Source organism: Pseudomonas sp. QL9, from assembly GCF_041409665.1.
Classification (GTDB): domain Bacteria; phylum Pseudomonadota; class Gammaproteobacteria; order Pseudomonadales; family Pseudomonadaceae; genus Pseudomonas; species Pseudomonas knackmussii.
On the sequence record NZ_CP166971.1, the window covers coordinates 2863015 to 3090128 of the forward strand.

General features: G+C 64.8%; 205 protein-coding genes and 2 tRNA genes (2 of these 207 only partly in view). 85 read left to right on the forward strand and 122 right to left on the reverse strand.

All coding sequences use genetic code 11. The features are described from left to right. Positions 1-123, forward strand: the end of a protein-coding gene (locus ACA097_RS13525; protein ID WP_160288775.1) for an MFS transporter. 1047 nt of this gene lie to the left of the window's left edge; 123 of the gene's 1170 nt are visible here — the last part of the coding sequence; its start codon lies off the left edge, out of view; its stop codon occupies positions 121-123. 91 nt (positions 124-214) lie between these two features. On the opposite strand, the gene ACA097_RS13530 is transcribed toward ACA097_RS13525, so the two are convergent. The 3 genes from ACA097_RS13530 to dadR all read right to left on the reverse strand — a co-directional run bounded on the left by ACA097_RS13530 (position 215) and on the right by dadR (position 3725). Next, the gene (locus ACA097_RS13530; RefSeq protein ID WP_371370389.1) at positions 215-1768 is read right to left on the reverse strand and encodes a phospholipase D family protein; all 1554 of its coding nucleotides are present in this window, start codon (positions 1766-1768) and stop codon (positions 215-217) included. A gap of 43 nt (positions 1769-1811) precedes the next feature. Next, positions 1812-3131 carry an NAD(P)/FAD-dependent oxidoreductase gene (locus ACA097_RS13535; protein ID WP_371370390.1) on the reverse strand — a complete coding sequence of 440 codons (1320 nt, stop codon included), beginning with the start codon at positions 3129-3131 and terminating at the stop codon, positions 1812-1814. A 105-nt stretch (positions 3132-3236) separates the two neighbouring features. After that, positions 3237-3725, reverse strand: a complete 489-nt coding sequence (gene dadR / locus ACA097_RS13540; RefSeq protein ID WP_009614106.1) for a transcriptional regulator DadR — start codon at positions 3723-3725, stop codon at positions 3237-3239. Positions 3726-3890: 165 nt separating this feature from the next. Between dadR and ACA097_RS13545 the strand changes: the two genes are divergently transcribed. The 8 genes from ACA097_RS13545 to ACA097_RS13580 all read left to right on the forward strand — a co-directional run bounded on the left by ACA097_RS13545 (position 3891) and on the right by ACA097_RS13580 (position 11473). Next, complete coding sequence (locus tag ACA097_RS13545; protein WP_371370391.1) at positions 3891-6446, forward strand: YdbH domain-containing protein; 2556 nt, start codon at positions 3891-3893, stop codon at positions 6444-6446. A 16-nt stretch (positions 6447-6462) separates the two neighbouring features. Next, positions 6463-6654: a YnbE family lipoprotein gene (locus tag ACA097_RS13550; RefSeq protein ID WP_371370392.1), complete on the forward strand. Its 192-nt coding sequence runs from the start codon at positions 6463-6465 to the stop codon at positions 6652-6654. Positions 6655-6665: 11 nt separating this feature from the next. Beyond that, a complete protein-coding gene (locus ACA097_RS13555; protein WP_371370393.1) occupies positions 6666-7013 on the forward strand; it encodes a YdbL family protein in 348 nt (115 codons plus the stop codon). Between the two features lie 355 nt (positions 7014-7368). Next, positions 7369-8664 (forward strand): D-amino acid dehydrogenase, encoded by a 1296-nt coding sequence (gene dadA, locus ACA097_RS13560; protein WP_371370394.1) that lies wholly within the window; start codon positions 7369-7371, stop codon positions 8662-8664. Then, positions 8639-8992 (forward strand): RidA family protein, encoded by a 354-nt coding sequence (locus ACA097_RS13565; RefSeq protein ID WP_043256433.1) that lies wholly within the window; start codon positions 8639-8641, stop codon positions 8990-8992. The genes dadA and ACA097_RS13565 overlap by 26 nt, the downstream gene beginning before the upstream one ends. A 100-nt stretch (positions 8993-9092) precedes the next feature. Continuing rightward, complete coding sequence (alr, locus tag ACA097_RS13570) at positions 9093-10172, forward strand: alanine racemase (protein WP_371370395.1); 1080 nt, start codon at positions 9093-9095, stop codon at positions 10170-10172. 162 nt (positions 10173-10334) lie between these two features. After that, the gene (locus tag ACA097_RS13575) at positions 10335-10883 is read left to right on the forward strand and encodes a cupin domain-containing protein (RefSeq protein WP_043256430.1); all 549 of its coding nucleotides are present in this window, start codon (positions 10335-10337) and stop codon (positions 10881-10883) included. 158 nt (positions 10884-11041) lie between these two features. Further along, positions 11042-11473 carry a cytochrome c5 family protein gene (locus tag ACA097_RS13580; RefSeq protein WP_371370396.1) on the forward strand — a complete coding sequence of 144 codons (432 nt, stop codon included), beginning with the start codon at positions 11042-11044 and terminating at the stop codon, positions 11471-11473. 70 nt (positions 11474-11543) lie between these two features. Here the strand turns inward: ACA097_RS13580 and ACA097_RS13585 are convergent, their stop codons facing one another. Together ACA097_RS13585 and rep are read right to left on the reverse strand one after the other, a co-directional pair. Further along, positions 11544-12119 carry a xanthine phosphoribosyltransferase gene (locus tag ACA097_RS13585; RefSeq protein ID WP_043256427.1) on the reverse strand — a complete coding sequence of 192 codons (576 nt, stop codon included), beginning with the start codon at positions 12117-12119 and terminating at the stop codon, positions 11544-11546. A 236-nt stretch (positions 12120-12355) separates the two neighbouring features. Further along, complete coding sequence (rep, locus tag ACA097_RS13590) at positions 12356-14365, reverse strand: DNA helicase Rep (RefSeq protein WP_043256425.1); 2010 nt, start codon at positions 14363-14365, stop codon at positions 12356-12358. 292 nt (positions 14366-14657) lie between these two features. Between rep and ACA097_RS13595 the strand changes: the two genes are divergently transcribed. After that, positions 14658-16337 (forward strand): bifunctional diguanylate cyclase/phosphodiesterase, encoded by a 1680-nt coding sequence (locus tag ACA097_RS13595; protein WP_043256423.1) that lies wholly within the window; start codon positions 14658-14660, stop codon positions 16335-16337. Here ACA097_RS13595 and ACA097_RS13600 read toward each other — a convergent pair. Continuing rightward, complete coding sequence (locus ACA097_RS13600) at positions 16309-17706, reverse strand: NorM family multidrug efflux MATE transporter (RefSeq protein WP_043256421.1); 1398 nt, start codon at positions 17704-17706, stop codon at positions 16309-16311. The genes ACA097_RS13595 and ACA097_RS13600 overlap by 29 nt on opposite strands. 144 nt (positions 17707-17850) lie before the next feature. Between ACA097_RS13600 and ACA097_RS13605 the strand changes: the two genes are divergently transcribed. Next, on the forward strand, positions 17851-18771 hold the full coding sequence (locus tag ACA097_RS13605; protein ID WP_043257865.1) for a LysR substrate-binding domain-containing protein: 921 nt from the start codon (positions 17851-17853) through the stop codon (positions 18769-18771). A gap of 297 nt (positions 18772-19068) precedes the next feature. After that, entirely contained in the window at positions 19069-20130 is a 1062-nt protein-coding gene (locus tag ACA097_RS13610) for a haloacid dehalogenase-like hydrolase (RefSeq protein WP_371370397.1), read from the forward strand. An 18-nt stretch (positions 20131-20148) separates the two neighbouring features. On the opposite strand, the gene ACA097_RS13615 is transcribed toward ACA097_RS13610, so the two are convergent. Next, entirely contained in the window at positions 20149-21594 is a 1446-nt protein-coding gene (locus tag ACA097_RS13615) for a PLP-dependent aminotransferase family protein (RefSeq protein ID WP_160288763.1), read from the reverse strand. A gap of 174 nt (positions 21595-21768) precedes the next feature. On the opposite strand from ACA097_RS13615, the gene ACA097_RS13620 reads away from it, so the two are divergent. Then, entirely contained in the window at positions 21769-21999 is a 231-nt protein-coding gene (locus ACA097_RS13620) for a DUF1127 domain-containing protein (protein WP_043256415.1), read from the forward strand. On the opposite strand, the gene ACA097_RS13625 is transcribed toward ACA097_RS13620, so the two are convergent. Both ACA097_RS13625 and ACA097_RS13630 read right to left on the reverse strand, forming a co-directional pair. Further along, positions 21996-23483 carry a YifB family Mg chelatase-like AAA ATPase gene (locus ACA097_RS13625; protein ID WP_043256413.1) on the reverse strand — a complete coding sequence of 496 codons (1488 nt, stop codon included), beginning with the start codon at positions 23481-23483 and terminating at the stop codon, positions 21996-21998. The genes ACA097_RS13620 and ACA097_RS13625 overlap by 4 nt on opposite strands. A gap of 34 nt (positions 23484-23517) precedes the next feature. Next, positions 23518-23784, reverse strand: coding sequence for an accessory factor UbiK family protein (locus ACA097_RS13630; protein WP_043256412.1), 267 nt, complete (start codon positions 23782-23784; stop codon positions 23518-23520). 424 nt (positions 23785-24208) lie between these two features. On the opposite strand from ACA097_RS13630, the gene glnK reads away from it, so the two are divergent. The 4 genes from glnK (at position 24209) to sutA (ending at position 26857) form a co-directional block, all read left to right on the forward strand. After that, complete coding sequence (gene glnK, locus ACA097_RS13635; protein ID WP_003457590.1) at positions 24209-24547, forward strand: P-II family nitrogen regulator; 339 nt, start codon at positions 24209-24211, stop codon at positions 24545-24547. Between the two features lie 41 nt (positions 24548-24588). After that, positions 24589-25923, forward strand: a complete 1335-nt coding sequence (locus ACA097_RS13640; protein WP_371370398.1) for an ammonium transporter — start codon at positions 24589-24591, stop codon at positions 25921-25923. A gap of 104 nt (positions 25924-26027) precedes the next feature. Then, on the forward strand, positions 26028-26453 hold the full coding sequence (locus ACA097_RS13645) for a secondary thiamine-phosphate synthase enzyme YjbQ (protein ID WP_371370399.1): 426 nt from the start codon (positions 26028-26030) through the stop codon (positions 26451-26453). 77 nt (positions 26454-26530) lie between these two features. After that, positions 26531-26857 carry a transcriptional regulator SutA gene (gene sutA / locus ACA097_RS13650; protein WP_043256408.1) on the forward strand — a complete coding sequence of 109 codons (327 nt, stop codon included), beginning with the start codon at positions 26531-26533 and terminating at the stop codon, positions 26855-26857. Between the two features lie 69 nt (positions 26858-26926). On the opposite strand, the gene ACA097_RS13655 is transcribed toward sutA, so the two are convergent. From ACA097_RS13655 to ACA097_RS13680, 6 genes are read right to left on the reverse strand one after another with little or no spacing between them, the layout of a single operon-like run. Next, on the reverse strand, positions 26927-27619 hold the full coding sequence (locus ACA097_RS13655) for an HAD family hydrolase (RefSeq protein ID WP_371370400.1): 693 nt from the start codon (positions 27617-27619) through the stop codon (positions 26927-26929). Continuing rightward, positions 27616-28536, reverse strand: a complete 921-nt coding sequence (gene xerC / locus ACA097_RS13660; RefSeq protein WP_043256405.1) for a tyrosine recombinase XerC — start codon at positions 28534-28536, stop codon at positions 27616-27618. Before xerC ends, ACA097_RS13655 begins: the two co-directional genes overlap by 4 nt. Positions 28537-28573: 37 nt before the next feature. Next, a complete protein-coding gene (locus tag ACA097_RS13665) occupies positions 28574-29275 on the reverse strand; it encodes a DUF484 family protein (RefSeq protein ID WP_371370401.1) in 702 nt (233 codons plus the stop codon). Positions 29276-29286: 11 nt separating this feature from the next. Next, entirely contained in the window at positions 29287-30117 is an 831-nt protein-coding gene (gene dapF, locus ACA097_RS13670) for a diaminopimelate epimerase (protein ID WP_371370402.1), read from the reverse strand. 10 nt (positions 30118-30127) lie between these two features. After that, complete coding sequence (gene lysA / locus ACA097_RS13675; protein ID WP_371370403.1) at positions 30128-31375, reverse strand: diaminopimelate decarboxylase; 1248 nt, start codon at positions 31373-31375, stop codon at positions 30128-30130. 11 nt (positions 31376-31386) lie between these two features. Next, positions 31387-31527, reverse strand: coding sequence for a lipoprotein (locus ACA097_RS13680; protein ID WP_043256392.1), 141 nt, complete (start codon positions 31525-31527; stop codon positions 31387-31389). 201 nt (positions 31528-31728) lie between these two features. On the opposite strand from ACA097_RS13680, the gene ACA097_RS13685 reads away from it, so the two are divergent. From ACA097_RS13685 to rnk, 4 genes are all read left to right on the forward strand, one after another. Beyond that, positions 31729-32778 carry an AraC family transcriptional regulator gene (locus ACA097_RS13685; protein WP_371370404.1) on the forward strand — a complete coding sequence of 350 codons (1050 nt, stop codon included), beginning with the start codon at positions 31729-31731 and terminating at the stop codon, positions 32776-32778. A gap of 9 nt (positions 32779-32787) precedes the next feature. Next, positions 32788-33123 (forward strand): iron donor protein CyaY, encoded by a 336-nt coding sequence (gene cyaY / locus ACA097_RS13690; RefSeq protein WP_043256388.1) that lies wholly within the window; start codon positions 32788-32790, stop codon positions 33121-33123. After that, entirely contained in the window at positions 33101-33301 is a 201-nt protein-coding gene (locus tag ACA097_RS13695; protein WP_160288757.1) for a DUF1289 domain-containing protein, read from the forward strand. The genes cyaY and ACA097_RS13695 overlap by 23 nt, the downstream gene beginning before the upstream one ends. 107 nt (positions 33302-33408) lie before the next feature. After that, on the forward strand, positions 33409-33816 hold the full coding sequence (gene rnk, locus ACA097_RS13700) for a nucleoside diphosphate kinase regulator (protein WP_160288756.1): 408 nt from the start codon (positions 33409-33411) through the stop codon (positions 33814-33816). 4 nt (positions 33817-33820) lie between these two features. On the opposite strand, the gene ACA097_RS13705 is transcribed toward rnk, so the two are convergent. From ACA097_RS13705 to ACA097_RS13715, 3 genes are all read right to left on the reverse strand, one after another. Continuing rightward, positions 33821-36670, reverse strand: coding sequence for a class I adenylate cyclase (locus ACA097_RS13705; RefSeq protein ID WP_371370405.1), 2850 nt, complete (start codon positions 36668-36670; stop codon positions 33821-33823). Positions 36671-36809: 139 nt separating this feature from the next. Then, positions 36810-37043, reverse strand: a complete 234-nt coding sequence (locus tag ACA097_RS13710; protein WP_043256385.1) for a TIGR02647 family protein — start codon at positions 37041-37043, stop codon at positions 36810-36812. Positions 37044-37106: 63 nt separating this feature from the next. Further along, the gene (locus tag ACA097_RS13715) at positions 37107-37391 is read right to left on the reverse strand and encodes a hypothetical protein (protein ID WP_371370406.1); all 285 of its coding nucleotides are present in this window, start codon (positions 37389-37391) and stop codon (positions 37107-37109) included. A gap of 89 nt (positions 37392-37480) precedes the next feature. Between ACA097_RS13715 and ACA097_RS13720 the strand changes: the two genes are divergently transcribed. After that, entirely contained in the window at positions 37481-38464 is a 984-nt protein-coding gene (locus ACA097_RS13720) for a magnesium transporter CorA family protein (protein WP_043256382.1), read from the forward strand. A 27-nt stretch (positions 38465-38491) separates the two neighbouring features. Here ACA097_RS13720 and ACA097_RS13725 read toward each other — a convergent pair whose 3' ends face one another. Both ACA097_RS13725 and ACA097_RS13730 read right to left on the reverse strand, forming a co-directional pair. Then, positions 38492-39253 carry a hypothetical protein gene (locus tag ACA097_RS13725; protein WP_043256380.1) on the reverse strand — a complete coding sequence of 254 codons (762 nt, stop codon included), beginning with the start codon at positions 39251-39253 and terminating at the stop codon, positions 38492-38494. 234 nt (positions 39254-39487) lie between these two features. Then, on the reverse strand, positions 39488-40183 hold the full coding sequence (locus ACA097_RS13730) for a Crp/Fnr family transcriptional regulator (RefSeq protein ID WP_371370407.1): 696 nt from the start codon (positions 40181-40183) through the stop codon (positions 39488-39490). Positions 40184-40258: 75 nt separating this feature from the next. Between ACA097_RS13730 and ACA097_RS13735 the strand changes: the two genes are divergently transcribed. After that, complete coding sequence (locus tag ACA097_RS13735; RefSeq protein ID WP_043256377.1) at positions 40259-40789, forward strand: DUF962 domain-containing protein; 531 nt, start codon at positions 40259-40261, stop codon at positions 40787-40789. Between the two features lie 4 nt (positions 40790-40793). Here ACA097_RS13735 and ACA097_RS13740 read toward each other — a convergent pair whose 3' ends face one another. Beyond that, positions 40794-41384, reverse strand: coding sequence for a 2-hydroxychromene-2-carboxylate isomerase (locus ACA097_RS13740; protein ID WP_371370408.1), 591 nt, complete (start codon positions 41382-41384; stop codon positions 40794-40796). 33 nt (positions 41385-41417) lie between these two features. Continuing rightward, positions 41418-42152 carry an SDR family oxidoreductase gene (locus tag ACA097_RS13745; protein WP_371370409.1) on the reverse strand — a complete coding sequence of 245 codons (735 nt, stop codon included), beginning with the start codon at positions 42150-42152 and terminating at the stop codon, positions 41418-41420. Positions 42153-42250: 98 nt separating this feature from the next. Between ACA097_RS13745 and ACA097_RS13750 the strand changes: the two genes are divergently transcribed. Then, positions 42251-42817, forward strand: coding sequence for a TetR/AcrR family transcriptional regulator (locus tag ACA097_RS13750; RefSeq protein WP_160288749.1), 567 nt, complete (start codon positions 42251-42253; stop codon positions 42815-42817). Positions 42818-42824: 7 nt separating this feature from the next. On the opposite strand, the gene ACA097_RS13755 is transcribed toward ACA097_RS13750, so the two are convergent. Next, complete coding sequence (locus tag ACA097_RS13755; protein ID WP_371370410.1) at positions 42825-45101, reverse strand: putative bifunctional diguanylate cyclase/phosphodiesterase; 2277 nt, start codon at positions 45099-45101, stop codon at positions 42825-42827. A gap of 165 nt (positions 45102-45266) precedes the next feature. On the opposite strand from ACA097_RS13755, the gene desA reads away from it, so the two are divergent. The 3 genes from desA (at position 45267) to ACA097_RS13770 (ending at position 49476) form a co-directional block, all read left to right on the forward strand. Then, positions 45267-46448 (forward strand): delta-9 fatty acid desaturase DesA, encoded by a 1182-nt coding sequence (desA, locus tag ACA097_RS13760; protein WP_371370411.1) that lies wholly within the window; start codon positions 45267-45269, stop codon positions 46446-46448. A 114-nt stretch (positions 46449-46562) separates the two neighbouring features. Next, positions 46563-47534, forward strand: a complete 972-nt coding sequence (locus ACA097_RS13765; RefSeq protein WP_371370412.1) for a GGDEF domain-containing protein — start codon at positions 46563-46565, stop codon at positions 47532-47534. A gap of 553 nt (positions 47535-48087) precedes the next feature. Further along, complete coding sequence (locus tag ACA097_RS13770; RefSeq protein WP_160288746.1) at positions 48088-49476, forward strand: OprD family porin; 1389 nt, start codon at positions 48088-48090, stop codon at positions 49474-49476. Between the two features lie 146 nt (positions 49477-49622). On the opposite strand, the gene aguA is transcribed toward ACA097_RS13770, so the two are convergent. From aguA to ACA097_RS13790, 4 genes are all read right to left on the reverse strand, one after another. After that, complete coding sequence (gene aguA / locus ACA097_RS13775; RefSeq protein ID WP_371370413.1) at positions 49623-50726, reverse strand: agmatine deiminase; 1104 nt, start codon at positions 50724-50726, stop codon at positions 49623-49625. A gap of 441 nt (positions 50727-51167) precedes the next feature. Then, positions 51168-51803, reverse strand: coding sequence for a TetR/AcrR family transcriptional regulator (locus tag ACA097_RS13780; protein ID WP_043256360.1), 636 nt, complete (start codon positions 51801-51803; stop codon positions 51168-51170). A 55-nt stretch (positions 51804-51858) separates the two neighbouring features. Further along, positions 51859-52917 (reverse strand): polyamine ABC transporter substrate-binding protein, encoded by a 1059-nt coding sequence (locus ACA097_RS13785; RefSeq protein ID WP_371370414.1) that lies wholly within the window; start codon positions 52915-52917, stop codon positions 51859-51861. A 230-nt stretch (positions 52918-53147) separates the two neighbouring features. Further along, entirely contained in the window at positions 53148-54524 is a 1377-nt protein-coding gene (locus ACA097_RS13790) for a glutamine synthetase family protein (RefSeq protein ID WP_043256356.1), read from the reverse strand. Positions 54525-54801: 277 nt separating this feature from the next. Here ACA097_RS13790 and ACA097_RS13795 point away from each other — a divergent pair, with 277 nt between their 5' ends. From ACA097_RS13795 to ACA097_RS13830, 8 genes are all read left to right on the forward strand, one after another. Next, positions 54802-55554, forward strand: a complete 753-nt coding sequence (locus ACA097_RS13795) for a gamma-glutamyl-gamma-aminobutyrate hydrolase family protein (RefSeq protein WP_371370415.1) — start codon at positions 54802-54804, stop codon at positions 55552-55554. 41 nt (positions 55555-55595) lie between these two features. Beyond that, positions 55596-56954 carry a glutamine synthetase family protein gene (locus tag ACA097_RS13800; RefSeq protein WP_043256352.1) on the forward strand — a complete coding sequence of 453 codons (1359 nt, stop codon included), beginning with the start codon at positions 55596-55598 and terminating at the stop codon, positions 56952-56954. Between the two features lie 62 nt (positions 56955-57016). Further along, positions 57017-58381: an aspartate aminotransferase family protein gene (locus tag ACA097_RS13805; protein ID WP_043256350.1), complete on the forward strand. Its 1365-nt coding sequence runs from the start codon at positions 57017-57019 to the stop codon at positions 58379-58381. Positions 58382-58496: 115 nt separating this feature from the next. After that, positions 58497-59597, forward strand: a complete 1101-nt coding sequence (locus ACA097_RS13810; RefSeq protein WP_043256348.1) for a polyamine ABC transporter substrate-binding protein — start codon at positions 58497-58499, stop codon at positions 59595-59597. Between the two features lie 267 nt (positions 59598-59864). Then, positions 59865-60935, forward strand: a complete 1071-nt coding sequence (locus tag ACA097_RS13815) for a polyamine ABC transporter substrate-binding protein (protein ID WP_371370516.1) — start codon at positions 59865-59867, stop codon at positions 60933-60935. Positions 60936-60994: 59 nt separating this feature from the next. Continuing rightward, on the forward strand, positions 60995-62149 hold the full coding sequence (locus ACA097_RS13820; protein ID WP_043256346.1) for an ABC transporter ATP-binding protein: 1155 nt from the start codon (positions 60995-60997) through the stop codon (positions 62147-62149). Between the two features lie 26 nt (positions 62150-62175). Beyond that, positions 62176-63057, forward strand: a complete 882-nt coding sequence (locus ACA097_RS13825; RefSeq protein WP_160289024.1) for an ABC transporter permease subunit — start codon at positions 62176-62178, stop codon at positions 63055-63057. After that, positions 63054-63926 carry an ABC transporter permease subunit gene (locus ACA097_RS13830; RefSeq protein ID WP_371370416.1) on the forward strand — a complete coding sequence of 291 codons (873 nt, stop codon included), beginning with the start codon at positions 63054-63056 and terminating at the stop codon, positions 63924-63926. Before ACA097_RS13825 ends, ACA097_RS13830 begins: the two co-directional genes overlap by 4 nt. Positions 63927-64331: 405 nt before the next feature. Here ACA097_RS13830 and ACA097_RS13835 read toward each other — a convergent pair whose 3' ends face one another. Further along, entirely contained in the window at positions 64332-66719 is a 2388-nt protein-coding gene (locus tag ACA097_RS13835) for a penicillin acylase family protein (RefSeq protein ID WP_371370417.1), read from the reverse strand. Positions 66720-66828: 109 nt separating this feature from the next. Here ACA097_RS13835 and ACA097_RS13840 point away from each other — a divergent pair, with 109 nt between their 5' ends. Then, positions 66829-67860, forward strand: coding sequence for an AraC family transcriptional regulator (locus tag ACA097_RS13840; RefSeq protein WP_371370418.1), 1032 nt, complete (start codon positions 66829-66831; stop codon positions 67858-67860). Between the two features lie 20 nt (positions 67861-67880). Here ACA097_RS13840 and ACA097_RS13845 read toward each other — a convergent pair whose 3' ends face one another. Both ACA097_RS13845 and ACA097_RS13850 read right to left on the reverse strand, forming a co-directional pair. Next, positions 67881-68381 (reverse strand): transcriptional regulator, encoded by a 501-nt coding sequence (locus tag ACA097_RS13845; RefSeq protein ID WP_043256335.1) that lies wholly within the window; start codon positions 68379-68381, stop codon positions 67881-67883. 71 nt (positions 68382-68452) lie between these two features. Continuing rightward, complete coding sequence (locus ACA097_RS13850) at positions 68453-69034, reverse strand: DUF6436 domain-containing protein (protein WP_371370419.1); 582 nt, start codon at positions 69032-69034, stop codon at positions 68453-68455. A gap of 102 nt (positions 69035-69136) precedes the next feature. On the opposite strand from ACA097_RS13850, the gene ACA097_RS13855 reads away from it, so the two are divergent. Further along, positions 69137-70075, forward strand: coding sequence for an alpha/beta hydrolase (locus ACA097_RS13855; RefSeq protein ID WP_043256330.1), 939 nt, complete (start codon positions 69137-69139; stop codon positions 70073-70075). 140 nt (positions 70076-70215) lie between these two features. Here the strand turns inward: ACA097_RS13855 and ACA097_RS13860 are convergent, their stop codons facing one another. Further along, positions 70216-70950: a hypothetical protein gene (locus ACA097_RS13860; protein WP_043256328.1), complete on the reverse strand. Its 735-nt coding sequence runs from the start codon at positions 70948-70950 to the stop codon at positions 70216-70218. 99 nt (positions 70951-71049) lie between these two features. On the opposite strand from ACA097_RS13860, the gene ACA097_RS13865 reads away from it, so the two are divergent. Then, a complete protein-coding gene (locus tag ACA097_RS13865) occupies positions 71050-71661 on the forward strand; it encodes a 2OG-Fe(II) oxygenase (protein WP_371370420.1) in 612 nt (203 codons plus the stop codon). 9 nt (positions 71662-71670) lie between these two features. Here the strand turns inward: ACA097_RS13865 and ACA097_RS13870 are convergent, their stop codons facing one another. Further along, positions 71671-72222 carry a DUF6160 family protein gene (locus ACA097_RS13870; protein ID WP_371370421.1) on the reverse strand — a complete coding sequence of 184 codons (552 nt, stop codon included), beginning with the start codon at positions 72220-72222 and terminating at the stop codon, positions 71671-71673. Between the two features lie 177 nt (positions 72223-72399). Here ACA097_RS13870 and ACA097_RS13875 point away from each other — a divergent pair, with 177 nt between their 5' ends. Together ACA097_RS13875 and ACA097_RS13880 are read left to right on the forward strand one after the other, a co-directional pair. After that, on the forward strand, positions 72400-72894 hold the full coding sequence (locus ACA097_RS13875) for a DUF523 domain-containing protein (protein ID WP_371370422.1): 495 nt from the start codon (positions 72400-72402) through the stop codon (positions 72892-72894). A 126-nt stretch (positions 72895-73020) separates the two neighbouring features. Further along, on the forward strand, positions 73021-73458 hold the full coding sequence (locus ACA097_RS13880) for a DUF4399 domain-containing protein (RefSeq protein WP_371370423.1): 438 nt from the start codon (positions 73021-73023) through the stop codon (positions 73456-73458). A gap of 60 nt (positions 73459-73518) precedes the next feature. Here ACA097_RS13880 and serA read toward each other — a convergent pair whose 3' ends face one another. Continuing rightward, positions 73519-74748 (reverse strand): phosphoglycerate dehydrogenase, encoded by a 1230-nt coding sequence (serA, locus tag ACA097_RS13885; RefSeq protein ID WP_371370424.1) that lies wholly within the window; start codon positions 74746-74748, stop codon positions 73519-73521. A 190-nt stretch (positions 74749-74938) separates the two neighbouring features. Here serA and ACA097_RS13890 point away from each other — a divergent pair, with 190 nt between their 5' ends. From ACA097_RS13890 to ACA097_RS13900, 3 genes are all read left to right on the forward strand, one after another. After that, entirely contained in the window at positions 74939-76333 is a 1395-nt protein-coding gene (locus ACA097_RS13890) for an FAD-binding oxidoreductase (RefSeq protein WP_160288736.1), read from the forward strand. A gap of 93 nt (positions 76334-76426) precedes the next feature. Then, a complete protein-coding gene (locus ACA097_RS13895; protein WP_043256319.1) occupies positions 76427-77092 on the forward strand; it encodes a fumarylacetoacetate hydrolase family protein in 666 nt (221 codons plus the stop codon). A 132-nt stretch (positions 77093-77224) separates the two neighbouring features. Next, a complete protein-coding gene (locus ACA097_RS13900) occupies positions 77225-77599 on the forward strand; it encodes a NirD/YgiW/YdeI family stress tolerance protein (RefSeq protein ID WP_371370425.1) in 375 nt (124 codons plus the stop codon). 93 nt (positions 77600-77692) lie between these two features. Here the strand turns inward: ACA097_RS13900 and ACA097_RS13905 are convergent, their stop codons facing one another. The 7 genes from ACA097_RS13905 to ACA097_RS13935 all read right to left on the reverse strand — a co-directional run bounded on the left by ACA097_RS13905 (position 77693) and on the right by ACA097_RS13935 (position 85683). Further along, positions 77693-78724 carry a histone deacetylase family protein gene (locus tag ACA097_RS13905; protein WP_043256315.1) on the reverse strand — a complete coding sequence of 344 codons (1032 nt, stop codon included), beginning with the start codon at positions 78722-78724 and terminating at the stop codon, positions 77693-77695. A gap of 46 nt (positions 78725-78770) precedes the next feature. Further along, entirely contained in the window at positions 78771-80156 is a 1386-nt protein-coding gene (locus tag ACA097_RS13910) for an APC family permease (RefSeq protein WP_371370426.1), read from the reverse strand. Positions 80157-80553: 397 nt separating this feature from the next. Beyond that, positions 80554-81606, reverse strand: coding sequence for an extracellular solute-binding protein (locus ACA097_RS13915; RefSeq protein ID WP_371370427.1), 1053 nt, complete (start codon positions 81604-81606; stop codon positions 80554-80556). A gap of 40 nt (positions 81607-81646) precedes the next feature. Next, positions 81647-82435: an ABC transporter permease gene (locus ACA097_RS13920; protein WP_043256309.1), complete on the reverse strand. Its 789-nt coding sequence runs from the start codon at positions 82433-82435 to the stop codon at positions 81647-81649. Then, complete coding sequence (locus tag ACA097_RS13925; RefSeq protein ID WP_160288732.1) at positions 82432-83346, reverse strand: ABC transporter permease; 915 nt, start codon at positions 83344-83346, stop codon at positions 82432-82434. The genes ACA097_RS13920 and ACA097_RS13925 overlap by 4 nt, the downstream gene beginning before the upstream one ends. After that, positions 83343-84392, reverse strand: a complete 1050-nt coding sequence (locus ACA097_RS13930) for an ABC transporter ATP-binding protein (protein WP_160288731.1) — start codon at positions 84390-84392, stop codon at positions 83343-83345. Before ACA097_RS13930 ends, ACA097_RS13925 begins: the two co-directional genes overlap by 4 nt. Before the next feature lie 274 nt (positions 84393-84666). Beyond that, positions 84667-85683, reverse strand: a complete 1017-nt coding sequence (locus ACA097_RS13935; RefSeq protein ID WP_371370428.1) for an AraC family transcriptional regulator — start codon at positions 85681-85683, stop codon at positions 84667-84669. A 141-nt stretch (positions 85684-85824) separates the two neighbouring features. Here ACA097_RS13935 and ACA097_RS13940 point away from each other — a divergent pair, with 141 nt between their 5' ends. Both ACA097_RS13940 and ACA097_RS13945 read left to right on the forward strand, forming a co-directional pair. Further along, entirely contained in the window at positions 85825-86754 is a 930-nt protein-coding gene (locus ACA097_RS13940) for an SdiA-regulated domain-containing protein (protein WP_371370429.1), read from the forward strand. A gap of 52 nt (positions 86755-86806) precedes the next feature. After that, on the forward strand, positions 86807-87535 hold the full coding sequence (locus ACA097_RS13945; RefSeq protein WP_371370430.1) for a CatB-related O-acetyltransferase: 729 nt from the start codon (positions 86807-86809) through the stop codon (positions 87533-87535). A gap of 8 nt (positions 87536-87543) precedes the next feature. Here ACA097_RS13945 and ACA097_RS13950 read toward each other — a convergent pair whose 3' ends face one another. Continuing rightward, positions 87544-87876, reverse strand: coding sequence for a YegP family protein (locus ACA097_RS13950; RefSeq protein ID WP_371370432.1), 333 nt, complete (start codon positions 87874-87876; stop codon positions 87544-87546). A 74-nt stretch (positions 87877-87950) separates the two neighbouring features. Then, complete coding sequence (gene rpiA, locus ACA097_RS13955) at positions 87951-88622, reverse strand: ribose-5-phosphate isomerase RpiA (protein WP_043256292.1); 672 nt, start codon at positions 88620-88622, stop codon at positions 87951-87953. A 112-nt stretch (positions 88623-88734) separates the two neighbouring features. Between rpiA and ilvA the strand changes: the two genes are divergently transcribed. From ilvA to ACA097_RS13970, 3 genes are all read left to right on the forward strand, one after another. Continuing rightward, positions 88735-90279, forward strand: coding sequence for a threonine ammonia-lyase, biosynthetic (gene ilvA, locus ACA097_RS13960; RefSeq protein ID WP_371370433.1), 1545 nt, complete (start codon positions 88735-88737; stop codon positions 90277-90279). Between the two features lie 124 nt (positions 90280-90403). Next, the gene (locus ACA097_RS13965) at positions 90404-90871 is read left to right on the forward strand and encodes a DUF2269 domain-containing protein (protein WP_371370434.1); all 468 of its coding nucleotides are present in this window, start codon (positions 90404-90406) and stop codon (positions 90869-90871) included. Between the two features lie 31 nt (positions 90872-90902). Then, positions 90903-91370: a DUF2269 family protein gene (locus ACA097_RS13970; protein WP_371370435.1), complete on the forward strand. Its 468-nt coding sequence runs from the start codon at positions 90903-90905 to the stop codon at positions 91368-91370. A gap of 6 nt (positions 91371-91376) precedes the next feature. Here the strand turns inward: ACA097_RS13970 and ACA097_RS13975 are convergent, their stop codons facing one another. Next, positions 91377-92036: an HAD family phosphatase gene (locus tag ACA097_RS13975; protein WP_043256285.1), complete on the reverse strand. Its 660-nt coding sequence runs from the start codon at positions 92034-92036 to the stop codon at positions 91377-91379. Positions 92037-92180: 144 nt separating this feature from the next. On the opposite strand from ACA097_RS13975, the gene ACA097_RS13980 reads away from it, so the two are divergent. The 3 genes from ACA097_RS13980 to ACA097_RS13990 all read left to right on the forward strand — a co-directional run bounded on the left by ACA097_RS13980 (position 92181) and on the right by ACA097_RS13990 (position 96063). Then, on the forward strand, positions 92181-92660 hold the full coding sequence (locus tag ACA097_RS13980) for an RNA pyrophosphohydrolase (RefSeq protein ID WP_043256283.1): 480 nt from the start codon (positions 92181-92183) through the stop codon (positions 92658-92660). Between the two features lie 22 nt (positions 92661-92682). Continuing rightward, positions 92683-94962 carry a phosphoenolpyruvate--protein phosphotransferase gene (gene ptsP, locus ACA097_RS13985; RefSeq protein ID WP_043256281.1) on the forward strand — a complete coding sequence of 760 codons (2280 nt, stop codon included), beginning with the start codon at positions 92683-92685 and terminating at the stop codon, positions 94960-94962. Between the two features lie 75 nt (positions 94963-95037). Beyond that, positions 95038-96063 (forward strand): diguanylate cyclase domain-containing protein, encoded by a 1026-nt coding sequence (locus ACA097_RS13990; protein ID WP_371370436.1) that lies wholly within the window; start codon positions 95038-95040, stop codon positions 96061-96063. Here the strand turns inward: ACA097_RS13990 and ACA097_RS13995 are convergent. Next, a complete protein-coding gene (locus tag ACA097_RS13995; protein WP_043256278.1) occupies positions 96060-96806 on the reverse strand; it encodes an NRDE family protein in 747 nt (248 codons plus the stop codon). The genes ACA097_RS13990 and ACA097_RS13995 overlap by 4 nt on opposite strands. 101 nt (positions 96807-96907) lie before the next feature. On the opposite strand from ACA097_RS13995, the gene ACA097_RS14000 reads away from it, so the two are divergent. Both ACA097_RS14000 and lgt read left to right on the forward strand, forming a co-directional pair. Continuing rightward, positions 96908-97693 carry a sulfite exporter TauE/SafE family protein gene (locus ACA097_RS14000; RefSeq protein WP_371370517.1) on the forward strand — a complete coding sequence of 262 codons (786 nt, stop codon included), beginning with the start codon at positions 96908-96910 and terminating at the stop codon, positions 97691-97693. A 20-nt stretch (positions 97694-97713) separates the two neighbouring features. Next, positions 97714-98547, forward strand: a complete 834-nt coding sequence (gene lgt, locus ACA097_RS14005; protein ID WP_043256276.1) for a prolipoprotein diacylglyceryl transferase — start codon at positions 97714-97716, stop codon at positions 98545-98547. 63 nt (positions 98548-98610) lie between these two features. Here the strand turns inward: lgt and ACA097_RS14010 are convergent, their stop codons facing one another. From ACA097_RS14010 to ACA097_RS14025, 4 genes are all read right to left on the reverse strand, one after another. Beyond that, positions 98611-99057, reverse strand: coding sequence for an NfeD family protein (locus ACA097_RS14010; RefSeq protein WP_043256274.1), 447 nt, complete (start codon positions 99055-99057; stop codon positions 98611-98613). 4 nt (positions 99058-99061) lie between these two features. After that, positions 99062-99994 carry an SPFH domain-containing protein gene (locus ACA097_RS14015; protein ID WP_043256272.1) on the reverse strand — a complete coding sequence of 311 codons (933 nt, stop codon included), beginning with the start codon at positions 99992-99994 and terminating at the stop codon, positions 99062-99064. A 117-nt stretch (positions 99995-100111) separates the two neighbouring features. Further along, positions 100112-101896: a GspE/PulE family protein gene (locus tag ACA097_RS14020; RefSeq protein ID WP_371370437.1), complete on the reverse strand. Its 1785-nt coding sequence runs from the start codon at positions 101894-101896 to the stop codon at positions 100112-100114. Between the two features lie 82 nt (positions 101897-101978). Further along, positions 101979-103340 (reverse strand): inorganic triphosphatase, encoded by a 1362-nt coding sequence (locus ACA097_RS14025; protein ID WP_371370438.1) that lies wholly within the window; start codon positions 103338-103340, stop codon positions 101979-101981. Between the two features lie 192 nt (positions 103341-103532). Between ACA097_RS14025 and argE the strand changes: the two genes are divergently transcribed. Continuing rightward, a complete protein-coding gene (argE, locus tag ACA097_RS14030) occupies positions 103533-104672 on the forward strand; it encodes an acetylornithine deacetylase (protein WP_371370439.1) in 1140 nt (379 codons plus the stop codon). Between the two features lie 122 nt (positions 104673-104794). Next, positions 104795-106093 (forward strand): amino-acid N-acetyltransferase, encoded by a 1299-nt coding sequence (gene argA, locus ACA097_RS14035; protein ID WP_160288717.1) that lies wholly within the window; start codon positions 104795-104797, stop codon positions 106091-106093. A gap of 155 nt (positions 106094-106248) precedes the next feature. On the opposite strand, the gene gshA is transcribed toward argA, so the two are convergent. From gshA to ACA097_RS14050, 3 genes are all read right to left on the reverse strand, one after another. Continuing rightward, positions 106249-107832 carry a glutamate--cysteine ligase gene (gene gshA / locus ACA097_RS14040; protein ID WP_371370440.1) on the reverse strand — a complete coding sequence of 528 codons (1584 nt, stop codon included), beginning with the start codon at positions 107830-107832 and terminating at the stop codon, positions 106249-106251. A 163-nt stretch (positions 107833-107995) separates the two neighbouring features. After that, positions 107996-108358, reverse strand: a complete 363-nt coding sequence (locus ACA097_RS14045; protein ID WP_371370518.1) for a PaaI family thioesterase — start codon at positions 108356-108358, stop codon at positions 107996-107998. Between the two features lie 36 nt (positions 108359-108394). Further along, the gene (locus tag ACA097_RS14050; RefSeq protein ID WP_371370441.1) at positions 108395-110731 is read right to left on the reverse strand and encodes a Tex family protein; all 2337 of its coding nucleotides are present in this window, start codon (positions 110729-110731) and stop codon (positions 108395-108397) included. Positions 110732-110951: 220 nt separating this feature from the next. On the opposite strand from ACA097_RS14050, the gene ompR reads away from it, so the two are divergent. Together ompR and ACA097_RS14060 are read left to right on the forward strand one after the other, a co-directional pair. Beyond that, a complete protein-coding gene (gene ompR, locus ACA097_RS14055) occupies positions 110952-111692 on the forward strand; it encodes a two-component system response regulator OmpR (protein WP_043256260.1) in 741 nt (246 codons plus the stop codon). Between the two features lie 132 nt (positions 111693-111824). After that, positions 111825-113144, forward strand: a complete 1320-nt coding sequence (locus ACA097_RS14060) for an ATP-binding protein (protein WP_371370442.1) — start codon at positions 111825-111827, stop codon at positions 113142-113144. 14 nt (positions 113145-113158) lie between these two features. Here the strand turns inward: ACA097_RS14060 and ACA097_RS14065 are convergent, their stop codons facing one another. The 3 genes from ACA097_RS14065 to ACA097_RS14075 form a co-directional block, all read right to left on the reverse strand. After that, complete coding sequence (locus ACA097_RS14065; protein WP_371370443.1) at positions 113159-114085, reverse strand: LD-carboxypeptidase; 927 nt, start codon at positions 114083-114085, stop codon at positions 113159-113161. A 102-nt stretch (positions 114086-114187) separates the two neighbouring features. Continuing rightward, positions 114188-115093 carry a 30S ribosomal protein S6--L-glutamate ligase gene (gene rimK, locus ACA097_RS14070; RefSeq protein ID WP_160288711.1) on the reverse strand — a complete coding sequence of 302 codons (906 nt, stop codon included), beginning with the start codon at positions 115091-115093 and terminating at the stop codon, positions 114188-114190. Beyond that, complete coding sequence (locus ACA097_RS14075) at positions 115090-115566, reverse strand: ATP-dependent zinc protease (protein ID WP_043256254.1); 477 nt, start codon at positions 115564-115566, stop codon at positions 115090-115092. Before ACA097_RS14075 ends, rimK begins: the two co-directional genes overlap by 4 nt. A 120-nt stretch (positions 115567-115686) precedes the next feature. On the opposite strand from ACA097_RS14075, the gene ACA097_RS14080 reads away from it, so the two are divergent. Beyond that, positions 115687-116082 carry an RNA-binding S4 domain-containing protein gene (locus tag ACA097_RS14080; protein ID WP_043256252.1) on the forward strand — a complete coding sequence of 132 codons (396 nt, stop codon included), beginning with the start codon at positions 115687-115689 and terminating at the stop codon, positions 116080-116082. A gap of 46 nt (positions 116083-116128) precedes the next feature. On the opposite strand, the gene ACA097_RS14085 is transcribed toward ACA097_RS14080, so the two are convergent. Beyond that, positions 116129-116929 carry a phosphatase PAP2 family protein gene (locus tag ACA097_RS14085; protein WP_371370444.1) on the reverse strand — a complete coding sequence of 267 codons (801 nt, stop codon included), beginning with the start codon at positions 116927-116929 and terminating at the stop codon, positions 116129-116131. A gap of 118 nt (positions 116930-117047) precedes the next feature. Here ACA097_RS14085 and hslO point away from each other — a divergent pair, with 118 nt between their 5' ends. From hslO to ACA097_RS14100, 3 genes are all read left to right on the forward strand, one after another. Then, positions 117048-117941, forward strand: coding sequence for an Hsp33 family molecular chaperone HslO (hslO, locus tag ACA097_RS14090; RefSeq protein WP_043256249.1), 894 nt, complete (start codon positions 117048-117050; stop codon positions 117939-117941). 168 nt (positions 117942-118109) lie between these two features. Next, positions 118110-119651 (forward strand): phosphoenolpyruvate carboxykinase, encoded by a 1542-nt coding sequence (locus ACA097_RS14095; protein ID WP_371370445.1) that lies wholly within the window; start codon positions 118110-118112, stop codon positions 119649-119651. Between the two features lie 236 nt (positions 119652-119887). Then, entirely contained in the window at positions 119888-121813 is a 1926-nt protein-coding gene (locus ACA097_RS14100) for an ATP-dependent DNA helicase RecQ (RefSeq protein WP_371370446.1), read from the forward strand. Here the strand turns inward: ACA097_RS14100 and ACA097_RS14105 are convergent. Then, a complete protein-coding gene (locus ACA097_RS14105; protein WP_371370447.1) occupies positions 121810-122247 on the reverse strand; it encodes an MEKHLA domain-containing protein in 438 nt (145 codons plus the stop codon). The two genes, ACA097_RS14100 and ACA097_RS14105, sit on opposite strands and share 4 nt — an antisense overlap. A 185-nt stretch (positions 122248-122432) precedes the next feature. Between ACA097_RS14105 and ACA097_RS14110 the strand changes: the two genes are divergently transcribed. Both ACA097_RS14110 and ACA097_RS14115 read left to right on the forward strand, forming a co-directional pair. Further along, complete coding sequence (locus ACA097_RS14110) at positions 122433-123932, forward strand: flavin-containing monooxygenase (protein WP_371370448.1); 1500 nt, start codon at positions 122433-122435, stop codon at positions 123930-123932. A gap of 105 nt (positions 123933-124037) precedes the next feature. Next, positions 124038-124640 carry a nitroreductase family protein gene (locus ACA097_RS14115; protein WP_371370449.1) on the forward strand — a complete coding sequence of 201 codons (603 nt, stop codon included), beginning with the start codon at positions 124038-124040 and terminating at the stop codon, positions 124638-124640. Between the two features lie 150 nt (positions 124641-124790). Here the strand turns inward: ACA097_RS14115 and ACA097_RS14120 are convergent, their stop codons facing one another. Continuing rightward, positions 124791-125720 (reverse strand): LysR family transcriptional regulator, encoded by a 930-nt coding sequence (locus ACA097_RS14120; RefSeq protein ID WP_371370450.1) that lies wholly within the window; start codon positions 125718-125720, stop codon positions 124791-124793. A gap of 110 nt (positions 125721-125830) precedes the next feature. Here ACA097_RS14120 and ACA097_RS14125 point away from each other — a divergent pair, with 110 nt between their 5' ends. The 4 genes from ACA097_RS14125 (at position 125831) to ACA097_RS14140 (ending at position 129645) form a co-directional block, all read left to right on the forward strand. Next, entirely contained in the window at positions 125831-127066 is a 1236-nt protein-coding gene (locus ACA097_RS14125; protein ID WP_371370452.1) for a 3-hydroxyacyl-CoA dehydrogenase NAD-binding domain-containing protein, read from the forward strand. A gap of 2 nt (positions 127067-127068) precedes the next feature. Beyond that, the gene (locus ACA097_RS14130) at positions 127069-128859 is read left to right on the forward strand and encodes an acyl-CoA dehydrogenase C-terminal domain-containing protein (protein ID WP_371370453.1); all 1791 of its coding nucleotides are present in this window, start codon (positions 127069-127071) and stop codon (positions 128857-128859) included. A 233-nt stretch (positions 128860-129092) separates the two neighbouring features. After that, positions 129093-129350: a type II toxin-antitoxin system Phd/YefM family antitoxin gene (locus ACA097_RS14135; protein ID WP_043256234.1), complete on the forward strand. Its 258-nt coding sequence runs from the start codon at positions 129093-129095 to the stop codon at positions 129348-129350. Next, the gene (locus ACA097_RS14140) at positions 129331-129645 is read left to right on the forward strand and encodes a type II toxin-antitoxin system RelE/ParE family toxin (RefSeq protein ID WP_043256233.1); all 315 of its coding nucleotides are present in this window, start codon (positions 129331-129333) and stop codon (positions 129643-129645) included. The genes ACA097_RS14135 and ACA097_RS14140 overlap by 20 nt, the downstream gene beginning before the upstream one ends. A 42-nt stretch (positions 129646-129687) precedes the next feature. Here ACA097_RS14140 and ACA097_RS14145 read toward each other — a convergent pair whose 3' ends face one another. Genes ACA097_RS14145 through ACA097_RS14155 form a run of 3 tightly spaced genes read right to left on the reverse strand, consistent with a single transcriptional unit; the run spans position 129688 to position 132323 of the window. Beyond that, the gene (locus ACA097_RS14145) at positions 129688-130209 is read right to left on the reverse strand and encodes a dihydrofolate reductase (RefSeq protein WP_043256231.1); all 522 of its coding nucleotides are present in this window, start codon (positions 130207-130209) and stop codon (positions 129688-129690) included. Between the two features lie 33 nt (positions 130210-130242). Further along, positions 130243-131304: a hypothetical protein gene (locus ACA097_RS14150; protein ID WP_371370454.1), complete on the reverse strand. Its 1062-nt coding sequence runs from the start codon at positions 131302-131304 to the stop codon at positions 130243-130245. After that, positions 131301-132323, reverse strand: a complete 1023-nt coding sequence (locus tag ACA097_RS14155) for a hypothetical protein (protein ID WP_371370455.1) — start codon at positions 132321-132323, stop codon at positions 131301-131303. The genes ACA097_RS14150 and ACA097_RS14155 overlap by 4 nt, the downstream gene beginning before the upstream one ends. 170 nt (positions 132324-132493) lie before the next feature. Here ACA097_RS14155 and ACA097_RS14160 point away from each other — a divergent pair, with 170 nt between their 5' ends. Together ACA097_RS14160 and ACA097_RS14165 are read left to right on the forward strand one after the other, a co-directional pair. Beyond that, the gene (locus tag ACA097_RS14160) at positions 132494-133885 is read left to right on the forward strand and encodes a DUF2868 domain-containing protein (protein WP_371370456.1); all 1392 of its coding nucleotides are present in this window, start codon (positions 132494-132496) and stop codon (positions 133883-133885) included. After that, on the forward strand, positions 133878-135251 hold the full coding sequence (locus ACA097_RS14165; protein WP_371370457.1) for a GTPase/DUF3482 domain-containing protein: 1374 nt from the start codon (positions 133878-133880) through the stop codon (positions 135249-135251). Before ACA097_RS14160 ends, ACA097_RS14165 begins: the two co-directional genes overlap by 8 nt. A 49-nt stretch (positions 135252-135300) precedes the next feature. On the opposite strand, the gene ACA097_RS14170 is transcribed toward ACA097_RS14165, so the two are convergent. The 8 genes from ACA097_RS14170 to ACA097_RS14205 form a co-directional block, all read right to left on the reverse strand. After that, positions 135301-135771 carry a metallophosphoesterase family protein gene (locus ACA097_RS14170; RefSeq protein ID WP_371370458.1) on the reverse strand — a complete coding sequence of 157 codons (471 nt, stop codon included), beginning with the start codon at positions 135769-135771 and terminating at the stop codon, positions 135301-135303. A 4-nt stretch (positions 135772-135775) separates the two neighbouring features. After that, on the reverse strand, positions 135776-137230 hold the full coding sequence (locus ACA097_RS14175; RefSeq protein ID WP_371370459.1) for a DASS family sodium-coupled anion symporter: 1455 nt from the start codon (positions 137228-137230) through the stop codon (positions 135776-135778). A gap of 28 nt (positions 137231-137258) precedes the next feature. Continuing rightward, on the reverse strand, positions 137259-138521 hold the full coding sequence (locus ACA097_RS14180) for an NADH-quinone oxidoreductase subunit F (RefSeq protein ID WP_371370460.1): 1263 nt from the start codon (positions 138519-138521) through the stop codon (positions 137259-137261). Next, a complete protein-coding gene (locus ACA097_RS14185) occupies positions 138518-140185 on the reverse strand; it encodes an FAD-binding protein (protein WP_371370461.1) in 1668 nt (555 codons plus the stop codon). Before ACA097_RS14185 ends, ACA097_RS14180 begins: the two co-directional genes overlap by 4 nt. A 1-nt stretch (position 140186) precedes the next feature. Further along, on the reverse strand, positions 140187-140825 hold the full coding sequence (locus ACA097_RS14190; protein WP_371370462.1) for a 4Fe-4S dicluster domain-containing protein: 639 nt from the start codon (positions 140823-140825) through the stop codon (positions 140187-140189). Positions 140826-141001: 176 nt separating this feature from the next. Continuing rightward, positions 141002-142381 carry a nucleobase:cation symporter-2 family protein gene (locus ACA097_RS14195; protein ID WP_371370463.1) on the reverse strand — a complete coding sequence of 460 codons (1380 nt, stop codon included), beginning with the start codon at positions 142379-142381 and terminating at the stop codon, positions 141002-141004. Positions 142382-142769: 388 nt separating this feature from the next. Then, positions 142770-144608, reverse strand: a complete 1839-nt coding sequence (ilvD, locus tag ACA097_RS14200; protein WP_371370464.1) for a dihydroxy-acid dehydratase — start codon at positions 144606-144608, stop codon at positions 142770-142772. 235 nt (positions 144609-144843) lie between these two features. After that, the gene (locus ACA097_RS14205; protein ID WP_371370466.1) at positions 144844-146040 is read right to left on the reverse strand and encodes a class I SAM-dependent rRNA methyltransferase; all 1197 of its coding nucleotides are present in this window, start codon (positions 146038-146040) and stop codon (positions 144844-144846) included. Between the two features lie 212 nt (positions 146041-146252). Between ACA097_RS14205 and ACA097_RS14210 the strand changes: the two genes are divergently transcribed. Further along, entirely contained in the window at positions 146253-147131 is an 879-nt protein-coding gene (locus tag ACA097_RS14210; protein ID WP_043256215.1) for an HDOD domain-containing protein, read from the forward strand. A 199-nt stretch (positions 147132-147330) separates the two neighbouring features. On the opposite strand, the gene ACA097_RS14215 is transcribed toward ACA097_RS14210, so the two are convergent. The 44 genes from ACA097_RS14215 to ACA097_RS14430 all read right to left on the reverse strand — a co-directional run bounded on the left by ACA097_RS14215 (position 147331) and on the right by ACA097_RS14430 (position 201232). Further along, a complete protein-coding gene (locus ACA097_RS14215; RefSeq protein WP_371368433.1) occupies positions 147331-148752 on the reverse strand; it encodes an IS1182 family transposase in 1422 nt (473 codons plus the stop codon). Between the two features lie 111 nt (positions 148753-148863). Continuing rightward, on the reverse strand, positions 148864-150771 hold the full coding sequence (locus ACA097_RS14220; RefSeq protein ID WP_043256214.1) for a beta-ketoacyl synthase: 1908 nt from the start codon (positions 150769-150771) through the stop codon (positions 148864-148866). 290 nt (positions 150772-151061) lie between these two features. Then, entirely contained in the window at positions 151062-151994 is a 933-nt protein-coding gene (gene arcC / locus ACA097_RS14225; protein WP_371364030.1) for a carbamate kinase, read from the reverse strand. 65 nt (positions 151995-152059) lie between these two features. After that, positions 152060-153070, reverse strand: a complete 1011-nt coding sequence (locus ACA097_RS14230) for an ornithine carbamoyltransferase (protein ID WP_043256211.1) — start codon at positions 153068-153070, stop codon at positions 152060-152062. A 110-nt stretch (positions 153071-153180) separates the two neighbouring features. After that, positions 153181-154437: an arginine deiminase gene (arcA, locus tag ACA097_RS14235; protein ID WP_043256209.1), complete on the reverse strand. Its 1257-nt coding sequence runs from the start codon at positions 154435-154437 to the stop codon at positions 153181-153183. 17 nt (positions 154438-154454) lie between these two features. After that, positions 154455-155885 (reverse strand): arginine-ornithine antiporter, encoded by a 1431-nt coding sequence (arcD, locus tag ACA097_RS14240; RefSeq protein WP_043256207.1) that lies wholly within the window; start codon positions 155883-155885, stop codon positions 154455-154457. A gap of 586 nt (positions 155886-156471) precedes the next feature. Then, positions 156472-157866: a sigma-54-dependent transcriptional regulator gene (locus ACA097_RS14245; protein ID WP_371364033.1), complete on the reverse strand. Its 1395-nt coding sequence runs from the start codon at positions 157864-157866 to the stop codon at positions 156472-156474. Continuing rightward, positions 157863-159662 carry an ATP-binding protein gene (locus tag ACA097_RS14250; protein WP_371364036.1) on the reverse strand — a complete coding sequence of 600 codons (1800 nt, stop codon included), beginning with the start codon at positions 159660-159662 and terminating at the stop codon, positions 157863-157865. The genes ACA097_RS14245 and ACA097_RS14250 overlap by 4 nt, the downstream gene beginning before the upstream one ends. A 43-nt stretch (positions 159663-159705) precedes the next feature. Then, complete coding sequence (cysC, locus tag ACA097_RS14255) at positions 159706-160308, reverse strand: adenylyl-sulfate kinase (RefSeq protein ID WP_371364038.1); 603 nt, start codon at positions 160306-160308, stop codon at positions 159706-159708. 37 nt (positions 160309-160345) lie between these two features. Continuing rightward, positions 160346-164299, reverse strand: coding sequence for a rhamnan synthesis F family protein (locus ACA097_RS14260; RefSeq protein ID WP_371364040.1), 3954 nt, complete (start codon positions 164297-164299; stop codon positions 160346-160348). Positions 164300-164365: 66 nt separating this feature from the next. Next, positions 164366-164911 (reverse strand): dTDP-4-dehydrorhamnose 3,5-epimerase, encoded by a 546-nt coding sequence (gene rfbC / locus ACA097_RS14265; RefSeq protein WP_371364042.1) that lies wholly within the window; start codon positions 164909-164911, stop codon positions 164366-164368. Next, positions 164911-165792: a glucose-1-phosphate thymidylyltransferase RfbA gene (gene rfbA, locus ACA097_RS14270; RefSeq protein WP_043256198.1), complete on the reverse strand. Its 882-nt coding sequence runs from the start codon at positions 165790-165792 to the stop codon at positions 164911-164913. Before rfbA ends, rfbC begins: the two co-directional genes overlap by 1 nt. After that, on the reverse strand, positions 165789-166694 hold the full coding sequence (gene rfbD / locus ACA097_RS14275; RefSeq protein WP_371364044.1) for a dTDP-4-dehydrorhamnose reductase: 906 nt from the start codon (positions 166692-166694) through the stop codon (positions 165789-165791). Before rfbD ends, rfbA begins: the two co-directional genes overlap by 4 nt. Then, positions 166691-167749: a dTDP-glucose 4,6-dehydratase gene (rfbB, locus tag ACA097_RS14280; protein WP_371364046.1), complete on the reverse strand. Its 1059-nt coding sequence runs from the start codon at positions 167747-167749 to the stop codon at positions 166691-166693. The genes rfbD and rfbB overlap by 4 nt, the downstream gene beginning before the upstream one ends. A 4-nt stretch (positions 167750-167753) precedes the next feature. Beyond that, positions 167754-168734 carry a glycosyltransferase family 2 protein gene (locus ACA097_RS14285; protein WP_371364048.1) on the reverse strand — a complete coding sequence of 327 codons (981 nt, stop codon included), beginning with the start codon at positions 168732-168734 and terminating at the stop codon, positions 167754-167756. 320 nt (positions 168735-169054) lie between these two features. After that, positions 169055-170176, reverse strand: coding sequence for a glycosyltransferase (locus ACA097_RS14290; RefSeq protein ID WP_371364050.1), 1122 nt, complete (start codon positions 170174-170176; stop codon positions 169055-169057). A gap of 230 nt (positions 170177-170406) precedes the next feature. Continuing rightward, the gene (locus ACA097_RS14295; protein WP_371364052.1) at positions 170407-171168 is read right to left on the reverse strand and encodes a glycosyltransferase; all 762 of its coding nucleotides are present in this window, start codon (positions 171166-171168) and stop codon (positions 170407-170409) included. A 1-nt stretch (position 171169) separates the two neighbouring features. Then, positions 171170-172129, reverse strand: a complete 960-nt coding sequence (locus ACA097_RS14300; protein WP_371364054.1) for a GDP-L-fucose synthase family protein — start codon at positions 172127-172129, stop codon at positions 171170-171172. A gap of 8 nt (positions 172130-172137) precedes the next feature. After that, complete coding sequence (gene gmd, locus ACA097_RS14305) at positions 172138-173223, reverse strand: GDP-mannose 4,6-dehydratase (protein ID WP_371370519.1); 1086 nt, start codon at positions 173221-173223, stop codon at positions 172138-172140. A 9-nt stretch (positions 173224-173232) separates the two neighbouring features. Next, positions 173233-174156 (reverse strand): glycosyltransferase family 2 protein, encoded by a 924-nt coding sequence (locus ACA097_RS14310; RefSeq protein WP_371364056.1) that lies wholly within the window; start codon positions 174154-174156, stop codon positions 173233-173235. An 8-nt stretch (positions 174157-174164) separates the two neighbouring features. Beyond that, positions 174165-175469, reverse strand: a complete 1305-nt coding sequence (locus ACA097_RS14315; protein WP_371364058.1) for an ABC transporter ATP-binding protein — start codon at positions 175467-175469, stop codon at positions 174165-174167. Positions 175470-175533: 64 nt separating this feature from the next. Beyond that, the gene (locus ACA097_RS14320) at positions 175534-176286 is read right to left on the reverse strand and encodes an ABC transporter permease (RefSeq protein WP_371370520.1); all 753 of its coding nucleotides are present in this window, start codon (positions 176284-176286) and stop codon (positions 175534-175536) included. Between the two features lie 73 nt (positions 176287-176359). Further along, positions 176360-177505 (reverse strand): glycosyltransferase, encoded by a 1146-nt coding sequence (locus ACA097_RS14325; protein WP_371364060.1) that lies wholly within the window; start codon positions 177503-177505, stop codon positions 176360-176362. 25 nt (positions 177506-177530) lie between these two features. Continuing rightward, the gene (locus tag ACA097_RS14330) at positions 177531-178424 is read right to left on the reverse strand and encodes an NAD-dependent epimerase/dehydratase family protein (RefSeq protein WP_371364062.1); all 894 of its coding nucleotides are present in this window, start codon (positions 178422-178424) and stop codon (positions 177531-177533) included. Then, positions 178421-180856 (reverse strand): glycosyltransferase, encoded by a 2436-nt coding sequence (locus tag ACA097_RS14335; RefSeq protein WP_371364064.1) that lies wholly within the window; start codon positions 180854-180856, stop codon positions 178421-178423. Before ACA097_RS14335 ends, ACA097_RS14330 begins: the two co-directional genes overlap by 4 nt. A 1-nt stretch (position 180857) precedes the next feature. After that, entirely contained in the window at positions 180858-181808 is a 951-nt protein-coding gene (locus ACA097_RS14340) for a glycosyltransferase family 2 protein (protein ID WP_371364066.1), read from the reverse strand. Continuing rightward, complete coding sequence (locus tag ACA097_RS14345; protein WP_371364068.1) at positions 181801-183240, reverse strand: mannose-1-phosphate guanylyltransferase/mannose-6-phosphate isomerase; 1440 nt, start codon at positions 183238-183240, stop codon at positions 181801-181803. Before ACA097_RS14345 ends, ACA097_RS14340 begins: the two co-directional genes overlap by 8 nt. Positions 183241-183470: 230 nt before the next feature. Continuing rightward, a tRNA-Thr gene (locus ACA097_RS14350) sits at positions 183471-183546 on the reverse strand. Positions 183547-183617: 71 nt separating this feature from the next. Continuing rightward, on the reverse strand, positions 183618-185153 hold the full coding sequence (locus ACA097_RS14355; protein WP_371364070.1) for a DHA2 family efflux MFS transporter permease subunit: 1536 nt from the start codon (positions 185151-185153) through the stop codon (positions 183618-183620). A gap of 13 nt (positions 185154-185166) precedes the next feature. Next, positions 185167-186354 (reverse strand): efflux RND transporter periplasmic adaptor subunit, encoded by a 1188-nt coding sequence (locus tag ACA097_RS14360; RefSeq protein WP_160288676.1) that lies wholly within the window; start codon positions 186352-186354, stop codon positions 185167-185169. A gap of 12 nt (positions 186355-186366) precedes the next feature. After that, positions 186367-187848 carry an efflux transporter outer membrane subunit gene (locus ACA097_RS14365; RefSeq protein ID WP_371364073.1) on the reverse strand — a complete coding sequence of 494 codons (1482 nt, stop codon included), beginning with the start codon at positions 187846-187848 and terminating at the stop codon, positions 186367-186369. Between the two features lie 3 nt (positions 187849-187851). After that, positions 187852-188322, reverse strand: a complete 471-nt coding sequence (locus tag ACA097_RS14370; RefSeq protein WP_371364075.1) for a MarR family winged helix-turn-helix transcriptional regulator — start codon at positions 188320-188322, stop codon at positions 187852-187854. 404 nt (positions 188323-188726) lie between these two features. Continuing rightward, positions 188727-189950, reverse strand: coding sequence for a methyltransferase (locus tag ACA097_RS14375; RefSeq protein WP_201752526.1), 1224 nt, complete (start codon positions 189948-189950; stop codon positions 188727-188729). A 69-nt stretch (positions 189951-190019) separates the two neighbouring features. Beyond that, a complete protein-coding gene (locus ACA097_RS14380; protein ID WP_043256105.1) occupies positions 190020-190712 on the reverse strand; it encodes an ABC transporter permease in 693 nt (230 codons plus the stop codon). Then, complete coding sequence (locus ACA097_RS14385; protein ID WP_043256102.1) at positions 190709-191404, reverse strand: ABC transporter permease; 696 nt, start codon at positions 191402-191404, stop codon at positions 190709-190711. The genes ACA097_RS14380 and ACA097_RS14385 overlap by 4 nt, the downstream gene beginning before the upstream one ends. A gap of 57 nt (positions 191405-191461) precedes the next feature. Continuing rightward, complete coding sequence (locus ACA097_RS14390) at positions 191462-192214, reverse strand: ABC transporter substrate-binding protein (RefSeq protein WP_043256100.1); 753 nt, start codon at positions 192212-192214, stop codon at positions 191462-191464. Positions 192215-192228: 14 nt separating this feature from the next. Next, positions 192229-193002, reverse strand: coding sequence for an ABC transporter ATP-binding protein (locus ACA097_RS14395; RefSeq protein WP_043256098.1), 774 nt, complete (start codon positions 193000-193002; stop codon positions 192229-192231). Between the two features lie 313 nt (positions 193003-193315). Continuing rightward, entirely contained in the window at positions 193316-195640 is a 2325-nt protein-coding gene (locus ACA097_RS14400; protein WP_371364078.1) for an LTA synthase family protein, read from the reverse strand. Between the two features lie 302 nt (positions 195641-195942). After that, positions 195943-196018, reverse strand: a tRNA-Phe gene (locus tag ACA097_RS14405). 77 nt (positions 196019-196095) lie between these two features. Next, entirely contained in the window at positions 196096-196368 is a 273-nt protein-coding gene (locus ACA097_RS14410) for an oxidative damage protection protein (RefSeq protein ID WP_043256096.1), read from the reverse strand. Then, complete coding sequence (gene mutY, locus ACA097_RS14415; RefSeq protein ID WP_371364080.1) at positions 196365-197432, reverse strand: A/G-specific adenine glycosylase; 1068 nt, start codon at positions 197430-197432, stop codon at positions 196365-196367. Before mutY ends, ACA097_RS14410 begins: the two co-directional genes overlap by 4 nt. Further along, positions 197429-199660 carry an AsmA family protein gene (locus ACA097_RS14420; RefSeq protein ID WP_371364082.1) on the reverse strand — a complete coding sequence of 744 codons (2232 nt, stop codon included), beginning with the start codon at positions 199658-199660 and terminating at the stop codon, positions 197429-197431. The genes mutY and ACA097_RS14420 overlap by 4 nt, the downstream gene beginning before the upstream one ends. 61 nt (positions 199661-199721) lie before the next feature. After that, positions 199722-200822, reverse strand: a complete 1101-nt coding sequence (locus ACA097_RS14425) for an NAD(P)/FAD-dependent oxidoreductase (RefSeq protein ID WP_371364084.1) — start codon at positions 200820-200822, stop codon at positions 199722-199724. A gap of 11 nt (positions 200823-200833) precedes the next feature. Next, positions 200834-201232, reverse strand: a complete 399-nt coding sequence (locus ACA097_RS14430) for an acetyl-CoA sensor PanZ family protein (protein WP_371364086.1) — start codon at positions 201230-201232, stop codon at positions 200834-200836. A 150-nt stretch (positions 201233-201382) separates the two neighbouring features. Between ACA097_RS14430 and hisB the strand changes: the two genes are divergently transcribed. From hisB to ACA097_RS14465, 7 genes are all read left to right on the forward strand, one after another. Beyond that, entirely contained in the window at positions 201383-201976 is a 594-nt protein-coding gene (gene hisB / locus ACA097_RS14435) for an imidazoleglycerol-phosphate dehydratase HisB (RefSeq protein WP_043256084.1), read from the forward strand. Next, positions 201976-202614, forward strand: a complete 639-nt coding sequence (gene hisH, locus ACA097_RS14440) for an imidazole glycerol phosphate synthase subunit HisH (RefSeq protein WP_043256082.1) — start codon at positions 201976-201978, stop codon at positions 202612-202614. The genes hisB and hisH overlap by 1 nt, the downstream gene beginning before the upstream one ends. Positions 202615-202618: 4 nt before the next feature. Beyond that, a complete protein-coding gene (locus tag ACA097_RS14445; RefSeq protein ID WP_043256080.1) occupies positions 202619-202876 on the forward strand; it encodes a DUF2164 domain-containing protein in 258 nt (85 codons plus the stop codon). A 41-nt stretch (positions 202877-202917) separates the two neighbouring features. After that, on the forward strand, positions 202918-203655 hold the full coding sequence (hisA, locus tag ACA097_RS14450) for a 1-(5-phosphoribosyl)-5-[(5-phosphoribosylamino)methylideneamino]imidazole-4-carboxamide isomerase (RefSeq protein WP_043256078.1): 738 nt from the start codon (positions 202918-202920) through the stop codon (positions 203653-203655). Between the two features lie 24 nt (positions 203656-203679). Further along, entirely contained in the window at positions 203680-204450 is a 771-nt protein-coding gene (gene hisF, locus ACA097_RS14455) for an imidazole glycerol phosphate synthase subunit HisF (RefSeq protein WP_043256076.1), read from the forward strand. A gap of 205 nt (positions 204451-204655) precedes the next feature. Beyond that, entirely contained in the window at positions 204656-205402 is a 747-nt protein-coding gene (locus ACA097_RS14460; RefSeq protein ID WP_371364089.1) for a substrate-binding periplasmic protein, read from the forward strand. Positions 205403-205545: 143 nt separating this feature from the next. After that, entirely contained in the window at positions 205546-206304 is a 759-nt protein-coding gene (locus ACA097_RS14465; RefSeq protein ID WP_160289020.1) for an ABC transporter substrate-binding protein, read from the forward strand. A 96-nt stretch (positions 206305-206400) separates the two neighbouring features. Here ACA097_RS14465 and ACA097_RS14470 read toward each other — a convergent pair whose 3' ends face one another. The 4 genes from ACA097_RS14470 to gpmI all read right to left on the reverse strand — a co-directional run bounded on the left by ACA097_RS14470 (position 206401) and on the right by gpmI (position 211441). Further along, on the reverse strand, positions 206401-207165 hold the full coding sequence (locus ACA097_RS14470; protein ID WP_160288665.1) for a divergent polysaccharide deacetylase family protein: 765 nt from the start codon (positions 207163-207165) through the stop codon (positions 206401-206403). Positions 207166-207168: 3 nt separating this feature from the next. Next, positions 207169-208476: a S41 family peptidase gene (locus ACA097_RS14475; protein ID WP_371364091.1), complete on the reverse strand. Its 1308-nt coding sequence runs from the start codon at positions 208474-208476 to the stop codon at positions 207169-207171. A 27-nt stretch (positions 208477-208503) separates the two neighbouring features. Next, complete coding sequence (locus ACA097_RS14480) at positions 208504-209790, reverse strand: murein hydrolase activator EnvC (RefSeq protein ID WP_371364093.1); 1287 nt, start codon at positions 209788-209790, stop codon at positions 208504-208506. Positions 209791-209905: 115 nt separating this feature from the next. Next, complete coding sequence (gene gpmI, locus ACA097_RS14485) at positions 209906-211441, reverse strand: 2,3-bisphosphoglycerate-independent phosphoglycerate mutase (protein WP_371364095.1); 1536 nt, start codon at positions 211439-211441, stop codon at positions 209906-209908. Positions 211442-211587: 146 nt separating this feature from the next. Between gpmI and ACA097_RS14490 the strand changes: the two genes are divergently transcribed. The 3 genes from ACA097_RS14490 to secB are packed head-to-tail and all read left to right on the forward strand — an operon-like array spanning position 211588 to position 212792. Continuing rightward, complete coding sequence (locus ACA097_RS14490) at positions 211588-212010, forward strand: rhodanese-like domain-containing protein (RefSeq protein ID WP_160288662.1); 423 nt, start codon at positions 211588-211590, stop codon at positions 212008-212010. Position 212011: 1 nt separating this feature from the next. After that, positions 212012-212266 (forward strand): glutaredoxin 3, encoded by a 255-nt coding sequence (gene grxC / locus ACA097_RS14495; RefSeq protein ID WP_043256065.1) that lies wholly within the window; start codon positions 212012-212014, stop codon positions 212264-212266. Positions 212267-212306: 40 nt separating this feature from the next. Next, the gene (secB, locus tag ACA097_RS14500; protein ID WP_043256063.1) at positions 212307-212792 is read left to right on the forward strand and encodes a protein-export chaperone SecB; all 486 of its coding nucleotides are present in this window, start codon (positions 212307-212309) and stop codon (positions 212790-212792) included. Between the two features lie 779 nt (positions 212793-213571). Here secB and ACA097_RS14505 read toward each other — a convergent pair. Further along, positions 213572-213976 (reverse strand): hypothetical protein, encoded by a 405-nt coding sequence (locus ACA097_RS14505; RefSeq protein ID WP_371364098.1) that lies wholly within the window; start codon positions 213974-213976, stop codon positions 213572-213574. Between the two features lie 52 nt (positions 213977-214028). Here ACA097_RS14505 and trmL point away from each other — a divergent pair, with 52 nt between their 5' ends. Next, entirely contained in the window at positions 214029-214490 is a 462-nt protein-coding gene (gene trmL, locus ACA097_RS14510; RefSeq protein WP_160288660.1) for a tRNA (uridine(34)/cytosine(34)/5-carboxymethylaminomethyluridine(34)-2'-O)-methyltransferase TrmL, read from the forward strand. A gap of 738 nt (positions 214491-215228) precedes the next feature. Here trmL and ntrC read toward each other — a convergent pair. The 4 genes from ntrC to ACA097_RS14530 all read right to left on the reverse strand — a co-directional run bounded on the left by ntrC (position 215229) and on the right by ACA097_RS14530 (position 219024). After that, on the reverse strand, positions 215229-216659 hold the full coding sequence (ntrC, locus tag ACA097_RS14515; protein WP_043256058.1) for a two-component system response regulator NtrC: 1431 nt from the start codon (positions 216657-216659) through the stop codon (positions 215229-215231). A 3-nt stretch (positions 216660-216662) separates the two neighbouring features. Then, the gene (gene glnL, locus ACA097_RS14520) at positions 216663-217739 is read right to left on the reverse strand and encodes a nitrogen regulation protein NR(II) (RefSeq protein ID WP_043256056.1); all 1077 of its coding nucleotides are present in this window, start codon (positions 217737-217739) and stop codon (positions 216663-216665) included. Between the two features lie 191 nt (positions 217740-217930). Then, positions 217931-218485, reverse strand: coding sequence for a DUF4124 domain-containing protein (locus ACA097_RS14525; RefSeq protein ID WP_371364101.1), 555 nt, complete (start codon positions 218483-218485; stop codon positions 217931-217933). Then, complete coding sequence (locus tag ACA097_RS14530) at positions 218482-219024, reverse strand: DUF4124 domain-containing protein (protein ID WP_371364103.1); 543 nt, start codon at positions 219022-219024, stop codon at positions 218482-218484. The genes ACA097_RS14525 and ACA097_RS14530 overlap by 4 nt, the downstream gene beginning before the upstream one ends. Positions 219025-219352: 328 nt before the next feature. On the opposite strand from ACA097_RS14530, the gene ACA097_RS14535 reads away from it, so the two are divergent. Continuing rightward, positions 219353-220114, forward strand: coding sequence for a hypothetical protein (locus ACA097_RS14535; protein WP_371364105.1), 762 nt, complete (start codon positions 219353-219355; stop codon positions 220112-220114). 78 nt (positions 220115-220192) lie between these two features. Here ACA097_RS14535 and glnA read toward each other — a convergent pair whose 3' ends face one another. Next, on the reverse strand, positions 220193-221602 hold the full coding sequence (gene glnA, locus ACA097_RS14540) for a glutamate--ammonia ligase (protein ID WP_043256051.1): 1410 nt from the start codon (positions 221600-221602) through the stop codon (positions 220193-220195). A 332-nt stretch (positions 221603-221934) separates the two neighbouring features. Here glnA and thiI point away from each other — a divergent pair, with 332 nt between their 5' ends. From thiI to ACA097_RS14555, 3 genes are all read left to right on the forward strand, one after another. Then, positions 221935-223389 (forward strand): tRNA uracil 4-sulfurtransferase ThiI, encoded by a 1455-nt coding sequence (thiI, locus tag ACA097_RS14545; protein ID WP_043256050.1) that lies wholly within the window; start codon positions 221935-221937, stop codon positions 223387-223389. A 169-nt stretch (positions 223390-223558) separates the two neighbouring features. Then, on the forward strand, positions 223559-225376 hold the full coding sequence (gene typA, locus ACA097_RS14550; protein WP_043256048.1) for a translational GTPase TypA: 1818 nt from the start codon (positions 223559-223561) through the stop codon (positions 225374-225376). Positions 225377-225573: 197 nt separating this feature from the next. Continuing rightward, positions 225574-227114, forward strand: the beginning of a protein-coding gene (locus ACA097_RS14555; RefSeq protein WP_371364108.1) for a DUF2339 domain-containing protein. The gene runs 2077 nt beyond the window's last position; the window shows 1541 of its 3618 coding nt (coding positions 1-1541); the start codon lies at positions 225574-225576; its stop codon lies beyond the right edge, outside the window.

The window sequence follows — 227114 nt, forward strand, 5'->3', positions numbered from 1 at the left end:
GGCCATGCGTTGCCACTGATGATGGCGCTCGGCGCTTTCGGCTTCGTCATCCTGGTCTGGCGCAAAGGGCTGCCGCCGGTCGAAGTGCAGGGGAGTGGGCTGCCCGAGGCGAGTGGGCGCTAGGTCCGGCGCCAACGTTTGCCCTTACCTGTAGGAGCGGACCTTGTCCGCGATAGCTGGAGGTTCCGGCGCGATTCGCGGATGAGATCCGCTCCTAGAGCATTTTCTCGAGGCCGATGGCGCCGGCGATCCAGGCATTGAAGCGGCGCCACAGGCTACCCGGCTCGTGGTGCAGCACACGGGGATGCCCGTCCTTCTCGTCGACCCACACCAACCGTGGCTGGCCGGCCGAGCGGTCGATGCGCACCCGGTAGCTGACGCTCGGCGACATCCCGGCCAGCGCTAGTTTGCGAGTGTTTTCCGCGAGCTCAGGGCTGTCGACGATGATTCCGACCTCGGTATTCCAGATGATCGAGCGTGGGTCGAAATTGAACGAGCCGATGAAGACCTGGCGGCGGTCGAAGACGATCGCCTTGCTGTGCAGGCTGGCGTTGCTCGACCCGCGCACGCGCCAGGGCGCGCCGGCCAGGTGCTTGTCCGGCTGGGCGCGCAGTTCGTAGAGCTGCACGCCGTGCTCCAGCAGCGCCATGCGTTGGGGCGCGTAGCCGGCGTGGACGGCGGGCACGTCCGTGGCTTCCAGCGAGTTGGTCAACAGGCGCACGCTCACGCCCTGGTCGGCGCGCCCGGTCAGGTAGGTCATGCCCTTGTCGGTTGGCACGAAGTAGGCCGACACCAGGATCAGCTCCTGCGATACCTGCTGGAACAGCGGATCGAGCTGCGCGCTCAGCTGCTGGCCGGCCTGTCCGGGGCCGCGGTCGAGCACCTTCAGCGGGTCATCCCAGACCGCTCGGCCGGGCGCCCAGATCAGCTCGTCGAACCAGCTGGCGAGGTTGCTCGAAAGGCTGCGCTGGCGCAGGCGTTCCAAGTAGCTGGAATGCTGCACCTGGCTTTTTTCCATATAGCGCTGCAGGCGGGCTCGCGCGCGCTCCAGCTCGCCGTGGCTGGGTTTGCTCCACAGGTAGTCCTCGATGGGGCGGCTGATGGCGCTGTTCCAGTACTGGTCGAAGCTCTGCCCCAGCTCGCCGGCCACGGGCCCGGCGGCGAGCAGGTCGAGGTCGCTGAAGTTCATCTCCGCCTTGGCCCCGAAGTACTCGTCGCCCAGGTTGCGCCCGCCGACGATGGCCACGCTGTTGTCGGCCAGCCACAGCTTGTTGTGCATGCGCCTGTGCTGTTCGGCGAGGTTGAACAGACGTCCGAGGTTGCGCGTGATGCCGGTGCTGCGCCCCAGATGCAGCGGATTGAACAGGCGGATCTGGATGTTCGGGTGCGCGGCGAAGGTTCCGAGCTCGTAGTCCCAGCCGTCGCTGCTGGTGTCGTCGATCAGCACGCGCACGCGCACGCCGCGGTCGGCAGCGCGCAGCAGCTCGTAGATCAGCGCGCGCGTGGTGATGCCGTCGTGGACGATGTAGTACTGGATGTCCAGGCTGCGCTGGGCGGCGCGGATCAGGTCGACGCGGGCGAGGAAGGCGTCGCTGCTCGACGGCAGCAGGCGGAATCCGGATTGGCCCGGATGTGCGGCGGCGCGTTGCTGCACGCCATCGCCCAGCAGTGTGCCGGGTGCCGCCAGGGCATGAGATGGCGTGGGAAGCGGGGCGCTGGCGCAGCCACCGAGAAGCAGCAGCGCCAGCAGCAGGAAGCGTTGTAGCAAGCAGAAGTCTCCGGACCGTCGCCCATCGACGGTGCGCAAGATTCTAGCCGCTGAGCGCTTCCTTGAAGCGATACCAGGCCATGCCCAGCGCGAGCAGCGGCGAGCGCAGCAGCTTGCCGCCAGGGAAGGTGATGTGCGGGACCTTGGCGAACAGCTCGAAGCCGTTGCTGTGTTGCCCGGCGATGGCCTCGGCGAGCAGCTTGCCGGCCAGGTGGGTGGCGTTCACGCCGTGGCCGGAATAGGCCTGGGCGAAGTACACGTTGGGCTGGTCGGGCAGGCGGCCGATCTGCGGCAGGCGGTTGGCGCCGATGCCGATCATGCCGCCCCACTCGAAGTCGACGCGCACGTCCGCCAGGTGCGGGAACACTTTGAGCATCTTTGGCCGCATGTAGGCGGCGATGTCTTGCGGATCGCGTCCGGAATAGTGGCAGGCGCCGCCGAACAGGAGGCGGTTGTCGGCCGAGAGGCGGTAGTAGTCCAGAGCCACGCGCTGGTCGCAGACCGCCATGTTCTGCGGCAGCAGTTCGCGGGCACGCTCCGGCGCCAGCGGCTCGGTGGCGATCACGTAGCTGCCGGCCGGCAGCACCTTGCCGTCGAGGTAGTTGTTCAGGCCGTTCTGGTAGGCGTTGCAGCCGATCACCAGGGTCTTGGCACGCACGCTGCCCTTGGCGGTACGCACGCGCACTTCGGGGCCGTATTCGATACCGATCACCGGCGAATCCTCGAACAGGCGTACGCCCAGGGACTGCGCGGCGGCCGCTTCGCCGAGGGCCAGGTTGAGCGGATGCAGGTGGCCGGAGCCCATGTCGACCATGCCGCCGACGTAGCAGTCGGCACCGACGATGCTGCGCATTTCCTCTTTCGGGACCATGCGCAGTTCGTGCTGGTAGCCCAGGCCCTTGAGCTCTTCGTAGTCCTCGCGGAAGCCTTCGACGTCCGAGGCCTTGTTGGCCAGGTCGCAGTAGCCCCAGGTCAGGTCGCAGTCGATGGCGTACTTCGCCACGCGCTGGCGGACGATTTCCACCGCCTCCAGGCCCATCAGCTTGAGCTGGCGCACGCCGTCCTTGCCGATCACCGGCTCGAACTGTTCGACGCCGTGGCCCACGCCGCGGATCAACTGCCCGCCGTTGCGCCCGCTGGCGCCCCAGCCGATCTTGTGCGCTTCCACCAGGATCACCGAGAGGCCGCGCTCGGCCAGCTCGATCGCCGTGTTCAGCCCGGAAAAGCCGCCTCCGATGACACACACGTCCGCCTTTTCCTCGCCGGCCAGGGGCGGGCACTCGATGCGACGATTGACCGTCGCGGCATAGTAGGAAGGGGCGTGCTGGTCGGTGTGCACCGGGAGGCGAACGCGGGCGTTCATGTGCGATATCCTGATTATCGTGTTGTTAAAATTTTACGCAGGATAAACGCCGACTTCCCGCTGCGCCAAGCGGGAAGTTGTAAAGATGCAGGGAGTAGGCGGCGATCAGTCGGGAATCGGCAGGGTCAGGCTTTCCTTGACCTCTTCCATGACGATGTAGCTCTTCGACTCGCGCACATGCGGCAGCTTCAGCAGGATGTCGCCGAGCAGCTTGCGGTAGGAGGCCATTTCCGAGATGCGCGCCTTTACCAGGTAGTCGAAGTGGCCCGACACGAGGTGGCACTCCAGCACGTGCGGAAGCTTGAGCACGGCGCGGCGGAAGTCCTCGAAGGTGTCGCCGGACTTGTAGTCCAGGCTGATCTCGACGAACACCAGCAGGCTGGCCTTGAGGTACTGCGGGTTCAGCCGGGCGTTGTAGCCCATGATGATTCCCTCGCGCTCCAGGCGCCGCACGCGTTCGGTGCAGGGCGTGGTGGAGAGGCCGACCCGCTCGCCCAGCTCGGTGAAGGAGATACGCCCTTCTTCCTGGAGGATTCGCAGAATATTGCGGTCGATCTTGTCCAGTTCGCGGCGGCTTTGGTGCTGGGTTCTCATGGTCGGATGCTCTGGGGGATTTCTTATGAGTGGTGATTGTCGCCAAATATAGTCTGTCAGCCAGTGAATATCACTGCGGCTTGATCTTCTGGCGGCCCGCCGCCAGCCTTTTCCCTGGCCCGAACCGGATACCCGGGCGCGACCGTTCGGCCTCTGGAGCCTGGCATGCCGTCAATCCGTCCCCGCTTGCCGCTGTTGCTGGCGCTTCTCCTGCTGTTGCTCGTCGGCTTGGCGTGGCAGCAATGGCAGCGCTTGCTCACCGACCAGGGCGTGCTGCAACTGGACTGGCAAGGCACGGAGCTGTCGCTCGACGGCGTGCGTGTGGAGCGCCTGACGCTGCGTCGCGAGCTCGGCGGGGAGCGCCTGGACGTGCTCGGCGACCAACTGCACCTGGAATGGCCGCGCCGCGTCGATGGGCGCTGGCGCTTGGGGCCGCTGTCGCTCGATCGCTTGCGGGTCTCGGCCTGGCGTGCCGCCCCCGGAACGCCGCCACCTGGCACCGGGCTGCACCCGGATCAATTGGCCGGCTGGTTGAGCCTGTTGCCGCAGAGCATCGCCCTGCCGCACCTCGAACTCGAGCTGCCGTGCCCCGGCGCGCCGGTGTGCCGATTGAACGGCAGCTTTGCCTGGCGCCAGTTACCCAACAGCGCCGCGGCCCTGGGCGCCGAGTTGCATCAGGGGAGCAGGCGGCTGTCGCTCAACGGTGAACTGCGCCGGCAGGACGCCAGCTGGCAGTTGAACCTGAGCTGCGATATCGACGAGCAGCGCCTGGCCGACCTGCAGGCCGAGTGGCTGCCGGCAAGCCGCCAGTGGCGCGGCAGCTTGGCCAGCCCCGGCCTGCCACCCCTGGATGCCGTACGCACCTGGCTCGCGCCCTGGCTGCCGACGCCGACCCTGCCGCTGTTACTGCCGGAGGCCGGGCGCTTGCGCCTGACCTGGGACACCGTGCTCGCCGGCGATTCGCCCTGGCCAGATTGGCCGGGGCTGCGCGACAGCCGCGGCAGCCTGGACCTGAACATGCAATTGCCGCAGCCTTGGCCGCTCCCCGGCGTTGGCGGCCTGCAGGGCGATCTGCAGCTACAGGCTGCAGCGGAGCAGCCGGGGCACTGGCGGCCGCGCATTCTCAGTGGCGACCTGTATCTCGCCGACCTCTATGGCGATTGGCTGCAAGCGCTGCCGGTAGGCCTGCGTCCGGCGAGCCTGCGAGTGCAGATGCAGCCGGAAGAGGGCAGCGTGCCGGCGGTGCGTATAGATGCCCGCGCAAAGGGTGCGAGTACCGCGCGTCTGCGTGGCGTGCTGGCCCTGCGCGACGGCGAACCGTCGAGCCTCGAGCTGCGAGAAGCTAAATTGCAGGGCCAGGTGCCGAATCTGCAGCTGGGTGATCTGCGCCTGGCGGGCGGAGTGATCGACCTGCCGCTGGAAGGCGAGCTCGGCAGCCGCGCGACGACTTTGCGCCTGGGTCGCGATGCGCAGGTGCGTCTCGCGAGCCTGTCCGGCATTGCCGGAGTCAGCGGCGCAAAGGTCGGCGCCAAGACGACCGGCGCCTCCCTGCAATTGGGTTATTCCAGCGAAAATCCCATCAGCTACTCCTTCGCCGGCCCAGTGCGCCTGGAAGTCGGCAATCTGCGCCAGCCCCACCTCAAGCCGCTGGGCTGGACGTACCAGGGCGACCTGAATGCCAGCCAGCTCGAACAGAGCGCCAAGGGGAAATTGCAGAACACTGGCGGGCTGGTGACCGATATCGTGTTGCACCGTGCCGCTGACGGTGGCCTGCAGCTAAATGCGCAGGTGCCGGAAGTCACCCTCGGTGGCGGCAATCCGCTGGCGGCCAGCCTCGCCGATTGGCCGGCGCTGCTCGGCTTCGACAATGGCCGACTGCAGGGCCGCCTCGACTGGAGCCTGCCGGCCGGCAAGGCGCAGCAGCTCGATTTGCAACTGAGCGCGAGGGGCCTGGAGGGCGTTTACGACCGCAGCGAAATCCACGGCGCAGACGCCAGTGTGCAAGTACAGCTGCGCGGCGATGCCCTGACGATTCAGTTGCCCGCGCTACGCATAGAGCGCCTCAACCCCGGCGTGATGTTGGGCCCGCTGCAGCTCCAGGGGCGCTACGGGGCGACGTTGGGCAAATTGTTTGGCGGACGACTCGACTGGCAGCAGGCCGAAGTCCGCCTGTTCGGCGGGCGCGCCTGGCTGGCGCCGGGCGGCCTGGATCTGGCACGGGACAATGCCCCACAGAGCCTGCACCTGGAGGGTGTGCTGCTGGAAGAAGTCCTCAAGGCCTATCCGGCCGAAGGGCTGGCCGGAAATGGCGTCATCGATGGCGAGCTGCCGCTTCAGGTCGCGCCGGGCGGGCTCAGCATCCAGGGCGGCAAGCTCGCGGCGCGGCAGCCGGGCTTCCTGCAGTTCCGCTCGGAGAAAATTCGTGCCCTGGGCAGCAACAACCCGGCGATGCAACTGGTGGCCACGGCCCTGGACAACTTCCGTTACCAGCAACTCGGCAGCTCGCTGGATTATGCTCAGGACGGTCGCCTGCGCCTCGGGCTCAGTCTGAGCGGGCAGAATCCGGCGCTGGAACAGGGCCGGCCGATCAACCTCAACGTCAATCTGGAAGAGAATATTCCGGCCCTGATGACCAGCCTGCAGCTGAGCGACCGGGTCAGCGAGATCATCCGCAAGCGCGTGCAGGAGCGCCTGCGCAAGAACCCTTCTGCCGCGCCTTGAGCGCAAGGAGAACCGCATGCGCTTCCGCGCCCCCTTCATCGCCCTGGCCCTGCTCGGCCTGGTCCAGGGCTGCACGCCGACGGTCCAGCTGGCGGCGCCCAAGGAGCCGATCAACATCAACTTGAACGTGAAGATCGAACACGAGATCTACATCAAGGTCGACAAGGCCCTGGACGGCATCATCAACGAGAACAGCGGTCTGTTCTGAGGAGCTTTCACATGAAATTGCGCAGCAAACTCGGCGCCGCCCTGCTGGTTCTCGGCCTGGTCAGCCTGCCGGCGCTGGCCATGAACCTGGAGCAGGCGATGGGCGCCCTCGGCGCGGCCAAGGCCCAGGGCCTGGTCGGCGAGCAGCCCGACGGCTACCTCGGGGTGGTAAGCAATAGCGGCCAGGCGGCGGACATCGCCAGCCAGATCAACGCCGCGCGGCGCGCCGAATACCAGAAGGTGGCCAGTCAGAACGGCGCCAAACTTGCCGACGTCGAGGCTCTGGCCGGGAAGAAGGCCATGGAGCGCACGCCTGCCGGGCAGTACATCCAGCAGAACGGCAAGTGGGTGCGCAAGTAAGGGGATTTCCCTGTCAGCGCCGCCCATCGTGCGGCGCCTGCGGCAGGCAGCCGCAGCGAGCTTTATTCCTGTTTCCGGCGAGCTGTGCGGGATTTAATCCTGCACCTCTTCGTCTGTGCAAAATTCCTTTCTGAAAAGCTCAATTAAGCACCCATTGATCGCTGCGGTATTTTCGGGTGATTCGCTGTCATGTCTGGTGGATGTGGCTCCGTAACTTGGGCTTTTGCCAGGATTTTTCCTCAATTACTCCTGTTTAAATGGTGAATATATCTGGCGCGACATTTCTATACTGCGCGCATTCACGTTCAAAATAAGAAACATCGTGCAGACAAATGCGCGATGTCAGGAGGCAGCGATGCGTGTTCTGGTGCTTGGCAGCGGTGTGATCGGTACCGCCAGTGCTTACTATCTGGCCCGTTCCGGCTTCGAGGTGGTGGTCGTCGACCGCCAACCCGGCCCGGCCCTGGAAACCAGCTTCGCCAACGCCGGCCAGGTTTCCCCTGGCTATGCCTCGCCCTGGGCCGCCCCGGGCATCCCGCTGAAGGCCATGAAATGGCTGCTGGAAAAGCACGCGCCGCTGGCCATCAAGCTCACCGGTGATCCCAGCCAGTACGCCTGGATGTGGCAGATGCTGCGCAACTGCAACGCCGCCAGCTACGCGGTGAACAAGGAGCGCATGGTGCGTCTGTCCGAGTACAGCCGCGACTGCCTCGACGAGCTGCGCGCCGAAACCGGCATCAGCTACGAAGGCCGCACCCTGGGCACCACCCAGCTGTTCCGTACCCAGGCGCAGCTCGACTCCGCCGCCAAGGACATCTCCGTACTGGAAAGCTCGGGCGTGCCCTATGAGGTTCTCGACCGCGCCGGCATCGCCCGCGTCGAACCGGCCCTGGCCAAGGTCGCCGACAAGCTGGTCGGTGCCCTGCGTCTGCCGAACGACCAGACCGGCGACTGCCAGATGTTCACCACCAAGCTGGCCGACATGGCCGCTGGCCTGGGCGTCGAATTCCGCTTCAACCAGAACATCCAGCGCATCGACTTCGCCGGCGACCGCATCAATGGCGTATGGGTCGATGGCCAACTGGTCACCGCCGACCACTACGTGCTGGCGCTGGGCAGCTACTCGCCGCAGATGCTCAAGCCGCTGGGCATCAATGCCCCGGTGTACCCGCTGAAGGGCTACTCGCTGACCGTCCCGATCACCAACCCGGACATGGCGCCGACCTCGACCATCCTCGACGAGACCTACAAGGTCGCCATCACCCGCTTCGACCAGCGCATCCGCGTCGGCGGCATGGCAGAAATCGCCGGTCTCGACCTGTCGCTGAACCCGCGTCGTCGCGAAACCCTGGAAATGATCACCAACGACCTCTACCCCGAGGGCGGTGACGTCAGCCAGGCGACCTTCTGGACCGGCCTGCGCCCGGCCACTCCGGACGGCACCCCGATCGTCGGTGCGACCCGCTACCGCAACCTGTTCCTCAACACCGGTCACGGCACCCTGGGCTGGACCATGGCCTGCGGCTCGGGCCGCTACCTGGCCGACCTGATGGCGAAGAAGCGCCCGCAGATCAGCACCGAAGGCCTGGACATCTCCCGCTACAGCAACACCTCGGAGAGCCAGAATGGCCATCCTGCGCCGGCACACTAATGCCCGCATGAGCCAGATCGTCGTCCACAACGGCACCGTCTACCTGGCGGGCCAGGTGGGCGACGACATGGCCGCCGGCATCGAGCAGCAGACCCGCGAGACCCTGGCCAGCATCGAACGCCTGCTGGACGAGGCCGGCACCGACAAGAGCCGGATTCTCTCGGTGACCATCTACCTGAAAGACATCGATGCGCACTTCGCTGGCATGAACAGCGTCTGGGACCAGTGGCTGCCGCAAGGCGTCGCTCCCGCCCGCGCAACCGTCGAGGCCAAGCTCTGCGAGCCGGAGATCCTCGTCGAGATGTCGGTGGTCGCGGCGCTGCCGTAACGACTCGCGTATGCCCGGCCACAGTGCCGGGCTTTTTTTGATTCCCGCAGGAGCGCGGTTGCGCGCGAGCCTGCCGTATTCGTACAAGAGAATTCCCGCCATGCGTCCAGCCCGTGCCCTGATCGACCTGAAGGCCCTGCGCCACAATTACCGTCTGGCTCGCGAAGTCAGCGGCGCCCGCGCGCTCGCGGTGGTCAAGGCGGACGCATACGGCCACGGCGCCGTGCGCTGCGCGCAGGCGCTGGAAGCTGAGGCTGATGGCTTCGCCGTGGCCTGCATCGAGGAGGCGCTGGAGCTGCGCGAAGCGGGCATCCGCGCGCCGATCCTGCTGCTCGAAGGCTTCTTCGAGGCCAGCGAGCTGGAACTGATCGAACTCCACGACCTGTGGTGCGTGGTGCATTCGGCCTGGCAGCTGGAGGCCATCGAGCGCGCCCGTCCCGGCAAGCCGCTGACCCTGTGGCTGAAGATGGACTCAGGCATGCACCGCGTCGGCTTCTTCCCGCAGGACTACGCCGCTGCGCTGGCTCGCCTGCAGGCGCTGCCGCATGTGGCGAAGGTCGTGCTGATGAGTCACTTCGCGCGTGCCGACGAGCTGGATTGCAGCCGCACCGAAGAACAGGTCGCGGCCTTCGAAGCCGTACGCAGCGGGCTGGGCCAGAAGTTCGAGGTCAGCCTGCGTAACTCCCCCGGTATCCTCGGCTGGCCGAGCGTACCCAGCGACTGGGTGCGCCCGGGCATCATGCTCTACGGCGCCACTCCCTTCGAACAGGATCACCCGCTGGCCGATCAGCTGCGCCCGGTGATGACCCTGGAGTCCCAGGTGATCAGCGTGCGCGAGCTGCCGGCCGGCGAGCCGGTAGGCTACGGCGCCCGCTTCGTCGCCGAGCGCCCGGTGCGCGTTGGCGTGGTCGCCATGGGTTACGCCGACGGCTACCCGCGCCATGCGCCGGATGGCGCGCCGGTGTTCATCGATGGCCGGCCGAGCCGGATCATGGGTCGCGTGTCCATGGACATGCTTACCGTCGATCTCACCGACCTGCCCGGCGCAGGCCTCGGCAGCCGCGTCGAGCTGTGGGGCTCGCAGGTCCCGGCCAGCCGCCTGGCCAGCCTCTGCGGCAGCATCCCCTACCAGCTGTTCTGCAACCTCAAGCGCGTCCCGCGTGTCTACTCGGACGAATAGGCGACGAGTTGCGTAAAGTTTGCGCAGGATTCATGGCCGCTATGTTGTAAATACTGAACGGTGTTGCCATGATACGGTCCACTTCGAACCCGCTCGCCGTGAGGCGTTGGCGGGTTTCGCCTTTAGAGCCTGCCAGAACAAGAAAGAAGGAGGACCCCACCCTTGGACGTTGGTGCTCGTCTGCAAGCGATCCGCAAACTCAAAGGGCTGTCCCAGCGTGAACTCGCCAAACGGGCGGGCGTTACCAACAGCACCATCTCGATGATCGAGAAGAACAGCGTGAGTCCTTCGATCAGCTCCCTGAAGAAGGTGCTTAGCGGCATCCCGATGTCCCTGGTCGAGTTCTTCTCCCTGGACATCGAGCAGGACAGCAACACGCAGGTGGTCTACAAGGCAGACGAACTCAGCGACATGTCGAATGGCTCGATCATCATGAAGCTGATCGGCAAGGCCTATCCCAGTCGCGCCATGACCCTGCTCGACGAGGTCTATCCGCCGGGTTCCGACACCGGTGACGACATGTACTCCCACGAAGGTGAAGAGACTGGCGTGCTCGTCGAGGGCCGCCTCGAGCTGACCGTCGGCGACGAGGTGTACGTCCTCGAGAGCGGCGACAGCTATTATTTCGATAGCACTCGCCCGCACCGCTTCCGCAATCCCTTCGACGCCCCGGCGAGGCTGATCAGCGCGACGACCCCGGCAAATTTTTAGAGGCGGCTGAGCCGCCTGCGACTGTATGACGCAAGCCCTGCCGGGGGCCTGCAATTGTTACGTACTCGAGGTCTTCCGTTATACTTGCGCCGCCCGCGCGACCTAGACTGCGATGGATTCCGTGCTCGGGCGTGACTAGCCACGAAGAGGGTGAAAGGGTGAACCTGATTAAAAAAATGCTGGTGGCCCAAGCCGCCGTGCTGGCCCTGTTGGCCGCGAGCGCTCAGGCTACGACCAATGATGACGCGATTGCCAAGCGCCTCGAGCCGGTGGGCAAGGTCTGTGTCCAGGGCAAGGAATGTGAAGGTGTAGGCGCTGTCGCTTCCGCGGGTGCCGCGGGCGGTGCGCCGCGTTCCGGCGAAGAGATCGTCGGCAAGGTTTGCACCAACTGCCACGGCACTGGCCTGCTGGGCGCGCCGAAAGTTGGCGACAAGGCCGAGTGGGGCAAGCGCGCGAAAGAGCAGGGTGGTCTCGACGGCCTGCTGGCCAAGGCGATCTCTGGCTTCAACGCCATGCCGCCGCGCGGTACCTGCGCCGATTGCTCGGATGCCGAGCTCAAAGGTGCGATCAAGCATATGTCCGGCCTCTGATCCGACGCCAGACAACGAAAAAAGCCGCCCATGGGCGGCTTTTTCATTTGTGCTGTTCGCGAGCCGTCGATCAGTCGTCGAGAAACTCGACCTGGCCGTTCGCCAGGGACTTCACGCGTGCCAGCGATTCCACGCGGTAGCCTTCGCTTTCCAGCAGGGCGCGGCCGTCCTGGAAGGATTTCTCGATGACGATGCCCATGCCGGCGACGCTCGCACCTGCCTGGCCGATCAGGTCGATCAGCGCCTTGGCGGCGTGGCCGTTGGCGAGGAAGTCGTCGATCACCAGCACATGGTCAGCGCTGGTCAGATGGCGTGCGGAGATGGCGATGGTGCTTTCGGTCTGCTTGGTGAAGGAGAACACCTTGGAGATCAGCAGGTCGTTCTTCAGCGTCAGCGACTGGAACTTGCGGGCGAAGATCACCGGGATGCCGAGTTCCAGGCCGGCCATGACCGCCGGGGCAATGCCCGAGGCCTCGATGGTGACGATCTTGGTGATGCCCTGGTTCTTGAAGCGCTCGGCGAACTCATGGCCAATGTGCTTCATCAGCAGCGGGTCGATCTGGTGGTTGAGGAAGGCGTCTACCTTCAGAACCTGGTCGGAGAGGACGATGCCTTCGCTGCGAATCTTGTCTTTGAGGATGTTCAATTTGCGTGCTTCCTGGCGGAGCTGCTGCCGCTGGTGAAGCGCGTAATTCTACCTCGGACGCGGCGGAATGCGCGACCTCCCGACGGAAGTAAAAGCTGATCGATTGGACAGCTTGTGGGTCGCTGTCGGAATCGTAGGAGCGGATCTTATCCGCGAAAACCCCAACACCCATGCCCCCTGTAGGAGCGGGCCATGCCCGCGATCGCGGACAAGGTCCGCTCCTACAGGTTCGTCGGTCAGCGCTTGAGCAGTGCGCGGATATCCGCCAGTGCTGCGTTGCCCTTGGCTGCCTTCACTTCCTGCGGTGCGTCTTCCTGGCCTTCCCAGACCAGGTCTTCCGGCGGCAATTCGTCAAGGAAGCGACTCGGGGAGCAGTCGATGATCTCGCCGTACTGCTTGCGCTTGGCGGCGAAGGTCATCGCCAGGTTCTTCTTCGCCCGGGTGATGCCGACGTAGGCCAGGCGGCGCTCTTCCTCAATGGTGTCGGCCTCGATGCTGGAACGGTGCGGGAGGATCTCTTCCTCCACGCCGAGGATGAACACGTAGGGAAATTCCAGGCCCTTGGAGGCGTGCAGGGTCATCATCTGCACGCCTTCGGCGCCTTCCTCTTCCTCCTGCTGGCGCTCGAGCATGTCGCGCAGGACCAGCTTGGCGATGGCCTGCTCGATGGTCATGTCGCCTTCTTCGTCGCGCTCCAGGGTGTTCTTCAGCGCTTCGATGAGGAACCAGACGTTACCCATGCGGAAGTCGGCGACCTTGTCGCTGGAGGCGTTCTGCCGCAGCCAGTTCTCGTAGTCGATGTCCATCACCATGCTGCGCAGTGCGCCGATGGGATCGTTGCCGGCGCATTGCTCGCGGACCTTGTCGATGAAGCGCTTGAAGCGCTGCAGGCGTTCGACATAGCGATTGTCCAGGTGCTCGGACAGGCCCAGTTCGCCGGCGGCGGCGAACATCGAGATGCCGCGCTCGGTGGCGTAGTTGCCGAGTTTCTCCAGGGTGGTGGAGCCAATCTCCCGGCGCGGCACGTTGATCACCCGCAGGAAGGCGTTGTCGTCGTCCGGGTTCACCAGCAGGCGGAAGTAGGACATCACGTCCTTCACTTCCTGGCGGCCGAAGAAGCTGGTGCCGCCGGAGAGGCGGTAGGGAATCTGGTGATGCTGCAGCTTCAGCTCGATCAGCTTGGCCTGGTAGTTGCCGCGGTAGAGGATGGCGAACTCGCTGTAGGGTCGCTGCGTCTTGAGGTGGATGGTGAGGATTTCCATCGCCACCCGCTCGGCCTCGGCTTCCTCGTTGCGGCAGCGGATCACCCGGATCGGGTCGCCTTCGCCCATCTCGCTCCACAGCTGTTTCTCGAAGACGTGCGGGTTGTTGGCGATGAGGATGTTGGCGCATTTGAGGATGCGGCTGGTGGAGCGGTAGTTCTGCTCCAGCATCACCACCTTCAGCGAGGGAAAGTCTTCCTTCAGCTGCATCAGGTTTTCCGGGCGCGCGCCGCGCCAGGCGTAGATCGACTGGTCGTCGTCGCCCACCACGGTGAAGTGCGCGCGCTGCTGCACCAGCATCTTCACCAGCAGGTACTGGCTGGCGTTGGTGTCCTGGTATTCGTCGACCAGCATGTAGCGCACGCGGTTGCGCCACTTTTCCAGGATGTCCGGGTGGTTCTGGAACAGCTTCACCGGCTGCAGGATGAGGTCGTCGAAGTCCACCGCGTTGTACGCGCGCAGGGTGCGCTGGTAGTGCAGGTAGACCATCGCCGCGGTCTGTTCCTTGGGGTTGCGCGCCTTCTCCAGCGCCTCTTCCGGCAGGATCAGGTCGTTCTTCCAGGCGCCGATGAGGTTCTTGATCTCGTCAATGCCGTCGTCCCCGGAGTACTCCTTCTGCATGATGTCCGTCATCAGCGCCTTCACGTCGCTCTCGTCGAAGATCGAGAACCCCGGCTTGTAGCCGAGCGCGGCGTATTCCTTGCGGATGATGTTCAGGCCCAGGTTGTGGAAGGTGGAGACCGTCAGGCCCTTGCCTTCGCCGGGGCGCAGCAGGGTGCTGACGCGCTCCTTCATCTCGCGTGCGGCCTTGTTGGTGAAGGTCACCGCGACTATGTATTGGGCGCGGATACCGCACTGCTGGACCAGGTAGGCGATCTTGCGGGTGATCACGCTGGTCTTGCCGGAGCCGGCACCGGCAAGCACCAGCAAGGGGCCGCCGACGTAGTTCACGGCTTCCTGCTGCCGGGGATTGAGTCGGGACATGAGGCGTGGGGGAATCTGTTGCGAAGAGGGCGGCCATTCTAACAGGACGCCCCGAGCCTGTGGCGGCGGCCGGAAAAGCGGCAATCTGTGACGCTGTCGAGCTTCGCTGTTTTGGATAAATTCACTCTTGTATTAGGCTTGTACCGGCATTACTTGAAGAAAACTCTGAAGAGTTTCTCCGAATCCCGCATAGGATCTGGCTTACAGCCAGCAGCGGCGGTGTTCACAACCGGGGCGACCGGCGCACGGAATGGCGCTCGGGAATCGTTCCTTTTCGATGGATGGGGGTCGCTTGGCTGCGTCGGTGGAACCAACGCGCCTGCTCCTGCTGGCGGAAGCGCCGCAGTGGGTCCAATTGCTGCGCGAGCATCTCGGCGCGCTGGGGGCTGCCTATTCGTTGATTACCGCGCCGTCCTGGGAATCCGCCTGCAGCCTGTTCGACGAGGACCAGGTCGGCCTGCTGCTGGCCACCCCGGACAAGCTGCCCTCCAGCGGCCAGTGCGGCCTGCCGATGATCGTCCTGCTGGAGCGCGAGCCTGCCACAGCGCCGGCCGGCGTCGCCGACTGGCTGGTGCCCGAGACCCTCAACGGCGAAGTGCTGCGCCGTGCGCTGCGCTACGCCCGTGAGCGCTCGAACCTGCAGTTCACCCTGCAGCGCCTGGCCGAACAGGACCCGCTGACCGGCATCGCCAACCGCCAGGGCTTCCAGACCCTTCTCGCCGCGCGCCTGGCCGAGTTCCAGGGGCGTGGCCTGGCGCTCGGCCACCTCGATCTGGACAACTTCCGCCACGTCAACGATGCCCTCGGCCACCAGGGCGGTGATCGCCTGATCCTGCAGGTCGTGGCGCGCCTGAAAGGGCAGCTGGAGCACGGCGACAGCCTGGCGCGCCTGGGCAGCGACGAATTCGCCCTGCTGCTGGATACCCGCCGCGATCCCGCTCGCGTAGAGCGCCTCGCCGAACGGATCGTCGAAGTGCTCGGCGAACCCTACTGGGTCGAAGGCGAGAGCCTGCTGCTGGGTTGCAGCCTGGGCGTCGCCCATGCGCGTTCTGGCGACAGCGCCGACACCCTGATGTGGCATGCGCACATCGCCATGCAGCAGGCGAAGATTCGCCAGGGCTGTACCTTCCACCTGTTCGACGAGCGCATAAATCGGGGGGCGCGCAGCCTCGCCGACCTCGAAAGCGAACTGCGCCGGGCACTGCGCCGCGACGAGCTCGAACTGCACTACCAACCACGTCTGGACCTGGCGAGCGGAAGCATCGTCGGCCTGGAAGCCCTGGTGCGCTGGCGCCATCCGCAGCGTGGCCTGCTTACGCCGGGCGACTTCGTGCCGCTGGCCGAGGAAAGCGGGCTGATCGTGCCGCTCGGCTACTGGGTGATCTCGCGCGCCTTGCGCGACATGCAGTGGCTGCTCGGGCGTGGCCTGCCGCCGCTGCATATGGCGATCAACCTGTCGTTCCGCCAGTTCCAGGACAGTCAGCTGCTGCCAACGCTGCAGCGACTGATTCAAGAGCGCGGCGTGGATGCGCGCTGGCTGGAGTTCGAGCTCACCGAGACCGCCGTGATGCGCCGCAGCGACCAGGTGCTTCAGACCATGCAGGCGCTCGGTCAGCTGGGCGTGCGCTTCTCCCTGGACGACTTCGGCACCGGCTTCTCCTCGTTCGTCCACCTCAACAGCCTGCCGATCACCCTGCTGAAGATCGACAAGAGCTTCGTCGGCGGCATGCACGAGCGCGCGGAGAACCGCCAACTGGTGCGCGCGATGATCAACCTGGCGCACAACCTCAACCTGGAGGTGGTGGCCGAGGGCGTCGAGTGCGCCGACCAGCAACAGCAGCTGCGCCAGTTCGGCTGCGACCAGGTGCAGGGCTACTGGATCAGCCGGCCGTTGCCGCTGGCCGAGCTGGCGCGCTTCCTGGTGTTCGGCGCCGGTCGCGCGCTCAGGCAGCAGGACCCGGTGGGCAACTGAGCCCCGGCAGCGGCGCCGGTTGCAGCAGACGCGCCGTACGCCATTCGAAAGCCAGGCACAGCCCTAGCGCGGTGCAGGCCAATCCCGCAGCCAATCCCCACCACACGCCTTGCGGCCCCCAGCCGGCCGGGAAGGCCAGCAGCCAGGCCAGCGGCACACCGGCCAGCCAGTAGCCGGCGAGCCCGACCAGGAAAGTGGTGCGGGCATCCTTCAGCCCACGGATGGCGCCCATGGCGATGCTCTGCAGGCCGTCGAACAGCTCGAACCAGGCGGCAATCGCCAGCAGGCTCGTCGCCAACAGCACCACTTCGCGGTTGCCCGGCGCATCGAGGTCGAGGAACAGCCCGATGACTTGCCGTGGCGCCAGCCAGAACAATCCGGCAAAAGCGAACATGCACAGCGCGCCGAAACCGATGCCCACGCGCCCGGCGCGCCGCGCTTCGAGCAGGCGTCCGGCGCCGAAGTGCTGGCCGATACGGAAGGTCACCGCGTAGGAAATGCCCACCGGGACCATGAACGCCAGGTACACCGATTGGATGGCGATCTGGTGCGCCGCCAGCGCCGTGGCGCCGATCGCGCCCATGCACAGGGTGGCGACGGCGAACATGCCGGACTCCACTGCGTAGGTGCCGCCGATGGGTAGGCCCAGGCGAAGCGTGTCGCCGATGCCTTGCCGGTCCGGCCGGGCGAGCCCGCGCAGCAGGGAATAGCCGGCGTAAGCCGGATGCCAGCGCAGGTAGAGGGCGAGCGCCAGCGGCAGCAGGTTCATGACGATCGCCGTGACCAGGCCGATGCCGGCCAGGCCGAGGCGCGGCAGGCCGAACCAGCCGTGCAGGAAAGCGCTGTTCAGCAACAGGTTGGCCAGGGCGCCGAGCACGCTGATGGCCATCACCGGGCCGGTGCGCTCGATGGCGCTGGTGAAGCCGCGCAGCACCATGAAGGCCATGTAGCCGGGCAGGGCAAAGACGATGCTGTGCAGAAAACTCATGGTGCCCTGCATTGTTTCCGGCGCCTGGCCGAAAGTCAGCAGCACCGGCTCCAGGTTCCACAGCAGGGTGCCGGCCAACAAGGCCAGGCCGCCGCCGACCCAGAGCCCGGCCTGGACCGCACGGGCGGCGCCGGCTTTGTCCCGGGCGCCATGTCGGATCGCCACCAGGTTGCCGGTGGCGGCCACCACGCCGCTGCACACGGTCGACACGAATGCATAGGTAGAGGCGCCCAGGCCACCCGCGGCCAGCGCCTGCGGGCCGAGCTTGCCCATCATCAGGGTGTCGATGAAAAGCATGGCGACATAAGCCAGCTGCGCGGCGATCAGCGGTCCGGCCAAGCGCAGGATGGCCTTCAGTTCGGTCTGGTAGGCAGTAGGCATGAAATGAGTCTGGCTCAATGAAGACGCTCGCTCAGGCGCGCGCCTTGGTTTCGATCTGCTGATTCTGTGGGCTCTGGAGGGCTTCCCACAAAAGGAAAAAAGCGATGCAATGCATGAGTCAAACTCATGCATGGAGTGTTCGCCGTGAATCGCCGTCTGCCGCCGCTCTACGCCCTGCGCGCCTTCGAGGCGGCCGCGCGGCATTCGTCGTTCACCCGCGCAGCCCAGGAACTGGCGATCACCCAGAGCGCCGTCAGCCGCCATGTGCGCACCCTGGAGGAGCATTTCGACTGCCAGCTGTTCGTTCGGCAAGGCCGCCAGCTGCGCCTGACCGAGCCGGCGCGCCTGCTGCTGCCCGGCCTGCGCGACGGCTTCAATGCGCTGGAGCGCGCTTGCGCCGCCCTGCGTAGCGACGAGGACGTGCTGCGCTTGAAAGCCCCCTCGACCCTGACCATGCGTTGGCTGCTGCCGCGCCTGAGCGCGTTCCGCATGAGCAACAACGATGTCGAGGTGCAATTGACCAGCGCCTGGATGGACGTCGACCGCGTCGACTTCGCCCACGAGCCCTTCGACTGTGCGGTGCTGCTGGGCGACGGCAATTTCCCGGAGGACTGGGAGAGCGCTTTGCTGTTCCCTGAATGGTTGATCCCGGTAGGTGCGCCACAGCTGCTCGACGATGGCCCCTGGGACGTCGAGCGCCTGGCCGCGGCCGAATTGCTGCATCCGACGCCGGACCGCCGCGACTGGCGCCGCTGGCTGCAGCGCATGGGTCTGAGCGAGCAGGTGTCGCTCAAGGGCGGGCAGGTCTTCGATACCCTGGAGCTGGGCATAGTCGCGGCGACGCGCGGTTATGGCCTGTCCATCGGTGACCTGGTGATGGTTGCCGAGGATGCCGGCCTCGGCCGCCTGGCGCTGCCTTGGCCGACCGCGGTGGCCAGTGGCGAGTGCTACTACCTGGTCTGGCCGAAGGCGCGGCGCCAGCAGGAGCGCCTGCGCCGGCTGCGCGACTTCCTGCTCGCCGAAGTGCGGACCATGCAACTGCCCGAGGTGGAAATGCTCTCGTAGGAGCGGACTTTGTTCGCGATGCGCCCGCATGGCGCGCTCATGTTGGCGGGGAGCGGGGTGTAGGGACTTCGCGGATAAGATCCGCTCCTACACGGTAAAGGGCGGAATCTCGCGGGAACTTGCCGTTATCCGGCATGCAATGTCGCTATCAACCACGTTCTGGCGCTGTCGCAACGCTGGGCGTCGCCCTCGTCGTCGAACTGCAATGAGGCTTTGCTAGGGTCAGCTCTGGACTAGTCCAGGGAGGGGCCGAGCAGCGGTTCCTCCCCAACCCACACGACCATCCGGGGAAAAACCATGAAGCCGATGCGTACCTTGCTCGCCAGCCTGCTCCTTGCCGGCCTTGCCGGCCTTGCCGGCACCGCCAGCGCCGCCACCGAACTCAAGCACTGGCCGGAGCCGGCCGCCAAGCAGCTCGACGCCCTGATCGCGGCCAACGCCAACAAGGGCGCCTTCGCCGTCTTCGACATGGACAACACCAGCTACCGCTACGACCTGGAAGAGGCGCTGCTGCCGTTCCTGGAAATGAAGGGCGTGCTGACCCGGGAGAAGCTCGACCCTTCGCTCAAGCTGATGCCGTTCAAGGACGTCAACGGCCAGAAGGAAAGCCTGAACAGCTACTACTACCGGCTGTGCGAAGTCGACGACATGGTCTGCTACCCCTGGGTCGCCCAGGTGTTCTCCGGCTTCTCGCTCAAGGAGCTGAAGGGCTACGTCGACGAGCTGATGGCCTATGGCAAGCCGATCCCCAGCACCTACCTCGACGGTGACGCGGTGAAGAGCATCGAGATCCAGCCGCCGAAGGTCTTCGCCGGCCAGGCCGAGCTGTACAACAAGCTCATGGAGAACGGCATCGAGGTCTACGTGATGACCGCCGCCCACGAGGAGCTGGTGCGCATGGTCGCCGCCGATCCCAAGTACGGCTACAACGTGAAGCCGCAGAACGTCATCGGCGTGACCACCCTGCTGAAGGACCCGAAGACCGGTGAACTGACCACCGCTCGCAAGCAGATCAGCGCTGGCAAGTACGATCCGAAGGCCAACGAGAGCCTGGTCGTCACCCCCTACCTGTGGACCCCGGCGACCTGGATGGCCGGCAAGCAGGCGGCGATCCTCACCTACATCGACCAGTTCAAGAAGCCGATCCTGGTCGCCGGCGATACCCCGAGCAGCGATGGCTACATGCTGTTCAACGGCACCGCCGAGAACGGCCTCCACCTGTGGGTGAACCGCAAGGCCAAGTACATGGACCAGCTCAACGGCATGATGAAGAAGAATGCCGAGGCCCAGGCCAAGCTCGGCCAGCCGGTCACCGCGGACAAGAACTGGGTGATAGTGACCCCGGAACAGATCCAGTAAACCCGCCGCGAGCCGGCCTCAGGCCGGCTCGCCTTCGCTCAGTCGGGTCAGCTCGGCAGTCAGCACAGTGGCGGCCGCGCCGACCCGGCGCACCGCTTCTTCGATTCGCGCCAGATCGCGGTTGGAGTAGTTCATGCGCAGGCAATTGCGGTACTTGCCCGAGGCGGAAAAGATGTTGCCCGCCGCCACCTGTACGCCCTGGCTGCGTAGCACCTGGTTCAGGCGCACGCTGTCGAACTGCGGGTCGAGCTCGACCCAGAGCATGAAGCCGCCCTGCGGCCGGCTGGCGCGGGTGCCTTCGGGGAAGTAGCGGTACACCCAGTCGCTCATCAGGTCGCGATGGCGCTGGTACTGCGCGCGCATGCGGCGGATGTGCGGTTCGTAGTGCCCGCCGCCGACGAACTCGGCCAGGGCCATCTGCGGCTGCGGCGCACAGGTCCCGCTGGCGATGTACTTGAAGTGCAGGATGCGATCCAGATACCGCCCCGGCGCCACCCAGCCGGTACGCAGGCCGGGCGCCACCGTCTTGGAGAAGGAACTGGCCAGCAGCACGCGGTCGTCGGTGTCGAACGACTTGATGCTGCGCGGTCGCGGATAACAATACGCCAGCTCGCCATACACATCGTCTTCGAGGATCGGCACGTCGTAGCGCTGCGCCAGGTTGAGCAGGGCGCGCTTGCGGGCGTCGGGCATGATGTAGCCCAGCGGGTTGTTGCAGTTGGGCGTGAGCAGGATCAGTTTCACCGGCCACTGTTCCATCGCCAGTTCCAGGGCCTCCAGGCTGACGCCGTTGGCGGGGTCGGTGGGAATCTCCAGCGCCTTGAGCCCGTGGGCCTTGAGCGCCTGCATGGCGCCGTGGAAGCTCGGCGAGTCGATGGCGACGATATCGCCCGGTTGGCAGATGGCGCGCAGGGTCACGGCCAGCGCTTCCTGGCAACCTGTAGTGATCACCAGCTCGCTCGGTGGCACCTGGCAACCGGAGTCCAGCATCAGGCGGGAAATCTGCTCGCGTAGCGGCAGGGACCCTTGGATGCCCTCGTAGCCCAGGCTGCGCAGGTCGGTGCGGCGTGCGGCGTTGGCCATGGCGCGCTGCATCGGTCTTAGCGAGGGGCTGGCAATGTCTGGCGTGCCGCGACCGAGTTGCACAAGCTCGCCGCCGGGAGCGCTGCGCACTTGCTCCAGTACCTGGTCCCATTGCGAGATTTCCACCGGGCGCTGCGCTGGCCGGGTCATGGCCGGCAACGCCGGGATATGGCGCCGCTCGGGGACGAAGTAGCCGGATTTCGGCCGTGGTTCGACCAGGCCGCTGTCTTCCAGGACCCGATAGGCCTGCTGCACCGTGCTGATACTGACGCCGTACTCTTCGCTCAGAGTGCGCACCGAGGGCAGGCGGTCGCCGGGACGGTAGAGCCCCTGCTCGATGCGTTGACCCAGGGTCTGAGCCAGTTGCGAGTAGCGCTTCATTACAGATTCCTCGTCGCAGGTGCTTTCCTGGAAGACCAGTACAGATCGTGCTGAAAAAGGCCATTCAGATGGCAATTCGGCGGATCTGTATCGAGAGAATAGCGCGAGTTTGAATCTGTAATGAAATTCGTGGATTGGTCAGGATTTCTCCAGGCTCACTGGAGGAACGACGACATGAGCGGCATGAGCGATGTACGCCTGACCCTGTATCAACAAGAACTCCTGGATATCAACGGGCGCGCGGTGGCGCCGCGCTATCCGCAGGAAACTCGCTGGCAGCAGTTCTGGCGGCGGGTGCGGACCCGTCGCCAGCTGCTTGAGCTGAGCGACGAGCAATTGCGCGATATCGGCATCAGCCGCGAGCAGGCGCGCATCGAGGCGCTGCGGCCGTTCTGGCGCTGCTAGTGGCCAGCGCGGTACTGCAGGGCTTCGGCCAGGTGCGGACGGGTGATGGCGGCGACGCCTTCGAGGTCCGCCAGGGTCCGGGCGACCTTGAGGATGCGGTGGAGGGCGCGCAGGGAGAGGTTCATCCGCTCGCCAGCAGTTTCCAGCCATGCTTGGTCTTGATCGCTCAGTGCACAATTTTGGTGCATGGATTTCAGGTCGAGGAAAGCGTTCGGACAACCTTGGCGATGCAGCTGGCGTTCGCGCGCCACGGCAACACGCGCGGCGATGTCGGCGCTGCTTTCGGCACTCGCCTGGGGCGCCAGGCGCGTGGTTTCTCGGCTGACGGTGAGATGCAGGTCGATGCGGTCGAGCAGCGGGCCGGAAAGCTTGGCGCGGTAGCGCTGGATCTGCTCCGGCGTGCAGCGGCAGCGCCCGCTGGGATCGCCCAGGTAGCCGCAGGGGCAGGGATTCATCGCCGCCACCAACTGGAAGCGCGCGGGAAAGCGCACGCGCCCGTTGGCTCGGGCGATGACGATCTCGCCGTTCTCCAACGGCTCGCGCAGGACTTCCAGGACCTTGCGGTCGAACTCCGGAAGCTCATCGAGGAAAAGCACGCCCTCATGCGCCAACGTGATTTCGCCAGGCTGCGGACGTCCCCCGCCACCCACCAGCGCGGCCGCGGATGCGGTGTGATGCGGCTGGCGGAACGGGCGTTGCGGCCAGTGGGTCAGCGGACCGCGCCCGGATACCGAATGGATGGCCGCCACGCGCAGGGCTTCGTCTTCGTTCAACGGCGGCAGCAAACCGGGCAAGCGGCTGGCCAGCAGGGTCTTGCCGGTGCCGGGCGGGCCGCTCAAAAGCAGATTGTGGGCTCCAGCCGCTGCTACCAGTAGCGCGCGCTTGGCGGCGCTCTGGCCCTGGACTTCGGCGAGGTCGGGGTAGGGCGGTGATTCACGCAGCAGGCCATTGGCCTGGTAGGGCGCCAGGGGCGTTTGCCCGCTCAGGTGCGCCGCGAGTTCCAGCAGGTGGCCTACGGCGTAGACGACCAGGCCGCTGGCCAGGCTGGCTTCTTCGGCATTTTCCTTCGGTACTACCAGAGCGCGCCCTGCCGCACGCGCTGCCAGGGCTGCCGGAAGCACGCCCTGAACGGGGCGCACGGTCCCTGAAAGCGCAAGTTCACCGAGGCATTCCAGGGGTTCGAGCGAAGCTGCCGGCAACTGGCCGTTGGCCGCGAGAATGCCCAGGGCGATGGCCAGGTCGAAGCGGCCGCCGTCCTTTGGGAGGTCGGCTGGAGCGAGGTTCAGGGTGATGCGGCGGGCGGGGAAATCGAAGCCCGAGTTGAGGATGGCGCTGCGCACGCGGTCCTTGCTTTCCTTCACCGCCGTTTCCGGCAGGCCCACCAGGGTCAGCGAAGGCAGGCCGTTGGCCAGGTGCGCCTCCACTGTAACTCCCGGGGCTTCGACGCCGACTTGCGCGCGGCTGTGGACGATGGCCAGGGACATGATCGCTCCTTGATCGCAGACCGCTTGCGGCGGCTTATTCGGCCTCGGTGGGCGGGGTGAGCTTGGCTTCCATCTCGGCGACCTTCGCCTCCAGCGCCTCGAGGCGGGCGCGAGTGCGGGCGAGCACCACCATCTGGCTGTCGAACTCGTCGCGGCTGACCAGGTCGAGCTTGCCGAAGGCGCTCTGCAGCAGGACCTTGAACTGCGCCTCCAGCTCCGCGCGGGGCAGCGGCGATTCACCGCCGAAGAGGCGGCTGGCCTGGTGGCTGAGGGCGTCGAGGAGGGCTTTGGGCGGCAGCATGGCAGCGGGGTTCCGGAAATGGAGTCGGCCGGCAGTCTACCACGGCGTTCGCCGGGCCTGCGGCGAGGCGCGGGATCGAGTCGTTGCACAGTTTTTGCGCAGCTGCACCACCATCGCTGCGCGCTTCTGGTGCGATGCATGGCACCCGGCCATTGCCCGGAAACCCGTGTTTTTCGCTAAGGGCCTGAATACAAGGGCTTTTCATCGAACTGGCAAGATTCATGCTTCGGTGCCTGCATGGCGTGCACCGATGCAGGTCCGGTGCAGCTGGCGGAGCTGACGAAGCGCTTCGCGGGGAGCGGCTGCAATGGTCGGAGTGCTGAGGTAGGGCGGCCGGCGCGTTACAAAGCCAGACACTGCGCTTAGACTTGAGCCCGGGTTCGTTTTCCTGGGGCGAGTCCACCAAAACACGGGAGAGAGTTTCATGAAGCTAGTCACAGCCATCATCAAGCCGTTCAAGTTGGACGATGTGCGCGAGTCGCTGTCCGAGATCGGCGTGCAGGGCATTACTGTGACCGAAGTCAAGGGCTTCGGCCGGCAGAAAGGGCACACCGAGCTGTACCGTGGCGCGGAGTACGTTGTCGACTTCCTGCCCAAGGTGAAGATCGATGTGGCCATCGCCGACGACCAGTTGGACCGGGTAATCGAGGCCATCACCAAGGCTGCCAACACCGGCAAGATCGGTGACGGCAAGATCTTCGTCGTCAATCTGGAACAGGCCATCCGCATCCGTACCGGCGAAACCGGCACCGACGCGATCTAAGCCTAAGCCCAACCGAACCCCACGCCCCAGGAGAAACAAAAATGACTCTGCGCAAGTTCGCAGGGCTTGGCGCCCTATTGCCCCTAGTAATGCCCGGACTGGCCATGGCGGCCGATGCTCCGGCCCCGGTTCTGAACAGCGGTGACACCGCCTGGATGCTGATTTCCAGCGCCCTGGTGCTGATGATGACCATTCCCGGTCTGGCGCTGTTCTATGGCGGCATGGTTCGCGCCAAGAACGTCCTCTCGATCATGATGCAGTGCTTCGCGATCACCGCCCTGGTGAGCATCCTCTGGGCACTGTATGGCTACAGCATGGCCTTCGACACCACCGGCATGGAGAAGGGCGTAGTCAACTTCAACTCCTTCGTCGGTAGCTTCGGCAAGGCCTTCCTCAGCGGCCTGACCAGCAACGGCCTGACCTCCGCTGCCGCGCTGTTCCCGGAAAGCGTCTTCGTGATGTTCCAGATGACCTTCGCGATCATCACTCCGGCCCTGATCGTCGGCGCCTTCGCCGAGCGCATGAAGTTCTCCGCGCTGCTGATCTTCACCGGCCTGTGGTTCACCCTGGTCTACGCACCGATCGCACACATGGTCTGGAGCGGCGACGGTGGCCTGCTGTGGGACTGGGGCGTGCTGGACTTCGCTGGCGGCACCGTGGTGCACATCAACGCCGGTGTGGCCGGCCTGGTTGCCTGCCTGGTAATGGGCAAGCGTAAGGGCTACCCGACCGCCGCCATGGCTCCGCACAACCTGGGTTACACCCTGATCGGCGCCGCCCTGCTGTGGGTGGGCTGGTTCGGCTTCAACGCCGGTTCCGCGGCTGCCGCCAACGGCACCGCCGGCATGGCCATGCTGGTGACCCAGATCGCCACCGCTGCCGCTGCCCTGGGCTGGATGTTCGCCGAGTGGATCACCCACGGTAAGCCGAGCGCCCTGGGCATCGCCTCCGGCGTGGTCGCTGGCCTCGTCGCCATCACCCCGGCTGCCGGCACCTGCGGCCCGATGGGCGCGATCATCCTCGGTCTGGCCGCTGGTGTGATCTGCTTCTTCGCCGCTACCACCCTGAAGCGCGCAGTTGGCTATGACGACTCCCTCGATGCCTTTGGCGTGCATGCCGTCGGCGGTATCGTCGGCGCCCTGCTGACCGGCGTGTTCGCTGCTCCGTCCCTGGGCGGTTTCGGCACCGTCACCGACATCGGCGCCCAGCTGTTCATCCAGTTCAAGGGCGTGGCTTTCACCGTCATCTACACCGCGGTGATCAGCTTCGTGATCCTCAAGGTGCTGGACCTGGTCATCGGTCTGCGCGTCAACGAAGAGGAAGAAACCGTGGGTCTGGACCTGTCCCTGCACAACGAGCGCGGCTACAACCTGTAAGCATCTCGTTGCTGTTCGAGCAAGGGCGCCTTTGGGCGCCCTTTGCTTTTTTTGGCGCCACGCTAGAATGCGCGCGCATCGGCAGCCGAATCGGAGAGCCCGCCATGTGGCAGCAGACATCGATCACCCTGCGCGCCCGTCCGCGTGGCTTTCATCTGGTCACCGACGAGTTGCTGGCGGAGCTGCCGCAGCTGAAGCAGTGCCGGATAGGCCTGCTGCATCTGTTGCTGCAGCACACCTCGGCGTCGTTGACCCTGAACGAGAATGCCGACCCTTCGGTACGCCGGGATTTCGAGCGATTCTTCAATCGCCTGGCGCCGCAGGGAGAGAGCGACTATGAACACAATTACGAAGGGCCGGACGATCTGCCTGCGCACTTCAAGGCCAGTCTGCTGGGCTGCCAGATGACCCTGCCGGTGCGCGACGGGCGCCTGGCACTGGGCACCTGGCAAGGCGTTTACCTGGGCGAGCACCGCGATCACGGCGGGCCGCGCAAGGTACTGGCGACCTTGCAGGGCGAGCCCGTATGAATTTTTTCCGGCAGCGTTCGTCAAAGCGCGCGGCTGGGCTATAACTAACCTGCTTTGCAGCACCACGAGGTAGAACAATGAGCGACGAAGAACTGGAACAAGACGAGCTGGACGGCGCCGACGAGGATGACGGCGAGGAGCTGGCTGCAGCTGACGACGGCGACGCCGAGAGCGAAGCCGACGAAGCGCCTGCCTCTTCCGGCGGTGGTGGCAAGAAAGCCAAGGCCGCTGTAGAGGAAGAAGAGCTGCCCTCCGTCGAGGCGAAACAGAAGGAACGCGATGCCCTGGCCAGAGCGATGGAGGAATTCCTCTCGCGCGGCGGCAAGGTGCAGGAGATCGAGCCGAACGTGGTCGCCGATCCGCCGAAGAAACCGGATAGCAAATACGGCAGCCGTCCCATCTAAGGGGCTGCGTCGTGAAAAGGCCCGCCCTCCCGATCAGGGAGCGGCGGGCTTTTTCTTGGCTGCGAGAAATTACAGGTGGGCGAGGACCGCAGGCAATTCGGCCAGGCTGTGAATGATCTGGCTTGGCGCTTCTTCGCCTTCCCAGGGCTTGCGCGCCGGGTTGAACCAGATCGCGTGCAGGCCTGCGCGCCGCGCGCCGGCTATGTCGTCGCTGGGATGGTCGCCGATGTGCACGGCCTCCCGGGCATCGACACGTGCGCGTTTCAGCGCTTCCTGGAACGGCTTCGGATCGGGCTTGCCGATGCCCAGCTCTTCGGCGCAGAGGGCGAACTGGAAGTAGTCGGCCAGGCCCAGGCGACGCACATCGGCATTGCCGTTGGTGAGCACTCCGAGGATGAAGCGGTTGGCCAGCGCTTCCAGCGTAGGATGGACTTCGGGGAACAGGCTGACCTGATGCCGCGCGTGGAGAAATACCTGGAAGCCCGCCTCGGCCAGCTCCGCCGCTTCGGTTGCCGGGTAGCCGGCGTCGATCAGCGCGTGGAGCAGGATGCGCCGGCGCAACTCGCTCAAGCGGTGCTTGAGCATCGGGTCCTGTTCCATCAGCCGGGCGCGGATCGCCCACAGCTGCTCGATGGGCACCGGCCCGAGCTGGGCGGCGTTGACCGCCAGCCACTCGCGCAGGGTCGCCTCGGCGCTGTTCATCACCGGGGCGACGTCCCACAGGGTGTCGTCGAGGTCGAAGGTGACCAGACGGATGCTCATTCATCGGCTCCTGTGTCGTTGTCTCGTTTGCCGCGCCGGGCGCGGGGGTGGGCCTGGTCGTAGACCTTGGCCAGGTGCTGGAAGTCCAGGTGCGTGTAGATCTGCGTGGTGGCGATGTCGGCGTGGCCGAGCAGCTCCTGCACCGCGCGCAGGTCCTGGGACGACTCCAGCATATGGCTGGCGAAGGAGTGACGCAGCATGTGCGGATGAAGATGCTGGCCAAGCTCGCGCACGCCGGCCTGGCGCACGCGCAGTTGCACGGCGCGCGGGGTCAGTCGCTTGCCGCTGATGCCGACGAAGAGCGCATCATCTGCCGGGCGCACCTGTTCTCGGATAGGCAGCCATTGCTCGATGGCATGGCGCGCAGCGCTGCCGACTGGAAGCTCGCGGACCTTGTTGCCCTTGCCGACGACGCGCACCAGCCCGGCGGCGAGATCGAGGCCGCCGAGGTCCAGGCCGACCAGCTCGGACAGGCGCAGGCCGGACGAATAGAAGAGTTCCAGCAGGGCCTGGTCGCGGCGGGCGATGAAGTCGTCTTCCACGCCGCCGTCGAGAAGCTGCGCCGCGCGGTCAGCGTCCAGGGTGCGCGGCAGCTTGCGCGCCGCCTTGGGGGCGGACAGCCCGTCCGCCGGGTTGTGCCGGCAGAGGCGTTCGCGGATCAGGTATTGGTAAAGGCCGCGCACTGCCGACAGCAGGCGCGCCAGACTGCGGCTGGCCAGCCCCTGCTGGTGCAGCCGGGCGACGAATACGCGCAGCTGGCGGACGTCGAGGTCGGCCCAACCAGTGATGCCCGCTTTTTCGCAAAGCTGGACGACCTTCAACAGGTCGCGCTGGTAGCCGGAAAGGGTGTGTGCGGACACCTGGCGTTCGCTGCGCAGGTGTTCGAGGAAGGCGTCCAGATCGGTGGCGAGGCTCAAACGACAAGCTCCCAGGGGCTGGCCGCCGGCGCGGTGATCAGCGCACCGAGCGCAGCGGCGTGGAGAAGCGCGGCAGGACGCGGGCGAGCACTTCGGCGACGTAACCGAGGAACAGCGTGCCGAGGGAGCTTTTGTAGTGCTGCGGATCGGAGCTGCCGATCGCCAGCACGCCATGCAGGCCCTGGTAGCTCAGTGAGACCACGGCGGCAGAGCCGACGGCGGCACCATCGGCCTCGCCGAACAGGAAGGTCAGTTCGTGCAGGCGCAGTACGCCGCAGACGGTCTTGCCGCCGGAGAGCAGGCCGCCGATGGCCTGATGCGCTTCCGCGCTGCTGACCGAGCGGCCCACCGGAAGATTGCTGTCGCTGAACAGGATCAGGCTGACGAAGGGTACCTGGAACTCGTGGCGCAGGCTGTCTTCGACGGTGCTGACCACGTCTTCGAGGCTGGTCGCGTCGAGCAGGTCGAGTACCAGGCGGCGGGTCTTCTCGAACAGGCGATCGTTGTCGCGGGCGACGTCCATCAGCTGCGCCAGGCGATGGCGCATCTCGATGTTGCGCTCGCGCAGCAGGCGGACCTGGCGCTCCACCAGCGACACGGCGCTGCCGCTGTCGTGGGGGATGCGCATTTCCGGAATCAGCTCGTCGTGCGCGACGAAGAATTCCGGATGCTGGCGCAGGTACGCGGCGACTTGTTCGGCATCCAGCGGCGCTTGGTTTTCCGGGTTCTTCTCGGTCATAGGCGTCTCGGTTATAGGCGGACCTGGCCTTCGTATACGCGGACGGCGGGCCCGGTCATCATAACCGGCTGCCCCGGACCTGCCCACTCGATGCTCAGGCGCCCGCCCGGCAGGTCGATCTGCACCGGCGACTGCAGCCAGCCCTGGCGGATACCGGCGACCGCGGCGGCGCAGGCGCCGGTGCCGCAGGCCTGGGTCTCGCCAACGCCGCGCTCCCAGACGCGCAGGCGCGCATGGTGCGGGTCGACGACCTGCAGGAAGCCAATGTTGGCCTTGGCCGGGAAGCGCGGGTGTACTTCCAGTTGCGGGCCGAGGGTCCGTACCGGCGCGCTGTCGACGTTGTCCACGCGCAGCACGCCATGCGGGTTGCCCATGGAAACAGCGGCCAGCTCGACGCTCTGACCGTCGACTTCGACGCTATAGCTCAGCGCCTCGACGTCGGCGACGAAGGGCACCTGCTCCGGCGCCAGGCGCGGGGCGCCCATGTCCACGCTGACCTGGCCGTCGTTGGCAACGCTCAGCTCGATGACACCGCCCTTGGTCTCGACGCGGATGACCTTCTTCGAAGTCAGGCGCTTGTCCAGCACGAAGCGTGCGAAGCAGCGTGCGCCGTTGCCGCACTGTTCCACTTCGCTGCCGTCGGAATTGAAGATGCGGTAGCGGAAGTCGACATCGGGGCTGCCCGGCGGCTCGACGATCAGCAGTTGGTCGAAGCCCACGCCCGTGTGGCGGTCGCCCCAGGTCTTGACGTGGCGCGGCAGCACGTGGGCGTGCTGGCTGACCAGGTCGAGGACCATGAAGTCATTGCCCAGGCCGTGCATCTTGGTAAAGCGCAGAAGCATGGTATCGGCCTCACTCCGGCAGCAGGCTTTCGCCGGCGTAAAGCTCCTGGACGGTCTCGCGACGGCGCACTTCGAAGGCCTTGTCGCCGTCCACCAGCACCTCGGCAGCGCGGCCGCGGGTGTTGTAGTTGGAACTCATGACGAAGCCGTAGGCGCCGGCCGAACGCACGGCCAGCAGGTCGCCTTCGGCCAGGGCCAGTTCGCGGCCCTTGGCGAGGAAGTCGCCGGTTTCGCAGATCGGTCCGACCAGGTCGTAGGTGCGCTTCTCGCCGTCACGCTTGCTGACCGGGGTGACGTCCATCCAGGCCTGGTAGAGGGCCGGGCGGATCAGGTCGTTCATCGCTGCATCGATGATGGCGAAGTCCTTGTGCGTGGTGTGCTTGAGGTACTCCACGCGGGTCAGCAGCAGGCCTGCGTTTGCCACGATGTAGCGGCCCGGCTCGAACACCAGGGTCAGCTGTCGATTGCCCAGGCGCTCGCGGATGGCGCGGATGTAGTCGCTGGCCGGCGGCGGGGTTTCGTCGCGGTAGCGCACGCCCAGGCCACCGCCCAGGTCCAGGTGCTGGATGACGATGCCGCGCGCGGCAAGGCGATCGATCAGCGCCAGCAGGCGGTCGAGGGCGTCGAGGAAGGGTTCCAGCTGGGTCAGCTGCGAACCGATGTGACAGTCCACGCCTTTCACTTTCAGGTTCGGCAGCTCGGCGGCGCGGGCGTAGATGGCCTCGGCCTCGTCGATGTCAACGCCGAACTTGTTTTCTTTCAGGCCGGTGGAGATGTACGGGTGGGTTTGGGCGTCGACGTCAGGGTTCACGCGCAGCGAAACCGGCGCTTTCACGCCCAGTTCGGCGGCCACTTCCTGCAGGCGCTCCAGTTCCACGGTGGATTCGACGTTGAAGCAATGCACGCCGACTTCCAGCGCGCGGCGCATGTCGTCGCGGGTCTTGCCGACACCGGAGAACACGACCTTGGCCGGGTCACCGCCGGCGGCGATGACGCGTTCCAGCTCGCCACGGGACACGATGTCGAAGCCCGAACCCAGGCGTGCCAATACGTTCAGCACGGCGAGGTTGGAGTTGGCCTTCACCGCGAAGCAGACCAGGTGCGGCAAGCCTTGCAGGGCGTCAGTGTAGGAGCGGTACTGCTGCTCGATGTGCGACCGCGAATAGACGTAGGTGGGAGTGCCGAAGCGTTCGGCGACCGCCGACAGCGCCACTTCTTCCGCGAACAGTTGCCCGCCGCGGACGTTGAATGCCTCCATGAATCGCTCCCTTACAGACCGTAGCGGTCCTTGCTGTGCTTGCTTTGGGCTTGCTGGTCGTCCGGCAGGTACAGCGGGCCTTTCTGGCCGCAACCGGCGAGCGCGGCGCTGAGCACGGCGAGCGCGAGGAAGGGAAGCAGCAGTCGCTTCATGGCGGAATCCTTGTAATAAAAGCGTCGATTGGGCCGGAGTATACCGACCCCCCGGCGCCTTGCCTATGCGACCCGGCTCCCGCCCGGCGGGGCTTGCGCCGCGGTTGGCCGTGTCTGCCGGGTATTTTCCCGAGGTCGCCGGGAGGGTTTGCCGAGGCCCCCGTCCAACCCCTAGCATCTGTCAGAAAATTCGGAGGACAGATGGAATCGCCAGCCGTACTCGCCGGGTCCATCTCCATGGCCTACGTACAGGGCCTGCTGGACCACCTCGAACGCCAGGGCATAGCGCCCGCACCGTTGCTGGCGCAGGTGCAGCTCGATCCGGCTTTGATCGGCCAGCGCGAGCCGCGCATCGCCGCCAGCGTCTACGTCGATCTGCTGGAGCTCGGCATGCAGCTGAGCGGTGACGACAACCTCGGCCTGCACCTGGGCGAAGCCATTCGCCCCGGGCATTTCGGCGTGCTCGGCTATCTACTGATGAGCTGCGCCACGCTGGGCGACGCCCTGCATCGCCAGGCGCGCTATGCCGGTCTGGTCGGCAGCCTGGGGCGGGTCGAGCTCGACGACGAGCCGGCGCGGCCGGGCTGCGAACCGCTCGTGCGACACAGCTGGGAGCCACTGCTGCCGCGCCTGCAGCGTCAGCTGGCGGAGGAGACGCTGGCCTGCTGGCTGCGCTTCGGGCAATGGATCTGCGCCCTCGACGAGCCGCCGGTTGAAGTGCGCTTCCGCCATCCTGAGCCGGCCGATACCCGCGAGCATCAGCGCATCTTCCGCTGCCCGGTACTGTTCGGTCAGGCCGATAACGCCCTGGTCTTCCCCCGGCGCCGCCTGGCCACGCCGTTGGGTCAGGCCGACCAGCAAATCCAGTGCGTGCTCGACGGTTATGCCGGGCGATTGCTCGATGGTATCCGCCGTGGCGACAGCGTCCTCGAGCGCGCCCGCCAGCGCCTTGCCCAGCGCCTGCCGGAGCAGGACATCGACCTCGAGACCCTAGCCCGCGAGCTGGCGCTGAGCCCGCGCACCTTGCAGCGTCGCCTGCGTGACAGCGGCCTGTCGTTCAGCCGGCTGGTCGACGAGACACGCCAGCAGCTGGTCCTGTATCACCTGCGCGATCCTGGCCTGGAGCTGGCCGACGTAGCCAGCCTGGTCGGCTTCAGCGAAACCGGCTCGCTGGCGCGCGCCTTCCGCCGTTGGACGGGGCAGAGTCTGGGCGAATACCGGCGTACACTGCAGCCTTTGGCAACCCCTTGAGGACGATGCATGAGCACGATGAGCGAGGCCCGCTTCCATGACCTGGTCGACCAGGTGCAGACCACCGTGGAGGACGCCTTCGATGACAGCGGCCTGGACGTGGACCTGGAGAATTCCAGCGGTGTGTTGACGGTGCGCTTCGAGAACGGCACCCAGCTGATCCTCAGCCGCCAGCCGGCGCTGCGCCAGCTGTGGGTGGCGGCACGTTCGGGCGGATTCCACTTCGATTTCGACGAGTCCGGCAGCCTGTGGATCAGCGACAGTACGCGCGAACCGCTGGGCGAAATGCTGAGCCGCGCGACGCGCGAGCAGGCGGGCGAGGATGTCGAGTTCCCCGGCGTCTGAGGCACCGGTGCCTTCGCCCTGCTGTCGGCGCTGCTGCCTCGACGAGCAGGACGTCTGCCTGGGCTGCGGGCGCAGCCTGGCGGAGATTCTCGAATGGAACGGGGCCGATGGCGCGCGCCGTCGGCAGATCATCGAAGCCGCCGCAGCCCGTTGCAAACCGCGGTTACCTTGGCGCTGACCGACCGGTCTTGCTTATTCGACCTGCTGTGATAGTGTCCCGGAAAACCCCGCCTTGGGCGGGGTTTTTCTTTTTTCGCAGCATCGCCAGGGAGATCGCCGGCCATCATGACCACCTCGCCATCCATCACCGTTACCCGTCTCGACCTGCAGCGCCTGGAGCGCCTGCTCGACAGCCTGGAGGACTTCGGCCCTGCCGCCGAGGCGCTGGAAACCGAGCTGTCGCGCGCCCAGGTGGTCGGCCATGACGAGGTGCCGCCGGGCGTGGTGACCATGAATTCAAGCGTGCGTTGCCGCGAGGAAGGCAGTGGCAAGGAATACCAGCTGACCCTGGTCTATCCGGACCAGGTCGGGGGCGAGGGCAAGGTGTCCATCCTCGCGCCGGTCGGAACTGCCCTGCTGGGCCTGAGCGTCGGCCAGTCGATCGACTGGCCCGCACCGGGCGGCAAGACCCTGAAGCTGACGCTGCTGGATATCACCTACCAGCCCGAGGCTGCCGGCGAGTACACGCTCTAAGCCGTCAGGCCTGCTCTAGCGCCGTGTTCAGTGCGCTTTCCAGACGCTGCTTGTAGCGCAGGTAGTGAATGCTCTGCAGGGCGCTTTCCGCGGTGATCGCCGACAGGTCCAGGTCGGTGATGTAGCACGGATAGCGGCCCTGCCCGGCGCGCTGGGCGAGGATGTGCCGGGCTACGGCCTGGAACAGTCCGGTGCCGTATTCGAGCTCGGAGAACTCGCGGTGGTTGCAGTACAGGGTCGTGCGCGGGCGTGACCCTTCGCCGGATTCGAGAATCGCCTGGACGTTGTAGTGCGGCCGCGCCAGAGCGCTCTGCGGCGCGCTGCGCCGTTCCACCTTTTGCGCGCGGCCGCGTCCGGCCGGAAGCAGCTCGTAGTAGTGAATCTCCGGCCCCGCCGCCGCCTGGGCATCGCCCAGCGGCAGCTGCGCGCTGCGCCGGTAGAGCATGGCCTGGAGGAAGCGCTGCAGCGGCAGCAGCAGGGTCTGCTCGTCATCGCACGCCTGGCGCCGCATCCACAGCGAATTGCGCTCATCGAGCACGTAGAGATCGGCCTGGCCCTCGTCCATGCGATAGAACACTTGCAGGCTCCCGGGGCGACCCAGCGGCAGGATCAGGCTGAGGTCCAGGCCTTCGAGCGCGTGCCGGTCGAGGTGCAGCGGGCTGAAGGCCGGCTGCGCTTCGCCCAGGTGCTCAAGCAGCGCCGGCAGGTCGGCCAGGCGCTGGTGGCTGACTTTGCCCGGCGTCAGGCGCAGCAAGTGGTAGTGCTGGCGGATCTGCAGCAGATAGCGCCCGCCGCGGCCGGCGGCCAGTTGCGCATAGGCGTCGCGGAACAGGTCTTCGACCCGCTGGGCGATGGCCGCCGCGCGGTTGCGGCAGAAGCAGCGCACCAGCAACCGTGGTGGAGCGGCGTCGGCCGACAGCCCGTTGAGGAAGTCGCGCAGGCAGTCGAGCAGCGCGGAGGGGCCCGCGTAGCGATTGACCAGCAGCTCGTTCCAGCTGTTCAGGCTGACCTGGTCGAGGGTCAGCACCAGGTTGTCGCGCACGCCCGAGTAGCCCAGGGAGTCGGTGCGCGCGGTGGTCATGTGCAGGTTGGCCTGGCTGTGCTGGCGCAACGGATCGAGGCCGACGTTGACCAGGATGAGCACACTGCTCGGCACGCTGGGGCGCAGCAGGGCATTTTCCTCGACCTCTTCCAGCGGCATGGGCACGGCTTGCTGCAGGCTGCTCAGCAGGTTGCTCAGCTCATAGTCGGTGAGGTCGCTGTCGCCCGGTTGCAGGGTCACGCGGGTGCTGCCGTCGATGACGCCGTTGCGGTGGCTCCAGGCGAGCAGTTCGAGCAGCTCGCGGGCGCGCTTGATCGGTGCGTAGTTGCCCAGGTCGGCGTTGGCCACGCTGCCGCCGAAGAGGGCCCAGGAGGCTTGGCCGCCGGCTTCGGTGGCCGGCAGGCGGGCGAGGGTGAGGAGGTCTTCGGCGAGGTCCGGGGCGATCCCGGGGTTGATGAATTCGACCTTGCCGGCCTTGCGCTCGAAGGCCGCGTAGAGGCGCCGGCCGAGCACGCCGAGATCGCGCGGGGCGATGCCGCTACCGGCCTGTTGCTGGCGGGCGAACTGAGAGAGGAAGCGGTAGCTGTAGGTCAGTTCGTTGACCAGCGCGCGGCGCTCCAGGCTGACCTGGCGGACCTTCCACTGGCTGCGCGCATCGAGCAGGCCGAGCACGCGCGAGTCCCAGCCCCACGCATCGGTCATGCGCTCCATCAGCAGGCGCTGCCAGCTCTTGCGGCCCTGGCGCGGCGCGCGGCTGAGCTTCTTGCCGACCTTCAGGTAGAGGCAGCGGCGCACCAGTTCCAGGCGCTCGCTTTCTCCGCGCGCGGCCAGGTGCTCTTCCAGGCGGCGGTAAAGCAGGATGTAGGGGTCAAGCTCGTCGAGCTCCAGGCGCCCGGCGTAGACCTCGGCCTTGAAGCGCAGGGCCAGGCAGCCCACACGTGGGAATTCGCTGGCGTAGACCTCGCTCAGCAGCAGCTTGAGCACCGACTTGTAGGGCGAGCTCATGCCTTTGAACAGTTGCCACATGCCTGAGCCGATGAACTCTCCCGGTGGGATATGCGCCAGGCTGCCGAGGTCGATCACCTCGTCGGCGCGGATGAAGCGCTTGCTCAGAAGTGTGTCGACGTACTCGCGGTAGCGGCCTTCCTCGTAGTCCGGCACCAGCCACCAGAGCGGGGTGCGTCCGCCGAGCCAGATAGCGGTCCGGTAGAACTCGTCGAGCAGCAGGTAGTGCTGGCTGGTGCCGCAGTCGTCGGAGGTCAGCTGGGCATTGCGCGCACCGCTGACGAAGCCGCGCGGCTCGACCAGGAAGCAATGCACCTCGGCGCCCTGGGTCGCCGCCCATTGTTCGAGCAGGTCGCACTTGCGGCGCAGTTCGGCGACCTGCTCGGCGGGAAGCTCGTCGGCATGGCAGACCCAGAGGTCGAGGTCGCTCTGTTCGGCCTGCGCCAGGGTGCCGAGGCTGCCCATCAGGAACAGGCCGTGGATCGGCAGGTCCTGCTCGCCGCGACGGGCCTTGTAGGTGAACGAACGGGTCAGGCGCTGCGCCTCGGCGAGCAGCTCGTCGCTGGGCACGAAGCCGCTGAGCCCGGCCGGGGTGGTGGCGGAAACGTAGCCCGGCAGCAGTGGATGGTTGACGTCCAGCAGCAGCGGCAGCAGGCGCAGGACCAGCTGCTGGCGGGTCGACAGCGCCTCCATGGCGCGCTCCAGGCGGCCCTGGTTGATCGCCAGGAAGCGCTTACGCAGGCGTGCCAAGACCTTGCGGTCGATGCCGTCGTCGATGTTCGGGCGAATTTCGTGGGTGAGGATCATGGGCTGCCGCGACCGCAATGCACTCACCGCGCCGGCGCTGGCGCGATGTCGTGAGTCTGCCTTGTATATCGACCGTGGAAGCGGGGTCTTTAAGTGGCGCATGCGGCCGCCGACGTTCGGCGGCCGCGCCAGGGGATGGTCAGGAGCGGAGGATGCCCAGCAGCACCTGGGCGTGTTCGGCGGCATCCAGCCCGAGGCTGGTCAGGTAGCCGCCGTCGGCCTGGTCGAGCAGGCCCTTGGCATGTAGCCGGCGCGCCGCGTCGATGGCCGCCGGTTCGGCGTCATGGTGGATCTTCAAACCGGCCTGGGTGTTCTCCAGGTCGTACAGGCACAGCAGTTCGAGTTCCGCTACCAGTTCATGGGTAAAGGCCATGACGACTCCTCGCTGGGACAGGGAGCCTGCAGTGTAGCTCCAGGCGCCCGGTCGCCGGCAAGCTCATTCCGCGCCTTCGTCCTCGCCCGGCAGTTGCGGCAGGGCGCGCAGGGCCTGCTCGTACCAGGCGCCGTCGAAGGGGCGGTCGGCGGCGAGCATGGCGTCGATCTCGTGGGCCAGCACAAGGGCCATCAGGTGCAGGGCGTCCTCGCGCACATAGCCGACCAGGGTCAGCTTGTTGAAGACCGCGCGCGCTGCCGGCGGCTGCTCGCTCTCGATCTGGTTCTCGATGGCCTGGATCAGGGTGTCCTCGGCGAAGGATTCTTCGGTGTCGTCGATGTCGCTCATGCCTGGTGGCTCCGCGCGGGCTTGTTAAGCCGGTGGAAGTTGTCCAACCTGCGCTGACCCCGAAGGCCGCGGAAGGACGCGAAGGCGACATGATCACCTATTACTCGCTTGCAGGCGACCGCCTGGAGCCCCACCGGGGCGACCTGCAAGGCGGCATGCCGGCCGGCACGCTGTGGATCGACCTGCTGCACCCGACCCAGGAGGAAGAGGCGCTGCTCGAGTCGATCATCGGGGTCAACGTGCCGACCCGCGAGGAGATGGCGGAGATCGAGGACTCCTCGCGCTTCTACGAAAGCAACGGCGCGCTCTACATGACCACGGCTGTGGTGAGCGGCATTCGCGAGCATCGCCCCAGCACCGCCGAGATCACCTGCGTGTTGACTGCGAAGTGGCTCGTGACCGTGCGCTATGCCGAGCTGCTGCCATTCCGCACCTTCGAAGCGCGGGTGCAGCGCGGTGGCTGCAAAGGGACTGCCGACCTGCTGTTCGTCGAATTGCTGGATAGCGTGGTGGACCGAATCGCCGATGTCCTGGAAGAGGTGCAGGCACAGCTGGATACGCTGTCCCGCGACATCTTCACCGAGCACAATGGCGAGCTGCCGAAGAGCCGCCTGCCGAAGACCGACCTGCAGCAGATCGTCAAGCACCTGGGGCGCAGCAACTCGCTGCTGTCCAAGCTCAACGGCAGCTTGCTCAGCGTTGGTCGGCCCGTTGCCTATTTCCGCCAGGGAAGCAATGCCTGGGTCAGCGAGGACGCCCGGCTGGGAATGAAGTCGGTGGAGCGCGACGTGCGCTCGCTCAGCGAGTACCTGACGAAGATGTCCGGCGAGATCACCTTCCTGCTCGATGCCACGCTCGGCCTGATCAACATCGAGCAGAACAGCATCATCAAGGTGTTCTCCATCGCTGCCGTGCTGTTCCTGCCGCCGACGCTGGTGGGCACTGTGTACGGCATGAACTTCCAGCACATGCCCGAGCTGGCCTGGGCGGCCGGCTACCCCATGGCGCTGGTGGCCATGGTGATTTCGGCGATCCTGCCGTACCTCTGGTTCAAGTACAAAGGCTGGCTGTGAAGCGCCCGCCGGTGGCGGGCGCAAGGCTCACTGCTGGCTGAGCTGCATCAGCTGGGAGGCCATTTCCCGCGAGTGGCGCTCGACGATGATCGGCGCCCAGGGCCGCCCGGAGACGCTGACCAGCGCATTGCTCTTGCTGTTCATGTCGCGCAGTGCGGCGCTGAGGTAATCCCAGCGGGTGCGCAGCTTGTCGGACGCCGCGCCCGCCGGCAGCTTGCCGATGCCCTGGTCGATTACCGGAATCAGCGTGCTCTCGTCCTGGCCGAGATAGGCCTGCGGCTGCTCGCGGGCGATCTCCAGGCCGCCCAGGTAGACGCGCCCGAGGTATTGCACGGAGAGGTACTCGACCCGCGCGGGCAGCTCCCAGAGCGGCAGCTCGCCGGCCTTGGAAGGCGGCACGAAGCGCTCGACCTCGCCCAGGAAGTCACGCAGGGAGCGGCTGAGGTCCTTGGAGTAGCTCCATGGCAGGTCCTCTTCCTTGGGGCCGTAGGTGGTGCCGTTGTGCACCTGGGTGAGCAATTCCTGGTAGGCCTTCTTCAGGCCTTCGTCAGATTTGGCGTAGCCCTTCACCGCGACGTCGAGGGCGGCCAGGTCGGTCTTCAGCTGCTTCGCATGGGTGTCCTGGAAGCCTTCGCCGCGCAGCAGCATCAGGCTGGCCAGGGCGCGGCAGGCGTTCACCTGCATGCTCTGCAGTTGCAGCTCTTCGGTGGGAAGGTTGGCCGACGCTGGGAAGGGAAGTAACGCGATGCAGCAGACGAACAGGTACAGCAAGATGGATTTGCGGGTCATGGCGGTGTTTCCCTGTTGTTCTTGTTGGCCGTCCGGTCGTGCCGGCGGTGGGGTTGCCTTTCTAAACGCGTGCTGCGCTTGCCCTGCCTGGCAAGCCGGGCGCTCTGCGATGCGCCCCGGGTGGATCGGGCGCCCCCGCGCCCTGCGCGCAGCCCTAGGGCCGCGCGGCTCGGCACAAGGCTAACGCCTGCCCCACAGTGTGCAACCATCCGAAAGAGTGATTCGCCAACCGCGTCATGCTTCTGCCTGGGCGGCGCTGCGCAAACCTGGGTAGTCGAGTATCTCGATGCCGCCGTAGCTCAGGCGCAGCAGGCCGCGCGACTCGAGGTCCTTGAGGATGTGGTTGGTGGTTTGCCGCGACAGGCCGAGCATGGCCGCGAGCTGCTCCTGCGGCAGGTGCAGTTCGCGCTGGCTGGCGCCGGTCTCGCCGTAGCTCTCCGCCAGCATCAGCAGGCGCCGCGCCAGGCGTGTCGCGGCGGGCAGCAGGGCCAGTTCCTCGAGCACGGCGAAGGTCATGCGCAGCTTGTGGCTCATCAGTAGGGCGAAGTCGCGCCAGTACTCGGGGTGCCGGTCGAGTAGAGCGCGCAACGCCGGCATGGGCACCTGCAGGAGGATCGTCGGGCCTTCGGCGTAGGCGTCGTGGGTGCGCGGCTGGCCGTCGAACAGGCAGATCTCGCCGAACCAGTTGGGCGCCTCGACCAGGGCCAGCAACGCCTCCTTGCCGCTGGCACCGACCGCGCCTATGCGCATCTGCCCCTCGACCACGCAGTACAGGCCGCAGGGCGCGTCGCCGCGGGCGAAGAGCCGCTGGCCCGCCGGCAACTGGCGGACCAGGGCGGCTCGCCCGAGGGCTTCGCGCAGTTCCTCGGGCAGGCCCTGGAACCAGCGGCCGGAGGCGATGCGTTGCAGGCAGGCAGAGGTGTCGCTCATGGGCTTTGTCGGCTAGTTGACAGAATGGGAGGGCGCAGCCCAACCATGATGCCAGCACCTTGCGGGAGAACAATCATGAAAACGCTCGTCGACCACCTTGCCCAATACGCCGCCTACCACCGCGACCGTCGCAACATCCTCAGCCATTTCATCGGCATCCCGATGATCGTCCTGTCCATCGCCGTGCTGCTGTCGCGTCCGGGTGTGGAGATCGGCGGCCTGCTGCTGGCGCCAGCGACTCTGCTTGCCCTGGCCTCGGCGGTGTTCTACCTGCGCCTGGACCTGCGCTTCGGCCTGCTGATGAGCGCGCTGCTGGCGCTGAGCCTGTGGGTTGGTGCGGATCTGGCCGCAGGCAGCACCGCCAGCTGGCTGGGCTGGGGCCTGGGGCTGTTCCTGGTGGGCTGGGTGATCCAGTTCGTCGGCCACTGGTACGAAGGGCGCAAGCCGGCCTTCGTCGATGACCTGATGGGCCTGGTCGTCGGCCCGCTGTTCGTCGCCGCCGAGGCGGCCTTCCTGCTCGGCCTGCGCGACGAAGTGCGCCAGGCCGTCGAGGAACGCGCCGGGCCGACCTGCATCCGCGAACGCAAGCCGGCCCGCGCTCACTGAGGCCTCAGGCCAGGGCCTCGCGGACGAAGTCCAGGCGGTCCTGGCCGAAGAACATCTCGTTGCCGACGAACATGGTCGGCGCACCGAACATGCCGCGCTTGATGGCTGCCTCGGTGTTGGCCTTGAGCGCGTCCTTCACTTCCTGATCCGCCGTCAGCGCCAGCAATGCCTGCGGATCGAAGCCCGCCTCGGCGAGCACCCGGCCGAGCACGGCCGGGTCGCCCAGGTTCAGCGCGTCCACCCACATGCCCTTGAACACGCAGTCGAGCAGCGCCGCGAAGCGCTCCGGCTGGCGCATCTGCACGCCGGTGGCGGCGCGCATCAGCTGCAGCGTATTGATCGGGAAGAACGGGTTCATCTTCATCGGCACGCCGTAGCGGCGGGCGAAGCGCTGTATGTCGATCAGGGTGTAGCGACCCTTGGCCGGGACGGCGATGGGCGAGGCGTTGCCGGTGGCCTGGAACACCCCGCCCAGCAGCACCGGGCGGTAGACCAGTTCAGCGCCGGCTTCGGCGCAGATGCCAGGCAACTGGGTGAAGGCCAGGTAGGAAGTCGGGCTGCCGAAGTCGAAGTAGAACTCGACGCTTTTGCTCATGGGCGATGCTCTCATTGTTGTCGTTATCGGGATTCACCAGCGCTCGATCCACGGGCGCAGGTCGAGCTCGAAGGTCCAGGCGTCGCGCGGCTGGCTGTGCAGGTACCAGTAGTTATCGGCGATGTGCTCGGGGGAGAGGATGCCGTCCTGGTCCTTGAGCGCGTACTTCTGCGGGAAGTTGTCGCGGATGAACTCGGTGTCGATGGCGCCGTCGACCACCACATGCGCCACGTGCAGGCCCATGGGGCCGAGCTCGCGGGCCATGCTCTGGGCCAGGGCGCGGATGCCGTGCTTGGCGCCGGCGAAGGCGGCAAAGCCTGCAGCGCCGCGCAGGCCGGCGGTTGCACCGGTGAAGAGGATCGTGCCGCGCTGGCGCTTGACCATGCGCCGGGCCACCGCCTGGCTGGTGAGGAAGCCGGAGAAGCAGGCCATTTCCCAGATCTTGAAATACTTTCGCGCGGTCTCGTCGAGGATGCTGCAGGGCACGTTGGCACCGATGTTGAAGACGAAGGCCTCGATCGGGCCGATGTCGCGCTCGATGGTTTCCACCAGCTCGATCACGTCCTCTTCCTTGCGCGCGTCCGAGGCGAAGCCGTGGGCCTCGCCGCCCTCGGCGCGGATGCTGCCGACCAGCGGCTGCAGCTTGTCGGCCGAACGCCGGGTTACGCAGGCGACATAGCCTTCGCGGGCGAAGCGGCGGGCGATGGCGCCGCCCGTGGCATCGCCGGCGCCGATGACCAGCACGACTTTCTTCTCGTTGTCGCTCATGCGCAGACCCTCGTGTTGTTGTTGGTAAACGATCGTTAGGTAAACGGACGTTATGTTATGCTCCCGGCATCCGTCAAGCCGTCCCCCGGAGGCAGCCGATGCGCTATTCAGCCACCCACAAGGAAGAAACCCGCCAGCGCCTGCTCGACAGCAGCGCGGCCATCGCCAAGCAGGGCGGTTTCGCCAATGCCGGGGTCGATGGGCTGATGAAGGCGGTGGGGTTGTCCGGTGGCGCCTTTTACAACCACTTCTCGTCCAAGGATGAACTCTTCGCCGCCATCGTCCAGCGCGAGCTGATGCGCAGCGTCGAGCGCCTGGCCGACCAGCGCAAACCCTTCGATCGCGAGCGACTGATGCGCGGACTTACCCGCTACCTGAGTCTCGTGCACGTGCAGGAACCGGCCGGCGGTTGCGCCATTCCGGCGCTGGGCGCGGAGATCGCGCGCGCCGACCTGTCTGTGCGGCAGAGCGCCGAAGAGGCGCTGCTCGAGCTGCAACGGGCCTGGGCCGAGGTGACAGGTTCCGAGGAAGATGCCTGGGCGCTGCTCGCCCAGTGCGTGGGCGCGCTGGTTCTGGCGCGGATGATGGCCAGCGAGGACAGCCAGCGGGCGATCATCGAGTCCAGCCGCGCCTTTCTCCAGCGGCACCTGGAGGAGTCGAGGTAACGCCGGCTCAGGCGGGTTCTGCGCCGGCCGGCTGGTTTAGCGGCAGCGCCTCGGGCGGTTGCGGCCGGCCATACCAGTAGCCCTGGCCGTAGTCGCAGGCCTGGCCGAGCAGGAAAGTCGCCTGGTCGGCCCGTTCGATGCCCTCCGCAACAACCTTCAGCCCCATGCTGCGCGCCAACGCAATGATCGCGCAGGCGATGGCCGCATCCTCGGCGCAGCCGGGCAGGCCGGCGACGAATCCCTGGTCGATCTTCAGCTTCTGCACCGGCATGCGCTTGAGGCGCATCAGCGAGGAATAGCCCGTGCCGAAGTCGTCGATCGCCAGCTGCACCCCCAGGTCGCGCAGGCGCTGTAGCAGCGCTACCGACTGGTCGATGTTCTGCATGATCGCGCTCTCGGTGACTTCCAGCTCCAGATGGCGCGCCTGAAGGCCGCTGTCGGCCAGCGCGCGGGCCACCTGCTGCTCGATGCCGTCGCGGGCGAACAGCCGGCTGGACAGGTTGACGGCGACGAACTCCAGCTCGCAGCCCACGTCCAGCCAGCGGCGCATCTGCCGGCAGGCCTGGTTCAGCACCCAGGTGTCCAGGGCGCCGATCAGCCCGCATTCCTCGGCCACCGGGATGAACTCGCCGGGCGGCACCAGGCCGCGTTGCGGATGTTGCCAGCGCACCAGCGCCTCGACCCCGACGGGGCGGCCGGTGGCCAGGTCGTGCACCGGCTGGTAGTGGACGCGCAGCTCGTCCTGTTCCAGCGCGCGACGCAGGGCGCTTTCCACTTCCACATGGGAACGGGCGCGGGCAGTCAGTTCGGGCGTGTAGAAGGCGTACAAGTTGCGTCCGCTGGCCTTGGCCTGGAACAGCGCGGCGTCGGCGTGCTGGAGCAGATGGTCGACATTGCCGGCGTCGTCGGGGAACAGGCTGATGCCGAGGCTGGCCGAGACATAGACCCGTTGGCCCTGGATGTCGAAAGGCGCGCTCATCGACTGCAGCAGGCGCTGGGCCAGGCTGCTGGCGTGGTTCGGCTGGCGGCATTCGAGGAGCACGGCGAATTCGTCGCCGCCCAGGCGGGCCAGGGTGTCGGTCCGGTCCAGGCAGGTCCGCAGGCGTTCGGCGACGGCCTTTACCACCTGGTCGCCGGCACTGTGGCCGAGGCTGTCGTTGATGTGCTTGAAGTGATCCAGGTCGAGCAGCAGCAGTGCGCCGCTTCCCGGTTGGCGCCCGGCGCGGACGACGGCCTGCTCGATGCGTTCGCGCAGCAGCAGGCGATTGGGCAGGCCGGTCAGGGGGTCGTGGTGGGCGAGGAAGTCCAGTTCACGCTGTGAGCGCTTGATGCTGCTGAGGTCGGAGAACACCGCCACATAGCGGGTCAGTTGGCCTCGGTCGTCATGCACGGCGCAGATGTGCTGCCATTGGGGGTACACCTCGCCGTTCTTGCGGCGGTTCCAGATCTCCCCGCACCAGACGCCGTCGCGGCCCAGGGTTTGCCACATGCGCTGGTAGAAATCATTGTCCTGCAGGCCGGACTTGAGCATCGACGGATTGCGCCCCAGCACTTCATCGGCGGTGTAGCCGGTGATGCGCTGGAAGGACGGGTTGATGTGCAGGATGACGCCGCGCTCGTCGGTCACCAGCAGGCCTTCCTGGGTGGCTTCGAACACCGCGGCGGCCTGGCGCAGGTGGTCGTCGAGGCTGCGTTGGCGGGTGACGTCGCGACTGACGCCGGTCATCAGCACGGGGTCGCCGTGCGTGTCGCGAATGGCGCGGCCGCGCGAATGGATCCAGCGATGACCGCCATCGGCGTGGCGCAGGCGGTATGTGCAGTCGAGCCGCTCGCTGTGGCCTTCGAGGTGCTCGCGGTGAGCCTGCAGGGTGGCTTCCCGGTCGTCGGGGTGCAGGCGATCGCACCAGAACGCCTTGCTGTCGCCCAGCTCTTCGGCGGGCAGGCCGAGCAATCTTGCGAAGCCCGAGGAATAAAAGACCCGGTCGCTGCGCAGGTCCCACTCCCAGAGCCCGTCCTCCACCGCATTCAGGGCGCGGTTCAGGCGTTGTTCGCTGGCCATGAGCGCCGCGTAGGCCCGTTGCCGGTGGCCAAACTGGCGGCGCATCAGCAGGTAGAGCAGGCCGGCGGTGAGGCTGGCGAAGAGAAAACGCTTGGCGAGCAGCCAGAATTCGGTGTCGGAGGACCCGACTACCAGACGGACGGCATCATCGCTCAGGAGGATCCAGACGGAGGCGGCGGCCAGGTACGACAGGCCGATTTGCAGGGCACGCAGGTGTGGCTTCATCGGGTGGGGTGGACGACTTATTGGTTGCGCAGTATAGAGGGTGGCCATTGGCCTTGGTTCTTATCAAAAAGACCTGATGGTATTCCGGCCTTGCTTGTTGATAATGCGGGATGGCCCAGATTGCCGGGCTTGTCGATCCTTCCTCATCGAGGTTCATTTTCATCCATGTGGTACAACGGTTTCCTTGATCTGCCTCTGTGGCAATTGATTGTCGTTACGCTTGTGCTGACCCACATCACCATCGTCAGCGTAACCGTCTACCTGCATCGCTATTCGGCGCACCGCGCGCTCGACCTGCATCCGGCGCTGCAGCACTTCTTCCGCTTCTGGCTGTGGATGACCACCGGCATGAACACGCGCGAGTGGACCGCCATCCACCGTAAGCACCATGCCAAGTGCGAAACCGCCGACGACCCCCACAGCCCGGTGTACAAGGGCCTGGGCACCGTCCTGCGGCGCGGCGCCGAGCTGTATCGCGAGGAAGCGAAGAACGAAGACACCCTGCGCATCTACGGCAAGAACTGCCCGGAAGACTGGATCGAGCGCAACGTATACAGCCGCTTCCCGCTGGGCGGCATCGCGCTGATGGTGCTGATCGACGTCGCCTTGTTCGGCGCCCTCGGCCTGACCGTCTGGGCCGTGCAGATGGCCTGGATTCCGGTTTGGGCGGCTGGTGTCATCAATGGCCTGGGCCACGCGGTCGGCTACCGCAACTTCGAGTGCCGCGACGCCGCCACCAACCTGGTGCCCTGGGGCATCCTGATCGGCGGTGAAGAGCTGCACAACAACCACCACACCTATCCCAACTCGGCGAAGCTGTCGGTGAAGAAATGGGAGTTCGACATGGGCTGGGCCTGGATCAAGCTGTTCAGCTTCCTGCGCCTGGCCAAGGTGGCCCGTGTGGCGCCCATCGCGCACCGCGTCGAAGGCAAGGGCAGCCTGGACATGGATACCGCCATGGCCATCCTCAACAACCGTTTCCAGATCATGGCGCAGTACCGCAAGCTGGTGATCGGCCCGCTGGTAAAGCAGGAGCTGGCCAAGGCCGACGAGTCGGTCCGCCACCTGTTCCGCCGCGCCAAGCGCCTGCTGTCGCGCGAGACCAGCCTGCTGGAGGAAAGCCACCACGCGCGCATTCAGCGTCTGCTGGAACACAGCCAGGCCCTGCAGGTGATCTACGAGAAGCGCCTCGCTCTGCAGCAGATCTGGGCGAAGACCAGCGCCAACGGCCACGACATGCTCGCCGCGATCAAGCAGTGGGTGCAGGAGGCCGAGGCCAGCGGTATCCAGTCGCTGCGCGAGTTCGCCGAGCAGCTCAAGACCTACTCGCTGCGCCCGGCCGTCTGAGCCAACGCGAAGCTGGTCACAAAAAGCCCGCCGTTCGGCGGGCTTTTGCTTTTTTCTCCGAGCACTTGGCTACTTTTGCGGTCATAGCCCACTCGATTGGGCGGGAGCGTGTGCATGGAAGAGAAGGGCAAGGTGTCGAGCGATTACGAGGAGGTGCTGCTGGCGCTGCTGCATAGCCGTGCCGAAGCCGAACGACTCAAGGAACGCGAGCAACTGTTCAGCGCGCTGCTGGCCAGCGTGAATGCCGTGCTCTGGGCATTCGACTGGCAGCAGCAGCGCATGGTCTACGTCAGCCCGGCGTACGAGCGCATCTTCGGTCGCTCCGCGGCGCTGCTGCTGGCGGATTTCAGCGAGTGGCGCGACTCCATCTACCCCGACGACCTGGACTACGCGCAGAGCAGCTTCGACCAGGTGATCGAGCGCGGTGCGGTGGAGCAGCGCGAGTACCGCATCCTGCGCGCGGACGGCGAAGTGCGCTGGCTGAGCGACAAGTGCTTCATCAGCCAGCACAGCGATGCCGGCCTGCCGCTCATGGTGGTCGGCATCGCCGAAGACATCACCGACAAGAAGCACCTGGAGAACGAGCTGCACCGCCTGGCCACCACCGACGTGCTGACCCAGAGCAGCAACCGCCGCTACTTCTTCGACAACGCCGAGCAGGCCTTCAACGACTGCCAGCGCGCCGGTGCGCCCTTGGCCTTCCTGCTGCTGGACGTCGATGACTTCAAGAAGATCAACGACCGCTATGGCCACCAGGTCGGCGACCGCGTGCTGCAGAAGATCGCCCAGTGCGCCAGCGGCGCATTGCGCCGTGGCGACCTGTTCGGGCGCATCGGCGGCGAGGAGTTCGCCGTGCTGCTGCCCGGCTGTGACCAGGGCACGGCGCGGCAGATCGGCGAGCGCCTGCTGCGCGAGGTGCAGCGCCTGCGCTTCAACGAAGGCGACCAGGCGTTCGGCGTGACGGTCAGCCAGGGCATGACCCTGCTGCGCGCCGGTGACGAGAATCTCTCCAGCCTCTACGGCCGCGCCGACTCCGCGCTCTACCAGGCCAAGCGCAACGGCAAGGACCGTATCGAGCAGGCCTGACAGGCCTGCGCCTTCATCCCCGCTCTTGTGAGGCGTCTATCTTTTATTCCATTTGGCAATTAAGTTTTAATAATTAATTCTTTTTGGATTTATTCCCGATCTCTTATCGTTGCCCCCAGCGTGGCCGCAAGGGCCAGGCAACGAAGTCCGGCAACTCAGGTGGCGAGCATCCGCCAGAGCGTCCGGGGAAGGTGGCGGATTTCCGCTGACCAGTGCGCGGCGAAGGACCAGGCTACGGGGTGCAGACCCGCGCCAATCCACGTGTCTAGGCAGATTGGGCCAATTGGCCCGGGGTTTGCCATGCCTGCGGGAAGGCCCCCGGCCTTGCCCAAAACAACAAGACACGAGCATTCACCATGACGCTGCCATTCCTTCCCGCAAGTGCCTTCCTGCCTGCCCGTCCGCGCCTAGACCCTGCCTAGGGGCAACCGACTACCGACCGCTGTGCGCCAGCAGTTCCGGGCTTTTTTCCGGCTGCGCGCGGCCGCTTGCGCGACGCACTTCGTGTCGCGATTGCCGACTTCACACAAGATCAATAAATGGGGATTCACCAATGAAGAGCCGTAACATCACGCAATCCGCGCTGGCCCTCGCCGTGGCTGCAAGCGCATTCGGCATCCAGCTGCAGACCGCCAGCGCCAGCGGTTTCATCGAAGACAGCAAGGCCAGCCTGACCCTGCGCAACTTCTACATCAACACCGACAACCGCAACGGCACCGCCGCGCCGAACAAACAGGAAGAGTGGGGCCAGGGCTTCCTGCTCAACTATGCGTCCGGCTACACCGCGGGCACCGTGGGCTTCGGCGTCGACGCGCTGGGTCTGCTCGGCGTGCGCCTGGATAGCGGCAAAGGCACCCACTACGAATCCTCCAGCCAGCAGGCCGGCACTGTGTTCCCCTCCGATGGCGATGGCCGTGCAGTGGACGAATTCAGCAGCCTTGGCCCGACCCTCAAGGCCAAGGTCTCGAAGACCGAGTTCCGCTACGGCACCCTGCAGCCGAAGCTGCCGGTGGTGGTCTACAACGACGGCCGGCTGTTGCCGGTGACCTTCGAAGGCGGCCAGGTCACCTCGACCGATATCAAGGACCTGACCCTGGTCGGCGGCCAGCTGGAACACACCCGCGGGCGCAACTCCACCGACTGGCGCAGCCTGTCCATCGGCGGGGCCAACGGCTCGACCGCGAGCGCCCGCGACAGCAACAAGTTCTACTACGCCGGCGGCGACTACAAGGTGAACAAGGATCTCACCCTGCAGTACTACTACGGCCAACTGACCGACTTCTACCAGCAGCATTTCCTCGGCCTGCAGCACAGCTGGGCGATCGGCCCTGGCGTCCTGAAGACCGACCTGCGCGCCTTCGACAGCACATCCGACGGCAAGAACGGCAGCGCCTCTGGCCGCGCGGACGGCTACGTCAGCAGCGGCTACTACGGCGGCAACGTGACCAAGGGTGAAGTGGACAACCGTGCCTACAGCGGCCTGTTCACCTACAACCTGGCCGGTCACAGCATCGGCGCCGGCTACCAGGTGCTCAACGGCGACAGCGACTTCCCCTTCCTCAACCGTGGCGACGGTGAAGGCTCCACTGCCTACCTGATCACTGACGTACAGATCGGCAAGTTCCAGCACGCCGGCGAACGCACCTGGCAGGCACGCTACGCCTACGACTTCGCCCAGGTCGGCGTACCCGGCCTGACCTTTAACGCCATCTACCTGAACGCCGACAACATCAAGACCAAGGGCGGCGACCAGGGCGAGTGGGAGCGCGACTTCAGCCTGGCCTACGTAATCCCGGACGGCACCTTCAAGGGCCTGGGCTTCACCTGGAAGAACGCCGCGCTGCGCAGCGACCTGCCGGCGGCCAGCAAGTCCGGCTATGCCTCCCAGCGCGACCAGGACGAGAACCGCCTGATCGTCAGCTACACCCTGCCGCTGTTCTAAGGCCGAAAGGCTTTTCGTAGGAGCGAGCTTGCTCGCGAACCGGCCCCGCTGCGGAGCAGTTCGCGAGAAAGCTCGCTCCTGCAAGGGCATGCAAAAAGGCCGTCGCCCCTCGCGGGACGACGGCCTTTTCATTGGCGGCTAGCGGATCAGCGCTTCTGCGGCGCCGGCTGCTGCTGGGTAATGCAATGGATGTTGCCGCCGCCGAGGAGGATCTCGCGGCCCGGCACCATCACCACTTCGTGCTCGGGGAACACGCGCTGCAGGATGGCCTTGGCTTCCGCGTCCTTCGCGTCGTCGAAGCTGGGGGCCACGATGCCGCCGTTGACGATCAGGAAATTCACGTAGGAACCGGCCAGGCGAATCGACGGATCGCGCTCTTGCGAGCTGTCGACCAGGTCGACGCCGGCGCACTCTTCCTCGGTCGCGTGGATCGGGCCTGGGATCGGCATCTTGTGCACGACCAGTTGGCGACCCTTGGCGTCGCGCGCCTGCTCCAGCACGCGCATGGCAGCCTGGCAGCGCGGGTAGTTCGGGTCCTGCGGGTCGTCGGTCCAGGCCAGCAGCACTTCGCCCGGGCGCACGTAGCAGCAGAAGTTGTCGACGTGGCCATCGGTCTCGTCGTTGTACAGGCCGTCCGGCAGCCAGATCACGGTGTCGATCGCCAGGTGCTCGCGCAGTACCGCCTCGATCTCCTCGCGGGACAGGTGCGGGTTGCGGTTGCGGTTGAGCAGGCATTCCTCGGTGGTGATCACGGTGCCTTCGCCGTCGACGTGAATCGAGCCGCCCTCGAGCACGAAGCCCTCGGTGCGGTAGCGCTCGCAGCCTTCGATCTCGAGGATCTTGCGCGCTACCTGGTCGTCGCGCTGCCAGGGGAAGTACAGGCCGCCGTCGAGGCCGCCCCAGGCGTTGAAGGTCCAGTCCACGCCACGCACGGCGCCCTGGTCATTGATCACGAAGGTCGGGCCGGTGTCGCGCACCCAGGCGTCGTCGGTGGTGATCTCGACCACACGGATGGCGTTGCTCAGGCGGGCGCGGGCGTTCTCGTACTGGCCGGCGGAGACGCAGACGGTGACCGGCTCGAAGCGCGCGATGGCCTCGGCGACGGCGCTGAACGCAGCCTGCGCGGCCTTGCCGCCCAGGCGCCAGTTGTCCGGACGCTCCGGCCAGACCATCCAGGTCTGGGTATGGGGTTCCCATTCAGCCGGCATGCGGAAACCATCGGCGCGGGGAGTGCTGGTCAGGGTAGTCATGGATTCACCATTTTGCTGAAGGCTGAAACCGGTGGCGGGCGCGGGCTGCCGCCGGATGGGTTACTCGGTTGGGACGACGTTGATGGCGCGCGTCCCGGGCGATGAGTGCGTCCTCCCGTTCGTCCGGATCGAAACCGTGGACAAGGATAGGCGCTTCGGTTTCGTCGAGCCCGGAGCCTCTTGCCGCAACGATCGGCGTTGCGGGTCGAGCGGAACGCTCCGTTTGCCGATATCTATCGGCCTTCCGGCTTGGGCGGTGGCCGATACAGATGCCGTCAGGCGAACGATTGCAGTCCCTAACTGGGCTTTGGCAATTTATATCCGATAAAAATCGGCTTTCAAAGCGTTATTTATCGGGGCGCTGAGCAATGGCCTCATAAATACGGATAAATATCCGGCTATGGGCTTCGGAGAGTATGACGCTGAAATGCTGCGCGCAGCTTACAGCTGCCGCTTGGGCAAGCAGGGCGGCAGATACAGCCCCAGGTACGCGTCGAGGACGCGCCGGCCTTCCTCGGCCAGCCGTGGCTCGATATGACCGAACCGCTGTACCGATAGCGCATAGACGCGGTCGCTGAGATCCATGGCCAGGCTGAACACCTCGATGTCCTCGGGCAGCTCCGGCAGGTGGAAGTGATGGTCGAACAGGGCGCGCATCGAGTTGCCCAGTTGCACGTCGTGCTGGCGGTCGGCGAGCGTCACCTCGGCGAGGCCGTGGCTCGCGAGGATCAGCTGGCGCGCCGCGGCGTCACCGGCGTAGACCGCCAGCATGCGTTGCTCGACGATCCGCGAAAGGTCCCGCCAGTCGCGCAGCGCGGCGTGGTCCACCGGCTCTTCCAGACAGGCGCGGAAGGCTGCGTGGACCTCTGCGGTCAGCGCCTGCAGCAGCGCCGGAACGCTAGGGAAGAAGTGATAGACCGAGGAGGGTGGCATGTCCGCGCGCTCGGCCACCGCATAGATCGACAGGCCGGCGGTGCCGCTTTCGGCGAGCAGCGCGCGGGTCGCATCGAGGATGGCGGCGATGCGCGCCTGGCTGCTGGCGCGGGGCTTGCGGGAGGTGCTGGCGGTGGTCGACATGGAGCGCTCCGGACGTGAGCGGCTATTGGACGCCAGCTCACGCCGGAGGGGCAAGTCAGTTGCTCGCCGTGAGGCGGCTCCAGACGTCCTTGATTACCGGGGCGGTCTTCTCCGGTGCGGTTTCCAGGGCGAACAAGCGGCGCCGGGTTTCCTGGTCCGGGTAGAGCCCGTTCTCGCCGCGCAGGGCCGGGTCGAGGAATTCCTTCGCGTCGGCATTGCCGTTGGGATAGAAGGTCGCGTTGGTGATCTGCGCGGCCACCTTCGGCTGCATCAGGAAGTCGATGAAGCGCTGGGCCAGGTCCGGGTGCTCGGCGCTGCTGGGAATCACCAGGTTGTCGATGAACAGCACGGAGCCTTCCTGCGGCACCACGAACTTCACCGGCTGGCCGGCCTGCGCCGCGTGCACGGCGTCGCCGACCCAGGCCATGGCGATGCACAGCTTGCCGTCGTTGAGGTCCTGGATGTAGCGCTCGCTGTCGATGTAGCGCAGGTTCGGACGCAGCGTCTGCAGCACTTCGCCGGCGCGGCGAATCTGTGTCGGGGCGCTACGTGCGAAGTTGCGGCCCTGGTAATTCATCAGCACCGAGAATGTTTCGTCGGGCGCGTCGAGCATGCTCATGCCGCAGCTCTTAAGGCGCTGGCTGTACTGGGTGTCGAAGAGCAGAGCCCAGCTTTCCGGCACCTGGCCGCCCAGGGCCTTCTGTGCCTGCGGCTCGTTCACCGCGAGACCCACCGCGCCCCACAGGTAGGGCACCGCGTGGCGGTTGTCGGGGTCTACGGCGGCCAGCTTGCTCATCAGCTGCGGATCGAGATGGCGGCGGTTGGGTAGCTGGCTGAAATCCAGCGGCCGCAGCAGCTTGTCCTTGATCAGTCCTGGCAGTTCGTTGTGCGAGGGCACCGCGACATCGATGTGCTCGCCGCTGTGCAGGGCCTTCTGCAGCTCTTCGGCGGTGCTGTAGGTGTGGTATTCGACCTGAATGCCGGTGCTCTTCTCGAAGTCCTTGAGCACTTCAGGTGCGATGTAGTCATTCCAGTTGTAGACGCGGATGACTTCTTGGGCCTGGACGAACAGCGGGCACAGCGTGAGCAACAGCGGGGCGAGCAGGCGTGGCATTGGCATTCTCCCTGTATGGCAAAGCGCGTCTGGCGGCGAGGCCGCTTCGTTTTTATTTCCTGTGAAGACTGCGGCAGTGCAAGGACGCCCCGGTGCGGGTGTCCGCCGATCGTCAGGCGAGCGACGGACGGTCCGACGGTGACGCCCCCCGCGCCAGCCGCCGGCACACCCGCTGTACGGGCGTCACCGAAAGACGACGCCGGCACTAAGGCCGGCGTCGCTGTTCGGTTTTATACGGTATGTAGATACCAGTTGTACTCGAGGTCGGAGATCGAATATTCGAACTCCTGCAGCTCGTGCTCCTTGCACGCGACGAAGATGTCGATGTACTCGGGGCTGATGTACTTGTTCATCACATCGCTGTCGTCCAACTCGCGCAGGGCATCGCGCAGGTTGTTCGGCAGGCTCTGCTCCAACTGCTCGTAGGCGTTGCCTTCGATAGGCGCACCGGGCTCGACCTTGTTGGTCAGGCCGTGGTGGACACCGGCGAGGACGGCCGCCAGAAGCAGGTAGGGGTTGGCGTCGGCACCGGCAACGCGGTGCTCCAGGCGTACCGCTTCCGGCGCGCCGGTCGGCACGCGCAGGGCCACGGTGCGGTTGTCCAGGCCCCAGCTCGGCGCGTTCGGCACGAAGAAGGCCGAGCCGAAGCGGCGGTACGAGTTGACGTTCGGGCAGAGGAAGGCCATGGAGGCCGGCAGGGTCTCGAGCACACCGCCGATCGCGTGGCGCAACGCGGCGTTCTGCTCGGGATCCTCGCTGGTGAAGATGTTCTTGCCGTCCTTGTCGAGCAGCGACACGTGAACGTGCAGACCGTTGCCAGCCTGACCCGGGTAAGGCTTGGCCATGAAGGTCGAGTCCATCTCGTGGTCGTAGGCGACGTTCTTGATCAGGCGCTTGAGCAGGACCGCGTAGTCACAGGCCTTCAGCGCGTCGTTGACGTGGTGCAGGTTGACTTCGAACTGTGCCGGGGCGCTTTCCTTGACGATGGCGTCGGCCGGGATGCCCTGGGCGCGGGCGCCGTCGATGATGTCCTGCAGGCAGTCGGCGTACTCGTCGAGGTCGTCGATGGAATAGACCTGGACGGATTGCGGGCGTTTGCCGGAGATCGGCGAGCGTGGCGGCTGCGGACGGCCGTTCACGTTCTCCTGGTCGATCAGATAGAACTCCAGCTCGAAAGCGGCAACGATCGACAGGCCGATATCGGTGAATTTCTGAACGACCTGGCGAAGCACTTCACGCGGGTCCGCGAAGAAGGGATCGCCTTCCATCTCGTGCATAGTCATCAGCAGCTGCGCAGTCGGGCGCTTCTGCCAGGGTTCCATGGCGATGGTGTCAGGGATGGGATAGCAGACGCGGTCGGCATCGCCGATGTCCAGGCCAAGACCGGTGCTTTCGACGGTGGAACCCGTGATGTCGAGGGCGAACAGCGAGGCGGGTAGGTTAATGCCTTTCTCGAAGACTTTGGGCAGGCTGGTGCGTTCGATGCGCTTGCCGCGGACCACACCATTCATATCTGCAATAAGGAGGTCGACGAACTGGACCTCGGGGTGTTCCTTCAGGAACTCGGTCGCTTCTGTGAGCGGAACGGCACTCGGGGGTACCGACATGATGCAACACCTTTATTGTTAAAAATTTCAATCATTCAAGGGCTAAGGTGTGAGTCAATCCGAAAGGCTACTTTATGTCAATAGTGCCAAAAATTGCCCTGAGGTGGTGCGAAGGGGCCATTTTTGGGGCGTTTTGGGTTATTCGTCACACGCTGTAAGCCCGGTTTCATGGGATGTTCATAGAGCCGTGTGCAATTTTTTACAGAGCTATTGTGTAAAAAAATGAACAAGGCTAAGCTCGAACGCAACCCATAACACTTACAAACACGGGTGTCCCATGTCTCGCCAGCCGTTAATCGGCGTGACCGCCTGCACAAGACAGGTTGGTCATCACCCCAACCATGTCGCCGGCGACAAGTACCTCAAAGCCGTCGTTGCTGGGGCGAATGGTCTGCCAGTGATCATTCCCGCCTTGGGCGAGCTTCTGAGTCTGGACACCCTGCTCGACAGTCTCGATGGCGTGCTCCTCACGGGCTCCTCCTCGAACGTCGAACCCCATCATTATAGTGGCCTTGCGAGCGATGCTGGCACTCTGCATGACATCGCCCGCGACGCCACCAGCCTGCCCCTCGTTCGCGCCGCGATTTCCGCGGGCGTACCTGTACTCGGAATTTGCCGGGGTTTCCAGGAGATGAATGTGGCGTTGGGCGGCTCCTTGCACCAGAAAGTGCACGAAACACCAGGATTCATGGACCACCGCGAGCCGGCCGATGCGCCGGTCGAGGTCAAGTACGCCCTGCGCCATGCCGTGCATGTGCGGCCGGGCGGCGTGCTGGCCGGCATCGGCTTGCCGGAGCAGATCCAGGTCAATTCCATTCATGGCCAGGGCGTTGATCGTCTGGCGCCCGGCCTTCGAGTTGAAGCGCTGGCGCCCGACGGGTTGGTAGAGGCCTTTTCCGTCGAAGGCGCGAGTGCCTTCGCCCTCGGGGTGCAATGGCATCCGGAGTGGCAGGTGCAAACGAACCCCAACTATCTCGCTATCTTCCAGGCATTCGGCAATGCCTGCAGCAAGAGGGCGGGGCAACGTTGAGCCCGGCGGTTGGGGCTGGGCTCTCAAATCCTGAGGTCTTTATGACTACCAAGCTTGACCAGCTGACCAGCTGGCTGAAGGAACGCAAGATCACCGAGGTGGAATGTCTGATCGCCGACCTGACCGGGATTGCCCGGGGCAAGATCGCGCCGACCAACAAGTTCCTCAACGAGAAGGGCATGCGCCTGCCGGAGAGCGTTCTCCTGCAAACCGTGACCGGTGATTACGTCGAGGACGACATCTATTACGACCTGCTGGACCCGGCCGACATCGATATGGTCTGCCGCCCGGACGAGAATGCCGTGTTCCTCGTCCCATGGGCCATCGAACCCACCGCGATGGTCATCCACGACACCTACGACAAGCTCGGCAATCCCATCGAGCTGTCGCCGCGCAACATCCTGAAGAACGTCCTCAAGCTCTATGCCGACAAGGGCTGGAAGCCGATCGTGGCGCCGGAGATGGAGTTCTACCTGACCAAGCGCAGCGACGACCCCGACTACCCGCTGCAGGCGCCGGTCGGCCGTTCCGGTCGTCAGGAGACCGGCCGCCAATCCTTCTCCATCGACGCGGCGAACGAATTCGATCCGCTGTTCGAGGACATGTACGACTGGTGCGAGGCCCAGGGCCTCGACCTCGACACCCTGATTCACGAAGAAGGCACCGCCCAGATGGAAATCAATTTCCGTCACGGCGATGCCCTGGATCTGGCCGACCAGATCCTGGTGTTCAAGCGCACCATGCGCGAAGCCGCGCTCAAGCACAACGTGGCCGCCACCTTCATGGCCAAGCCAATGACCGGCGAGCCGGGCAGTGCCATGCACTTGCACCAAAGCGTGATCGATATCAAGACAGGCAAGAACATCTTCTCCAATGCTGACGGCAGCATGAGCGAGCTGTTCCTCCATCACGTCGGTGGCCTGCAACGCTTCATTCCAGAGGCCTTGCCGCTGTTCGCTCCGAACGTGAACTCGTTCCGCCGCTTCCTGCCCGATACCTCGGCGCCGGTGAACGTGGAATGGGGCGAGGAGAACCGCACCGTGGGCCTGCGCGTACCGGATTCCAACCCGGACAACCGCCGCGTGGAGAACCGCCTTGCCGGCGCGGACGCCAACCCCTACCTGGCCCTGGCTGCCAGCCTGCTGTGCGGTTACATCGGCATGGTCGAAGGCATCCGGCCCAGCGCACAGGTGAAGGGCCGTGGCTACGAACGGCGCAACCTGCGCCTGCCGCTGACCATCGAAGCGGCACTGGAAACCATGGAAGGCAGCAAGACCCTTGAACAGTATCTGGGCAGCAAATTCATTCGCGCCTATGTGGCCGTGAAGCGCGCTGAACACGAGAACTTCAAGCGGGTGATCAGTTCGTGGGAGCGGGAGTTCCTCCTGCTGTCCGTCTGATCGGCGTGGGGTCCGGCTCTGCCGGTCGGGCCCTGTGTTTATTACTGAGAGGTTTTCCCCAAATGACGAAACAGACCAGCGCCCAGACCCAGCATTGGCAGGCGCTCAGCCGCGAACACCACCTGGCTCCGTTCACCGACTACAAGCAGCTGAACGAGAAGGGTGCGCGCATCATCACCAAGGCCGAAGGCGTGTACCTGTGGGATAGCGAGGGCAACAAGATCCTCGATGGCATGGCTGGCCTGTGGTGCATGAACGTCGGCTATGGTCGCAAGGAGCTCGCTGAGGCCGCCTACAAGCAGATGCAGGAGCTGCCCTACTACAACCTGTTCTTCCAGACCGCGCACCCGCCCGTGCTGGAACTGGCCAAGGCCATCGCCGACATCGCCCCGGAAGGCATGAACCACGTGTTCTTCACCGGTTCGGGCTCGGAGTCCAACGACACTGTGCTGCGTATGGTCCGCCACTACTGGAGCATCAAGGGCAAGCCGCAGAAGAAGGTGGTCATCGGCCGCTGGAACGGCTACCACGGCTCCACCGTCGCCGGCGTGAGCCTGGGCGGCATGAAGGCGCTGCATTCCCAGGGCGACCTGCCGATCCCTGGCATCGTCCACATCCCGCAGCCGTACTGGTACGGCGAGGGCGGCGACATGTCGCCGGACGAGTTCGGCGTCTGGGCTGCCGAGCAGCTCGAGAAGAAGATCCTCGAAGTCGGCGAAGAGAACGTCGCTGCCTTCATCGCCGAGCCCATCCAGGGCGCGGGCGGCGTGATCGTTCCGCCGGACACCTACTGGCCGAAGATCCGCGAGATCCTCGCCAAGTACGAAATCCTGTTCATTGCCGACGAAGTCATCTGCGGCTTCGGCCGTACCGGCGAGTGGTTCGGCAGCCAGTACTACGGCAACGCCCCGGACCTGATGCCGATCGCCAAAGGCCTGACCTCCGGCTACATCCCCATGGGCGGCGTAATCGTCCGCGACGAGATCGTCGATACCCTGAATGAGGGTGGCGAGTTCTACCACGGCTTCACTTACTCTGGTCACCCTGTGGCCGCGGCGGTGGCTCTGGAGAACATCCGCATCCTGCGCGAAGAAAAGATCGTCGAGACCGTCAAGGCGGAAACGGCACCGTATTTGCAAAAACGCTGGCAGGAGCTGGCGGATCACCCCCTGGTCGGCGAGGCGCGCGGTGTCGGCATGGTTGCCGCACTGGAGCTGGTGAAGAACAAGAAGACCCGCGAGCGCTTCGAGAATGGCGTGGGGATGCTGTGCCGCGAGCACTGCTTCCGCAACGGCCTGATCATGCGCGCGGTGGGAGACACTATGATTATTTCGCCGCCGCTGGTCATCTCCAAGCCGGAAATCGACGAGTTGATCACCCTGGCGCGCAAGTGCCTCGATCAAACCGCCGCCGTAGTGCTGTCTTGAGTCTTTAACCGGGACTTTGACAGACTGCGCCTGTGCGTTGGCCAGGCTCACCGAGTGGTGTCGGCGGAACTGTCCGACGCCACTCGGAACATCAAAAATAACTGGAGCTACCCGCATGTCTAACATCTTCGGCAAGACCTTGCTCGCTGTGACTCTGGCGGGCGCTGTGGCCGGTATGGCACAGGCCGATGAAAAGGTTCTGCACGTATACAACTGGTCGGACTACATCGCGCCGAACACGGTCGATGATTTCACCAAGGCCACCGGCATCAAGGTCGTCTACGACGTCTACGACAGCAACGAAGTGCTGGAGGCCAAGCTGCTGGCCGGCAAGTCGGGCTACGACGTGGTGGTTCCGTCGAACTCCTTCCTCGCCAAGCAGATCAAGGCTGGCGTGTACGAGCCGCTGGACAAGTCCAAGCTGCCGAACTGGAAGAACCTGAACCCGGACATCATGAAGACCCTCGAGGTCAGCGACCCGGGCAACAAGTACGCGATCCCGTACATGTGGGGCACCATTGGCATCGGCTACAACCCGGACAAGGTCAAGGCCGTACTGGGCGACAACGCGCCGGTCGACTCCTGGGACCTGGTGTTCAAGCCCGAGAACATCGAGAAGCTGAAGCAGTGCGGCGTGAGCTTCCTCGACTCGCCGACCGAAATGATCCCGGCAGCCCTGCACTACCTGGGCTACAAGTCCGACAGCCAGGATCCGAAGGAAATCAAGGCCGCCGAAGACCTGTTCCTGAAGATTCGTCCGTACATCACCTACTTCCACTCCTCGAAGTACATCTCCGACCTCGCCAACGGCAACATCTGCGTCGCCATCGGCTACTCCGGCGACATCTACCAGGCCAAGTCCCGTGCGGTGGAAGCCAAGAACAACGTGAAGGTGGCCTACAACATTCCGAAGGAAGGCGCCGGCGCCTTCTTCGATACCGTAGCCATCCCGAAAGACTCCGCGAACAAGGACGCTGCCCTGCAGTGGATCAACTTCGTGCTCGAGCCGAAGGTCATCGCGCAGATCACCGACACCGTTTCCTACCCGAACGGTAACGCCGCGGCCACCCCGCTGGTGAAGGAAGAGATCCGCAAGGACCCGGGCATCTACCCGAGCGACGACGTCATGAAGAAGCTGTACGCCTTCCCGGATCTGCCGGCGAAGACCCAGCGTCTGATGACTCGCAGCTGGACCACCATCAAGTCCGGCAAGTAATGGACAGGCCTGGCAGGTCGGCATGACCGGCCGGGCTCTGACCGAACGGCGGTGGGGGAACGTGCGCTCCTCCATCGCTGGTTTCACGGATCCGGATCATCTGCAGTGGGATGACCGTAAGTTGCAGAACAGACGTCATCGAAGGTTCTGCGAGAGCGCCCGTCGCTCCACGGAAGGCCCAGTACAAGTTGTAAACGCCAACCAGACCAAGAAGCTTCACAACAACGAGAGGACCGACGTGTGCGCATTCCCTTCCGCAAAACCCTGATGACCGCCGTCTGCATGCTGGGCTTCGGTGCCACAGCCGCGCAGGCCGAACAGACCGTGCACATCTACAACTGGACCGACTACATCGGTGAGACGACCCTGGCCGATTTCCAGAAGGCCACCGGCATCAAGCCCGTCTACGACGTCTTCGACTCCAACGAGACTCTCGAAGGCAAGTTGCTGGCCGGCCACACCGGCTACGACGTGGTCGTCCCGTCGAACAACTTCCTCTCCAAACAGATCAAGGCTGGCGTGTTCCAGAAGCTGGACCGCAGCAAGCTGCCGAACTGGCAGAACCTCGACCCGGCGCTGATGAAGCGGCTGGAGAAGGCCGATCCGGGCAACCAGTACGCCGTCCCCTACCTGTGGGGCACCAATGGCATCGGCTACAACGTCGAGAAGATCAAAGAGGTGCTGGGCACCGACAAGATCGATTCCTGGGCGATGCTCTTCGAACCGGAAAACATCAAGAAGCTGACCAAGTGCGGCGTTGCCTTCCTCGACTCGCCGGATGAAATGTTCCCGGCGGTGCTGAACTACATGGGCCTCGACCCGAACAGCACCAATCCGCAGGATTACGAGAAGGCCGAAGCCAAGTTCATGGCCGTGCGTCCGTACGTGACCTACTTCCATTCCTCGAAGTACATCACCGACCTCGCCAACGGCGACATCTGCATCGCCGCCGGTTTCTCCGGCGATATCTTCCAGGCCGCCAACCGCGCCAAGGAAGCTGGCAAGGGCGTCAAGATCGCCTATGCGATTCCAAAGGAAGGTGGCAACCTGTGGTTCGACATGCTGGCCATCCCGGCCGACTCGCCGAACGTCAAGCAGGCCCACGCCTTCATCAACTACCTGCTGCAGCCTGAAGTCATCTCCAAGGTCAGCGAGTACGTGGGGTACGCCAACCCCAATAGCAAGGCCGACTCCGTCATGGATCAGGAGTTGCGTCACAATCCGTCGGTCTATCCGTCGCAGGAAGTGCTTGACCGTCTGTATGTCTCCATCCCGCTACCGCCGAAGGTTCAGCGTCTGGAAACCCGTTCCTGGACGAAGATCAAGTCCGGTAAGTAAGAGCAATCCGAGTATGCCCGGCCGCGGGGGCCGGGCATCCATAGTTGGGAGTTGTGGTAATGGCTATAGCCTCCGGTGCCTACAAGAAAGCCCTCGCGGGCGACCAGCAGCCCAAAGAGGTGTTGGTAAAAATCGACCGGGTCACCAAGCAGTTCGACGAAACCCTTGCGGTGGACAGTGTTTCCCTGACCATCAAGAAGGGAGAAATCTTCGCCCTGCTCGGCGGTTCCGGTTCCGGTAAATCCACCCTGCTGCGCATGCTGGCCGGCTTCGAGCGGCCGACCGAAGGTCGCATCTTCCTGGACGGCCAGGACATCACTGATCTGCCGCCCTACGAGCGCCCGATCAACATGATGTTCCAGTCCTACGCGCTGTTCCCGCACATGACCGTGGCGCAGAACATCGCCTTCGGCCTGAAGCAGGACGGTCTGCCCAAGGACGAGATCGACAAGATCGTCGATGAGATGCTCAAGCTCGTGCAGATGACCCAGTACGCCAAGCGCAAGCCGCACCAGCTGTCCGGTGGCCAGCGTCAGCGCGTGGCCCTGGCCCGTTCGCTGGCCAAGCGTCCGAAGCTGCTGCTGCTCGACGAGCCCATGGGCGCCCTGGACAAGAAGCTGCGTTCGCAGATGCAGCTGGAACTGGTTGAGATCATCGAGCGCGTGGGTGTGACCTGCGTGATGGTGACCCACGACCAGGAAGAGGCCATGACCATGGCCCAGCGCATCGCCATCATGCACCTGGGTTGCATCGAGCAGATCGGCAGCCCGATGGACATCTACGAGACGCCGGCCAGCCGCCTGATCTGCGAGTTCATCGGCAACGTCAACATGTTCGAAGGTCAGCTGATCGAGGACCTGCAGGACCACGCGGTCATCGCCTGCCCGCAGCTGGAAAACCCGATCTACATCGGCCACGGCATCAGCACCCGTGCCGAAGAGAAGCGCATCACCTATGCGCTGCGTCCGGAGAAGGTCATGGTTTCCGCGCAGAAGCCGGAAAACCTGGAGCACGAAGGCTGCAACTGGGCCCAGGGCACCGTCTATGACATCGCCTACCTCGGCGGCCACTCGGTGTACTACATCAAGCTGGCTTCGGGGATGATCGTGCAGGCCTTCATGGCCAACGCCGAGCGCCACGTTTCTCGTCCGACCTGGGACCAGCCGGTTTACATCAGCTGGTACGACGACAGTGGTGTGGTACTGCAATCATGAACATCGTCAGCTCGATTCAAAAACGCCTGCCCAGGGGGCGGCACGCTGTAATCGGCGTACCCTTCTTCTGGCTGCTGCTGTTCTTCCTGCTGCCCTTCGCCATCGTCGTGAAGATCAGCATGTCGTCGGCAGACGTGGCGATTCCGCCGTACACCCAGATCTTCCAGTACGCCGATCAGACCCTGCAGGTGGTGCTCAACCTGGGCAACTACCTGATGCTGACCGACGACCCGCTCTACATCGATGCCTACCTGGGCTCGCTGAAGATGGCCGCGATCAGTACCTTCATCTGCTTGCTGATCGGTTATCCGATGGCCTACGGCATCGCCCGTGCCAGCAAGGAAATGCAGACCGTACTGCTGCTGCTGATCATGATGCCGACCTGGACGGCGATCCTGATCCGCGTGTACGCCTGGATGGGCATCCTCTCCAACAACGGGCTGCTGAACAGCTTCCTGATGTGGCTGGGGGTCATCCACGAGCCGCTGACCATCCTCAACACCAACCTGGCGGTGTACATCGGTATCGTCTACTCGTACCTGCCGTTCATGGTGATGCCGCTCTACGCGAACCTGGTCAAGCACGACATGAGCCTGCTGGAAGCGGCTTCCGACCTGGGCGCGCGCAACATGACCAGCTTCTGGAAGATCACCGTACCGCTGTCGAAGAACGGCATCATCGCCGGCTGCATGCTGGTGTTCATCCCGGCGGTGGGCGAGTTCGTGATCCCGGAACTGCTCGGCGGCCCCGAGACGCTGATGATCGGTAAGGTGCTGTGGCAGGAGTTCTTCAACAACCGTGACTGGCCGGTGGCTTCCGCCCTCGCCGTCGTGATGCTGGCGATCCTGATCGTGCCCATCATTCTCTTTAACAAGAACCAGGCTAAAGAGCTGGAGGGCAAGGTATGAACAAGCGTTGGTCCTTCTCCAACATAATGCTGGTCCTTGGCCTGCTGTTCATCTACGTACCGATGCTGATTCTGGTCATCTACTCCTTCAACGGCTCCAAGCTGGTGACCGTATGGGGTGGCTGGTCGGTGAAGTGGTACGTCGGCCTGCTGGACAACACCCAGCTGATCAGCGCGGTGTTCCGCTCGCTGGAAATCGCCGTGTACACGGCGGTGTCCTCGGTGGTCCTGGGTACCCTGGCAGCCTTCGTGCTGACCCGCATCCCGCGTTTCCGTGGCCGCACGCTGTTCGGCGGCATGGTTACCGCGCCGCTGGTCATGCCCGAGGTGATCACCGGTCTGTCCCTGCTGCTGCTGTTCGTGGCCATGGCGCAGATGATCGGCTGGCCGCAGGAGCGCGGTGTCGTCACCATCTGGATCGCCCACACCAGCTTCTGCTCGTCCTACGTGGCGGTAGTGGTATCGGCGCGCCTGCGTGAACTGGACCTGTCCATCGAGGAAGCAGCCATGGACCTGGGTGCCAAGCCCTGGAAAGTGTTCCTGCTGATCACCATCCCGATGATCGCTCCCTCGCTGGCAGCCGGCGGCATGATGTCCTTCGCCCTGTCGCTGGACGACCTGGTGCTGGCCAGCTTCGTGTCCGGTCCGGGCTCCACCACCCTGCCGATGGAAGTGTTCTCCGCCGTACGCCTGGGCGTGAAGCCGGAGATCAACGCCGTGGCCAGCCTCATCCTGTTGACCGTTTCGATGTTCACCTTCTTTGCCTGGTACTTCACCCGTCAGGCAGAGGAACGTCGCAAGCGCGCGATCCAGGAAGCCATGGAAGCCAACGCCACCGACTGGCAGAAGAACGCTCCGGCTACCGCCTGACGTCTGCTGTCGCCGGTTGCTCCGGCATCCGTCGAACCACGGGCCACCTTCGGGTGGCCCGTGTCGTTTCTGCCGCTCGCCGGCATATTTCCAGATGCGAGAAAAGGGCTGCCTCTCAGAATGATCTGACAGCAAATAGCCCCTACTTCCCAGCAGATGCCGACTACTCTTCAAAGTGTTCGACACCGAGCACCGGCTACCCCGCAGGCTGATCGGTAAGCGGTGCGAACGACTCCTTGTGCAGAACCTGCAGCAAGGCGGGAGGCGGCGCCGAATACAACACCCCATTTATCCCTGGGGGGAATAAGGTGCCAGGGAGCTACGGCACCTCCCGCAGAACCTTTACTCCAAAAACGACGAACCCCGCGCAAGCGGGGTTCGTCGTTTCAGGCCGGACAGCGAGATTCAGTGGCTGGAGGGCTGCAAGCGCAGCAGCCCTTTGCTGTTGGCTTCTACTTCCTCGTCGGTGAAGTGCTCGGGCTGGTACTGGCCCTCGACGTAGGCTTTGGCCTGGTCGGCGTAGTGCGCGTCGAACAGCACGCCGCTCTGGCCGACCGGGTTGATGCCGAGCGCGTGGGTCGGATCGGCGAAGTCCACCAGGCGCCGCGTCGAGGGGCCGTAGGTGACCGCCCAGGGTGCCGGGCCGATCGGCGAGGAAAGGTTGTTCGGCACCTCGTGCCCGCCCGGTGCGTCGAAGGGGCCGACATTGAACACGCGGTCCAGCGGCTTCTGCATGCCCAGCGGGTGCACGTGGGTGAGCGTATGCGCCTTGCCCCACTGCCAGTTCTCCGGGTTCTGCCCAAGCGTTTCGCGCAGGTGCCGCAGGCTGGCCCGCCAGGCGGCCTTGACGATGTCCGCGCGACTTTCCTTCGCTGGCGTGCTGCGGTCGTCCCACCAGGGTGAGTCGGCGTCGGCGGCCAGTCGCGGTAGGGCGGTGTCGATGGTCCGCGTGGTCAGCAGCAGAGGGAAGTAGGTGTCGCCCATCTCATCGTGCATGGCGCCGTAAGCAACCTGATAGAGGAACTGGCTGAACAGCGTGGCGGCCACGGAATCCAGCGGGAAGTCGCCTTTCCAGGCGGCGAGTTGCTCGACCAGCGCCTTCTCCTGCTCGTTCGCCGCCGCTTCACGCAGGGCCGGCAGCAGCGGTGCAAGGGTGCGCGGGCCATAGGCGGTCGTGGTGTCCAGCTGCAGCGCCTGGCTGTTCTGCAGGTCCCACTTCACCGAGCTGTCGCTCAGCAGTTGGTTCAGGCGTTGGCCGCGGTCGGCCAGGTTGTAGTAACCGGGCACCGGGCGGCCGTTGGCGGGCAGCGGCTGGAAGTTTGCCGAGACGATGTAGCCGCGCGCCGGGTTTTCTTCCTGCGGGTTCTCGCCGAAGGGGTAGAACGCGCCCTTGTCCGCGGCCGGCGTGCTGCCATCGAGGATGAAGTTCGGATTGACGCCCTGCGGGCGAACCGGCAGCTGTGCGGCGGCCCACCAGGCGATGTCGCCCTTGGCGTTGGCCCAGACCACGTTGAGGCCCGGGGCCTGGATCTTCTGCGCCGCGGCGCGGGCCTTGTCCAGGGTGTCGGCGCGGTCGAGCTGGTAGAAGGCATCGAGCAGTGGGTTGTCGGTCTGCAGGAAGGCCCACCACATGGCGATAGGCGTCTTGCCGGCGGTCTGGCCGAGGGCGTCGTTGATGATCGGCCCGTGCGGCGAGCTGCGCAGCACCAGCTTGACCGGCGCCTGGCCCTTGACCGCGATGCTCTGCTCCTCGTGCGTCAGGTCGACCCACTGGCCGTGGTACCAGACCTGCTCGGGATTGGCCGGGTTGACCTTCTCGGCGACCAGGTCCATGTCGTCGTTCTGGAACATGGTCAGGCTCCAGCCGAACTGCTGGTTGTGCCCGAGCATGGCGAATGGCACCAGCGCCTGGTGGTGGCCATAGAGTTCGAAGCCGGGCGCGCTGAGCTGTGCCTCGTACCACACGGAGGGCGCGGCGAAACGGATGTGCGGATCGCCCGCCAACAGCGGCTTGCCACTTCGTGTGTGGCTGCCGGAGACCACCCAGGCATTGCTGCCCTCGTATTGCGGCAGCCCGGCAGAGGCAAGCGCCTGTTCACTGAGCTGGGCGATGGTGCCCAGGTCGTGCCAGTCGCTGCTGGCCAGTGGGGTGGACTGGAGCACGCCCTGTGGATGCCAGTCGAGGTCGAACACTTTCAGGTAGTCGGCGCCCAGCGTATCGCGCACATAGGTCAGCAGCGGTTCGGTGCGCAGCGCCACGGCGAAGCTGTAGGCGAGGTAGCCGGAGACGGCGACGGTGTCCTCGGCGGTGAAGGGGCGCTTGGGAATACCCAGCACGTCGAACTCCAGCGGCCGCGGATGGCTGTCCTGGAAGGCGTTGACGCCATCCAGGTAAGCCTGCAGCGCCTTCCAGGAGGGTGAGTTGGTGTCCTGGTGCGCGACGTAGGAGGCGGCGCGCTGGCGCAGGCGCAGGGTGCGGAACAGGCGATCGGTATCGATCAGCTTGGGCCCGAGGACTTCGGCCAGCTCGCCACGCGCCAGGCGACGCAGCATTTCCATCTGGAACAGGCGGTCCTGCGCCTGCACGTAGCCCAGCGCGCGATACATGTCGGTCTCGTTCTGCGCGCTGATATGCGGCACGCCGCGTTCGTCGTAGCGCACGTCGACGACCGACTGCAGCCCGGGAAGGGCAGCCTGGCCGTCGCGGACCGGCTGCTTGCCGTGCAGGTACCACCCGGCGCCTGCGGCAGAAGCGGCGACGAGGACGGCAAGGACGCTGAGGGAGCGTTTCATGGCGGGGCGGATCTCCTTTTTGTTGTGCCCGGATTCTGCGCGGCAAGGCGCTGGCGAATCATTGACCGGAGATGCGCGCTCTGGAAGTCTTTGGTCAAAAGGACATTCCATGCAGCCCATCTCCAGTGCCCCGCTGACCCACTCGGCCACCCTGCGTCGCCTGCTCTACGAGGCCATGGCCGATCTCGGCCTCGACCCCACGCAGGTCTATCGCGACTCCCTGCACCGGCCGCGCCCGCCCATGCTGGTTTCTCGGTTGCTGCACGACGAGGTGCCGCAGTTCTGGCGTTCGCTCGCCGCGGCCACCGGCGACGTGGACATCGGTCTGCACCTGGGCGAGGTGATGAAGCCGCGCCTGCTCGACGTGGTCGGCTACCTGCTGCTGGCCAGCCGCGACCTGGGAGAGGCGTTGCAGAGTTTCCTGCGCTTCCAGCACATCCTCTCCGGTGGCTTTTGCGCGCAGCTGCGCGAGCAGGGCGAGCACGCCTGGCTGATCCTCGACATTCACTACCAGGGCTATCCGCCGCTGCGTCAGCAGATGGAGTGCCTGATGCTGCTGTTCCTCAAGCTGATGGCGTTCATCACCGATGATGAGTTCCGCTTCCTCGGCATCGAGTTCCGCCACGCGCAGCCCGCGCGCCTGCGCGAGCACCGGCGACTGTTCGGTCTGACCCCGACATTCGACAGCGAGCACGATGCCATCTGCTTTCCCCGGGCTTTGCTGAGCCGCCCTTCGCGCACAGCCAATGCGGGGCTGCATGCCATGCTCAGCAAGCATGCGGAGGAGGAGTTGCGTGAGCTGCGGGAGAACGACCTGTTCAATCGCCTGCGCTATCTGCTCGGCATGCGTCTCGGGCAGGCCGATTGCTCACTGCGGGCTTGTGCCGAGTCGCTGGGGTTGACGGAGGGTGCGTTGCAGCGCGGCCTGGCTGGCCTGGGCAGCAGCTTCCGCGAGCTCCGTGAAGAGGTGTGCCGGCAGCGTGCTATCGATCTGCTGGGGGACGGCGTGGCGATCCGCGAGGTCGCTCGGCGCTGTGGCTTTGCCGAGCTTTCGCCTTTCTACCGCGCCTTCCGGCGCTGGTTCGGAGTGCCGCCGGAGCGCTATCGGCAGCAGCTTGGAAGCCGGATGGAGGAGGCCTGAGAGAGCGCTCGGCCTCGACCTCATTCGGCCAGCGGGACCTCGCGGGCCAGGTCGAGCAGGGCCATGGCATCGAGTTGCGTCTCGATCTGCAGGAAACGCATGGCGCGGGTCGGCGAAACGTCCTTGGCGATCCGGTCGATGTATTTGCTGCGCAGGTCTTGGCGCTCGTCCTGGAGTTTCTCGGCGCGCTTGATCAGGTCCTTGGCGGCGTCGTCGGAAACCTTGCCGGTGTTGTAGGCCTTGGCGTAGTCGAAGATCAGCGCCAGGTGCTCCTTGCTCAGCTTCTCGGCCTCGCTGCGATAGGTGTTGTAGATCGGCCAGAAGGCGTTCGCCTCATCGCTGGTCAAGTTCATGTTGGCTTCGACGATGCGCTTGCGCTTGTAGTCGATGTTGGCCAGGTGGTTATCGATCTCCGCCTTGTGCTCGGACATCACCTGCTGGGTGCTTGGTTGGTCGTCGGCGACTGCAATAAGTGGCAGAGACAGCAGGGCGGCGAGGGCGATGGTGGGACGAATGCGCATGCGCAGGCTCCTTGTGAGTGGGCAGCGGCCCCTCGTGGGCCGGCGAGGCAAGTGTAGATGCCGCTCGGGCACTAGCCTTGACCGCCATCACGCCAACGGCAGAAACAGCCCTGGGCGAGGTTGTGGGTGGCCTCCACCCGCCGCCCGGCGAGCAGCGCATCCAGCACTGGCTCGATGAAGCTGTTGGCGGAACTGCATACAGCGCCTTCGCTGTAGGGGCCGAAGTAGGCGAGGCGGCCGTCGCGGTCCCAGATGGCTACCGCCGGGCTGGCCGGCAGATCCTGCATTCCGTCGAGGCTTGGCAGTGGTCGCATACCGGCCAGGCTTTCCGGCATGCGGCCGTGGCTGCCGGGTTTCTGCACCGCGAAGAACGCCACGCCGCGTGTGCTGTAGCGAGCCAGCAGCTCGCCAAGGTGTTGCTGGTTACCGACGTTGCACGGGCAGGCCGGGTCCCAGAAGTGCACCAGGCGGATATTGCCGGGGCCGGCCATCGCGGCGGGCAGCTTGAGTCCGGTGCCGCTGAACAGGGTCGGTTGTTCGTCGAACGGGTGCAGGTAGTGCTGCTGGAACCATGTGTACGCGCCGAACAGGGCCGCGGCGGACAGCAGGATAGCGAGGACACTGAGAAGCAGCGGGCGGTGGCGGGCAGGCATGGCGAATCCCGGTAAGATAGCCGGCAAGATTGCCACGCCGGCGCCTGCGGCAGAAGTTGCCACGGCCTTCGGCCTTGCGCCCCGTTATCAGCGGAAACCCCGATGCCAGAAGCCTTCCAGCCCGATTCGCTGCGTCACAGTCTGCGACCCTTGGCCGCGGCCGTGATGGACCACCAGATCCTCGCCTACCAGGCCTACTACGGCCTCGACATGCGCGAACGGCATCCCGGTGTGGACAGCCGCCTGGGCGTGTTCGAGTGTGCCGGCTATCGCATCGCCACCCAGTACTGGCGCCCTGCGCAAGCCCGCGGCAGCGTGGTGCTGCTGCACGGTTACTACGACCACATGGGCCTGTTCAGCCATCTCGTCGAATGGGCACTGGGACTGGGTTTTGCGGTGCTGGCCTGCGACCTGCCGGGGCATGGCTTGTCCAATGGCGCGGCGGCCAGCATCAACGATTTTGCCGAATACCAGGCGGTGTTCACCGGCCTGCTCGGCCAGGCCGAGGCGCTGGAGTTGCCGCTGCCTTGGCACCTCTGCGGGCAGAGCACCGGCGGCGCGATACTTCTCGACTATCTGCTGACCGGCGCGCCGCGCCCAGAACTGGGCCACACGCTGCTGCTGGCACCGCTGGTGCGGCCACGTGCCTGGGGCTGGTCGAAGTTGAGCTATCAGCTGCTGAAGCCCTTTGTCGGCTCCATACCGCGCAAATTCACCGATAACTCCAACGACGCCGAGTTTCTCGCTTTCCTCCGTGATCGTGACCCGCTGCAACCGCGCATCCTGCCTACCGCCTGGGTCGGCGCGCTGGCGCGCTGGATTCCGCGCATCGAAGCGGCGTCAGCCAGTGACCGCAGCCTGCTGGTGGTGCAGGGCGACGCCGACGAAACAGTGGATTGGCGTTACAACCTGAAGGTGCTGGAGGACAAGTTCGAGCGCATCGAGTGCTTGTTGCTGACCGGTGCGCGGCACCATCTGGCCAATGAGAGCGAGGCATTGCGGCGGCGCTACCTGGAGTTTCTCGGCGAGCGCCTCAGTTGAGGGACCGGGGAATAGAGGCGATGTCCTTGAATCCTTGCGCCTGCTCCTGCGGCGCCACCTCTGCTTCCACGGCGGGCGCAGGATAGCGGCTCGCTACTGCGGAAGGCGCCTCATGGCGCGTAGGACGCGTCTGATCCCTGTCAGGGATTTGCAGGTGCCGCGGCGAGTCCGGCGCGCACGCCCGCCAGGGCCGCCTGGTAGTAGGCGCGGCCGGCAGGCGATTCGGCGAAGTCGGCGAACTGCTGCAGCTCTGCATCGGAGAGGCTGCGATAGACGTACAGCAGGGTGTTGTCTAGGTCGGCGCCTATCTGCTGCATCAGATTCTGGCGCTGTCCTTCGAGCATGCCGTTGCCCTGGCCGAGCAGGCCCGGGAGCATCTGGCTGAGGCTGTCGGCAGCCACTCCGGCCAGAGCCAGGCTGACTTCCGCACCCGCTTCACGGGCAGGCAGCGCCTGGCTCAGGCGCTGAATGAGCTGCTGGCGCTGTGCGCTGGCCTGCTGTCGGGGTAGACCATTGGCGTACTGGGCGAGTTGGTCATGGCGGGTGGCTAGGGTCTCCGCTGCACTGACCTTGTGGCCCAGCGGCGATTCGAAGAAGGCCAGTGCGGGCGCACTGTCGGCCAGGTTGCTGCGTAGCCCGGCCAGTGCGCGCGCGTCGATCTGATCGGGGGCGAAGCGCTGGTTGCTGTTGTCCACCAGGGCCTGGTAGAGCGCCTGCGGCAGGCTGGCCTTGTAGCGTTGCTGCGCGGCGTGCAGGGCATCGTTGAAATGCGCGCGCTGTTCCGGCCAGCCGGCGGCCTGGTACAGGCGCAGGTAGTCATCGGCCAGGACGGGTAGGCCCAGCATCAGCAGGGCTAGGGCTAGCAGTGCGCGCAACTCGGGGGTCCTCCTGGCGGTGCGGTCCATTGCCGCGGCTATTGTCTGCAAGCCTGCCCTCGCTTGTCGAGGCGCTTGTGGCCGGCGTTACAATAGCGGATGAACCCGACTCCCGATTCCCCGCTGCTGCAGCACCTGGTCGACGACATCGCCGAGCAGGGCTGGTCGATGCAGAGCGTCTTCCTCCCAAGTGACCTGACCGGAGCTCTCGCAGCCGAGTGTCGAGCCCGTTCCGAGGCCGGTGAACTGGCCGCGGCTTCGGTCGGCCGTGGTGCTGGGCAGGCGGTGCGCGAAGGCATTCGCGGCGACCACATCCAGTGGCTGGAGCCGGGGCAATCGGCGGCCTGCGACCGTTATCTGGAATTGATGGACTACCTGCGACAAGCGCTCAATCGCGGCTTGTACCTTGGTCTGGAAGACTTCGAGTGCCACTTCGCCCTCTATCCGCCGGGGGCGTTCTACCAGAAGCACCTGGATCGTTTCCGCGATGACGACCGTCGCACCGTCTCAGCCGTGCTCTATCTCAACGACGATTGGCAGCCGCAGGATGGCGGAGAATTGCGCCTGTACCTGCCCGATGGCGCCGAGCGCGAGGTGCCGCCGCTGGGTGGCAGTCTGGTGCTATTCCTCTCGTCCGACTTCCCCCATGAAGTGCTGCCGGCCAACCGCGAACGGCTGTCGCTGACCGGCTGGTTCCGCCGCCGCGCCTGATTCTGGGGCTCAGTGGCCCCAGATGCGGAGGGTCCCGCTGATGTCCTGGATGTCGCGCACTTCGATGCTGCCGAGCCTTCCTTCGCCGACGTAGAGGTCGCCAGCCACGCGCATTCGGATGGTCTGCGAGGGCAGGCCGCTGGCGTTCAGTTGCTTGTTGATGCTGGTCAGGTCCGGCAGGGTCAGCGCCAACTGCTGCTGGCCGCTGGCGCCGCGTACGACGTCCACCGCCAGGGTCGGCAGCTCGATGCCGAAGATCGGCAGGCTGAGGCCGAGCTGCGCCGGACCGAAGGCCAAGGCGCCACCGCGCCCGTCAGGGCACAGCGCGGCGCTGGTGCAGCCGTTGTCGATCTTCACATTGCGCAGCGAGACGCTGCCGCCGTTGTCGATCCAGGCCGCCTTGCCAATGCTCGCCTGGACGTTGGCGCGGATGCTCAGCCCGTCCTGGCCGCTGATGTGCCCGAGGTGCTCGTTGTCCAGCGGTTCCATGGCCGCCTGGGCGGCGCTGCAGAGCAATAGGCTGGCGCAGAGCGCCGGCAGGCGATTCAGGCTGGCGAACATGATGGCGTGTCCCTCGCGGTGGCAGTGAGCGTGGCAGTCTGCGCGGCGTTCTGGCGCTGCGCCACGACAGTCCGGCAGTTCCAGCCGAAGGATGGGCCGCGCGGCCGGCGATCTGATCCGGATGACCCATTCGGCTGAGCGGGCTAGTCTGTGCCGATCGAAAATGGAGCTTCAGCCATGCAGAAGATTCTCGTCAGCCGCTGCCTGCTGGGGCATCGGGTGCGCTACGACGGGGGCAGCCACGGTCCCTTCGATCTGCTCGAGCGCTGGCAGGCGCAGGGGCGGGTAGTCGCCCTGTGCCCGGAGGTCGCGGGTGGCTTGCCAACGCCGCGTCCGCCGGCGGAGATTGCAGGCGGCCAAGGTGGCAGGGTGCTGGATGGCCTGGTCCAGGTCGTGACCGTGGAGGGCGAGGACGTCACCGATGCTTTCGTGCGCGGCGCCGAGCGCGCCGTGGAGCTGGTACACAGCCACGGTATCCGCCTGGCTGTGCTCAAGGCGCGCAGCCCGTCCTGCGGCAACCGCGAGAACTATGACGGCAGCTTCTCCGGGCACCGCGTGGAGGGCGAAGGCGTGACGGCTGCGGCGCTCAAACGGATGGGCGTGCTGGTGTTCAGCGAAGAGGAGCTGGACGCAGCCGCAGTTTGCCTGGCCGGGCTGGAAGCGGGTGGCTAAGAGGGCGACTTTCGGCGAGGCTCGAGCCCGTACCTGAACGGCGCGTCTATGCTGAAAGGGCTTCCCCGGCGGGTTCGGCTGTGACGGCCTGCCGGCTCTCCGCAATCTGTCCTTCAGGAGCCCTACATGAAACCTTCACTGCCTAGCCTGGGTCTTGCCGGTCTGCTGCTGCTCGCCACCGGCGCTGCCCTGGCGGCCGGCATGCCACGCACGCCGTCCCCCGTGGACGCCAAGGTGTATTTCATCGAACCGCAGGACGGCGCCACCGTCGGCAAGACCTTCACCGTCAAGTTCGGCCTGGACGGCATGAGCGTCGCCCCGGCCGGTTCGGCCGCGCCGAACTCCGGGCACCATCACCTGCTGGTCGACCTGAAGGAGCAGCCGTCGATGGATATGCCGCTGCCGGCGAACGACAACATCCGCCACTTCGGCAAGGGCCAGACCGAAACCCAGCTCACCCTGCCGCCGGGCAAGCACACCCTGCAGCTGCTGCTGGGTGACCGGAACCACGTGCCCTTCGATCCGCCGGTGGAGTCCAAGCCGATCACCGTGAACGTCCAATAGCCTGCGCGAAGGCATGAAAAAAGGGAGGCCGAGGCCTCCCTTTTTCGTATCGCGCAGCGCTTAGAAGAGCACGCGGCTGCGGATGGTGCCATTGACGTGCTGCAGCTTCTCCAGCGCCAGGTCCGAGTACTCGGCGTCGACGTCGATCACCACGTAGCCGACCTTGTCGTTGGTCTGCAGGTACTGGCCGGAGATGTTGATGCCGTTGTCGGCGAACACCTTGTTGATCTCGCTCATCACGCCCGGAACGTTGGCGTGGATGTGCAGCAGGCGGTGCTTGCCCGGGTGCGACGGCAGGGCCACTTCGGGGAAGTTGACCGAGGACACCGAGGTGCCGTTGTCGCTGTACTTGACCAGCTTCTCGGCCACTTCCAGGCCGATGTTGGCCTGGGCCTCGGCGGTGGAGCCGCCGATGTGCGGGGTCAGGATCACGCGATCCAGGCCGCGCAGCGGGCTTTCGAACTCTTCGTCGTTGGACTTGGGCTCGACCGGGAACACGTCGATGGCGGCGCCGATCAGGTGCTCGTCCTTGATTGCCTGGGCCAGGTGGTCCAGCTCGACCACGGTGCCGCGGGCGGCGTTGATCAGGATGCCGCCTTTCTTGATGGCGCGGATTTCCTTCTCGCCGATCATCCACTGGGTGGACGGCAGCTCCGGCACGTGCAGCGAGACGATGTCGGACATGCCGAGCAACTCGTGCAGATTGCCGATCTGCTGGGCGTTGCCCAGCGGCAGCTTGGTCACGGTGTCGTAGAAGTACACCTGCATGCCCAGGGCTTCGGCCAGGACCGAGAGCTGGGTGCCGATCGAGCCGTAGCCGACGATGCCGAGCTTCTTGCCGCGGATCTCGAAGGAGTTGGCCGCCGACTTGATCCAGCCGCCGCGGTGGCAGGAGGCGTTCTTCTCGGGGATGCCGCGCAGCAGCAGGATGGCTTCGGCCAGCACCAGCTCGGCGACCGAGCGGGTGTTGGAGTAGGGCGCGTTGAACACTGCGATGCCGCGCTGGCGGGCAGCGTCCAGGTTGACCTGGTTGGTGCCGATGCAGAAGCAGCCCACCGCGATCAGTTTCTTGGCGGCGTCGAAGACTTCCTCGGTCAGCTGGGTGCGGGAGCGGATGCCGATGAAGTGTACGTCGGCGATCTTTTCCTTCAGCTCTTCACCGGACAGCGCGCCCTTGAGGTACTCGATGTTCGAGTAGCCGGCGGCCTTGAGGGTGTCGACGGCGTTCTGGTGTACGCCTTCGAGGAGGAGGAATTTGATCTTGCTCTTGTCGAGAGAAGTCTTGCTCATCTGCTTGAACCTGTAGTCCCGGGATAATGGCTAGAAAATGAACAGCTCTGGCCGAACCGGCCGGTGCCGCAGCTCGGCGCCAAGTGGCGATCTGCGTGGGGTGCGTATGCTAGCATGTTCTCCCTTTCCCTTGCCCGGTTGCGACCTGAGCTGTTCTCAGGACGACCATGAACCATTTGAGAGTTCCCGAATGACCCGCGAAGCCCTGATCGAATCGCTCAAGCCCCTGCTGGAGCCCGGCAAGCTGCTGACCGACGCCGATTCCCTCGAAGCCTATGGCAAGGACTGGACCAAGCATTTCGCCCCGGCGCCGCTGGCCATCGCCTTCCCCAAGAGCATCGAGCAGGTGCAGGCCGTGGTGCGCTGGGCCAACGAGCACAAGATCGGTCTGGTGCCCTCGGGCGGGCGTACCGGGCTCTCCGCCGCCGCCGTTGCCGCCAATGGCGAAGTGGTGGTGTCGTTCGATTACATGAACAAGATCCTCGACTTCAACGCCTTCGACCGCACCGTGGTGTGCCAGCCGGGCGTGGTGACCAAGCAGCTGCAGCTGTTCGCCGAGGAGCAGGGCCTGTACTACCCGGTGGACTTCGCGTCCTCAGGTTCCAGCCAGATTGGCGGCAACATCGGCACCAATGCCGGTGGTATCAAGGTCATTCGCTACGGCATGACCCGTAACTGGGTAGCCGGTATGAAGGTCGTCACCGGCAAGGGCGACCTGCTCGAGCTGAACAAGGACCTGATCAAGAACGCCACTGGCTATGACCTGCGCCAGCTGTTCATCGGCGCCGAAGGCACCCTGGGTTTCGTCGTCGAAGCCACCATGCGCCTGGAGCGCGCGCCGAAGAACCTCACCGCGATGGTCCTCGGCACCCCTGACTTCGATTCGATCATGCCGGTGCTGCACGCCTTCCAGAGCCGCCTCGACCTGACCGCCTTCGAGTTCTTCTCGGACAAGGCGCTGGCCAAGGTCCTGGCCCGTGGCGACGTGCCGGCGGCCTTCGAGACCGACTGCCCGTTCTACGCGCTGCTGGAGTTCGAGGCGACCACCGAGGAAGTGGCCAACGAGGCGCTGGCCACCTTCGAGCATTGCGTCGAGCAGGGCTGGGTGCTGGACGGCGTGATGAGCCAGAGCGAGCAGCAGCTGCAGAACCTGTGGAAGCTGCGCGAGTACATCTCCGAGACCATCTCGCACTGGACTCCGTACAAGAACGACATCTCGGTCACCGTCGGCAAGGTCCCGGCCTTCCTCAAGGACATCGACACCATTGTCGAGGCCAACTACCCGGACTTCGAAGTGGTCTGGTTCGGCCACATCGGCGACGGCAACCTGCACCTGAACATCCTCAAGCCCGAGAACCTCACCAAGGACGAGTTCTTCGCCAAGTGCGCGACCGTCAACCAGTGGGTGTTCGAGACCGTGCAGAAGTACAACGGCTCGATCTCCGCCGAGCACGGCGTGGGCATGACCAAGCGCGACTACCTGGGGTACTCTCGCTCGGAGGCCGAGATTGGCTACATGAAGGCGGTCAAGGCGGTGTTCGACCCGAACGGGATCATGAACCCCGGCAAGATCTTCGCCGAGTAACACCCCAGCAGGGCCGGTCTTCCGGCCCTTTGCTTGTCCGGGCCGGCCACGGGCGGCCGGCAGCGCCACCCCACATTCCGTCAGGAGTCGGTCATGAGTTACCAGCATCAGTATGTCGACGGCACCCGCATCCACTTCCCGCTGGGCAAGGTGGTCTGCGTCGGGCGCAACTACGCCGAGCACGCCAAGGAGCTGAACAACCCGGTGCCCACCGAGCCGCTGCTGTTCATCAAGCCCGGCTCCTGCACCGTGTCGCAGGAAGGCGGCTTCGCCATCCCCGATGATCGTGGTGTCGTGCATTACGAGGCGGAGATCGCCGTGCTGATCGGCAAGCCGCTGTCGCGCAAGCCGAGCGTCGAAGAGGTGCTGGACGCCATTTCCGGCTACGCCCCGGCGCTGGACCTGACCCTGCGCGACGTGCAGGCCAAGCTGAAGGAAAAGGGCCTGCCGTGGGAGCTTTCCAAGTCGTTCGACGGCGCCTTCGTGCTGGCGCCCTTCGTCAGCGCCGATCGCTTCCCCGATCCGACCAACATCGACATCCGCCTGACCATCGACGGCGTCGTCCGCCAGGACGGCAACAGCCGCGACATGCTCAATCCGATCGTGCCGCTGATCCAGCACATCGCCGGGCACTTCTCGCTGCAACCGGGCGACGTGGTGTCCACCGGCACGCCGGTCGGCGTCGGTCCGCTGGAGCGTGGCAGCGACCTGGTGCTGGAGCTTCCCGGCGCCAGCCGCTTCGAGAGCCGCGTGCTCTAAACCTGGCTCCACTGGCAAAGGCCGCCTTCGAGGCGGCCTTTGTCATTTCAGCCTGGGCCAAAAGCCGATTCAGGCTGGTTTCAGTTGGGCTGGCTAGGCTGGGTCCAACGAAAACAGCCAGGAGGCTCCTTCATGACCCGTATCCAATTTCCCCTGATCGCCGCGTGCGTCCTGCTTTCCGGCACTGCCTTCGCCGCCGGCTACACTGGCCCGAACGGCGAAGCGGCGAAGCCGGCACCGACCACCCAGGTGACTACCGTGAAGGCGGCCAAGGAAGCGGCGGACGACACCCCGGCGGTGCTCGAGGGCACCATCGTCAAGCGCCTGCACGGCGAGCACTACGAGTTCAAGGACGCCACCGGCAGCATGCAGGTGGAGATCGATCACGAGGATTGGCCGCAGGGCGTCGATGTGTCAGAGAAGACCAAGGTGCGTCTGACCGGTGAGGTTGACCACGAGCGCAAGGGCGTCGAGATCGACGTGGATCGCGTCGAAGTTCTGCAGTAACCCGCTCCAGCAAAAAGGCCGCGCCGGGAACCCCATCCCCGGCGCGGCCTTTTTGCTTTTGGTTCTTTCGTAGGAGTTCGCTCCCACAGGCCGTCAGCCGATGCTGTCGAAGCCCTGCAGAACGTTCACCGCGTTGATGCCGATCTCTTCCACCGCGTAACCGCCTTCCATGACGAACAGGGTCGGCAGGCCGAGCTTGCCGATGGCTTCGCCCATGCGCAGGTAGTCCGGCGAATCCAGCTTGAACTGCGAGATCGGGTCTTCCTTGAAGGTGTCCACGCCCAGCGAAACGATCAGCACGTCCGGCGCGTAGGCCGAGATCTGGCGGATCGCCGCCTGCAGCGCGAGGCTCCACACCGACCAGTCGCTGCCCGAGGCCAGCGGGTAGTTGAAGTTGAAGCCTTCGCCGACGCCCTGGCCCTTCTCGTCGGCGTAGCCGAGGAAGTACGGGTACTCGAAGCGCGGGTCGCCGTGGATCGAGGTGAAGAGCACGTCGGCGCGGTCGTAGAAGATGTCCTGGGTGCCGTTGCCGTGGTGGTAGTCGACATCAAGGATCGCCACGCGCGCGGTGCCCTGGTCGAGCACTGCCTGGGCGGCGATGGCGGCGTTGTTGAAGAAGCAGTAGCCGCCCATGTAGTCGGCCGAGGCGTGGTGTCCCGGCGGACGGCACAGGCTGAACACCGAGCGAGCGCCCTTGGCCAGTTCGGCCTGGCCGGTCAGCGCCACGTTCACCGAGCTTAGGACGGCCTGCCAGGTGCCGGCGGTGATGGGCGCGCCGGCGTCGAAGCTGTAGTAGCCCAGGCGGCCGTCGATGCTGTCCGGCTCCTTCTGCCGCAGGCGGCGGGTTGGCCAGGCGATCGGCAGCATGTCGTGGGTGCGGCCGGTGGCCACCCAGTCGCGCCAGGCGTGTTGCAGGAAGTTGACGAAGCCTTCGGTGTGAATCCGGCGGATCGGCTCCAGGCCGAAGTCTCGCGGACCCTGGATGTCGCCCAGGCCGACCGCCTTGACCCGATCGAGGACCATGTCGGCGCGGCTGGGCTTCTCGAAGCAGGGCGTGAACTTGCCGCCGATCAGCTCGTGCTGGCCGTGGTGCAAGCGATGGTCGTCCGTGTAGATCGTCAACATCATGCGCTCCTGGGGGCGCCCCTTGGCGCCCGGTGGGTTCCTGGGATCAGGCGTTTTCTTCGAAGTTCACGCTCGGCGCCTTGCGGCGGAAGCCGCCGGTATGCACCGCCAGATAGGTGAAGCCGACGGCGAACCAGCTCAGGCCGACCACCAGGGTCAGCTGCGACAGGCTGGTCCACAGCCACAGCGTCAGGCACAGGCCGATGAAGGGCACCAGGCCGTAGAGCAGCAGGTCGGCAGGCGCGCGCCGGCCTTCCTTGCCCAGGTAGGTGCGGATCACCGCCAGGTTGACCACCGAGAAGGCCACCAGGGCGCCGAAGCTGATCATCGAGGCCAGGGTGGTCAGGTCCAGCACCACCGCCAGCAGGGAGATGGCGGAAACCACCAGAATCGCTACGACCGGCGTCTGGAAGCGCGCGTGCAGGGTGCCGAACAGGCTGCGCGGGAGGATGCCGTCGCGGCCCATGGTGAACAGGATGCGCGACACCGAGGCCTGCGAGGCCAGCGCCGAACCGATGCAGCCGGCGATGTAGGCGGCGGTGAAGAAGTTGCCGAGGAACTGGCCGCCGGCCTTGAGCATCACTTCGTTGGCTGCCGAGTCGGCGTTCTGGAACACGCTGCCGGGGAACACCAGCTGGCTGATGATCGCCAGCAGGGTGAACAGCAGGCCGGCGATCACGGTGGTGATGATGATCGCGCGGGGGATGTCGCGGCGGGCGTCACGGGTTTCCTCGGCCATGGTCGAGACGGCGTCGAAGCCCAGGAACGACAGGCAGAGCACCGCGGCGCCGGCCATCAGCGGGGCGAAGCCGGGCTTGCTGCCGTCGCCGACGAAGGGCGCGGCGAAGTCCAGGGTCGGGGCGCCGGCCAGGCTCTTCAGCGACATGGCGACGAACACCACGATGAACACCAGCTGGGCGCCGACGATCAGGTTGCTCATGCCGGCCACCTGGCTGATGCCGACCACGTTGAGCACGGTGACCAGGGCGATGGAGCCGACCACGAACACCCAGGCCGGGATTTCCGGGAAGGCGATGTTCATGAACAGGCCGATGAGCAGGTAGTTGATCATCGGCAGGAACAGGTAATCGAGCAGCAGCGACCAGCCGGACAGGAAGCCGACTGCCGGGCCGAAGCTCAGGCTGGTGTAGGAGTAGGCCGAGCCGGAGATCGGATACTTACGCACCATGAAGCTGTAGGACGCGGCGGTGAAGAGCATCGCCAGCAGGGTGATCAGGTAGGCGGTGGCGGTGCGGCCGCCGGTCATCTCGGTGACCACGCCGTAGGTGGTGAACATGGTCAGCGGAACCATGTAGACCAGGCCGAAGAAGACCAGGGCGGGCAGGCCCAGGATACGTTTCAGGCGGGCGTCCGCCGGGGCGTTGGGGGTGTCGGCAGTGCTGCCGAAACGAGCGATCTGTTCGCTGGCCATGGATGTTTCCTCGCGAGTCTTGTCGTTGTGATGCGGGTGCGCGGCTTGGCAGCCGGCGCGGGGCGGTGCGGGCGGCTTAGCCGCAGCGCTGCCGACGTGACAGATGGGCGAGGAAGGTGCGGGCGCGGTGCAAGGCGCGCGCCGGGGTGCTGCAGGGGCTGATCATGAAGCAATCTCGGTGTTGTTCTTGTGGATGCTCGCTGGTGCTTTTCCTGGATGCCGACACGTACTGGCTTCGGCGATCGCGGCCCTGGCGACCATTCCCTGGGCGAGCTCCCGGACTCTAGAACCGATCCTGTCCCGGAAGAACCCTGCAAAGGGTCAAAAAGGGATCGAAGTGGCCAAATTGGCTGTCAGGCGCAGCGGCGGACAGCCTGTCCGCCGCATTGCCTCGGGCTTATTTCTTCAGCTTGGTCCAGACCTTGGCGCGCAGCGCCAGGGACTTCGGCGAGCACAGCTTGAAGGGCTTCAGGCGGTCGAGCTTGTCGGCCGGGGTGTTGATCGCCGGGTCGTCGAACAGCTCCTTGTCCATGAACTTCTCGGAGCCGGTGATGGCGTTGTTGTACTTGGCGAAGTTGGAGGCCGCGGCGATGTTCTCCGGCTGCATCATCCAGTTGAGGAAGATGTTCGCTTCCTTGACGTTGGTGGCGTCCTTGGGAATGGCCAGGTTGTCGATGAACAGGCGGATGCCTTCCTTCGGATAGACGTACACCAGGCTGGCGCGCTGGGCGTGGGCGCGGTGGTAGGCGCCGTTCCACTGCTGGTGCATCCAGACTTCGCCGGCGGCCATGCGCTCGATGGTGCCGTCGCTGTTGTACATGGCCAGAAGCGGCTTCTGCTTGAGCATCAGGTCGAGGACCTTCTGCGCTTCCTTCGGATCCTCTGTGCACTCGTCGACGCCGGCGTAGTAGGTCGCGGGCGCCCACATGTCGTCGACGGAGTTGAGCGCGACCACCTTGCCCTTGAAGTCTTCCGGTGGCTCGAAGAACGGCTTCCAGCTCTCCTCGAACTTGCCGCCCGGCGCCTTGGCGCTGTCGTAGGTGTAGCCGGTGGTGCCCCACAGGTAGGGCACGGTGTAGTCGTGGCCCGGATCGTAGGAGAGGGTCTTGAACTTGTCCTTGAGGTTGGCCAGGTTCGGCAGCTGCGACTTGTCGAGCTTCTGCAGCAGGCCTTCCTTGACGAAGATCTCGATGAAACTGTCCGACGGAACCACCACGTCGTAGGCGCCGCCACCGGCCTTCAGCTTGGCCAGCAGGGTCTCGTTGCTGTCATATGCGTCCAGGGTGGCGTGGATGCCGGTGTCCTTCTCGAACTTCTTCAGCAGCTCCGGCGGGAAGTAGTCCGACCAGTTGGCGAAGTGCAGCGTGCCCTCGGCGTGAGCCTGGCTGACCAGGGTCAGGCCGGCCAGGGCGGCGGCCTTGATGGCCAGGGGAAGGCGGCGGATGGTCATCGGTGAAGCTCCTGTGCGAGTAGTTTTTTTAGGGAGGCAGTCAACGCCGGCGCTGGCCGACGTAGTACGACAACGCAACGAACGCGATGGAAATTAGAAGAATTATCGAGGAAATGGCATTGATCTTCGGTGATATCCCCATTCGGATGGAGCTGAAGATATACACCGGCAGGGTGGTGGCCCCGGCGCCGGCGACGAAGTAGGTGATGACGAAGTCGTCCATCGAGATGATGAACGCCAGCATCGCCCCCGAAAGGATGCCGGGCATCAGCAGCGGGCAGGTCACCTTCCAGAAGGCCTTCCACGGCGAGGCGTAGAGGTCGGCGGCGGCCTCCGCCAGGCGCGGGTCCATGCCCTCCAGGCGGGCGCGGATCGGCAGGTAGGCGAAGGGAATGCAGAACACCACGTGGGCCAGCAGGATGGTGAACAGCGACAGCTTCAGGCCGATGAAGGCGAAGAACATCAGCGTGGCCACCGCGGTAACGATCTCAGGCACCAGCAGCGGCAGGCCGATCACCCCGTTCATCAGGCTCTGGCCACGGAAGGCGCGGCCGCGCATGCCCAGCGCCGCCAGGGTGGCGAGAGCAGTGGAGAACAGCGTGGCGAGGCTGGCGACGATCAGCGAGTTCTTCGCCGCGCGGACGATCTCCGGATCGTTGGCCACCACCGCGTACCACTTGAAGCTGAAGCTTTCCCAGAGGGTGGCCGACTGGCCGCTGTTGAAGCTCAGCACCACCAGCACCAGGATCGGCACATACAGGAAGGCGAAGAACAGCCAGGCGGCCGGCCGCACGCCGGCGAAGCGCCAGAGCGGATTGAGCGAATTCATGGATGACCTCCGGCGGCGCCCTGCTTGAAGCGGAGGCTGTAGATCAGCATCGCGATCAGCACGAAGGCGAGCAGGGCGAAGGACAGTGCCGCGCCGAACGGCCAATTGTGCGCCGTGCCGAACTGCAGCTGGATGAGGTTGCCGATCATCAGCGACTTACCGCCTCCCAGCAGCTCGGGAATGATGTAGTTGCCCAGCGCCGGGATGAACACCAGGATGCAGCCGGCCACGACGCCGGGCATCGACAGCGGGATGATGATCCGCCGCAGGGCCTTCCAGCGGTTGGCGCCGAGGTCGAAGGCAGCCTCCACCAGGCGCCAGTCCATCTTCTCCAGGCTGGTGTAGATCGGCAGCACCATGAACGGCAGGAAGGTGTAGAGCAGGCCGATGATCACCGCGTTATCGGTGTACAGCAGGCCGATGGCCGCGTCGCTGAAGCCCAGCTTGTGCAGGCCTTCGTCGATCAGGCCGCCATTGCGCAGCAGCAGGATCCAGGCGTACACGCGCACCAGCAGGTTGGTCCAGAACGGCACCGTGACCAGGAACAGCAGCATGTTGCGCCGGCGTTCGTCCTGCAGCGCCAGGTACAGCGCGGTGGGGAATCCGATCAGCAGGCAACCGATGGTCGTCATCAGCGACAGCCAGAAGGAGCGCTGGAAGATGCCCAGGTAGTCGGTGTTGAACACCAGGGCGTCATCGAGATCGCGTTCCCAGAGGAAGTTGATGTAGGCCTCGACGGTGTGCTGGCCCCACTTCACGCCGCCGTAGTCGCCCGGTGCCTGGACCGACACGGCGAACATGATGCCCAGCGGCAGCACCAGGAACACCAGGAGGATGATCATCGCCGGGGAGGTCAGCGCCAGCCGGGCGCGCAGGCTCTTGCGCTCGGCTTGCTGGCGCAGCGTCGTCATTCGGCCAGTACCCGGACGGCATTGCCGGGAACCCGCACGCGTACCCGCGAGCCGGGCGCATGCGGCGTATGGGCGCCATCGCGGTTCTGCTGGCGCACGCGGAAGCCGCCAGTGCCTGCGATGTTCAGGTGGTAAACGGTGTCGGTTCCGACGTAGACGATGTTCTCGACCACACCTTCGAGCTCGCCGTCATGGGCCAGCTCGGTGCGCTCCGGGCGCACAGCGAGGGTCACCTTGCCCGGCAGCGTGGTGCTGGCGGACAGCACCTGGCCGTCGGCCAGTTGGACGCCATTGGGGTGCGCGGTGCCTTCGAGGAAGTTGGTTTCGCCGATGAAGTCGGCCACCCAGCGGTTGACCGGGGTTTCGTAGATTTCGGTCGGACTGCCGATCTGCAGGACCTTGCCCTTGCTCATCACCGCGATGCGGTCGGACATGGTCAGGGCTTCTTCCTGGTCGTGGGTGACGAAGATGAAGGTGATGCCGGTTTCGTGCTGCAGGCGCTTGAGCTCGATCTGCATCTCCTTGCGCAGCTTCAGGTCCAGCGCCGAGAGCGATTCGTCGAGCAGCAGCACCTTGGGTCGGCTGGCCAGCGCGCGGGCCAGGGCGATGCGCTGTTGCTGGCCGCCGGAAAGCTGGTCGGCGCGCCGCGAGCCGACTTCCGGCAGGCGTACCAGCTCGAGCATGGCCTTGACCGTGGCGTCGATCTCGCTCTTCGGCTTGCCCTGCATTTCCAGGCCGAAACCGATGTTCTGCGCGACCGTCATGTGCGGGAACAGGGCATAGCTCTGGAAGACGGTGTTGACCGGGCGGCGGAAGGGCGGGAGACCCTGCATTTCTTCGCCGTAGAGGCGGATGCTGCCGGAGGTGGGTTGTTCGAAGCCGGCGATGAGCCGCAGAAGGGTGGTCTTGCCGCAGCCCGACGGGCCGAGGAGGGTGAAGAACTCGTTGGCGCGGATGTCCAGGGACACGTCGTCCAGGGCCTTGAGGCCTTGGCCGGGGGTACCGAATTCCATGCCGATTCGCTCAATCGCAATCGCGCTGGTCATTCTTCAATACCATGCAGTTAAGCAGTTGTTATTGTTGAGGTTTTGCAGTTTCTGCGACCGCTTCACCTAGCTGCGACCTGATAATGGCCCGGCAATTCGTGGGGGCAGAACGATAGAACAGGCCAATAAGGGATAAATGAGGCCAAGTTGTCGGGCCATTTCGATTGGCCTTGTCTGAAACGGATGAGCACGATGTAGGAGCGGACCTTGTCCGCGATAGCTGAAGCATCCGGCGCGATTCGCGGATGATATCCGCTCCTCCGGTCGCGCCGGGCTAGCCCCGGTACAGGCTCGGGCTGTAGCCGCTCCAGCGCTGGAAGGCATGGCGGAAGCTGGCGGTTTCGCTGTAGCCGAGCTGTTCGGCGATCAGGTAGATCGGCAGGTCGGTGTCCTTGAGCAGCTGCCGCGCCTTGTCGTAGCGAACCTCGTCGAGCACCTGCTGGTAGCTGGTGTTCTGCTGCTGCAGATGGCGGCGCAGGGTGCGGCTGGAGCGGTGCAGGTGCCTGGCTACCGCGTCCAGATTGCTGCTCTCGTGCAGATGGTTGGCGAGATGGCGGCGCATCAACTCGAGCACATCGCTGCGGCTGCTCAGTTCGCCGCTCTGGCGTTGGCATTGTTGCAGGCCGTTGTGGCAGCTCACGGGGTCGGCCAGCGGTAGGGGCCGGTCGAGTAGCGCCGGGCCGAAGCACAGGGCGCTGGTCGGGGCGCCGAACTCCACCGGGCAGCCGAGACGCTCGGCGTAGGTGTGGGCGTGTAGCGGGGGACGGTAGGCCAGCAGCAGTCGGCGCGGGCGCACCGACTCGCCGAGCAGGTCGCGCACCACGGTAAGCAGCGAGGTCAGGCACAGCTCGGTGTTGAATACCGTCAGTTCCGGGGCGTAGCGATAGCCTTCGGCGCTCAGCCAGACCTCGTCGCCATGGTCCTGCAGGGCCAGGCGGAAGTAGGTGCCGAGCAGGTCCGGGTAGGCCAGCGCCAGTTGCAGCGCATCGCGCAGGGTGCGGCTGGCGAGCATGCTGTAACCGAGGATGCCGTACGCCGAGACGTGCATGCGCAGGCCCAGGTATAGCCCCAGCGACGGGTCCCGGTAGTACTGCAGGGCATTGGCGAAGACCCGCAGCTCCTGGGCGTGGGTGACAAGCTTCTCCGCGGTGCGTAGATCCGCTTCGGCGATGCCGCTGCCCTCCAGCAGCAGATCGCGGGGAATCCCGGCCTGGCTGAGGACTTCGGTGGCCAGCACCACGGTGTGCAGGGTGGTCAGGGTACGCTGTTCGGGAAGCTGGGCGGTGGCCATCGATATCCCTCGTGTCGAATGGCGGTCGGTAAGCGGGGCGCTAGCCTGAATCTAGCCCGGAAAACGAGCGCTGCATGCCGATTAAGCCAGGATTCAGAGGCGCTGTGCTATCACGGCTGCCCTTTCTCGATTGGACTGCCGATGCTTCGCCATTTCACTCCGCGCCGTCTGCTGGCGCTCCTGCTGATTCTGCTGCTGGCTGCGGCTTTGGTCGGCCAGCACTTCCGCCTCTTCGAGCGCGCCTGGTTCGCTGTGCGCGAGTGGCAGCATGAAGAGCACTGGCGCGGACGTTCGGTGTGGCTGCCGGACTATCGCGTGGTGGTCGAGGCGCAGCCCATCGCCGGGCTCGACGATGATGTTTCCGCGCTGACCTACGATCCGCAGCGCCACAGCCTGTTCACCGTGACCAACCAGCCGGCGCAGATCATCGAGCTGTCGCTGGACGGACGCCTGCTGCGCAAGATCGTCCTGCACGGCTTCGGCGATACCGAAGCGATCGAATACATCGCGCCGGGCCGCTACGTGTTGAGCGACGAGCGCCGCCAGCGCCTGTTCGAGGTGCAGCTCGACGATGCGACCCGCGAGCTGGATGCCAGCCAGGCGCAGCAGCTGTCCCTGGGGATCGGCCAGATGGGCAACAAGGGCTTCGAGGGCCTGGCCTACGACGCCAAGGGCAAACGCCTGTTCGTCGCCCAGGAGCGCGACCCGCTGCGCATCCTGGAGATCCATGGCTTCCCGCAGGCATCGACCGACCAGCCGTTCGCCGTGCATGTGCTGGGTGACCCCGAGCGCGACAGCCGGTTGTTCGTCCGCGATCTTTCCAGCCTGCAGTACGACGCGGGCAGCGGCCACTTGCTGGCGCTGTCGGACGAATCGCGCCTGGTGCTGGAGCTGGACGTCGATGGCAAGCCGATCAGCAGCCTGTCGCTGCTGCGCGACAGGCAAGGGTTGCAGCGCAGCGTGCCGCAGGCCGAGGGGGTGGCCATGGACGGGGACGGCACGCTGTACCTGGTCAGCGAGCCCAACCTGTTCTACGTGTTCCGCAAATCGACTGGTTTGGCGGGCCAATAGCATTGGCATTACAGTAGCGCCGCCCACGGAGTGTCGATTCGCGGGAGCAACTATGAACATCATCAGGGAAGTCCAGATCAACCGCCGCTTGAAAAAGGCCCTCGATCACCACCAATGCCGCCTCTCCGGCGGTATCAAATCACTGCGTGACGGCGCGCAACTGACGCTGGAACCGGGCGTCAAGATTGGTAAGGCCAAGATTTATGCTCCGACCCTGGAGGTCGGCGCCTACACGGATGTGGTCAGCGGTTGCGAGTTCCTCGATGTCGCACGCATCGGCCGGTACTGCTCGATCGCCACGGGGGTGGTGATCGGTCAGGGACGCCACTCTCATCCAATGGATTGGCTGACCACCCACAATTTTCCAAGTAATCCGCAACTGCTCCGGCGGCCGACGAAGCGTCATGCGCCACGAATCCCGACCGTGATCGGGAACGACGTTTGGATCGGTCGTGACGTGCTGATTCTCGATGGCGTGACGGTGGGGACCGGTTCGGTGATTGGCGCTCAATCGCTGGTGAACAAGGACGTGCCGCCCTACGCCATCGTTGCCGGGTCGCCGGCACGGGTGATCCGCTATCGCTTTTCGCCGGAGGCCATCGAGCGCCTGTTGGCCAGTCGCTGGTGGGAACTACCACTGGATGCACTGGGCGAGTTGCTGTTGGACGACCCCGAGGCCTGCCTGGATGCGCTGGAGCGGCAAGGGCCGCCGCCCCAGTTGAACCCGCAAAAGCTTCAGGTCCGTTCCAAACCCTGGGGAGTGGAGCTGTTGCCCACTTAGGCAGTCACTCAGCTGTCGTCACTGATTCCGGCATCGGGCGCGTAGCGCTTCACCGCAGCCACACCGTTCTCGGCGCTGGCTCGGCTGCCGTACATCTGGCCCTGGCCGACAACCTGGCCGTTGGTGGCCTTGAGCACGAAGTAGTGCTTGCCGTTGCCGGCTTCCTTGAGCTCGAAGGCGCCTTCGCGCTGCGAGTTGCGGCGTACCGACTCGATGCCTTCGATGGCCGAGGTTTTCGCCTTGTACAGCTCGCTGCTGATGACGATCTCGCCATTGCTGGCGTGCAGGTTGAAGTGGAACTGGCCATCGCTGGCCTTCTTCAGGTGGTATTTCGCGGCCATGGCTGCCTCTCCGACGCAGGACGCTGAGTCCTAAGCCTAGCCGCTGGCGGGCGCCCGTCCATGGGCGCGCACGATCAGGCCTTGAGGGTCTTCACGCCGTCGGCGGTGCCGAGCAGCAGCAGGTCGGCCGGGCGCGCGGCGAACAGGCCAACGGTGACCACGCCGACGATGTTGTTGATGCGCTCTTCCAGGGCTACTGCGCTTTCGATGCGCAGGTTATGCACGTCGAGGATGATGTTGCCGTTGTCGGTCAGCACTCCGTCGCGGTAGACCGGGTCGCCGCCCAGCTTCACCAGCTCGCGGGCCACATGGCTGCGGGCCATGGGGATGACTTCGACCGGCAGCGGGAAGGCGCCGAGCATGGGCACCAGCTTGCTGGCGTCGGCGATGCAGATGAACTGCTTGGCCACGGCCGCGACGATCTTCTCGCGGGTCAGCGCGGCGCCGCCGCCCTTGATCAGTTCCAGGCGCTCGTTGCTCTCGTCGGCGCCATCGACGTAGAACTCCAGCTCGCTGACGGTGTTCAGGTCGTAGACCGGGATGCCATGGCCTTTGAGGCGCTGAGCGGTGGCTTCGGAGCTGGCCACGGCGCCATCGAACTCGGCCTTGTGCTTGGCCAGCAGGTCGATGAAGAAGTTGGCGGTGGAGCCGGTGCCGACCCCGACGATGCTCTTGCTGTCGAGGTGCGGGAGGATGTGGTCGACGGCGGCCTGGGCCACGGCCTGCTTGAGCTGGTCCTGGTTCATGGTGCGGGGTATCCGGCAAAGGGAATGGCAGAGGCGCAAATTATAGCGGCGCTGCCCGCCGAATGTGGATTCGGCGCGCCAGGCGCGCGCCGACTGGAGTAGACTCCGGGCTTTGTGCCCGGTCCCAGCGAAGCCCGCCCCGATGCTCGAACAGTACGTCAAGAAGATCCTCACCTCGCGCGTCTACGACGTTGCGGTGGAAACGCCCCTGCAAGCCGCCCGCCAGCTATCCGAGCGCCTGGGCAACCAGGTCCTGCTCAAGCGCGAGGACCTGCAGCCGGTGTTCTCCTTCAAGATCCGCGGCGCCTACAACAAGCTGGCGCAGCTGACTGCCGAGGAGCTGGCGCGCGGCGTGGTCACCGCTTCGGCCGGCAACCATGCCCAGGGCGTGGCCCTGGCGGCGCGCGAGCTGGGCGTGAAGGCGACCATCGTGATGCCGCGCACCACGCCGGAGCTGAAGGTCCAGGGCGTGCGCGCCCGCGGCGGCAAGGCAGTACTGCACGGCGATGCCTTCCCCGAGGCGCTGGCGCACTCGCTGAAGCTGGTGGAAGAGAAGGGCTACGTCTACATCCACCCCTACGACGATCCGGACGTGATCGCCGGCCAGGGCACCGTGGCCATGGAAATCCTCCGCCAGCACCCGGGCCGCCTGGATGCCATCTTCGTGCCCGTCGGTGGCGGCGGGCTGATCGCCGGCATCGCCGCATACGTGAAGTACCTGCGCCCCGAGATCAAGGTGATCGGCGTCGAGCCGGACGATTCCAACTGCCTGCAGGCCGCCATGGCCGCCGGCGAGCGCGTGGTGCTGAATCAGGTCGGGCTGTTCGCCGATGGCGTGGCAGTCGCGCAGATCGGCAAGCACACCTTCGATATCTGCAAGGACTACGTCGACGAGGTGATCACCGTCAGTACCGACGAGATCTGTGCGGCAATCAAGGATATCTACGACGATACCCGCTCGATCACCGAACCTGCTGGTGCGCTGGCCGTTGCGGGCATCAAGAGGTACGTCGAGCGCGAAGGTTCGAAGGGCCAGACCCTGGTGGCCATCGATTCGGGCGCCAACATCAACTTCGACCGCCTGCGCCACGTCGCCGAGCGCGCCGAGCTGGGCGAGAAGCGCGAAGCCATCATCGCCGTGACCATCCCGGAGCGTCCGGGCAGCTTCAAGGCGTTCTGCGAGGCCATCGGCAAGCGCCAGATCACCGAGTTCAACTACCGCTACAACACCGACCAGGAAGCGCACATCTTCGTCGGCGTGCAGACCCACCCGGACAACGACCCGCGCGCGGTGCTGGTGGAGCAACTGCGTGGCCAGGGCTTCCCTGTGCTCGACCTGACCGACAACGAACTGGCCAAGCTGCACATCCGCCACATGGTCGGCGGCCATTCGCCACGCGTCAGCGACGAGCAGGTGTTCCGCTTCGAGTTCCCCGAACGCCCCGGTGCGCTGTTCAACTTCCTCAACAAGCTCGGCGGGCGCTGGAACATCACCATGTTCCACTACCGCAACCACGGCGCCGCCGACGGTCGCGTGGTCGCCGGCCTGCAGGTGCCGGCGGAAGAGCGCCACCTGGTGGCGGCGGCGCTGGAAGAGATCGGCTACCCGTACTGGGACGAAAGCGACAATCCGGCCTACAAGCTGTTCCTCGGCTAACGGCCGTAATCGCTGGGTTGCGCTTGGCAAATGCCACCCCGTCATCCCCGCGAGCGCGGGGACCCAGCGACAAAGCGCGCTGCTAGGCTGAAGGAACAGCCCGATACACGACAGGGAAGCCCATATGGAAACCTACCAGACCCTCAAGATCCTCCACGGCGCGGCCGTGGTCGTCCCGCTGCTGGCCATGGTCGGCCTCGCCTGGTACGGCTGGCGCAGTTGGCGCGGTGGGGATGCCGGCGTACTGGCCAAGGCGCTGCTGCGCATCGGCCTGGCCGCCTGGCTGTTGGTCGCCGGCAGCGTGGTCAGTCTGCCCGTCACGGGGTGGCAGATGGTGCATCGCGCCGGCTTCCCGCTGGGCCAGACCTGGCTGCTCGCCAGCGGCTGCCTGCTGATCCTGATGACGATCTTCTGGCTGCTGTTCACCAGTCGCCTATGGCGCATTCGCGCCCTGGCGGTCAGCGCCCGTGACAGCGGAGAGCCGCTGGCCGAGCGAGCAACCCGCGAGCTGCGCTTCGGCACTGTCTTCCTGGCGCTGGCCCTGGTGAGCCTGTTCACCATCCTCTGGCTGATGCTCGCCAAGCCGCTCTAGGTGCGGCCGGCGCAATGGCGATGGAGCGCCGATGAGTCCCTACCTGCTGCTCAAGACCCTGCATATCCTTTCCGCGACCCTGCTGTTCGGCACCGGCCTGGGCTCGGCCTACTACGCGTGGCGCGCCTGGCGTAGCGGCAACCTGCAGGCGATCGCCGTGACTTTCCGCCATCTGGTGACGGCCGACTGGCTGTTCATCGCCACCAGCGCCGTATTCCAGCCGCTCAGTGGCCTGGCCATGGCGCGCATCGCCGGCTGGCCGCTGGACCAGGGCTGGCTGCTCGGGAGCCTGGGGCTGTACGTGTTCGCCGGGCTCTGCTGGCTGCCGGTGGTGTGGCTGCAGATCCGCGTGCGCGACATGGCGGAAGCGGCCCGGGCGGCGGACGCTGCGCTGCCGCCCCAAGCCTTCCTTTATATGCGCTGGTGGTTCGCGCTCGGCTGGCCGGCGTTCCTGGCCTTCCTCGCGATCTACTGGCTGATGGTCAACAAGTCGTTTTGAGGCGACTCAGCCGCGCAGGCTGAGCACCGGCCAGCCACGGCTCTCGGCGGTGGCGCGGAGGACGTCATCCGGATCGACGGCCACTGGGTTGGCCACGGCTTCGAGCAGCGGTAGGTCGTTGCGCGAGTCGCTGTAGAAGTAACTGTCTTCCAGGTTCATGCCGGTTTCTTCGAGCCAGCGTTGCAGGCGCGTCACCTTGCCGCCCTGGAAGCAGGGCACGTCGAAGGTCTTGCCGGTGTAGTGGCCGCCGATCATCTCGCACTCGGTCGCGATCAGCGTCTCCACGCCCAGGCGCGCGGCGATCGGGCCGGTGACGAAGCGATTGGTGGCGGTGATGATCACCAGCCGGTCGCCGGCCGCCCGGTGCTCGGCCAGCAGGGCTTCGCCCTTGGGCAGGATGATCGGCTCGATGACTTCTTCCATGAACTGCTGGTGCCAGGCAGCCAGTTGCTCATGCGAGGTGCGCGCGAGGATGGCCTGGGTAAACGCCTGGTAGGCGAAGACGTCGAGCGTGCCGGCCTGGTAGTCGGCGTAGAAGGCGTCGTTGCGCGCCTGGTACTCGTCGGCGTCGACGAAACCGCGCTGGCACAGCCACTCGCCCCAGCTGTGATCGCTATCGCCGGCCAGAAGGGTGTTGTCGAGATCGAAAAGGGCCAGACGCGCCATGATTCACCGTTAACTGCAGTCGCGGAAAAGTCGCCTAGAGTAACGGCTTTTACCCGGCCTGCACATGTCGCCGCGCCTCGCGTTGCCGCTGTCACAGGCTTTGTGGAACAATGCGGGCACACGCGTTTTCGAGGATGTCCCGCCGTGATCGATCCCGATGGTTTTCGCCCTAATGTCGGCATCATCCTCTCCAACGAGGCCGGACAGGTGCTGTGGGCGCGGCGCATCAACCAGGACGCCTGGCAGTTCCCGCAAGGTGGTATCAATGCCCGGGAAACCCCGGAAGAAGCGCTGTTCCGCGAGCTGAACGAAGAGATCGGCCTGGAAGAGCAGGATGTGAAGATCCTCGCCTGCACCCGCGGTTGGCTACGCTATCGCCTGCCGCAGCGCCTGGTGCGCACCAACAGCCAGCCGCTGTGCATCGGGCAGAAGCAGAAATGGTTCCTGCTGCGCCTGACCGGCGACGAGCAGCGGGTGCGCATGGATGTCACCGGCAAGCCAGAGTTCGATGGTTGGCGCTGGGTGAGTTACTGGTACCCGCTCGGCCAGGTAGTGACCTTCAAGCGCGAGGTCTACCGACGGGCGCTGAAGGAATTGGCGCCGCGTCTGCTGGCGCGGGACTGAACACGGAGATAAGGCCCTGAGCATGCTCAACACGCTGCGCAAGATCGTCCAGGAAGTGAACGCCGCCAAGGATCTCAAGGCGGCGCTGGGCATCATCGTGTTGCGCGTCAGGGAAGCCATGGGCACCCAGGTGTGTTCGGTCTACCTGCTCGACGCCGACACCAACCGCTTCGTCCTGATGGCCACCGAAGGCCTGAACAAGCGCTCCATCGGCAAGGTCAGCATGGCGCCGAACGAAGGCCTGGTCGGCCTGGTCGGTACCCGCGAAGAGCCGCTGAACCTGGAGAACGCCTCCGAGCACCCGCGCTACCGCTACTTCGCCGAAACCGGTGAGGAGCGCTACGCCTCCTTCCTCGGCGCACCGATCATCCACCACCGTCGCGTCATGGGCGTGCTCGTGGTGCAGCAAAAAGACAAACGCCAGTTCGACGAGGGCGAGGAAGCCTTCCTCGTCACCATGAGCGCGCAGCTCGCGGGCGTTATCGCACACGCCGAAGCCACCGGTTCGATCCGTGGCCTGGGCAAGCTCGGCAAGGGCATCCAGGAAGCCAAGTTCGTCGGCGTACCCGGCGCACCCGGCGTTGCCGTGGGCAAGGCCGTGGTGGTGCTGCCGCCGGCGGACCTCGAAGTGGTCCCGGACAAGAGCATCGACGACGTCGAGGCCGAGATCGAGCTGTTCAAGCAGGCCCTGGAATCGGTGCGCGAAGACATGCGCAACCTCTCCAGCAAGCTCGCCACCCAGCTGCGTAAAGAAGAGCGCGCGCTGTTCGACGTCTACCTGATGATGCTCGACGACGCCTCCATCGGCCAGGAAGTGAAGCGCATCATCCGCAACGGCCAGTGGGCCCAGGGCGCCCTGCGCCAGGTGGTGATGGAGCACGTCGCGCGCTTCGAACTGATGGACGACGCCTACCTGCGCGAGCGTGCCTCCGACGTCAAGGATATCGGCCGCCGCATCCTCGCGTATCTCCAGGAAGAGCGTCAGCAGACCCTGACGTACCCGGACCAGACCATCATCGTCAGCGAGGAACTTTCTCCGGCGATGCTCGGCGAGGTGCCCGAGGGCAAGCTGGTCGGCCTGATCTCGGTACTCGGTTCGGGCAACTCGCACGTCGCCATCCTCGCCCGCGCCATGGGCATCCCGACGGTGATGGGCGCGGTCGATCTGCCGTATTCCAAGGTCGACGGCATCGACCTGATCGTCGACGGCTACCACGGCGAGATCTACACCAACCCGTCGCCGCAGCTGGTCAAGCAATACGGCGAAGTGGTCGCCGAAGAGAAGGAACTGAGCAAGGGCCTGGCCGCGCTGCGCGAGTTGCCTTGCGAGACCCTCGACGGCCACCGCATGCCGCTGTGGGTGAACACCGGCCTGCTGGCCGATGTGGCGCGCGCCCAGGAGCGCGGCGCCGAAGGGGTCGGTCTGTACCGCACGGAAGTGCCGTTCATGATCAACGACCGTTTCCCCAGCGAAAAGGAGCAGCTGGCGATCTACCGCGAGCAGCTCTCGGCCTTCCACCCGCTGCCAGTGACCATGCGCACCCTCGACATCGGCGGCGACAAGGCGCTGTCCTACTTCCCGATCAAGGAAGAGAACCCGTTCCTCGGCTGGCGCGGCATCCGCGTCACCCTCGACCACCCGGAAATCTTCCTGGTGCAGACCCGCGCCATGCTCAAGGCCAGCGAGGGCCTGAACAACCTGCGCATCCTGCTGCCGATGATCTCCGGCACCCACGAGCTTGAAGAGGCGCTGCACCTGATCCACCGCGCCTGGGGCGAGATCCGCGACGAAGGCGTGGACATCCCCATGCCGCCGATCGGCATGATGGTGGAGATCCCCGCGGCGGTGTACCAGACCCGCGAGCTGGCGCGCCAGGTGGACTTCCTCTCGGTCGGCTCCAACGACCTGACCCAGTACCTGTTGGCGGTCGACCGCAACAACCCGCGCGTCGCCGATCTCTACGACTACCTGCACCCGGCGGTTCTGCAGGCGTTGAAGAAGGTGGTCGACGACGCCCACACCGAAGGCAAGCCAGTGAGCATCTGCGGTGAGATGGCCGGCGACCCGGCGGCTGCCGTGCTGCTCATGGCCATGGGCTTCGACTCGCTGTCGATGAACGCCACCAACCTGCCGAAGGTGAAATGGCTCTTGCGCCAGATCACCCTGAGCAAGGCCCGCGAGCTGCTCGGGCAGCTGATGACTTTCGACAACCCGCAGGTTATCCACAGCTCCCTGCACCTGGCCCTGCGCAACCTGGGTCTTGGCCGGGTAATCAATCCGGCGGCGACCATCCAGGGCTGAGCCCCCAGGTCGCGCCGTCCCGGAGCTGCGTCGTCCCGGGAGCCAACGTAGGACCGGCATGTCCGGACGAGGCTTATGGACGAGCAGCAACTCCCCGCGGCGGATGCCCGCGACGGTATCGAGAAGACCCTTCGCTATGCCCTGGAAGTCGTCAGCGACGGCATCTGGGACTGGGACATCGCCAGCAATCACGTCAAGCGCAGTCCGGGCTGGTACCGCATGCTCGGCTACCCGCTGGACGGCCTGCCGGAGGATGTCGATACCTGGCACTCGGTGATCCACCCGGACGACTTCGAGCGCGTCATGCAGGGGTTCCAGGCCTACATCGAAGGCCGCCATCCAACCTACGCCGAGGAGTACCGCTGCCGCTGCCTGGACGGCGAATACCTGTGGATAAGCGATCACGGCCGCTTCGTCGAGTTCGATGGTGACGGCCGCGCAACGCGCATGATCGGCGCCCATCGAAACATCCATGAGCGCAAGCTTGTCGAGCTGGAGCTTCAGCAGCGCAACGAAGAGCTGCACGAACTCAATCGCAACCTTGAGCAACTGGTGGAGCAGCGTACCGAGGCCCTGCGTCGGGCCAACCTGGCGTTGGCCGAGCAGGCAGCGGAGGCTCTGCGCCTGAGCGAGACGGACCCGCTCACGCAGATATTCAACCGACGCCGCTTCGAAAGCAGCTTGCAGCACGAGTGGCTGCACTTCCAGCGCCACGGCCACGACGTCAGTCTGCTGATGTTCGACCTCGATCACTTCAAGCGCATCAACGACAGTCACGGCCACCCGGTGGGCGACCGCGTCCTGGTCGCGGTGGCGAAAGGAGTGCGCAACAGCCTGCGCGATGGCGATTGCTTCGCCCGCTGGGGTGGAGAGGAGTTCATCGTGCTGTTGCCGGACACGCCGCTAGCCGCCAGCCACGCGTTGGCGGAGCGCCTGCGCCGATGCATCGGCGAGGTGGGCGCCGGACTGGAGCATGCGCTGACTGCCAGTTTCGCGCTGGCCACCCTTCGCTGCGGGGAGTCGCTGGAAGACTTGCTACGGCGGTTGGACGACGCGCTCTATCGCGCCAAGCAACGGCGCGATTGCATCGAGCTCTGCTAGGCGCTTACTTCGATGTCGCCCAGGCGCGCGCCATGGGGGCCAAAGCTGCGTTCGAGGAACTCCCGGCGCCCATCGGCATGGACCCGCAGCACGCTGCTGGCGCGGGTGCCGTAGTTCGGGCTGGCGATGAACACGCTGGACAGCAGGCGTTCGGTGGCGATGCCGACGCCGGTTTCCGGCAGCTGTTCGTCCTGGGGCTTCTGGGTATCGGCGAGCAGTTCCAGCAGGCTGTGCGGGTCGGCGGCGTCGAGGCGTTCGGCCAGCGCGGCGCGAGCGCGCTCCAGCTTCGGCCAGGGCGTATCCAGCGCGGCATTGGACACGCCGTGCAGGCCGGGCGGCAGCAAGCGTGGTGCGCCGGTGCGCGGGTTGAAGTAGCAGAGCTGGCGGGCATCGCCGACCAGCAAGTTGAAGCCTGAGTAGTCGGAAGCGCGCGAGCGGACCCGCTCCAGATAGTCGAAGGGCGACTCCCGGCCGCGCAGGAAGCCGGCCACCAACTCGCCGCGCGAACGGGGGCCGAGCGGTTGATCCGGGTCGCGGACGTTGGTCAGCGCGGCGAAGCGACCGTCCGGGCCGATGCCCAGCCAAGTGCCGCCGGCTTCCAGGTCGCGCCCGGCGAAGACCCCGGGCGCATCCTCCCAGGCTGCGAGCGGCAGGGTGGGGCGGGCATAGAATTCGTCACGGTTGGCCGCGACTATGAGGGGCATGGCGTGGCCGGGGCGCCAGGCGAGCACGATCAGGCACATGGGAAACTCCTGGTGGTTCGCGCAGTCTATCAAGCCCTCAGGCGTGCTGGAGCCCCCGGGTGGCTTCCGCTACCATGCCGCTTTTCCGATCCGAGGTGACCATGGAGTTCCTCCTCTACCTGGTGCTGGGCGCCTGCGCCGGGGTACTGGCCGGCCTGTTCGGCGTCGGTGGCGGCCTGATCATCGTCCCGGCCCTGGTCTTCAGCTTCACCGCCCACGGTTTTTCCGTCGACGTACTCACGCAGATGGCGGTGGGCACTTCGCTGGCGACCATCGTTTTCACTTCGATCAATTCCATTCGCGAACACCATCGTCGCGGCGCGGTGCGCTGGCCGGTGTTCCTCTGGATGACAGTCGGGATCATCGTCGGCAGTGCCCTGGGCGCGCTGACCGCATCGGCCATCAAGGGCCCGATGCTGCAGAAGATCATCGGCAGCTTCGCCGTGCTGATCTCTTTCCAGATGGCCCTGGACCTCAAGCCCAAGGGTGGCCACGAGCTGCCAGGCAAGGCCGGTCTTGGCACGGCCGGTGGTTTCATTGGCTGGGCCTCGGCGATCTTCGGCATTGGCGGCGGCTCGCTGACCGTGCCCTTCCTCTCCTGGCGCGGTGTGCCCATGCAGCAGGCGGTGGCGACCTCCTCGGCCTGCGGGCTGCCGATTGCCATCGCCGGCGCGATTTCCTTCATCGTCGTCGGCTGGCACAAGCCGTTGCTGCCGGAATGGAGCTTCGGCTTCGTCTACCTGCCGGCGCTGGTCGGCATTGCCGTGACCAGCATGTTCTTCGCCCGCATCGGTGCGCGCCTTGCGCACCGGCTGCCGGCCAAGGTGCTCAAGCGCCTGTTCGCCTTGCTGATGTTCTGCGTCGGCATGAGCTTCCTGCTCAAATGATTCGTCCCTAGGAGAAAGCGATGCTGCCTTATCCACAGATCGACCCCGTCGCGGTGTCGCTCGGCCCCCTGAAGATCCACTGGTACGGCCTGATGTACCTGATCGGCATTGGCGGTGCCTGGCTGCTCGCCTCGCGCCGACTGGACCGTTTCGATCCGACCTGGACCAAGGAGAAGCTCTCCGACCTGGTGTTCTGGGTCGCCTGCGGTGTCGTCCTCGGCGGGCGCATCGGTTACGTGCTGTTCTACAAGCCGGACTTCTATCTGAGCAATCCGCTGAACCTGTTCAAGGTCTGGGAGGGCGGCATGTCCTTCCACGGCGGTCTGCTCGGCGTAATGCTGGCGACCTGGTGGTTCGGCAAGCGCAACGGCAAGAGCTTCTTCCAGCTGATGGACTTCATTGCGCCGCTGGTGCCGATCGGCCTGGGTGCCGGGCGTATCGGCAACTTCATCAACGCCGAACTGTGGGGCAAGCCGACCGACGTGCCCTGGGCGATGATCTTCCCGCCGTACAGCGACCCCGCTCAGCTGCCGCGCCACCCGTCGCAGCTCTACGAGTTCGCCCTGGAAGGTATCGCGCTGTTCATCATCCTCTGGCTGTTCTCGCGCAAGCCGCGCCCGACCGCCTCGGTGTCCGGCCTGTTCATCCTCTGCTACGGCTGCTTCCGCTTCTTCGTCGAGTTCTTCCGCCTGCCGGACGCCGATCAGGGTGCCGGCGGCAATGGTGGTCCGGGCTACATCGCCTGGGACTGGCTGACCATGGGCCAGTTGCTCTGCGTGCCGATGATCCTCGGCGGCATCGCGCTGATGGTCTGGGCCTACCGCCGCGCGGCGGCCAAGCCACTGGCCAACTGAGCCCGCAGCCGCATGAAAAAGCCCGCCGAATGGCGGGCTTTTTTGTGGGCGCTGCGTAGGAGCTCAGGCCGGCTCGACCAGCAGCAGCACGCCGTCCTGTCCGGTGACCTTCACCTGGGCGCCGGCCGGCAGGTCGGGGCCGCTGACCAGCCACAGGCTGTCGCCGACGCGGACCTTGCCGCGCCCGCCGACTATTGCGTCGTGCAGCGCGAACTGCCGGCCGATCAGCTCGCTGCCGCGGCGGTTCAGGCCGCTGGCCGCGGCATTGGCGCCGGGACGGTGCTGGTAGCGCCACCAGAACACCACGGTGAGCAGGGAGAGGATGCCGAAGGCGAGGAACTGCCAGGTCCAGTCCATGGCCGGGATGAGGAAGGTGAGTACGCCGGTTGCCGCGGCAGCCACGCCGACCCAGAGCAGATAGCCGCCGGCGCCAAACACTTCGAGGATCAGCAGCAGGGTGCCGAAGGCCAGCCAGTCCCAGAAGCTCAGGTGCTGCAGGTATTCCCACATGGCCTCAACTCCGCTTGGCGCCGGAGGCGTCGCCGAAGGTGGCCTTGACGATCTCGCCAATGCCGCCCACCGCGCCGATCACCTGGCTGGCTTCCAGCGGCATCAGGACGATCTTGCTGTTGTTCGAGGCGGCCAACTGGCCCAGGGCGTCGACGTACTTCTGCGCGACGAAGTAGTTCACCGCCTGCACGTTGCCGGTGGCGATGGCCTCGGAGACCACGCGGGTCGCCTTGGCTTCCGCCTCGGCCTGGCGTTCACGGGCTTCGGATTCGAGGAAGGCCGACTGGCGCAGGCCTTCGGCTTCGAGGATCTGCGCCTGCTTCTTGCCTTCGGCGGTGAGGATTTCCGCTGCGCGGCGGCCTTCTGCTTCGAGGATCTGCGCACGCTTCAGGCGCTCGGCCTTCATCTGGCTGGCCATGGCTTCGACCAGGTCGGCCGGCGGGCTGATGTCCTTGATCTCGATGCGGGTGACCTTCAGGCCCCAGGGCGCGGTGGCCTCGTCGACGGTGCGCAGCAGGCGCTCGTTGATCGCGTCGCGCTGGCTGAGCATGTGGTCCAGCTCCATGGAGCCGAGCACGGTGCGGATGTTGGTCATCACCAGGTTGCGCACGGCGTTCTCCAGGCCGCTGACCTCATAGGCCGCGCGTGCTGCGTCGACCACCTGGAAGAAGCACACGGCGTCGATCTGCACGATGGCGTTGTCGGCGCTGATCGCCTCCTGCGGCGGTATATCCAGCACGCGCTCCATCATGTTGATCTTCTGCCCTATGCGGTCCATCACCGGGACGATGATGTTCAGCCCCGGCTTCAGCGTGCCGGTGTAGCGGCCGAAGCGCTCGACCGTCCACTCGTTGCCCTGCGGTACCACCTTGAAGCCCATGAAGACGATCGCCACCGCGAGGATGACGAAGAGGATCAGGACACTGCCGGTTTCCATGTAGCGCACTCCTTGGTCGAAATACTTCCTGTGGGGCTCTGCTGGATTCCCGCGTGCGCGGGAAAGATGGTGCTTGCGTCGTCATCCCCGCGCACGCGGGGATCCAGCAGACCGACGTTATTTCTGCTCGCTCTGCGGCGTGACCCGCAGCACTTCCTCGATAGTGGTGAGGCCGGCCGCGACCTTCTGCGCGCCGGACAGGCGCAGGCTGCGCATGCCTTCCTTGAACGCCTGGCGGCGCAGCTGGATGAGGTCGGTGTCGGGAGTAATGAACTGCTTCAGGTTGTCGGTCAGCAGCATGATCTCGTAGACCCCGGCGCGTCCGCGGTAGCCGGTGTCGCGGCATTCCAGGCAGCCCACCTGCTGGTGCGCGCCGGTTGGCAGCGGGGCATTCCACGGGCGGGTCAGTTCCTGCCAGTCGGACTCTTCCAGCGCCATCGGCGCCTTGCAGTGCGGGCACAGCGTACGCACCAGGCGCTGGGCCATGACGCCGAGCACGGTGGCGCGGATCAGGTAGTAGGGCACGCCCAGTTCGAGCAGGCGGGTGATGGCCGTGGGCGAGTCGTTGGTATGCAGGGTGGAGAGCACCAGGTGGCCGGTCAGCGCCGCCTGGATCGCCATCTCGGCGGTTTCCAGGTCGCGGATCTCGCCGACCATGATGATGTCCGGGTCCTGCCGCAGCAGGGCGCGCACGCCGCTGGCGAAGCTCAGGTCGATGTTGTGCTGCACCTGCATCTGGTTGAACGAGGGCTCGATCATCTCGATCGGGTCCTCGATGGTGCAGACGTTCACCTCGTCCGTGGCCAGCTGCTTGAGCGTGGTGTAGAGCGTGGTGGTCTTGCCCGAGCCGGTCGGCCCGGTGACCAGGATGATGCCGTTGGGCTGGTTGGTCATGCTCTGCCAGCGGCGCATGTCGTCGGGTGAGAAGCCGAGCTGGTCGAAGGTCTTGAGCAGCACTTCGGGGTCGAAGATCCGCATCACCATCTTCTCGCCGAAGGCGGTGGGCAGGGTCGACAGGCGCAGTTCGACCTCGGCGCCGTCCGGGGTCTTGGTCTTCACCCGGCCGTCCTGCGGCTTGCGTTTCTCGGCGACGTTCATGCGGCCGAGGCTCTTCAGGCGGCTGACCACCGCCATCGTCACCTGCGGCGGGAACTGGTAGACGTTGTGCAGCACGCCGTCGATGCGGAAGCGCACGGTGCCCTGTTCACGGCGCGGCTCGATGTGGATATCGCTGGCGCGCTGCTGGAAGGCGTACTGGAACAGCCAGTCGACGATGGTGACGATGTGCGCGTCGTTGGCATCGGGTTCCTGGTCGTTGGCGCCGAGCTTGAGCAACTGCTCGAAGTTGCCGACGCCGCTGATCTTCATGTCCTGCGCCGAGGCGCCGCTGACCGACTTGGCCAGGCGGTAGAACTCGGTGGTGAAGCGCTGGATGTCCTGCGGGTTGCACACCACGCGCTTGATCGGGCGCTTGAGCACGTGGGTGAGGTTGCTCTCCCAGCTGTGCACGAAGGGTTGCGCGCTGGCGATGGTGACGCTGTCAGGCGCCACTGCCACGGCGAGGATCTTGTGGCGCTGGGCGAAGGCGTAGGACATCAGCGGGGTAACCGCGGCGACGTCGATCTTCAGTGGGTCGATGCGCAGGTAGGGCTGGCCGGAGTATTCGGCCAGCCAGTGGACGAGCTGGTCCAGGTCCAGGTGTCGGCCGGGGTGGCGCAAGTCCGGGACCTGCTGTGCGGCAAGGAATTCCAGGGGGTGCTGCTGGTTCTTCACCGCGCTGCGACGGATTGCCAGGCATTGCTCGGCATCGGCCTGCGCGATGCGCCCCTGGGCAACCAGCTCGTGGAGGATATCGGCCAGATCCAGCCAACGGTCCTGGGCTGGCGATGCGAACACGGACATGCGGACTCCCTGCGTTGAATGTGCCGCGGACGGCTGCGGGTGGAACGGTTCTGAGTCCTCCCCGCGCCGCCGGGTTCCCAGCTTATTTCAAAAGCGCCTTCCAGGGCTTGAGAGCCAGCACAGTATGGGCCTGGGCCGCCAGGGCATCCAGCGTCTCGGGGTCGCGCTGCTGGATCATCTGCTGCAGCTTCACCAGCTCGCCATAGAGACGGTCGACCTCGGCCAGCAGCAGGACGTCGCGCGCCTGGCGCAGCCAGACCAGCATGCGTTGCAGGCGCGGCAGGTGGTCGACGAGCAGCATCGGGTCCTGCTGGGCGCGCGACAGCGGCAGGCCTTCGGCTTCCTCGGCCAGTTGGCGCGGCAGCCATTTGCCCAGCGCCGCAGCGCCCTGGCGGTTGCCGCGCTCGTTGCGGCCTTCGGTCCAGGCGCGCTTGAACAGCCAGCGCGAGGCGTTGAGCGAGAACAGGCCCCAGCGGGTTTGCGCGAGCTCGGCGCGGAAGGCTTCCGGCGCTTGCTGACGGACGCTTTCGTCGGTTTCGCCTTGCTCAAGGCGCGGGCTCCAGTCGGCGATCAGCGCGTCCAGGGCTTCGCGCAACTCGCGGGAGCTGGCGCGCGGCACCACCTGGCCGAGGCTACCGAGCAGCGCGCGCAGGTCGACCAGTTGTTGCAGCCAGTCTTGCAGGAGGCGCCAGTGGCCGTTGTAGCGGTATTGCTCGGCCAGGCGCTGGCTGTTGCCCAGCAGGGCCCAGGCGATGCCGGCGAAGGCGCCGTCGAGCGGGGTTTCCGCCAGCAGCTTCTGGGTATCGGCCTGCACCGAATAGCTGGCCGGGTCGTACAGCCGGTAGCCGCGCTCGGCCTTGCTGATGTCGCAGGGCATCAGCGGCAGGTCGGCGGCCAGTTCGGCGGCGAGCTCCAGCAGCGCTTCGGGTTCCCCCTGGCGCAGTTCGAGCTCCAGCTCGCAGATTTCCTCTTCCTGCTCACCGGCGATCACCTTGCCGAGGTCGAGGGCGGCTTCCACCACGACCTTGGCCTCGCCGCGGCCCCAGGCGATTTCCGCGCGCTGGCGGTTGAAGTCGGTGGTAAAGATCGGCGCCAGCTGCTTCTTGTCGAGGTCGGCCAGCGCTGCCGGCCAGCATTGGTCGTCGAGCTTCTTCAGGTCCAGCTTGGCCTTGTCCAGGTACCAGTCCCACTCGTTGCGCTCGGACAGCCCGGCCACGCTGTGGCCGCGACTCTTCAGGGTCTGGATGAACTGCTCGCCATCGCGGCGCAGGCGCAGCGCGACGCGCGCGCGCGCGAGGTCGCGGGCCGGGGTGTCGTAGTACTGGTTGAACAGTTCGCTCTGCTGCCAGCCGGACTTGTTGCGCTTTTTCAGCAGCGGATGGTCGCGCAGCGCGTCGAGGGTTTCGCGGCTGACGCGCAGCTTGATTTCGGTTTCTTTCTGCATGACGGGTTCCGGGTCGGGGGCGGCTGCCGCCCTGGAAGGAAAAGGGTAGACGGGGCGCGGCGAAAGGGTGCCGGGCCCGGCGCTGGGCGCGTGCGTCGAGGGCCGTCAGTGTACAGGAGGCGGCTGGCGTCCCGGAGGTTTAATCGTCCGCCTTCCTGGGCCATGATGGCGGCAAAGCGTTCGGAGAAGCCCATGTCCCTGCCGAGTCTGAAAGACCGTTTCGCGCACCTGCTCGCCCTGCCGTCGGTGAGCTGTACCCAGGCCGCCCTCGACCAGTCCAACCGCCCGGTGGTCGAGCTGCTAGCCAACTGGCTGGGCGACCTCGGCTTCGCCTGCGAGCTGCAGGAAGTGACGCCCGGCAAGTTCAACCTGCTCGCCAGCCTCGGCAGCGGCCCCGGCGGCCTTGTACTCGCCGGGCACACGGACACCGTGCCCTACGACGAGTCCCTGTGGAAAAGCGATCCGCTGCGCCTCGACGAGCGCGACGGGCGCTGGTATGGCCTTGGCAGCTGCGACATGAAGGGCTTCTTCGCCATCGCCATCGAGGCGCTGCTGCCGTTGCTCGACCAACCGTTGCGCCAGCCGCTGCTGATCCTCGCCACCTGCGACGAGGAAAGCTCCATGTCCGGCGCTCGCGCCCTGGCCGCCGCCGGCAAGCCGCTGGCGCGCGCCGCGGTGATCGGCGAGCCCACCGGGTTGCGGCCGATCCGCCTGCACAAGGGCGTGATGATGGAGCGCATCGAGATCCACGGGCAGAGCGGCCATTCCTCCGATCCGCGCCTGGGGCATAGCGCCCTGGAGGCCATGCACGCCGCCATCGGCGAGCTGCTGGCGTTGCGCGCGCAGTGGCAGACCGAGTTCAACAATCCGCAGTTCGGCGTGCCGCAGCCGACCCTCAACCTCGGCTGCATCCACGGCGGAGACAACCCCAACCGCATCTGTGGCCAATGCGCCCTGGAGTTCGACCTGCGGCCGCTGCCGGGTATGGACCCGGAGGCCCTGCGGCGGACCATTGGCGAGCGTCTGCAGCCGCTGGCAGAGCGATTCTCGGTGCGCCTGGACTACCACCCATTGTTTCCCGCCGTGCCGCCCTTCGAGCAGGGGGCGGACAGCGAGCTGGTGCGCCTGGCCGAACGTCTAAGCGGGCATTCGGCGGAAGCGGTAGCCTTTGGCACCGAAGCGCCGTATCTTCAGCAGCTCGGTTGCGAGACCCTGGTGCTCGGCCCCGGCGACATCGCCTGCGCCCACCAGCCAGACGAGCATCTGGACCTTGCGCGCATTCCTCCGACCGTGGAGCTGCTGCGCGGCCTGATCAAGCACTACTGCCTGTAAACGTCATGAAGAGGAGATATCTGTCGATGTGCATGCGACGACGATAACCGCCGCGCCCGCCCTTGCCGGCTCTTTGCACTCGACAACCCTTCATCGCTCGACGCTTACAGGCTTTCTGCACAATGCACGACTACGTCAACTGGTTACGTCACGCCTCCCCCTACATCAACGCCCACCGGGACTGCACCTTCGTGGTCATGCTGCCCGGCGAGGGTGTGGAAGACCCGAACTTCGGCAATATCGTCCATGACCTGGTGCTGCTGCACAGCCTCGGCGTGCGCCTGGTGCTGGTGCACGGCTCGCGCCCGCAGATCGAAGCGCGCCTGGCCTCGCGCGGGCTGGCGCCGCGCTTCCACCGCGGCTTGCGGGTCAGCGACGCACCGACCCTGGAGTGCGTGATCGATGCCGTGGGCAGCTTGCGCATCGCCATCGAAGCGCGCCTGTCGATGGACATGGCCGCCTCGCCCATGCAGGGCGCGAGGCTGCGCGTGGCCTCCGGCAACCTGGTGACCGCGCGGCCGATCGGCGTGGTCGAGGGCATCGACTACCACCACACCGGCGAGGTGCGGCGGATCGACTGCAAGGGCATCAACCGCCTGCTCGACGAGCGCTCCATCGTGCTGCTCTCGCCCCTGGGCTACTCGCCCACCGGGGAGATCTTCAACCTCGCCTGCGAGGACGTGGCCATGCGCGCGGCCATCGAACTGGGCGCCGACAAGCTGATCCTGTTCGGCGCCGAGCGCGGCCTGCTGGACGAGGACGGCGCGCTGGTCCGCGAGCTGCGCCCGCAGCAGGTGCCGTCGCACCTGCAACGTTTGGGCACCAGCTATCAGGCCGAACTGCTCGACGCCGCCGCGCAGGCGTGCCGCGCTGGCGTGCGGCGCAGCCATATCGTCAGTTTCACCGAGGACGGCGCGCTGCTCAGCGAGCTGTTCACCCGCGCCGGCAACGGCACCCTGGTTGCCCAGGAGCAGTTCGAGCAGCTGCGCGAGGCGGGCATCGAGGATGTCGGCGGCCTGCTGGAACTGATTCGTCCGCTGGAGGAGCAAGGCATCCTGGTGCGCCGTTCGCGCGAGGTGCTGGAGCGCGAGATCGAGCAGTTCAGCATCGTCGAACGCGAGGGTCTGATCATCGCCTGTGCGGCGCTCTATCCGATCGCCGATTCCGACGCAGCCGAGCTGGCTTGCCTGGCGGTGAACCCGGAGTACCGCCACGGCGGTCGTGGCGATGAACTGCTCGAGCGCATCGAGAAGCGCGCCCGCGCGCTGGGTGTGAAGACCCTCTACGTGCTCACCACGCGCACCGCCCACTGGTTCCGCGAGCGCGGCTTCCAGCCCAGCAGCGTCGACCGCCTGCCGGCGGCGCGTGCCTCGCTGTACAACTATCAGCGCAATTCGCAGGTGTTCGAGAAGAGCCTGTAACGCCGGCTTTTCGTAGGAGCGGATCTCATCCGCGAATCGCGCAGGGATATCCAGCTATCGCGGACAAGGTACGCTCCTACAAGGTGATTTCGCGCATCAGTGAAAGGCACAAATGAAAAAGAGGCCCGAAGGCCTCTTTTTTCTTTGCAGCGATCTCAGACGCCGATCAGACCCAGGATGCTCGCCTGGTAGGCGGCGACGAAGGTGTCGAAGTCGCCTTCGGGCTGGCGTTCCAGCGCTTCCTGTTCGGCCAGGGAGTTGCGCGCCATGGCTTCGAAGGCTTCCTGCTCGGCGGCCGGCAGCGGCTTGGACAGCTGCTCGGCATGCTCGCGGCTCTTGCGCAGGGCGAAGGCGGTGAAGCTTTCGCCGCGCTCGCGCATTTCCGCCAGTACCTGGGCGGACGGGGTGCGATCCGGATCGGCGATCTTCTCGCGCTGCTGCATCAGGCTCTGTGCATGAGCGTTGCTGCCGGTGGCGCGGTCGAGCAGTTCGGCGATGGGCGCGATGCGCTTTACCAGCTCACTGGCCCAGACCTGCAGCGGTACGGTCTGCCCGCCGCGTTGCAGGTGCAGTCCCGGACGTCGGCCTTCCTTGACCACCTTGAGGAAGTTGCTGGTCGCCGCACCGCATTCGCCGTCGGCGAGCAGCGGGCTGTCCTGCAGCGCGCAATAGAGCAGGAAGGCGTCGAGGAAGCGGCCCTCGGCGGCGTCGATGCCCAGCGGCAGGAAGGGGTTGATGTCCAGGCAGCGCGCTTCGACGTACTGCACGCCGCGGCTCTCCAGTGCCTGGATCGGCCGCTCGCCGGTGTGGGTCACGCGCTTGGGACGGATGCTCGAGTAGTACTCGTTCTCGATCTGCAGCACGTTGGTGTTCAGCTGCACCCACTCGCCATTCTGCTTGGTGCCGATCTTTGCGTACGGCTCGTAGGGCGAGCTGACCGCGCGGCGCAGGCTCTCGACGTAGCTGTCGAGGTCGTTGTAGCAGGGCGTCAGGCCCGCCTGGGCGTTGTTCTGGTAGCCCAGGTCGCTCATCCGCAAGCTGGTGGCGTAGGGCAGGTAGAGGGTGTGCTCGTCGAACGCCTGCAGGTTGTGCGGGCGGCCGCGCAGGAAGCCGGCATCCAGCGCCGGCGAGGCGCCGAACAGGTACATCAGCAGCCAGCTGTAGCGGCGGAAGTTGCGGATCAGCGCGATGTAGTGCGCCGACTGGAAGTCGCGCAGCGACTGACCGCCATCCTCGTGCTTCTGCAGCAACTGCCAGAGCCCCTCGGGCAGCGAGAAGTTGTAGTGGATGCCGGCGATGCACTGCATGGTCTTGCCGTAACGCAGCGCCAGGCCCTTGCGGTAGACGTACTTGAGGCGACCGATGTTGGAGGTGCCGTAGCGGGCGATCGGGATGGTCTCCTCGTCCGGCAGTTCGCAAGGCATCGACGGGCTCCACAGCAGTTCGCCGTCGAGGTGCTGGCTGGCGAAGCGATGGATGCTTTCGAGCGAGCCGAGGGTCTGTTCGACGCTGGTGCTGGTCGGAGTGATGAACTCCAGCAGCGCCTCGGAGTAGTCGGTGGTGATCTGCGGGTGGGTCAGGGCCGAGCCGAGCACGCGCGGATGTTCGGTCAGGGCCATCCGGCCGGCCTCGTCGACGCGCAGGCATTCGCGCTCGATACCGTGCAGGCACTGGGCGAGCAGGGGCAGGTTGGCAGCGTCACCGAGCAGAGCCAGGCGGCGGGAAAGTAGGTCGCTCAATTTGAAGTCCTTCACGCGGCGGTCGCCCCACTATGGGGGTGGACCAGGCGGTCTACAAGGGGGAGGGCGGCCGGCGTTGTCGCCTGGCGGGCTGCGACTCACCGGAGCCCGCGTGGCGTGCGGGCTGCCGATGGTCAGGATAGTGCAGGTGGGGAGGGGTGGCTTACAGCTGGGCGAAGGTGCCTTGTCCCTTGGCGACCAGCTTGTCGCCCTGGAACACGTCGGCCTCCACCACCAGGGAGCGACGACCGGCGTGCAGGACCTTGGCCACACAGCGCACCTCGCCCTCGGCGACTGCGCGGATGTAGTTGATCTTGCACTCCAGGGTCACGCTCTGGCGGTCGAAGCCATGGGCGCTGGAGCAGGCCAGGCCCATGGTCACGTCCATCAGCGAGAAGATCGCCCCGCCGTGCATCACGTTGCCGCGATTGCGCAGGTGCTCGGCCATCTTCAGGCTCACCTCCGCCTCGCCGTCGCCGATGCGCACCGGCTCCAGGCCGATGTTTTCGCTGAAGGCGCTGATCATGATGTCGCGGCTGGGCATCTCGCTCATGGCGGTTCCTTACTTCTTCTTCAGTTGCTTGGCGTTGGCGAACAGCGAGGCCATGGCGTTGTTTGCCGGGGCCTTCTCCTGCTGGCGCGGGGCGCTGCGCTCGTTGCGCTGACCGCCCTGCGGACGACCGCCGCCACGCGGGCCATCGACCTTCTCGCCGGGGGTGTCGCTCATGCGCATGGACAGGCCGACGCGGTTGCGCGGGATGTCCACTTCCATGACCTTCACCTTGACGATGTCGCCAGCCTTGACCACTTCGTACGGGTCCTTGACGAACTTCTCCGACAGCGCCGAGATGTGCACCAGGCCGTCCTGATGCACGCCGATGTCGACGAAAGCGCCGAAGTTGGTGACGTTGGTCACCACGCCTTCCAGCACCATGCCGGGCGTGAGGTCCTTCAGGCTTTCCACGCCGTCCTGGAACTCGGCGGTCTTGAACTCCGGACGCGGGTCGCGGCCAGGCTTGTCGAGTTCCTTGAGGATGTCGGTGACGGTCGGCAGGCCGAACTGCTCGTCGGTGAACTTCTTCGGATCGAGGCGCTTGAGGAAGCCGGAGTCGCCGATCAGCGAGCGGATGTCACGGCCGGTGTCGGCGGCGATGCGCTGCACCAGCGGGTAGGTCTCCGGGTGCACCGCCGAGGCGTCCAGCGGGTTGTCGCCGTTCATCACGCGGAGGAAGCCGGCGGCCTGCTCGAAGGTCTTCTCGCCCAGGCGGCTGACTTTCTTCAGCTCGTCGCGGGTCTTGAACGCGCCGTTGGCGTCGCGGTGCGAGACGATGTTCTGCGCCAGGGTGCTGTTGAGGCCGGAGATGCGCGCCAGCAGGGCGGCGGAAGCGGTGTTCACGTCCACGCCCACGGCGTTCACGCAGTCTTCCACCACCGCATCCAGGCTACGCGCCAGTTGCAGCTGCGACACGTCGTGCTGGTACTGGCCGACGCCGATGGACTTGGGCTCGATCTTCACCAGCTCGGCCAGCGGATCCTGCAGGCGGCGGGCAATGGAGACGGCGCCGCGCAGCGACACGTCGAGGTCCGGGAATTCCTTGGCGGCCAGTTCCGAAGCGGAGTACACCGAGGCGCCGGCCTCGCTGACCATGACCTTGGTGCACTTGAGCGCCGGGTACTTCTTGATCAGCTCGATGGCCAGCTTGTCGGTCTCGCGGCTGGCGGTGCCGTTGCCGATGGCGATCAGCTCGACCTTGTGCTTGGCGCACAGGGCGGCGAGCACGGCGATGGTCTGGTCCCACTGGTTCTTCGGCGCGTGCGGGTAGACGGTGGCGGTGTCCAGCAGCTTGCCGGTGGCATCGACCACGGCGACCTTCACGCCGGTGCGCAGGCCTGGGTCCAGGCCCAGGGTGGCGCGCGGGCCGGCCGGAGCGGCGAGCAGCAGGTCGTGCAGGTTGCGGGCGAAGACGTTGATCGCCTCGGCGTCGGCGCCTTCGCGCAGCTCACCGAGCAGGTCGGTTTCCAGGTGGGTGTAGAGCTTGACCTTCCAGGTCCAGCGCACCACCTCGGCCAGCCACTTGTCCGCGGCGCGGCCCTGGTTACTCACGCCGAAGCGCTCGCCGATCATGGTTTCGCACGGGTGCGCAGTGCCCGGCAGCTCGTCGCCGACCTTCAGTGCGACGCTCAGCACGCCTTCGTTGCGGCCGCGGAAGATCGCCAGTGCGCGGTGGGATGGCGCGCCCTTGAGCGGTTCGTCGTGCTCGAAGTAGTCGCTGAACTTGGCGCCTTCGGTTTCCTTGCCGGGTACCAGGCGCGCGGTCAGGGTGGCGTTGTCCTTGAGGAACACGCGCAGACGGTCGAGCAGGGTGGCGTCCTCGGCGAAGCGCTCCATAAGGATGTACTTGGCGCCTTCGAGTACAGCCTTGGTGTCGGCGAAGCCCTTCTCGGCATCGACGAAGCGCGCGGCTTCGGTTTCCGGGGTGAGCGTCGGGTCGTTGAACAGCGCGTCCGCCAGCTCGCCGAGGCCGGCTTCCAGGGCGATCTGGCCCTTGGTGCGGCGCTTCTGCTTGTACGGCAGGTAGAGGTCTTCGAGGCGGGTCTTGGTGTCGGCGAGGTTGATCTCGCGGGCCAGTTCCGGAGTCAGCTTGCCCTGCTCCTCGATACTGGCGAGGATCGCCGCGCGGCGTTCGTCGAGTTCGCGCAGGTAGCGCAGGCGCTCTTCCAGCAGGCGCAGCTGGGTGTCATCCAGGCTGCCGGTGACTTCTTTCCGGTAGCGGGCGATGAAGGGGACGGTGGAGCCTTCATCGAGCAAAGCGACGGCAGCGGCGACTTGCTGCGGTTGAACGCGGCCGGAGGGCAGTGCGGAAAGCTCTTCGGCGATACGGGTGTTGATGCTGTCCATGAATCCACCTGGTGAAACCAACGAAATACGGGGCTTGGCTGCCGCGCCGTGGCGCTTGGCAGGCGTCTATGACAACGCCCCGCCGCAAAAGCGCCGCATTATACCCGTGGCCGATTGACCCGGAGGGCGGTCGGTCGGGGAAAAATCTGCTAACAATGGTCAGACCGTTGGAACGCGCGGCTGGGTGATAATCGCCGGCCCGATCAGAACTGGAGCCACCATGTCGAACCCCGCCACTCTTCCTGAAGGCGAAAAAATCCTCATCGTCGACGACGACGCGCGCCTGCGCCGTCTACTCGAACGCTTCCTCGAGGAGCAGGGCTATCGCGTGCGTGCCGTGGAGAACACCGAGCAGATGGATCGCCTGCTGGCGCGCGAGCTGTTCCAGCTGGTGGTACTCGACCTGATGCTGCCCGGCGAAGACGGCCTGTCGGCGTGCAAGCGCCTGCGCGAGGCGAACAACCAGATCCCGATCATCATGCTCACCGCCAAGGGCGACGAATCCAGCCGCATCCAGGGCCTGGAGCTGGGCGCCGACGACTACCTGGCCAAGCCGTTCAACCCGCGCGAGCTGCTGGCGCGGATCAAGGCCGTGCTGCGTCGCCAGACGCCGCTGGTGCCGGGCGCTCCAGCGGGCGAGGACGAAGTGGTGAGCTTCGGCGACTACGAACTCTTCCTCGCTACCCGCGAGCTGAAGAAAGGCGAGGAAGTGCACATGCTCACCACGGGTGAGTTCGCCGTGCTCAAGGCACTGGTGCAGCACGCCCGCGAGCCGCTGACCCGCGACAAACTGATGAACCTGGCCCGCGGCCGCGAGTGGGACGCGCTGGAGCGCTCCATCGACGTGCAGATCTCGCGCCTGCGCCGGCTGATCGAGCCGGACCCGTCCAAGCCGCGTTACATCCAGACCGTCTGGGGCGTGGGCTATGTATTCGTGCCGGACGGCGCAGCCCGCAAGTGAGTCCACGCCAGGATCGCCCAGCACTTTGTCGCCGCCGCTTGCCGTGACAGTTGCACTGTCTGCGCGGCGGCTTCGCGTTCTGGACGATCCTGGCGCGTCCTCCGCCCGGCAGAAAAACCTGGAAATGCCCTCTTGAAAACCCCGCTCTGGTTCCCGCAAAGCTTCTTCGCCCGCACCCTCTGGCTGGTGCTCATCGTCGTGCTCTTCTCCAAGGCGCTGACGCTGGTCTACCTGCTGATGAACGAGGACATGCTGGTCGACCGTCAGTACAGCCACGGCGCAGCGCTGACCGTGCGCGCCTACTGGGCGGCCGACGAGCGCTCGCGCGAGGCCATCGCCAAGTCGGCGGGGTTGGCCTGGGTGTCGCAGGAAAACGAGCAGCCGGAAGAGCAGCACTGGCCCTACAGCGGCATCTTCCAGCGGCAGATGCGCACCGAACTCGGGCCGGACACCGAGACGCGCCTGCGCATCCACGCGCCGTCCATGCTCTGGGTCCACGCACCGAACCTCGGCGATGGCTGGCTGGGCATTCCACTCTACCCACATCCGCTGCGCGGCCAGCAGATCTGGAGCGTGCTCGGCTGGTTCCTCGGCATCGGCCTGCTGTCCACTGCGGCGGCCTGGATCTTCGTGCGCCAGCTCGGCAAGCCGCTCAAGCGCCTGGTCGTGGCCTCACGTGAGTTCGGCAAGGGCCGCAGCGTGCGTCTGCCATTGGGGAAGGACACGCCCAGCGAGATGGCCGAGGTCTATCGCGCGTTCAACCAGATGGCTGACGACGTCGAGCAGGTCGGGCGCGAGCGCGAGCTGATGCTCGCCGGGGTTTCCCACGACTTGCGCACGCCGCTGACGCGCCTGCGCCTGTCGCTGGAGCTGATGCCCGAGGGTGAGCGCGAAATGGTCGAGGACATGGTTCGCGACATCGAGGACATGGACCAGATCCTCGACCAGTTCCTCGCCTTCATCCGCGACGGTCGCGACGAGCCGGTGGAGGAGGGTGACCTCAACGAACTGACGCGTGAGGTGGTGGCGCCCTTCAACCAGGGTGAGAAGCGCGTCGGCATTTCCCTGGAGCCGCTGCCGCCATTCCCGTTGCGCCGCGTGTCGATGAAGCGCCTGCTTGGCAACCTGATCGGCAACGCGCTGCATCACGGTGGCGGTCATGTCGAGGTGGCCAGCCACCTGGCCGGTGGCGGAGGCGCGCCTTACATCGTGTTGAGCGTGCTCGATCGCGGTCCCGGCATCGCCCCGCAGGAACTGGACAGCATCTTCAATCCCTTCATTCGCGGCGACAAGGCGCGCGGCGGCAAGGGCACCGGCCTGGGACTGGCGATCGTCAAGCGCATCGCCGCGCAGCATGGCGGCAGCGTCGAACTGCGTAATCGCGAAGGCGGCGGGATGGAAGCGCGGGTTTGCCTGCCGCTCGGACTCATGCTGCCGCGTGGGGCGTCCTGACGCGAACCATCGATCTACCAGCTCAACCCTTTTGCATCCAACCGTGCCACCTTCCCATAAGGCCAGGCGCGGTTCTGTGCGCCATGCCCGCTGGGCAGCTGGTGGTAGAGCGGAATGCCCAGCGGCTTCAGGTATTCGCTGAAGATTTCTTCCAGGCTGTGCGCCACGTTCTTGCGCGGGCAGTCGGTGAAGGTACCCAGCACCACAGCGCCAAGGCTCGCCGCGTCGATGCTCTGCAGGAGCTGCCAGAGGCTGCGCTCCAGGCGGTAGAAGGGCTCGCCGACGTCTTCCAGGATCAGGATTGCATCCGCCGGCGCATGCAGCCCGGCGACCGTGCCGGCCGTGCTGGCCAGTGCTGTGAGGTTGCCGCCGATCAGTTGTCCTTCCACGGCCTGTTTCGGGCCCATCAGGTGTGCTGTCGGCAGTCGTCGCTCATCGCCGGCCAGCACGCGGCTTAGCGAAGCCAGCGAGGCCAGGCGCTCGCGTTGTTCGGCCGGAGCGCTCAGCGGTTGCAAGCCGAGGGCACTGGCCACCGGGCCGTGGATGGCCGGCAGGCCGTGGCGATGGAAGGCGCTGAGCAGGATCGAGATGTCGGAGAAGCCGATCAGAGGCCGTGGCGAGGCCGCCTGCAATCGCGCCCAGTCCAGGTTCGGCACCAGCTGCGCGCAGCCGTAGCCGCCGCGTAGGCACCAGACGGCGCTGATGTCGGGTAGCTCGAACGCCTTGTGAAAGTCTTCCAGTCGCTGCTCTACGGTGCCAGCCAGATAGCGATAGCGCGCCTCGGCGTTTTCGCCCAGGTGGTAGTCGATGCCGAGCACTTCGAGCTGGCGCAGGGTGGCCTCGAAGACCTCATCGGCGATTGAGGAGGCGGGTGCCACCAGGGCGACGCGGCCGGCAATCGGTGACCATTTGAGTTCGGCGGCGGAGCGGGTAGTGGGCATGGACGAGATCCGGGACGGCATAGAACGGATATGTAGGAGCGAGCTTGCTCGCGAAAAATGCAGGTTCGCGAGCAAGCTCGCTCCTACAGGAAGAACCCCGGCTTACCCCTTGCCTTGAGTACGCACCAGATGCGGCCCGGAATTCTTCTCCAGGTACTCGATGATCACCCCGGCGATGTCCTTCTGCGTGGTGGTCTCGATGCCTTCCAGGCCTGGCGAGGAGTTCACCTCCATCACCAGAGCCCCGTGGTGCGAACGCAGGATGTCCACGCCAGCCACCTTGAGGCCCATGATTCGCGCCGCGCGGATGGCGGTCATGCGCTCTTCCGGGGTGATCTTGATCAGGCTGGCGCTCCCGCCGCGGTGCAGGTTGGAGCGGAATTCGCCAGGGGCGGCCTGGCGCTTCATCGATGCGATCACCTTGTCGCCCACCACGAAGCAGCGGATGTCGGCGCCGCCGGCTTCCTTGATGTACTCCTGGACCATGATGTTGTGCTTGAGGCCCATGAAGGCTTCGAGCACGGATTCCGCGGCCTTCTGGGTCTCTGCCAGCACTACGCCGACACCCTGGGTGCCTTCCAGCAGCTTGATCACCAGGGGCGCGCCGCCGACCATCTGGATCAGATCCGGGACGTCGTCGGGGGAGTGCGCGAAGCCGGTGATCGGCAGGCCGATGCCCTTGCGCGAAAGCAGTTGCAGCGAGCGCAGCTTGTCGCGCGAGCGTGCGATGGCCACCGATTCGTTGAGCGGGAATACGCCCATCATCTCGAACTGGCGCAGCACCGCGCAGCCATAGAAGGTGACCGAGGCGCCGATGCGCGGGATGACCGCGTCGAAGCCTTCCAGGGGCTGGCCGCGGTAGTGGATCTGTGGCTTGTGGCTGGCGATGTTCATGTAGGCACGCAGGGTGTCTATCACAACCATCTCATGTCCGCGTTGCTGCCCGGCCTCCACCAGCCGACGGGTGGAATACAGGCGCGGATTGCGCGACAGCACGGCGATTTTCATTGAGCACCTGAAAGGGCGGGGGTAACCATGATGAGGGGTTTGTCCTGGACGTAGGTCAGCGCCGGGTTGACCACGAGTTGGCCTTGGACCAGCGCCTTGGAGCCGAGCAGAACGCGGTAACGCATGGTCTTGCGGCAGGCCAGGGTGAATTCCACCGGCCAGATGCGATCGCCCAGGGCCAGGGTGGTGCGGATCACGTAGCGGTGCTGGCTCTGGCCGTTGGAGCTCTTGATGGTCTTCATCGTCACCAGCGGCGCCTCGCAGCGATGCCGGCGCAGCACCTGGGTGCCGAGGTGGGCGGTGAAGCGCACCCAGTCGCGGCCGTCGCGGTGGAAGGTGACGATGTCGCTGGCATGCAGGCTGGAGGTGCTGGCGCCTGTATCGATCTTTGCGCGCAGGCCGACGATCCCGAGGTCAGGAAGGGCGATCCATTCACGCAGGCCGATCACGGAGAGGTGGTCGAAGGTCTTCAAGGGCTGCCGTTCCTGGGTTTTGCGGCATTCTAGCAGGGCCATTGGCACCCGCCAGGGGCCTGCCGACAACGCCGGCCCGAGGGTAGACTGGCGAGGTTACAGACCTGTGGATGCAGTCCCGTGAGCGAGAAAGACGACGACAAGGTGCGCCTGGACAAATGGCTGTGGGCGGCGCGCTTCTACAAGACCCGCGCGCTGGCCAAGGCGGCTATCGAAGGCGGCAAGGTGCATTGCCGGGGCGAGCGCTGCAAGCCCAGCAAGGAGCCCAAGGTCGGCGAGGAATATGTGCTGCGCACCGGTTTCGACGAACGCACCGTGGTGATCAAGGCGCTGTCGGTGGTGCGTCGCGGCGCGCCTGAGGCGCAGCAGCTGTACGAGGAAACCGAGGAGAGCGTGAAGCGCCGCGAGGACGCCGCCGCCCGGCGCAAGGCTGGCGCGCTGGGCGTGCAGACCGACGGGCGGCCGAGCAAGAAGCAGCGCCGGCAGTTGCTGCACTTCCTCGACGATCAGGAGTGAGTTTGTTCATTGGGTCCCCGCGTTCGCGGGGACCCAGAAAACCGCCTCAGGCCGAGACGACGCTCAGCCGATTGAGCAGCGGGATCTTCGCCAGCAGGCCGAACAGTGGATCGGTCAGGCGCGCCAGGCCGCTCGAGGCCCAGGCGACGAAGGGCGTGAAGCAGCTCCAGGCCATGGCGATCAAGGCCATTTGCACCCCTCCTATATAGTCGTCCTGTCCCCAGTGGGCGCCGGCCACCAGGCGCGGCAGCATGAGCAGCAGCGCCAGGCTCCAGATCACCACCCACTGCAGGGCCGTGCGCGAGAAGAGCGTGAGGAACAGGGCCCAGACCAGCAGCACCGAGGCGTGGTCGCCGGGGAAGCTGCGTGCGGACTGGTCCTTGATCTCGTGGAAGGTGCCGTTCCAGGACGGGAAGTACTGCGCCAGGTGCACGGTGTCCGGGGCGAGGGTGGAAATGCTGTCGTGCTGCCAGTCCATGTGGTGCGCCAGCTTGGCGTAAAGCACGCGGACCACCACCAGTACCAGCATGGTGACAATCAGACCGAAGCTCGCGGCGCGCACCTGGGTCGCCTTGAAGACCCAGTCGCCGCGGATCAGCAGGCCGAGCAGGAGGAGACCGACCAGCGCATCGAACGGCCGGGTGCTGGCCACCGCGAAGATATCGCGCCAGGTGTCGTTGGTCGCCAGGGGCGCATTGAGGGCGTGGAACAGGCTGTAATCGAACAGGTCGATGGCGGCGCGGGTCGGTGCCCAGAGCCAGAGGAGCAGCAGGACCAGAGCCAGCAGGTGACAGGCGATGAACGGGCGCCACGACCAGGTGGCTTGGAACGGAGAGGCTTTCTCCATAGAATCGATCCCCCTTTTCGAACCACCCAGGTGCGGGCGGGTGACGCAAAGCGCGCTTTATAGGCCTTTGTAACCGGCTTGTCATTCATTTCTGCATCCGAGCAGCGTTGTGCCCAGCATGTCCCAGAACGATCAAAGTCAACGTTTCCTTTTCGACAACTCCGACGTCCGCGGCGAGATGGTCGAGCTGGAGCGCAGTTACGCCGAGGTGCTGGCCAAGCATCCTTATCCGCAGCCGGTGGCCGAACTGCTCGGTGAGATGCTCGCCGCCGCGGCCCTGTTGTGCGGCACCCTGAAGTTCGACGGCCTGCTGATCCTCCAGGCGCGCTCCAGCGGCAGCGTGCCGCTGCTCATGATCGAGTGCTCCAGCGACCGCGAAGTGCGTGGCCTGGCCCGCTACGACGCGGAGTCGGTGAAGGACGGCGCGGGCCTGCACGAGCTGATGCCCGACGGCGTGCTGACCATGACCATCGACCCGAAGAACGGCCAGCGCTACCAGGGCATCGTGCCGTTGGAAGGCGCCAACCTCGCCGAGTGCCTGAGCGGCTACTTCGCCACCTCCGAGCAACTGCCGACCCGCTTCTGGCTCAATGCCGACAGCCGCCATGCCCGTGGCCTGCTGCTGCAGCAACTGCCGGCCGACCGCCTGAAGGACGCCGAGGCCCGCGAGGCCAGCTGGCAGCACGTCACCGCCCTGGCCGACACCCTCACCGCCGAGGAGCTGCTGGGCCTGGACAACGAAACGCTGCTGCACCGCCTGTACCACGAAGAGGACGTGCGCCTGTTCGACGGCCAGCCACTGGTGTTCCGCTGCAGCTGCTCGCGCGAGCGCTCGGCCAATGCGCTGGTCAGCCTGGGCCAGGACGACGCCGAACGCCTGCTGGGCGAGCTCGGCGGCGAGATCACCGTCGACTGCCAGTTCTGCAACCAGCGCTACCTGTTCGACGGCAACGACATCGCCCAACTGTTCGCCGGTGGCGGCAGCGCGGCGCCGTCAGAAACCCGCCATTGATCGCGGCTATCGGTTCGATAGCCGAACGCTTGGCGCGTGCAGCGGATCAGAGGCTGCACGATCCAGAATCTTTTCTGGCATAATCCCGCGACTTTTTTCCGCTGTAGTGGGAATCAGAAGTCACTACGCAATGTTTGGAGGACTCGGCTCCGGCCGATGGGGACCCACATGACGCAAGCCAATAAAGCCGTGTACACCGATATCAGCGTTGCCCAACTGGTCGAGGAAGCCATTCGCCGCGGCGAAGGTCGCCTGGCCGACAACGGCTCGCTGGTCGTGGAAACCGGCCACCGCACCGGCCGCTCGCCTGCCGACCGCTTCATCGTCGAAGAGCCCGGTAGCAAGGACTCCATCGCCTGGGGCGCGATCAACCGCCCGTTCCCGGCCGACAAGTTCGACGCCCTGTGGGCGCGTGTCGAAGCCTTCAACAACGCGCAGGAACATTTCGTTTCCCACGTGCATGTAGGTTCGGCTGCCGATCACTACCTGCCGGTCAAGATGACCACCGCCACCGCCTGGCAGAACCTGTTCGGCCGCGCGCTGTTCATCAACCCGGAAAGCTACAACCCGGCTGCTCGCCAGGAATGGCAAGTGCTGAACGTGGCCAACTTCGAGTGCGTGCCCGAGCGTGACGGCACCAACTCCGACGGCTGCGTGATCCTCAACTTCGCCCAGAAGAAAGTGCTGATCGCCGGCATGCGCTACGCCGGTGAAATGAAGAAGGCCATGTTCTCCGTGCAGAACTACCTGCTGCCGGAAAAAGACGTGCTGCCGATGCACTGCGCCGCCAACATCGGCGAAGCGGGCGACGTAACCCTGTTCTTCGGCCTGTCCGGCACCGGCAAGACCACCCTGTCGGCCGACGAAAGCCGTTACCTGATCGGTGACGACGAGCACGGTTGGGGCGAAGGCGTCGTCTTCAACATCGAAGGCGGCTGCTACGCCAAGTGCATCGACCTGTCCGAGAAGAACGAGCCGGTCATCTGGAAAGCCATCAAGTTCGGCGCCGTGCTGGAGAACGTGGTTCTCGATGCTGAGCGCACCCCGGACTACGCCGACGACCGCCTGACCCAGAACTCCCGCGCGGCCTACCCGCTGGAGCACGTCGAGAAGCGTTCGGAAGCCAACCTGGGCGGCGAGCCCAACGCGGTCATCTTCCTGACCTGCGACCTGACCGGCGTGCTGCCGCCCGTGTCGATCCTGAACAACGAGCAGGCTGCCTACCACTTCCTGTCCGGCTACACCGCGCTGGTCGGCTCCACCGAAATGGGTTCGGGCGGCGGCATCAAGTCGACCTTCTCCACCTGCTTCGGCGCGCCCTTCTTCCCGCGTCCGGCCGGCGTCTACGCCGAGCTGCTGATCAAGCGCATCAAGGCCTTCGGCTCCAAGGTGTACCTGGTCAACACCGGTTGGACCGGCGGTGGCTACGGCGTTGGCAAGCGCTTCAACATCCCGACCACCCGTGGCGTGATCGCTGCCATCCAGAGCGGTGCCCTGATCGGCGCCGAGACCGAGCACCTGGACATCATCAACCTGGACGTGCCGAAGGCCGTTCCGGGCGTCGAGACCAACCTGCTCAACCCGCGCAACACCTGGGCTGACAAGGCTGCCTACGACGAAGCCGCCAAGGGCCTGGCCAGCAAGTTCATCGAGAACTTCAAGAAGTTCGACGTGAGCGACGCCATCAAGAACGCCGGCCCGCAGCTGTAAGCGCGCCCGTTCTTGCGAAAGAGCCGCCTTCGGGCGGCTTTTTCATTGGCGCTGCGCTACCTGTAGGAGCGCCCCATGGGCGCGATTCGCGAGCATGGCCCGCTCCTACGCCGGTAGCGGGCTTTGCGTAGGAGCGAGCCCGCGCGTTAACCGGACCCGCGCTGTTCGCGAGCAAGCTCGCTCCTACAACGGTGGTCCCTAGGCTGGGTGGACGCCCATGTAACGGAGTTATCCACATGCACGACACCCTCGAACGCGTCTTCGGCTTCCGCCAGTTCCGCCCCGGCCAGGAGGCGGCGGTCAGCGCCGTGCTCGCCGGCCGCTCGGCGGCGGCGATCTTCCCCACCGGTTCCGGCAAGTCGCTGTGCTACCAGTTGCCGGCGCTGATGTTGCCGCACCTCACGCTGGTGGTTTCGCCACTGCTGGCGCTGATGCAGGACCAGCTGGCCTTCCTCGCCCGCCACGGCATCGCCGCGGCCAGCATCGACTCGGCCCAGAGCCGCGAGCAGGTGGCGCAGACCATGGCCCGCGCGCGCAGCGGCGAGTTGAAGGTGCTGATGATTTCGGTGGAACGCCTGAAGAACGAGCGCTTCCGCAACTTCATCGGCGAGGTGCCGATCTCTCTGCTGGTGGTCGATGAGGCGCACTGCATCTCCGAGTGGGGCCACAACTTCCGCCCCGACTACCTGAAGCTGCCGGACTACCAGAAGCAGTTCCGCATTCCCCAGGTGCTGCTGCTCACCGCCACCGCGACGCCGGCGGTGATCGCCGACATGCGTGCGAAGTTCGCGATCGCCGAGCAGGACGTGGTCACCACCGGCTTCTACCGCGCCAACCTCAACCTGCAGGTCGAGCCTGTCGCCAGCGCCGCCAAGCGCGCCCGTCTGGTCGACTGGCTGGGGCCGCGCGCGGGCCAGCCAAGCATCGTCTACGTCACCCAGCAGAAGACCGCCGAGGAAATCGCCGCGCACCTGTCCGAGCGCGGCGTCCCGGCTTGCGCCTACCACGCCGGCATGGACCACGCCGAGCGCGAGGCTATCCAGAAGCGCTTCATGGACGGCGGGCTGAACTGCATCGTGGCGACCATCGCCTTCGGCATGGGCATCGACAAGAGCGACATCCGCAACGTGGTGCACTTCGACCTGCCCAAGTCGGTGGAGAACTACAGCCAGGAGATCGGCCGCGCCGGGCGCGACGGCCAGCCCTCGGATTGCCTGGTGCTGGCCAATCGCGACAGCCTCAACGTGCTGGAGAACTTCGTCTACGGCGACACGCCCGAGCGCGAAGGCATCCGCAGCGTGCTGGAAGAGATTGCCCAGGCGCCAAATGGCCAGTGGGAGCTGATGCTGACGGCGCTGTCGGACCAGTCGAACATCCGCCAGCTGCCGCTCAAGACGCTGCTGGTGCAACTGGAGCTACGCGGCATAATCGCGCCGCGCTTCGCCTATTTCGCCGAATATCGCTTCAAGAACCTCATCGAGCCCGAGGCGCTGCTCAATCACTTCGAAGGCGAGCGGCGGCAATTCGTCGAGGCGATTCTCAGTTGCTCGGCGCGGGCGCGGACCTGGTCGACCCTGGACTTCGACACCCTCTACCAACACCACGGCGCCGAGCGCGCGCGGGTGGTGAAGGCGCTGGACTACTTCCAGGAACGCGGTTGGATCGAGCTGGAAAGCAAGCAGATGACCGAGGTCTACGCGGTGCTCGACGGCGGCTTCGATCCGGAAGTCCTGAGCGACGAGCTGTATAGCTACTTCAAGCGTCACGAAGGCAGCGAAATCGCGCGAATTGGCGCCATGTTGGCGCTATTCGCCAGCGACGAATGCCTCAGCCATCGACTCGCCCGCTATTTCGGTGACGAGCGCGCGCCGGAGCATTGCGGCCACTGCTCGGTCTGCGCCGGGCGCGTTGCTCGCCTGCCGGAGCCACCGGCCCTGCCAACGCTGGAGGGGCAGACGCTGCAGACCCGTTGTGCCGCTTTCCTCGACAAGTACCGTGGCGCGCGGGGTTCCTCGCCAAGCGCCGACTGCGTGACGCGCTTCCTCTGCGGTATCAGCGTGCCGGTCTTCACCCGCCTGCGGGCGCGCACGCTGCCGGGTTACGCGACGTTGGAGGACTACCCGTACGCCCAGGTGCGGGCGTGGGTGGAAGGGCAGCTCTAGTCGGCAGCCCAGACGAGCGCGGCCTGGCCCTTGGGCTCGTCGAGCTGCCAGAGCTCGCCGCGCTCGATGCGAAAGTGCGAGCCGTCCTTGCGGATGCGCGTGCCGGCATAGCCTTCGGCGAAGCCGCGCTCGCGCACCGAAGCGAGGATGGCGTCGCGGTCGGCCTGAGCGTCGGCATCGGCGCTCAGGCGCGACGGTAGGCCGATGAATTCTTCCTCGCGGTAGCCGAAGGCCTGGCGCGCTGCGGCGTTCACGTAGATGAAACGCGGGTCGGCCGAGGCGTCGTGGGCGAGCAGGGCGAAGGGCGCTGCCTCGTGCAGCCAGCGCAGGCGCCCGCTTTCCTCGCCTTCGAAGATGTCCGCGCCAATCCCTTTGCCGTGCAGGCGCTGGTAGGCGGCGTCGATCTGCTGCAGCAGTTGCTGGGCGGTGGACATGGCGGGCTCCAGGGGCAGACGAAGGGCGCCGGCATTGAGCCGCAGGGCGCGGCCGGGGTCAACCGGCAAGGTCGCGCAAGACTAAAGGTCGGCGGTGCGCGTGCGCTGCGCCTTGTAGGGTGTGGGGACGCGATTCGCTCCTAGACTCCCACTGGCGTTGCCTGCCCACTGGCCGAGGAAGCCCCATGTCTGTCGAACACCTGGATGTCCTTATCGTCGGCGCCGGCCTTTCCGGCATCGGCGCTGCCTACCACCTGATGAAGCACTGCCCGGGCAAGACCTTCGCCCTGCTCGAAGGCCGCGAGGCCATGGGCGGCACCTGGGACCTGTTCCGCTACCCCGGCATCCGCTCCGACTCGGACATGTACACCCTGGGCTACAACTTCAAGCCCTGGACCGACCCCAAGGCCATTGCCGACGGCCCCTCGATCCGCCAGTACATCGAGGAAACCGCGCGGGAAAACGGCATCGATCGCAAGATTCGCTACAGCCACCGCGTGCTCAAGGCCGACTGGTGCAGCGACAGCGCGCGCTGGAACCTGAGCGTGCAGCGCGGCGACGAGCCGGAGCCCGTACGCATGAGCGCGCAGTTCCTCCTCATGTGCACCGGCTATTACCGCTACGAGGCCGGCTTCACTCCCGAATTCAAAGGCCGCGAGAACTTCCGCGGGCAGGTCATCCACCCCCAGCTGTGGCCGCAGGACTTCGACTACAGCGACAAGCGCATCGTGGTGATCGGCAGCGGCGCCACCGCCGTGACCCTGGTGCCGTCGCTTACCGACAAGGCGCGCCACGTCACCATGCTGCAGCGCTCGCCGTCCTACGTGATCAGCCTGCCGCAGAAGGACCCGATCTCGAACTTCCTGCGCCGCTTCCTCCCCGAGACCTGGGTCTACCGCCAGGCGCGCACGCGCAACGTGGCCATGCAGATGGTCTTCTTCATGCTCTCCAAGGCCTTCCCGAACCTGGTGCGCAAGGCGCTGCTGGGCCTGGCGAAGTACCAGCTGGGCAAGGGCTTCGACATGCGCCACTTCAGCCCGCGCTACAAACCGTGGGACGAGCGCGTGTGCTGCGTGCCGGACGGCGACCTGTTCAAGGCGCTGCGCAAGGGCAAGGCTTCGGTGGTCACCGAGCACATCGACAGCTTCTGCGAGAAGGGCATCCGCCTGAAGTCCGGCGAGGTGCTGGAAGCGGACGTCATCGTCACCGCCACCGGCCTCGATCTGGTGATGTTCGGCGGCGCCGAGCTGTCCGTGGACGGCAAGCCGTTCCAGGTCAACCAGAGCATGGGCTACCGCGGCATCATGCTGCGCGACCTGCCCAACCTGGCCGCCGTGGTCGGCTACACCAACGCCAGCTGGACCCTGAAGGCCGACCTTTCCAGCGAATACTTCTGCCGCCTGATCAACCACCTCGACGCCATCGGCATGCGCCAGTGCACGCCGCGCGCCGGGGTCGGAGAAGTGAAGGAAGAACCCTTCCTCAACCTGCAGTCCGGCTACATCCAGCGCGCCGCGGACAAGATGCCTAAGCAGGGTGACCGCACCCCCTGGAAGCTCTACCAGAACTACGCCCTGGACCTGGCGCTGCTGCGCCACGGCAAGGTCGAGGACGGCTACCTGGTGTTCTCCGGGCCACGGGATGCCTACAGCGAAAGTGCCGGCCTGGCGCCATTGGAGGGCTGAGGATCGCGTCTGTCGATGGTTCGCATCAGGAAATACGCCTGAACACGCGACCTAGAGCGGTTTACCATTGCGGCCTTTTGCGCAGCCATCGACAGGAGTTCCTCAATGCATATCGACGAAGCCATCCGCAGCCGCCGCGCGGTGAAGGGCTACGACCCGGCCTTCAGCCTCAGCCGCGAGGAGAAGGACGAGCTGCTGCAGCTGGCCATGCTGGCGCCCTCGGCGTTCAACCTGCAGCACGTGCGCCTGGTCGAAGTCAGCGACCCGCAGCTGCGCGCGCACATCCGTGAAGTCGCCTGGGGCCAGGCCCAGGTCACCGACGCTTCGATGCTGGTGGTGATCTGCGCCCAGCTCGACAGCTGGGAAAAGAACGCCGCCCGCGTATGGGAAGGCGCGCCGCAGGAAGTGCAGGACTACATGGCTGGCGCCATCGACAACTACTACCGCGGCAAGCCGCAGGTGCAGCGCGACGAAACCATGCGTAGCTGCGGCCTGATGGCGCAGACCCTGATGCTCGCCGCGCGCGGCAAGGGCCTGGACTCCTGCCCCATGGACGGCTTCGATTTCGACGCCGTGGCCAAGCTGATCAACCTGCCGGAAAACCACGTCATCGGCCTGATGGTCGCGGTCGGCAAGCAGACCGTGGCGCCCAAGCCGCGCGTGGGCAAGCTGAGCCTGGACGAAGTGGTGATTCGCGACCGTTTCTGACGGTTGCCGGTTACACGGAAAACGCGCCTTCGGGCGCGTTTTTTGTTTCTTGAGCGAGCTTGCTCGCGAATGGCCTCGCCTCGTGGCTGCGTAGGATGCGGTTGAGCGAAGCGAAACCCATGCCGCATGGGTTTCGTGCCTCAACCCATCCTACGGTTTTGAGCATGACCACGGAGATGGGGGTGGCGGCGCCGCCTCGACGATTCGCTCGACCAGCCACTGCAACGCCACGTCGCGCTCGCGCTGGGCGAGGTACACCAGCTCCAGGTGGAACTGGCCGACGTCGAAGGGTAGCTCCAGCACCTGCAGCGGCAGCAGGCAGGCGAAGTGTTCGGCCAGGCGTGTCGGCAGCACAGTGAGCAGGTCGCTGGCGGCCACCAGATGCGCGGCCTGCAGGTAGTTCGGCGTGACGTAGGCGATCTGCCGTTTCAGCCCCTGGCTGGCCAGCCACTGGTCGACCATGCCCTTGGTCTGGCCGCCGGACACCCAGAGGTGGCGCTGGGTGAGGAAGGTCGGCAAGTCGATCGGCCCGCGAACCTGCGGATGCCCTCGGCGGGCCAGCAGGCGCAACGTCTCGTGGGCCCAGGTGCGGCGCTGGAAGCGTGCCGGGATGTCCTCGAAGCGCCCCAGCACCAGGTCCAGGTCGCCCTTGTCCAGCGCCTCGACCGGCAGGCTCGGCGTCAAATGGCGCACGTCCAGCGCCATCCCGGGCGCCTCCGTGCCCAGGCGCTGCAGCAGTGTCGGCATGCACACGAGTTCGGCGTAATCGGTCAGCGCCAACGTGAAGCGCTGGCGGCTGCGCGCCGCGTCGAAGCTTTCGCCACCGCTGAGGCTCTGCTGGATGCGCTGCAATGCCTCGCGGATTGGTGCCTCCAGCTCCAGCGCGCGGGCGGTCGGCTGCATGGCGCGACCGACGCGCACCAGCAGCGGGTCGTCGAGTAGCTCGCGCAGACGGTTCAGGGCGTTGCTTACCGCCGGCTGGCTGAGCGCCAGGCGTTCCGCCGCGCGGGAAACGCTGCGTTCGCGCAGCAGGGCGTCGAGCACGCGGAGCAGGTTCAGGTCGAAGGTGTTCGTATTCATCAGCCGAATACTGCGCATCACAAGACTAAATTTCAAAAATAATTGGATCTTTCCTAAGGTGTCTGACGATTTTTCGCTCAAGCGCCCGCTCGCAGAACAAGAGGAAGACCATGAGCCAGATCCCTCCAATTCGCACTGCCGCCGTGATCGGCGCCGGCACCATGGGCCGCGGCATCGTCATGTGCCTGGCCAACGCCGGCGTGCAGGTGCAATGGCTGGACAACAACCCGCAGATGCTCCTGCAGGCCCAGGGCGCGGTGGCCGACACCTACGCCCACAACGTGCGCCAGGGGCGCATCGACGAAGCCGAAGCGGCCGCGCGCCGTGCACGGATCTCGCCGGCAGAGAACTACGCGGCGATCCGCGAGGTGGACCTGGTGATCGAGGCGGTCTACGAGAACCTCGAACTCAAGCAGGCGATCTTCCGCGAGCTGGACGCGGCGCTGAAGCCCTCGGCCATCCTCGCCAGCAACACCTCCTACCTCGATGTCGATGCCATCGCGGCGGTGACCAAGCGTCCGTCGCAAGTGCTCGGCCTGCACTTCTTCAGCCCGGCGCACATCATGAAGCTGCTGGAGATCGTGCGCGGCGCGAAGACCGCGCCCGCTGTGCTCGACGCAGCGCTGGAGCTGGGCAAGCGCATGGGCAAGGTGAGCGTCGTCGCAGGCAACTGCCACGGTTTCATCGGCAACCGCATGCTGGAGAAGTACGTACAGGAATCGCGCCGGCTGATCCTCGAAGGCTCGCTGCCCTACCAGGTGGACGCGGCCATCCAGGGCTTCGGCTTCGCCATGGGCCCGTTCCGCATGTTCGACGTGGTCGGCATCGACCTCGAATGGCGCGCCCGCGAGCTGGCCGGCAAGGGCCAGGACGCGCCGACCGTGCAGGTCGACAACCGCCTGTGCGAGATGGGCCGCTTCGGCCAGAAGAGCGGCAACGGCTTCTACCACTACGAGCCGGGCAGCCGCCAGGCCGAGCATGATCCTGAGGTCGATGCGCTGGTGCTGCGCGAGTCCGAGCGGCTGGGCTACGTGCGCCGCGATATCGGCCCCGAGGAAATCCTCGAGCGCTGCCTGCTGGCGCTGGTCAACGAGGGCGCGAAGATCCTCGACGAAGGCATCGCCTCGCGCAGCGCCGACATCGACACCGTCTACCTCAACGGCTACGGCTTCCCCGCCGACAAGGGCGGCCCCATGGCTTGGGCCGATGCCCAGGGCCTGCAAGGCGTGCTGGCACGCCTGCGTGACCTCGCCGGGCAGCATGGCGCGCATTGGCAGCCGGCCGCGCTGATCGAGCGCCTGGCCGCCGCCGGCCAGCGCTTCGCCGACGTACAAAAGGAGCATTGATCGTGAGTTACCAGGCACCTCTGCGCGACATGCGCTTCGTCATCCACGAGCTGTTCGACGCCGCCGGCCACTGCGAGCTGCTGGGCAACGGCCTCGACCGCGAGCTGATCGACGGCGTGCTGGAAGAAGGCGCGCGCTATACCGGCGAAGTCGTCGCGCCGCTGAACCGCAACAGCGACGAGCAGGGCGCGACCCTGCACGACGGCGAAGTCACCACGCCCGACGGTTTCCGCGAGGCCTACAGGCAGTACTGCGACAACGGCTGGGCGAGCATGACCGGGCCGGTCGAGTTTGGTGGCCAGGGCTTCCCGCAACTGGTCGCGGCGAATTTCCACGAGATGCTGATGGCCGCCTCGCTGTCCTTCCGCGTCTATTCCGGCCTGACCGAGGGTGCCGTGCTGGCGCTGTACAAACACGGCAGCGCCGAATTGCAGCGCGATTACCTGGCGAAGATGGTCAGCGGCGTGTGGACCGGCACCATGTGCCTCACCGAACCGCAGGCCGGCACCGATCTCGCGCTGCTGCGCACCCGCGCCGAGCCGCAGGCCGATGGCAGCTACCAGGTCAGCGGCAGCAAGATCTTCATCAGCGGCGGCGAACAGGACCTCTCGGAAAACATCGTCCACCTGGTGCTGGCGCGCCTGCCGGACGCCCCGGCCGGGGTGAAGGGCATCAGCCTGTTCCTCGTGCCGAAATTCATCGCCAACCCCGACGGCACGCCCGGCGCGCGCAACGCGCTGAGCTGCGGCGCCATCGAGCACAAGATGGGCATCAAGGGCGCTTCCACCTGCGTGATGAACTTCGACGGCGCCACCGGCTGGCTGCTCGGCAACGCCAACCAGGGCCTGGCCTGCATGTTCACCATGATGAACGACGCGCGCTTCCAGGTCGGCCTGCAGGGCCTGGGCATCGCCGAGCGCAGCTTCCAGGGCGCCCTGGCCTATGCCCGCGAGCGCCTGCAATCGCGCGCGCTGACCGGCCCCGCGCAGCCGCAGAAGCCCGCCGATCCGATCATCGTCCACCCTGACGTGCGTCGGATGCTGCTGACGCAGAAGACCCTCACCGAAGGCAGCCGCATGCTCGCCGCGCTCTGCGCCCGCGAGCTGGACCTGGAGCACGGCCATCCCGATGCGGAGGCGCGCAAGGCTGCGTCCAAGCGCGCGGCGCTGCTGATCCCCTTCGTGAAGTCCTTCCTCACTGACATGGGCCAGGAAGTGGCCAGCCTCGGCGTGCAGGTCTACGGCGGCCATGGCTTCATCCGCGAATGGGGCATGGAGCAGCTGATGCGCGACAGCCGCATCACGCAGATCTACGAAGGCACCAACGGCATCCAGGCGCTCGACCTGATCCGCCGCAAGCTGCTGGGCGACGGCGGCGCCGAACTGACGGCGCTGATCGGCGAACTGGCCGCCGTGGCGGAAACCCAGGCTGCGCAACCGGCCCTGGCCGGCATGGCCGAGACGCTTCGCCAGCGCCTGCTGGAGTGGCGCGTGCTCACCGCCGAGGTGATCGCCGCCTGCCAGCGCGACCCGCAGGAGATTGGCGCGGTGTCGGTGGACTTCCTGCAGTACTCCGCCTACGTACTGCTCGGCGGGCTCTGGCTGCAGGCTGCCGGCGTGGCCCAGAAGGCACTGGATGCGGGGAGCGGCGAGGCCGACTTCTACCGCGCCAAGCTGGCCAGCGCCGACTTCTACCTCCGTCGCATCCTGCCGCGCGCGAGCATGCACCGCGAGGCCCTGCTGGGCGGCGCCGGTTGTCTGATGGCGCTGGACGAGGCGCACTTCGCCTTCTGAGGATGGAAAGAAAAATCGCCGCTCCGGGAAACCGGGGCGGCGTTCTTATTTGTGCGGTGCAAGGTTTCCTAAGAGGCGCTAGCATCGCTAATAGGGTTCTATGGTGCCTTGAATAGTGCTTTTACGAGTACTATATTTGGTGTCTTAATGTTCTGCCTACTCTACAGGCAGTACTGGATTCGGGCCAAGGATGGTTCACCACACCGGGCCGCATGACGCGGCAGGAGAATGAAATGGCACACGCTATGTTGGCTGACGTTGCGGCCTCCATCACTGAGCTGAAGAAAGACCCCATGGGGACGGTAGGGGCCGGTATGGGCCACGCTGTTGCGATCCTCAACCGCAATGAGCCGGTGTTCTATGTCGTTCCTGCGGATGAGTACGAGCGGATGGTCGAGTTGCTTGACGACATCTACCTGGGGCGCCTCGCAGATGAGCGTGCGGATGAATCGACGGTGACGGTAACCCTGGATGACCTCAAGGACTGGTGACGCAGAGAAGCACTACGAGCTCCGATTCAAGGCCTCGGCCAAGAAAGAATGGGACAAGCTCATTGGTCCCGTGAAACAACAGCTACATGCCAAGCTGGCCGAGCGGCTGAAGAACCCGCGGGTGGAGTCGGCCAAGCTACACGGCCAGGACCAGAAGGACCGCTACAAGATCAAATTGCGGTCATCTGGTTATCGGCTGGTCTATCAGGTCTACGACGACATCGTGGTCGTTGAGGTCATCGCGGTAGGCAAGCGCGAACGCGGCAGCGTCTACGAGAACGCTCGGAAGCGCTGAACGGAAGAGGCCGCTGTCCAGCGGCCTTTGGAATCTCCGCTCTCAGGCCAGTTCCCACACCTCGAAGGAGTAGGCCGGGGTTTCCGCCGTCGGCTCGTGGTCGATGCTCGAGGCCAGGCGCCAGCGGGTGGCTTCCACTTCGGGGAAGTGCGCGTCGCCTGCCGGGCTCAGCGCCACGCGGGTCAGGTACAGGCGCTCGGCCTGCGGCAGGGCTTCGCCGTAGAGCTGTGCGCCGCCGATCAGCATCAGTTCCTCGGCTTCCTCTTCGCGGGCCCAGGCGTCGGCGCGTTCCAGCGCGGCGTCCAGGCTGGTGAAGACTTCCGCGCCTTCCAGCTGCAAATCGGCCTGGCGGCTGACCACCAGGTTGAGCCGGCCCGGCAGCGGGCGGCCGAGGGAGTCCCAGGTCTTGCGGCCCATGATCACCGGCTTGCCCAGGGTCATCGCCTTGAAGTGCTTGAGGTCGGCCGGCAGGTGCCAGGGCAGGCGATTGTCGACGCCGATCACGCGGTTTTCGGCGAGGGCGGCGATCATGGCCAGCGGCAGGCGGGAAGGGGCTTGGGACATCGTGGCTCCACTCTCGGTTTCAGGGGCGTGGGTTCAAGGTGATCCGACGGCGGCAGAGGATACCAGCCGGGCGGAGGTGGTGTCGTTGCTGTACGGCGGAACGCGCATGAAGAAGGTGCCGTCCTCGTTGACCTGGGTGATGCCGGTGGACAGCACCTTGCGGTAGTCCTTGAGGTTGAACACCAGCGTCTGGCCGGGCTGCTCGGCCTTGAGCAGTACCTGCGCGTAGGTGATGAGGATCTCGAAGATCTTCAAGTCGCCCGACTGCAGCCAGACGTACGACGGCCCGGCCTGGGTCGGTGGCTCGAAGCGCGGCGCGGGGCTGCCGGCCGGTCGGGCGAAGCGCAGGTGCAGGCCCTTGTCGTCGAGCCAGGCGGCGTCGACATGGCCGTCGATGCCCACCAGTGGGAACACCTGGTGGTAGTTCAGGCGCATGGCGTTGTCGCGCAGCAGGGCGCCGGGGCGCTCCAGTCTGACCAGCGAATCCAGGTGCAGCCCGACCAGGCTCATGGCGCCGTAGGCCGGTACGCCAAGGACCTTCACCTGGTCCGGCTGGTAGAGGACTTCGTCGCCCTCCAGCTTCACCCCGCCGGACAGCCGCAGCGGCAGCCAGGGGCCGATGCCCAGCGGCTGCACTTCGCCGCTGACCAGCAGACGGTCGCCATCCAGGCTCATGCTGAAGTTGCGCAGCATGCTCTGTGGATAAGCCAGGATGCGCTGGTTGAACAGGTTGGCCAGCTGCTGCGGGTTGAGGATCACCTCGCCTTCGCTGACTTCGATGCGCATGTCCTGCGGGCGGTCGAAGTCCACCGGCTCGCCGGCCTTGAGCGGCACCAGCCAGCCTTTCAGCTCGGGGCTGTGGAAGCCGATGCCGCCTTCGAAATACATGTCCACGTCGTGCAGCAGCAAGCCGACGCCGTCTTGGCCGGAGTCGCGCATGCCGCCGGGGCGGGTGGCGGCGTGCTCGGCGTCCGGCGGGGTCTGCTGGAACCAGCCCTGGCGCAGCAGGTGCAGCTCCGTTTGCTGGCGCTCGATGGCGCTCTGCGCCTGCGCGAAAAGAGGCAGGGCGAGGAGCAGGGGCAGGAGGCGCTTCATAGGGCTTTCTCCTCGGGCGCGGGCGCCTTAACCGGCGATACGGCGATGTGCACCATGCCGTCCTGGCGCAGGCGAATCTCGCCGTACTGCAACTGGCGGCGGTAGTCGTAGAGGTTGAACAGCAGCGGCTGCTCGGGGCTCAGGCTGGTGAACAGCGCATAGGCCTTGACCAGGATGGTGCGCGCCATCTTGATGTCGCCGCCCTGGATGAACATGTAGCTCTCCGGCGCGTTCAGCTGTGGCCATTGCAGGCTGGCCAGGTCGTCGCCGAGCAGCAGGTCCATGCCGCCGTCGGCCAGCTTCAGGCTGCGCACGGCGAACTCCAGGCGCGGCGGCGGGAACAGGCCGTCGAGGTCCACCAGGATGCGGTTGCCGGTCAGTTGCATGTGCGCGGTGTGCAGTTGCAACACCTCGGACATTTCGATGGAGGCGGCCTCGAGCGAGGGCGTGACGTCGATGCCGTCGACGAAGATTCGCTTGGGCACCAGCGCCACCTTCAGCGGCCCGGCCTGCTCGATCCCGGTGAGCATCCGCAGTGGCCGCCAGCGCCCCTTGCGCAACAGCTCGCCGCGCACTTCCTGGCCATCCTTGCGGGTGCTCAGCACCAGGTTGCGTACCGGTGCATTGGCGTTGCGCAGTTCCTCGTTGAGCAGGGTGGCGAGGGTGGCGTCGGCGACGAAGATGTCGCCGGCCTGGATGCGCGCGACCATCGCCTTGGGATCGTCGAGCAGCAGCGGCGTGCCCTTCGGCCCGTTGGAGCTCATGCGGATCAGCATGCGGCGAATGAAGAAGCCGATGTCGTCGTGGATGCGGAAGTCGGTATGGCTTATCCACAGCTTCGATTCGTCGCTGTCGGAGGCGCGCTGGCCGACCGTCGCGTCCAGCTTGCGCAGCGGCACCGCCTGCATCAGCGGGGTGTCGGGGCCCCAGTCGGAGGGGCGCACCGGCGGTGTTTCGACGGCTGCGGCGGTACCGCAGGCGAGCAGCAGGAGCAGGGCGCAAGGCAGGATGCGCGGCATGGCGGGCCTCGTTGTTCTTATTCTGGCGAGTCTTCGCACCCTATACCTGCGCAGGCGCCGGGTAAGCCCCTCCTTGGTTGGGTCGCGGCGGGCCGGTGTTACCCCGCCGGGCGGACGAGTGGCGGTGCAGGGGTTATGCTTGCCGGCCAGGAACCCGCATCGGAGACCCCGTGAGCGACAGCGCCCCATCCTCCCCCTTCGATCGACTCTGGCTGTGCGAGGCCGTGCGCCTGCGCGAGGAGCAGGCCGGCCCGCTGGAAGACGCCGAGGCCAACCGCCGCGCCATCGCCGCCGGCGGCGAGCTGCCCCGGCGCATCGAATCCCGCGCCCTCTGGCTGGCCGCCCGCGACCAGCTCGACAGCGCCCTGCGCCTGTGGAAACAGGGCGCGCAGCTGGCCTTCTACCTGCTCGTGGTCCTCGCCCTGCTCAGCGGTGGCGGCCTCGCCCTGGCCGCGCTCGGCGACGGCCAGCGTCCGGTCAATGTGTTCTGGGCCCTGGCGAGCCTGCTCGGCCTGGACCTGCTGATGCTGCTCGGCTGGGCCTGCGGTTTTGCCCTTGGCGGCGGCGAGGCGGCCGGCGCGCTCGGGCGACTGTGGCTATGGCTGAGCGGCAAGTTCGCGCGCGATGCCCAGGCCGCGCAGCTGGCGCCGGCGCTGCTGGTGCTGCTCGGCCGCCAGCGCCTGACCCGCTGGGTGCTCGGCATGCTGGTCCACGGCCTCTGGCTGCTGGCCCTCGGCGCCGCGCTGGTGGTGCTGTTGGCGATGCTGTCGACGCGGCGCTATGGCTTCGTCTGGGAGACCACCATCCTCGGCGGCGACACCTTCGTCTTCCTCACCCACGGCCTCGGCACGTTGCCGGCGCTGCTCGGCTTCCCGCTGCCGGACAGCGAGCTGGTGCGCGCCAGCGGCGATGCCCTGGTGGCCAGCGAAGCGGCGCGGCACGCCTGGGCCGGCTGGCTGGTGGGCATCCTGCTGGTCTATGGCCTGCTGCCGCGCCTGGTGCTCTGGCTGGTCTGCCTGTGGCGTTGGCGCAGTGGTCGCGCGGCGTTGCGCCTGGACCTCTCGCTGCCCGGCTACAGCCTGCTGCGCGAACGCCTGCTGCCGAGCAGCGAGCGACTGGGTGTGAACGACGCCGCTCCCGCCAATCTGGTCGAGCCGCAGGCGCAGAACCCCGCTGCCAGTGCCGAGGGCGCGCTGCTGGTGGCCATCGAACTGGATGACAGCCAAGCCTGGCCGCCGAAGCTGCCGGCCGGAGTAGCCGATGCCGGCGTACTCGACGACGGTGCGCAACGCCGCCGCCTGCTGGAGCAACTGACCCGCTACCCGCCGGCGCGCCTGGCCATCGCCTGCGACCCGCGGCGCTCTCCCGACCGCGGCACCCTGGCGCTGATCGCCGAGCTGTCGCGCTGCGCCGGCGCCACCCGCGTCTGGCTGCTGCAGCCGCCGGCTGGCGCTGCGCTGGACAGCGATCGCCTGGCCGACTGGCACGCGGCCATCGACAAACTCGGCCTGCGGCACAGCGGCGCGTCCCTGCTGGGTTGGCTGGAGAGCGGTCATGACTGAGCCCCTCAAGCTGGCCGTGGTCGGCCACACCAACGTCGGCAAGACCTCGCTGCTGCGCACCCTGACCCGCGATGTCGGCTTCGGCGAGGTTTCCCATCGACCCAGCACCACACGCCACGTCGAGGGCGCGCGGCTGTCGGTGGACGGCCAGGCGCTGCTGGAGCTGTACGACACCCCCGGTCTGGAAGACGCCATCGCCCTGCGCGATTACCTCGATGCTCTGGAGCGTCCCGGCGAACGTCTCGACGGTCCGGAGAAGCTGCACCGTTTCCTCGACGGCAGCGAAGCGCGCGGGCGTTTCGAGCAGGAGGCCAAGGTGCTGCGCCAGTTGCTCGCGTCCGATGCCGGGCTCTATGTGATCGATGCCCGCGAGCCGGTGCTTGCCAAATACCGCGACGAATTGGCGGTGCTCGCTGGCTGCGCGCGGCCGTTGCTGCCGGTGCTGAACTTCGTCGCCGCCAGTGAGCATCGCGAGGAGCAGTGGCGTGAAGCGCTGTCGCGACTCGGCCTGCACGCGCTGGTGCGCTTCGACAGCGTGGCGCCGCCGCTGGACGGCGAGCGCCGGCTCTACGAAAGCCTGGCCCTGCTGCTGGAGAAGTCGCGACCGCAGCTGGAGCGCCTGATCGACGACCACGAGGCCCAGGCCGCGGCCCGCCGCGAGGCCGGCGCGCGACTGATCGCCGAACTGCTGCTGGATGTGGCCGCCTGCCGCGACCTGGTACCCGGCGATGCCGAGGCGATCAGCCAGGCCACCGAGGCACTGCGCGACCGCGTGCGCAAGCGCGAGGAAGCCTGCGTGCAGGCGCTATTGCGGCTGTACGCGTTCCGCAAGGACGACGCCCGCGCCGCCGACCTGCCGCTGCTCGACGGTCGCTGGGGCGACGACCTGTTCAATCCGGAAACCCTGCGCCAGCTCGGCGTGCGCCTGGGCGGCGGCGTGGCAGCTGGTGCCGCTGCGGGCGCCGGCATCGACCTGCTGGTGGGTGGCCTGACCCTGGGCGCGGCCACCGCTCTCGGTGCATTGGCCGGCGGCGCCTGGCAGACCTTCGGTCACTACGGCCAGCGGTTGATGGGCAAACTGAAAGGGCAGCGCGAACTCTCGGTGGACGACAGCGTGCTGCGCCTGCTCGCCCTGCGTCAGCGCCAGTTGCTGGCGGCGCTGCAGGAGCGCGGGCACGCGGCGATGGAAGCGATCCGCGTGGCATCACCGGAGGACAAGCAGTGGCGCGAGGGCAAGCTGCCGGACGCCTTGCGCAAGGCGCGCGCGCATCCGGAGTGGTCGGCGCTCAATGGCCACAAGCGCGTGGAGAAGAGCGAGCGCCAGGAGCAGGTGGCGTTGCTGGCGGAGCAACTTCTGGAGCCTTGACCCTGTGTAGGAGCGCGCCATGCGCGCGAATCGCGGCCATGGGCCGCTCCTACAGGGTGATCATCTCCACCTCGGCACGTCCTTCACTGATCGTCAGGATCGCCAGCGAGATCGGCAGCTTGAACCGGCGCGGCCCGGCGCTGCCCGGATTGAGGTAGCGAACGCCATCGCGCACTTCGTCCAGCGGCTTGTGCGAATGCCCAGCCAGCACCAGGTCGAAGCCTTCGGCGCGTGGGTCGATGGCGAGCTGCTTGAGGTCGTGGATCAGGTATAGACGCAGCCCGCCGAATTCCAGGCAGAGGGTTTCCGGCAGTGCTTCGGCCCAGGCGTCGGTGTCGTTGTTGCCGCGCACCACATGCAGCGGCGCCAGCTGGCGCAGGGCTTCGAGGATCTCCGCCTTGCCGATGTCGCCCAGATGCAGCAGGTGATCGCAGCCGCGCAACCGCTCCAGCGCTTCGGGCCGGAGCAGGTTGTGGGTGTCGGCGATCACGCCGATGCGCAGGGGTGGTTTCGCGGTCATGCAGTCAGCCGAATACAGCCATCATCCAGGGGGCGCCGAGGGCCAGCAGCGTGAGCAGGAAGAGCGCGCCGAAGATCGTCCCCAGCCGCCAGTAGTCCGCGCTCGGCAGGTAGCCGCTGCCGTAGTACACCGGGCTCGGCCCGGTGCCGTAGGGAGTGATGATACCCATCAGGCCGAGGGATGTGCCGAGCAGCAGGGCGAACACCTGCAGGTCGATGCCGGGAATGCCCATGCCGGCGGCGAGGATCACCGGCAGCAGCGCCGTGGTGTGCGCCGTGGAGCTGGCGAACAGGTAGTGCGCCAGGTAGAACACGCTGACCAGCACCAGCATGGCCGTGGTGGGGCTGAGGCCGCTCATGTGGGTGGCCACCAGTTGGCCGAACCAGCTGACGAAGCCGACCTTGCTCAGGCCGCCGGCCAGCGCCACCAGGGTGGCGAACCAGGCGAAGGTGTTCCAGGCGGCGCGGTTGCCAAGCACGTCGTCCCAGGTCACCACGCCGGTCAGCAGCATCGCCACCAGCACCAGGATGCCGACCAGCGCCGGGTCGAGCCAGGCGGCGGCGAAGACCCAGGCCGCCAGCGCGGCGAGCACCAGCACCAGCAGGATGATTTCCTTGCGCGACAGCGGGCCGAGGGTGCGCAGCTCTTCGGCGGCCCAGGCCGGGACCTTGTCGTTGCGCTTGATCTGCGGCGGGTACAGCCAGTAGGCGAGCAGCGGCAGCAAGGCGAGCAGGAGGAAGCCCAGGGGCGCGAAGGCGACGAACCAGTTCCACCAGCTCAGGTGCACGTGCGCGGTCTTTTCCACCAGCGCGGCGGCCAGCAAGTTGGGCGCCAGGGCAGTGAGGAACATCGAGCTGGTCACGCAGGTGGAGGCGATGCCGACCCACATGATGTAGGAGCCGATCTTCCGCGCGCTCGGGTCGTTCGGCCGCGAGTCGTACAGCGGCGGCAGGTTGCTGATCACCGGGAACACGGTGCCGCCGCTGCGCGCGGTGTTCGACGGGGTGAAGGGCGCCAGGGCGAGGTCGGCGAGCATCACCGCGTAACCCAGGCTCAGGGTTCGTCGGCCCATGGCTTTCACCAGCAGCAGGGCGATGCGTCGGCCGAGGCCCGTGCGCTCGTAGCCGAGGGCGAACATGAAGGCGGCGAAGATCAGCCACACGGTGCTGTTGGAGAAGCCCGTCAGCGCCCAGGCGAGCGCCTCGGTGGCGGGCTTGAAACCGGGGCTCGCCAGTTGCTCGGGGCTGAACAGCACCCAGGGCGCGAGCGCGGCGACCACGGCGATGCCGATCAGGCCTAGCACCGCGCCGGGCAGCGGTTCGAGGATCAGCCCGAGCACTACGCCAGCGAAGATCGCGAAGAAGTACCAGGCGTGCGGCGCCAGTCCGGCGGGCGCCGGGATGGCCGCCAGGGCCAGCGCGAGCAGCGCCGGGAGGAGGTGGTTCCAGGAGAGTTTCATGATGCGTCCTGAAGAATGAGCGAACCGATCAGCCGCCTCGCGGGTAGTCGAGCAGCTGCTGGCGATACTCGTCGCCGAATTGTTCGAGGGAGCTGCGCACCACCGTGACGGCGCCGTCCACCAGCGCGCAGCGGCCGCTGCCGGGGAGCAGCTCGCAGAGGCTTTCCAGGGCGCGCAGGTCCTTGGTCACGCCGCTGCCGGTGTCGATGCGGCGCAGCAGGCGCGAGAGCTGGTAGGTGCCGGTCTTGCACGGCGGGCACTGGCCGCAGGAGCCGGCGGCGAAGAAGTCGACGTACTCGGCGACCTTGCGCACGATGCTGGTGCCGGCGGAAATCACGATCATCGCCCCGGTGCCGAGGCTGGAGTGGCGGTCGCGCAGGCTGTCAAAGTCGAGCGCCACGTCGAGGTTGGCGGCGGTCAGCAGGGTGTTCGACGGGCCGCCGGTGAACACTGCCTTGAAGGGCCGGTCGAGGAGCATGCCGCCGCCCTGGCCGAACACCAGTTCGCGCAGGCTGATGCCCATGGGCAGTTCGTAGAGGCCCGGGCGCAGCACGTCGCCGGACAGCGAATAGAGCTTGCTGCCATGCGCCTGGCCGCGGCCGAGGGCGGCGTACCAGTGGGCGCCGTTGCGCAGGATGTGCGGGACGTTGGCCAGGGTCTCGACGTTGTTGACCAGCGTCGGCCGCCCGTCCACGCCCTGTTCGGCCGGATAGGGCGGCTTGCTGCGGGGGAAGGGGAAGCCGCCTTCGATGCTGGCGATCACCGCCGTTTCCTCGCCGCCGATGTAGAGCCCGGAGCTCTCCACTACGCGCAGCTCAAGTGGGCGACCGAGGACGCCACACAGCTCGCTCCACAGGGCGTGCTGGCGCCATTGCTGGGCGGCTTCGCGCAGGCTGGCCAGCGATGCCGTCTGGTGCGGGTTCACGTACAGCCGAACCTGATTGGCGCCGACTGCGAGTGCGGCGATCAGTGCGCCTTCGATGACCTGGTGCGGGCTGCGTTCCAGCAGCACGCGGTCCTTGAAGGTGCCGGGCTCGTCCTCGTTGCCGTTGCAGAGCACGTACTTGTCTTGCCCGCCGGGTTGTTCGGCGACAGCCGCCCATTTGCGCCAGGTCGGGAAGCCGGCGCCGCCCATGCCGCGCAGGTCGGCTTGGCGCAGTAGTGGGATGATCGCCGCAGGATCGCTGAGGGCGCGTCGTAGTCCCAGACCGCCGTTGCCGTCGAGCCAGGCATTGAGGTCGGCGCCGACCTGCGAGGAGGGGGCGAGCAGGACTGGGGTGAACTCGCTCATGGCGCAGTCTCCGGGTTGCCGGGCAGGGCCGCGTGACGCTGGCCGGTCGCGGTGCCGCGCAGGCTGGCGTCGGCGCGCAGGTCGAAGTTGCCGTAGGGCGGGAACAGCAGGGGGCCGCGCACGTCCACCGGCAAGCCGGCGAGGGTCAGCTGGCGCTGCCAGTCGTAGAGGTGGAACAGCCCGACCTTGGGCGCCGGTTTGCTCTCTGCGGTGCTTGCCGCATGGGCGCCAGCGCGGCGGCCGAAGGTGATGATCTCCAGCAGGGCGTTGCCCATCATGCGGTTGCGCCCGTGGATGCCGCCGCTGACCTCGCCGGCGCAATACAGACCGGGCACCGTGGTGGCGCCGTACTCGTCGATCACCACGCCGCCGTTCTGGTAGTGCAGCGTCGGGCGCACCAGCAGGGGTTCGCGGGTGGGGTTGATGTTGCTGCGCGCGGCCAGGTGGCAGAGGCTCACCAGGCGCTGGCGCAGCAGGCCGGGGAAGCGTCGCTCCAGGCCCGGGGTGTCGAGGAACACGCCAGTCAAACCGTCGCGCTCGATGCCGCGGCCTTCGGCGCATTCGCGGAGGATGGCGGCGGCCACCACGTCGCGCGGCTGCAGCTCGTCGATGAAGCGCTGGCCCTCGCCGTTGACCAGCCAGGCGCCGGCGGAGCGCGCTGCCTCGGAGATCAGCCCGCCGAGCAGGTGCGACGGCCAGGCGAGGCCGGTGGGGTGGTACTGAAAGGAGTCCAGCTCGCGCAGCCGGGCGCCGATGCGGTAGGCCAGCACCAGGCCGTCGGCGGTGGCGCCGTAGTGGTTGGAGGTGGGGAAGTCGTTCAGGTGCAGCCGCCCGGCGCCGCCGGTGGCGAGGATCACCCGGCTGGCGCGGACCAGGATGAAGCCGTGCCGTTCCAGGTTGTAGAGCACCGCGCCGACGCATTGGCCGTTCTCGTCGGACAGCAGCTCGACCAGCGGGCAGCGGTTCCACAGGGTGATGCGCGGTTCGAGCTCCACCGCCTCGCGCAGCACGCGCATCATTTCCAGGCCGGTGTAGTCGCGGTACGAGAGGATGCGCGCGCGGCTGGCGCCGCCGGGCTTCTTGCGCAGCAGCTTGCCGCCCATGGGGCCGCCTTCGGCGAGGTCGAAGAGCATGCCCTGGGAAATCAGCCAGCGAATGGTTTCCGGGCCCGATTCGGCCAGGCGTGCCACCAGGGTGCGGTCGGCGCAGAAGTGGCCGGTGCGCAGGGTGTCCTCGAAATGCTGCTGGAGGCTGTCGTCGTCACCGACAGCGGCCTGGATGCCGCCTTCGGCCATCACCGTGTTGCTGTCGCCGGAGCGCAGTTTGGTCGCCAGCAGCACGCGAACGCCCTGTTCCGCGGCGGTGATGGCGGCCGCGCAACCGGCACCGCCGGCGCCGATCACCAGGACATCGGTGTTGACCACCGGGGCGCCGGCGAGGTCGGCGTCGTCCACCTGGCTGTTGCTCTGCAGCAGGCGCGCCAGGGCCAGCGGGCACTGCTCGCCACGGTTGGCGCCGATGGCCAGGGGTACGCGGCTGCCGGGGCGGTAGTCGGGGTGGTGGGCGTCGAGCAGGCCCTGCTTGTCGGCCAGCGCCGGTGGCTCGCCGCAATCGCTCTGGCGCAGCGCGTCGAGTGCCTGGAGGTAGGGAATGCCTTGGTCCATTTCAGTTCACCTCCGCGTCGGGGTCGACGCGTTGCTCGCCGTTGCCGATCTGCCAGAGACGCTGCATCAGGTCCGAGGGGCGGAACGCCACCGCCGCGCTCAGGCGGCGAACGTAGAGCCCCAGGTGGTTGGGCGAGATGTGCTCGGGGCAGGCGATGGTGCAGAGGTTGCACATGATGCACTCGTCGAATACCCAGGCCGCCGAGAGGTCGCCGGCCGCCGCGAGGTTCACGCCCTTCTGCACCTCCAGGTGCTTCGGGCAGGCGCGGTCGCAACCGCCGCAGTGGCGGCAGTGGCTGGCTTCGGGGAAGGTCGCGTGCAGGCGTTCCTGGATGCTCCAGGTTTCCTGCCAGTCGGCGGGGCTGTAGGGGTGGTGGCGCGCGGAGGGCTGGTGGTCGAGGAAGCTGACCTGCATGCCGTCTTCGACCTGGGTTTCACAGGCCAGCGCGGTAGTGACCTCGGCCGAGCCGGCGCGGCGCAGCAGCACGCGGCACGAGCCGCAGACGCCCTGGCCCATGCAGCCGACGCCATCGGTCAGTGCGCGGCCGCCGTCGAGCAGGGCCTGCAGGATCGAGCGGCCCTGGCTGGTGCTGATGGTTTCGCCGTCGATGCTGACGGTCAGCGCGGCTTCCTGATTCATCGAACCCCCGTTTGGCACAGTGGGAGGGCTGCCCTGGGGCAGCGGGATGAAGAGCGTGGGCGCTTGTCGGCGGCCTTGTCCTGATCTGGCTCAAGGCATCTCGGATTTGCCCCCTGTGCGGGGCGCGCAGCCCCACGGATTGCCCGTGAGGCTGTCAGTCAGGTCTGATTTTCGCGTCAGGCCTGTGCCTTTGCCTCCGGCAGGAACCAGTTCAGCAGCAGGGCGCAGATGCCGCCAGTGGCGACACCGGACTCCAGCACGTTGCGCAGGGCGGCCGGCATGTGCGCGAGGAACTCCGGCACCTGCGACACGCCCAGGCCGAGGGCCAGGCTGACGGCGATGATCAGCAGCGCGCGACGGTCGAGCTGGATGCCGGCGAGGATGTTGATGCCCGAGGCTGCGACCGCGCCGAACATCACCATGGCCGCGCCGCCGAGCACCGGCTCGGGCACCGCCTGGATGATCCCGGCGACGCTGGGGAAGAGGCCGAGGACGATCAGCATCGCGGCGATCCACAGGCCGATGTGGCGGCTGGCCACGCCGGTCAGCTGGATCACGCCGTTGTTCTGCGCGAAGACCGAGCTGGGGAAGGTGTTGAACACCCCGGCCAGCAGCGAGTTGGCGCCGTTCACCAGCACCCCGCCCTTGATCCGCTGCATCCACAGCGGGCCTTCCACCGGCTGCTTCGACACCTTGCTGGTGGCGGTGACGTCGCCGATGGCTTCCAGCGAGGTGACCAGGTAGATCACCAGCATCGGGATGAACAGGCTCCAGGAGAAGCTCAGGCCGAAGTGCAGCGGGGTCGGCACCTGGAACAGCGCGGCCTGGTGCATGCCGGTGAAGTCCAGTCGGCCCAGGTAGCCGGCCAGCGCGTAGCCGACGGCCAGGGCGATGACGATGGCGCCGCTGCGCATCCACACCACCGGGATGCGGTTGAGCACGACGATGATCGCCAGCACGCTGCCCGACAGCAGCAGGTTCTCGCCGTTGGCGAAGGTGCCGTTGCTCATCGCCGAGAAGCCGCCGCCCATGCTGATCAGGCCGACCTTGATCAGGGTCAGGCCGATCATCAGCACGACGATGCCGGTCACCAGCGGGGTGATCAGGCGTTTCACGAACGGCAGGATTCGCGACACGCCCATCTCGATGAACGAACCGGCCATGACCACGCCGAAGATCGCCGCCATCACCTGCTCGACCGGCGTGCCCTGCTTGACCATCAGCGCGCCGCCGGCAATCAGCGGGCCGACGAAGTTGAAGCTGGTGCCCTGGACGATCAGCAGCCCGGCGCCGAAGGGCCCGAAGCGCTTGCACTGGACGAAGGTGGCGATGCCGGAGATGACCAGCGACATCGACACGATCAGGTTGGTGTCGCGCGGCGACACGCCCAGCGCCTGGCAGATCAGCAGGCCGGGGGTGACGATGGGAACGATGATCGCCAGCAGGTGCTGCAGCGCGGCGAGCAGGGCGACGGGCAGGGCGGGGCGGTCTTCCAGGCCGTAGACCAGGTCGCGCTGGTTCTTGTCGGCGAGGACGGGGGGTTCCTGGGAACTCATGGCGGCAGTCCGAAAAAAAGAGCGGAATCTTACGGGGCTGGGCTTCGATCGGACAGTGGCATAGGACAGGCGTAGGGATTTTCGTAGGAACGAAGGGGCGCCCCGTCCTTGCTCGCGAATGGCGACTCCCGGATGCGCGGGCGTTTCGCTCCTACGGGTTTTCTGGGTGATTCCCCTTCGGGCCAGAGCAAGCGCTGTTCGCGATGAAGCCGGGTCCCGCGTTCGCGGGGATGACGCAGGAGAGTACGAATCTTAATCCCGTCACTCCCGCGAACGCGGGAGTCCAAAAGACAGTTGCTCCTACGCGTTCTCTGGGGGCAAGCGGTCGTTGCGGCAGGGAAAAGAAAAAGCCCGGCATTAGGCCGGGCTTCTTCGTGACGCGGGACGATCAGCCTTCCAGCATCGCCTTGTTGCGCACCGCGCCCTTGTCGGCGCTGGTGGCGAGCAGGGCGTAGGCCTTGAGCGCGGTGGTCACCTTGCGCGCGCGCGGGGCGGCCGGCTTCCAGCCTTTCTTGTCCTGCTCGGCGCGGCGGGCGGCCAGTTCTTCATCGCTCACCAGCAGGTTGATGCTGCGGTTGGGGATGTCGATCAGCACCTTGTCGCCGTCCTTCACCAGGCCGATGGCGCCGCCAGCGGCGGCTTCCGGCGAGGCGTGGCCGATCGACAGGCCCGAGGTGCCGCCGGAGAAGCGGCCGTCGGTGAGCAGGGCGCACGCCTTGCCCAGGCCCTTGGACTTCAGGTAGCTGGTCGGGTACAGCATTTCCTGCATGCCCGGGCCGCCTTTCGGGCCTTCGTAGCGGATGATCACGATGTCGCCGGCCTTCACGTCGTCGGCGAGGATGCCTTTCACGGCGCCGTCCTGGCTCTCGAAGATCTTCGCGGTGCCTTCGAACACGTGGATGGATTCGTCCACGCCGGCGGTCTTCACCACGCAGCCGTCGAGGGCGATGTTGCCGTACAGCACGGCCAGGCCGCCTTCCTGCGAGTACGCGTGCTCGACGCTGCGGATGCAGCCTTCGGCGCGGTCATCGTCCAGGGTGTCCCAGCGGGTGCTCTGGCTGAACGCGACCTGGGTCGGGATGCCTGCGGGGCCGGCCTTGAAGAAGGTGTGGACCTTCTCGTCCTTGGTCTGGGTGATGTCCCACTGGGCGATGGCGTCGGCCATGCTCGGGCTGTGCACGGTGCTCACGTCGGTGTGCAGCAGGCCGCCACGGGCCAGCTCGCCGAGGATGGAGAAGATGCCGCCGGCGCGGTGCACGTCTTCCATGTGGTACTTCTGGATGTTCGGCGCGACCTTGCACAGCTGCGGCACCTTGCGCGACAGGCGATCGATGTCGCGCAGGTCGAAGGCCACTTCCGCCTCCTGGGCGGCGGCCAGCAGGTGCAGGATGGTGTTGGTCGAACCGCCCATGGCGATATCGAGGGTCATGGCGTTCTCGAACGCCTTGAAGTTGGCGATGTTGCGCGGCAGCACGCTGTCGTCGCCTTCGCCGTAGTAGCGCTGGCACAGCTCGACGGCCAGGCGGCCGGCACGCAGGAACAGCTGCTCGCGGTCGGCGTGGGTAGCCAGGGTGGAGCCGTTGCCCGGCAGCGACAGGCCCAGGGCCTCGGTCAGGCAGTTCATCGAGTTGGCGGTGAACATGCCGGAGCAGGAGCCGCAGGTCGGGCAGGCGCTGCGCTCGTACTCGGCGACCTTCTCGTCGGAGCAGGAGTCGTCGGCGGCGACGACCATGGCGTCGACCAGGTCCAGGCCGTGGTTGGCCAGCTTGGTCTTGCCGGCTTCCATCGGGCCGCCGGAGACGAACACCACCGGGATGTTCAGGCGCAGGGCGGCCATCAGCATGCCGGGGGTGATCTTGTCGCAGTTGGAGATGCAGACGATGGCATCGGCGCAGTGGGCGTTGACCATGTACTCCACGGAGTCGGCGATGATCTCGCGCGACGGCAGCGAATACAGCATGCCGTCATGGCCCATGGCGATGCCGTCGTCCACGGCGATGGTGTTGAATTCCTTGGCCACACCGCCGTGCTTCTCGATCTCGCGGGCGACCAGCTGGCCCAGGTCCTTCAGGTGCACGTGGCCGGGCACGAACTGGGTGAAGGAGTTGGCGATGGCGATGATCGGCTTCTTGAAGTCTTCGTCCTTCATCCCGGTGGCGCGCCAGAGGGCGCGGGCGCCGGCCATGTTGCGGCCGTGGGTGGAGGTTTTCGAGCGGTAATCGGGCATGACGGGTTCCTGCGGCTGATCAGGTTCTCGGTGAGAGTCTTATCGTGAGCGTCGTACGAGGCACATGCAAACGGCAGGTGGAGCTGCATGTTCGGAGGGGGCTGCAAGGCGGGGCGGGGTCACCGCCCGCGCGGCCTGGGCTCACGGGCCCGCCGGGGGGTGTTGGCGAGGGATTGCGCGATTCTACGCCGGCCCCGACCGCCAGGGGAAGGCTGGCGGTCGGGAGCGTCGGGCCTTAGCTGTTGGGCAGCAGGCGCACGGTCAGGCTCTTGATGTAGCGGGTTTCCGGGATCGCCGGGTGCACCGGGTGGTCCGGGCCCTGGCCGCCGCGCTCGAGCAGCTGGATGTTGCGGTCCAGGTGGCGGGCGCTGCCGAGCAGGATGTTCTGCAGGTCGTCCTCGGGCAGGTGCATCGAGCAGGAGGCGCTGACCAGGATGCCGTCCTTGTTCAGCAGGCGCATGGCCTGTTCGTTGAGGCGGCGGTAGGCGGCCTCGCCGTTCTTCAGGTCCTTCTTGCGCTTGATGAAGGCGGGCGGGTCGGCGACGACCACATCGAAGCGCTCGTCGGCGGCCTTCAGCTCACGCAGGGCGTCGAATACATCGCCCTCGACGCAGGCGACTTTCTCGGCCAGGCCGTTGAGGGTTGCATTGCGCTCCACGCCGTCCAGGGCGAAGCCCGATGCGTCCACGCACATCACTTCGCTGGCGCCGAAGGCCGCGGCCTGCACACCCCAGCCGCCGATGTAGCTGAACAGGTCGAGGACGCGCTTGCCCTTTACATAGGGCGCCAGGCGTGCGCGGTTCATGCGGTGGTCGTAGAACCAGCCGGTCTTCTGCCCGGCCAGCACCGGTGCCTCGAACTTCACGCCGTTCTCTTCCAGTGGCACCCACTCGGGTACTTCGCCGTAGGCGTTCTCCACGTAACGCTCCAGGCCTTCGGCATCACGCGCGCTGGAGTCGTTCTTCCACAGCACGGCGCTGGGCTTGAGCACCTGCAGCAGCGCGGCGAGGACGTCGTCGCGGTGGCGTTCCATGGTCGCCGAGGCGAGTTGCACTACCAGCACATCGCCGAAGCGGTCGACCACCAGGCCCGGGAGCAGATCGGAGTCGCCGTAGACCAGGCGGTAGAAGGGCTTGTCGAAGAGACGATCGCGCAGGCTCAGGGCGACATTGATGCGGTGAACCAGCAGCGATTTGTCGAGAACGTGCTTGGTATCGCGGGAAACCAGGCGTCCGCAGATCAGGTTGTTCGGGCTCAGCGCCACCACGCCCAGGGGCTTGCCGTTGGCCATCTCGAGGATCGCCTGGTCGCCGGCAGCGAAGGCGTTCAGCGGCGTGGCGTGGACGTCCACCTCGTTGCTGTAGACCCACAGGTGGCCGGCGCGCAGGCGGCGCTCGGCATTGGCTTTCAGACGCAAGCTGGGCAGGGTCATGGCGGTGCTCCGGGAAAAAGAGCGAGATTATACCCAAGCCCCGGCGCAGCGCCGAGCCGTGCCGGCTGCGCGAGCCCCGCCGTCGGGCGGCTTTAGGCCGATGGGTAAAGTTACCTAGGGCGCGGTCGATAAAGTAATGTCAGAACGCCTGCTGCAGAGCCCTCGACTGTGGGTAAACTGTGCGCCCCGTCAACTTTTCCCAAGCCGCCCTCATGGCCCAAGAACTCACCGCCGAACAGATTCGTCAGGCCCTTCAGGGCATCAGCGTACCGCCGCAACCGCAGATCATGGTCGATCTGCAGATGGAGCAGTTCCTGCCCAATCCGGACTTGGCGACCATCGCCAAGCTGATCAGCCAGGACCCGGGGCTCTCGGGCGCGCTGCTCAAGCTGGTCAATTCGCCGTTCTTCGGCCTGGCCAACCGCATCACCTCGATCCAGCGCGCGGTCAACCTGCTGGGCAGCCGCTCGGTGATCAACCTGATCAACGCGCAGTCGATCAAGGGCGAGATGACCGACGACACCATCGTCATCCTCAACCGCTTCTGGGACACCGCGCAGGACGTGGCCATGAGCTGCCTGACCCTGGCCAAGCGCATCGGTTACGAGGCGGTGGACGAGGCCTATGCCCTGGGCCTGTTCCACAACTGTGGCATCCCGCTGATGCTCAAGCGCTTCCCGCACTACATGGCGGTGCTCGAAGAAGCCTACGCCAGTGCCAGCGACGAACGCCGCGTGGTGGACACCGAGAACCGCGTGCTGAACACCAACCACGCGGTGGTGGGCTACTTCACCGCGCGCTCCTGGCGCCTGCCGGAGCACGTCTGCGAGGCCATCGCCAACCATCACAACGCGCTGTCGATCTTCAGCGACGAGAGTTGCCGCAACACCCAACTGAAGAACCTGTTGGCGATCCTCAAGATGGCCGAGCACATCTGCGGCTCCTACCGCGTGCTGGGTAATCAGCCGGAGGATCACGAGTGGGAGAGCGTGCGCAGCGTGGTGCTGGATTACGTGGGGCTGACCGAGTACGAATTCGAGAACCTCAAGTCGAGCATCCTCGAGCTGGGTGTGGGGCAGGGGAGCTACTGAGAGCCTTCGCGAGCAAGCTCGCTCCTACAGGTACAGCGTGTATCCGCTCTTCGTAGGATCGAGCTTGCTCGCGAGCCTCGCCACAGCGAACCGCAGCAGAAACGACAAAGCCGGGCAATCCAGGCCGTGTGAAAACACGCTGTGAGCAAGGCAAAACAAACGCCCCGACTGGTTCGGGGCGTTTGTTTTTTTGGAGGGATCAGCCCATCAACTCGATCAGGCGACGCGCGCCGAGTACCTGAATCGCGCGTTTGAGGTTGTAGGCCTGCACGGCCAGGGCCATTTCCGTACTGGCGCCCGCTAACTGCCGCAGCAGGAAGCGGCCGTTGCCGAATATCCACTGTTTCAGGTTACCGAAGGGGTGTTCGACGATCGCCCGGCGCTTGGCCATCATCTCCGGCCGGGCCTTCAGGCGTTGCTGCATGCGCTCGAACGCTGATTCATGGGCATGACGGCTGAGATGACGACGCTGGCTATTCGTGCAGCGCGCCTTCAAAGGGCAAGCACGGCAGTCGCCGGCGATCGCATAAATCCTCTCTGTGCCTCGTACCTGTTTGAGCGGGAGCCACTGGCCTGCCGGGCACTGATAGCGGTCATGCTCCGCGTCGTAGGTAAAGGCGCTTCGGTCGAACAGCGCCGTGCCGTTGCCATGATTGTTAACGCCACGGTTCGGCGGTACATACGCCGTGATGCCTGCATCCTCGCACGCCTGGAATTGCTCGCCATTGGAGTAGCCGGCGTCCGCCGTGACCGTCAGTTGCGCCTGTTCCAGCACGGCTTGAGCGGCTTCCGCCATCGGCTGCAACTGGCGAGTGTCATTGCCATCCTGGGTCACCTCGTGGTGCAGCACCAAGCAATGCTTGTCATCGACGGCACTTTGCACGTTGTAGGCGACCCGTGCGCCCTGGTGAGTTCGCATCAACAGGGCATCGGCCTCGCCGATCACGAATTGCTCGAGCCCCTGGGCCTGCATCAGTACCTGGCAGGTCAGGTTGTCCGCGTGTTGAGCCTGCAACTGCTCCAGCGCAGTCTTCACGGCACTCCGGTCGACCCCATCGCCCGCTTCGGCGCGGTCGGCCTCATCCAGGTCGCTCAGATAGCGGGCTATCTCGGCCTCCAGCTTGGCTTGCTGACGCTTGAGCCGCGCCAGGCTCAGGTGCTTGCGCCGTGAAGCCACCGCCTGGAATTTGCTGCCATCGATGGCCACCAACTGACCACCGAGCAACCCGACCTGGCGGCAGAACTGCACGAAAGCACGACAGGTCGCCTGAAACGCCGAACCATTGTCTTTGCGGAAGTCGGCAATGGTCTTGAAGTCCGGCGACAGGCGACCCAGCAGCCACATCACTTCGACATTGCGCTGGCATTCGGCTTCCAGTCGGCGCGAGGAGCGAATTCGCTGGAAGTAGCCATACAGGTACAGCTTGAGCAAGTCGGCCGGATCATAGGCCGGGCGCCCCGTCCGGCTCGCCTGCGCCTTGCTGAAGCCCAGCCGCTGCAAATCCAACCGCGCCACGTAGGCCTCGATCACGCGGACCAGATGTTCTTCGGGAACCAACTCATCCAGCGACACTGGAAACAAGCTGCCCTGATCACGCCCTTCACCGCGGATATAGCCCATGAACGACAATGCCCGTATCGATCGATACGGGCATTGTCTTTGGCTTGTGCTCAGACGGCTAGGTTTTCACACAGTCTGAATCGCCCGGCTTTTTCACATCCGCGTATCGGCTCAGTCGAGCATGTCGCTGAAGCGCGCGTCCTTCTTGTACACCAGCGGCTGGGCGAAGCCCGGGACCTTCAGGCTTTCGGCAGTGATCTGGATGGCGTTGTCGTCGATCATGTCGTGACCGAAGTTGTAGATGATGTCGAAGCGGCCCTGCAGCGCCTGCTCTTCGTAGTGCTGGGCGTTGGCACGGGTTTCGTCGCGGCGCGCCAGGTAGGCATCGAACGCGGCCTGGCCGTAGCGCTTGCGCAGCATCTTCTCGGCGACTTTCGGCGCCAGGAGCACGCCGGTGGCGTTGTTGCCGCCGAAGCCCTTGGAATTGATGAAGCAGACTTCCAGGTCGTCGCGGCGGCGGTCCTTGTTGGACAGCGCGATGCGGTCCTTGTGAACGTCGTCGGCGAAGCGCTCCACGGTCTTGATGCCCGGCAGGATGCCGTAGTGGAAGGTGCCCAGGGCGGAGATCAGCTGGTCGGCGCTGGCGGTGGCCAGGGAGTGGCCGACGAAGGCTTTTGCCGCGGCGACAGGCCAGTCGGCGATGTCGAAGGCCTTGGCCACGCGGTCGAGGATTTCCGACTCGGTGACGCGGTTGGCCGGGGTGCTGGAGCCGTGGGCGTGGACGAAGCTGTGCTGGCGTACGCTGTCTTCGCCGACGATCTGCGCGGCGGCGGCCACGGCCTTGGCCATGGTCAGGTAGTTGCCCGGGCCGGGTGCGGAAATGGATTTCTTGAAGCCGTCGGCATTGGTGAAGACGTCGGTCACTGCGCCGTGGATGTCGGCGCCCAGCTCCAGGGCCAGGGCGTCGTCCATCAGCACCACGTATTGGCTCGACTCGGCCAGGGTAAAGCCGCAGTTCTCGCCGAACGGGCGGCTGGCGCGGCGGAAGTCGACTTCCTCGCCCTCGCTACCGAGGTTGCGCAGGCCTTCTTCGGTGGCCAGCGCGCTCATGGCGGCGTAGCCCTCGACGATCTCCGGAGTGATCGGCGCTTCGCTGTTGCCGACCACGACCACGCGTGCCTGGCCCGAGGTGATCACCTCGATGCCTTTCTGCAGGTTGTAGAGGAAGGTCGCGCAGGCGCCGGTGACGCTGCCGGTCAGACCGACACTGCCCAGTACGTAGGCATTGATGAAGTCGGTGGGCATGCTGTTGAAGCCCAGCGGCAGCTGCTTGGCGCTGACGCGGTGGCCCTTCAGGCGCGACTGCAGCAGGCCGCCGAAGCCGTTCTCGTCGAGCTGGCTCATGATGCTGCTGGAGAACACCGCGATCTCGTCGGGCTGTACGCGGTCGACGATGCGCTTCCAGTCGATGCCGATCGAGCGGATCGCATCGGTGGCGCCGACCACGGCCATCTGCAGGCCACGCGGGTGGAAGCGCGAAGCGTACAGCTCGCCCGGTTCGAAGCCGGTGGGCAGTTGGCCGGCGGACTTCACCGGCATCTCGCGGTAGCTGTCGACCTTAAATTCGCAGCTGTCGTGCAGGGTCACGCGGACCTGGTTGTCGGCCAGTTCTTCCACCGACCAATTGGCCGGCAGCGGCTCGGGCAGTTGCTTGCGCGCGGTAGTGAAGCTCAGCGGCGCGGCGGCGTCGGCCTCGACGGTGAGGCTCTTGTGCCAGTGCGCGGCGTCGACATCGAAGTATTGCTTCTCGATGCGACGTATCAGGGTGGAGGCGAGGATCTGCGCACCGTGGCGCTGCTCGATGGCGGCCAGGTCGAGGTTGCTGCCGTCGGCGATGTCGCGGTAGTGACCGCCCTCGAACTTGACCAGTTTCATCATCACCGCCAGACCGGCGAGGGTCTGCTGGCGCGCGGCGGCGTCCAGCGATTCGAGGACGGTACGGCGGAAGGCGTGGTGGAACGAACTGCGACCCGCGGCGTTATAGCCACCAAAACCAACGATGACCGGTAGTCGAGACATCACTCGGGAACTCCTTCATTAAGTCCGTCCTGTGCGGGACCTCGATGACGCGGCGGGCGCTGTGCGCAAGGCTGGGCGGCGGCATCGCGGGCCAGGGCTGGAGCCCTTTGGCGGCACTGTGATTTGGAATGCTTAAGGTGACGTGAATGATGACTGCCGAGTCACGCCTTTGGCCAGGGATTGCCGGCGAAAGGCGACGAACCTGCATGAAGGAGGAGGGGACAGGGAGTGAGCCCGGAAGCCGGGCGGCTTCCGGGGGGGGGGGGGAGCAGAGAACTGCCGGGGGAGGATCAGCGGTATTCGATACCGGCTTTCTTGGTGCTGACGCGAGTGCCGGACTTGCCCTGGGTGATCGCAACGATGTTTTCCAGCGAGCCGATCACCGCATCCTTGCCGGTGGCAATGGCGAATTCCATGGCGGCCTGGACTTTCGGACCCATGGAGCCGGCGGCGAAGCCAAGGCGTACCAGTTCGTCCGGGTGGGCCTGGGCGATGGCTTTCTGGGTCGGTTTGCCCCAGTCGACGTAGGCCGCATCCACGTCGGTGGCGATGATCAGCACATCGGCATCCAGTTCCTGGGCCAGCAGCGAGGAACACAGATCCTTGTCGATCACCGCTTCGACGCCGGAGAGCTTCTTGCCGGACTCGTCATACATGGTCGGGATGCCACCACCGCCGGCGCAGATGACGATGGTGCCTTTCTCCAGCAGCCATTTCACCGGGCGGATCTCGAAGATGCGCTTCGGACGGGGGCTAGCCACTACGCGGCGGAACTTGTCACCGTCCGGGGCGATGCTCCAGCCCTTTTCCTTGGCCAGGGCTTCGGCTTCCGCTTTCGAGTAGACCGGGCCGATCGGCTTGGTCGGGTGCTGGAAGGCCGGGTCCTTGGCGTCCACTTCGACCTGGGTAAGGATGGTGGCGAAGGGCTGTTCGAAGGGCAGCAGGTTGCCCATTTCCTGTTCGATCATGTAGCCGATCATGCCTTCGGTCTCGGCGCCGAGAACGTCCAGCGGGTAAGTCGGGACCTTTTCGTAGGCGGCGCCCTGGAGGGCCAGTAGGCCGACCTGCGGGCCGTTGCCGTGGGCGATCACCAGCTCGTTGCCGGGTGCCACTTTCGAGATCTGTTCGGCGGCGATCCGCACGTTTTCGCGTTGGTTTTCCGCGGTCATGGGCTCGCCACGACGCAGCAGGGCGTTACCGCCCAATGCGACGACGATTCGCATAATTCATCTCCCTCAAGAAAGGATTTCCACGCCTCCCGGGGCGATGCCCCGGGAGGAAAGCCGGATCAGACGTCGGCCAGGGTGGAGACGAGGATCGCCTTGATGGTGTGCATGCGGTTTTCCGCTTGCTCGAAGGCGATGTTGTAGGGGGATTCGAAGACGTCCTCGGTGACCTCGATGCCGTTCTTCAGGTTCGGATACTGCTCGGCGATCTGCTTGCCGACCTTGGTTTCGCTGTTGTGGAAGGCGGGCAGGCAGTGCATGAACTTCACGCGCGGGTTGCCGGCGGCCTTCATGATGTCGAGGTTGACCTGGTAGGGCAGCAGTTCCTTGATGCGCTCGCCCCAGGCTTCCACCGGCTCGCCCATGGACACCCAGACGTCGGTGTGGACGAAGTCCACGCCTTTCACGGCAGCCTTGGCATCTTCGGTGAGGGTGATTCGCGCGCCGCTTTCCTCGGCGAACTTCTTGCACTGGGCGACGAAGTCATCGTGCGGCCACAGGGCCTTCGGTGCGGCGATGCGCACGTCCATGCCTAGCTTGGCGCCGACCAGCAGCAGCGAGTTGCCCATGTTGTTGCGGGCGTCACCCAGGTAGGCGTAGGCGATGTCGTGCAGCGGCTTGTCGCTGTGCTCGCGCATGGTCAGTACGTCGGCGAGCATCTGGGTCGGGTGGTATTCGTCGGTCAGGCCGTTGAACACCGGCACGCCGGCATACTTGGCCAGCTCCTCGACAATCTCCTGCTTGAAGCCGCGGTACTCGATGGCGTCGTACATGCGGCCGAGCACCCGGGCGGTGTCCTTCATGCTCTCCTTGTGGCCGATCTGCGAGGAGTTCGGGTCGATGTAGGTGACGTTGGCGCCCTGGTCATAGGCGGCCACTTCGAAGGCGCAGCGGGTACGGGTGGAGGTTTTCTCGAAGATCAGCGCGATGTTCTTGCGCTTGAGGTGCTGTTGCTCGGTGCCGGTGTACTTGGCTCGTTTCAGGTCGCGGGACAGATCGAGCAGGTAGCGCAACTCGCGAGTGCTGTGGTGCATCAGGCTGAGTAGGTTGCGGTTGTGCATGTTGAAAGCCATGTTCTTTCTCCTTGTGGGATGGAGTCTCGGCCTCGTCAGTACAGCTTATGGCTGGCGGGGCGGCGGCCCGGATGTGGGGGCCGCCTGGTTGTCTTGTGCTTGCGGATGAATCAGTAGTCGACCGGGTCGCGGATGATCGGGCAGGTCATGCAGTGACCGCCGCCACGGCCGCGGCCGAGCTCGCCGGCGCTGATGGTGACGACTTCCACACCGGCCTTGCGCAGCAAGGTGTTGGTGTAGGTGTTGCGGTCATAGCCAACCACCACGCCCGGCTCGATGCAGACCACGTTGTTGCCGTCGTCCCACTGCTCGCGTTCCGCGGCGAAGCTGTTGCCGCCAGTCTCGACCACGCGCAGCTTCGACAGGCCCAGGGCTTCGCCAACCACGGTGATGAAGTCCTTCTCCTCGCGGGCGATGTGCAGGCCATAGGGGCTCTTGTCGTCCGGACGCAGGGTGAAGGGCACGATTTCCCGGACCACTTCCGGAAAAACGGTTACCAGGTCGCGGTCGCAGAAGCTGAAGACGGTGTCCAGGTGCATCGCTGCGCGGGATTTCGGCAGGCCGGCAACGATGATGCGTTCGGCGGCACCCTTGGCGAAGAGGTTCTGCGCCAGTTGGCCGATTGCCTGGCGGGAGGTCCGCTCACCCATGCCGATCAGCACGATGCCCTTGCCGATGGGCATCACGTCGCCGCCTTCGAGGGTGGACATGCCGTGATCCTTGTCCGGATCGCCGTACCAGATCTGGAAGTCGGCGTTGGTGAATTCCGGGTGGAATTTGTAGATCGCGGTGGTCAGCAGGGTTTCCTGGCGTCGCGCCGGCCAGTACATCGGGTTCAGGGTGACGCCGCCATAGATCCAGCAGGTGGTGTCGCGGGTGAACTGGGTGTTGGGCAGCGGCGGCAGCAGGAAGCTGGAGTGACCCAGGTACTCGCGGTACATCTTGAGGATCTGGGCGCCTTCGCTGTCCGGGATGTCGTCGGCAGCCACGCCGCCGATCAGGAACTCGGCCAGCTTGCGCGGTTCCAGGCCTTCCAGCCAGGAGCGCAGCTCGTTGAGCAGGCCTACACCGACGGTGTCGGCGGTGATCTTGCGATCGAGAATCCACTTCAGCGCTGCCGGGTTCTGAACGGTTTCGGTCAGCAGGTTGTGCATTTCCAGCACATCCACACCACGTTCGCGCATTTTGGTGACGAAATCGAAGTGATCGCGCTTGGCCTGGTTAACCCAGATTACGTCGTCGAACAGCAACTCGTCGCAGTTGCTAGGGGTCAGGCGTTGGTGGGCTAGACCGGGCGAGCAGACCATCACTTTGCGCAATTTGCCAGCTTCGGAGTGGACGCCAAGTTTGGTTTTTTCCGTGCTCATGAGTGTCTCCAGTGATGTCACAGAGTAAGGAAGCCGTCGTAGAGGCCATACGCCGCGATCAATGCACCGACCACGACAACCGCGAAGATGAGCTTCTCGACGTTGGTGAAGACGGGTTGTCCGACTTCACGTTTCGCTTTTGCGAAGAGGATGGCGCCTGGCGCGTAAAGCAGCGCCGACAACAGCAGGTACTTCAATCCACCAGCGTAGATCAGCCAGATGGCGTAGATGAGCGAGATGGAGGCGATGAACAGATCCTTGCTGCGGTCGCGAGCGTCGGTCTCGTAGGTCTCCCCGCGCAGCGGCAGCAGGACGGCGTAGGCCGCGGACCAGAAGTACGGGATCAGGATCATCGAGGTGGCCAGGTAGATCAGCTTCAGATAGGTGCTGGCGCTGAACAGCGTGATGATCAGGAATACCTGCACGCAGCCGTTGGTCAGCCACAGTGCATTGGCCGGGACCTGCTTGCTGTTCTCCTTGCGGATGAACTCGGGCATGGTGTGGTCCTTGGCCGCGGCGAACATGATCTCGGCGCACAGCAGTACCCATGACAGCAGGGCGCCGAGCAGCGAGATGACCAGGCCGACGCTGATCAGCACAGCGCCCCAGTGGCCAACCACGTGCTCGAGCACGGCAGCCATCGACGGGTTCTGCAGCTTGGCCAATTCCGGCTGGGTCATGATGCCCAGGGAGAGGATGTTCACCAGAACGAGGAGCAGCAGCACGATGACGAAGCCGAGCAGGGTCGCCTTGCCGACGTCGGTGCGGCGTTCGGCACGTGCCGAGAAGATGCTTGCGCCTTCGATACCGATGAACACCCAGACGGTCACCAGCATCATGTTGCGCACCTGGTTCATCACGCTGCCGAGTTCGGGGTTGTTCAGGCCCCAGATATCAGCCGTGAAGATGTCCAGTTTGAACGCGAACAGGCAGATCAGGATGAACAGGAACAGCGGCACCATCTTGGCGATGGTGGTCACTACGTTGACGAAGGCCGCCTCCTTGATCCCGCGCAGCACCAGGAAGTGCACGGCCCAGAGTAGGACCGACGCGCCGATGATGGAGGCCAGGGTGTTGCCTTCGCCGAAGACCGGGAAGAAGTAACCTAGGGTGGAAAACAGCAGGACGAAGTAACCGACGTTGCCTAGCCAGGCGCTGATCCAGTAGCCCCAGGCCGAAGAGAAGCCCATGTAGTCGCCGAAACCTGCCTTGGCGTAGGCGTACACCCCGCCGTCGAGTTGTGGTTTGCGGTTGGCGAGGGTCTGGAACACGAAGGCCAGGGCGAGCATCCCCACTGCGGTGATGGCCCAGCCGATCAGGATGGCGCCGACGTCGGCGCTGGCTGCCATGTTCTGCGGCAGCGAGAAGATCCCCCCACCTACCATGGAGCCGATCACGAGCGCGGTAAGCGCCCCTAATCGGAGTTTTTGGCTGCTTTCTTGCGACATTTTCGAATCTCCCTATAGGAGTTGGAGAGTGTAGTTATTAGGCGCCGACTGTCAGGGAACCACACTGACGCAAATCAATAGCCTGCTAACAAATGTTTCCAACTGCGCGACGACCCTGTCTGTGTGCTCAGGAAAGATAGGAGAGAAATTGCGCTGATGCCCGATTTAGAGGCGGCGACGTGAAGGTTCGATAGCGGCGATTTGACATTTCAGTGGCGTTCCGGGCATTGCCGCCGAACGGCAAGGCCCTAGTCGCACTGCACTCTGTCGATGCAACTCAATGACGCCAAAGGCAAAAGACATGAAGCCCGGCGAGGCCGGGCTTCATGGAGGAAGTAGGTTTGCCGGCACGGGATCGCCGCGACGGCGCATCGACCCAGGACGGGCGACGAGAGGCGCAATGGCCGAGAGGTCTCCCACGGGCTTGTGGCCCGCAGGGCGTGGCACGCATGCCACGAGGGAAAGAGTCGCACGAAGCGCTCGTGCCTGGACGAGCAAGCCGCGTGCCACCCCGTCGCCCGTGCACCGTGTCAGTGCTGGCGGGGTGTTGGTGCATATATAAGAAAGCGGATCGGCAAGAATCCGCCTAGGACTCGACCTCGTCGGCGGGATTTCCGCCAGTGCCGGAGAGCATCAGGCCATGTTTGCGCAACTTGTCATGCAGGGTCTTGCGCGGCAGGCCTAGTGCTTCGGCCAGACTACGCAGGGAGGTATGCGAGCGGGCCATTTCGGCGGCGATCAGAGCACGCTCGAAGGCTTCCACTTGCTCGTTCAGCCCTGCACCGGAAAGTACGCTTCCCGGATTCGAAGGCGCTTCGTCCAGTCCCAGATCGAGCCCCAGGGCGAAGCGTTCGGCAACGTTTTGCAGCTCCCGGACATTGCCCGGCCAACTATGCGCCAGGAGCAGGGCGCGCTGCCCCGGCTCGACCTGGCGGGCCGGAAGGCCATGGCGTTGCGTTGCCTGTTCGGCGAAGTGCTGGAACAGCAGCAGGATGTCTTCCCCGCGCTCGCGCAGCGGCGGGATGCGCAGGCTGGCGACATTCAGCCGGTAGTAAAGGTCGGCACGGAAGCGGCCCTCGTCAGCGGCCAGGCGCAGGTCCTCCTTAGTCGCCGCAATGATGCGGATGTCCAGCGGGATCAACTGGTTCGAGCCGAGGCGCTCGACGACGCGTTCCTGCAGCAGACGCAGCAGCTTGACCTGCACGTCCAGGCTCATGCTCTCGATCTCGTCGAGGAACAGGGTGCCGCCATTGGCGAACTCGAACTTGCCGATGCGGCGTTTCTGCGCGCCGGTGAAGGCGCCCTGCTCATGGCCGAACAGCTCGCTTTCCACCACCGACTCAGCGAGGGCGCCGGCGTTGATGGCGACGAAGGGGCCGTTGCGGCGATTGGACAAGTCATGCAGCGCGCGGGCGACCACCTCCTTGCCAGAGCCGGTCTCGCCGAGGATCAGCACGTCGGCCTGTAAACCGGCGAGCGCTGCCACCTGCTCCTGCAGGCGGCGCATCCCCGCCGATTGACCGACCAGGCGGCCACGCACTTCTTTCCGCTCGGCCAGGGCCAGGCGCAGGCTGCGGTTCTCCAGCACCAGGCGGCGGACCTCGAGTGCCCGGCGAACGCTGTCGAGCAGGGCGTCGCTGGGGAAGGGCTTCTCGAGAAAATCGTAGGCGCCGGCGCGCATGGCTTTCACGGCCAGGGGCACGTCGCCGTGGCCGGTGATGAGGATCACCGGCAGGTCGGGGTCCTGGCCGTGCAGCTGCTCGAGCAATTCCAGGCCATCGATGCCGGGCATTCGAATGTCGCTGACCACCACCCCAGGCCAGTCGCGGCAGCGAGTTGCATCCAGCTCGCGCGCATCGCCCAGGCTAATCGCCTTGAAGCCGGCGAGGTCGAGGGTCTGGCTGAGCGCCTGGCGCAAGTACGGGTCGTCGTCGATCAGAACGACCTGGTTGTCGGCGGCGAATACGGCGCTCTGGGTCATGCGCGGGTTTCCTCCTGGGGCGTCGGCGTCACGCCGGGGATGCCCGGCAACAGGTGCAATTGTACGAGAGCGCCGCCCTCGGGGTGATTGCCCAGTTCCAGCCGGCCGCCGAGGGCGCGCAGCAGGGTGTCGCAGATCGCCAGGCCGAGGCCAAGGCCCTTTGCACTGGTCTTCGTGGTGAAGAACGGTTCGCGAGCGTGCGCCATGGCCTCTGCCGAGAAGCCCGGGCCGTTGTCGCGCAGGGACAGGACGACGCCTTCGGTTGTCTGCTCGGCGGTGAGCCAGATGCGCCGCGGCGGCGCTTTCTCGCTGAGGGCGTCGAGCGCATTGGAAAGGAGGTTGGCGAGGATCTGCCGTAACCGCGTTTCGCCGGCCTGGACCCAGAGGGGCGCATCGGGCAGGTCACGCTGCAATTCGACATTCATGGCCTGACGTCGGCTGGCGACCAGCGCCAGGGCGTCATTGATCGCCGGCTGCAGGGCGACGTTCTCCGGCGCGCGCCGGGCGCCGCGGGCATAGGCCTTGAGGTGGGCGATGATCGAGGCCATGCGCTCGGTCAGCGAGCTGATCTGCTCGAGGTTGCCGCGAGCGTCGTCCAGACGCTGATGATCAAGCAGCACGCGCGCGTTGTCGGCATAGCTGCGGATCGCCCCGAGCGGCTGGTTCAGCTCGTGGCTGATGCTGGCCGACATGGTGCCCAGCGCGGTCAGCTTGCCAGCTTGCACCACTTCTTCCTGGGCGTGCATGAGTTCGCGCTGCGCCTGCTCGCGGTCATGGACTTCCTGCTGCAGGCGAGCGTTGGCGTCTTCCAGCTCCTGGGTGCGCTCGAGCACGCGCATCTCCAGCTGCCGCTTCGCCTGCGCTTCAAGGGCGATGCGTTCGATGTAGTGGCGGCGGCTGATGCTCAGCAGTGCCAATAACAGGAGCAAGGCCAGCAGGGTGGCACCGCCAATAAGCAGGACGCTGCGTACCGGGCGGTCGACTTGGCTGCGCGGGGAGTAGATGCTCACGGTCCAGCCGGTTTCCGGTAGCTCTCGGCTCAGGCTGATCCAGTTGCGCTCATTGATGCGCAACGGCTTCGGGTCCAGCACCGGATAGGGGATGTTCTGCGCAATTTCGCGCTGTTTGGCCGGCGATAGCGGTCGACTGGCATGGAAGCGCCAGGCGTCGTTGGAGCTGAGGATGGCCACGCCGTTGGCGTCGGTCACCAGCAACTGCTCGGGGGTGTTGCCCCAGAGCTGCTCCATGTGTTCGAGGTCCAGCTTGACCACCAGCACGCCGAGTACGCGATCGACTCCATGGACTTCGCTCGCGAAGTAGTAGCCACGCCGATTGGAGGTGGTGCCCAGGCCAAAGAACCGCGCCGGCCGGCCCTGGATGGCGTCCTTGAAGTAGGGGCGAAAGGCGAAGTTGCGACCGACGAAACTGTCCGGCTGGTCCCAGTTGGAGGCGGCCTGAGTGGTGCCGTCCGGGCGCATCAGGTAGATGACGTCGGCGCCGGTGCGCTGCTTTATTTCCGCTAGTCGCGAATTTGCCTTTGCCTGAAGAACCGTGTCGTCAGTGCGCTGCAGGGTGGCGTTCAGCAGCGGCAGTTCGCTGAGGATCGGCGGAAGGTCCTCGTAGCGGCGAAGCGTGCCGAGCAGGGTGGCGACGTAGAGGTCCAGGGTCTGCTGGTTCTGCTCGGCGAGTTGCTGGCTGTAGTAGCGCTCGGCGAAGAACTGCAGCGGCCAGAGCGACAGGACGAAGAGCACTGCCAGAGCGCCCAAGGAACGCCAGCGGGATAGGTAGCGGTTCAAGGTGATTCACATCGCTCGAAGATTGCCGGCGATGCTACACCTTTCAGCGCGTCACTGGCTGGAGTTCCAGGTGGCCCATCAGTAGCGCGACGCTTTCGTCCAGGCTCAGGCGATCGGTGTCGATGCGATCGAAGGGTTGCAACGGTGCCTCATAGGGCGAGCTGATGCCGGTGAATTCGGCAAGCGCACCGGCGCGGGCTTTCTTGTACAGGCCCTTGGGATCGCGCTGCTCGCAGACGCTCAGATCAGTGCTCAGGTGAATTTCGCGGAAGCGCTCTTCGCCGACAATCTGTCGGGCCTGCTCGCGGTCCGCACGGAACGGTGAGATGAACGAGGTGATGACGATCAGCCCGGCGTCGTTCATCAGCCGTGCGACTTCGGCGACGCGACGGATGTTCTCCGAGCGGTCTTCCGCGGAAAAGCCCAGATCCTTGCATAACCCGTGGCGCACGTTGTCGCCATCGAGAACCACTGCCGAATAGCCATGCTCATGCAGGGCGTATTCCAGGGCAAAGGCCAGGGTCGACTTACCGGAGCCGCTCAGGCCGGTGAGCCAGAGAGTCGCCGGCTTCTGGCGCAGACGATTTGCGCGCTCCTCGATGCTGAGGCTTCCGGCGTGCCATCGGATGTTTTCGTTCAGGCTCATCTATCGTGGTACTCCAGCAGGTCCGGGGTTCTCTCGTTCAGCTGACCAGTCCGCGACCGCAATAGTGGTCGTCAAGAACCAGTCGCTTCAATAGCTTCCGCTCCTCATCGTCGGGGCTGGCGCTGAAGGTCGACCAGATATCCACAGCCAGTGCTCGAGGCGGTAGGAAGTCGGCATGCAGCGTGGCCCGGACATCCAATACGTCCTGCAGGTAGGCCAGTGCGCCATTCTGGATCTGGTGACGGATCTCCCGGGCCGCCAGCTCCTGGTCGCTGAGAGCCTGGAAGTGTGCGACAGGCTCGCCGGTGTCGTTCAGGGTGTAATGGTTGATCTGGGCATCGTCTGCGCTGAGCAGTTGCTCGAGCATGAAGTTCTGGTCGAACAGGCTGCAATTACCGCGAGTTGCTCGGGAGACCCGGTCAGCGAAGCAACCATCGGCGAAGACCTTGCAGCTCTCACTGAAGGCGTCGACCAGTTCGTCGGTGACCATGTAGTAACCATTGATTGGGTGCGCCAGGAAAGCGTTCAGGTGACGTTGGATGGTGCCGGAGTAACCGACGTCGACTACAGCGACTGCACCACCATCTGCCAACCCGGAATCCGCCAGGTAGCGTTGCAGGGCTGGAGCCTCATGTGCGGCCTGCTCCAGGATGCGCGGAAGCAGATGACGTAGGACAGGTTCGATGTGGCTGACGTCACTATTGCTGATGTCGAGCAGTTGCCCGGCTTTCCACAACCCCAGGTTGTCGAGCGCTTGCAGGTCGCTCTCGCTCAGTTGCACGCCAAAGCGAGCTTTGATCAGGTTCTCCAAGGTGCCGGAGAAGTAGTTGGGACGGGCGAGCGTCAGCACGTCCTTGAAGTCCTGAAGTTGCGGGACGCTGACCGCGCGCCGCGACAGCACCAGATAGTGCGATTGCACGGCGCTGGGCTCGCGCTCGGACCAGAGGTCGAAGGCCGACTTGAGCAGCTTGCCCTCACGGGCCAGGAAGTAGAGGCGATCGATACCGTCACGCTGTGCACGTTCACGCAGCCAGGTGACGAAGTGAGTGAGCAGCGGACCGATGACGTTGTAGCCAAGCAGCTCTGCGGAGCCTTGGGAAAACGCAGTAGGACGATAGGTACCGAAGGCGATCTTGGAGAAGTTGCGTCGCAGGAGCAGGCCCAGTGCCAGTTCGGCGCTGAGATCGCCTTGAGCCCGAACGCGCTCCACCAGTCGGTTCCAGTGCGGCAACCCTCGCGCGAGGTCGACCGGCTTCAGCATGTGCATCAGACCCATACCCATGTCGCCGGGTATCTGCACATCCGAGCGCTCGTTGTCGCCGATCATCAGCATCTGTTCCGGCAGCAACTGCTCCTCGCGCAATGCCAGTTCGTAGAGCTGGCCACTGTCCTTGCGGACACCGATTTCGCCGGAAAGGTACAGCTTGTCCCACTGCAGGATGCCGACCTTCTGCAGCATCGCGGTGATGACCGGCTGGGGCAGGAACATGTCGCTGAGCAACACGACCCGCTTGCCCAGGCGCTTTGCATAGCGAAGCAGGGCAATGCTTTGCGGGCGCGGCGCAACGCTGGCGAACTCGGTTTCTTCTTCGCGCTGGCGTAGAGCGAGAAGGGTGCCTTTCTCAATGCCGGATAGACGTCCCAGCTCATCGAAGATTTCGGCGGTGGTAATGTCGCGTCCGGCTTTCTCGCGTGCGCGAGCCTCGGCCACGGCGCGATAGCGCAGGTATTTCTCTCCGATGCTTGGGTCGACTCGTTGTGCAGTCAGGCGCTTTACCGACTCCGGGTCGAGCAGCGGGCGCAGCAGCAGGGTGTCGAAGATGTCAAAGGCGACCGTCTTGATGGCCGGATTGGCAATTTGCTGTTGCAGTTCCTGCTCGTCGCGGGCCAGGTAGCTGTCGAAGCGCCAGGCCGACCAGGAGTTGGTTCGTTGGCAACGCAGGATGGCCGGGGCCAGGCCTTGCTTCTGGCTGGTCAGGACCAGCAGGCGCTCCAGGCAGTGAGCGAAAGTGCCATCAGTCTGCCCGGCTTCCTCGGCGAAGTCTTCCAGGGTAATGCCTGCCTCGAAAAGTGGCGCCAAGGCCTGTCGGGAAGCCCAGAACATGCTGCCGGCCGGGAAGTGGAAATAGCTCTCCGGGATCTGCGTGATACCGAGGCGGTGGCACCATTGATGGCCCATCGCTCGGTTGGCCAGCCAGGTGTTGGCCACGTAGTGCAGTCGCTCGAAGTTCTGTGGATAGACGATACCAGCGCGACCCGATTGCAGAAGCTCGAAGATCGCACGCACCTGCCGCTCGCTGCCGCTCAGTGCCTGGCACAGGTACTCGCGCCAGCCGTCGGTGGCACCGCTATTGAACAGCGATTTCTTGCTGTGCAGGTGCAGCAGGTAGTCGTACTGACGTAGAACGTCGCCGAACTGGCAGAACATCGGCGCTATGTCTCGACCTCGGTTTGGAACTACCTCGATTCGCAGGGCACCCAGTTGCGGCAAGTTGGCGAAAGCCTCCTGGCAGGTCTGCCTGCCAGCTTCGTCCTTCACCGAGACGAACAGGTCATAGGGGAAGGGCATGTTGCCGAGATAGCCGCGGAATTCATCCGCCAGGTCGCTGTAGTACATGTGCAGGTGGATAGCGACACTGCCATTCAGTGATTCGCAGGGGGCGACCTGATTGATATCGGTGAGCTCGGTCGGCCAATTGAGATTGGTTACCGGCTGCTGCGCGTTTTGCCGCTTCCAACGTTCGTAGTGCCCCAGCCCTTGGAAGGCGAATCCCATGTGGCGATACGCAGTGAGCACAAGCCTGTCGCGCTGCTTGGCCGGGATGCGCCAGTAGAGTGAGCGGCCGACCTGATGCAAGTAATTGCGCAGGCTGACAATGGCTTCGCTGCGCCGCCCACGCGCGATTCGCGAGGCGAAGCGCAAGGGTTTGGTGATCACCCAGGAGGCGGACTGGCGGATTTCGTCGAGCGACGCTTGAGCGTTTGCCAGGTTGGCAGAAAGCCTGGTGATCTCGGCCGCGCGCTGCTGAGCGTCTTCCAGTTCCAGGGTCTGTTTGGCGACCACGAACTGCAGGCTATCGATGATAGCGCGGGCGTCCTTCAGGGCTTCGTCATGCAGACGATCCTGCCGATCCAGTGCGTGCAACGTAGGCGCCAGTGCGCGGCAGTGCTCTGCCAAGGCTTCAGTGCGGAGAATTGCTTGAGGGCTGGCGAGTTGCAACTCGTCTGCAGCCAGGCTGTTAAGCAGTTCGAAGCACTCGATTACCTCTGCTGGAGCGGTGCCTGACAACTGCTCGATGTCATCGGTGGCACGATTGTGTTGTAGATCTGCACTGAGGAATCGCTCGACGTACTCCTCCAGTTCGGCTGCTGGCGGGGCATTCAGGCCAAGGTGCTCGCCTAGCCGAACTATCTGCTCGGCTGGTCTGTGCATCAGATTGTCGTAACTCAGCACCACAGCTCGTTGACCGCGGGAGTGCAGCAGGCTCTGCAGCATGTAGTCGAGCCAGAGGTAGAGACTCTTTGGGTGGCTGAAACCGTCGCGTTTCTCCAGGGACTGCGCCACGCTCAGCGGATGGCGCAGGCTGATGACGAATGCCGGGTCGATACCTGCGAGCTCGAAGACGCGCATCCAGAATGGCAGTAGCAACGAGATGCGCGGGTCCTTGAGGCCAAAAATCGGGTAGCCACTGAAGTGCTCGCGAAGGTAGTCCACTGCTCGCCGCATGAGTGGCGAGTCTTCGAGACTGGCGAGCCGTTCGCTGGCGAGCGGTTTCAGCGAGTGCCAGGAGTGTCCGAGTGTGTCCAGGACGTCGGTATTGATGTCGACGATTTCCTGGTCTTCCCAGAAGCCACGCTCGTTGTTGTTCTGCGCGGCAGGCATCAGGTTGCCACCCAGCTCCACGCCAAGCGTCGTGAGTCCCCTTGCAATTGCACTGGTCCCGCTACGGTGCATGCCCAGTACGACTACGGCTCTTTGGCGCTCTTGCACAACACTTCTCCGATTTTCTTCTTGGAATTGCGGTCGCGTCCGCGACCTGGCAGCAACAGCACTTGTTCAGTCGAATACTTCAGCTTCGCTCAGGCGTACGCCCAGGCGATCCTTGCCAGACAGTTCCGGCTCCCCTGGCGCCGGCCACTCAATGGCAAGATCCGGGTCATTCCAGGCAATGCAGCGCTCATGCTCCGGTGCCCAGAAGTCGGTGGTCTTGTAGAGAAACTCGGCGCTCTCGCTGAGCACCTGGAATCCATGCGCGAAGCCTTCGGGAATCCACAGCTGATGTTTGTTCTCGCCACTCAGGATCGCGCCGACCCATTGGCCGAAGGTAGGTGAGTCTCTCCGCAGATCGACGGCAACGTCGAAAACCTCGCCCTGGACCACCCGCACGAGTTTTCCCTGCGGCTGCTGGATCTGGTAATGCAAGCCGCGCAGCACGCCACGCACGGAGCGTGAGTGGTTGTCCTGGACGAAGGGGCGTACCGGACCAACCGCGGCCTCGAATTTGCGCTGGTTGAAGCTTTCGAAGAAGAAGCCGCGTTCATCGCCGAAGACCTGGGGTTCCAGCAAGACGACATCGGGAATTGCGAGGCGGGTAGCTTTCATCAGAACACGGTGTCCACAAGCAGGCGTTTCAGATACTGGCCGTAGCCGTTCTTGCACAGAGGGGCCGCCAGTCTCTCCAGTTGCGCTGCGTCGATCCAGCGCTGGCGATAGGCTATCTCTTCCGGGCAGGCGACCTTCAGGCCCTGGCGATTCTCCAGGGTGGCGATGAAGTGGCTGGCTTCCAGCAGAGAGTCGTGGGTGCCGGTATCCAGCCAGGCGTAACCGCGGCCCATGATTTCGACCGAAAGCTCGTTCATGTCCAGGTAGGTCTGATTGATATCGGTGATTTCCAGCTCGCCGCGGGCCGATGGACGAATGCTCTTGGCGATGTCGACGACGCGCGTGTCGTAGAAATACAGGCCGGTTACCGCATAGTTGGATTTGGGCTTCTGGGGCTTTTCTTCGAGGCTGACAGCTCGTCCGGAGCCATCGAACTCCACAACGCCGTAACGTTCTGGGTCGTGCACGTGATAGGCGAAGACGCTGGCTCCATTCTGCCGGTCCATTGCACTGCGAAGCAGCTCCTGGAAATCGTGCCCGTGGTAGATGTTGTCGCCCAGAACCAGCGCGCTTAGATCATTGCCTAGGAATGACTCCCCAATCAGAAAGGCCTGCGCCAAGCCGCCCGGGTGCTCTTGCACGGCGTAGTGCAGATCTAGCCCCCATTGGCTGCCGTCGCCCAACAGTTGCTGGAAGCGTGGAGTGTCCTGAGGGGTCGAAATCACCAGGATCTCGCGGATGCCCGCCAGCATCAGCGTGCTCAGCGGGTAGTAGATCATCGGTTTGTCATACACCGGCAGGAGTTGCTTGGAAACTGCAAGGGTAGCCGGATGCAGACGTGTCCCGGCGCCGCCGGCGAGAATGATGCCTTTGCGCTTCATGGCGTTTTTCCTTGAGAGAGTTCCGCAAGCAGGCGTCGAACGTGGAATTGCCAATGCGGCAGCTTCAGCCCGAAAGTACGGCGCAGCTTGGTGGTATCCAGGCGCGAGTTCGCAGGTCGGCGCGCTGGCAGCGGGTAGTCGGCAGTTGTAATCGGGTGAACGCGGTCGCTGGCGCATTTCAGAGTCATGCCCAGTCGGAGAGCCTCTTCGATAACGAAACTCGCATAGCCATGCCAGCTGGCTTCGCCGGCTGCGACGAGATGGTATAAGCCCGAAGCATTGCCCGTGACCTGGCCGCACAGCACCTGGCCAAGTATTTGTGCGGTGGTATCAGCGATCAGCTCGGCACTGGTAGGTGCGCCAAACTGATCCGCAATCACACGCAGTTCGTCTCGCTCGCTCGCCAGGCGCAGCATGGTCTTGGCGAAGTTTGCGCCACGTGCGGCGAATACCCAGCTGGTACGAAAAATCAGGTGTAGGCACCCACTGCGGAGAATCGCTTCCTCGCCCTCACGCTTGGTCTGGCCGTAAACGCTGAGTGGGCCTGTGACATCTTCCTCGCGGAAGGCGCGCTCGCCGCTCCCATCGAAGACATAGTCGGTGGAGTAGTGAACCAGCCACGCATTCAGCGCCTTTGCTTCTTCAGCAAGGACTGCGACGGCCTCTGCGTTAATCCGCCGAGCGCATTGCTCGTCGCTTTCCGCTCTGTCCACTGCGGTATAGGCGGCAGCGTTTACGATGATGTCGGGTCGGTGCTCTCGCACCAGTGCGCGCAGGGCATCGAGATTCTCGAGGTCGCCGGAAGCGCGATTACAGATGGTCAGTTCGGCCAGTGGCGCCAACGCCCTCTGCAACTCCCAGCCGACCTGCCCTTCCGCGCCGAGAAGAAGAATTCCGCTCATTTGTACTGCTTGTCCAGCCACTCGCGGTAGGCACCGCTGGTTACGTTGTCGACCCAAGCCTGGTTGTCCAGATACCAACGGACCGTCTTGGTGATGCCGCTTTCGAAGGTTTCCGCCGGCTTCCAGCCCAGTTCACGCTCCAGACGCGAAGCGTCGATAGCGTAGCGCCGGTCATGTCCGGGACGGTCCTTGACGAACGTGATCTGATCTCGATAGCTCCGTCCATCGCTGCGCGGACTTTCCTGATCGAGGATGTCGCATAGCGTCTGGACCACGTCGAGGTTGGCCTTCTCGTTCCATCCCCCGACGTTGTAAGTCTCGCCAACTTTCCCTGCATCCAGGACCCTGCGGATGGCACTGCAGTGGTCCTTCACGTAGAGCCAGTCGCGGATCTGTTGACCGTCGCCATAAATGGGTAGCGGCTTGCCAGCGAGCGCGTTGTGAATGACTAGCGGAATCAGCTTTTCCGGGAAGTGATAGGGGCCGTAGTTGTTCGAGCAGTTGGTCGTCAGTACCGGTAGTCCATATGTATGGTGATAGGCGCGGACAAGGTGATCCGAAGCAGCCTTGGAGGCTGAATAGGGGCTGTTGGGTTCGTACCTGTGCTGCTCTGTGAAAGCTGCAGCATCGGGCTCCAGCGAGCCATAGACCTCATCCGTGGAGACGTGTAGGAAGCGAAATGCGCTCCGACGTTCGCTATCCAGTCCCGCCCAATATTCCCGGACGGCCTGGAGGAGATGGAAAGTCCCGACCACGTTGGTCTGAATGAAGTCTTCCGGGCCATGAATCGAACGGTCGACGTGGGACTCGGCAGCGAAGTTCAACACAGCGCGCGGTTGATGTCGCTCGAGTAGCGCACTTACCGTAGCCAGGTCGCCAATGTCGCCGTGAACGAACAGATGGCGTTCGTCGCCTTCCAGATCCGCCAGATTCTGCAGATTGCCGGCATAGGTGAGTTTGTCGAGGCCGATTACCTTTTCATCGTGGTTGGCCAGCCAGTCGAGGACAAAGTTCGAGCCAATGAAGCCGGCGCTGCCGGTAACCAGAATCGTCATGAAGTTACAACCTTTGTAGGATCGCCGCTGCTACAAGTCCCAGGTTACCTGGCAGGGTCTGGCGGTAGATGCCCGATTTTCCGATCAAGTAAAGACGTCTAGGCAGGGAAGCGCGTCGCGCATGCTCAAACAATTGGAGTGTCGCCTGGCTTTCCTCTGTCAGTAGATGCCGAAGAGGGGAAATCGCCTTGAGGTTTTCGTCATTCCAGCCGCGGAAGGTGCCGGCAAGCATTCGACGGAAACGCACATAGCGATCACGCAGGCTGGAGTTCGAACCGATCAGGTTCTTCCCGTGCTGGCGGTAACCGGTACGTGGAGACGGATCGTAGAATACCCGACCGCCGCAGCCGGAAACGAGAATGTACGCCCACCAGTCGTGGGCGATGATATTGCAGTCGCGCGGGGTCATCGCCAGCAATCGCTTGGCTGCACCGTTGAACACCATGGTGTTGCCGCCGGCCAGGCTTTGCACCAGCGCATTGGCGAAGCTGGGACGCTTGTCGAAGAGCGGTGAGAGTCCAATGTGCACACCTTCTCTGTCGACTAATTGAGTGCGCGAGCAGTAGAGGGCTGGCACATCCGACGGAGCCTGACTTGCCCAGTCCAGGGCTCTTTCCAACTTGTCCGGTGCCCAGAGGTCGTCCTGGTCGCAAAAGGCGAAATAGCCCGCATCGTCGGGGGACTTGCGGATCAACGACAGGAAATTGGCCGCGAAACCACGGCGTGGTCCATCGAAGATGATGAGACGCTCTGCACCCAGTTGAGTGGCGTAGCGCTGAAGAATCGCTCGAGTGCTATCGGAAGAGCCGTCATCGGAGGCGTAGATGACCCAATTCTCATGGGTCTGCACCCGGATCGATTCGAGCTGCCCGACTAGGAAGTCTTCCCCTTGGAACGTGCTGAGAAGAATGGCTACGGAGGTCTGGGAGCGCTGAGTCGAAGGAGCGTTCTTTTCTGCGCTCGGATTGGAGATCGAGATTTTCAAATCCTTGCCCCCCTATTGTTGTCGAGTTATCGGGGTAATTGTTCTGGGCAGGATAGGGTGCTCTACTGTATGTCAGCAAGTGCGAAATTTTTGACCTTCCGGTCTGAGCTGGAACTGGTCGGTCTGTGTTTTGTCCTTCGCGTCTAAACAATGGAGCCTCTGGGCAAGGCATGGAAGGGGTGCCTAGTATAGCGAGTGATGGTATAGAGGGGCGCAGTGGCAAAAATTAATTGTCTTGTTGATTGGTGGCTGTGCTGAGTTATATCGAACTTGTTTGGGGGCTCTTTAGAGGTGCGGTTTGTAGGCGCGAAAGAAGAGTCTTAACGTTTAAGGACTTCTGCATATAGATTTCTATAGCTTTCTCCCAGGGCTTTGGCTGAGAAAAGGGAAAGAAATCGTTCGCGAGCAGCGGTTCCTAATTTTTTGGATAATTCATCATTAAATAATAGTGTGTTGATCGCTTTGGCTAGCTCTCTTGGTGAGTTGGGAGGAAGCAGGAGACCTGTGACGTTATTCTGGTTCACATAAGACATTCCAGAGCCTATGTCGCAGCAGATTAGCGGCTTGCTGTGCATCGCTGCTTCTAACAAGACCATCCCAAAAGCCTCCGATCGCAAGTGTGACGGAAACACGAACGCGCGGCAGTTTCTGATAAGGTCGTGCTTCTCGGGGTCACTTACTCGGCCGGCAAAAATTACGTTGGTCGCGCCAATTGCATTTGCCTGTGAGTGAAGGTTGTGGGCTTCGGGACCGTCCCCGGCTATTACGATTCTTCCATTTGTTTCTTTAGTGGCCTCTAGGAGCGTGTGTAGCCCTTTGTAGTAGCGGAGTGCACCTAGGGCGAGGACAAATGGAGTATTTCCTAGGCCTAGCTTTCGTACGATTCCAGAGGTATCGCTCAGTTTAGGAAGCGAGTTGGTGATGTCGGCTATTCCTAATGGAATAATTCGGAGCTTTTCCTTCTGGATGTGACTTTGAATCACATTGCTGCTCTGGGCATACGTGGGAGATGTGGCGACTATAGCATCCATAGATCGGAGCGTCAGGCGCATCAGTGGAGTGTAGAGAGCAGAAAGAACTTTTTGCCGAATAATGTCTGAGTGGTAAGTAAGGACTTTCGGCTTTCGCGCTGCTGGTAGAAGATTGAGCAGATCGGCAAACGGCCATGGATAGTGAAAGTGTAGGGCGTCGGCCCAATTTGCTAAGTCAGAAAATACGCGAAACGCGGAGGGGCCTCCTAGGTCACAGGATGCAGGGGCTATCCAAGATAAAGTACGAAATACGCTGGCTTCCTCGTGTTTTATAATGTGCGGAACTGGCTTTGGTGAAAGTGCAAATACACGAGATTCTACGTCGTGCATACGAGTGGCGTCGCATATTTGTTTGATGGCCTCCGGTATACCGCCTGGGGGGTCGGGGTAGTAGGATTTATAAACATGCAAGACTTTAATTTTTGTACTCTCCCGAGGGGTATTCGTCGTGGGCTCTGAGCTGTCCTGGTCTGGTGCTGATGTGCTGGAAATAGGTGTGGAAGGTTTGCTCTATAATGTTTTGGTTGCTGTTGGCTGTTCTTAAATCTCCCACGTCTTTAGTGGGTCTGAATGCTTTTCGTGTATCATATTTTCTGGGGATGTACAAAGTTATAAGGTTTAGGTTTGGTGGGGTAATGATTTCATGTTCGGCTTTCAAGAATGTTTTTTATTGTCTTGAACCATACGGAATATGGTTGATATATCCACCACTTGAGGGGCACTGTTCCATAATGTTCGGCTACGACGGCCATTGCCTCTCTGTAGTGGGCAGCCCTTTTCGTGTTCGTTTTGGTTTCGTGATGCTCGCGATTGATGGCGGCGAAGTCATCTAGGTATTTTGGGTGGCCGCCGTGCTTATATAATCGCCACCAAAGATCATAGTCCATGGCCATATGTAGGGAGGCATTGAGGCCGCCGACAGCATCCCAAGCACTTCGGCGAATGAGTGTAGCGGGCTGGGAAATAATACAACGCAATGCCAAGTTTCGCTCGCTGAACTCCTGGGTCCATACAGGAGTCCTGCTTTGGTCTGAGTCTTTCAAATTCCATGCTTTTGCGTAGGCAAAAGGAGCTGTTGGCGTTGAATCCAGGACTTTCGCGAGCTTATCCAAGCCGCTAGGAACAAATAAGTCGTCACTGTTCAGCCAGCAAACGTAAGGAGCACTTCCCTTTGCAATGGACTCATTGATTGCTGCGGCTTGGCCGTCGTCCGGATGGCTGCGCCATCCGGCAAGGCGGGGCGCCCAAGCCTTGATGATGTCTACCGAACTATCAGATGAAGCAGCATCTGCAACAAATACTTCTATCTCGATCTTGTTTTCAAAGATCGAAGAAAGGGCCGCCTCAAGATACTTCCCTTGGTTGAAAGAGGGGACTGCAACGGTAACTAGCGGTGCTTTCAAATTAGGTTCTCACGCTATTTTGGAAGTCGATGTATGCCCGTTTAAGGCCCTCTTCCAGTGTGACTTTGGGAACCCATCCCATCGCTTTCAGGCGGTCAATACTCATCAGCTTCTGCGGCGTGCCATCAGGCTTTTCTCTGTCCACATCAATTGATCCTGCATACCCTACCGTTTTTGCGATCAGGTGAGCGAGCTCTAGGATGCTAAGATCCGAGCCATACCCTACGTTGATGTGTGAAAGTGTCGGTAGCGTTATGCGCTGATAGGCTTCTAGCGTGAGCTCCATTACGTGAATAGACGCCTTGGCCATGTCGTCCACGTAGAGAAACTCTCGGCGTGGTGTGCCGCTCCCCCAGATGCTGACGGTCGGTGCATTAGCCAACTTGGCTTCGTGGAAGCGCCGGATAAGCGCTGGAATCACGTGGCTGTTTTCGCCATGGTAGTTGTCACCGGGACCGTACAGGTTGGTGGGCATGACGCTACGGAAGTCGGTGCCATATTGGCGATTGTAGGATTCGCATAGCTTGATGCCGGCAATCTTGGCTATCGCATAGGGCTCGTTAGTGGCTTCTAGGGTGCCGGTCAGTAGTGCTGCTTCACTCATCGGCTGGGCTGCTAGGCGCGGGTAGATACAGCTGGAGCCAAGGAACAACAGCCGCTTTACGTCATGCTTCCATGCTGAATGGATGATGTTCGACTCAATCATGAGGTTTTCATAGATGAAGCTTGCCGGATAAGTGCTATTGGCATGAATACCGCCTACCTTTGCCGCTGCCAGGTAGACTTGCTCTGGCTTTTCTTCGGCGAAGAAGCGCTCGACCTGTTGCTGATCGCAGAGATCGAGCTCCTGACGGCTCCGCGTCACGATATTCTCGTAGCCGCGCTCCCGGAGCTCGCGCAGGATGGCAGAGCCCACCATCCCGCGATGCCCCGCCACATAGACTTTCGCAGTGTGTGGCATGACTTTAATTACTCGTGATAGTTGAATGCGCTGTAGCCATGTCGCTTGACGAGTTCGTCGCGCTCGGCGGACTTGAGGTCTTCGCGGACCATTTCGGCCACCAGCTCCTCGAAGGTAATCTTTGGTGTCCAGCCCAGCTTGTTTTTTGCGTTGGAGGCGTCCCCCAACAGGGTCTCGACTTCGGCTGGCCGGAAGTAGCGCGGATCGACGGCGACGATGCAGTTGCCCTTGTCGTCGAAACCCTTCTCGTCGACACCCTCGCCTTTCCAAGTAATGGCGATGTCGAGTTCTTTAGCAGCGGCATTGACGAATTCGCGAACGCTATACTGCACCCCTGTAGCGATTACGAAGTCTTCGGGCTTTTCCTGCTGCAGCATCAGCCACTGCATTTCTACGTAGTCGCGGGCATGACCCCAGTCACGCTTAGCATCCATGTTGCCCAAGTATAGGCAGTCCTGCAGGCCTAGCTTGATCCGGGCCAGAGCTCTGGTGATCTTACGAGTCACGAAGGTCTCGCCACGAATTGGGGATTCATGGTTGAACAGAATGCCGTTGCAGGCATACATACCGTAGGATTCACGGTAGTTGACAGTGATCCAGTAGGCATAGAGTTTGGCAACAGCATAGGGGCTGCGCGGGTAGAATGGGGTGGTCTCGCGCTGCGGGATCTCCTGAACCAGGCCATACAACTCGGAGGTAGATGCTTGGTAGAAGCGCGTTTTTTTCTCGAGTCCGAGAATTCGGATGGCCTCGAGGATGCGCAGAGCACCTAGAGCGTCGGAGTTTGCGGTGTATTCAGGCTCTTCGAAGCTGACGGCAACGTGGGACTGAGCCGCGAGGTTGTAGATCTCGTCAGGTTGAACTTGCTGAATGATGCGGATCAAGCTGGTCGAGTCAGTCAAATCGCCATGATGGAGAATGAAATTCCGGTTCTTGACGTGTGGATCCTGGTAGAGGTGGTCAATACGATCGGTGTTGAACAGCGAGGTACGACGCTTAATACCGTGGACCTCATATCCTTTACTCAGCAGCAATTCAGCGAGATAAGCGCCGTCTTGGCCAGTGACTCCCGTGATCAGGGCTACTTTCATGATGTTCTCCAATTACTTACTTGCTGCTTTCAAAAAAGTGGAAAGTTGTCTGTCGGCATAGATATGCTTGAGCAGAAAGATGAAATGCCTGAGCGGCATTAGTGTTTTCGAGAGCGAGTTCGGCGCATGATTGCGACGTAGCTGTCTCATTTCGTGAATCCCTTTGCTTGCATACTCGCTAATGGTTTTTTGCTCCTGGTGAATGCGGAATCCACCGAGAAAGCGAGGTACGTGGACGAAGCGGGCTCCGCCGTCTAAGAAGCGCAGCAGCAGGTCCCAGTCGAGTGCAAACGCCAGTTTATCATTAAGGCGTCCGCCGACACGTTCCCAGAGGCTGCGGCGCCAGAACAGTGTTTCCTGCGGTACATAGTCGATGTGCCGGAGCAGCTCCCCATCGTGATAGGGCAGAACCCAACGTCCAACGATATTGTCCTGCGTGTCGAGCAGGACGCGGTTACCATAGACGGCGTCGACCTGTGGATTCTCCTGGAACACACGAGCTATATACTCCAGAGCGCCAGGTAGCAGGATGTCATCGGAATTCAAGAATCCCATTATCTCTCCGGAGCAGTGGGAGAACCCTCTGTTGATGGCATCGGCCTGGCCGGTATCTTTTTCGATATGGAAGCTGAAGTTTGGCGATGTTACCGTTTTGAGAATCTCAAGAGTTCCGTCGTTGGACTGATTGTCTTGAACGATGTACTCCAGATTGGAGTATTCCTGAGTCAGAACGCTCTGAATCGTCTGGCCGATGAACTTTCCCTGATTGAACGAGGGCGTTACCAGGGATATCCGTGGCTGTGGTGGCCTGCAGCGCTCAGCGTCGTTCATAGGCACCTGCTTCAGTTGGTAGCACGTCCCCCCCTGATGTAGGACACCAAGCTTGATTCCGAAGGTTCGGCGCACATGAGTGCCGAAGGAAAGGTGTTGGGTCATGGCCGAACTCAGCTTTCCATGCAGATTCTGGCGCTAGAGTCTACGCCGGCCACGCCATAGAAAGGCTGTGCCTGGAACCCCATATGGCCTTTCGGGATGATCGAGAAACTGGTCGCTCCGGTGATCACGCAGTGGCGCTTTGAAGTAGACTCGATTTCCGCCATCGTCGAGTTTTCAATGTTCTTGTGTAGCGTCTTCGGCCAGGATGCGAAGCCGATATCCAGCACATACTCTCCTGATGCGAAGGCCAGCGGTATGTCAAACGCGGCGCGTACGATGCTGCCCTTGGCTAGACGTCCGGGAACTGGGGTGCCGCATTGACCGGAGTTCTTGCCGTGAATTACAACGCCTCGATCCGTTCGGATCACGAAGCCGATTACAGGCGTCTCCAGATTTTCATGAACAATAAATTCAGCGTACACCCGAAGCTTCTCAAATTGCCGGAATACTTGGCGGGTGTCATCGAACTCATCCGTTACCGCAAGGCGGATACATTGAACCAGACCATCGCCGGTTTGCTCTCTGGACGTCATGTCGACGCCGCTCTGTTCGGGCCAATGGAAGTGCTTGTCGCTCAGGTCATCCGGAGTATCGTCTAGGTGCGAAGCGCCTTCACTCAGACGTCGAGCGTCGTCGCTGAGCATCCTCTTGGCATTAATATGGCCTAGTGCGTAATAGCGATTGATCGCTTCGGTCGCGTCACCTTGGTAAACCGCATTGCCGTGATGGAGCAGGAGAACATCGTCACAGTAGTGCATGACGTCGTCCATGCTATGGGTAACCAGAATCACGGTGCAGCCTCTTTGGCGAAGGCGCTCCAGCCGCTCATAGCACTTGAGTCGGAAGAAGATGTCACCCACGGCCAGCGCTTCATCGACGATCAGGACATCCGGATCGATGCAGGCCTGCACGGCGAAGGCAAGACGCACGAACATCCCACTGGAATAGGTCTTGACTGGTGAGTCAATGAACTTGCCGATATCTGCGAAGGACTCGATCTCCGGCAGGATTCTATCGAAGTCTTTGCCAGACACGCCTAGGATCTGGGCATTCAGCCTGGCATTTTCGCGCCCCGTGAACTCCGGATTGAAGCCTGCACCCAACTCGAGCAGCGCCGCGATGCGGCCGTGTACGGTGACGTGTCCCGTGGTGGGTTGGAGGATACCGCTGATGATCTGGAGCAGTGTGGACTTACCGCTACCATTCTGCCCGATTATGCCAAAGAAACTGCCGCGGCGGATTTTCAGTGAAAGAGGCTGCAGAGCGCGGAACGTTTCGTGATTCTTCCCGTGACCGAGCAGCAGTCCCCTCATTCGTTGCAGAGGGCTCTTGTATAGGTCGTATTGCTTCGAAATGTTATCGATACTAATTGCGAAGTCAGAGCACATCGGCAAATCCTGAGCGCATTCTATGGAAGACAACGTAGCCCAGGGCGGCAACGACGGTAGTAATGATTGCGTAGGCTCCCAGTGCTGGCCAATCGACTTTGTTGTGCGAGAACATGAGGGTCCGGACAGCTTCTACTGGAACTGTGAGTGGGTTTATGTTCAGCAGCCATCGGAAAGCCTGTGGAACCATTTCAGCTGGATAGCAAATAGGTGCCGTAAACAGCATGATGGTGGCCAGGCTGCTGGTCAGCTGAGGCAGATCACGGAAGAACACCCCAACGGCTGAAAGCAGCCAGCCTATGCCCACGGTAAACACGAACAGCAGTGCCAGAGGAATGGGTAGCAATAGTATCTGGTACGGCAGGGTCCCTGAGTAGTAAAGGGTAGCTGCTAGAAGTATGCCTATGCCAAAAATTACGCCCACTGCGGTTCCAGCGGCGCTCACTAGCGGTAGGATCTCAAGCGGGAAGATGACGCGCTTTACATACGAAGTATTACTGACAATCAGCGATGGGGCACGAACGAGAGTGTCCGCGAGTAGGCTGTGTAACAGAATGCCACAGAATAGAAGCAAGCCGAATGGAACGTCCTTTCCATCCGGAGTCTGAATGCCCCAGCGCGAGCGTAGTACTACTTGAAACACGAACCCATATAACAGCAGCTGGAGTAGCGGTTGGCCGATCATCCAAAGACTGCCTAGGAACGAATTCTTGTAGCGCATGGATATGTCGCGACGGGTCATCTGGAAGATTAGCCCTCGGTTGACGACGATTGAGCGAATGCCGCTGACGAGTCCTGTACCCACGATCTGGCCCTTAGGATTTTTGGGTGTTCATGACGGAGTAGACGACACCCATAAACGAGTCGGCGAACTCCTGCTGATATTTTTCGTAATTAAGCGCCTTGCGTGCGGGCGGATTTACTGCATGTTTTTCGAGCAGAGCAGCCAGTGCCAGGTGGTCGTTGGCCTCGAAGAACTCGATGTTCTCTTGGGCTTGCTCGATGTTGGCTGGCAGACTGGACGCAATCACATACTGCGAAACAGACTTGGCGTCTTCGATCACTGTCGACCAGCCTTCAAATAAGGAGGGTTGGACGATGCAGGCTGCTCTCCGAAAGATGATCATCTGATCTTCACGAGGGATGAAACCAAGGAAGCGCACATTGTTTGTCAGCCCCAGTTCCGCAACCTTGTTTCGAAGTTTTTCGGAGTGGTCTGGAGCACGATGGTCGTGCTCTTTGCCAGAGAAGGCAACGACAACTTCAATACTCTTATCCTTCAGAAGTTTTACTGCGTTGATTACCGCTTCATGGTTCTTGTGGATCCAGAATTGGTTCGGACAGTAGAAAAATTGTTTCGGGAGCCCATAACGTTCGATTACCTCATCGCCATTGCCATTGGTTTGCATTGGTTCAAAGGTGGCGAAGCGAACAACATGCTTGTTGACGTTTGCCTCGGGGTAGAAATTTTCGAAGTCATTCTTGGCGGCGTTACTGCTAAATACAATGTGCCGAAAGTTGTTGAAGTAAGAGCGGTGTTGGGCTTCGCGGGCTTTTAATTCATCAGCGCTAAAGAAATTTGGTAGGTGCTTGTCTTGAAAGTCAGGAATCCAGCAGGCAGTTTGCTGCAGCTTAGTATCGATCGGGTACGGGAAAATAAGATCGAAGCTAAGCTTCTTTTTCCAGAATCGGGGAGTTAGCCAGGAAAGTATTTTTATCTTTCTCGATATCCCCCCGTCGATGCCATGGATCATTGCTGGTTTTATCCAGTGGAGGCGTGGATACCCCGTTCCTTGCTTGATAAATTCGAAGGATGCTTCCGAGTGACTGATGATCCAGACGTCCGGTTGTTTGGCAGTAGGAATGAGATTAAGGGAGCTTACAAGGTTCTTTACGTAATAAGTTCCACCAATCCAGCCTTCGTCGTAGTTGAAAGGAATTCCAATAACGGGACGTTTCAAAGCTTTTCTCCGAAGATACTGTGGGTCAGAGTGATTTCAGCCAATCGGCGACGTGGCCAAGGCCGCTCTGAAGCTCGAACTGGGGAGTAAAGCCAAGACTCTTTAGGTAGGAGATGTCTGCCTGCCAATAAGCAGGGTCACCGGTGCGCTCAGTTCCAGTGAAGAGAACTTCCTTTCTAATGTCGAGTGCCTCAAGAAAGAGATGGGCGGCCGTGGTAATAGTAGATGCTGTTCCGCTGGCGACATTCGCTGCTCTTCCATCGAAGTCTCCAAATAGGAGTAGTGCATGCAGCGCATGGGCGATATCAGCGACATAAATAAAGTCGCGAGTCTCCTTGCCAGTGCCAAAAAGCTCGACCCTCGGCTGGTGCAGTGCCTTTTGGTAAAGGTCCCAGAAAAGCTGCTTTCTTAGGTGTGGGCCATATGCAGAGAATATTCTTAACGAAATGCTCTGTATGCCGAATAGTCGAGCATATTCCTGGCAAATCTCTTCAGCACTGCGCTTATGCCAGCCATATGGCGAAAGCGGCTTTAGTTCGGTACTTTCTGTGATCGGTAGTGTGCTTGAAGGGTTGCCATAGACCGCGGCGCTAGAGAAATGAACGAACTTAGTTTCGGCTGAAACTTTACGAATTGCCTCTAAAATTTGAGCAATACGAAGAGTGTTCAGGGTGTAGTCATGCAATGGGTTGGTAAACGAATCAGGCACGCTTGCAGCGCCAGTGCAGTTGATGCAGGCTTCAACCTTTGCTGTGCGGAAAAGCGTCTCAAAATCGGGGTTTTGGGGGTCTATCAAAAGATAGTCACCATTCTCCCTGTGGGGGATGTCCGCACAGATGATCTCGTGCCCCAGTTGATTAAGCAGAGCGGAGATATGTCGGCCTATGAAGCCGCTGGCACCTAGAACTAGAATTTTCATGCCGCGATCTTCTTCTGAGCTATGTAGGTATAGGGGCGGCCTGCGACTTCGCGCTCACTAATGGCTGCAACGGCTTGCTCTGAGTGAGGGAAGTAGTTGATCGGTGTTTCAGCGAATTTGTACTCCTTGATCAATGACATGCCTGCTTTATCGATGAACTCGCAGTACTGCTCGCTTCTGTACGCATTTTCGCCATGGGTGTAACGGTGGAACGGATGGTTTGTGAGGAAAAACTCCATATCCGCATCATCGAACACTACGTGTTCTCGAACAAAGAAAGCGACACCGTTATCGTTCATCAGGCTATGAATTTTCTGCAGGGCGGCAACCGGATCCCTGAAATGGTGTACGACCTGGCGGCAATAGACAATGTCGTAGCGCTCAGTTGCATTGAGTCTTTCAACTGTCGTCCGCTGGATACGCACGCGGTCGGTTAGCGATACATCGAACTCCTTGGTCGCAAGCTCCAGTAGCTTATAAGCTGCGCCAGTTCCGACGATGTCATCAGATGAGGGTTCTGCGAGGGTGACCTCATATCCTGCTAGGGCGAAAGCAATAGCCATGACACCGCCAGCGCCGCCAATATCCAGAATTGATCTGGCGTTTGGTGTTGCATTTTTGAATTCGGCAAGAGTTAGTTTGAATTCTTCCGTGGCCATGAAGCGACGTAGAGAATCCATCAGGTCATGATGTAGATAGGAGTCACGCAATACGGTGTCCATTGCAGGGTTTCCTTGAGAGGCGTGAATTATTTCCTCCCAAGTCCAGCGCTCTTTGGGTACGTAGCTGACAAAGCGTGCAGGAGAGCCTGCGAATACGCAGTAGGGCGCTACATCGCGAGTAACCATCGAGCGGGCGCCAATGACCGCGCCTTTGCCGATGCGCACGCCTTTGAGGATGGCGCACTCGAAGCCAATCCAAACATTGTCCTCGATATGGATTGGTGCTGACGCCACTTGCGACCAATCTTTGTATGCGCCCATCCGGCCTGCATCGACACCTGCCTTCCAATCGTATGCATCGTTGGCACGAATGTCAGGATCAAGGGAGTGCGCGTTGGAGTCCATAATTGTGCAGTCCCAAGAAAGCATCACGTTATTGCCAACATGTATGCCACCCTCTTGGGCGCAAATGAACTTGCAGCCGCTGCCAATAGAACTCTTGTCTCCAATAGTGACGGAGCCAACTCCGCGCTCGAATACGTATGTGCCGCCGATGTGGCTGTACTCGCCGACGGTGACATAGGGTCGGTTTTCGATTGCTACACGAACGTCGATATAGATTGGTTCTACGCGCGTGCCAAGGCCGGCCCTCAGGAAACGATGACCATTGGAGTCAACGCCCACATGGCGCATTGGGTTTAGCATTAGCTGCTTGAGATGCATTAGCTTCGCCACGACGCGACGAATGATCACGTTGCGGGCTCGCTTGATGAAACGTTGCGCGCCGGCGCGGCTGTACTTCGCGCGAATACGCTGGGCATTTAGCGTGCGATTGATGATCGCCGGGTCCATGCTGCGGACGGCCTTGGCGAACAGCTTAATAGTCCAGTCACCATGTTCTTCGGCGAACTCGAAATCCCCGGGCCGCATATCGTCGTGTAGCCGCTGAATGAACTCTTGCTGATAGGGTTCGGACACATGTGACGAGAAGAAGTTAGCAGGAAGAATGTAGCCTGCAACTATTGGCGCGAGAGTTTTATACTGGTCGAAGCGCTTAAACAGATCGAGGCAAATGTTTCGCACGGTCAGGAAGTCGAATGCCTTCTGATCGTTCGTTTTGGTGGTTGAAGTGGCGCGCTGATAGTACGCGTAGGAAATACTGGGATCGACGTAAACACGCTTGGCCGTCAGCATCAAGTGGATGGCGAACGGGTGGTCTTCATAGAAGACACCCTTGGCGAACGTGATTCCGTTCTCTAGCAGATGCCGTCTACGAGAGATCAGCCGCCACGGGGGAGTGTTCCAGCAAGAAACTGCAGCGAAGGTTCCAGCATCTTCTGTTGGGGAGATGTTTTTACCTGCAAGATGCGGTGGAACCAGGCTGGATGGCGCAGATGCTTGGTCATCAAATGCAAATTCGAAGTTCGCCAGAAGTACATCAGGGTCTTCTTGCCCCAATATTCTGCTGATGCGAGGCAACACACTGGGAAGCAGCCAGTCGTCACTGTCTACAAACCAGACGTAGTCACCAGTCGCCTTGGCAAGGCCGTTTGCTCGTGCAGCGCCCTGGCCAGCATTTTCTTGGACGAGGCAGGTTACTCGGTGATCAAGACTTTGGTACTGCTCGATAATCTTCTGTGTATCGTCAGTTGACCCGTCGTTGACGACGATGACTTCATAGTCGTCATAGGGCTGACGCAAAATGGAATCTAGGCATTTCCCAAGACTGGCCTGAGAGTTGTACGCTGGGATAATGAATGAAATCGACATTTTAGTTGCTAGCAAAACGAGAGCGGAAAAGGCGCAGGATTTTTCGTAGCGCCCTTGCAGTCAAGGAGGTGTTGACGCATACCGGTGTCGCGACCAGTGCGTCACTGATCTTCAGCGTTGAAACAGGGCGCAAACCGGTCTCAACCGCTTCGGCTAGAGCCTCATTTGAGGGATGTCTGCCCAGAACAGCGAGAGTCTGACGGTCGTCTGTCCATCGTCTAACCGCCTTGAACAAAATTTCGGCGTCTTCGATGGATAGGCCGGGGAAGTTGCCGGCAATAACGGAATAGGTTTCCGCCATGATCAGATCATCATTGCTTGACGACGTTCCGCTCAAGCTGAAGTGCACCAGCACCTGATCGATGCGAGTGCAGGTGCAACCGGCACTAATGGAGCGATGGGTCCACTCGGCGTCAGCACAGATCTTGTAGTTCAGGTTGTACCCACCGACCCTCTTGTAGGCGTCGGGAGTGACGTACATGCTGTTGTGGCAGAACGGTATGCCACTAACCAAGGCGCCAGGGCCATATTTCTCGTCTACGCGTTTGCTGGAGGTCCCGTCTGGAGACTCCAGCAATGCTTCGCCGGCTACGATATCCGAACGATTGGCGAGCCAGGCATTGCTGACTGCGCGCAAGGCGCCAGCCGCGAGCCGGTCATCTGATCCGATGACGCAAATCAGGTCGCCACTGGCACGAGCGATACCCTTGTTGATGGCGTCGTAGATGCCTTTGTCTGGCTCACTGACAACAACCAATTCCAGCCCGTGTCCGTGAAAGGATTTTACGATCTCGAGCGTCCGATCCTTGGATGCGCCGTCAATAACAAGCACTTCCGTGTTAGGCCATTGCTGATCGCGGATCGATTCGAGTGTCAGCAAGAGCGTCGCCGCGGAGTTATAGGTTGGGACGATAATGCTGAATCGAATCGCGTTCTTGGTGGCCTCAGACATCTATTCGCCCATATTTGTCGCTCAGGCGGACGATGTCGTCCTCGCCCAGATAATCACCGCTTTGTACTTCGATGAGTACCAGGTCGATAACGCCGGGATTTTCCAATCGATGCTGATGGCCGGCAGGAATGAAAGTGGACTCGTTACTGTTGAGTAGCATGCTTTTCTCGCCGTTCACGACCTTTGCCATACCGGTTACGACAATCCAGTGCTCGCTGCGGTGGTGGTGCATTTGCAGCGAAAGCGAGGCGCCGGGCTTGACCACGATGCGCTTGATCTTGAAGCGATGGCCTTCTTCCAGGGTGGTGTAGGTACCCCAGGGGCGGTGAACGGTCCTGTGCAGCAAGTGTGCGCTGTGACCATTCTTCTTGAGCTGGCTGACGATCTGCTTGACGTCTTGCGTGTGCTCTTTATGTGCGATCAGCAAGGCGTCGGGGGTGTCGACCACGATCAGGTTCTGTACGCCTACCAGCGCGGCCAGCCGCTCCGGGCTTTGCACGTAGTTGTTGTGCGCGCCGTGGGAAAGTACTTCGCCTTCGAAGCGGTTGCCGTTGCTGTCTTCGGCTGTCAGCTCACTCAGGGCATTCCACGAGCCGATGTCGCTCCAGCCCAGGTCGCAGGGGACGGTGGCGACCTTGTTCGAGCGCTCCATCAGGGCGTAGTCGATGGAGATGTCCGGAACATTCGCGAACAGTTCCGCATCCAGCGACAGGCAGCGGTGGGCTTTGGCCTCGGTCAGGCGGGATGCGGCAATGGTGGCGGCTACCGCTTCGCTGACGTCCGGGGCATTGGCCTCCATTTCATCGACCAGCGTGCCGACGCGGAAGCAGAACATGCCCGAGTTCCAGAAGTAGTTGCCTGCTGCCAGGTACTCCTGCGCTTTCTCGAGGTTCGGCTTCTCGACGAAGCGTTTGACTTGCAAGCCGCCATCGAGAGTGCCGGTAGCGCTTTCGATGTAGCCGAAGCCGGTTTCCGGGTACTGCGGTTGGATGCCAAAGGTGACCAACCAGCCGGTGCTGGCCAGCTTGGCCGCATTGGCCACGGCTTGGGCAAAAGCATCGGTGTTCTTGATCAGGTGGTCGGCCGGCAGGACCAGCATGAGAGCGTCGGGGCCGTGTGTCTGTTGCAGTTGCATGGCTGCGGCGAGAACGGCGGCAGCTGTGTTGCGGCCGAACGGCTCCAGAACATAGCTGAGGCAGTTCCCGTTGTTTGCCTTGAGTGCGCGGTATTCGTCTTCCGTCTTGAAGAAGAGCTCGCGATTGGTGACCGTCATGACCTCCGACACGCTGTCCAGGGCGAGGGCGCGCAGCAGTGTTTTCTGCAGCAGGTTCTGCCCATCCGGGAGGGGCATGAACGGTTTGGGATGCGCCTCGCGCGAAACTGGCCACAGGCGAGTGCCTGCGCCGCCGCAAATGATCACCGGGATCAACATCGATCAAAGGTCCTTTGTAGGTTACTTGTCCTGCCTCGCGTGGCCTGGGTGCTCTATGTAAAGCCGGCGCAGCGGGTGCGGAAGATTACCGCAAGCGTGCGCGCGGGTCATAGTGCAGTTGGTCAATTCACGACTGGCAAGGATTAATGCGAGAAAAAGACCACGTTGCCAAGGTTTTGTTCCCGGCAGGAAAAGAAAAAGCCCCGCATCGCTGCGAGGCCTTTTGAAGATGGTGCCGGCACCAGGAATCGAACCCGGGACCTACTGATTACAAGTCAGTTGCTCTACCAGCTGAGCTATACCGGCAAGGAGGGTCGCCATTATAGCGGCGTGCCTGTCGGTGTAAACCACTGATTTTCCTGCGTCCCTTTGATCGGTCAGTGGGCGCTGGCGGCGGCTCCTGGCTTGGCGCCGAAGGGGGGCTTGGCCATCCAGATCACGAACAGCAGGGCCAGGAAGGTCCAGCCGAGCAGGGTGAAGTAGTCCACCGTCGAGATCATGTAGGCCTGGCTTTCCACCATGCGCTCGAGCATTGCCGCGCCGTGCTGGCTGTTGCCGCCGAGGTTGTGCAGCGCGTCGCAGGTGGCCGGGTCGAAGGTGCTCAGGTTCTCGGTCAGGTAGGCGTGGTGCTGGGTGGCGCGGCGGTTCCAGATCCAAGTGGTCAGCGAGGCTGCGAAGCTGCCGCCGAGGGTGCGCAGGAAGGTGGCCAGGCCCGAGCCGTCGGCGATCTGGTCCGGCGGCAGGTCGGAGAGCAGGATGCTGAGGATCGGCATGAAGAAGAAGGCCACGCCCAGGCCCATGAACATTTGCACCAGCGCGATGTGCAAGTAGTCCACGTCGGTCGTGAAGCTGGCCCGCATGAAGCTGCTGGCCGACATCACCAGGAAGGCCACCCCGGCCAGCACGCGCAGGTCGAAGTTGTTGGCGTAGCGTCCGACCAGCGGCGAGAGGAACACCGGCAGGATGCCGATCGGCGCCGCGGCCAGGCCGGCCCAGGTGGCGGTGTAGCCCATCTGCGTCTGCAGCCACTGCGGCAGCAGCAGGTTCATGCCGAAGAAGGCCGCGTAGCCGCCGACCAGCGCCAGGGTGCCGAAGGTGAAGTTGCGGTGCACGAACAGGCGCAGGTTGACGATCGGGTGCTTGTCGGTGAGCTCCCAGATTACGAAGACTGCCAGGGCGATGACCGAGACGACGGTGCCGCCGACGATGAAATTCGACTCGAACCAATCCAGGTCGTTGCCCTTGTCGAGCACGATCTGCAGCGCGCCGACGCCTATGACCAGCATCGCCAGGCCCATGTAGTCCATGGGGGCGTGCTTGATCACCACCGGGCGCTTCTTCAGTTGCTGGTAGACCACCATCGCGGCGAACAGGCCGATGGGCACGTTGATGAAGAAGATCCACGGCCAGCTGTAGCTGTCGGTGATCCAGCCGCCGAGGATCGGCCCGGCGATGGGCGCCACCACCGTGACCATCGCCAGCAGCGCCAGGGCCATGCCGCGTTTGGCTGGTGGGTAGATGGAGATCAGCAGGGTCTGGGTGATCGGGTACAGCGGCCCGGCGACGAAGCCCTGCAGGGCACGGAAGCCGACCAGCATGCCCATCTGCTGCGCGACGCCGCAGAGGAACGAGGCGATCACAAAGAGGATGGTCGCCGCGATGAACAGCCTCACCTCGCCGACCTTGCGGCTGAGCCAGCCGGTGAGCGGCAGGGCGATGGCGTTGCTCACCGCGAACGAGGTGATCACCCAGGTGCCCTGCTCGGCGCTCACCCCGAGGTTGCCGGAGATGGTCGGCAGGGCGACGTTGGCGATGGTGGTGTCCAGCACCTGCATGAAGGTCGCCAGGGACAGGCCGATGGTGGCCATTACCAGGCTGGGCGGGCTGAAGGCGCCGTTGCTGTTCTCGCTCATGATGCTTCCTGGCTTAGCGCGCGGCGGTGCTGCGGCTGCGGCCGTCGGCCATGTTGGCGTGGATCAGCTGCTCGATGAGCTGGTCCGCCGAGGCCAGTTGCTGCTGATAGACGTCGGTGGAGAACACCGCCTCGTGCGGCGATTGTTGGGCCAGCGCCGGGCCGCTCTGGTCGTGCAGGTCGACCTTCACGTCCATCGATAGGCCGATACGCAGCGGATGTTCTTCGAGTTGCTTGGCGTCGACGCGGATGCGTACCGGGACGCGTTGCACGATCTTGATCCAGTTGCCGGTGGCGTTCTGCGCCGGCAGCAGGGAGAAGGCGCTGCCGGTGCCGACGCCGAGGCTTTCCACCGAGCCCTGGTACTGGACCGAGCTGCCGTAAAGGTCGGAGCGGATCTCCACCGGCTGGCCGATGCGCATGTGCTGCAACTGGGTTTCCTTGAAGTTGGCGTCGATCCACACCTGGTCCAGCGGAATCACCGCCATCAGCGCGGCGCCCGGTTGCACACGCTGGCCGACCTGCACGGTGCGCTTGGCGACGTAGCCGGTGACCGGCGCGACTATCACCGCGCGGGCGTCGTCGAGGTAGGCCTGGCGCAGCTTGGCGGCGGCCGCCTTGACGTCCGGGTGGGAGGAAATGACGGTGTCGTCGACCAGTGCCCGGCTGGTGTCGAGCTGCTGTTCGGAGCTGGTCAGGGAACTGCGCGCGGTGTCCAGGGCATCACGGGCATGGGCCAGCTCTTCCTGGGAGATGGCGCCGTCGTTGGCGAGGTTCTGGCGGCGCTTGAAGTCCGCCTCGGCCTTGGCCAGGGCGACCTTCTTCGCCGCCACGTCGGCCTTGTAGCCGTCGACGTTGCTGTACAGCCCGCGCACCTGGCGGACGCTGCGGGCGAGGTTGGCTTCGGCCTGCTGCAGGGCGACGTCGGCGTCGCTGGGGTCGAATTTCACCAGCACCTGGCCTTTCTGCACCAGGTCGCCGTCGTCGGCGCCGATGCTGACCACGGTGCCGGTGATCTGCGGGGTGATCTGCACGACGTTGCCGTTTACGTAGGCGTCATCGGTGTCTTCGTGCCAGCGGCCGTAGAGGAGCTCCCAGGCGGCGGCCGCGATGCCGGCGAGGATGACGACGACGGTCAGGATCAGCAGCCAGCGCTTGCGCTGGGGATTGCCGCCGGTGGTTTCTTGGGTGTCGGTGGTCATGGCGGTTGCCTCTTAGTGCACGGCAGCTGCGCCCGCCTGGGCGAGCGGGGCGGAAGGGGTGGCGTCGGTCTGGAAACCGCCGCCAAGGGCCTGTACCAGTTGTACCGACAGGTCGATGCGTTGGGCATCCAGGTTGGCCAGTTCGCGCTCGGCGACGAGCAACTGCTGCTGCACGCTCAGGGCGTCCAGGTAGTTGCCCACGCCTTCGCCGTAGCGACGCATGGCCAGTTCGAAGTTGGACTTGGCGATGTCGCGCGCCTCGCGCTGGTCGACCAGGCGCTGCTCCAGGGAGCGCAGCTGGCTGAGGTCGTCGCTGACCTCGCCGAGGGCGCTGACCAGGGTCTTGTTGTACTGCGCGACGGCCAGGTCGTAGTCGGCGTCCTTGCCCGCCAGGTTGGCGCGCAGGCGGCCGCCGTCGAACAGCGGCAGGGAAATGGCCGGGGCGATCTGGTAGAAGCGGCTCGGCGCTGATAGCAAGTCGCTGCTGTGCATGCTGGCCAGGCCGATCATCGCGCCCAGGTTGATGTTCGGATAGAACTGCGTCTTCGCCGACTGGATGTCCTTGTTCGCAGCTTCCACACGCCAGCGTGCCGCGACTATGTCCGGGCGCCGGCCGAGCAGTTCGGCGGGCAAGTTCGACGGCAGGCTAAGGGCGTTGGCTTGCAGTGCGCGTGGGCGTTGCAGTTGCAGCCCGCGGTCGGGGCCCTGGCCAAGGAGCACGGCCAGCGAGATGCGATCGCTGGCGATCTGCTGCTCGGCGGCGGCCAGTTGTTCACGGGCGCTGGCGACCTGGGTCTGGGTCTGTTGCAGCTGCACCTTGCTGTCCAGGCCCGCATCCATGCGCTTCTTGCTCAGCTCGAAGAGGCGCTGCGAGCGGTCCAGTTCGTCCTTGGCCAGGTCGCGAACGATAAAGGCGTGGCCGAGCTCGCTGTAGGCCCGGGCTACGTTGGCGGACAGGTTGATGACGGCTGCCTGGCGATCCACCTCGGCGGCATTGGCCTGGCCGAGCGCGGCTTCCCAGGCGGCGCGTTGGCCGCCCCAGAGATCCAGGTCGTAGTTGAAGCTGAGCGCACCGTACTTCACTGCCGCGTAGTGTCCGCCGATGGGCGACGGGACGACGCTGGTCGGTGCACGGATGCCGGCGTAGCTGGCCTTGGCGTTCAGCGTCGGCATGCGTTCGGCGTCGGCGGCGTTGGCGGCGGCGGCGGCCTGGCGAGCGCGGGCATCGGCGATCTGCAGGTCCGGGGTGCCTTTCAGGGCTTCGCCGATCAGGCTGTCGAGCTGCGGATCACCCAGGCTCGACCACCAGTCCTGGCGCGGCCAGGCGGCGCTGGACAGCGGAGTGCCGTCGAGGCTACGGCCGGCCTGCAGGTGCGCAGGGTCGAGGGTCTTGCCGCTGGGCGCGAGGCCCGCGGAGCTGACGCAACCGGTGAGGGCCACGGCGCTCAGCATGGCCAGCGCATAGGCGCGGCCTTGGGGGCGAAGGGCGGACATGGTTCAGTTCTCCTGCGCCGCGCAGGTCGCGGCGTCATGACTGCGCAGGATCTTGTCGAGCAGGTGGGTCAAGGTCTGCAGTTCCTCGCTGGAAAGGCAGCCGACCAACTCATTCATCGCCTGGGAAGCGATCTGCGGCGCCTCGGCATTCACTGCCTCGCCGGCTGGGCTGAGGCGCAGGCGCACGCTGCGGCGGTCGTTGGGGCATGGGTTGCGCAGCAGCAGCTCTTTCTTTTCCAGGCGGTCGAGCATGCGGGTCATCGAGCCACTGTCGATGGAGAGCTCGCGGCACAGCTCGGCCGGCGTATTGGCACGGTTGTGACCGACGAAGAACAGCACCTTGAATTGCGCGGCGGTGATGTCCAGGTGTGCCAGGTACTTGTCCAGCAGGCGGTCCTTCAGGATCGCGGCGTAGGCGAGCAGTTGGCCGATAGACCCCTTGAATGGGAAGTCCGAAGCACGATAGTGATCCATGGCAAGGCTAATTACTGTCTAGGCAGCTAATGTGTTTCGAAATAATACTGCCCAGGCAGCTATTGGCAAATAGCTGATTGTTGCAAGTGAGCAACAATAAATTCCTTTTGCGCCTCTTCGATCCGCTGGCGAAACGCCAGGGTGCTCGTTCGATGTGCGTGGAGGCGAGCGATTTCGGGGCTTATGCACAAGCCTGGGGCGAGCACGCCCGGCTATTGCCGGAAAATCTTGACTGACTTCGCAATAATAGATAACCGATTGTTTTTAAAGGATTTATTTTTTAGCGCTCAAAAAATGAGCAGGTCAAGCGGAGGGGCGTGAGGACGGGCTTCGGCAAGCGATATCCCGTTTTTCTCAACAGAGTTATCCACAGCTTTTGTGGGTGACGTTTTGGAACGCTTGTACTAGGCGCGCTCGGCGATGATCAGCAGGTTGCGCGGGGTGAGGCTTGCTGAGCAGAAGGCGCCTAAACGCACGCGATAGCCCTGTTCGTCGAGGAACAGCGCACGGTCCAGCAGCAGCCAGAGTTCCAGCGGGCGGCGGAAAAGCCCGCGCAGCAGTTCCAGGTTGCGCACTTCGGCCAGGCGCTGACGGCCTCGCGCCTCGAGGGCGGCCCAGTCGCGTTCGCTCGGCGTCGGCAAGCCCTTCAGGGCAGCCAGGTCGCGGCAGTAGTCGGCGAAGGGTTTGTGCAGCCAGTCCGGTGCCACGGAGGGCACGGGCAGATAGCTGTCCTCACCGCGCAGTTCCCGCTGCAGCAGATCGAAAGCCAGACGCCGCGCCATGGAGGCGTCGCGCTGGCGCCGCACGCGGGAGCCGGCGGTGACGGTTTCGGTGAGGGGCAGCCGCAGGTCGTCCTGGTTCAATCGCAGTGCCGAGGCGCCGGCGCTTGTGGATAACGGCTGATAGTCTTCGGTGGTGATCCGGTTGTAGCAGCAGGGTGCCACCGCCAGTTGACGGCAGTTTCGGCCGGCGGCCTGGCGCAGCAGGGTGACATGCAGGTCGCCGCAGGCGTGCAAGGCCACGGCGGTCTGCCCGGGTTGCAGGTAGCGGCTGGCGCCTTCGGCCAGGACGTCCTGCTCGACGTGCATGGCGCGCAGGCCGAGGCGATCGCTCATGCGCTGGCCATCGTTGACCAGCGCGAGATCGCGCTCGAGGCTCAGCAGCGCTTCTCCGCCGTGGGCCAGCAGGCGTCCCAGGTGCCCTTTGCCGGCGCACCAGTCGAGCCACTGCACCGGCGGCGTGGAGAAGTTCAGGCGGCTGGCGAAGGCTTCGATCTGCTGCCACTTGCGCCCGGGCACGTCGACCTGGAATTGCGCTGGCAGCTTCGGCAGGGGCTGCTCGGGCAACGCGCCGACTTCCGCCAGGCGCGCAGCCTGGGCTGCCAGTTCCGGGAAAGGTGCGGGCGCGGGTAGATGCTGCGGATGGTTGTGCGCGGCATCCGCCTCTTCGAGGCTGCGCCGGCGCAGCCAGGCGGCCAGCGCGGGATGTTCGGCTTCCCAGGGCAGCGTCAGCTCGGTGAAGGGCTTCGGCCGCCAGAGCTGCTGATGGGCGAGCAGGAACCCATCCAGCGCTTCGAAGCGCTGGAGCAGGGCGTCGCCCGTCAGGCAGGGGATTGTCGGTTCGGCCACGGCAGGTGCTGGAGGGAAGCGGCGGGGCGGCGATTATAGCGGCGCCACCGCCGTCCCGGGGAGCGCCGGTCAGCGGCCTTGCATGGCCTCGACGCGCAGCCAGCGTTCGGCCAGGCGGAAGCCGCGGGTGAGCACCAGGGTGATGAGCAGGTAGAGCGCACCGGCGTAGCAGAAGAACAGCATGTTCTCGTAGGTGCGCGCGTTGATGGTGCGGGTTACGCCCATGATGTCGAACAGGGTCACGGTGTACACCACGGCGCTGGCCTTGAGCATGAGGATGATCTCGTTGCTGTAGGCCGGCAGGGCGATGCGCGCGGCGCGCGGCAGGATGATGTGCAGCAGTGCCTGGCGCTTGGACATGCCCAGCGAGCGCGCAGCTTCCACTTCACCGACCGGAATCGCGTGGATGGCGCCCCGCAGGATCTCCGCGATGTACGCAGCAGTGTGCATGGTCATTGTCACCAGCGCGCACCAGTACGGATCGCGCAGGTAGGGCCAGAGCGGGCCCTGGCGGACCGCGTCGAACTGCGCCAGGCCGTAGTAGACGATGAACAGTTGCAGCAGCAGCGGCGTACCGCGGAAGAAGAAGATGTAGGCGTAAGGCAGGGCGCGCACGTACCAGTGCCGCGAGGCGCGGGCGATGCCCAGCGGCACTGCGAGGGCCAGGCCGGCGACCACGGCGATGGCCAGCAGCTCCAGGGTCAGCTGGACGCCTTCGAACATCTTCGGCGTCCACTTCAGCAGCAGTTCCCACACGCTCATAGCTCGTTCCTCACGAAGCCACGTCCTGCGCGGCCTTCGAAGTAATGCAGGGCCGCCATGACGAAGACGGTCAGGCTCAGGTAGATCAGCGCTGCGGCCATGTAGAAGGTGAAGGGTTCCTTGGTCGCGTTGGTCGCCGCTGCCGCTTTGCGCATGATCTCGTCGAGGGTGATCAGCGACACCAGCGCGGTGTCCTTGAGCAGGATCAGGTAGAGGTTGCCCAGGCCCGGCAGCGCCACGCGCCAGACTTGCGGCAGGACGATGCGCCAGAAGATTCGCGGGGCCGACAGGCCTAGCGCCTGGCCGGCTTCGCGGTGGCCCTTGGGTACCGCCAACAGCGCGCCCCGGAACACCTCGGTGGCGTAGGCGCCGAAGCACAGGCCGAGCGCGCAGACGCCAGCGGCGAACGGGCTGAGGGCCAGTTCGGGGTTGCCGAACAGCGCACCCAGGGCATTCAGGCCGGCCACGCTGCCGAAGTAGATCACCAGCACCCAGAGGGTTTCCGGGACGCCGCGGACGATGGTGGTGTAGGTGCCGCCCAGCATACGCAGGGCGGGGTTCTTCGAAGTCTTGGCGATGGCGCCGAGCAGGCCGAGCAGCAGGCCGAGGCAGACCGCCGCCAGCGACAGCTTGAGCGTCATCAGGGTGCCGGCCGCCAGCTGCGGGCCGAAACCGTGCAGGTCGAAAATCATGGGAGTCACGCCTGGGCAGGGAGCGCGCCGCGGTTCAGGCGGCGCGCCGGGTCGGCATCACTGGATGCTGAAGGGGAAGTACTTGTCGTTGATCTTCTTGTAGGTACCGTCGTCGACGATTTCCTTCAGCGCGGCATTCAGCTTGTCGCGCAGCGGGTCGCCCTTGCGCACGGCGATGCCGATCTTGTCGTTGTCGAAGACCGGTTGGCCCTTGAACTCGAAGTCCTTGCCAGCGTCGCTCTTCAGCCAGTCGTACTGCACGAACTTGTCGGCCAGCACGCCGTCCAGGCGGCCCGAGGACAGGTCCAGATAGGCGTTTTCCTGGGTGTCGTAGAGCTTGATGGTGACCACGTCGTTGAGGTGGTCTTCCAGCCAGGTGCCGGCGATGGTGGCGCGCTGCGCACCGATCACCTTGCCTTTCAGCGCGGCGTTGTCGGTCTTGAAGTCAACCGACTTGGGGGCCACGAACTGCAGCTTGTTGGTGTAGTACGGGGTGGTGAAGTCGACCGCCTGCTTGCGCTCGTCGGTGATCGACATGGAGGCGACGATGAAGTCGAACTTCTTGGCGTTCAGGGCCGGGATGATGCCGTCCCAGTCGGAGGTGACCACGTCGCACTCGGTCTTCATCTTGGCGCACAGCGCCTTGGCGATGTCGATGTCGAAGCCGACCACCTGGCCGCTGGCGTCGATGCCGTTGAAGGGCGGGTAGGCGCCTTCGGTGCCGATGCGCAGCTTCTCGGCGGCGACCGCGTGGGCGCCGAAGGCCAGGGTGGCAGCGGCGGCGAGGAGGATCTTCTTGTAGTTCTTCACGTGAAATAGCTCCATTAGCGGTGGCTGGACATGAACTGCTTGCAGCGGGCCGATTGCGGGTTCTCGAAGACCTGCTCGGGCGTTCCCTGCTCCTCGACCAGGCCCTGGTGGAGGAACACCACCTCACTGGAAACCTGGCGGGCGAAATTCATTTCGTGGGTGACCAGCAACATGGTCCGGCCTTCCTCGGCGAGGGCGCGGATCACGTTGAGCACTTCCTGGACCATCTCCGGGTCGAGCGCGGAGGTCGGCTCGTCGAAGAGGATGACCTTCGGTTGCATGGCCAGGGTGCGGGCGATGGCGGCGCGCTGCTGCTGGCCGCCGGAAAGCTGGGCGGGGAAACTGTGGCGCTTGTCGGCGATGCCGACCTTGGCCAGCAGGGCCTCGGCGATCTCGGTGGCTTCGGCCTTGGTCTTGCCCAGTACACGGCGCGGCGCCTCGATGATGTTGTCGAGGATGCTCATGTGCGGCCAGAGGTTGAAGTTCTGGAAGACGAAGCCCAGTTCGCTGCGCAGACGGTTGATCTGCCGGTTGTCGGCGGCGACCAGTGCTCCGTCTTTGGCCTTCTTCAGCTTGAGCTCTTCGCCGGCCACCAGGATCTGGCCCTGGTGCGGGTTCTCCAGCAGGTTGACGCAGCGCAGGAAGGTCGACTTTCCGGAACCGGAGGAGCCAAGGATGGAGATCACGTCGCCGTCGCGGGCGGTCAGGGAAATGCCCTTGAGCACTTCCAGGTCACCGTAACGCTTGTGCAGGTTACGGATTTCCAGGGCGGGTATGGCCTCGGCCATAAGGGGCTCCTCTCTTGTTATTGGGTGCCTGGCGGCGGACCGCTGCAGGGGGTGGGGCCTTTCTGGCGAAGCGCAACCTATCACGCGATCTGCAGGGTCGCAGGGGGAGTAGTGACAAGTTGTCGCATTGCCGAAGTGCCTTGTCGCCTGGGCTGAACACCGGGATCGCCGGGTCGCGGGACGCGCTGCGCCATCGGCTCGCGCCCGGGGTGGGGGCGAGCGAAGCGCGCGATAGTGCCAGCTTCGGGGGCGATGGGAAAGACCGCGCTCCCGCCCGGCAGGACGCCGGGCGGGAGCAGGGAGAGGGCGGGGGTTACTGGGTGAGGGTCGCGTCGGTGTCGCTGCTCTGGCCGTCGCTGCTTTCCTGGTCGAGCTCGTCCAGCTGTCCGGCCATCAGTGCCGGGCGACCGCCGATGCGCGGGCCTGGCAGGGCGTTGCTGCCGGCTACGCGAGTCGGTGCGACCTGGCGGGCGTCGATGGTGGATTTACGCGGTTGCGTCTGCACGTGGAAATCGGTGATCTCGATGGTGCCCTGGCCTTCGGCGATCAGGTGGAAGGAGAACGCCTTGCGTGCCCGCTCGTTGTCGAAGGAGAAGGTCATCTCCAGCGGCTTGTCGCGGGTGAGCAGCGGGAATTCGGGGATCGGCACCGGCACCAGCTTCTCGAACTCCCGAGTGTGGAGCTGCACCCGGGCGCCCTTGTCGTCCATCTGCAGCGCGCGGATCTTCATGGTCACCGTGGTGCGGCTGTCGGCCGGGAATTCCAGGTACTGGGCACCGATCAGGTTGTCGGTGTACTCGTTGGTCACCTTCGGCTTCAGCTGGATGTGCTCGCGCGTGGCGAACTGGAGCTCTTGGCCCAGTGCGCCGTTGCTGCCGGATACCGAGTGGTCGAGGATGTCCGCGCGGGCGGCCAGCATGCGTGCTTCGCGGCCGCTGAAACGACCGATGAAGCGCGCGCTGTCGGCGATGAAGCCATCGCTCTCGTAGCGCCGGCAGACCTGCTGGAAGTCGCACTCGGTGAAGGTGTGCTTGCCGTCGTGGAAGCGCAGCATGCCATTGGTGAACGACACCATCTCGCGGCCCTTGTCGTACTCGCGGAACAGCGAGCGGCCGGCCATGTCCTTCGGCGGTGCGAAGCCGAAATAGTCGAGGATCGAGGTGGCCAGGTCGACGTGGCCGTACACGCCATCCTTCACAGGCGGCAGCGCAGCCTGTTCGGGGGCGAGCACCAGGTTCATGCCCCAGGACGAGGCCAGGCGTACGTTGTCGATGCCGTGGGATTCGTCGGAGGTGACGATCACCAGGGTGTCCTTGAGCACGCCCTGTTTCTCCAGGCCGGCGAGGAAGGCGTCGACGGCGTCATCCAGGTACGCCACGGCAGCTTTGCGGGCGGTCGGGTACTTGGCCAGGTATTCCGGGGTCGCCGAATAGGGCTGGTGGGTGCCGACGGTAAGGAGGGTCAGCATCCAGGGCTTCTTGTCCTTGCGCAGCTCGCCGATGTAATCGAGCGCGCCTTCGAAGAAGGCCTTGTCGTCCATGCCCCAGGCGAATTCCAGGTAGGGCGGCTTCTTGAACCAGTCACGGCCGAGGGTGGTGTCGAAGCCCATGGCGGGCATCACTTTGTCTTTGGCCATGAAACGCAGGCCGGCACCTTGCAGGAAGTGCGTGGTGAAGCCGTGCTTGTGCAGTTGCGAGGGCAGGCACTCGGAGGCGCGGCGCGGGTTCGACAGCAGCTCGACGGCCTTGGGCGTGCCGTTGTTCAGCTCGCTGAAGTCGCCACAGAGCATCGCGTAGAGGCCACGGATGGTCTGGTGGCTGTGCGTCACGTAGTCGGGAGTGTCCATGGCCCGGGTTGCCCAGGTGCTGAGCTTGGGCATCATGGACTCGTCGTAGCTGCTGCTGAGCGCGGCGCGGTTGGTCTCCACGTACGCGCCGGGGATGCCTTCCATGGTGATGATCAGCACGTTCTTCGCGGCGCCTGGGCCTGCGAGCAGCGGAGTGCCGGAGAGGTCCTGCTGGTTCAGGCCGGAAACGTCCGGCGGGGTGGCCGTCTGGTCGCCGGCCAGCCAGTCTTCGACCGCCAGTTGGCCTTGGCTGGCGACGCCGGCGATCAGCCGGTGCGGCAGGTTGTACTGCTTCCACACGTCAGCGTCTGCGGGGATCACGAACTGCATGCCGAAGTGCGCCACCAGCAGGGCCACTGGCAGGGCATAGGCATAGCGGGGCAGCGGTTGCTCGCGGCGGCGCCAGAGCAGGGCGGCGAGGAAGATTGTGCCGCCGAGGATGCCGGCCAGCCACGGATGCGAGATGCCGCCGCCTTCGGTGGAGTTGCCAACGAAGGTCGGGTCGGCGAGGAAGTGCAGGTCGCTCGGGTCGGGCATGCGGCCGACCGCGCTGACCAGCTCGGCGTTGCCGACATACATCAGCATCCACACGACCATCACCGGCAGCGCCAGCAGTAGATGGCGCTTGTGCAGGAGGAGAATCAGCAGGCTGCCGATGGCGAGGTCCGAGAGGTAGCCATACAGGTTGCCCCAGCCCAGCAGGTAGCGACTGGCCAACGGAATCAGCAGGAACAGCGCGGCGAGAGTGACAAGGTTACCGCGCGCTTGCCACCAGCGATTGAGAGGATGCACAGGCACTCCGTTTACGAGCATCAGGTGGGGACGTTAACCCGTCCTTTGGTCGGAATTCTTGAAGCAGCGTCATCATTCTGAAAGATGCCCGTGCTACGCGCCAGTAGACAACGGCGCACAGGGGCTTTCGCCGGGCAGGCGACCAGCGGCGTGGGGTGGGAGACGCAAGGCAGTTGGCTGCGGAGGCTGTGTAAAACGGGCGATACGGCAGGCGGGAGGCAAATCGCGGGCAATAAAAAACCGGCGCTAGGGCCGGTTTTTTAATCGCTTCAGGTGATCTTGCACCACCTGAAACTTGAAGGTGGTGCCCAGGGACGGAATCGAACCGCCGACACGGGGATTTTCAATCCCCTGCTCTACCAACTGAGCTACCTGGGCAACGTGGCGCGCATTAAAAGGGTTTTGCGTTGGGGTGTCAAGCGTGCCGCGAAAAAATTTTCAGTTAATACCGAAACTTACGCGCTGGGCGGGACGTAGCCTTCGGCCTGGGCGTATTCCTCGCCGGTGAGGAACTTGTCCATTTCGGCCTGCAGGAACTTGCGATCCTCGGCGTTCATCATGTTCAGACGACGCTCGTTGATCAGCATGGTCTGGTGCTTCTGCCACTCGTCCCAGGCCTGCTTCGAGACGTGCTCGTAGATGTCCTGGCCCTTGGCGCCGGGGTAGGGCGGGCGATCGAGGCCGGGCAGCTCTTCTTTGTACTTGCGGCACATCACCAGTCGGGTCATGACATTTCTCCTGCATTCAAAGCGTCGGCTGCCCGTTTCAGCAGCTTCTTGACCGGCGCGGCGAGACCGAGCCGCGGCGGGGTGGCGAGGTTATACCAGAGCCAGTCGCCCTCGGCCACGGCGGGCGCCGCGTCCTCCACGCGCACCAGCCAGGGTTCGATGGCCAGCTGGAAGTGGCTGAAGGTGTGGGTCAGGCCGGGCAGCTCGCGGCGTTCGCCCAGGCGCAGGGCGTGGCGCTCGGCGAGCGGGGCAAGGGCGTCGAGGTCGTCCAGTTCGGGGAAGCTCCACAGCCCACCCCAGAGGCCGGTCGAGGGGCGGCGGTAGAGGAGGATGGCGCCGTCGCGGTTGGCGAGGATCGGCATCAGCGTGCGCTTGCGCGGCAGCTCCTTGCGCGGCTTCGGCACCGGGAATTCGCTCTCGCGGCCGAGCAGGTGCGCGCGGCAGCCCTCGCGCAGCGGGCAGAGCAGGCAGCTCGGCTTGCTGCGGGTACAAAGGGTGGCGCCCAGGTCCATCATCGCCTGGGTGTAATGGTTGGCGCGCTGGGCCGGCGTGAAGCGCTCGGCGGCTTCCCACAGCTGCTTAGCTACCTTCGGCTCGCCTGGATAACCGTCGCAGGCGAGGAAGCGAGCAAGCACGCGCTTGACGTTGCCGTCGAGGATCGGCGCCCGCAGGCCCATGGAGATGCTGGCGATGGCGCCGGCGGTGGAGCGACCGATGCCCGGCAGTTCGGTGAGCTGCTCGACGTCGCGCGGAAACTCGCCGCCGTGCTGCTCCATGACCAGCTTGGCGGTCTTGTGCAGGTTGCGTGCGCGGCTGTAGTAGCCGAGCCCGGTCCACAGGTGCAGGACTTCGTCTTCCGGCGCGGCGGCGAGGTCGGCGACCGTGGGCAGCGCGGCCATGAAGCGGTCGTAGTAGCCCATCACGGTGGCGACCTGGGTCTGTTGCAGCATGATTTCCGAGACCCACACCCGGTAGGGCGTGATATCGCGCTGCCAGGGCAGGTCATGGCGGCCGTGGCAGTCGAACCAGTCGAGCACGGCCGAGTTGAAGCGTTCGGGGGTCATTTCTTCTTCAGCAGGTTCTTCAGCGCGTCTTTCAGGTCGGGGCTGACCTTATCGCCGAATTTCTCTTCGAGTTTTTCGTTCAGGCGCTGCCCGGCCAGTTGCCCGGCGATCTTGCCGACGCCTTCCTGGTCCAGGCGGCAGGCGCGTGCGCCCAGTTCCAGCGGACCGCGGCAGCGCAGTGGCCATTCGATGCCGGCGTAGCGCTTGTTCACTTCGCAGGCGGGGTCGGGCATGTCGCTCTTGTCGCCTTCGATGATCACGCCAACGCGGTAGTCCATGCCCAGCACGCGCAGGTCGATATCGCCGTCGCCCTTGACCGTCAGGCCGGGGACACTGGCCTTGAGGTCGGGGTTGTTGGCCACGCCGTTGCGGAAGCTCAGGCTGCCGCGCAGGTCGTTGAAGGGAGTGTCCTTGCCGCTGTGGTCGCCGCTCAGGTCCTTGCGGTTGAGCGTGGCGATGCCGCGGCACAGCTGGTCTTCCAGGTTGGCGTTGAGCAGCACGCCCTTGTTCAGGGCAAAGTGCGCGGAACCGTTGAGGTTGTCGACCCAAGCCTTCTGGCTGTTGCCTTGGGTGGTCAGGTCGGCGTCCAGGTCGAGCAGGCCGGTGACCGGCGGTTTCTGGCCCTGGGCTTCGAGCAGCTTCTCCACCGGCACGCCGGCGATGTGCTTCTGCACGGCGAGCAGCGGCACGTCCTGGCGCACGTCGAGGTTCGCCTTGGCGTTGAAGCGGCCGTCGTACAGCTCGCCGCGCAGGTCGTCGAGGCTGAGCTGGCCGTTCTGCCCGTGCAGCTTGAGCACGGCGTTGTCGATCGGCAGCCTGTCGAGGGTCAGCTGGCCGAGGTTCAGGCCGACGTCCAGGTCGAGCGTGCGCAGGCGTACCAGGGGCAGCGCCGGGGCGTCGCTCCAGGCCTGCTGGGTCGGTGCGTTGGGCAGCGGCGAATTGCCTTTGCTGGCGCTGGCCGCAGTGGCCTCGACTTCCGACTTGCGGGCGCTGCTGGTGGCTTCGGCTGCCTTGGCGGCTTTCGCCGGCAGGTAGCGGTCGAGGTCCAGGCGGTCGCCGCTTAGCTGGGCGCGCACGGCTTGCTTGGCGATGTCGGCGAGGCCGAGGTTGCCGGTGAAGCTGCTGTTGTCGAGTTTGAAGTGGATGTCGCTGAGGGTGACGCTGTTGCTGCTGCCGTCGACACGGGCGGCCAGTTCCAGGCGGGTCAGGGTGTTGCCGTCGGCCATCGCCGGCAACTTCTGGCCGAGACCGTCGAGGAATTCGCGCAGGTTGAACTGGGCGATGGAGATGCCGCCGCTGAACTGCGGGTCCTTGTCCAGGTTGCGGGCCTTGAGCTCACCCAGCGCGCGCAGCTGGTTGATCGACAGTTTCAGGCCGTTCCATTCGGCGACTTGCGCGGCCTGGTCGAGCAGCAGCTGGCCCTGGGCCGAGAAGGTCGCGGTCTTGCCTTGCAGCTGGTCGCCGGAGAGTTCGCCGGCGAGCTTGGCGTCTTCCAGTTGGTAGCGCTTGAGCGCGCGGTCGAAGCGCAGGTTGCCGGTCAGCTCGGTCTTGGCGCGGGTCACCGGCTGGTTGGTGCCCAGGTAGGCGGTGAGCTTGAAGGGGATGGCGCTGCCTTCGCGGATGGCGCCGGTGTTCAGGTTCAGCCCTTCGACGGTGTACTGGCGGCCGTTCTGTTCGTCGCTGAAGTCGACGCGGGCGTCGGTGATGTTGAGGCTGTCGATGTCGAGCTTCATCGGCGAGGCGATGTCGTGGGCCATCGGCTTGGCCGGTTCGCTCGGCTGCTCGGTCGGGGTTGGCGCGGTGGTCGCGCCAGCGGCGGGCTGCACCGGTTTGCCGATGTCTTCCCAACTGCCCTTGCCGGTCTTGTCGCGGTTCAGCGTCAGGGTCAGGCCCTGCACGCGGATGTCGCTCATCTGCAGCTCGCGGCGCAGCAGCGGCAGCACGCGTACCGAGAGGCCGAGCAGTTGCAGGTCGGCGAAGGGTTTGTCCGGGGTGCGCAGGCTGGCCACGCTGGCGTCGTGCAGCTCCAGGCCGAGCCAGGGGAACAGGCTCCAGCCGATATCGCCGCGCAGGTTCAGTTCGAGGTTGGCCTTGTCGCGGGCCAACTGGCGGATCTCATCCTTGTAGTCGTTCGGGTTGAAGAAGTGGCTGAGGATGAAGCCGGCGGCGACTGCCAGGAGCAGCAGGGCGAGTACGACGAGGCCCAGGATCTTGCCGAACGCTTTCATGGACGGGTCCTTGTTCAGGCGCGGTGGAGTAGGCGGGAGTATATCAATGCGCCACGCCTGCTCAGCAGGCTGCGGCAACACGTTCGGCGATGGCCAGGCTGGCGGTGAGCCCCGGCGATTCGATCCCGAACAGGTTGATCAGGCCGCTCTGGCCGTGATCGGAGACGGTTTGGATGACGAAGTCGGCGGCCGGTTCCCCGGCGGCGCTGAGTTTCGGCCGGATGCCAGCGTAGCCCGCTTGCAGGCGCTGCGCGTCGAGGCCGGGGAAATAGCGGCGGATGGCCTGGGCGAAAGGTTCGCGCAGGTGCTCGTCGACCTGGTAGTCGATGGCGTCGAGATAGCGCACGTCCGGGCCGAAGCGCAGCTGGCCGCCTAAGTCGAGGGTGGCGTGCACGCCGAGTCCGGCGGTGTTGGCTTCCGGCATCGGGTAGATGAGGTGGCTGAACGGCGAGCGGCCGCTGTAGGTGAAGTAGCGGCCCTGGCACAAGTACAGCGGCGGGATGCCGGTCAGGCCTTCGGTGTTCGCCGCGAGTTGTTGGGCGAACAGTCCGCCGGCGTTGATCACTAGCGCCGCCTGCAGGCTGAAGGGCTCGCCGACGCTGACGCCTTCGGCGAGCCAGCCATCGGTGGCGCGGTGCAGGCGGTCGATGCGTGTGTCTAGGACCAGATGCGCGCCGTTGTTTTCCGCGACCGTCTGCAGCGAGTGCATGTAGGCATGGCTGTCGATGATCCCGGTGCTCGGCGAGAGCAGCGCAGCGACTCCGCGTACCGCAGGCTCCATGGCATGCAGTTGTGCCGCGTCTAGCGGCTGCAGGTCCTTTACGCCGCTGGCGCGTGCATTGGCGTCCAGGGCTTCGAGCTTGCCGAGTTCAGCGTCTTCCACCGCCACCAGCAGTTTGCCGATCCGGCTGTGCGGCACATCGTGGGTGGCGCACCAGGCGTACAGGCGCTCACGCCCCTCCAGGCACAGCTCGGCCTTGAGCGAGCCGGGCGCGTAGTAGATACCGGCGTGGATGACTTCGGAGTTGCGGCTGGAGGTGTGGCTGCCGACCAGGCGTTCCGCCTCGACCACCAGCACGCTGCGCCCCGGAGCGGCCAGTCGTGCAGCACAGGCCAGGCCGACCGCGCCGGCGCCGATGATCAGGATGTCGATATCGTTCATGGCGGCCTCGCTCAGTGGTTTTCCAGGGCCAGGTCCAGGTGCGCTGCCAGGCTTTGTGCCGTCTCGTAGCCGGCGGGTGCCAGCAGGCGCAGCGGGCGGCCATTCAGTACCGCCTGCTGCTGCGTCTGTTCCAGCAGGCGCCGGGCGACGCCGCGGCCACGCGTGACCTTGCGCACGCACAGGCGCGACAGGCGCCAGGCGTCGGCATCGCGCTGCAGCCAGGCGGCGCCGAGCAGGCGGTCGTTGAAGCGGCCGGTGAGCAGGGTGCCGGCGGCCAGCGCGGCGTCGATCAGCGCTTCTCCGTCGGCGAAGGGCGCAAGCAGCTCGGCCGGCGCCTCGGCATAGATCCGCAGCAGGTCCTGGCGGTCCTGGGCAGAGAGCTGGGCGGGCGCTTCGACGATCACAGGCATGGCGGCTTCCTCGATGGGGGCGGGCAGTGTAAGGACAAGCGCCGGCGCGCGGCCAGTCCACCGACCATCGCCCATAGCCGCGCGGCGCCCGCCGCGCCTATAATGCGGCCCCTCTTATAATTAAGTGCTGTGTTAGCTGTGGAGCTGGTGATGGCCGAACGCAAGGCGACAGTCGCGCGCGACACCCTGGAAACCCAGATCAAGGTGTCCATCGACCTGGATGGCACGGGCAAGGCCCGTTTCGATACCGGGGTACCCTTCCTCGAGCACATGATGGACCAGATCGCCCGCCACGGCCTGATCGACCTGGACATCGAGTGCAAGGGCGACCTGCATATCGACGATCACCACACCGTCGAAGACATCGGCATCACCCTCGGCCAGGCCTTCGCCAAGGCTATCGGCGACAAGAAGGGCATCCGCCGCTACGGCCACGCCTACGTGCCGCTGGATGAAGCGCTGTCGCGCGTGGTCATCGACTTCTCCGGCCGTCCCGGCCTGCAGATGCACGTGCCCTTCACCCGCGCAAGCGTCGGCGGCTTCGACGTTGACCTGTTCATGGAGTTCTTCCAGGGCTTCGTCAACCACGCCCAGGTAACCCTGCACATCGACAACCTGCGTGGGCACAACACGCACCACCAGATCGAAACCGTGTTCAAGGCCTTCGGCCGCGCGCTGCGCATGGCCATCGAGCTGGACGAGCGTATGGCCGGCCAGATGCCGTCCACCAAAGGGTGCCTGTAATGCAGACGGTAGCCGTCATCGACTACGGCATGGGCAACCTGCACTCGGTGTCCAAGGCGCTGGAGCACGTGGGCGCCGGTCGCGTGCTGGTGAGCAGCGACGCCGCGACCATTCGCGAGGCCGACCGTGTGGTCTTCCCCGGCGTCGGCGCGATCCGCGACTGCATGGCCGAGATCAAGCGCCTGGGCTTCGACAGCCTGGTGCGCGAAGTCAGCCAGGACCGCCCCTTCCTCGGTATCTGCGTCGGCATGCAGGCGCTGATGGAGCGCAGCGAAGAGAACGACGGTGTCGATTGCATCGGCCTGTTTCCCGGCCAGGTGCGCTTCTTCGGCAAGGACCTGCATGAAGACGGCGAGCACCTGAAGGTGCCGCACATGGGTTGGAACCAGGTCAAGCAGACCCTCGACCATCCGCTGTGGCACGAGATCCCGGACGAAGCGCGCTTCTACTTCGTGCACAGCTACTACATCGAGGCCGGCAATCCGCGCCAGGTGGTCGGTCGCGGTCACTACGGGCGCGATTTCGCCGCCGCGCTGGCCGAAGGTTCGCGCTTCGCCGTGCAGTTCCATCCGGAGAAGAGCCATACCCACGGCCTGCAGCTGCTGCAGAACTTCGTGGCCTGGGATGGTCGCTGGTAATTCCATGGCGCGCCGCGAAAAGCCGTCGATCCTCGAACTCGACGCCGCCCAGCGGCAGGCGGCGAGCCAGGCGCTGAAGCGCTTTCTCGAGGATCGTTTCGAGCTGGAGCTGGGCGCGTTCGAGGCCGAGGAAGCGCTGGACTACTTCATGCGCGAGTTCGGCCCGCTGTTCTACAACAAGGCGATCGTCGATGTGCAGGCGCACCTGAAAGACAGGTTCGAGAGCATCGAAAGCGACTTGTGGGCGCTCGAGAAGAGCTGACCCGACCCTATTCACGACTTGGATTCGAGCAGGTTCAACCGATGCTGATCATCCCCGCAATCGATCTGAAGGACGGCGCCTGCGTGCGTCTGCGCCAAGGCCTGATGGAAGACGCCACTGTCTTCTCCGACGACCCGGTATCCATGGCTGCCAAATGGGTGGAGGGCGGCTGCCGCCGTCTGCACCTGGTCGACCTGAACGGCGCCTTCGAAGGCAAGCCGGTCAACGGCGAGGTGGTCACCGCCATCGCCAAGCGCTATCCGAACCTGCCGATCCAGATCGGCGGCGGCATCCGTTCGCTGGAGACCATCGAGCACTACGTCCGCGCCGGCGTCAGCTACGTGATCATCGGCACCAAGGCGGTCAAGCAGCCGGAATTCGTCGGCGAAGCCTGCCGCGCCTTCCCCGGCAAGGTGATCGTCGGCCTGGACGCGAAGGACGGTTTCGTCGCCACCGACGGCTGGGCTGAAGTCAGCGAAGTGCAGGTGATCGACCTGGCCAAGCGTTTCGAGGCCGACGGCGTCTCCGCCATCGTCTACACCGACATTTCCAAGGACGGCATGATGCAGGGCTGCAACGTCGAAGCCACCGCCGCCCTGGCCAACGCCACGCGCATCCCGGTGATCGCTTCGGGCGGCATCCACAACCTGGGCGACATCCAGAAGCTGCTCGACGCCCGCACCCCGGGCATCGTTGGCGCCATCACCGGCCGTGCCATCTACGAAGGCACCCTGGACGTCGCCGAAGCCCAGGCGCTTTGCGACGCCTTCAAGGGCTGAGCCTGAACCCGCGGGAGCACTGACATGGCACTGGCAAAACGCATCATCCCCTGCCTCGACGTGGACAACGGCCGCGTGGTCAAGGGCGTCAAGTTCGAGAACATCCGCGACGCCGGCGACCCCGTGGAGATCGCTCGCCGCTACGACGAGCAGGGTGCCGACGAGATCACCTTCCTCGACATCACCGCCAGCGTCGACGGCCGCGATACCACGCTGCACACCGTCGAGCGCATGGCCAGCCAGGTGTTCATCCCGCTGACCGTGGGCGGTGGCGTGCGCACCGTGCAGGACATCCGCAACCTGCTCAACGCCGGTGCGGACAAGGTCTCGATCAACACCGCCGCGGTGTTCACCCCGGAGTTCGTCGGCGAAGCCGCCGCGCGCTTCGGTTCGCAGTGCATCGTGGTCGCCATCGATGCCAAGAAGGTTTCCGGCCCTGGCGAAACGCCGCGCTGGGAGATCTTCACCCACGGCGGCCGCAAGCCCACCGGGCTCGACGCGGTGGAGTGGGCGAAGAAGATGGAAGGCCTGGGTGCCGGTGAAATCCTGCTGACCAGCATGGACCAGGACGGCGTGAAGAGCGGCTACGACCTGGGTGTCACCCGTGCCATCAGCGAAGCGGTGAACGTGCCGGTAATCGCCTCCGGCGGCGTCGGCAACCTCGAGCACCTGGCGGCCGGCATCCTCGAAGGCAAGGCCGACGCGGTGCTCGCCGCGAGCATCTTCCACTTCGGCGAATACAGCGTTCCCGAGGCCAAGGCCTACCTGGCCAGCCGCGGTATCGTGGTGCGCTGAGGGCTGCCGCCGCACTGTCGGCGCGCAATCTTCGACCGGGGCCCGGTCTGCTGCAAGGCGGCCGGGCCCCGTGTCTTTCCACTTCCCGCAATGGGCGTGGCAGAGCGTTGCGCAAGGCGTGACGCGGTCCGAAAGATGCAAGCGTCAATGCTGGCAAACTTGCGATAAGCTTCGCGCCTTCGGATTTCTCTTAGGACTTTTCTCGATGTTGAAACGCCTTCTGCTGGCTTGCTCGCTGCTGCTGGCCGGTGCAGCGCACGCGGACGTGGACCCCGACTACAGCATGGTGCTGCTGACGGAGAACTTCCCGCCCTACAACATGGCCATCAACGGCAAGAACTTCGCCCAGGAAGACAACATCGACGGCATCGCGGTGGACATCGTCCGCGAGATGTTCAAGCGCGCCGGCATCAAGTACAGCATGACCCTGCGCTTCCCCTGGGACCGCATCTACAAGCTGGCGCTGGAGAAGCCCGGCTACGGCGTGTTCTCCACCGCGCGCCTGCCCGAGCGCGAGAGCGCCTTCAAGTGGGTCGGCCCGATCGGCCCTGACGACTGGGTCCTGCTGGCCCGCGGTGACAGCACTGTCGCCCTGAAGACCCTGGATGACGCCAAGCGCTACAAGATCGGCGCCTACAAGGGCGACGCCATGGCCGAGTACCTCAAGCAGCACGGCTTCGAGCCGCAACTGGTGCTGCGCGACCAGGAGAACGCCACCAAGCTGCAGAGCGGCGAGATCGACTTCTGGGCCAGCGGCGATCCGGCCGGGCGCTACCTCGCCAAGCAGGTGGGCGTCAGCGGCCTGAAGACCGCGCTGCGCTTCAACAGCGACCAGCTGTTCCTGGCGTTGAACAAGGAAACCCCCGACGAAGTCGTGCAGAAGCTGCAGGCCGCGCTCGACAAGATGCGCGCCGAAGGCTACGTCGACGAGGTGCTCAAGAGCTATCTGTGATTCGCCGGCGCCGCTCGTGGGGAGCGGCGCCTCGAAAGCCGGCGTTGCCGGTGCTGTTCCAGGGATGGTGGACGAGTCGGGAAGTACGTCCAACCTGCAGGGATGCCGCTAGCCATAACGATAACCAAGCGAGCGGTATGACCATGCTGAAACTCAAGACCTGCGGCCTCTTCCTGGGGCTGCTGCTGGGGGCCGCCTCGGCCCGCGCCGAGCTACCCGCCGACTACAAGGTGGTGCTGCTCACCGAGAACTTCCCGCCGTTCAACATGGCGGTGGACGACAAGAACTTCGCCCGCGACGACGGCATCGACGGCATCAGCGCCGACATCGTCCGCGAGATGTTCAAGCGCGCCGGCATCGGCTACACCCTGAGCCTGCGCTTTCCCTGGGACCGCCTGTACAAGCTGACCCTCGATCGGCCGGACTACGGGCTGTTCTCCACCACCTACACCCCCGAGCGGGTGCCCCTGTTCAAGTGGGTAGGGCCGCTGGCCAAGACCGGCTGGGTGGTGCTTGCCGCGCCGGGTAGCAAGATCACCGCGCTGAAAGACATCAAGGAAGCCGGCCATTACAAGCTCGGCGCCTACAAGAACGATGCCGTCAGCCAGTCGCTGGAGAGCCAGGGCATCCCGGTACTCAACGCGCTGCGCGACCAGGAGAACGTGCAGAAGTTGGTGAACGGGCAGATCGACCTCTGGGCCACCACCGATCCCGTCGGCCGCTACCTGGCCAAGCAGGAAGGCGTGACCGGACTGCAGACGGTGCTGCGCTTCAACGAGGCGCAACTCTACCTCGCACTGAACAAGGACACTCCCGACGAGGTGGTGCAGCGCCTGCAGAAGGCCCTCGACCAGATGCGCGCCGAGGGAGTCGTCGAGCAGATCACCAAGAACTACCTCTAAGGCGCCTTTGTAGGAGCGAGCTTGCTCGCGAACGGCCTCGCTGCGGGGTTGGTTCGCGAGCAAGCTCGCTCCTACAGGAAAGGCGTTTCGCGGGCGTCAGCGGTAGATGCCGTTCTTCCCGTGCGCGGCCATGGCGCGGTTGCCGCGCTCGGCGATCAGCAGATTCGGCTCCACGAGTTCCACGCCGGCGGCCTTCAGCTTCGGTAGCTCGCGCGCCAGTACCTTGAGGGTGGCCGGCTTCGGATGGCCGATCAGCAGGGCCGTGCCTTGCTTGCGTGCCAGTTCGATACCGACTTGTAGCTGGCGGGCGACATCCGCTTCGTCTGGCTGGTCGTCGAGGAACACGTCGCGCGACAGGCTCGCCAGGCCGACTTTCTGCGCTTCGGCGGCGGCCACGGTGGCGGCGCTGGTGCGGCTGTCGAGGAAGAACAGATGGCGCTGCTGCAGGTCCTGCATCAGCAGGCCCATGCCGGCGCGGTCGGCGGTCATGCGGCTGCCTTCATGGTTGTTCACACCCTGCACGTAGGGCACTGCCGCCAGTGCGGCGGCGAGCCGCTGGGAGAGTTCCGCGGGCGGTAGTTCCGGGCGCCAGGCGTAGGGGCCGCCGGCCGGGTCCATCGGCAGGTGCAGGAGCAGCGTGCGTCCGCGCTGGTGCGCTTCGCGGGCCAGTTCGGCGGCGTGCGGGGTGTCCGGCATGATCGCCATGGCCACCGGGGCGGGCAGGTCGAAGACCTGGCGGTCGCGGGGAAGGTTTTGCCCGAGGTCGTCGATCACCACGCTGAGTAGCGGTTGCGCGACGACCTGTGCCGGGCCGAGGAGGGCGGCCAGGCACAGGCCGAACAGCAGCCGTGCCTGGCGCATGGGTCAGTTGCCGCGGCTGACGCTGAGTCCTTTCAGCAGGCTGAGGGCCTGGCTCAGCTGGAAGTCGCTGTCCTGCGGCGCGGCTTCCGGGGCCTTGCCGGGCTGGGTCGGACGGTCCTTGCCGCCGTTGCCGTTGGCCAGGTGACCCTGCAGGTCGGCTTCCTTGAAGCCTTCGAAGTCGCTCTGCTCGCGGGTCACCTTGGCGCGCTCGACCTTGATGTCCGGGACGATGCCCTGGGCCTGGATGGAGCGGCCGTTGGGGGTGTAGTAGAGCGCGGTGGTGAGCTTCAGGGCGCGGTCGTTGTTCAGCGGCAGCACAGTTTGCACCGAGCCCTTGCCGAAGCTGTCGGTGCCCATGAGGATCGCGCGCTTCTGGTCCTGCAGGGCACCGGAGACGATTTCTGCCGCCGAGGCGGTGCCACCGTTGATCAGCACCACCACCGGTACGTTTTCGCTTGGGTCTGCCGGGTCGGCGCTGAAGCGCAGCTCGGAGTTGGCGATACGGCCCTTGGTGTAGACGATCAGGCCCTTGGTGAGGAAGGCGTCGGCCACTTCCACTGCGGACTGCAGCACGCCGCCGGGGTTGTTGCGCAGGTCCAGGACCAGGCCCTTGAGCTTGCCTTTGTTGTCCTTCTTCAGCTGCGCCAGGCCCTTGACCACTTCGTCGCCGGTGTTGACCTGGAACTGGGTGATCCGCAGGTAGCCGTAGTTCGACTCCAGCAGCTGGGTCTTGACGCTCTTGACCTTGATGATGGCGCGCTTGAGGCGCACGTCGAACGGCTTGCCGCCGCCGCGGACGATGGTCAGGGTGATCGGCGAGCCGGCCTTGCCGCGCATGCTGTCGACCGCCTCGTTCATCGACTGGCCCTTGGTCGGCTTGCCATCGATCTGCACGATCAGGTCGCCCGGCTGGATGCCGGCTGCTGCTGCGGGGGTGTCGTCGATCGGCGAAATGACTTTGATGAAGCCGTCTTCGGTGCCTACTTCGATGCCCAGGCCGCCGAATTCGCCGCTGGTGCTTTCCTGCAGGTCGGCGAACTCTTGCGGATCGAGGTAGGCCGAGTGCGGGTCGAGGTTGCTGAGCATGCCCTTGATGGCGTTTTCCAGCAGGGTCTTGTCGTCCACCGGCTCGACGTAGGCGGCTTTCACCCGGTCGAGCACTTCAGCGAAGGTGCGCAACTCATCCAGCGGCAGCGGCGCCTCCTTGCCGTTGGCCGCGGCTGGCGCTGCGGCGGGCGGCGTCCCGGCGGCCTGGGCCGCTCCGACGCCGAGCAGCAGGGCCAGGGTGATGAGACGGAAGCGTTGCGACATGTTGGGCTCCTAAGGCGTGTCCGCGGCCTATCCCTGCGTGCGGCACCAGATGGTTGGGTCCGTCGGGCGACCCTGATGACGAATGGCGAAATACACCGCCGGAGAACTCTGTCCGCCGCTGGCACCGACCGTGGCGATGGGATCGCCAGCCTTGACCGTGTCGCCAGCGCCCTTCAGAAGACTCTGATTATGACCATAAAGGCTCAGGTATCCACCACCGTGGTCGAGGATCACCAGTAGCCCGGCGCCGCGCAGCCAGTCGGCGAATACCACGCGTCCGCCGTGTACGGCGCGTACGGGGCTGCCGGCGCTGGCGCCGATCAGCACGCCGTCCCAGGTCGCCCGGGGATCGTCGCCGCGTGGGCTGCCGAAGCGCGCCAGGATGCGGCCGTTGACCGGCCAGGGCAGCTTGCCGCGCGCCGAGTCGAAGGCACCGCCGAAACCGGCGCCGCTGGCAACCAGCGGGCCGCTGTAGTCGGCGCGTTTGCTCGGCTTCACGTCGGAATCGTTCTTGGCGTTCTCGCGCTCCAGGCGGGCGCGCTCGCGTTCCGCGGCGAGGGCCTTCTGGCGCGCCTCTTCGGCTTCGCGGGCCTGGCGGGCGAGGGTTTCCTCGATGGTCTTGAGGACCTTGTTCAGCTCGGCCTGGGCCTGCTCTCGGTCCTTGAGCTTCTTGTCGCCGCTGCTGTAGTCGCTGTTCAGCTTGGCCAGGGCTTCCTGGCGCTCCTTACGGGCCTCGGCCAGTTGCTGGCGACGGGCTTCGAGGTCCTGCTGCTGGGCCAGCTGCTGGCTCTTCTGGCTGGCGATGTCCTGCTCGACGTTATCCAGCTGGCGCAGGGTCTCGTTGAATTCCTTCAGCTGATCCAGGCGCGCGCGGTTGATGTAGTCGTAGTAGGTGAGGGTGCGGCTGAACTTCTCGGGATGTTCCTGGTTCAGCAGCAGCTTGAGGTATTCCTGGCGCCCGCTCTGGTACGCGGCTCGCGCCTGGATGGCGATCAGTCGTTGCTGTTCAAGGCGCGCGCCCTGGAGTTTTTTTTTCTCCTCGTCCAGGCGCTGAAGCTCCTTTTCGCTCTTCTCCAGCTCGTCCTGCAGGGCCTTGACCTGCTTCTCGAGGTCGCCCATCTGGGTCTCGGTGGACTTGAGCTGCTTCTGCACCCCGGACTTCTCTTCCTGGATGCCGCTGAGGGTCTTCTTCAGCTCGGCGATGTCTTTCTGCGTCTGCTCGATCTGCCGCTGGGTGTCGGCGCGGTCGTCGGCGAAGGCTGCCAGCGGGCTCAGCAGACAGATCAGCAGCAGGGAGGAGAGGGCGCGATGCATGGGGTGGCGGGCACCTGGAGAAAAGGTCGGCCTAGTATGCATAAAAAATTGGTTACAAGCTGCACGGCGCGAGCGGCGAGTGAAAAGCGTCACGCCGCCCGTGCCGTGCTGCGGGTCACTCCAGGGTGATGATGGAGTGGCCGCCCATCTCCGCCGGCACCGGCAGGCCCATCAAGGTCAGCATCGTCGGCGCCACGTCGGCCAGCACGCCGCCTTCGCGGACGCTCAGCTTGCGCTTGCCGACGTAGATGAAGGGCACCGGCTCGCAGGTGTGCGCGGTGTGCGCCTGGCCGGTCATGGCGTCTTCCATCTGCTCGACGTTGCCGTGGTCGGCGGTGATCAGGGCTTCGCCGCCAACCTTCTCCAGCGCGGCGGCGATGCTGCCGACGCAGGTGTCCAGGCACTCCACGGCCTTGACCGCGGCCTCGAACACGCCGGTGTGGCCGACCATGTCGCCGTTGGCGTAGTTGACGATGATCACGTCGAAGCGCTGGTTCTCGATGGCCTCGACGATGCGGTCGGTCACTTCGGGGGCGCTCATTTCCGGCTGCAGGTCATAGGTGGCGACCTTGGGCGACGGGATGAGGATGCGCTCTTCGCCCTCGAACGGCTCTTCGCGGCCGCCGGAGAAGAAGAAGGTGACGTGGGCGTACTTCTCGGTCTCGGCGATGCGCAGCTGGGTCTTGCCGTTCTTCGCCAGGTATTCGCCGAGCACGTTGTCCAGGGACTCCGGCTTGAAGGCGCTGGGCGCGGGGATGCTCGCCTGGTACTGGGTGAGCATCACGAACTCGGCCAGCTTCAGGGCGCGCTGGCGCGGGAATTCCTTGAAGTCCGCCTCGACGAAGGCGCGCGACAGTTCGCGGGCGCGGTCGGCGCGGAAGTTCATGAAGACCACGGCATCACCGTCTTCCACCTTTACGGCGTCGCCGATACGGGTGGCTTTGACGAACTCGTCGCTCTCACCGCGCTCGTAGGCGGCGTTCAGCGCTTCCACGGCGTTGGCCGCGGAGAATTCGGCGGTGCCTTCGGTGATCAGGTTGTAGGCGGCTTCGACGCGGTCCCAGCGGTTGTCGCGGTCCATGGCGAAGTAGCGGCCGATGATGCTCGCGGTGCGGCCCTTGCCGATGCGCGCGAAGGTGTCGTCGAGCAGCTTCAGCGAGGGCTCGGCGCTCTTGGGCGGAGTATCGCGGCCGTCGAGGAAGGCGTGCAGGTAGATCTTCTCGGCGCCACGCTGGGCGGCCAGTTCGGCCATGGCGATCAGGTGGTCCTGGTGGCTGTGTACGCCGCCCTCGGAGAGTAGGCCGAGGATATGCACCGCCTTGCCGGCGCCCGCCGCCTTGTCTACAGCGCCGGTCAGCACCGGGTTGGTGAAGAACTCGCCGTCGCGGATGGCCTTGGTCACGCGGGTGAAGTCCTGGTAGACGACACGGCCGGCGCCGAGGTTCATGTGGCCGACCTCGGAGTTGCCCATCTGCCCGTCCGGCAGCCCGACGTCCATGCCGGAACCTGAGATCAGGCCGTGCGGCTGGGTGGCCAGCAGGCGGTCGAGGTTCGGCTTCTTCGCGGCGAAGATGGCGTTGTACTCGGGGCTGTCGCTGTGGCCGAAGCCGTCCAGGATGATCAGGACCAGGGGTTTGGGCGATGCGGTCATAGGGGCGGCTCTTTCCAAAACGGGGGTCAGAAAAGGAGCGGCATTTTACCTTCTGGGGGCGACGGGCGCCATGTTTCGCGGGGTTCAGCCGTCAGGAGGCCGCGTGTATACTGGCCGGCATTTTTGACCTGTGGATGCCCTGCGCCATGCCTTCGTTCCTCCCCCGTCTGATCGAATTCGCCACCCACCACTACCTGCTGGTCGGTGCCCTGCTGGGTATTCTCGTCCTGCTGGCCGTCCATGAGATGCGCCGCGCCGGCCGTGCCCTGAGCACCCGCGAGCTGACCGCCATGGTGAACGCCGAGCAGGCCGTGGTGCTGGATATCCGTGCCGCCAAGGAATTCGCCAGCGGCCACATTTCCGGCGCGCTGAACATTCCCTCGGACAAGCTGAACAGCCGCATGAGCGAGCTGGACAAGCACAAGGGCAAGACCATCATCGTGGTCGACTCCATGGGCCAGCATTCGGGCACCTGGTGCGGCGTGCTGGCGAAGGCCGGCTACACCGTGGCCAAGCTGTCCGGCGGCATCGGCACCTGGCGCGGCGACAATCTGCCCCTGGTGAAGTGAAATGCAGGCGGTTCTGATATATACGACGGCCTGGTGCCCGTTCTGCATCCGCGCCAAGGCGCTGCTGGACAAGAAGGGCGTGGCCTACCAAGAGATCGGCGTGGACGGCCAGCCCGACCTGCGCGCGGAAATGAGCCGCAAGGCCGGTCGCACCTCGGTACCGCAAATCTGGATCGGCAGCACCCACGTCGGTGGCTGCGACGATCTCTACGCGCTGGAACGCGCGGGCAAGCTGGATACGCTGCTTTCGGCGTGATCCCATCACTACTGCAAACGAGCCATAAGAAGGTCCTGAAATGACTGAGCAAGCTAGCAACGTCGCCAACGAACAAGAAAACGCTCCGCAGTTCTCGCTGCAGCGCATCTATGTGCGCGACCTGTCCTTCGAAGCGCCCAAGGCTCCGGAAATCTTCCGCCAGGAATGGCAACCGTCGATCAGCATGGACCTGAACACCCGCCAGAAGCAGCTGGACGGTGACTTCTACGAAGTGGTGCTGACCGTCTCCGTGACCGTCAAGAACAAGGAAGAGACCGCCTTCATCGTCGAGGTGCAGCAGGCCGGCATCTTCCTGATCAGTGGCCTGGATGCCTCCAGCATGAGCCACACCCTCGGCGCCTTCTGCCCGAACATCCTCTTCCCGTATGCCCGCGAGACCCTGGACAGCCTGGTGGTACGCGGTTCGTTCCCGGCGCTGATGCTCTCGCCGGTGAACTTCGACGCCCTCTACGCCCAGGAAATCGCCCGCATGCAGGCTTCCGGCGAGATTCCTTCGGTCCAGTAAGGTCCGCGTGCGAACAAGAAAGGCGCCCCAGGGCGCCTTTTCTTTTGCCTGCGTTCTGCCCTGGGCAGTTCTTGATCAGGGCGCTGCGGGCCTTGCCCCACCGGGCTTCCAGCCATTCATCCACAGGCCGTCCCAAGGCTTCTCCAGCCCATCTGTGGAAAGCAGGCTGTGGGTATCTCCGCCTTCGAGTGCGTACGAATTTGGTGCGCGTGCACTAGCAGGGCGCCTTTTCGGCCATTCGTTGCGGACGCTTCTGCCACCGCCGGCAGCGCGGACGGCATGCCTGGCGCTGGGCTGAAGGCCGCGTGAATTCTGGCCTGCAGCCTCTAGGGCGGGCTGTTGGAGAGCGTTTCCGTGAAATTGGCACAGCCCCTGCAATAGCCCAGTTACCAACGCTTTCGGGGGCCTCGGTACAGGCAGGCTGGGGAATCCCCTCTTTACATGGCGCGTGCCACGGCTCTTCTAGCCGGCGGCGGCGCAGACGGTTCAGGGGTCCTGGTACAGGCAGGCCGGGAATCCCCTCTTTTACAAGGCGCGTACCACGGCCCGTCGAGGCGGTGGATGGCGCAGACGGTTCAGGGGTCCTGGTACAGGCAGGCCGGGAATCCCCTCTTTTACAAGGCGCGTACCACGGCCCGTCGAGGCGGTGGATGGCGCAGACGGTTCGGGGGTCCTGGTACAGGCAGGCCGGGGAAACCCCCATTTTATTCCCGGAGGTCCATGCGGCCTCCGCCCCTTTCAGGGGCCCTCGGTTCAGGCAGGCCGGGGATTCCCCTTCTTTATTTCCCCGGGCGCAGTTGTGGATGGATTCGCAGGCGCCATTCCCCCCGAGCTTCCTCGCTATCCCAGGTGCCGACCAAGGCGCCCGTGGCGATCAGGGTTATCCACAGTTCCGATTCCTGCGGTTCGATGCGCCAGCGCAGCGGCTGGCCGTCCAGGCGCATCAGGCCTTCGGCGGGGCTGCCGCTGGCACGCACCTGCAGGCGCAGGGCGCCTTCCAGCTGGCCGGCGCGTACGTTCGCCGGCTGGTCGAAGCGCACCACCAGATCGCCGTTCTCTTCCTGCGCGCCCAGAAGGCGCGGATCGCCCGGCGTCGGGCCGAGCACGCGGCCGATCATCAGCCCGATCATCAGCCCGCCGATCGCCAGCGCCGAAATCACGCGCAGCCACGGACGGGGCCGCACTTCCTCCGCCGTGGGAGTAGAATGCCGGCCGTTCTCAGGCCCGGAGCGCTGCATGTTCCACGTCATCCTTTTCCAACCGGAAATTCCGCCGAATACCGGCAACATTATCAGGCTCTGCGCCAATTCCGGCTGCAGCCTGCACCTGATCGAGCCGCTGGGCTTCGAGTTGGACGACAAGCGCCTGCGCCGCGCCGGGTTGGACTACCACGAGTACGCCCCGGTGAAGCGCTACGCCGATCTGCAGAGCTGCCTGGAAAGCCTCGGCCACCCGCGCCTGTTCGCCTTCACCACCAAAGGCTCGCACCCGTTCAACGAGGTCGAGTACCAGCGTGGCGACGCCTTCCTGTTCGGCCCTGAAAGCCGAGGTCTGCCCGAGGAAGTGCGCAACGCGCTGCCGCCGGAACAGCGCCTGCGCCTGCCGATGCGCCCCAACAGCCGCAGCCTGAACCTGTCCAACAGCGTGGCCGTGACTGTCTACGAAGCCTGGCGCCAGCTCGGCTTCGCCATGGACTGAGCACGGATTGATCAGTCCGCTGTAGCGCCGGCCGGGCCTGCGCTGCAGCCATCCATCCCAAGGTTGTCCACAGGCGGGCGCACAGTTGTTGTGGGCAAAAGGGTATGTGGCTTTGCACAGAAATCCGTCACAGCGCCGAAGCCCGCCGCTGCAGGGCTGCGGGGCGATCGTTCCCCGCGCTGTTCACAGGGTTGTCCACAGGTTCTGGGGGTATCTGCGCAATAGCCTTGCTTTCGACCCGGCCCCGCACTTCGCTTCCACCGCCGTCGTCCCCGCGAACGCGGGACAGCGCTTGCGCTGAACGCGCTTTAGCGCGGCCCGAAGGGCGAGCGGAGCGAGTCACCCAGAAACTTTGGTTCGGTGTAGCGCGCCGCTTTGGCGTGTTCGGATGTTTCTTGTTCCGCCCCCTCGGGCGGGTCACTTTCTCAAACGCCAGAAAGTAACCAAAGGTCTTGCCCCGACATACGGGTCCGGCAGAGCCGGACTTCCCTCGCACATTCCCACGCACCCGGAGGCCCGCCGTCGAGAGCACGTCCCTGTACTCACGACGGCTCTTGCGACATCCATGTCGCATGACCTCCTCTGCGTGGGCTTTGCTCGGCCTCCTGTAAGGGGCAGTCCGGAGTGCGCGGAAGTTTCTCTGGAAGACCTAACAGCAGGAGCGAGAGACGCGCGGTGCTGCCGCTCCTGCAGGCATAAAAGGGGGCCCGCAGGCCCCTTCGCTGTTCCAGTCGCGCCTCAGTCGTCGCCTTCGTCGTCCGGGCCGTCGACCTTCATGCCCAGTTCCTTGATCTTGCGCGTCAGGGTGTTGCGGCCCCAGCCCAACAGCACGGCGGCGTCGCGGCGGCGGCCGGCGGTGTGCTTGAGGGCGGTCTCGATCATGATCCGCTCGAAGGCCGGCACGGCGGTGTCGAGCAGGCTCGACTGGCCGCGGCCCAGGGCCTGGTCGGCCCAGTGGCGCAGGGCCTGTTCCCAGTTCGCCGCCGGCACGCTGTCCTGCGGTTGGGTCAGCAGCTCCGGCGGCAGGTCGTCGATGTGCACCTCACGGCCGGAGGCCATTACGGTGATCCAGCGGCAGGTGTTCTCCAGTTGGCGCACGTTGCCTGGCCAGCCGAGGTTCTTCAGGTATTCCTCGGTTTCCGGCTTGAGCAGCTTGGGCTCCACCGCCAGCTCCTGGGCGGCGCGGGCGAGGAAGTGCCGGGCCAGCGCCGGGATGTCTTCGCGGCGGTCGGCCAGGCGCGGGATGTGGATGCGGATGACGTTCAGGCGGTGGAACAGGTCCTCGCGGAACTTGCCCTCGCGCACCAGGTTTTCCAGGTTCTGGTGGGTCGCGGCGATGATGCGCACGTCCACTTTCACCGGGGTGTGACCACCAACACGGTAGAACTCGCCGTCGGCCAGCACGCGCAGCAGGCGGGTCTGGGTGTCGGCCGGCATGTCGCCGATCTCGTCGAGGAACAGGGTGCCGCCGTCGGCCTGCTCGAATCGGCCGCGTCGCTGCGCGGCGGCGCCGGTGAAGGCGCCTTTCTCATGGCCGAACAGCTCGGATTCCATGAGGTCCTTGGGGATCGCCGCCATGTTCAGCGCGATGAATGGCTCGGCCGCGCGCGGACTGTGGCGGTGCAGGGCGTGGGCGACCAGTTCCTTGCCGGTACCGGATTCGCCGTTGATCAGCACGGTGATATTGGAGTGGCTCAGGCGGCCGATGGCGCGGAACACCTCCTGCATCGCCGGCGCTTCGCCGATGATCTCCGGGGTGCGCGTCTGGTTGGCCGGGGCTTCCAGGCCTTGCTGCTCCTGGGCGTGCTGGTTGGCGCGCTTGACCAGGGAGACGGCTTCGTCGACGTCGAACGGCTTGGGCAGGTACTCGAAGGCGCCGCCCTGGTAGGAGGCCACCGCGCTGTCCAGGTCGGAGTGCGCGGTCATGATGATCACCGGCAGGCGCGGGTGCAGCTCGCGGATCTGCGCCAGCAGGTCGAGGCCGCTGGAGCCGGGCATGCGGATGTCCGAGATGATCACGTCCGGCTGCTGCCGGCCCAGGCGATGGATGACACTGTCGGCGTTCTCGAAGCTGACGGTGGTCATGCCTTCCTGTTGCAGGGCTTTTTCCAGTACCCAGCGGATGGAGCGGTCGTCGTCGACGATCCAGACGGTCTCTGAACGGCTCATGTATCAATGCACTCCTTGTTCCAGGGGCAGGAACAGACTGAACACGGTATGCCCAGGATGGCTCTCGCATTCGACCAGCCCCTGGTGCTGGCTGATGATGTTCTGGGTGATGGCCAGCCCCAGCCCGGTACCGTCCGGACGACCGCTGACCATGGGATAGAAGATGGTGTCCTGCAGCTCGGCCGGGATGCCCGGGCCGTTGTCGATGATCTCGACCTTGCACACCAGGCGGTGGCGCGTGTGGCCGATGGTGAACTGGCGCAGGGTGCGGGTGCGCAAGGTGATGCGGCCGAGCTTGAGCTCATTCTGCGAGGAGACGGCCTGCATGGCGTTGCGCACGATGTTGAGCACCGCCTGGATCATCTGCTCGCGGTCGAGCAGCAGGTCGGGAATGCTCGGGTCGTAGTCGCGGATCAGTGGAATGCTGCCCTGGGTCTCGGCATCCACCAGGCTGCAGACGCGCTCCAGCACCTCGTGGATGTTGGTCACCGACAGCGACGGCAGCTTGTTCGAGCCGAGCATGCGGTCCACCAGGTTCCGCAGGCGGTCGGCCTCTTCGATGATGACGTTGGTGTAGTCCTTCAGCGCCTCGTCGGGCAGCTCGCGGGACAACAGCTGGGCCGCGCCGCGGATGCCGCCCAGGGGGTTCTTGATCTCGTGGGCCAGGCCGCGCACCAGCAGTTTGGTGGTTTCCTGCTTGGACAGCTGCGCCTCTTCCTTGGTGATGCGCATCAGCCGGTCGCGCGGATGCACTTCGAGCAGCAGCAGGGTTTCGCGGCGGCTGAGGATGGGCGTCACCGCGTAGTCGACGGTGATGCTCTGGCCGGTGATGGAGGTCAGGGTCGCTTCGCGCTTGGTGAAGGGGTGGGCTTCTTCCACCGCCTGCCGCAGCGATTGCAGGGCTTCCTGCGACTCGGTGAAGAGCTCGCTGATGAACTGCCCGTGGCTGCGTTGCCCGCTGACGGCCAGGAGCATCTCGGCGGCCGGGTTCATGTATTCCAGGCGCAGTTCCGCGTTGAGCAGAATCACCGCCGTGGTGAGGTTATCGAGGAGCAGTCGGAGCTGGGATTCTGTTGGCATGGCGGACAGAGGTTCCAAGGTTGTGCAGGGAAATGCAAAAAGCAAACCAAGCCCTGAAAAGTCGCGCCGTGCGGCGTATTGCGCGGAAATATGGCGAAAGTGGCGGGATGCTGCGCGCCTGGCGTGACCTGAAATGGGGAGAGTATAGAAAGTGGTGCAGGCTAAAGCACCAATATGGTGCGCGACTTCGCTCAGGGGTGGGTCGCGACCAAGGGCGCCGGGCTCGGCGGATTGTCGGCGACCGAAACACGGACCATGTGGAAGGGCTGGTTCGGCGTCTGTTCGAGGGTCTGGCCGCGTTGGTCGAGGATTTCCACAGACAACTGGTGGGTGCCGCGATCCAGGTTGTGGAGCGGGAAGACCGGACTGTGGCTGGGCTTTCCGACCGGCACGCCGTCGAGGTAGAGCCGGTAGAAGTGCCCGGGCAGCAGGTTGGGGTCGCTGGAGATGCTGACGATCAGCTCGCCGTCGTTGGCGCGGATGGTCGCGTCGGGCTCCGGCACCAGGATGCGCAGCACCTGGTAGAGCGGCGGCGCCGGCGCTTCCGCGGGGGCGGCGGGCGCGTAGAGCGGGGCGGGCATCTTCGGCATGGCATTGGGGGGCGCCAGATTCAGACGCTGGGCATTACCGCGCGTCGGCTGGTCGGTGAAGACCCGGTTGCCATCGTGATCGATGTAGGTATAAACCTCCGCGCTCGTGCCGAAGCTGGCCAGGAGCAGCAGGCCGCAGATCAGGTGTCTCATCAACCGCCCGCCCTCGGCGTCGGCTTGGTGCGCGCCGGGCTGTTGGTGCTGATGCGCTGAATGGTGAAGTTGGCCGGGGCGCTGGACTGCACCACGCGATCGCCCATCAGCACGTCGACCGACAGGCTGTGGTCGCCGCGGTCGATGTTATCCAGGGTGAAGTGCGTGGAAGTGCTCGGCGCGCCGTAAGGCTGGCCGTCCAGGCGCAGTTGCAGGCTGCTCCCCGGTGCCAGTTGCGGCTGGATGATCACTTCGATGTCGAAAGTCCCGTTGTTTGCGCGCATGGCCTCTTCGTCGGGCAGGTTGCCGATGGCCAGGATGGCGTAGGGTGCGCTCGGGTTGCCGGCGCCGTTGCCTTGGCTGGCGACCGGCTTCTGCGGGCCGATGCTGTTGGTTGGCGGCAGTTGCACCGGTTTGGCGCCTACGTTGGCAGGCGGCTGGTTGGTGTAGACGGTCTTGCCGTTGGCGTCGGTGTAGGAATAGATCTGCGCGCTGGCCGAGCCGGCCACGGCGAGCAACAGGCAGAGGACTGGCACGCGCATGCGCGGTCTCCCAGGAAACGATGCGCTAAGCCTTGCATCGCGCACGGCGGGAGGCAAGTGAAACGCGCGCGGCTTGGCGTCTTTGCGCAAGGGTTAACAGTGTCCGCAGCCGATGAAGGGTCAGAGGCAGCGGATCGGAGAAATGTCTGACAGATGTCAATGGGGATACGGCCCTGGTGGTATCGAATAGGCCTACCCCCACTCGGATGCGGTCAAAGGACGCGCCTCCGGCAATGAATGAATCCGCCGCCCCGGATTGTCGCCGCCCCTGTCGGGCCGCACGCGAGAAAGCCGGGGCAGGCTTGCTTTGAAGAGGGAGGAGCGCCCCATGACCGCGCTTTTAGTTCTGGCCGTCTGCCTGCTGCTGATGGCCTTGCCCAGGTTGCTGCCGCGTCCGGCGCTGGCGCTGCCTGAGCCGCCGGCCCTGCACGAGATGCCGGTGAGGCCGCTGCCTGAGGTGACGGCGCCGTCCGAGCCGCAGCGCGCAATGCCGCCGGACAATCTGCTCTACCTGCCGCTGGGGCTGCACCCGGCCGATCGCCAGGTGCATGGCGCCGTGGAAATCAGCGGGCTGCTGCGGGTGCGCCCGCCGCTGCGCTTCTGGAGCCTGAGCGCCAACGAGATCCGCTTCGGCGATTGCTCGCGGGCGCCGCTGGGCGTGGCCGCGGTGAGCTCCACCGGGCGTCACGTGGAGGAGGGCGAGTATCGCGTGGCCGCCGGCGATTGCGTGAACGGCGACCTGCAGGTGCATGGCGACCTCTATCTGGGGCGCTATTCCACGGTGCGCGGTTCGGTGCAGGTGGAAGGCGGCGTGTGGATGGACGAGGGCGCGGAAGTTGCCGGCGCCATCATCGCCCGCGGCTCTGTACGGGTCGGCCGGCGCTCGCGGGTGGCCGGACCTTTGATGGTCGGGCGCAACCTGAGCCTGGCGCGCGAATGCGTGATAGGCGCGCCGCAGGTGCCGACCCGGATCAGTGCGAGCAGCCTTCGGATCATCGAGGGCTGCCGGGTACATGGGCAGATTTCGGCCGAAGGCGGCGCCCAGGTGAAGCCGCTGGCGCGCATCGAAGACCTGGTCGAACCGGTCTGACGGAACAGGAAGCGCAGGCATAAAAAAGGCCTCCCGAGGGAGGCCTTAATGGTGCAGCTGATTATTGGTCTTCGCGGATTACACGCTGTAGTACAGGTCGTATTCCAGCGGGTGCACGAAGGTGCGCACCTTGATCTCTTCTTCCGACTTCAGCTCGATGTAGGCATCGATGAACTCGTCGGTGAACACGCCGCCCTTGGTCAGGAACGCGCGGCCCTTGTCGAGTTCTTCCAGCGCCTCTTTCAGGCTGCCGCAAACCTGCGGGATCTCTTTCGCCTCTTCCGGCGGCAGGTCGTACAGGTTCTTGTCGGCGGCATCGCCGGGGTGAATCTTGTTCTGGATACCGTCCAGGCCGGCCATCAGCAGGGCAGCGAAGGCCAGGTAGGGGTTGGCAGCCGGGTCCGGGAAGCGCGCTTCGATACGGCGGGCTTTCGGGCTGGAAACGTACGGGATACGGATCGAGGCGGAACGGTTGCGGGCGGAGTAGGCCAGCATTACCGGAGCTTCGAAGCCCGGGACCAGACGCTTGTAGGAGTTGGTCGACGGGTTGGTGAAGCCGTTCAGGGCCTTGCCGTGCTTGATGATGCCGCCGATGAAGTACAGGGCGGTATCGGACAGGCCGGCATAGCCTTCGCCAGCGAAGGTGTTCTTGCCATCTTTGGAGATGGACATGTGCACGTGCATGCCCGAGCCGTTGTCGCCGTACAGCGGCTTCGGCATGAAGGTCACGGTCTTGCCGTACGCGTCGGCAACGTTGTGCACGCAGTACTTCAGGGTCTGAACTTCGTCAGCCTTGGCGACCAGGGTGTTGAACTTCACGCCGATTTCGTTCTGGCCGGCGGTGGCAACTTCGTGGTGGTGAACTTCGACCACCAGGCCCATTTCTTCCAGGGCGTTGCACATGGCGGTACGGATTTCGTGGTCGTGGTCGACCGGCGGTACCGGGAAGTAGCCGCCTTTGACGCCCGGACGGTGGCCTTTGTTGCCGGTTTCGATGTCGGCGTCGGTGTTCCAGGAAGCCTGCTCGGAGAAGATCTTGAACATCGAGCCGGAGATGTCGGACTTGAACTTCACTTCGTCGAAGATGAAGAACTCCGGCTCCGGACCGACGAATACGGTGTCACCGATTCCGGTGGACTTCAGGTATTCCTCGGCGCGCTTGGCGATGTTGCGCGGGTCGCGCTCGTAGCCTTGCATGGTGCTCGGCTCGATGATGTCGCAGACCAGGATCAGGGTCGGCTCTTCGGTGAACGGGTCCAGGACGGCGGTGGTGTCGTCCGGCAGCAGGATCATGTCGGAGGCTTCGATGCCTTTCCAGCCGGCGATGGAGGAACCGTCGAACATCTTGCCGACTTCGAAGAAGTCATCGTCCAGCGCGTCGCGGGCCGGCATGGTGACGTGTTGCTGCTTGCCTTTGGTATCGGTGAAGCGCAGGTCTACCCACTTCACGTCATGGTCTTTGATCAGTTGGTGCGACTTGTACGACATGCTGTCCTCCAGGAGGGATTAGAGCTGGGAACTTCTGTGCCCCAGTGTCGGGTGATGCCGGCCGGAATACTCCGTCAGGGCAACCTGCCTCACAAGGGAGCAAGTTGCGTGCCAGTGCTCGTTTTTGGGTAGAGGCCCGTCTGGCGAGGGTTTTCGCGGGCGGGGCGGAGATTGTTGCGCGAATGTTGCACCGGTATGGTGCTCGACCATGGTGCGCAAGATCGATTTTGGTGCACCAAAAAGAATCTGCGGGAATTTGCTCAAGTCTTGAGCAATTTCGAGTATAATTCCGCCCCTTTTTTTCGTCCCTTCGGGCTTGCGCCTTTTCACGCATGAAACTCATCGTCAAGGTCTTCCAGGAAATCACCATCAAGAGCCGGCCGGTGCGCAAGCGCTTCATCCGCCAGCTGGCCAAGAACATTCGCACCGTGCTGCGCGACCTGGATCCGGAGCTGCGGGTCGAGGGTGAATGGGACAACCTGGACGTCGAGACCAAGGTCACCGAGCCCAAAGTCCTGCGCGAGATGATCGAGCGCCTGACCTGCGTGCCGGGCATCGGCCACTTCCTGGAAGTGCACGAATACCCGCTGGGCGACTTCGACGACATCCTCGAGAAGTGCAAGGCGCACTTCGGCGACAAGCTGCAGGGCAAGATCTTCTCGATGCGCTGCAAGCGCGCCGGCCATCACAGCTTCACTTCCATCGACGTCGAGCGTTACGTCGGCGGCGGCCTGCGCCAGCACTGCGGTGCGGCCGGCGTATCGCTGAAAAACCCGGAAGTGGAAGTGCGCGTGGAAATCCGCCACGACCGCCTGTACGTCATCCACGCCCAGCACAATGGCATCGGCGGTTATCCGCTCGGCGCCCTGGAGCAGGTGCTGGTGCTGATGTCGGGTGGCTTCGACTCCACCGTCGCCGCCTACCAGATGATGCGCCGCGGGCTGATCAGCCACTTCGTGTTCTTCAACCTCGGCGGCCGCGCCCACGAGCTGGGCGTGATGGAAGTCGCCCACTACCTGTGGGAGAAGTACGGCCGTTCGCAGCGCGTGCTCTTCGTCAGCGTGCCCTTCGAGGAAGTGGTCGGCGAGATTCTCACCAAGGTCGACGACAGCTACATGGGCGTGACCCTGAAGCGCATGATGCTGCGCGCCGCCAGCCGTGTGGCCGAGCGCCTGGAGCTGAACGCGCTGGTCACCGGCGAGGCGATTTCCCAGGTCTCCAGCCAGACCCTGCCGAACCTCTCGGTGATCGACCGGGTGACCGACACCCTGGTCCTGCGCCCGCTGATCGCCAGCCACAAGCAGGACATCATCGATACCGCCACGCAGATCGGCACCGCCGAGTTCGCCAAGCACATGCCCGAGTACTGCGGCGTGATCTCGGTGAACCCGACCACCCAGGCCAAGCCCTACCGCGTCGAGCACGAAGAGACCAAGTTCGACATGGCCGTGCTCGACCGCGCCCTGGAACGCGCCACGCAGATGACCGTGGACCGGGTGATCGACGAGTTGGGCAAGGACCTGCCGGTGGAAATGGTCGGCGAAGTGCTGCCCGGCCAGATCGTCGTGGACATCCGTCATCCGGATGCGCAGGAAGATGAACCGCTGGAGCTGGAAGGCATCGAAGTGCTGCCCATGCCGTTCTACGCGATCAACAGCAAATTCAAGGAACTGGACCCGAACCGCCAGTACCTCCTGTATTGCGACAAGGGCGTGATGAGCCGCCTGCATGCTCACCACCTGGTCAACGAAGGGCACACCAATGTGCGCGTTTACCGCCCGCAATAAGGGCATCGGCGAACGCCGTCAGCCCGGACTGTTCGGCGGCAGCATCCGCCATCGTCCACCCGACACAATCGGCGCGTAGCCTTACGCTCCGACGTTTTGCATCGCCGCGCCCAGGCCCGGCACCCGCTGCCGCAGAGGCAGCCGAAGACTCACTATCGAGACTGACACCGTGATCGAAAAACTCCGCAATATCGCCATCATCGCCCACGTCGACCATGGCAAGACCACCCTGGTGGACAAGCTGCTGAAGCTGTCCGGCACCCTCGACCGCAAAGAAGCGGAAAACGAGCGCGTGATGGACTCCAACGACCAGGAAAAAGAGCGCGGCATCACCATCCTGGCGAAGAACACCGCCATCAAGTGGAACGGCTACAACATCAACATCGTCGACACCCCCGGCCACGCCGACTTCGGCGGTGAGGTAGAGCGCGTGATGTCGATGGTCGACTCCGTGCTGCTGGTGGTCGACGCCCAGGACGGCCCGATGCCGCAGACCCGTTTCGTGACCCAGAAGGCTTTCAAGGCCGGCCTGCGTCCGATCGTGGTAGTGAACAAGATCGACCGTCCGGGCGCGCGTCCTGACTGGGTCATCGACCAGATCTTCGACCTGTTCGACAACCTCGGCGCCACCGACGAGCAGCTCGACTTCCCGATCGTCTACGCCAGTGCCCTGAACGGCATCGCCGGCATGGACCACGAGAAGATGGACGACAACATGGACGCCCTGTTCCAGGCGATCATCGACCACGTTCCGGTCCCGGACGTCGACGTCGACGGTCCGTTCCAGATGCAGATCTCGCAGCTGGACTACAACAGCTTCCTCGGCGTGATCGGCATCGGCCGTATCGCTCGCGGCAAGGTCAAGACCAACACCCCGGTCGTGGCCATCAGCGACGACGGCACCAAGCGCAACGGCCGCATCCTGAAGATCATGGGTCACTCCGGTCTGCAGCGCGTCGAAGTCGCCGAAGCCGAAGCCGGCGACATCGTCTGCGTATCGGGCATGGACGAGCTGTTCATCTCCGACACCCTGTGCGACCCGCAGCACGTCGAAGCCCGTCCGCCGCTGACCGTCGACCAGCCGACCGTGAGCATGACCTTCCAGGTCAACGACTCGCCGTTCGCCGGCCGCGAAGGCAAGTTCGTCACCAGCCGCAACATCAAGGAGCGTCTGGACAAGGAACTGCTGCACAACGTGGCCCTGCGCGTCGAGCAAGGCGACAGCCCGGAGAAATTCAAGGTTTCCGGCCGTGGCGAGCTGCACCTGTCGGTTCTGATCGAAACCATGCGCCGTGAAGGCTTCGAGCTGGCCGTGGGCCGCCCGGAAGTGGTGATCATCGAGAAGGACGGCGAAAAGCAGGAGCCGTACGAGAACGTCACCATCGACATCGAGGAGCAGCACCAGGGCCCCGTGATGGAGCAGATGGGTCTGCGCAAGGGCGACATGACCAACATGATCCCCGACGGCAAGGGCCGCATCCGCCTGGAATACGTGATTCCGGCCCGCGGCCTGATCGGCTTCCGTAACGCCTTCCTGACCATGACCTCGGGCACCGGCATCCTGACCTCCACCTTCGACCACTACGGTCCGGTGAAGGCCGGCGACGTCGCCCACCGCCAGAACGGCGTGCTGGTCTCCATGGCCACCGGCACCGCGCTGACCTACTCCCTGGAAACCCTGCAGGATCGCGGCAAGCTGTTCCTGAGCCCGGGCGACGAAGTCTACGAAGGCCAACTGGCCGGTATCCACAGCCGCGACAACGACCTGGTGATCAACCCCACCAAGGCCAAGAAGCTCGACAACATGCGCGCTTCCGGCAAGGACGAGACCATCCAGTTGACCCCGGCGCTGAAGTACACCCTGGAACAGGCGCTGGAGTTCATCGACGAAGACGAGCTGGTGGAAGTGACGCCGAAGTCCATCCGTCTGCGCAAGAAAATGCTTAACGAGAACGACCGCAAGCGCTACGAGCGCAGCAAGGTCTAAGTCTCGCTTAGCTGAAAAGGGCCCCGCCGGAGCGATCCGGCGGGGCTTTTTTTCGTCCGTGTGGCGGCGGGCGGGGCTGAGGCGTCTGATTCTTCGCAGTGTGGCGTAGGCAAAAGCGCTGTTGGCCGGGGCCGATATACTCTGCAATCACGCGTCCGCTGGATGGGGCGCGCCCTCCCTGTTCAAGGATGTATCCCATGCAATGGATCCTCATGCTGGTCGGCCTGGTCCTGGGTATCGGCTGGGACGAGTCGATCGAAGGCGCCCTGTTCGGCGCCGGACTCGGCCTGCTGCTCGGCCAGGCCCTGGCGCTGCACGGCCTGCAGCGGCAGAACAACAGGCTGCGCCAGCAGCTGGAGCAGTTCGCCGCGCGCTTCGAAACCGGCACCGAGGCGCTCTACCAGCGCCTACTGAAGCTGGAGCAAGGCGGCGTTGCACCGGTCGCGCCCGCGTCGGAAGAGGCTGCGCCACCCACGGTCGAAGCGGTCGCCGAGCCGGCAACCCCGGTCGAAACCGAACTGGATTGGGACATCGAGCTGCCCGCTGCCCCGGCGCCCGCGCCGAGCGCGCCGGAGCCGGAGTGGTCGCTGCAGCCGGTGGAGCGGCCAGAACCCGCCGAGCAAGCGGTCGCCAAGGCCGAGCCAGAGGTCGACAGCGCCTCCGCCTGGACCTCCGAGCCCGCCGCGCCTGCCGGGGCGTCCTGGTTCGACCGCGCCCTGGGTGCGGCGCGCGACTGGCTGTTCGGCGGCAACACCGTGCTGCGCATCGGCGTGTTGCTGCTGTTCCTCGGCCTGGCCTTCCTCCTGCGTTACGCCTCCGAGCGCGTCGTCGTTCCGGTCGAGCTGCGCTACATGGGTGTGGCTGCTGCCGCCATCGCTTTGCTCGGGCTGGGCTGGTGGTTGCGACACAAGCGCGCGACTTACGCTTTGTTACTGCAGGGCACCGGTATCGCAGTGCTCTACCTGACGGTGTTCGCCTCCATGCGCCTGCATACGCTGCTGAGCCCGGGCCAGGCGCTCGGCCTGCTGGTGGCGGTTACTGTGTTCTCGGCGATGCTCGCCGTGCTGCAGGATGCCCTTGGACTTGCCGCTGCTGCGGCGCTCGGCGGTTTCGCCGCGCCCATCCTGACGTCTACCGGCGCCGGCAACCATGTCGCGCTGTTCAGCTACTTCGCGCTGCTCAACGCCGGCATCTTCGCCATCGCCTGGTTCCGTGCCTGGCGCCTGCTCAACCTGATCGGCTTCTTCGGCACCTTCGGCATCGGCTTCGCCTGGGGGTTGCGCTCCTATACGCCGGAGCTGTTCGCCAGCACCGAGCCGTTCCTGCTGCTGTTCTTCCTGATGTACGTGGGCATCGGCCTGCTTTTCGCCCGTCGCCGCCTGCGCGAGGCCGCGGGGCTTGCCGATGACGCGGATCGCGGCGAGACGCTGCGCTGGTCGATGCGGCAGACCGACTATGTCGACGGCACTGTTTTCTTCGGCGCACCGCTAATTGGCTTCGGCCTGCAGTACGCGGTGATCCGCCACCTGGAGTTCGGCCCGGCGTTCAGCGCGCTGATCCTCGGCCTGTTCTACATGCTGCTGGCGCGCTCGCTGTCCGGTCGCGGCGCCGGTCGCGCCTTGCTGTTGGTGGAAGCCTGCCTGGCGCTGGGAGTGATCTTCGGCACCCTGGCCATTCCCCTGGGCCTGGATGCGCGCTGGACCTCGGCGGCCTGGGCTGTCGAAGGCGCCGGCATCTA

Bases quoted from the DNA above. Each gene is read 5' to 3' on its own strand.
- ACA097_RS13535 (WP_371370390.1), bottom strand. From the start codon at position 3,131: ATGAACGCCCGCGTTCGCCTCCCGGTGCACACCGACCAGCACGCCCCT.
- dadR (WP_009614106.1), bottom strand. From the start codon at position 3,725: ATGAGAACCCAGCACCAAAGCCGCCGCGAACTGGACAAGATCGACCGC.
- ACA097_RS13545 (WP_371370391.1), top strand. From the start codon at position 3,891: ATGCCGTCAATCCGTCCCCGCTTGCCGCTGTTGCTGGCGCTTCTCCTG.
- ACA097_RS13550 (WP_371370392.1), top strand. From the start codon at position 6,463: ATGCGCTTCCGCGCCCCCTTCATCGCCCTGGCCCTGCTCGGCCTGGTC.
- ACA097_RS13555 (WP_371370393.1), top strand. From the start codon at position 6,666: ATGAAATTGCGCAGCAAACTCGGCGCCGCCCTGCTGGTTCTCGGCCTG.
- dadA (WP_371370394.1), top strand. From the start codon at position 7,369: ATGCGTGTTCTGGTGCTTGGCAGCGGTGTGATCGGTACCGCCAGTGCT.
- ACA097_RS13565 (WP_043256433.1), top strand. From the start codon at position 8,639: ATGGCCATCCTGCGCCGGCACACTAATGCCCGCATGAGCCAGATCGTC.
- alr (WP_371370395.1), top strand. From the start codon at position 9,093: ATGCGTCCAGCCCGTGCCCTGATCGACCTGAAGGCCCTGCGCCACAAT.
- rep (WP_043256425.1), bottom strand. From the start codon at position 14,365: ATGTCCCGACTCAATCCCCGGCAGCAGGAAGCCGTGAACTACGTCGGC.
- ACA097_RS13600 (WP_043256421.1), bottom strand. From the start codon at position 17,706: ATGCCTACTGCCTACCAGACCGAACTGAAGGCCATCCTGCGCTTGGCC.
- ACA097_RS13610 (WP_371370397.1), top strand. From the start codon at position 19,069: ATGAAGCCGATGCGTACCTTGCTCGCCAGCCTGCTCCTTGCCGGCCTT.
- ACA097_RS13615 (WP_160288763.1), bottom strand. From the start codon at position 21,594: ATGAAGCGCTACTCGCAACTGGCTCAGACCCTGGGTCAACGCATCGAG.
- ACA097_RS13620 (WP_043256415.1), top strand. From the start codon at position 21,769: ATGAGCGGCATGAGCGATGTACGCCTGACCCTGTATCAACAAGAACTC.
- ACA097_RS13625 (WP_043256413.1), bottom strand. From the start codon at position 23,483: ATGTCCCTGGCCATCGTCCACAGCCGCGCGCAAGTCGGCGTCGAAGCC.
- ACA097_RS13630 (WP_043256412.1), bottom strand. From the start codon at position 23,784: ATGCTGCCGCCCAAAGCCCTCCTCGACGCCCTCAGCCACCAGGCCAGC.
- glnK (WP_003457590.1), top strand. From the start codon at position 24,209: ATGAAGCTAGTCACAGCCATCATCAAGCCGTTCAAGTTGGACGATGTG.
- ACA097_RS13640 (WP_371370398.1), top strand. From the start codon at position 24,589: ATGACTCTGCGCAAGTTCGCAGGGCTTGGCGCCCTATTGCCCCTAGTA.
- ACA097_RS13645 (WP_371370399.1), top strand. From the start codon at position 26,028: ATGTGGCAGCAGACATCGATCACCCTGCGCGCCCGTCCGCGTGGCTTT.
- sutA (WP_043256408.1), top strand. From the start codon at position 26,531: ATGAGCGACGAAGAACTGGAACAAGACGAGCTGGACGGCGCCGACGAG.
- ACA097_RS13655 (WP_371370400.1), bottom strand. From the start codon at position 27,619: ATGAGCATCCGTCTGGTCACCTTCGACCTCGACGACACCCTGTGGGAC.
- ACA097_RS13665 (WP_371370401.1), bottom strand. From the start codon at position 29,275: ATGACCGAGAAGAACCCGGAAAACCAAGCGCCGCTGGATGCCGAACAA.
- dapF (WP_371370402.1), bottom strand. From the start codon at position 30,117: ATGCTTCTGCGCTTTACCAAGATGCACGGCCTGGGCAATGACTTCATG.
- lysA (WP_371370403.1), bottom strand. From the start codon at position 31,375: ATGGAGGCATTCAACGTCCGCGGCGGGCAACTGTTCGCGGAAGAAGTG.
- ACA097_RS13680 (WP_043256392.1), bottom strand. From the start codon at position 31,527: ATGAAGCGACTGCTGCTTCCCTTCCTCGCGCTCGCCGTGCTCAGCGCC.
- ACA097_RS13685 (WP_371370404.1), top strand. From the start codon at position 31,729: ATGGAATCGCCAGCCGTACTCGCCGGGTCCATCTCCATGGCCTACGTA.
- cyaY (WP_043256388.1), top strand. From the start codon at position 32,788: ATGAGCACGATGAGCGAGGCCCGCTTCCATGACCTGGTCGACCAGGTG.
- ACA097_RS13695 (WP_160288757.1), top strand. From the start codon at position 33,101: ATGTCGAGTTCCCCGGCGTCTGAGGCACCGGTGCCTTCGCCCTGCTGT.
- rnk (WP_160288756.1), top strand. From the start codon at position 33,409: ATGACCACCTCGCCATCCATCACCGTTACCCGTCTCGACCTGCAGCGC.
- ACA097_RS13705 (WP_371370405.1), bottom strand. From the start codon at position 36,670: ATGATCCTCACCCACGAAATTCGCCCGAACATCGACGACGGCATCGAC.
- ACA097_RS13710 (WP_043256385.1), bottom strand. From the start codon at position 37,043: ATGGCCTTTACCCATGAACTGGTAGCGGAACTCGAACTGCTGTGCCTG.
- ACA097_RS13715 (WP_371370406.1), bottom strand. From the start codon at position 37,391: ATGAGCGACATCGACGACACCGAAGAATCCTTCGCCGAGGACACCCTG.
- ACA097_RS13720 (WP_043256382.1), top strand. From the start codon at position 37,481: ATGATCACCTATTACTCGCTTGCAGGCGACCGCCTGGAGCCCCACCGG.
- ACA097_RS13725 (WP_043256380.1), bottom strand. From the start codon at position 39,253: ATGACCCGCAAATCCATCTTGCTGTACCTGTTCGTCTGCTGCATCGCG.
- ACA097_RS13730 (WP_371370407.1), bottom strand. From the start codon at position 40,183: ATGAGCGACACCTCTGCCTGCCTGCAACGCATCGCCTCCGGCCGCTGG.
- ACA097_RS13735 (WP_043256377.1), top strand. From the start codon at position 40,259: ATGAAAACGCTCGTCGACCACCTTGCCCAATACGCCGCCTACCACCGC.
- ACA097_RS13740 (WP_371370408.1), bottom strand. From the start codon at position 41,384: ATGAGCAAAAGCGTCGAGTTCTACTTCGACTTCGGCAGCCCGACTTCC.
- ACA097_RS13745 (WP_371370409.1), bottom strand. From the start codon at position 42,152: ATGAGCGACAACGAGAAGAAAGTCGTGCTGGTCATCGGCGCCGGCGAT.
- ACA097_RS13750 (WP_160288749.1), top strand. From the start codon at position 42,251: ATGCGCTATTCAGCCACCCACAAGGAAGAAACCCGCCAGCGCCTGCTC.
- ACA097_RS13755 (WP_371370410.1), bottom strand. From the start codon at position 45,101: ATGAAGCCACACCTGCGTGCCCTGCAAATCGGCCTGTCGTACCTGGCC.
- desA (WP_371370411.1), top strand. From the start codon at position 45,267: ATGTGGTACAACGGTTTCCTTGATCTGCCTCTGTGGCAATTGATTGTC.
- ACA097_RS13765 (WP_371370412.1), top strand. From the start codon at position 46,563: ATGGAAGAGAAGGGCAAGGTGTCGAGCGATTACGAGGAGGTGCTGCTG.
- ACA097_RS13770 (WP_160288746.1), top strand. From the start codon at position 48,088: ATGAAGAGCCGTAACATCACGCAATCCGCGCTGGCCCTCGCCGTGGCT.
- aguA (WP_371370413.1), bottom strand. From the start codon at position 50,726: ATGACTACCCTGACCAGCACTCCCCGCGCCGATGGTTTCCGCATGCCG.
- ACA097_RS13780 (WP_043256360.1), bottom strand. From the start codon at position 51,803: ATGTCGACCACCGCCAGCACCTCCCGCAAGCCCCGCGCCAGCAGCCAG.
- ACA097_RS13785 (WP_371370414.1), bottom strand. From the start codon at position 52,917: ATGCCACGCCTGCTCGCCCCGCTGTTGCTCACGCTGTGCCCGCTGTTC.
- ACA097_RS13790 (WP_043256356.1), bottom strand. From the start codon at position 54,524: ATGTCGGTACCCCCGAGTGCCGTTCCGCTCACAGAAGCGACCGAGTTC.
- ACA097_RS13795 (WP_371370415.1), top strand. From the start codon at position 54,802: ATGTCTCGCCAGCCGTTAATCGGCGTGACCGCCTGCACAAGACAGGTT.
- ACA097_RS13800 (WP_043256352.1), top strand. From the start codon at position 55,596: ATGACTACCAAGCTTGACCAGCTGACCAGCTGGCTGAAGGAACGCAAG.
- ACA097_RS13805 (WP_043256350.1), top strand. From the start codon at position 57,017: ATGACGAAACAGACCAGCGCCCAGACCCAGCATTGGCAGGCGCTCAGC.
- ACA097_RS13810 (WP_043256348.1), top strand. From the start codon at position 58,497: ATGTCTAACATCTTCGGCAAGACCTTGCTCGCTGTGACTCTGGCGGGC.
- ACA097_RS13815 (WP_371370516.1), top strand. From the start codon at position 59,865: ATGACCGCCGTCTGCATGCTGGGCTTCGGTGCCACAGCCGCGCAGGCC.
- ACA097_RS13820 (WP_043256346.1), top strand. From the start codon at position 60,995: ATGGCTATAGCCTCCGGTGCCTACAAGAAAGCCCTCGCGGGCGACCAG.
- ACA097_RS13830 (WP_371370416.1), top strand. From the start codon at position 63,054: ATGAACAAGCGTTGGTCCTTCTCCAACATAATGCTGGTCCTTGGCCTG.
- ACA097_RS13835 (WP_371370417.1), bottom strand. From the start codon at position 66,719: ATGAAACGCTCCCTCAGCGTCCTTGCCGTCCTCGTCGCCGCTTCTGCC.
- ACA097_RS13840 (WP_371370418.1), top strand. From the start codon at position 66,829: ATGCAGCCCATCTCCAGTGCCCCGCTGACCCACTCGGCCACCCTGCGT.
- ACA097_RS13845 (WP_043256335.1), bottom strand. From the start codon at position 68,381: ATGCGCATTCGTCCCACCATCGCCCTCGCCGCCCTGCTGTCTCTGCCA.
- ACA097_RS13850 (WP_371370419.1), bottom strand. From the start codon at position 69,034: ATGCCTGCCCGCCACCGCCCGCTGCTTCTCAGTGTCCTCGCTATCCTG.
- ACA097_RS13855 (WP_043256330.1), top strand. From the start codon at position 69,137: ATGCCAGAAGCCTTCCAGCCCGATTCGCTGCGTCACAGTCTGCGACCC.
- ACA097_RS13865 (WP_371370420.1), top strand. From the start codon at position 71,050: ATGAACCCGACTCCCGATTCCCCGCTGCTGCAGCACCTGGTCGACGAC.
- ACA097_RS13870 (WP_371370421.1), bottom strand. From the start codon at position 72,222: ATGTTCGCCAGCCTGAATCGCCTGCCGGCGCTCTGCGCCAGCCTATTG.
- ACA097_RS13875 (WP_371370422.1), top strand. From the start codon at position 72,400: ATGCAGAAGATTCTCGTCAGCCGCTGCCTGCTGGGGCATCGGGTGCGC.
- ACA097_RS13880 (WP_371370423.1), top strand. From the start codon at position 73,021: ATGAAACCTTCACTGCCTAGCCTGGGTCTTGCCGGTCTGCTGCTGCTC.
- serA (WP_371370424.1), bottom strand. From the start codon at position 74,748: ATGAGCAAGACTTCTCTCGACAAGAGCAAGATCAAATTCCTCCTCCTC.
- ACA097_RS13890 (WP_160288736.1), top strand. From the start codon at position 74,939: ATGACCCGCGAAGCCCTGATCGAATCGCTCAAGCCCCTGCTGGAGCCC.
- ACA097_RS13895 (WP_043256319.1), top strand. From the start codon at position 76,427: ATGAGTTACCAGCATCAGTATGTCGACGGCACCCGCATCCACTTCCCG.
- ACA097_RS13900 (WP_371370425.1), top strand. From the start codon at position 77,225: ATGACCCGTATCCAATTTCCCCTGATCGCCGCGTGCGTCCTGCTTTCC.
- ACA097_RS13905 (WP_043256315.1), bottom strand. From the start codon at position 78,724: ATGTTGACGATCTACACGGACGACCATCGCTTGCACCACGGCCAGCAC.
- ACA097_RS13910 (WP_371370426.1), bottom strand. From the start codon at position 80,156: ATGGCCAGCGAACAGATCGCTCGTTTCGGCAGCACTGCCGACACCCCC.
- ACA097_RS13915 (WP_371370427.1), bottom strand. From the start codon at position 81,606: ATGACCATCCGCCGCCTTCCCCTGGCCATCAAGGCCGCCGCCCTGGCC.
- ACA097_RS13920 (WP_043256309.1), bottom strand. From the start codon at position 82,435: ATGAATTCGCTCAATCCGCTCTGGCGCTTCGCCGGCGTGCGGCCGGCC.
- ACA097_RS13925 (WP_160288732.1), bottom strand. From the start codon at position 83,346: ATGACGACGCTGCGCCAGCAAGCCGAGCGCAAGAGCCTGCGCGCCCGG.
- ACA097_RS13930 (WP_160288731.1), bottom strand. From the start codon at position 84,392: ATGACCAGCGCGATTGCGATTGAGCGAATCGGCATGGAATTCGGTACC.
- ACA097_RS13935 (WP_371370428.1), bottom strand. From the start codon at position 85,683: ATGGCCACCGCCCAGCTTCCCGAACAGCGTACCCTGACCACCCTGCAC.
- ACA097_RS13940 (WP_371370429.1), top strand. From the start codon at position 85,825: ATGCTTCGCCATTTCACTCCGCGCCGTCTGCTGGCGCTCCTGCTGATT.
- ACA097_RS13945 (WP_371370430.1), top strand. From the start codon at position 86,807: ATGAACATCATCAGGGAAGTCCAGATCAACCGCCGCTTGAAAAAGGCC.
- ACA097_RS13950 (WP_371370432.1), bottom strand. From the start codon at position 87,876: ATGGCCGCGAAATACCACCTGAAGAAGGCCAGCGATGGCCAGTTCCAC.
- rpiA (WP_043256292.1), bottom strand. From the start codon at position 88,622: ATGAACCAGGACCAGCTCAAGCAGGCCGTGGCCCAGGCCGCCGTCGAC.
- ACA097_RS13965 (WP_371370434.1), top strand. From the start codon at position 90,404: ATGGAAACCTACCAGACCCTCAAGATCCTCCACGGCGCGGCCGTGGTC.
- ACA097_RS13970 (WP_371370435.1), top strand. From the start codon at position 90,903: ATGAGTCCCTACCTGCTGCTCAAGACCCTGCATATCCTTTCCGCGACC.
- ACA097_RS13975 (WP_043256285.1), bottom strand. From the start codon at position 92,036: ATGGCGCGTCTGGCCCTTTTCGATCTCGACAACACCCTTCTGGCCGGC.
- ptsP (WP_043256281.1), top strand. From the start codon at position 92,683: ATGCTCAACACGCTGCGCAAGATCGTCCAGGAAGTGAACGCCGCCAAG.
- ACA097_RS13990 (WP_371370436.1), top strand. From the start codon at position 95,038: ATGGACGAGCAGCAACTCCCCGCGGCGGATGCCCGCGACGGTATCGAG.
- ACA097_RS13995 (WP_043256278.1), bottom strand. From the start codon at position 96,806: ATGTGCCTGATCGTGCTCGCCTGGCGCCCCGGCCACGCCATGCCCCTC.
- ACA097_RS14000 (WP_371370517.1), top strand. From the start codon at position 96,908: ATGGAGTTCCTCCTCTACCTGGTGCTGGGCGCCTGCGCCGGGGTACTG.
- lgt (WP_043256276.1), top strand. From the start codon at position 97,714: ATGCTGCCTTATCCACAGATCGACCCCGTCGCGGTGTCGCTCGGCCCC.
- ACA097_RS14010 (WP_043256274.1), bottom strand. From the start codon at position 99,057: ATGTGGGAATACCTGCAGCACCTGAGCTTCTGGGACTGGCTGGCCTTC.
- ACA097_RS14015 (WP_043256272.1), bottom strand. From the start codon at position 99,994: ATGGAAACCGGCAGTGTCCTGATCCTCTTCGTCATCCTCGCGGTGGCG.
- ACA097_RS14020 (WP_371370437.1), bottom strand. From the start codon at position 101,896: ATGTCCGTGTTCGCATCGCCAGCCCAGGACCGTTGGCTGGATCTGGCC.
- ACA097_RS14025 (WP_371370438.1), bottom strand. From the start codon at position 103,340: ATGCAGAAAGAAACCGAAATCAAGCTGCGCGTCAGCCGCGAAACCCTC.
- argE (WP_371370439.1), top strand. From the start codon at position 103,533: ATGTCCCTGCCGAGTCTGAAAGACCGTTTCGCGCACCTGCTCGCCCTG.
- argA (WP_160288717.1), top strand. From the start codon at position 104,795: ATGCACGACTACGTCAACTGGTTACGTCACGCCTCCCCCTACATCAAC.
- ACA097_RS14045 (WP_371370518.1), bottom strand. From the start codon at position 108,358: ATGATCAGCGCCTTCAGCGAAAACATCGGCCTGGAGCCGGTGCGCATC.
- ACA097_RS14050 (WP_371370441.1), bottom strand. From the start codon at position 110,731: ATGGACAGCATCAACACCCGTATCGCCGAAGAGCTTTCCGCACTGCCC.
- ompR (WP_043256260.1), top strand. From the start codon at position 110,952: ATGTCGAACCCCGCCACTCTTCCTGAAGGCGAAAAAATCCTCATCGTC.
- ACA097_RS14065 (WP_371370443.1), bottom strand. From the start codon at position 114,085: ATGCCCACTACCCGCTCCGCCGCCGAACTCAAATGGTCACCGATTGCC.
- rimK (WP_160288711.1), bottom strand. From the start codon at position 115,093: ATGAAAATCGCCGTGCTGTCGCGCAATCCGCGCCTGTATTCCACCCGT.
- ACA097_RS14085 (WP_371370444.1), bottom strand. From the start codon at position 116,929: ATGGAGAAAGCCTCTCCGTTCCAAGCCACCTGGTCGTGGCGCCCGTTC.
- hslO (WP_043256249.1), top strand. From the start codon at position 117,048: ATGTCCCAGAACGATCAAAGTCAACGTTTCCTTTTCGACAACTCCGAC.
- ACA097_RS14095 (WP_371370445.1), top strand. From the start codon at position 118,110: ATGACGCAAGCCAATAAAGCCGTGTACACCGATATCAGCGTTGCCCAA.
- ACA097_RS14100 (WP_371370446.1), top strand. From the start codon at position 119,888: ATGCACGACACCCTCGAACGCGTCTTCGGCTTCCGCCAGTTCCGCCCC.
- ACA097_RS14105 (WP_371370447.1), bottom strand. From the start codon at position 122,247: ATGTCCACCGCCCAGCAACTGCTGCAGCAGATCGACGCCGCCTACCAG.
- ACA097_RS14110 (WP_371370448.1), top strand. From the start codon at position 122,433: ATGTCTGTCGAACACCTGGATGTCCTTATCGTCGGCGCCGGCCTTTCC.
- ACA097_RS14115 (WP_371370449.1), top strand. From the start codon at position 124,038: ATGCATATCGACGAAGCCATCCGCAGCCGCCGCGCGGTGAAGGGCTAC.
- ACA097_RS14120 (WP_371370450.1), bottom strand. From the start codon at position 125,720: ATGAATACGAACACCTTCGACCTGAACCTGCTCCGCGTGCTCGACGCC.
- ACA097_RS14125 (WP_371370452.1), top strand. From the start codon at position 125,831: ATGAGCCAGATCCCTCCAATTCGCACTGCCGCCGTGATCGGCGCCGGC.
- ACA097_RS14135 (WP_043256234.1), top strand. From the start codon at position 129,093: ATGGCACACGCTATGTTGGCTGACGTTGCGGCCTCCATCACTGAGCTG.
- ACA097_RS14140 (WP_043256233.1), top strand. From the start codon at position 129,331: ATGACCTCAAGGACTGGTGACGCAGAGAAGCACTACGAGCTCCGATTC.
- ACA097_RS14145 (WP_043256231.1), bottom strand. From the start codon at position 130,209: ATGTCCCAAGCCCCTTCCCGCCTGCCGCTGGCCATGATCGCCGCCCTC.
- ACA097_RS14150 (WP_371370454.1), bottom strand. From the start codon at position 131,304: ATGAAGCGCCTCCTGCCCCTGCTCCTCGCCCTGCCTCTTTTCGCGCAG.
- ACA097_RS14155 (WP_371370455.1), bottom strand. From the start codon at position 132,323: ATGCCGCGCATCCTGCCTTGCGCCCTGCTCCTGCTGCTCGCCTGCGGT.
- ACA097_RS14165 (WP_371370457.1), top strand. From the start codon at position 133,878: ATGACTGAGCCCCTCAAGCTGGCCGTGGTCGGCCACACCAACGTCGGC.
- ACA097_RS14170 (WP_371370458.1), bottom strand. From the start codon at position 135,771: ATGACCGCGAAACCACCCCTGCGCATCGGCGTGATCGCCGACACCCAC.
- ACA097_RS14175 (WP_371370459.1), bottom strand. From the start codon at position 137,230: ATGAAACTCTCCTGGAACCACCTCCTCCCGGCGCTGCTCGCGCTGGCC.
- ACA097_RS14180 (WP_371370460.1), bottom strand. From the start codon at position 138,521: ATGAGCGAGTTCACCCCAGTCCTGCTCGCCCCCTCCTCGCAGGTCGGC.
- ACA097_RS14185 (WP_371370461.1), bottom strand. From the start codon at position 140,185: ATGGACCAAGGCATTCCCTACCTCCAGGCACTCGACGCGCTGCGCCAG.
- ACA097_RS14190 (WP_371370462.1), bottom strand. From the start codon at position 140,825: ATGAATCAGGAAGCCGCGCTGACCGTCAGCATCGACGGCGAAACCATC.
- ACA097_RS14195 (WP_371370463.1), bottom strand. From the start codon at position 142,381: ATGAGTTCCCAGGAACCCCCCGTCCTCGCCGACAAGAACCAGCGCGAC.
- ilvD (WP_371370464.1), bottom strand. From the start codon at position 144,608: ATGCCCGATTACCGCTCGAAAACCTCCACCCACGGCCGCAACATGGCC.
- ACA097_RS14205 (WP_371370466.1), bottom strand. From the start codon at position 146,040: ATGACCCTGCCCAGCTTGCGTCTGAAAGCCAATGCCGAGCGCCGCCTG.
- ACA097_RS14210 (WP_043256215.1), top strand. From the start codon at position 146,253: ATGGCCCAAGAACTCACCGCCGAACAGATTCGTCAGGCCCTTCAGGGC.
- ACA097_RS14215 (WP_371368433.1), bottom strand. From the start codon at position 148,752: ATGGGCTATATCCGCGGTGAAGGGCGTGATCAGGGCAGCTTGTTTCCA.
- ACA097_RS14220 (WP_043256214.1), bottom strand. From the start codon at position 150,771: ATGTCTCGACTACCGGTCATCGTTGGTTTTGGTGGCTATAACGCCGCG.
- arcC (WP_371364030.1), bottom strand. From the start codon at position 151,994: ATGCGAATCGTCGTCGCATTGGGCGGTAACGCCCTGCTGCGTCGTGGC.
- ACA097_RS14230 (WP_043256211.1), bottom strand. From the start codon at position 153,070: ATGGCTTTCAACATGCACAACCGCAACCTACTCAGCCTGATGCACCAC.
- arcA (WP_043256209.1), bottom strand. From the start codon at position 154,437: ATGAGCACGGAAAAAACCAAACTTGGCGTCCACTCCGAAGCTGGCAAA.
- arcD (WP_043256207.1), bottom strand. From the start codon at position 155,885: ATGTCGCAAGAAAGCAGCCAAAAACTCCGATTAGGGGCGCTTACCGCG.
- ACA097_RS14245 (WP_371364033.1), bottom strand. From the start codon at position 157,866: ATGACCCAGAGCGCCGTATTCGCCGCCGACAACCAGGTCGTTCTGATC.
- cysC (WP_371364038.1), bottom strand. From the start codon at position 160,308: ATGAGCCTGAACGAAAACATCCGATGGCACGCCGGAAGCCTCAGCATC.
- rfbC (WP_371364042.1), bottom strand. From the start codon at position 164,911: ATGAAAGCTACCCGCCTCGCAATTCCCGATGTCGTCTTGCTGGAACCC.
- rfbA (WP_043256198.1), bottom strand. From the start codon at position 165,792: ATGAAGCGCAAAGGCATCATTCTCGCCGGCGGCGCCGGGACACGTCTG.
- rfbD (WP_371364044.1), bottom strand. From the start codon at position 166,694: ATGAGCGGAATTCTTCTTCTCGGCGCGGAAGGGCAGGTCGGCTGGGAG.
- rfbB (WP_371364046.1), bottom strand. From the start codon at position 167,749: ATGACGATTCTGGTTACCGGCAGCGCCGGCTTCATTGGCTCGAACTTT.
- ACA097_RS14300 (WP_371364054.1), bottom strand. From the start codon at position 172,129: ATGCCACACACTGCGAAAGTCTATGTGGCGGGGCATCGCGGGATGGTG.
- ACA097_RS14310 (WP_371364056.1), bottom strand. From the start codon at position 174,156: ATGACCCAACACCTTTCCTTCGGCACTCATGTGCGCCGAACCTTCGGA.
- ACA097_RS14315 (WP_371364058.1), bottom strand. From the start codon at position 175,469: ATGAGGGGACTGCTGCTCGGTCACGGGAAGAATCACGAAACGTTCCGC.
- ACA097_RS14320 (WP_371370520.1), bottom strand. From the start codon at position 176,286: ATGACCCGTCGCGACATATCCATGCGCTACAAGAATTCGTTCCTAGGC.
- ACA097_RS14330 (WP_371364062.1), bottom strand. From the start codon at position 178,424: ATGAAAATTCTAGTTCTAGGTGCCAGCGGCTTCATAGGCCGACATATC.
- ACA097_RS14335 (WP_371364064.1), bottom strand. From the start codon at position 180,856: ATGTCGATTTCATTCATTATCCCAGCGTACAACTCTCAGGCCAGTCTT.
- ACA097_RS14340 (WP_371364066.1), bottom strand. From the start codon at position 181,808: ATGTCTGAGGCCACCAAGAACGCGATTCGATTCAGCATTATCGTCCCA.
- ACA097_RS14345 (WP_371364068.1), bottom strand. From the start codon at position 183,240: ATGTTGATCCCGGTGATCATTTGCGGCGGCGCAGGCACTCGCCTGTGG.
- ACA097_RS14355 (WP_371364070.1), bottom strand. From the start codon at position 185,153: ATGAGCGAGAACAGCAACGGCGCCTTCAGCCCGCCCAGCCTGGTAATG.
- ACA097_RS14360 (WP_160288676.1), bottom strand. From the start codon at position 186,354: ATGACCACCGACACCCAAGAAACCACCGGCGGCAATCCCCAGCGCAAG.
- ACA097_RS14365 (WP_371364073.1), bottom strand. From the start codon at position 187,848: ATGTCCGCCCTTCGCCCCCAAGGCCGCGCCTATGCGCTGGCCATGCTG.
- ACA097_RS14370 (WP_371364075.1), bottom strand. From the start codon at position 188,322: ATGGATCACTATCGTGCTTCGGACTTCCCATTCAAGGGGTCTATCGGC.
- ACA097_RS14380 (WP_043256105.1), bottom strand. From the start codon at position 190,712: ATGAGCGTGTGGGAACTGCTGCTGAAGTGGACGCCGAAGATGTTCGAA.
- ACA097_RS14385 (WP_043256102.1), bottom strand. From the start codon at position 191,404: ATGATTTTCGACCTGCACGGTTTCGGCCCGCAGCTGGCGGCCGGCACC.
- ACA097_RS14395 (WP_043256098.1), bottom strand. From the start codon at position 193,002: ATGGCCGAGGCCATACCCGCCCTGGAAATCCGTAACCTGCACAAGCGT.
- ACA097_RS14410 (WP_043256096.1), bottom strand. From the start codon at position 196,368: ATGACCCGACTGGTGATGTGCCGCAAGTACAAAGAAGAGCTGCCCGGC.
- mutY (WP_371364080.1), bottom strand. From the start codon at position 197,432: ATGACCCCCGAACGCTTCAACTCGGCCGTGCTCGACTGGTTCGACTGC.
- ACA097_RS14420 (WP_371364082.1), bottom strand. From the start codon at position 199,660: ATGAAAGCGTTCGGCAAGATCCTGGGCCTCGTCGTACTCGCCCTGCTG.
- ACA097_RS14425 (WP_371364084.1), bottom strand. From the start codon at position 200,822: ATGAACGATATCGACATCCTGATCATCGGCGCCGGCGCGGTCGGCCTG.
- ACA097_RS14430 (WP_371364086.1), bottom strand. From the start codon at position 201,232: ATGCCTGTGATCGTCGAAGCGCCCGCCCAGCTCTCTGCCCAGGACCGC.
- hisB (WP_043256084.1), top strand. From the start codon at position 201,383: ATGGCCGAACGCAAGGCGACAGTCGCGCGCGACACCCTGGAAACCCAG.
- hisH (WP_043256082.1), top strand. From the start codon at position 201,976: ATGCAGACGGTAGCCGTCATCGACTACGGCATGGGCAACCTGCACTCG.
- ACA097_RS14445 (WP_043256080.1), top strand. From the start codon at position 202,619: ATGGCGCGCCGCGAAAAGCCGTCGATCCTCGAACTCGACGCCGCCCAG.
- hisA (WP_043256078.1), top strand. From the start codon at position 202,918: ATGCTGATCATCCCCGCAATCGATCTGAAGGACGGCGCCTGCGTGCGT.
- hisF (WP_043256076.1), top strand. From the start codon at position 203,680: ATGGCACTGGCAAAACGCATCATCCCCTGCCTCGACGTGGACAACGGC.
- ACA097_RS14460 (WP_371364089.1), top strand. From the start codon at position 204,656: ATGTTGAAACGCCTTCTGCTGGCTTGCTCGCTGCTGCTGGCCGGTGCA.
- ACA097_RS14465 (WP_160289020.1), top strand. From the start codon at position 205,546: ATGCTGAAACTCAAGACCTGCGGCCTCTTCCTGGGGCTGCTGCTGGGG.
- ACA097_RS14470 (WP_160288665.1), bottom strand. From the start codon at position 207,165: ATGCGCCAGGCACGGCTGCTGTTCGGCCTGTGCCTGGCCGCCCTCCTC.
- ACA097_RS14475 (WP_371364091.1), bottom strand. From the start codon at position 208,476: ATGTCGCAACGCTTCCGTCTCATCACCCTGGCCCTGCTGCTCGGCGTC.
- ACA097_RS14480 (WP_371364093.1), bottom strand. From the start codon at position 209,790: ATGCATCGCGCCCTCTCCTCCCTGCTGCTGATCTGTCTGCTGAGCCCG.
- gpmI (WP_371364095.1), bottom strand. From the start codon at position 211,441: ATGACCGCATCGCCCAAACCCCTGGTCCTGATCATCCTGGACGGCTTC.
- ACA097_RS14490 (WP_160288662.1), top strand. From the start codon at position 211,588: ATGCCTTCGTTCCTCCCCCGTCTGATCGAATTCGCCACCCACCACTAC.
- grxC (WP_043256065.1), top strand. From the start codon at position 212,012: ATGCAGGCGGTTCTGATATATACGACGGCCTGGTGCCCGTTCTGCATC.
- secB (WP_043256063.1), top strand. From the start codon at position 212,307: ATGACTGAGCAAGCTAGCAACGTCGCCAACGAACAAGAAAACGCTCCG.
- trmL (WP_160288660.1), top strand. From the start codon at position 214,029: ATGTTCCACGTCATCCTTTTCCAACCGGAAATTCCGCCGAATACCGGC.
- ntrC (WP_043256058.1), bottom strand. From the start codon at position 216,659: ATGAGCCGTTCAGAGACCGTCTGGATCGTCGACGACGACCGCTCCATC.
- glnL (WP_043256056.1), bottom strand. From the start codon at position 217,739: ATGCCAACAGAATCCCAGCTCCGACTGCTCCTCGATAACCTCACCACG.
- ACA097_RS14530 (WP_371364103.1), bottom strand. From the start codon at position 219,024: ATGCGCGTGCCAGTCCTCTGCCTGTTGCTCGCCGTGGCCGGCTCGGCC.
- ACA097_RS14535 (WP_371364105.1), top strand. From the start codon at position 219,353: ATGACCGCGCTTTTAGTTCTGGCCGTCTGCCTGCTGCTGATGGCCTTG.
- glnA (WP_043256051.1), bottom strand. From the start codon at position 221,602: ATGTCGTACAAGTCGCACCAACTGATCAAAGACCATGACGTGAAGTGG.
- thiI (WP_043256050.1), top strand. From the start codon at position 221,935: ATGAAACTCATCGTCAAGGTCTTCCAGGAAATCACCATCAAGAGCCGG.